The sequence below is a fragment of the Alteromonas pelagimontana genome (assembly GCF_002499975.2).
In the GTDB taxonomy this organism is placed as follows: Bacteria; Pseudomonadota; Gammaproteobacteria; order Enterobacterales; family Alteromonadaceae; genus Alteromonas; species Alteromonas pelagimontana.
The window spans coordinates 1,845,486-2,076,171 of the sequence record NZ_CP052766.1 but is presented as its reverse complement, the minus strand read 5'-3'; the positions used below and the strand labels follow the sequence as shown (position 1 = coordinate 2,076,171).

Sequence of the window (230,686 nt, the reverse complement as noted above, 5' to 3'; positions counted from 1 at the left end):
AACAGATAAGTCGTGCAGGACGTATGCTGGCAATAGCCGATGTTTATGATGCACTAACAGCTGATCGCTGTTACAAAGCCGGAATGTCGAGCCAAAAGGCGCTTCAGATTCTATTGGGAGAAACGCCTGATAAGCTGGATAAAGAATTAGTTCAACTGTTTATTAAGTGTATGGGAATTTATCCGGTAGGAAGTTTGGTTAAGCTCAGTAATGACCGAATTGCTATGGTAGTTCAGCAAACACAAAGTCCACTTGCTCCTGTGGTTAAAGCTTTTTATTCATTAAGAGGTGGCCATTTTCTTGAACCGAAAGATTTCGATCTCAGTAGCGGTACAGAGCTGAAAATCGAAAGAGCGGTCTTGGCAAAGGATTATAAAATAAACTTCAACGCCTATTTCGAGAAAATAATAGCGACATAAATGCCCTGTTGCGTTATGTCTGCTATTAAGAACGCGACTTTTCTCCCTTAGCTAAAAATAACTCGCCGCAATGAAATCGGTTTTTCACCGCAGTTGTTTAACCTGCAGAGTATCTTGTTTAGCGTGCATTCAGTTTTAATAGTCTATGCTATTACTAAAATTATTATGGAACGGGACTTGCTGAGTTCCTTATTGTCTTTTAGAAAATTGTTAAAGAGGATGTTATGAGAAAAACCCTTACGGCTAGTTTACTTACCGTGGCTTTGGTAGCAGGAGGCTGCGCCACTAGCCCAAATAATACGCAAAAAGGTGCAGGCATTGGAGCAGTAGTTGGCGCCTTGTTAGGTAAAGCGACTGGCGACAACGATAAAAGCCGATACGCCTGGGGCGCTGTAGTGGGCGCAATAGCAGGTGGTGCCATCGGTAATTATATGGATAGACAAGAAAAAGAATTTCGTGATGAGCTTGCGGATACCGGTGTACAGGTAGTTCGGGAAGGTGATAGTTTGCGATTAATCATGCCAGGAGATATTACTTTTGCCACTAACAGCGCCTCAATTAGCCCCAATTTTAATCCTGTTCTTAATGATGTGGCCAAGGTGCTGAATAACTACGAAAAAACGGTACTGTTAATTGAAGGTCATACCGATGACACTGGGTCGGAGCAATATAATCAAGCGCTTTCAGAACGCCGGGCCCAAGCAGTAAAAAACCTGCTTGTGACTTCAAATGTTAACCCTCAGCGGGTTACTACTGTTGGACTGGGTGAGTATCAGCCTAAAGTGGCAAATACATCGGCGGAAAATCGTCAGACGAATCGCCGGGTAGAGTTAAAAATTCAGCCTTTGACCGGCCAGAATACCTAATTAAGTAATGCTAAGGGCGCTATTAACGGCGCCCTTGATAACCTAAACCGTCTAGCCAGATTTTAGCCTGTTGTTCCACCCGACCACCAAGTATTTTACTGCGACGCCACACTTCATCATGCCAAGCGCTATCGGCATTGGCTGCTGGAGCAATTTTCGCAGCATTATCTTCGGGGCCGCTATATACATAATAGTCGGCAAGCTGTTCGAGAGTTTCAGCGGAGACAAGGCGCGAGGTTAATTGCCGCAAGGGAACCTCGCCAAGCAATGAATTTTTTAGGTTGATAAAGCCATTGCCGATGACATCTTCCGGCAAGGCAGTGGGAGCAAGATGAGGCCAAAGGACTACAGCATCCACTTCTGACCGATGAATAAGGTTGGCGACGAGAGAGGTAAAAGGTTTGTCATAGCCAGCAATAGTAATATCTTGCTTTACAGTATGAAACGCACCAAACATTAAAATGGCGGTATGTTCCTGTGCCAGCACTTCCTGCTCAATTATCTCAGCATAACCTTTTTCGCGGGTTTCGGTGAGATCTTCCCACTGCGCTTTCGTTAACCCTTTCCACTCAAACTCCGGTTCCGCTAGCACCATGCGTATTTTGTGTTGCCGTTGCTGATTTAACTCACGCAGTCTTAAAAAGAGGTTTTCGTACTGTGCATACTGCCAAGCCATAAAATAAAGCGTGTCCCGCCAAATTGGACGCAGTGTCGCAAGGTCTATACTTTTGCCATGTAGAAGGTAATCATCTGCCAATGACTGATATTTCTGATTACCAAATTCCACCACAATGTCATCATATTTACGAGCATTCGCTTCGTCTTCTATCAGCCGTAGGAGTAATTCCATCGGCATAGCGGAACCATGAACATCTCCTATAACTAATAGCTGATGTTCAGGAAGATCATCGGCTACTGCCGGGGGAGCAGGCTGCGCGCTTGACGCGGCGAAAGACATGAGTACAAGTAAAATTACCCAACGCTGATTACAAGGCATTGTAGCTCCTGTTAATGTAGCTGATATTGCTTAACCTGATCAACAACATCTCCAACAATATCATTGGGAATTGGAATGGCAAGATGATACTGCGACACCTTCCATTTATCATTACTTTTAGTCCGTACACCTGTGCCGCGGGTTTGCCCCAGCACGCGTTCCCCAAAAAATTCATCAAACCAGACTACATCCTCATTTGGGAGAAAAAAACATCCATGACGACTATGGCTTAGGTATGTCTAACTCTGATATCAAAAGCAAGCTTGGCGTAGTGTATAAACTTTTTGGTCTAGCTTTCGCTACCTCTGAGCCAAAGAAAGTCGCATCCGGCTAGCATGCATCGGCATAATGATTCCATCGAGCCTCACAGCTTGATGTAGCGGGTTGAATATTGCCTCAACCTTGATATTTTCATCAGCCTGTGTTGGCAACACAGATAACGAAAAAAGAAAAATAACTGGCGATTTACCAGGCACCTCTTAAACAAGCTCAAAACTGGCTGTGTGAACTAAAAAACATCGCTCCCAGGATTTCTTGAGGCATAGTTTGTAGATTGAGGCGCTGTAATAACCTTCTAGGTGAGAATTCTTGTCTTTCAAAATTCGCTGCAGATGAGGTGATATACACGTAGAACGGAACAGTAATTTTACCAGCCTCATCAACGCCCCTTTTTAAACCTAACGCCACCGGTTAAACAGAATTCGTGAACAAAGCGTTTCATGATAAGGGTGGTGGGCACATGCTCTTGATTGTTCTCATATGCAATTGCCACACAGTAATCTTCATCGACAACCCGGCGTGAGAAGGACCACGCTCTTTCGGCAAGCGTATGTTTAGCCCTTACCAGTGTCGGCTGCAGAGTGTTATCCAGAGAAAACCAAAACGTATTCAACGCAATGGCCAGCCCTTTCCCTTCAGCTTTAATTAAGGCTTCTTTCAGCGTCCATAATGTAAAAAAACGCAATGCGCTATCATTGCCTGCTTCCACGTCTTTTTGCAAAAGTTCGCTGCTCCATTCGTTGGGGTGGAAATAGTGATCAGCAATTCTTTTTGTATTGCGGTTACGGTCAACGAATTCTACATCAACACCGATAGCGCGCCGCTTTGCTACCCCTATTACTACCTTGTCACGGGAGTGCGACAGGTTAAACTGCAGAGCTAGCGGATTGACTACAAGTTCAGGCTTTCCATGCGCATTGGTTGTAAAGCGAAGCGACTTCGCGGATTCTTCAGGTGAATAGCAGCTAACAACAGAACGCAATGCTGCTCGCGAAACGAGAAACTGCTGCTTTCTGCTTTGCGAGCGAAAAGATTTCAGTCTGTCATTCTCGTCTTTGCTCAGCATAGCCGAGCACTCGCCCAAAATATCGGCTCGCTGCATCTTCAAAATATCTACGAGCCAGACATGTATTTCGTCACGAGGAATGGCGATAGGTGTCGAGGGTGAAGGGGAAATCACAGTGACCTTTAGCATTATAGATGCTGCTAAAACAGCTTAATAAAATGTAAACGACATTTATACCACCCCGCGATGCTATGCGCTCATAAATCGATGAGGATAGGTTTAAACGCATAAATAGTTTTTAGCGTTCTATTAGTTTAAACTGACGAGCTTTATAGAAGCAGTCATATTGCAAGGATTACATTAACTATGTCTAGACAAACCGAATCTGAAAATAAAATGGCTCAGCTATTGGTTGATGCGTTAAATCTTGAAGACATGGAAGCTGAAGATATTAATCCGGAAGAGCAACTGTTTGGTGATGGTCTTGGCCTTGATTCAATTGATGCACTGGAGATATCTCTTGCGATATCGAAAGAATACGGCGTACAAATCAAAGCGGAAGATGAAGGAACTCGCGAAGCGTTTGCAACCTTACGAAGCCTGACCGCGTTCGTGGAAAAAAATAAATAGAACTGTTTTAGCAAAGCTTCTTCCAGGCGTTTGAAATACCAAAAGAATGTCATACTTGGTTACGTCTGTGCGCGGGTAAACTGGCAGATTCAACACTTGCAACCTTGCAGCAGTATCGGTAGCTTCTCATTATCGTCCTGGCGAGGGTTTCAATATAATTCCTGCAATATATGTGAATTTTTCGACCAGGCTCTATTTTATTGTTGTGTGGTTGTTAAGCCAGAACCGAGTACCTGCTAATTCATGAACATAGATATTATCGACTACGAATCCTGCTCTGCGGCCGGCATTAACCTTGCGGCACTACGCGTGTCTCTCAGGCAGCATAAAAGCGGTTTGATCAAAAATGACTTGCCAGATTCAGCATTAAATACCTGGATAGGCCGCGTTGAGCAGGTTGATGCCATAGATGATTTACAGCAGTGGCAAAGCCGCAACAACGCCCTCGCTGCGTTGGGTCTGGAGCAGGGGGCAATCAAACAAACCCTTGCTAACTTAACGAAAAAGTATGGTTCAGCCCGTATCGGTATTGTGATGGGATCAAGCACTTCCAGTATCGACAGAACGGAAACTGCCTATACGGATCTGGATACGAACGGCGAACTGAAGCCAAAATTCAGACAGCCTTTAGTTCATAATCCACATGCACCCAGTCTTTTTGTTGCTCATTACACCGGGCTCACGGGGCCGTCGCTAACCATTAACACAGCGTGTTCTTCCTCGGCTAAAGTGTTCGCCACCGGTGCGCGCTGGCTTGAATTTGGAATTGTCGATGCGGTGCTTGTTGGCGGCGTTGATACCCTTTGCCTGAGCGTACTGCACGGTTTTAATTCATTGCAGTTGCTATCTGAGAACCCTTGTAAACCCTTTGATCAACACAGAGATGGCATCAACTTAGGAGAAGCGTCAGGCTTTGCCATTCTTCAACGGGGCACGGAAAATACCAATAGCAGTGGGATCCGGTTAACAGGTTATGGCGAAAGTTCAGACGCGCATCATATGTCACACCCTCACCCTGATGGCCTGGGTGCAAAAATGTCAATGACGCAGGCACTACAACGGGCGCAATTGCCACCTGACGCCATTGATTATATCAATTTACACGGTACGTCCAGCCGGGCGAATGATCTTATTGAGGGGCGGCTGGTGTCGGAACTGTTTCCCAGAACCACCTTATGCTCATCAACCAAAGCCTGGATGGGGCATACGCTGGGCGCTGCCGGGATCACTGAAGCAATAATTGCAATGGACACTTTGAAAACCAATACGATCCCAGGCTCTATGAATCTTGAGACGCTAGACCAGGCGCTCGATTTTTCTATTCAGGCGACAGATCAGCAAAGAGTTTGCCAGCACGTAATGACGAATTCATTTGGTTTTGGCGGTAACAACTGTACGTTATTGTTTAGCAGGGTTGGGTGATATGCAGGCCAAAGAATTAGCATGTAAAATTGTGAGTGTCGGAGCCTGGGGCAGCTACTTTGCTAACTGGGACGAATTACAACAGTTAATGCAGGGCAGCGATGTAGGGCAAACAAAAAACGTAGGCCCAAAGCCTGCTGTTATCCCCGCAAACGAGCGTCGCCGGGCACCACTTCCGGTAAGACTTGCGGTAGAAAGTTCATGGCAGGCAACGCAGGCGGCCAATGTGCCTCCAGAATCGCTTACCTGCGTGTTTGTCTCCGGTTTGGGTGACACAGATCTTACCGATTATATGTGTAAAACCCTCGCCTCTGAGCACAAAGAACTATCGCCGACCAAGTTCCATAACTCGGTGCACAATGCGCCAGCCGGATACTGGACCATCAGCACAAAAACCATGAGTGCAGCGAATTCAGTTGCCGGCTATGAAGAATCTGTATCACTTACCCTGCTAGAAGCGATGATTCAGTGCGAGTCAGAAAATGTCCCGTTACTGGTGACTTTTTACGATGCACCGGTGGCTGATGTACTGCAGCCGATTCTGGCGAACCGTGAACCTTTTGCTTTTTCTCTCATTCTATACCCCGCATCAGCCGATATTGACGGCACCTTAATACGCGCAAATGTGACTTATAACGAGCGAGCGCCGTGGCCTCAATTGCAAAGCAGTAACGAATATATCGCCGCGCTGTATGCTAATAATCCCACTGCGAAAATATTGAGCTTAGCCCCGCTTCTGACTCAGTCATTCGCGTGCGAAGACGTGGTGAAGATGCCATTGAGTAAAGGTACATCGGTTACATTTCAGCGTTCGCAGGGCAGGGTATGAAACACGCAAATACCGATGTCATCATAGCCGGCGGCGGGCTGGCCGGCATGAGTCTGGCGCTTCAGCTACATAACCGCAATCCCGAGCTGGGCATTGTTATCATAGAGAAAAACACCTTTCCGGTACCGGACACCACGGTAAAAGTAGGCGAATCCACCGTTGAAATCGCAGCGCATTATTTTACTGATGTGCTGGGGCTTAAAGAGCATTTTAAGCAAAAGCATTTGCGCAAACACGGCTTGCGGCTGTTTTTTGGCCACGTTGAAAGTGATTACAGTGACTACGATGAACTGGGCGTAAGTGAATTATTTGGTATTCCCGCCTATCAAATAGAGCGTGGTACCCTGGAAAACCACCTGTTTCAGCTGCTAGCCGCAAGAGGCATTGTTATCCTTGATGGTGCTGTGCCTGAAAATATTGCGCTGGGTAATAAGCAGCATCAGGTTGAATACCGCAAAGATGGAAAGCTGCAAACCTGTACCAGCAGGTGGGTGATTGATGCCGCCGGACGTCAGGCCCTTCTCAGGAACCAGTTAGGTCTGAGTACGGATACCGGCCACAAAGGAAACGCGGTTTTCTTTAGAATAAACCGCCGCGTGATCATAGATGAATGGTCTGACAATAAGGCCTGGCAGGAACGTATCTGCGTGCCAGGTAAGCGTTGGTTAAGTACTAATCATCTAATGGGGCCGGGTTATTGGGTGTGGATAATTCCGCTTTCCTCTGGCGCCACCAGTTTCGGCATCGTTATGGATGATCAGGCTCTCGCTGAGAGTAAAATTACATCATTTGAAGATACAATGGCATGGCTTTATGAACAGCACCCTTTGTGCGCTAAGGCTATTGAAGGCGCCGAATTGCTCGATTTTAAAATCATGCGGGATTACTCCTACGGCTGCACACAGATGTTTTCCGATCAGGGCTGGGCGATGACTGGTGAAGCCGGAGCGTTTTCCGACCCCTTTTATTCACCCGGCAGCGACTTCATCGCGTTAAACAACACCTTTATTACCCATCTGATTGAACGGGATATGCAAGGTCAGGATATACGTTTTGACAGCGCGCTGTTTCATAAATTTAACGACGCTTTTTTTGAAAATACCTTGTCGCTGTATACAAATCAGTATGGCGGATTTGGCGATCGAAAAATGATGTCTGTTAAGTTGGTATGGGACTACATCTACTACTGGGGCGTGCTCGCACTCCTGTTCTTTACCGACACAATCGGCAACATTCAGATGATGCGTAAAATTATGCCAAACCTGTTAGTGTCGCAAAAACTCAATAAAAAGATGCAGATGCTGCTAAGCCAGCGCGCGCAGAAGCGTTTAGTGTTACCGGCCAAAGGTGTATTTATGAACCAGTTTCTGGTGCCGTGCCTGAGACAGTTAAATGAGGTGCTTAAAGAGACTGATATTGAAGTTGAACAAGCGCTGGCGTTAAATACTGAGTTGATGAGAAAAGTCGTCCCTTACTTTGAAGACATGCTCAGTGATAACCCATCAATGAATATTGAAGACGCAGAGCGTGAAATACTCGGGGATTATCGGTTATGCGTGCTGGCCTGATGAATAATTTCAGCCAAGCCAGGCATACAGGTGTTATCACTTTGCTACTAGTTGGCTTCACAATTGCCTATCCTGCCATTGTCTATCTCAACCTTGAATCTGTGCGCCCACAATGGTTTGCCATCATTTTATTGAGTGTTTTGGCATTGCGCCTGGTCTTTGTTGGGAAGATAAAAAGCCGTACCGACTCGATCGCAACAGCATTCGCCGGAACATTTTGTGTGGCCATAATATTGTTTGACAGTGTGGTGCTGTTGAAATTCTATCCGGTTATGATGAATGCGGGAATGGGACTGATGTTTCTCCTGTCTCTTAAAGATCAACAAACCCTGATCGAAAAGTTTGCACGCGCCAGTGGCAGCACTGTGCCAGAACAGGCGCGGGATTACCTACGCGCTCTAAGTATGGTGTGGGGCGTATTGTTACTTGGAAATGGCGCTGTTGCTGCCTACACAGCTTTGTTTGCCAGTTTGTCGACATGGGCTTTATATAACGGCATTATTTCCTATCTGCTGCTGGCAGGTTTCGCCTTAATGGAATTGAGCTATCGCGGCTATTACAAAAAGAGACATAGTATCGTCGATGAATAACAGCGTGGAAAATCTCAAAACTCTTTTCAAGGAACTCGAGCGGCCTGCAATAATCGCCGTTGAAGCGTCTGATACCAATGCGCAAATTACGCTGCATGTGCCGGAAAGTTTGGCGTGGTTCGAAGGCCATTTTCCCGAACAACCGGTACTGCCCGGCGTAGTACAAGTTGATTGGGCAGGAAAAATAGGCAGAGCCCTCTTTGTCAAAAATTCTGCGTCCAGGCAGTTAACTAATATCAAATTTAAAACTATGGTTTTGCCTGGTACCAGTATGATACTCGAATTAATCTACAGTGCAGAAAAAGGCATCCTCAAATTTCACTTTTTCAATGACAGTGAATCTTTCTCAATGGGTAGCTTTAAGTTTATTCCATCATGAAATACTGCCTTATTATTCCTCACTATAAACATGAAGTGTTGTTCGAAAAATTCCTTCCTAAGCTGGTGCGGCTGAATCTGCCTTGCATTGTGGTTGATGATGGAAGCGGCGAAACGGGTTTTGAAAAGATCAAACAAATGCTTACCTCTCTTCCTGATTTTCATCTGGTGCGTCATCAGACGAATCGGGGCAAAGGCGCTTCCGTCATCACCGGTTGCTATCACGCGAGCGCAATGGGTTTTAGCCATGTTATACAGTTAGATGCTGATGGACAGCATGATATTGAAGACGTTGAAAAGTTTATTGCTTACAGCAAGGATCACCCATCCTCGTTTATTTCTGGTCAGCCTTACTTTGACGAAACCGTGCCTACAGTACGTAAATATGGACGCAGGGTTTCTGATTTTTGGACGGCCCTGGAAACCTTGTCGTTTAAGATAAAAGACGGGCTTTGCGGCTTCCGATTGTATCCTGTCAAAGAAATTGAACGTGTTTTTGATAACTATTATCTGGGGCCAAGAATGGACTTCGACCCGGAGTTGCTGGTTAAAGCCACGTGGGCGGATATCGATGTACACTTTATTCCCACTAAAGTGATTTACCATCAGGATACGGTGTCTCATTATCATTATTTACGAGACAACCTGACACAGTCCAGGCTTCACGTGCGGCTAATGTGTGGCATGATAGTGCGGCTTCCGCGCATATTGTTCATGCGTGTAAAATCATGGTTTGGTTAACTAATGACAACAAGTAAAGCCGAAGCGCATGATACGTCCTCCCGCCATTGGTCTCGGATCCAAGAGGCGGGCACCTTAACCGGTATGCAGTTAGTGTTTGTTATTTATCGGGTATTTGGCCGGTGGATTTTCTCGTTAATGATGTATCCGGTAGCATTGTATTTCGTTATCAGCCGGCCTGAGCAGCGCAGCGCATCCCTGCAGTTTTTGCGGGCCCATTACCGTAAAAGCCCGCAGAGCTGGCGAAGCAAACCGAATAATATCCATGTCCTGTTGCATTTTAAAAGCTTCGCTGAGGTTATTCTGGATAAGCTCCTTGGCTGGCGGGTGCCGATTAAAGAAAGTGACTTTGTTCTCACCTCTGAAGAGCGAGTCGAGAAACTTTTGGCGGACGAGCGGGGGCAGCTCATCATTGGCTCTCATTTTGGCAACCTGGAGTTTTGTCGCGGATTTATGCACCGCTACAGAAGTAAAACGATTAATATACTTATCTACGATAAACACGCCGGCAATTTTGTCAAAATGATGCAGAAACAGAATGATGCGTCACGTTTGAATGTATTTCAGGTAGATGAATTTGATGTGACCACCATCATGATGCTAAAAGCAAAGGTCGATTCTGGTGAATGGGTGTTTATTGCCGGCGATCGTATTCCGCTAAGCGGACTCGAGCGCACCGTTGATGTAGACTTTCTGGGAGAGAATGCACCCTTGCCTATTGGACCGTATATGCTGGCAAAAGCACTAGCCTGCCCGGTTAACTTCATGTTTGCTTACCGGCACCAGCCGGCGAACAATAAAGTAGTGTTTGACGTAACCCAAGTGTGCGACAAGTTAGAGATAGCCCGAAGCACCCGTCAGGCCGATATTAAAAAGTATGCCCAGCAGTTTGCGGATAAGCTGGAGGAACACTGCCTGAGAGCGCCCTTTCAGTGGTTTAATTTTTACGATTTCTGGCGTCCCCTTGCCCATTGTAGTGAAGAACAAATGAAACACGCGAACAAAGAGTAAAGTAAATGCAGGCCCGTTATGACAACCGTTTATATGATCTGATCCCCCACCGCCCGCCGATGCTCTTGATTAATAAAATAATCGAGGTCAATGCGTCTTCATCCTCTTCACTGGTAACCGTGGACGTGGAGTCGCCGTTTTACGAGGGAAAAGGCGTACCGGCTTGGATAGGGCTGGAATACATGGGTCAAACGGCCGCATTGATAGCCGGTTACCAACGGCAACAAGGCCTTGTCGGGGCTCACCTGGGATTTTTACTGGGCACACGGTCTTATAACGCCGAATGCGACTATTTTCCTGACGGCATACTTAAGGTGAGCTGTGTTGAGAAAGCACTGGTAGGCAATGAGCTTGCAACGTTTGATTGCATCATCGAAAATTACGCTGAAAACGCAAAAGATAACCGACGTCTGGCCACCGCTAGTTTGTCTGTTTTTCGTCGCCCGATTTCTTCAAGGGACGCATTTTGAGCAGTACTGAATATAGACGTGTCGTTATTACCGGTGCCGGTGTGGTTTCATGGCTAGGCGATGACTGGGCACAGGTTAAAGCAAATCTCTCGAAGGAATCTGCCGTTCGCTTTATGCAGGACTGGCAAAAGTACGAAGGCCCTGGAACTTATTTTGCTTCCCCATCCATCATTTTGAACTGCCAGTCTATTACACGAAAAAGAAAAAACGCAGCATGGGCAGAGTAGCCTGGATGGGTGTACTGTCCACCGAATATCAGTAGTTTTAAGCTGGTTTAATTACTATCGCTTGCGCTTAAGCGAAGCATATAGATCGTCAATTTTTATTTTAAGTAACTTACCGTTACTTTCCCGTGGGAGAGAATCCACCACATAGACAGGCCTGGGGACAAAAGCACTGTCAAGATGGACTTTTAGATAGTGAATGAGGGAGGACTTTTGTACACCTGGTTTAAGGGCAACAATCGCACACAAACGCGGGATGGTGCTGTTGGATTCAGGAAAGATAACGATGCCGTCCTTTAGTCCCTCAAACCGCAGTAGTGTCTGATTTATTTCAAACAATGAGCCTCGCTTGCCAGCAATTTTTATTAAATCCGTGGCCCTACCCGCCAGCGTAAAATGGTTATCATCTATTCGCTTAATGAAATCCTGTAACACAGTCGACGACGGCAGGTGATCTGCGGTAACTGTGGTGGTTGTGCCTTCAATGTGAAAATGAATTCCATCAAACCTTCGCCAATGCTTTTCTGTAGCCGTTCTTCGCACCGCCATTGAGCCAGCTTCACTGCAGCCATACACTTCGTGCAGCGGAGCAATAAATTGTTGTTCAATTTCACAAGCCAGCTCACTGGTGAGCGGAGATGTGGCACAAAGTACAACATGACACGGGATTGGGACCTCAGTAGTAGCAGACAGCGCCCGCAGGTGAACCGGAGTAGATACCAGGCAGCGAGGCTCAGGTAAAGCACCAAGGGTGTCGACAATATCCTGAGGGAAAAGCGGTTTAGCATCACTCATACACACATTCTTAAACAGCGGCATCAGCGCAGAAGTTTCCAGGCCCCACATATGTTGAGCCGGCATTGTCGCCAGTTGATATACCGTGTCGTCAGTGGGCGGGATCATAAACTCATAATTGATGGCAGTACTGCGATGTAAGGTTTTCCAATATTTCAGATTCGGTTTGGAACGGCCGGTTGAACCTGAGGTAAAACTTATACACGCAAGATGATCATCGGCAATGTCCGGTATATCAAAATCAACCTCTTTTGCCGGATCGAAATTTGACGTTAACAGGTTAACACTTTTTGCCGAGGTTGCTGTGTCGCAGCCATCATGAATAATGTAACAGTTGCTGTACTCTTGTAGCAGTTGTTCCTGAGTGGCAAGGTTCTTGTTCGGAGGCAATAAATTCGTTTGGCTTCGTAAGATAGCGGCGCAAAAGCTGACAAGAAACAGATAGCGGTTTTCACACAGGTTTATCGCGTACTCGCCCTTTTCAAGAGACGATGCAACGCGTTCAACATGGGAGAGAAAAGTGCATGTACATATTTTACCGGCAGAAAGCCCAGCAACTGGCTTGGTTAAAAAAGCAATTGCCTCATCAGGCCGGCGTGTGACTAAAGGAAACGTATTGATCATGAGACTACACTATCTGTGAGGTGTTACAAATGACAGCGAGCCTGGTGCCTTGCATGCGGTTCCGCTTCATTTTCAATGGGTGCTAGTTTAAACTACTGGCAGATTAAACACTAATTTTGCGTGGTGTGCTGGGTTGTCAGCCCGACACCTTCTCTTTTACAAGCCGAAAACTATTTTGTGAAAGAAGCTGTAATAAACCGGGAATACCGAAAGTATCGGTACTCGTCTTTCTTTATATAATAATTATAAGATCTATTCTGCTCATGTTAAGCCACAGTTTTACTACCTCATCAGCCACTGAATTACTTTCAAAAAATGATACCTTGGCGATTATTCCATTGGTTAATCGGTGCGAGCCTTTTGGAGCAGGACTCATTCCGTCGGGCATAGTAGAGGCGAGCGGCAGCAAAATGAACGAGGTATGGTCATTAAAGGGGGACGTTACGCGCGGGCAAACCGGGCAGAGTTACTGGTCTAAATCTGCCGATATTATTTGTATTGCCCACTGGTTAAGTAAAGACGACTGCCAGCAGATCGAACTTAAAACGCAGCAGGCTTATGAGTCATTACTTTACGTCTTGAACGAGCAAGGATACCCCTATCCATTCCGCTTCTGGAATTATCTGCCCGGAATCAATGCGGGAGACGGTGATAAGGAAGTGTATAAGAAGTTTTGTACCGGCCGGTTAAAGGCGTTTCAAACGGCTGGCATACCCCCAGCTGCTTTTCCTTCAGCGTCAGCGTTAGGTCATCATAACGAAGGGGCGGTATTCTATGTGTTTGCCAGTAGCGCCAAACCACAGCACTTCAATAATAATAAACAGATAAATGCGTATGAATACCCTCGCCAGTACGGTATCAGCAGCCCCTCCTTTGCCAGAGCGACAACTCTAAGGCTGCAACAGCAAGGCTACTTATTCATTTCCGGTACGGCGAGTATCATTGGACATCAAACGGTTGAAGCAGGGGATCTGGAGCGACAACTGGAAGTAACGATGAACAATATCGAGCATTTACTTAACCATGCTAATCCAGACAAGCTGACACTATCGACGTTTAAAGTGTATATACGCCATGCTGAACATGTTTCAAGAACCAGAAGCTGGATAAATCAGCGGTACCCCCATGTAGACGCCGTTTATACAATTGCGGATATATGTCGAAGAGATCTACTGGTAGAAATAGAGTGTTTCTGTCAATAAGATGCAAAATGATGTTTGTAATCAGAGGTCGTTAGTGCGTTACTCTAATTTTTACCACACTAGGGCAAATTTAGGGGCTTGAAGAAGAATTATCGGTACCCCCGACATTGCCTGGCTCAAAAGATGTAGCGGAAAAAATATGAATGCAGAGAAAGAGAATATACTCGCGCAAAACTGCGGAGTCGTAGCGGAACTTTTTGAACTTGATGAGCCCGATATCGTTCCAGAAGCCCGACTTTATGAAGACTTGGATATCGACAGCATAGATGCTGTGGATTTGTTAACTGACCTTAAAAAGACCACCAAGGTAGAAATTACACCGCCTCAGTTTAATAAGGTCAAAACGGTTCAGGACGTAGTGGATGTATCTGCAAACTTTTCAGTGAAGCGTAACACGCAATGAAACGCGTTGCGCTGAACTACAATATTCCCTTTTTCGACGTCGATTCATATCGGGTGGTGTGGCATGGTAATTACCCGAAATACCTGGAGATGTCGCGCTGTGCATTGCTTAACGATATTGGTTGCCCGTATGGCGTTATGGAAGAGCATGGCTTCTTTTTTCCCATTGTTGATTTGCAGGTCAAGTACGTAAAGCCATTAGTATTTGAACAAAAAATTATCATTGAATCTTATCTGGTGGAATGGAAGAACCGTCTTAAGATTAACTATGTAATCAGAGACCAGCAAAGCGGTGACATTTGCACCAAAGCAAAATCCACACAGTTTGCCGTTGCTATGGCAGAGCGGATCACCCAATATGAAATGCCTGCGTTTGTGGTAGATGCGGTCAACGCGTGGATGAAAAAAGATGATTAAACAAGGGAAACGGCTCGCTGCGCTTATGCTTGTAATAATAAGCCAGTGCTTATCTGCCAGCGAAAGTGTAACTGATGAAGAGTCCTTGCTTAACGATATTTTTCCCGAACAATGTCACTTTTCTGGGCACTTTACTCAGCAAAAAAATGTTGAGGGCCTTCCTGTTCCGCTTAAATCAGATGGCGACTTTTTCTATTCCTGTAATTTAGGGCTTATCTGGCACACCCGTTCGCCATTCGAAGAAACTATTTTATACGTCAACAGCGCCAATAATTATCGTGTGGAAGAGAATGGCTCCCTGAGCCCACTCACGGGTGTGACCCGATATATTATGTCCCATGTGTTTGTCAGGGTTTTGCAGGCAGACACTGACTATTTTGTTGAGGAATTTGCCATTTCTCAGACGCAAGATAACGAATCAGTTGAGCTGAAACCAGAAAGTGAGTTTATGAAAAAAGGGCTTCAGAGCATCCGTTTTAAAAAGGCAGAGGATGCAAAGGCAGGTGTGTCGCTTATGGTCAGTGTACTGGATGCCACGGGACAGGTTACTGATGTAAATATCAATAATATCGAGGCTTATAACATCGAAGGCAAACGACGCGCCTTTGAGCAGTGTGAACAATTATATGCTGATAACCGGCAATGGTGTCAGATCCTCAGATCACCCTCACGCGCTGACAGACTGTAGTAATCTATGATGCCGCTGCTTGCCAGGCTCATCTTTGTAATTACATTTGTGATGACCGCTGTATTTTTCGTATTTGGCTCGCAGCATATTCTTATCGAAACCAGTCTTAACGACCTCAATCCTGAAAAAATCGATAACCCCGGAATGAAGCGGGCGCTGGACACCCTTAATCAGGATGTGAGCCAGCGCTTCGTTGTGGTGATTAAAGGTGAGGACGATTCAGCCGTGTCCCGGGCCGGCGCGGCGATGCAGGTAAAATTTAATCAACTGCCTTCCCTGTCAGTCATTGCTGACGATGAAATTCAAAAAAACTACCTCAATGCCCTTGCCCCCTATCGCTTTAACTTGTTATCTGAGTCCCAGCGACAGGCGCTCAGTGAGCAAAGCAGCGATCAGCTCGCAGGTGATGCGCAGCGCAAGTTATACCAGCTTGGCAACGGCGTCAGAGTCATCCCTTTTGATGAAGATCCGATGGGCTGGTTTTCTGAATACGTGCTTTCTCAGGCGGCAACATTAGATATCGAGGGTAATGGTAATGAAAAAGCGGAGTACACTGTTGCGTCATTCTCAGTTTTCTTCAACCAATACTCTGAAAATATGGCCCGGCAGGAATCCCTTTATCAGGCTATCCGGGCTATTGAGTCCAGTATCAGCGAGCAGTACGACGTCAAAGTATTACACTCGGGTATGTTTTTCTTTGCGGTAGACTCAGCGCAGTCAGCGAAAAGTGATATTCAGCTTATCGCCGTAGGCTCCATTTTGGGTGTGCTGGTGCTCATGTTATTAGTATTTCGCTCGCTGTTACCACTACTGCTTTCGTTAAGCTCGATTGCCATTGGCGTAAGTTTTGGCGTGCTGACCAGCATCCTGATGTTTGGCTCAGTCCACATACTTACCATTGTTTTTGGTGCCAGCCTTATCGGAATAGTCGTGGATTATTCACTGCACTATTTTTATCACTTTCTCGCGCATCAGCGAGGCAATTCAGCGGGCACGCACAACCGTACTTTGGTCAGGGCGATGGTGCTGAGTGTACTGACATCATTGATTGGTTATGGTGCGCTGGGCTTAGCTGACCTGCTCATTTTAAAAAAAGTCGCCTTGTTCTCCTGTTCCGGTTTGTTCATGGCCTGGCTGAGCGTAATGGTACTCGGGCCGCTGGTTACCAAACGCCCTATTGAAGCTCGACAGGCAATGCTGCGCCAGGTGATATATGGTTGCCAGGCTGTGTTTGCACGTCAGCCTCGTTGGCTGATTGCGGGTGGACTGGCGTTGGCTGGCGCGGGGGCGGTATTTCTGGTTATGGGGAATACCGCCGTAAACGACGATCCCAGACGGTTTTTCCATGTCTCGCCATCTTTGTTGACGCAGGAAAGCGAGGTTGCTTCATTGGCTCAGATGTACGAGCCTGGTCGCTATTTGCTGGTACAGGGTGAAAGTCGTGAGGCTGTGATTAATACTTTCATATCGTTATATGATGAATTAGGTGAAGAAAGCCAGGCAATTTTCAGTATTCTTGACTGGCTGCCCTCACCTTCGCAGCAGCGCGATAACTACCGGCTGCAAGAAAAGCTGTACAAAGATGGCGGTGCCGTTGACATTTTTTCTTCGCGCTTAGGCTTAGATATATCGGCGGTCGCAAAGAGCAAAGCTGCGTATCGCGAAGCTCAGGGTAACACATTGGAGGTCCCGGACCTGCTGGCCGCGCTCCCATCTTTACCTCCGTTATGGATAGAGCAAAACGGGCAAATCTATAGCTTCGCGTTAATTAAAAAAAATAACGATTTAGCAAAAATTGAAGAAGTTAGCGGGCGGGTGGCACAGCTTCAGTACGTAAACACCTTGGCTAAAGCAACCGAGTCGCTCAAAGCGCAGCGGGTAACCGGGTCTAAATTACTGGTGCTGGCTTATGTGTTTATTGCGGTGGTGCTAATGCTGTATTACCGCAAAATTGCCACACTATCTTTGTTGCTTATACCCATGGTAGCCAGTGTAATCACGCTGGCCACCATATCACTAGCAGGTCAGTCAATCACAGTATTTCACATTATGGCGTTATTTCTGGTGCTCGGGCTGGGAATGGATTACATCATTTTTGCCAAAGAAATGGCGAACCAGCGTGCCACAACGCAACAGGCAATCTTATTGTCTGCGGTTACCAGTTTGTTGTCATTCGGGCTGTTAGCGTTTAGTTCAATGCCAATAGTGCAGGCGTTTGGTAGCACTATTCTTATCGGTAATACTATTAATTTTATTGCTGCAATCAGTCTGTTCAATCATCACTCGCAGGAAAGGAAGGAAAGACCACATGCCGGATAAAAAAAGAGTCTTAGTTACGGGAGCCAGCAGTGGGATCGGTAAAGCCACCGCGTATAAACTAGCCAGCCAGGGCTTTGCTGTTGCGGTTCACTATCGAAGCGGAAAAGACGCAGCCACAGAAGTGGTAGAAAATATTAATAATACTGGCGGCGAAGCCAGCGCATTACAATTCGATATAAGTGACAGAGAAGGCACCCGTGGTGCGATTGAATCTTATATCGAAAGCTACGGCGCTTTTTATGGCGTGGTATGTAATGCTGGCGTAACAAAAGATACTGCATTCCCGGCAATGACAGGTGACGAATGGGACGGCGTTGTCCATACCAATCTTGATGGGTTTTACAATGTATTGCACCCCACTGTTATGCCCATGATCCGGCTGCGGAAGGGCGGTCGGATTGTGACCTTGTCATCCGTGTCAGGCCTTATGGGCAATCGCGGGCAGACTAATTACAGTGCATCGAAGGCAGGCATTATTGGCGCAACCAAGGCATTGGCAATAGAACTCGGCAAGCGCAAGATTACGGTAAATTGTGTAGCACCGGGGGTCATAGAAACCGGGATGATAGAAGGCGCAGTCGCAGATGAGGCAAAGAAAATGATACCTCTGGGCAGCTTCGGCCACGTCGATGATGTGGCAAATACCATCGGTTTTTTAGTCTCAGATGAAGCAAAATACATCACGCGGCAAGTGATTAGCGTAAACGGCGGCATGTATTGACTGGCTAATAAACTGAGACATGACCATGAAACCTGGACGAAATGACCCTTGCCCTTGTGGTAGCGGGAAAAAATACAAGCGCTGTTGTATAAGCACCGCAGCAAAGCAGCATGCTGAAGTGTTTGATGAAGTTGAGGCTATGATTGGCATGAACCCTGATCTGACGCTCGATGAGCTTAATACCGCGCTACAACACAGAATGCAGGAGCGTAATAACCGCCCAAATCGGGAGTTTTGTGGTTTATCACCCACGCAAATGGCCAATTGGCTTTATGCGCCTTTTCATGACCTGCAGTGGGTGACGGTGAGCACGCCAGATGATCTTTCGTCTAGTCCGGTTATGCGCTATTTAGCGCTCATTCTTGATGAAGCCATGCAAAACGAGGGAACATTTAAAGCCACCAGCAAAGGCAACTTACCGGCCAAATTAGTCAAGCAGGCAAGTGAATTATTGCCTGAGTTTGCAGTATCTCAGTTCTCAGGGAATATTAGCATCAGCGAGTTTGCAGGCAGTAATGAAGACAAGTTCAACGCCTTGCACTACACCCGTGTGCTCGCTGAAATTGCCGGAATTATTTACCGTCGTAGTGGTCAATTTCGCGTCAAAAAAGCTGCCCACAAGCAGTACCAAGCCCTCGGCATTAATGTCTTTTTCAAACCTATGCTTGAAGCCGCAGTGAGCAAATATAACTGGGGGTACTTAGACAGTTTTGAGCAAGATGTGGATGTGCGTACTTTCTGGTTGTTTATGGTGTGGCGCTTACAATGCCATTCCAGCGTGGATAGACTTACTGATGAGGTAATTACGGCTTTTCCTGATTTGTTACTGGCGTTCTCTACGGAGGATTACGTTTCACCTGAGAAAAATCTGAATACGTTAATTGAGACGCGATTTATCGGACGATTCTTACAATTTTGGGGATTTGTCACGATGGACCCAAGAATATTCTTTGCACAAGAGCGCAAGCCACGCAACGTTCAGATCCAGCCTTTATTCACGAAAACGTTTCACATTACTATCAAGTAATTACCAGGAAAAAGTGAACTTTATGTTCACCAAACCCAGGAATGGCAGCTGCTGTTCACCATTTGAATAAAACAGAATCAAAGGTACGGAACTAAAAAAACCCGCTATAAAGCGAGGTTTTTCAGTTGGTTATGAATTATTGTGAGCATTAGTGAGGTTTACTCAATATTCTGGATCTGCTCATTGAGTAGAGGCCTAGACCCTAACAAACTCAGTGAATTATCGAAAAGAAACCGCTCAAAAATGCCTGTTTGCCCACCAAACTGCCCACCACTTGCCTCTGGCTTTTACTAAATCTTAGTGGTTAGCAATGGAAAAACAGTGCCGTTTTTATGCTGCTGTTAGTACTTAAAAATAGCAGTTTTGAAAGGCTTTATCGAGTAATTTTTTCAACACTCTACGCACTGATGGATATTATAGTATCCAAGTTCTGTTTTATTTCGCTATAATGGATATAACTGTATCCACTTGGTCTTTGCGGATGAATGTTACCTTACTTGATGATACCGATGTAAGCCAAGCTTATGCGGCTTATTTACGTGAGTTACGCAAGCAGGCAAAGCTGTCGCGCGCTGCATTGGCTGAGCGAAGCTGCGTACCTGCGGCCACCATTAAGAAATTTGAGCTGACCGGGCAAATTTCATTTCGTCAATTGCTGTTGCTATGGCAGACACTTGATTCGCTAGATAGGCTTTATCAGCTCACGCAACTTAGCAAAGAACGCGCTGCTATACCCACGAGTATTGATGAGGTGCTAAAAGATGAGTTTTAAACCGATTCAGAAGCTTAATGTTACTCGTACGCTAAGCTCAGGTGAGCAGATATCTGTTGGAGTCTTGGCGCAGAATCGGCAAGGCGTTTTTTTTCAGTATACTGACGACTATTTGCAGCAGTTTGGCAATTTATCACCGTTTACCTTGCAAGCGAATACGCTAGTTCAAGCCGCACCTAAAGCGCCGCACCAAGGTGTACATGGCGTATTTGGAGATTGTTTGCCCGATGGCTGGGGCATGTTGTTACAAGATCGTATTTTCCGGCAAAAGGGCATCCTACCTAATCAATTAACGGCGATGGATAGACTGGCCTTTGTCGGTGATAAAGGCATGGGAGCGCTGTCTTTTTCTCCGGTGTCTGAGTTTTCAGCCACGACATACGCGGACATTGATTTAGCAACCTTGGGCTTAGAAGCACAAACGCTGTTCGATGCTTCAATGTCAGATTATATGGATGATAATCACGATGAGTTAGATGGGCATACGCAACAGGTGTTGGCCGCATTAGTCGCCGGTGGTAGTTCGGGTGGAGCAAGGCCCAAGGCGCAGATTTATATGCCTGCAGGGGAAACTCAGCATTGTCGAACCTTTGCTCAGCCTGGAGATGAGGCTTGGCTGATTAAGTTTACCTCGAAAAATCTCGCGCTCGGGCATGAAGAAGGGTTGTGTGAAGCGGTTTATTTGCAAATGGCCGAGCTTGCCAAGTGCCAACCACCAGTCTGGCAACTCATTGAAGCACCAACTACAAGCGGTGCGTCTGCCTGGTTGGCGCTTAAGCGTTTTGATTATGTCACGGAGCAGGCCCGTTTAAGCGGTAATCGCAGTTCAGGTCGCCTACATATGCACAGCGCTTGCGGGCTGCTGGATGCAGACTTTCGAACGCCAAGTTTAGATTATATTGACTTGATCAAAGCCAGCCGTCAGTTGTGTAAATCCCCCGCAGCTGGGCAGCTGCAATTTCGCCGTGCCGTTTTTAACCTGCTGTCGTCTAATCAAGACGACCACAGTAAAAACTGGGCGTTTTTGCAAGCGGATGACGGTCAATGGAACCCTGCACCTTTTTACGATGTTACCTACAGCCCGCATCCATTCAACGAACACGCCACTGCTTTCGGCGGTTATGGCAAAGCGCCATCGCTTAAGGTGATGCAAAAACTTGCTACTAGTGCTGGCTTTGCGAATTGGAATGATGCAAAGCAAGTTATTGAAGAAGTCGCAGAAGCCATCAGCCAATTTACGTATCTTGCCAAGCAACAAGGGATCAGTAAAACAACAATGTCCGTGATTGCTAAGACATTGGAGCAGCGTAAACAAGAAAATGCAGCGCTTTTTCTATAACAATAAGAAGGGACAGTAATGAAGCTCGGCCGAAACGATCCTTGCCATTGTGGCAGTGGTAAAAAATTTAAACGTTGTTGTATGAGCAGCGTTTCCAAGCAACATGCCCAAGTCTTCGATGATGTTGAAACCATGCTGGCAATGAACCCAAATTTGAGTCTTGATGAACTCAATGCCGCTTTGCAGCACAAAGTGCAAGAACGCAATCATCAACCTCATCCCGATTTTTGTGGCGTAACGCCAACGCAAATGGCCAATTGGCTTTATGCGCCTTTTGATGAATTAAAGTGGGTGACAATTTGCACTCCCGACTCTCTTTCTGCCAGCCCAATAATGCGTTATCTAGCCCTCATTCTTGATGAGGCCATGGCGCAAGAAGGCTCCTTCAAAGCCACGAGTAAAGGCAACTTACCGGCTAAGTTGGTTATACAGGCCAGTGAGTTATTGCCTGAGTTTGCCGTTGCTCAATTCGAACGTAGTATAAGCATCAGCGAGTTTTCGGGCAGCAACGAAGACAAATTTAATGCCTTGCACTACACCCGAGTGCTTGCCGAAATTAGCGGTATTATTTATCGGCGCAGTGGCCGCTACCATGTAAAAAAATCAGCGCAAAAGCAGTATCAAGCGCTAGGCATACAGGCCTTTTTCAAACCTATGTTAGAGGCCGCCATCAGCAAATATAACTGGGGTTATTTGGACAGTTTCGAATACGATGTCGACTTGCGCACTTTTTGGTTGTTTATGCTGTGGCGTATTCAAAGCCACAACAGTGTGGAGCAGCTTGTGAAAGAGGTGATGACAGCTTTCCCTGATCTATTGCTGGTATTCCCTACGGATGATTACTTCTCGCCAGAAAGAAACTTAAGTATGCTCATCGAATCACGATTTATTGAGCGATTTTTGCAGTTTTGGGGATTTGTAACGATTGACCCAAGACGTTATATAAACGCTGAACAAGTCGCCAGAGTGATTCAGGTACAGCCTTTGTTAAAACAAACTTTTCAATTCACAATAAATAAATAGCAAGGTCACCGTGAGCGAATATCAATACTATAAATTTGAGCGTCTGGATGGGTATTTAGATGCTAAAGCACGTCAAGCACTCAGAGCCATTTCAAGCCGTGCCGAGATCAGCGCTACGGCCTTTCAGGTGTATTACACCTACAGTGATCTAAAGGCCGAGCCTTTTGAGCTGATGTTAAAATACTTTGATATCGGTTTTTACTATGCCGATTGGGGCTCAATCGATGTATACATCAAGCTACCAGCAGGAACGCTTCCAGATGCGTTACTTGGCTTTTCAAGTGATGGACTTCATGTTCACGAAAACGATGAGTGGCAGTTGCTGATTTTTTCCCTTGAGGAGTATGATGAGTATTTTGACGATGAGCATGCTGACGACTTTTTCCAGCATTTAGCCGCTTTACGCGGCGGGTTAATGCAAGGGGATTGGCGCCTTGTGTACTTTATGTGGCTCAAAGCGTTTGATTTTAATGATGGCGTTGAGCGAGTGCCGTTAATTCAATTCGATTTTGAGCACCTCAGTGAAGAGGAGCAGGCGTTTGCTGCGCTGTATGATATTCCCTTAGCATTGGTTAAGGCGCTCGCCATGGTGCTGAGCGAACAACCCAGTCACCAAGCCAAACAAACTCAGCTTACGCTTGATGCGTGGATCCATAATCTCTCGCAAGCAGAGAAAGACACGCTATTACGCACGTTGTTTGAGCAAGGCCAGCTAACCCGTCACCAAGCCTTAGCGCTGACGCGAAAAGAACCTGTCAACACAGACGAGATCTATCAATACTGGTTAACCTCCGCCGTCATTTCTCCTTTCATTGAGCAAGCGCAAAGTCAATTACAGCAAGAGCAAGCCGCAGCACTCGCAAAAAAATTAGCTATCGAAAAAGCGGAAAAAGAAAAAGCGTTGACGGATATCTACAATCAACGTGAGCACTACTGGCAGCAATCACAAGAGCAAGCGGATCGAACTTGCGCCAGTGGTTACGATGCGGCATCACGCTATCTGCATCAGCTGTTTGAGGCCTATCAGTTCAAAGCTGATGAAGCGGCGTTTGAACAACGCTTTAAGCGCTTTGTTGTGGCGAATAATAGCCGTAAAGCACTGTTAAATCGCTTGAGTGATTTGCTTTAAACGATGAGGCGATAGGCTGGCCAAATGACGTTAGCAAAAAACCGATTGAGGGTTGGTTGAAAGGTTGTAAGCCCACCAAAGGTCTACAAATTGTTACCTATGAAGTCACTTTGTGTAGACCTCGGGGTCTAAGCAACGCGCTTTTACCATCTCTGTGGTAAATACTGCGTGAAATACAAAGGCATCACGATATTGGTTTGCTCTAATGCGGATGAGCCTTGTGTACCTGTTAACTTAAAGGTTTTACTTGGAGTACATTTTTCAACGTAGGATGCCAACGATTTTGCTCTTGTACGTTTACCACTTTTGACCTCCACAGGGACGATATCGCCTTCATCGGTCGCCAAAATAAATTCGATTTCGGCGCGGGCGTCATTCCATGAATAGCTTGGGTCAACGCCAATGGCAGTGAGCTCTTGTTGCACAAAGTTTTCAGCCACATAACCTTTGTATTCATAGTTTTGTTGCTTAATTTCTTTATAACTGCTGCCGAGCATATGATTAAGCAGGCCCACATCAAACAGAAACAGTTTCACCATATTTTCTTTTTTATAGGCCGCTAACGGAGATTTCGGCAATCCTTCAATAGGGTAGTTTGGCAAAGCTAAGCGGCAGCAGTTAAGCCAATGGATCGCGGTTTCAAAATCGCTAAAACGAGATTTACGCTCATGCACATGCTTAAATTTAAAGCGTTTAACCGACTCATCGCTGACAAGTGATAGCTGGGCTGGAATGCTATTAAATACCGATTCAATCAGTGTGGCGTCGACGTTGCCCGCGTACTTACCAAAATCGCGGCGATAACCTTCCACTAAATCGGCATGAATTTTTGTGACTTTTTCAACACGCTCTAGAATGCTTGAATCCTTATACTGATACCAAGCAGAAACGGCTTCCGGCATACCACCAGTAAAAAAGTAGTCAGTGAGTTTGTCCATCAATTTGGTGTGTACTGCCGGTGTGCTTGCTTGACTATCAAACGCTTTGATCAGCGCTTGCTCGTTGGATGCGTAAATAAATTCTTGGAAGGTCAGTGGTCGTAAATTGTATTGTTCTACCTTGCCCACAGGGAAGGTGTTGAGCAAACCAATATTCGAGCCGCTGGCAGCGACAAAATAGGACGGTGCTTTTTCAGCAAAGTACTTTAGTGAGGTAACGGCACGTTCACATTCGCCAATTTCATCTAATATCAGCAGATCGGTTTCTGGGTTGAACGCTTGGTTGGTTAACAACTCAATGTTCATTACTAGCTCGTCAGGTGACAGAGAGCCATCGAACGCTTCTTTGTAGGCAGGGTTTTCAAGGAAGTCGATACGAAGGATGTTGGCAAAGGTGTTCCCAAATAACTCTTGTAGCAGATAGGTTTTACCTGTTTGTCTTGCACCATCGATCAATAATGGCTTGCGCACCGGTTGATTTTTCCATGCTATTAGGGCGTTTAGTAAGTTGCGCTGCATTGTCATTTCCCGCCAATTAAGACTGTTAACTGCCTGTAGTATAACTCAGCCTACACTTTTATGCGCAGAAAAGTGAGGATTTTTACATTTTTATGCGCATAAAAGTGTAATTTGATGGTCTTTGGCATTCAGGGATTCACATCATCGCCTTGGCCAACGCGCAAGCTAAACCTAAAGGTGGGATATAAATCCAATTATATTGAGTAAAGTGGGAATATCGTCCGGCATTTAACTTGCTGGAGTTGCTTGGGATTCAAAGTTGGACTATATTCCTATTAACGGTTAAATAGTGGGAATATAGTCCCTTTGGTTGGTGGTATGGCTAAGCGTGACTTACACAATGTATTGTTTCCAAAGCAGCGCAAAATCCTGGCGCAGTTTGGTGAAGACTTGCTGTTGGCGATGAAACGACGTGGTTTTACCAAAAAGCTACTGTGTGAACGTACTGGTTTTGATCATAAAACCGTGAATAAAGTCTTTGCCGGTGATCCGGGCGTTGCTATAGGCACCTACTTAAAAGTGATGGCCGTCCTTGGCATGGAAAGCAACTTTGCAGAAATGGCCGCCCATGATGAAGTGGGTATTAAGCTGCAAAATATAAAATTGCTGGAAGGTTCACGATGAGCCGTGAAATCGTCGAAGTTTATGCCGACTGGAAGCCAATTGAAGCGCCTTTGCTAATAGGGCTGCTTTCTTACAGCGATTCAAGCCGAGGTGGCGTGTTTAGTTTTGCCTACGATAAAGCGTTTTTAACCTCAGCCTATCGCTTGCAAATTGATCCAATCCTGACGCTTCACACCGGTGAACTTTACAACGATGAAGCCGATAAAAACTTTCGTGCATTTCTTGATTCATCGCCTGATAGATGGGGGCGTATTTTAATGCAGCGGCGTGCAGCCATTGAAGCGCGCAAAGGCATTCGAGCAACAAGTCGATTAAACGAATTGGATTACCTGTTGGGCGTGCACGACTCTTACCGGATGGGCGGTATTCGATTTAAGCGAGCAGGCTCGAATGCTTTTTTGGACGACAATTCTGAATTTGCTGCGCCGCCAATGGCTTCTCTGCGAGAGCTAGAGCACGCAGCCATGCAGATTGAAAAAGACGATAACATCGACAGTGACGAGTATTATCGCTGGTTGAAAATGCTGATTTCTCCAGGCTCATCATTAGGTGGTGCAAGACCCAAGGCTTGTGTGGCAGATGAACAAGGCCACTTGTGGATTGCCAAGTTTCCCAACTTAAATGATACCTTTGATGTGGGGGCGTGGGAGATGGTCTGTTATGAATTGGCTTTGGCGGCAGGTGTTGACATGTTTCCAAGTGAGATTAGGCAGTTTTCCTCTGGGCATCATACCTTTTTAACAAAACGGTTTGACCGCGACGGCGATCAGCGGCTGCATTTTTCATCGGCCATGACTCAACTGCAATACTATGATGGTGAACAATCTCAAGGTGCCAGCTATTTAGAAATTGCTGAATTTATTTCCAATTCTGGTGCACAAACCGAAGCTGATTTAGCGCAGTTATGGCGACGTATCGTGTTTAATATTGCGGTGTCCAACACGGATGATCACCTGCGTAACCATGGGTTTTTATTAACAAAGAATGGCTGGAAGTTATCACCCGCTTATGATTTAAACCCGATAGTGGGTAAGCATGGTCTGCATCTGAACATTACCGATGCAGACAACGCTTTAGACTACCAGCTAACCTTTGATGTGAAAGACTTCTTCAGACTTTCGCAAACCCAAGCCACGCAAATTTACGATGAAGTATTAATGGCGGTTAAGCAATGGCAAACCGTTGCTAAGCGGCTAGGGATCAGCCGAGCGGAGCAAGCCATGAAACAATCAGCGTTTAACGTTTAATGAGTCAGTGAAACTATATTTTCATTTTTCAGCAGATAAAGAAGTTTTAGTTTCACTTTATGCTTTGCCTCATACTCCATGTGTTTTAACACTTCGCTCATCCCTTGGGCTTTTGGGGCAGTTTGGGCAAAGCCTTAGTTCACGCCACTTAGCCACGCACCAACCCTGCCCACAGAACAATTATTATTTGGGGCACTATCTACAAACTGGGGCAACTAGCTACCTGTACCCTCAGAAAGCTGCACGATCTGGGCATTTATCTGCCTACTGCGTCCGTTTAGTACTGTCAAACTCCTAACTGAACTTAACAGATCAGTGAGGAAGTAAACAATGAACCCAACCACACAATCCCCCTCAAACTCAGTACACCCAGCGCGTCAGCAGCGGATTTTGCGCTTGCCCGAGGTAAAGGCCAAAACAGGCTTTGGCCGCAGCACCATTTATGCCCTGATGGCCAACGGTGAATTTCCGCGATCCATCCGGATTGGCGCGCGTGCAGTGGGCTGGTTAGAAAGCGATATCGACCAGTGGATTGAAACCCGCCGTATTGGTGCTGCTTATGGCCGTGGATAAACCATCAGCATCAACCCCGTTACCTGCCAGTGAAATGCATAGCAACGCACCAACATTACCGGCTGGTTTTGCCTATAACGCGCAAAACTGGCTGGTGATGCAACCAGCAGGGCAAGATAGCCCTGTTAAAATCTGCTCTTGGTTGCAAGTGGCCGCCCGCACCCGCGATCCGCAAGGGGACAACTACGGCTATTTATTGCACTGGTTAGACGATGACAATCGCCATCGCTACTGGGCTATGCCCGCAGAACTATTGGCCGGAGATGGGAGCGAGTACCGCCGAATTCTACTCAGCCGAGGAATGCGGCTTAGTAACAGTGTCAAAGCGAGGCAGTTGCTCTCCCTGTTTATTCAACAAATGGGTGAACTGGCCACGCAAAAGGCCATTAGCGTGAACTGCATTGGCTGGCATCACCACGCTTATGTGCATCCGCGCCTCACCTTTTACCCTAGCGAACACAGCAACAACCCGCGCATGGTGCTGCAAACCATGCACCCGATAGAAGGCTTTATTCAACAAGGCAGTAGCGACAGTTGGCGGCAGCACGTTGGCCGTTATTGTCTGGATAACCCGCTATTAATTGTTGGTGTCTGCTCTGCACTGGCCGCACCTTTGTTGCACTTGTGCGGGGTGGATGGTTTTGGTTTACACCTCTACGGTGCCAGCAGTACCGGTAAAACCGCAGCACTGTATCCGGCGTTATCGGTGTGGGGCGAGCCTAATCAGCTGCGCCATAGTTGGCGTGCCACGGCTAACGGTTTAGAAGGAACAGCGTTAGCGCATAACGATGCCTTGTTGGCGCTCGATGAAATGGGCGAAGTTGACCCCAAAGAGGCGGGCGATGTCGCTTATATGCTTGCCAATGGTCAGGGTAAAACTCGTGCAGGCAAATACGGTGAAATGCGCTTACCCGCCCGTTGGCGCTTGGTGTTTTTATCCACTGGCGAAGTCACGCTCGAAAGCCACCTTGCCAGTATTGGCAAGCGTGTAAAAGCAGGGCAGCAAGTGCGCGTGATTGATCTCAGTGCCGATGCCGGAGCGCAAATGGGCGTGTTTAACCAGAGCCATGGCATGAACGCCGCCAATTTAGCCGATCACCTAAAACAACAAAGTCGCCAACACTACGGCTGCTTGGCCTTGGACTGGTTGCGGTATTTAACGCAGCACAGCGCGCAGGTGCGACCCGTTTTCCAAAACGTACGCCAACGTTTTTTAGCCAGCTTACCCACTGAGGCTGACGGCCAAGTGCGCCGGGTAGCCGAAAAGTTTGCTTTACTGGCCAGCGCAGGCCTGTTAGCCATTCAAGCCAAAGTACTCGATTGGCCAACCCAAAGTGTCGAAGCCGCCTGTTTAAGCCAGCTAAACCAATGGATACTCGCTCGCGGTGGTGTGGCCGCCAATGAAGACCAACAAGCCATTCGTCAGGTACGCAGTTTTATTGAACAACATGGTGAAAGCCGTTTTACGCCCAAACAAACCGGTTACAGCAGCCAAGTACGCCAACGCGCGGGTTGGCTTGATACTTCTGGCCCACAAACCCTCTACCTGTTTTATCCAACTGGCTGGCGTGAAGCCACCGAAGGCCTAAGCCCAGATCGCGCCGCCAAAGCGCTGATGGCCGCAGGCTACCTAGTCCCCGATGGCAACCGACCACAGCGAAAAGTCAGCCTGCCCGACAACACCCGCCCACGTATGTACTGCGTGAAAAGCAGTATTTTGGATGACTAACGAGGCGATTAATCTTGTGTGGGCTTGTCGCCTTGCAGTGAACCGCCAGTCAACATAGGTACTTAGCAAGGTTCAAAGTCTAACGCGGACAATACCGCCAGAGGCATTCCCGTGAACCGCTAGCACACCAACAACCAGCACCGAACGAATAACAAATGGGCTCAATTATTTGGTTTTAACTCAAATAAGTTGAGAATAATCATAATCGTGGTAGGGTAAGCAACAGTGAAAAATCCCCAAGTTTATGGTTAAGAAAACACCGTGGAGAGAGCATGATCCGCTGCCACCTAGCCCGATTAATGGGTGAGAGAAAAATGCGCATTAGCGACGTGATGCGAGAAACCGGCCTAAGCCGTACCACCGTCACGCTACTGTACAAAGAAACCGCGCTTAAGGTGGACTTGGAAGCGCTTGATAAGCTGTGTGAGTTATTTAACTGCCCGTTGAGCGATTTGCTTGAGCAGGTTCCAAATTAAAACGATTACAAGGAATGTTATGGCCTTCAATACCAAAAAATTCAATGAAGATAGCCGAGTAAAAATCCCTGCAATTCTTCATTTAATGCGTCTAGGTTATAAGTACCTGTCACTTAAAGGGCAAAGCTGGGATCTCGACACCAATATCTTCCCTGACGTATTCAAAACCGCTATCGGCAAAATTAACCCTGGTATTGAAGATGCTGAAGCCGGTCGTTTGCTAGAAGATGTCAAACTACTGCTTGATAACGAAGACTTGGGCAAAGCCTTTTTTGAGCGCCTATCTGAGCGTTCAAATACCAAGTTGATTGACTTTGAAAACTTCAATAACAACAGCTTCCATGTTGTTACCGAGCTAACGTGTCAAAACGGCGATGAAGAATTCCGCCCCGATATCACACTGCTTATCAATGGTATGCCGTTGGTGTTTATCGAAGTGAAGAAGCCCAATAACCGCGAAGGTATTTTGGCCGAGCGTGACCGCATCAACAAACGCTTTCAAAACCCTAAGTTCAAGCGTTTTGTCAACATCACCCAGTTTATGATTTTCTCCAATAACATGGAGTACGACGACGGCGATCCTGAACCCGTGCAAGGTGCTTTCTATGCCAGCAGTTCTTACCATAAGCCGGTATTTAACTATTTCCGCGAAGAAGAAATCTTAAACTTAACCGCCTTGTTGAAGCAGGTATCGGATGATGACGAGCTAAAAGTCTTAAAAGACAATAATCTGGAAGTGATCCGCAGTAACCCAGAGTTCCAGACCAACAAGCAACCCGAGCGCCCAACCAACCGCATTTCCACCTCTTTACTCAGTCGTGAGCGCTTAGCCTTTATTTTGCGTTACGCCTTGGCGTATGTGTCCGAGTCAGACGGGCTACAAAAACACATAATGCGTTACCCGCAGTTGTTTGCCACTAAAGCCATTGAGCGAAAGCTAAGCGAAGGCGTTAAAAAAGGCATCATTTGGCACACCCAAGGCAGTGGTAAAACAGCCCTAACGTTTTATAACGTGCGCTTTTTAACCGACTACTTTCAAAAGCAGCAAGTCATCCCTAAGTTTTACTTTATTGTTGACCGCCTGGATCTACTGCAACAAGCACAGCGCGAATTTACCGCCCGTGGTTTAACCGTACACACCATCAACTCACGGGATGCCTTTACTCGTGACATCAAAGCCACACAGGTGATCCACAACCATTCTGGCAAGCCAGAAATCACCGTGGTGAATATTCAAAAGTTTAAAGATGACCCAGATGTGGTCAGCACCAAAGACTACAACGTCGCGATCCAGCGTGTGTATTTTTTAGACGAAGTACACCGCAGCTATAACCCCAAAGGCAGTTTTTTGGCCAACTTGAGCCAGTCAGACAGCAACGCCATTAAAATCGGTTTAACGGGTACGCCGCTATTGGGGGATGACTACAACTCACGGGCCTTGTTTGGCGACTACATTCACAAGTACTACTACAACGCGTCCATTGCCGACGGTTACACCTTGCGCCTAATTCGTGAGGAAATCAGCACTCAATACAAAATTGAGCTGCAAAAAGCCCTTGAAGAAGCCGAAGTGAAAATGGGCGATGTGGATCGTAAGCTGATTTACGCCCACCCAAGCTTTGTTGAGCCCATGCTGACTTACATCGTAAACGACTTTGAAAAAAGCCGTGGTGTATTAAACGATACAACCATTGGTGGCATGGTCATTTGCGACAGCTCAGATCAAGCCAAGCAGATGTTTGAAATCTTCAATGGCGTTTATGCCGAAACGCCTATTCTGCCGCAAACATCCAACTCAAAAACCGAAGTGCTTGAAGTCGCTGAACCTGCGCCAACCAGTTATGCAGAGTCTGCCAAACAAGCCCAAAAGGTAAAAAATGCCGCCTTGATTCTGCACGACATTGGCACCAAAGAAGAGCGTAAAAACTGGGTTGAAGACTTTAAGGCAGGAAAAATCGATTTTTTGTTTGTGTATAACATGCTGCTCACTGGTTTTGACGCCAAACGCCTGAAAAAGCTCTACCTTGGTCGGGTGATCCGCAAGCACAATTTGCTACAAGCGCTCACGCGAGTGAACCGAACTTACAAAGATTTCCGCTACGGTTATGTGGTCGATTTTGCCGATATTCGCAAAGAGTTTGATGCCACTAACAAAGCCTATTTCGACGAATTACAGTCGGAGCTGGGCGATGAGATGGAGCACTACTCACACTTGTTTAAATCTCAGGAAGAGATCAAACAAGAAATCGAACATATCAAAGACGTACTGTTCCGTTTTGATACCGACAACATGGAAGAGTTCTGCAACCAGATCAGCCAAATACAAGACCGCGACACCGTACTGGCGCTAAAAAAAGCCTTAGCCGATGCCCGCAGCTTGTATAACTTAATCCGCTTGCAAGGCGAGTATGACTTTCTGGATGAATTGGATTTTGCCAAGCTTAATGTGCTGTATCGCGAAACCAGTAACCATCTGGATTTGCTCAACCTTAAAAACGACTTAGAAAGCGGCGAAGACACCAGTAACTTGCTCAACCGCGCTTTGGAAGACGTGATCTTCAAGTTTGTAAAAATCGGCGAAGAAGAGCTGGTGCTGGCAGACAAACTGAAAAACACCCTGCGCCAAACCCGTGAAGCACTGGCCAGTAATTTTGACCAGCAAGATCCGCAGTTTATCAGCTTAAAAGAAGAGCTAGAGCGCCTGTTTAAGAAGAAAAACTTAAGCGAAGTAACCCAAGATGAAATGGTTGCCAACATCGACGCGCTGAATAAAATTCACGACCGCGTTAAAGAGCTGAACCGCCAAAACAACCAACTTCGGCAAAAGTATCTTGGTGATGCCAAGTACACTCGTATTCATAAACGCTTACAAGAGCGCCAGCAAAGCCAAAGCGATATTAGCGAATCAGAACGCAAAATTTTCGAAGCATTGGCAGGCGTAAAGCAAGATGCCGACGAGCAAGTGCTCAACAACAGCCAAGTGCTCGATAACGAAAGTTACTTCGAACGGCAAATGATGCCGCTGGTGATTGGCCGCTTTATGAAAGAACAAAACATCAAACTCAACGCCGACGCCTCACGGTATATTAATCACCTCGTCGTCGCAGAATATTTAAAAGAATTTAATACCGGCAGCCAAGCGTGGTAATGCGGGTAAAACTGATTAGGAAGTAAACACCAAATGGTTGAATTAGAGTTTCAGCAAAAAACCAAAACCCTGATTGATAGCTTAAAGAGCATCTGTGCCAACTATGGTTTAGGTAACGACGGTAACGAGTTTAAAATCATTACCCAAACGTTTTTGTACAAGTTTTTAAACGATAAGTTCGCCTTTGAAGCCAAAAAGCTCGATGACAACATCGCCAAGGCCGAAAAATGGGAAGAAGCGCTGGCAGCCATGAGCGAAGACGACCTCGACATGCTGCAACTGCAAATGGGCGGCGACACGGTTAAAGCCGCAGCACTTTATCAGCTACCTGTTTAGCCAACAAAACGCGCCGGATTTTGCCAAACTATTTGACGATACCTTAATCGACATTGCCATTAGCAATAACGATGTATTTGCAGTAAAAACCGATGGTGGCGCAAAAGTGGTGCTGTTCGACCGCATCAGTCAATACATTGCCGACGATTCCAAACGTGATGCCTTCTGCCGCGCCATTATCAATAAACTGGTGGAGTTCAGTTTTGAACGTATTTTCACGCAAAAATTCGACTTCTACGCCACCATCTTTGAATACCTGATCAAAGACTACAACAGCAATTCTGGCGGTAAATACGCTGAGTATTTTACCCCCCATGCGGTAGCGCGCATTATGGCGGAAATCTTAGTACCCAAAGAACAGCGCGGCACAGTACGCAATGTCAGTTGTTACGACCCATCCGCAGGTTCGGGTACTTTGCTTATGAACGTGGCGCACGCCATTGGTGAAAACCGCTGTAGCATTTACACGCAGGATATTTCACAAAAGTCCTCCAACCTGCTGCGATTAAACCTGATCTTAAATAACTTGGTACACTCAATCCCGAATGTGATCCAAGGTAATACGGTTTTACACCCCTACCATAAGGACGGAAAAGAGTTAAAGCGCTTTGATTACATTGTCTCCAATCCACCCTTTAAACTGGATTTCAGCGACTTTAGGGATGAACTCGACAGCAAAGAAAACAAAGAACGCTTTTTTGCCGGTATTCCAAAGATTAAAGCCAAAGCCAAGGACAAGATGGAAATCTACCAATTGTTCTTGCAACACATCATTGCTTCACTCAAGCCTGGTGGTAAAGCAGCTGTGGTGCTGCCTACTGGCTTTATTACCGCCCAGTCGGGCATCGACAAAAAAATCCGTGAACATTTGGTGAAAAATAAAATGCTGGCGGGTGTGGTATCCATGCCCTCTAATATCTTCGCCACCACCGGCACGAACGTATCCATTCTGTTTATCGACGCCAGCAACGATGGCGATGTAGTACTGGTGGATGCCTCTAACTTAGGTGAAAAGGTTAAAGATGGCAAAAACCAAAAAACCGTATTAACACCAGAAGAAGAACAACAAATTATTGATGTGTTTAACGCCAAAGAAGCGGTAGAAGATTTTTCTGTTGCGGTGAGTTATGGCGACATTGAAGCCAAGAACTACTCATTAAGTGCTGGCCAGTACTTTGATGTCAAAATCGAATATGTGGATATCACCCCAGAACAATTTGCACAAAAGATGCAGGTCTTTACCAGTAACCTAGATAGCCTATTTAGCCAGTCTCGTGAGTTGGAAACTGAGATTAAAAAGCAGTTGGCGGGGTTGAAGTATGAAGCCTGATTATATGACGACGATTGGTAGCATAGCTGATGTTTATGACGGGCCGCATGCTACTCCGAAGAAGTTGGAACAAGGTCCATACTTCTTAAGTATCTCAAGTTTAGAGAAAGGCCGTTTAGACCTGAAGAAATCTGCTTTTTTAAGTGAGAATGATTTTAAAAAGTGGACAAAAAGAGTAACCCCTAAAGAGGGCGACCTTTTATTTTCTTATGAGACTCGTCTTGGAGAGGTCGCCCTCATGCCTCCCGGCATCAGAGCTTGTTTAGGTAGACGAATGGGATTGCTTAGGCTAAATAGAGAAAAAGTGATACCAGAGTATGCACTTTACGCATATCTATCACCTGCTTTTCAACAAACGATTAAAGCAAATACAATAACCGGTGCCACTGTAGATCGTATCGCTTTGAACGAACTTCCAAACTTTTCAATTCGCATCCCTCCTATCGAGGAGCAGAAAAAAGTAGCAAAGCTATTAAGCGAGATTGACAAAAAAATCGAACTCAATAACCGCATAAACGCCGAGCTGGAAGCGATGGCCAAAACCCTGTACGACTATTGGTTTGTACAGTTCGACTTTCCCGACGACTCACCACAAGGCCAGGGCAACCCCTACAAAACCTCCGGCGGCAAAATGGTCTACAACCCAACCCTAAACGCGAAATACCGGAGGGGTGGAGCGACAAAACGCTATCTCAAATAGCGAACATCACGATGGGTCAATCCCCAGAGGGGAGTTCGTATAATGATGAAGGCGTTGGAACCGTTTTTTATCAAGGTTCTACAGACTTTGGTTGGTTGTTCCCTACCACACGCCAGTACACGACAGCGCCTAGCCGCATGGCAAAGAAAGGCGACATATTATTAAGCGTTCGTGCACCAGTAGGTGATATGAATATTGCTAATACCGACTGCTGTATTGGTCGAGGTTTAGCAGCATTAAATAGCAAAACTGGCTCAGACGGTTTTCTGTTTTATGTGATGAAGTATTTCAAACAGATTTTTGACCGTCGAAACTCCGAAGGTACAACCTTTGGCTCTATCACAAAAAACGATTTGCATTCGCTGACACTTGCTTATCCAACTTCGGATTTGCTCAAAAAGTATGATGAGATCGTTACGAATTACAACAAAATGATATTTGAGCGAAGCCTCGAAAATAGAGAGCTAATAGCTCTCCGCGACTGGCTCCTTCCTATGCTAATGAACGGTCAGGTAACAGTAAAATGATCAATACTGCGTTTCGGGTCCTACTCACCGCCAATGCCACATCACTACTGGTGATTATCTTTTTGGTACAAAAAGGCATCACTCTGGGCGATTTTCTCGGTGGTGTAAATTATCTAGGTTGGACAGTCGCACTTCCGAACGCAGTGTCTTATTTGTTTTACTTGGCCATACCCATTTTATCCACCGGCTTGAGTATTTGGCTAAGTAAATATTTAGGTAAAGACGAGTTTAAAGCGGGTGAAGTCGCCAGTATTGAACATGCCAACAACAGTTTTCTACCCAGTTATTTGGGCTACTTTTTTGTGGCGTTGAGCATTAATAACTGCGAGACCTTGTGGTTTGTCTATGGGGTGTTGTTCGTATTCACCTTTCTTTCGCAGGCACTCTACTTTAATCCACTGTTTTTGTTGTTTGGTTATGAGTTTTACAACATCACCACCAAAAACGGCACTGCAATTTTTCTGATTAGTAAAGAGCGCTATAAAAAGCCTGATGATATTCAAATACCCTTGGCGTACCGCATTAACAATTACACCTTTATCGAGCGAGAATAGTGATGGACCATATACTGGCACACATAAAAACAAGAGCAAAAAAACGTATTTTCAAATTGGTTTCTGATCAATCTCTATTTGATACAGTCAAAGTCGATTTAGAAGCCTGTGTTCCATACAACCCAGATCACAACCTCGATGAAGACTCATGGTTCAAAATTGAAGGCTTTAGCAACCAAGCGTTCTGTATTGACCTTTTGAAGAAGATATACGACTCAAAAGATTACGATGATTTAACCAAAGAAAACTTTTCAAAAATTGCCTATTTATTTGCTGTCCAGGGTGAGGATTTTTATTTTCAAAAAATTACTCCAAGCCTTTTTGTTAAGCGTAAAACCCTGGTGTTTGGCGAAGCGGCTGAGCTTGAAAAAAGTCAAACCCGTTTGGTGATAAACGCTTTGCCTGATGCAGTTTATTACAAAGCGTCAGATACCCTGATATTTAAGAATCTCGCTACAATATCGAGCATATTCGTTGGCATAGATGAGCTTTATAAAGAAGCAACAAAAGAAGAAGTTGAGCAATTTTTGGAGGAGCCCTTTATTGAAAAAAGTAATGGCTATAGCGTTGATAAGGTTTCAAAACCGAATCGTAAACGCATTGGTCTTGCTATGAAAACGCTTGAAAATATGTCTCCCGACGATAAAACCAATATGCTTGAATATATCGATGGATACTGCGAGCAAAAACTTAAATTTGATCAACAGAATCAAAAGTTTGAAATCTCAACGGATGAAGACTTGAAATTATTGGTTTACGGCATAGAACAGCGCTTTTACACCACCCCCTTTGGTAACAGGGCGGGATTCTACTTCGCACATTATTTAACCAAAAAGCAACTCTGTTCTGAATTCCGGACTCCACAGAGCAGCTCGTCGTTTCCCTGCGATGCTATCCTTCTTGCCCATATGTTGCCGTATTAAGCTAAGACATGCCCGGTTGAATAACGCCAGGTGTGTAGCACCTGTTGGGTCACCGATCTTAAGCTCGTCTTCTCGAAACACCACATCCAAAACCCAATGCAGTTGATTCTCCACAGCCCAATGATCCCGCACGATACCGGCAGCCTGCTCGGCATTAACGGGCAATGAGCTTGCGTACCAGCGTGATGAGCAAGCAGTGGTGTTTTTCACACACCGTTCGCTAGCGACCTCAATGAAAGTCTGGACATGCGGCCATTTTTGCTTGAGTTCTTTGGGTAATTTGGCCTTCATTTGCATCACAGTACGCTTTTCCTCACGTCCGTGCCCGCGGTTAATCTGCTCGAAAGTGGCCAGTTCCGGATTTTCATACTGTTCGGCGAAACAAGTTTTTACATGCTGACTTAAAGTAGGCTGATTTCCCTTTAACTGGATCACAAAATCGCCTTTACCTTTAATCACCGCTTTCATGGTGTCGGCCTGGCAGTGTAATGCATCCAGTGTGACCACCGCATTGTCCAGTGTGAGTGCGGCAATAACCTGACGCGCCACGTCCCCCTCATGTCCTTTACTGTCTGAGCTCCCTTGATAAAGCGCAACGCCATTACCTACATCAAATGCACTCACCACATGTAGGGCTTTGCTGGCATCGTCGCGCCAGGCTCCGCGCATCGTCTTACCGTCCAACGCAATAACTTGTTTCCCTTGTTGCTTACGCTGGTCGTTAATCCAGCCAAATACAGCTTTCAGCAACACTTGAGTATCCAGCGCCTTGATAATGGTAGCGATACAGTGCCGTCTTGGAATACCATTAGCAAATCCACGATGTTGACGCAGCCATTCAAGCTGTAAGTCGCCAAATTGCTGAATAGACTTCCATCCATCAGCACCGCTGAGCACGGCAGCTAGAGTGAGGAAAATGACATCAATCAGGTCATGCTTTTTATTGATATCGTTGCGGTGGTCGGTGATGATTTCCAAGTGTTTTAATAAGCTCATGTCAGTCTTTAATGAAATGAAAACTGATCTGATCGTACAAATCAACCAGAGTTCCATGGTGCTTATACCAATAGCTGATCAATAAAGCGGTTGCTATACCAAAAAGTTAGGATCCCGCCCTGCTTTGGTAAGGAAAAACGCTGTGCTAATTCTGTCACGACAATGGGGTAGGTATGGTACCAGCTCAACCTAAAATTTATCATATTGTTCATGTAGACAGGCTCGCTTCTATTTTGGCATCTCAAGGATTGTTATGTGATGCCCAAATCATTGCACAAAATGCCATAGGCACAACGATAGGAATGAATACCATCAAGCAGCGCCGTTTAACAGAGTTGACCTTGAGCAGTTATCCTGATTTGTTTGTTGGGCAATGTGTGCCATTTTATTTTTGTCCTCGTTCCATCATGTTGTATGTAATTCATAGAGCTGATAGTGAGGAGTTAGCATATAAAGGCGGGCAAGAGCCAATCATTCATTTACAAGCTGATTTAAATGCAAGTGTTTAATGGGCACGGCAGCAAAATCACCGTTGGGCATTTACTTTATCGAATGCGGGCTCACGTTTTTTTGAAGATAGAAATGATTTAGCGCAGTTGAATGAGCTGGATTGGCAGGCAATTGCTGCAACGCAATGGCAAAATTGCAAAGAGGGAAAACAAGCTGAGTTTTTGATGGAACACAGTTTTCCTTGGCACTTGATAGAAGCTATTGTGGTAAAATCCCCCGCTATTTATCAGCAAGTTGCAAACATCTTGCGAACAGCAGCATTTAAGCCCACACTAACAATAAATTCTAACTGGTATTACTGAGGAGGCCGTAGATATGATTAGAATGACACATGGTGATATTTTACGCGCTGATGCAGAAGCGATAATTAATACTGTTAATTGTGTTGGCGTGATGGGGCGTGGCATAGCACTACAATTTAAAAAGGCGTGGCCAAACAATTTCAATGCTTATGCTCTTGCTTGTAAAAACAAAGACGTACAGCCAGGTAGAATGTTTATTTTTGAAACTGGTCAATTAGCCAATCCTCGTTATATCATTAATTTCCCAACAAAACGCCACTGGCGTGCTGCAAGTCGTATTGAAGATATTGAATCTGGCCTTGTGGCGCTGGTTGATGATATTCAACGGCTTGGAATAAAATCTGTTGCTATTCCACCGCTAGGTGCTGGTTTAGGTGGTTTAGATTGGGCAATTGTGCGTGAAAAAATTGAAGAGGCAATGCAGCCTTTGCGTGATGTGGATGTTTTTCTCTACGAGCCTATAGGTGCGCCTCAAAACGACAAAATAGCAAAACATAAAGCAGTGCCTAACATGACGGCTGGTAGGGCTGTATTAATTGAGTTAGTGCAACGCTATCTAAGAGGTTTGCTTGACCCAACAGTTTCGTTACTTGAAGTTCATAAGCTTTTGTATTTTATGCAAGAAGCAGGTGAGCCATTAAGATTAAAATACGAAAAAGCGCATTATGGCCCTTATGCACAAAATTTGCGGCATGTGCTCAATGCGATTGAAGGGCACTTTATCTCAGGTTATGCCGATGGTGGAGATGCACCTGAAAAAGAGTTACAGCTAGTGCCAGGCGCTATAGAAGATGCGCAGGAGTTTCTTACTCAACACCCTGACACTCGAACACGATTTGAGAAAGTGTCGCAGTTAGTTGAAGGTTTTGAGTCCCCACAAGGCTTAGAACTTTTGGCAACGGTGCATTGGTTAAGTAAACATGAGCAAGTACAAAGCACCGAAGAAATTGTACAAAAGGTGCACTCATGGAATTCACGCAAACAAATGTTTACTGCAAGGCAAATTGCGATTGCAGAGCAGGTGTTAACAAACCAAAGCTGGATAACTGCTTAGTTAATAAATAACGCAACTATTCGGAAATTCCAGATAGTTTATTTTTACTTTGTCTGGTTCCTTTTTTCTGTTAATTCTAAGAGCAGTACTCCGACAGTTCGAGTTTGTTTTTTGGCTGTGAGCCGCAGGGTATTGCTACCGACATGAATGTCGGTAGCAATATGTTATTCAGAGTGCTTTCCGTTTTCTAGCTGTTAGTCGAAGCAGTGGGGATGATTTGTTATGAATACTCGAACCTGTTCAATTTGCGAGATGGGCCAACTCATCCTGCATACTGAAAAGATTACGGTTGAGCATTTGGGTCAACATGGCCAAATTGAAAGCCAGTATTCAATGTGTGATTACTGTAATAGTGAACAGGCAGGTGCAGATGAAGCTCGTTTTAATAAGCTAGCCATGAATGCCTTTAAAAAGCAGGTGCTTAAAACAGTCTGATACTTAAAAAGGTGTGAGTGATGGCGAGTGTGTGACTCAACGGGCAAAATGGCAGTTGTTCGGTTATTCCGAACAACTGCTAAGTAAAAAGTGACATCAAATAATATCGCGCTATTTGGCGCTTTTGATATTAAAATCGCGTCAACAACACCCCTCCCGCTACCCGTTAGATCAGCGCCCTGTGAGGGGTTACTCGTTTCTGGGGCTTGTGATTTCGAGTAGTTTGTAAGAGATAGGCCCCAGTCTTAACGGCGACTGAGGCGCAGCCACGAGCCAAAACACTAGGTAAAGGCTCAACCAGCTTTAAAGAGCTTGAGTGAAATTGTGGTTTTCATCATAACAAATATCAAGCTATTTAGCCTTGTTGTTGAGTTTCCTTCTTGTCGTTAACAAAGCATTTGTTCGTAATCCACACATCATTCTCCGGCCCACAAAGGTGGTGCAGCAGCGCTAGGTTTAACTGGTGACTGATCACGTTGGCGTTTCGTTTTTGGCTTTCTTTTCTTAAACCGCTCACTAATAACCCCGTGCACGATTTTCCTATTTGTTCTGGCGTACTGGGCAGGCAAAATGCGCGGTTTTGCTGTTTGGGGTGCAAGGTAGCGCGCTTTCCTGTTTTAGACAAAGGCGTGATGCACCAAAAGATACAGGCGTTGGCTGGTGTGTTTGCTTGCAATGTTCTGGTTTGTATTGTGCCGTTCATATATACCGGTAAAAAATGTGCCGGTAACAAATGAGCTGGCAGCAAAACTAGCCCGCCTTGCGCATGGCCATCAACCTCAGGTAAAGGTAGCCAATACAGGTTTGGCCATTGCTCGGGGCTTTGCCATTTTTCTACGATCACTTGTGCGCCAATGCTATTTAGCCATTGGTGAATCGGGCAGCCTGGGTGTGCTTGTTTAACGCGTGGTAACTGAAAGGTCAGCCAGCGGGTTAAGCGTTCGGCGGCATTATCGCACTGGCTTAATGCTGGGTAGAGGGTAAACGCGCCATGCCCAACTAGTAAATCGACCACCTGCTTTATCCATTCTCTATCCCAATTGTTACCACTTGCCCATAACACGTCACTTATCACCTTGTTGGTTTTTCATGCCGTCTATTTTCAGTGGTCGGGTACAGACTCGGTGGTGAAATAGATGAAAGAAATGGCTATCAAACTAACCAGTCAAATCGGTTTTTTATGATGACCTGTATGCGGCTAACTGTTTGATATACGTAGTCCAATACGGCGCTGTTTGGCGGCATTTGGCTAGTGAAAAAAATCGAGACGCCAAACGATCGTTTGCATTCTGGGTTTAAAAAATCAAACGGTTTGTACTTTGATGCCGAGGTTGGTTTAGGGTGCAAAAAGTGCTAAACCTTGCGTTGCGCCAGTAGCTGCAATGCTTAGCAGTGTTGGATTTCAATCGAGAAGCCAAACAGTAAATGGGCTAATTTCCCTGTTTGGCGTTTCGATCCAAAAGCCAAACGGATAGTGGTTTTGGCGTATGGGTATAAAGGCATGGGGAAGTGTTTAATGAAGTGCTGCTGTTTATTTTGGCTTGGTATTTGATGAATGGACGTTTTCTAACTTCAGTGAAGGTTGCTTGTTACTGTTGTCATCAATGTACTCAAGGGCATACCCCATTGCCTTGTAGCTTTTCTCGCGTTTTTTAAACATGCGTTGCAGCATAGGGAGGGCGCAGTCCACATAGTCGTGAATGGTCACTTGTGTTTTTCCTTCCGATTCACGATGAATACGACCGGCATATTGGGCCAATGTGCCTTTCCATGCGATTGGCATGGCCAAAAACAACGTATCCAGTCTTGGTAGGTCAAATCCTTCGCCTACATATTTTCCTGTTGCGACGACAACTTGAGCCGATTGCAGATGATTGTCAGCGTTCTTGCGTTCCGCAGCTTTCATGGCGCCTTTAAGTACGACAGTGCTTATACCCATTTCGGTAAGTCGTGAGTGTATGGATTCTGCGTGCTCTCTACGCTCTGTAAGGACTAACGGGTGTCCGCCATTTTGAACACACTCGTAGGCGTCTGAGACGATTTTTGACGTGCGCTGTTCGTTATCGACGAGCCAGCGGTAGGCATCGCTTATTTTTGGACGCTCACCTGTTGTTAATAGCTCTGCTGACGGTACATCGTAGAGCTGATGAATCATCACGGTTTGAGTAAATTGCTCATCAGGGCTTTGTTTCACTTTGTAGCGAATTGGCCCTGCTGTCATAAAAATGATCTTTTGATGACCATCTTGTCGTTCTGGTGTTGCTGTTAGGCCCAATACATATTTTGCTCTTACCTCGTTGAGTACCATTTCAAACCTAGGCGCAGATAGATGGTGGCATTCGTCAACAATAATGTGGCCGTAGTCTTGGATGAAAGGCGTGATGGAATTGTCTTTTTTATTAACCAAACTTTGGTAGGTGGCAATGTCGATAATGCCACTCGGCTTTCTTTTACCCCCGCCTATACTGCCAATGGTTACTTCGGGTAGGAACGTGCGCAAGCGCTCTTGCCACTGTTCAAGCAGCTGTCGGCTATGAACCAGTATGAGGGTATTTACTTTGCGTTTTACGATCATACCAATGGCTGTAACCGTTTTTCCAAATGCGGTCGGCGCATGCAAAATACCGAAGTCATGTTTGGTTATTGCGGCCACTGCGTCCCGCTGATTCTTTCGCAAAGTGAACTCAGGGGTAAGTTTTAATAATGGTTTGCCGTTTTCACGCTTATCGTCAAATAGTGGCGAAATATTGTGCTCTTGTAGCAAAGCAATCGCGTCATCGAGACAGCCTCGCGGTAGTGCTAGATAACCGTTTTCAATACGAGCACAGGAAATAAACCTCGGAATGCCATGGGTTGAAAAGCGCAACGCTTGTGTTTTAAAAAACACAGGATTAGAAAAACTCGCTAATCGCTTTAGTCCTGCCAGTAGTGGCCCAGGTAACTCGCTCATCAAAAAGTAGATATGGTTGGCCAAGGTAATAGTCACGTTTTTCGGCAAAGACTCTAATTTTATTGGTGTGGCTTTGGCTGTGATTTCCCAAGGTGGGCGGTTATCTGTTAGCCCTTGTTCGGACAGTAATAGGGTGTTGGGTGAAATGGTTGTTATGAGTTGATCAATACTCGATTGCGTGAGCGTTTTAAGCTCAGCAAGGTACTGCCATTGATCGTCAATCGCATTCAGGTCACTGTCAACAAAGCAACTACGGCCTGAAAGGCGAGCTTCCTTTTGAAGTGGTAGCGCAATGAGATTACCAAAACCGCCTTCAGGAAGGACATCTTGGTTAGGAAAGAGCCTGTCATAGGAGTCAAACGAAAGATTTGGAAATATTTCCATGGCTTTATCAAGCAAAGCGAAACCCAGTGCCCGAGCCTGGTTAGCGGGGATATTGGTGTCAAAAAAGATCCATAAGTGTGCCCCGTTGCCAGAGCGCGAGATTTCTATCGCGTGCGGAATATCAAACTCTTGGCATGCTTTAGACATTGCTTTGACTTCTTCTTGCCAACAGCCTTTGTCAAAATCGGCTGCCAACAAATAGCACGAATTATCTTTAAGTAGTGGATATAGACCAACCACTTGATGACCGGTAAGGTGCCTGTAAATAATGTGCTCGTTTAATTCGCTAAACTTTCGGTGTGAACAGTCTTGGCATTTAATGCGGGGTTTGTTGCATAGTCCACTTACCCACTCATTATCACAAGCTACGGAATAGCCACTGCGACCCTGTTGGTTTTGCCAACGATTGGCAAAGATATCCTCTCGTCCACGAAATCGTTGTCTGAATAGGGTGACCTTTTGTTCTGGCGTGAATGTCTGTACTGAACGCTCGTTTTGAGCGCTACGCAAAGCCTCTCTTAATGCGAGAAGCTGCTGCTTTTCGTTTTCAAGCTCAGCTAGCCTGTGATCAATAGCAGAAATGTTTGGGTAGCGAGCGTCATTCATAACAAACTAATTTTGATTCGAAGCACTATGAAGCGCGAACTTGCGGTGGCTTGATCAGCGACTCTGCTGGAATACCTAACCCTTCATGAAGTTTCCAAATCATTTTTAGCGTGAGTGATCGCTTATGGTTTAGGATTTCATAAACACGATTGCTTTTACCTATCATGGGTTCAAGATCTTTAACCGTTAAGCCTTTGCGCTCCATCTCAAACTTTATTGCCTCAACAGGGTCTGGCAAATCCATTGGAAAATGCTTTGCTTCGTAGGCCTCGACTAACGTAACCAAAATGTCCAGCTTTTCACCTTCAACGGTATCTGGCTCCGACATCATTAGGTTTTCGATGTCGTTTAATGCCGCGCGGTAGTCGGCATCTGTTTTAATAGGTCTGATGTCCATTATATTTACCTCTTGTTACTACCTTTTGGCTTTAAATCGTTTGCACATCAATTTGATCGTATTGTGCATGGCTGCCGATAAACCGTATGTAAACCACCTTGTAGGCATAATTGATCCAAACGACTAATCGGTATTTATTACCGGCAATGTTAAACACGACACGCCCATCTTTGAGGATACTGGCATTTCCAAAGTCCTGTTTCACATCCGCCGGTGATCCCCAATCAGCGTTTAATGCATGCCTATACCACGCTAAAGTTGGCTCTTTAGCGTCGATGTATTCTGGGCTGTCTTCCCAAAATGTTTTTAAGGTTGATAGTGCGATAATTCTCATAAACAGATGTTAGTCCCAAATTGGGACTTTTGCAAGTTTGGTATTCTTGATGCGGTTAGGAGTTGTTACCGCATCCCCAACTGCCCCATTCCTTGGGGCGGTTCAAATCCCTCTTATTCACCGTCTAAAGCTTGTGTTATCCAGTGTTGCCCCATTGCCCCAACTGCCCACAGTAAGTGAGCAAATGGGGGCTTGCTAGTTTCGCCTGATTGGCTTTTTTGGCATACGGCTGCGTTTGCCATCGAAGAACGCCAATACTCTGAACCAATAGAGGGATTCTTCATAACCTAGGCTATACGTTGGGCGTGCAGGCGGGATGAGTCCAAGTTTACGTCCTAGGCTGACAATCACGTAGAACGTGAGTTTTAGCGTCAGCCACGGGGCGAGAACCACCAATGTCGTCAGGCAATGCCGGGTAAGTGCGTGGCCTACGCCATGAGATTGTTCGAGTAGGGCAATGCCAATACACCAGCCAAGTCCTGCCAGCATGGCTATTGGAAAGGTAATGGGGGCGAGTCGCATCATAAATTGCATGTTAATGCCCTCCTGTGTTGTGCTGTGAAGGGGGCTCAAAGTTCACCAGTGGTTCGATCACATCAGCCACGGTTTGATGGGCAATACGGCGCTCTTCAAAGTAATCGTGGCGGTCGTAGATGCCCTCAACGCCTTTTAGCTTATGGTTAAGACAGCGTTCGGCCACGTTGCCTGCAATGCCTAAAGATGCAGCAAGACTGCGAAAGGTGCGGCGTAAATCGTGTACGGTAAAGTGTTCAAGTTTGCCCATTTTATTGGGTGGCTGCTTTTTGCGCCCAGGCTCGCGACCAAACAACTTAGAAATGGCGCGGTTCAGCGTATCTGGCCCCATATGTGGACGGTGGCTTGCTCGTCTGGCTGGGAAAACATAAGGCGATCCACAAGCACGGATTTGCAGCTCGTTAAACCAGGTAATGGCTTGGCGCGGTAAGGGGATGCTGATTGGTACGCCGGTTTTACTGCGTTCTTTGGGTAGATCCCATACGCCCGTGGTTAAATCCATTTCACGCCACATGGCTTCGCACAATTCGCTTTTGCGCACACCCAACACCAAAAACAGGCAGCAAGCGAGGTAGTTGTCGCGGCCAAAGCTATTGATATGGGTATGAAACACGCTGAAGGCGTAGTGAATTTCCTCTTTGCTGAGCATCCTGTCTTTACTGGACTCCACGCCACCGGCATCGTCCACGGTAAATGCTGCGGCTGGGTTGTTCAGCGTTAAGTCGAGCTTTATCGCATGTCGAAACAGCTGCTTCATGTACATCAAGGTATCGTTGGCAATGGTAGGGCGGTTACTTTCTCGAATGCGCTCTAATACTTCGCGCACGTCGCGTGCGGTCACCTCAGCAATACACTTAATGCCAATGACTGGGCTTATGTCTTTGGTGTAAACCCGATACGGGATCTTGGGATGCTTCAGTCGTCGACTCAGGTCTGTTCGATACCAGTCATGGAACAGTTGATCCACGGTTTCAATCTCAGGTAACTCGATTTTCTGTTTTTCCAGAAGAGGATCTATACCGTCACGTACTTCCTTTCGAAAGTATGCGGCGGCAATTCTGGCGTCTGCCAACGACATTAAAGGAAATTGCCCCAAGGTTGCTTCTCGTCTTCCTTTGGCTGTGGTGTAGCGGATCATCCAATAAGGCGAGCCTTGTTTGCGGACGCAAAAGTATAGCCCTTCACCGTCTGAGTATTTTTTTGGTTCGGCTTTGCTGTATGCAATAACCTGTTTTGCTGTGAGTTTTCCCATGTTTACTCCATAGTTGCTGAAATAATGGAGGGGGCAATAATGGCTGCCCACCACCGATTTGCTTATTGAATCAGCAGCTAACCTGTTGTGGTGGCGAGTTAAATGCGAGAATTAGGCAACTTACTGCCCACCATTTTGCCCACCACTTAAACAGCAACTGGTAACGGACATCTGCAAACCAATTTGGACGGGAAAAATAAAAAAGCCCTGTATTTACAAGCAAATAACAGGGCTTTTAAGACATTCTTGGACGGGTGAAAAAACTATTCGATGTTTTGAATCTGCTCGCGCATCTGCTCTATCAATACTTTCATTTCTACAGCAGACTGAGTTATCTCGGTGCTAATGGATTTTGATCCTAACGTGTTGGATTCACGGTTAAATTCCTGCATCATAAAATCCAGGCGGCGGCCGCATGCACCACCTTTTTTTAGAATGTTTCGGGTTTCTGACACATGCGATTTTAAGCGATCAAGTTCTTCAGCTACATCGATTTTTTGCGCCAGCAGAATCATTTCCTGCTCTACACGATTTGCCTCCAATTCTATTTTTGCTTCCTCGAAGCGATTTTGAATACGTTCGCGCTGCCAGGTAATTATTGTGGGCATTTTTTCTGATACTTTTGCCACTTCAGCTTCAATGCCATCTAATCGCTGTTCGATAAGGGTTTTCAGTGTAGCGCCTTCTGCCGCTCGAGCTTCGATAAATTGATTTACAGTGTCATCAAATGCTTCTAGTAAATCAGATTGGACGGCATCCATATCGGCTTCTTCCGCGGCTATTACACCCGGCCAACGTAATACGTCTAACGGATTTACACCGGTAGACTGGCCGTGCGATTGTACCCAATCAGCAGCGTGTAAAACCTGCTTCGCCAAATTTTCATTTAGCGTGAGTGTGGAGGTAGCGGTATCGCTGGCGGTAAAACGCAGAGCGCACTCCACTTTGCCTCGTTGCAGCCTTTTGCGAAACCGCTCCCGTAAAACCGGCTCCAAGGAGCGAAACTGTTCGGGCAAGCGAAAGTAAGTTTCCAGAAACCGTTGATTGACGGAGCGTACTTCCCAAACGGCTGAACCCCAATCTTTCTTTACTTCGCTGCGCGCAAACGCGGTCATACTGTAGATCATTTGATTTTCCAATAATTGTATGTGGAACGGCTAAAACACAGTTATCCATACTACCTTATCTAAATAGCGATAGCGTAGGCTTTCGGATTATCTTCATTTGTAACCTATCATAGCTTCAGTGAAAACAGATCCCCTGACGTCTTTTCAATTGCTTCATCTGTTTACAAGCGTAGGTGAGATAATTAAAAATGATAGAATCCTCTGGTGGATTGCGCTGATGTAATTCAACTTAACCTGTCAAGTGCGCTATACTTGCGCCTAATTTTTCCCGCGCAGCAAAAGCATAATCTAAATCAGGAGATCTCCATGCGTCCAAGCGGCAGAACTGCCAGTCAAATTCGTCCGGTTACCATTACTCGCAACTTTACCTGTCATGCTGAAGGATCGGTGTTAGTGGAGTTTGGTAATACAAAAGTGTTGTGTAACGCCACCGTTGAAGAAGGCGTCCCGCGCTTTATGAAAGGGCAAGGTAAAGGCTGGATAACTGCAGAGTACAGCATGCTGCCTCGGGCCACGCATACCCGCAGCCAGCGTGAAGCTGCAAGAGGCAAACAAGGTGGAAGAACATTAGAGATTCAGCGCCTAATCGCGCGGTCACTGCGTGCAGCGGTAGATTTAAAAATGCTGGGTGAAAACACAATTACTTTAGATTGCGATGTTATTCAAGCCGACGGTGGCACGCGAACCGCTTCCATTACCGGTGCCTGTGTCGCGATGGTGGACGCGCTAACATATATGCGCGCTAAAGGCATTTTAAAAACGAATCCCCTCAAGCATATGGTTGCAGCGTTGTCTGTGGGTATTTACAAAGGAACGCCAATTGCCGATTTGGAATATATTGAAGATTCGGTAGCAGACACTGATATGAACGTGGTTATGACAGAAACTGGCCATCTGATTGAAGTGCAAGGCACAGCGGAAGCTGAACCTTTTTCCTTCGACGAAATGAACGAAATGTTAGAAATTGCCAGACAAGGGCTACGGGAGCTGTTTGACATCCAGAAAGCTGCACTGGCGTAGGGAGAATTAATGAAGGATTTCCAACGTGAATTTATAGAATTTGCTATTGCCCGTGAGGTGTTGAAGTTTGGTGAATTCACTTTAAAATCCGGCCGCAAAAGCCCGTATTTTTTTAATGCGGGTTTGTTTAATCGTGGCGGTGATCTGGCGAAGCTGGGGCGTTATTACGCCGCTGCGTTGATGGATTCAGGGATAGCTTTTGATGTATTATTTGGTCCGGCTTATAAAGGTATTCCTATTGCCACTACTACAGCCGTTGCACTAGCTGATCAATATGCCGTGGATACGCCATATTGCTTTAATCGCAAAGAAGCGAAAACTCACGGCGAAGGCGGAAACTTGGTAGGAAGCCCTCTCGCTGGACGGGTGATGCTGGTAGATGATGTAATTACCGCAGGTACGGCTATTCGTGAATCAATGGCTTTAATTGAAAAAAATGAAGCGTCATTGGCGGGCGTGCTTATCGCACTTGATCGCCAGGAACGGGGTCAAGGTAACCTTTCTGCTATTCAGGAAGTGGAACGAGATTTTAATACACAAGTGGTGTCGATTGTTTCATTAGCAGATGTCGTTGCCTACCTGCAAGAATCGGACAGTCATCGAGATGCTATCTCAGCTATCAATCGCTACAGAGAAAACTATGGCATCTGATGCCTCAAACTCGGAAGCGTTTGCACATGCCAACTATCAGCTTGATGCAATGGGCCTACGATGTCCGGAGCCGGTGATGATGGTAAGACTAAAAGTCCGCAAAATGGAAGAGGGAGAGACAGTATGCGTCACTGCTGATGACCCTTCCACTGCCAGAGATATTGCCAGCTTTTGCCGCTTTATGCAGCACACATTGATTAGCGCACAGACTGACAATATTCCCTATCAATACTTAATTAGAAAAGGCCTGTGAGGCCTTTCTTTTTTAACCTGCTCTCACGTTGCAGAAGAGGACTTTTGCGTTCGTCGATAAAGCGTCTCGAATCCGCAAAAAACACCGAATAAAATGATACCCGCGCCTACTGCGCCTAGGATCCATTGACCAAAGGTTTGCTCGATAATAACCGAAAAGGCTTTTTTCAGCCCGCCAGCTTTATCTGGGTCAGCAGTCATTGCAGAGTGAATAAAAAAACCGCCTACTAATACGTAAATTATGCCTCTGGCTAAAAATCCTAATCTTCCGGCTAATTTACTCGCTTTTTTCTCTTTTTCTGACATATCAGACAACACAAATTTATCCATAAAATCGGCTTTAGCCGCGTGTTTGAACTGAATAAAGGAAAAAAACACCACAATCGCGCCAAGTGCAGCCACCAGCCACACCCCCCAAGATTGCTGCATTAATGTCTGCGAGACCTGTTGACTACTGTCTCCACCACCTTCTGACTGTGAAGACGACCCTTGCAAAACCTTAAACGCCGCAAAAGCTCCAAAGGCGTAGATTAGCCCAGAGATAAAATAGAATATTCGCATAATGACATCTTTGCTGTTAGACATGTCGAGTCCTTCGGTGTTCAGCATTGTCTGGATCCAGCGCCAAAACACGTAACAAACCATGCCAATAATGACTCCTGCCAGTAAAAACCAGCCGAAGGGCTGTTGCAGGATTTTTTGAAACACATCTTTCTGGCTAGGCATATCGCTTCGAAATGCAGCAAAAGCGTATTGAATAACAAATATGCCAAGTAAACAGTAAACTATCGTTTTAGCGCCATACCCAGTTCTGGCGATATATTTTATCCACTGGCTGTACTTTTGCATTGTCGAATACCTTTTTTGTTAGAAAAATCTTCCTTTGATAAGGACAGGCGTCAGATTAATCAACTAACTCGTTCTGACGCCATAGGTTTTTGGTACGACATTTTTCCAGATTTGTATCTTTATGGCTGTAGCTTCAGGAAAAGCGCAGTTTATTATCTTGATGAGAACTACTTGTTACTGGTGATCGCTTGAAGAAGAAGCCGCTGCAGAAGCGCCTTTTCTTCAGCATTTTGGCAGTGGACGTCACTTATATGCAGCTCCTGGCAACGCAATATACGTTTCAGGGCGGAAATTTTAACCTCAAGTTTAATATAGCGTTGCTGATCAACCTCTCGTAGTTGCATGGTTACGACCCGTTAATGCACTGCTGTAGAAGGCATTGTCTGCTGTTCAAAATGGACAGACCCTTCGTAGAGAGAGTGAATAATTGCTTGTATCAAGCGGCTAATGGTGGGCTGGGTGAAAAATAGCGGAGAAAGAGCCATTAATTGCTCTTGCGCTTTACCTAACAGGTCCAGAGCGGGGATTAGGTTACCTGTGACTACATAACTTTGTGCAAGATAAATTGCCAAGGCGCCATAAGCGACAAAATCTTCACTGGTTTTTTTTACGTCCGCCATAAGTTCCTGTGGAGAAAGAATGACAGCGTGAGCTATTTCAAAAGCTTGCCCGCTTGCATCCTGTGCTTGCCGAAAATTGCCTTCCGCTTGCAGCTGTTGCGCTTGTTCCTGCACTTTTAGCCGATGTATTCGTGCTTCATTCGGATGAAGTTGTAACCATTTCCAATAACCAGGACATAAAAATGTTGTTTTCATCGCTTGCACCTCCTGATATCTAAACTAATGCAAATGAGAATTATTATCAAATTAAATTAGTAAAGAGTTCTCTCAGCCATCTTCAGCCGCCGCTAAAAAGTGTCGATAACCACCACAGCAATAATACGGCCAGTGTAAGCGCTAAAATCGCCCAGCCTTTATAGCGTTTAATGAGCTCCTCAGCTTTATTTCCAGCCACATACACCACAAGAGCCAGACCAAAATAGCGGATGGAACGCGCAATTATAGTTGCCAATACAAATGAAAGAATAGAGTACTTTGTTGCACCTGCAGCAAGCATGGCAATTTGAAAAGGAATAGGAGCAATACCTAACGTCATAACAAACCAAAAACCCTGGTTTGTCATTTTTTGCTTCACCTGTTCAAACTGTTCGGGACTTGAAAAGGTTTGAATTACCCAATCCCCGATGGCATCAAATAAATAGTAACCTAGCGCATAGCCAAATAAGGCGCCAACAGCGCAACCAATGGTAGCCATCAGGGCTATCTGCCACAGTTTATCCCGGCGAGCCTGCATAAGCGGTACTAGCACAGCCTCAAGGGGAATAGGCACAATGGTGGATTCCAAAAAGGAAGCCAGCGTAATACTGGTCAGCATATGCTTGGACTTCACCAGCTTATGGGTTCTTTCTTTCAACCTTGACTGAAAAGACATAAAATTCCGCTATTGTTTAAATACGATGCCGTCTTTCATGACAAACACTACGTTTTCCATTACGTGAATATCCTGCAAAGGATTACCTTTAACCGCAATAACGTCAGCAAGTTTGCCAGTTTCCAACGTGCCGATGTCGGCGCTAATGTTCAAGAGTTTAGCAGAAGTCACTGTGGCGCTCTTTATGGCTTCTGCTGGCGGCATTCCGGCCTCTACCATTAATCCAAATTCTTGAGCATTATCACCGTGGGCCGAAACACCGCTGTCTGTACCAAAGGCTATTTTTACGCCAGCTTTATAAGCTTTACCAAAAGTGCTTTGGATAAGCGGTCCGATTGCTGCTGCCTTCGGGCGTACTAAGTCAGGAAAATACCCGTCTATTTTGGCTTTCTCTGCAACGAATTCGCCTGCCATAATCGTAGGAATGTAGAAAGTGCCATGTTCTTTCATCACTTCCATGAGCTCGTCTGTCATGTAGGTGCCATGTTCAACAGAGGTGACGCCTGCAATAATGGCACGCTTCATTCCTTCCTCGCCATGGGCATGTACTGCCACTGTCATTCCGTAATCGTTGGCGGTATCAACGATTGCTTTCAGTTCATCGTCCATAAACTGCGGGTTCTGACCACTTTTTGCTACGCTCAACACGCCACCTGTGGCGGTAACTTTAATGACATCGGCACCATCTTTATAACGTTGTCTCACCGCTTCCCTGGCTTGGGCAACACCATTTATTACTCCCTGTTCAGGGCCAACATCCGGACGAATATTCATTGCCATTCCGTTGCTGGGATCAGCATGTCCGCCGGTAGTAGCGATAGATTTTGCTGCCGTATAAATACGCGGGCCTATTGCGGTGCCGCGGCTGATGGCATTACGCAGGGCTACTGTTTCATTGTAGCTATCGCCAAGATTACGGACAGTGGTAAAGCCCGCCATTAATGTTTTCTTCGCATAGTAAGCTGCGTTCAAGGCATAGTCTGCTTCATTTAGAGTAAAGCGTTCGAGGTAAGTTTGAGGACCGCCGTTTTGAGAAGATAAATGCACGTGCATATCCATCAGACCGGGTAGCACTGTCGCATCTTTAAGATCTATTACTGAATCACCTTTTTGAGGCTTCACAAAACCTGACTCAATCCTTCCAATGCGGTTTCCATCTACAACGATAGTGATTTCGTCTTGTAAGGTTTCGGATGCGCCGGTAAACGCTTGTCCGGCATGAATGAGTGTAACGGCTAAGGTGGCGGTGGAAAACAATATTAAGCTGGTGGATAAAAGCAAAGCGGTTAAGGTTGTTCTCATTCTTTTATCTCTTATCATTATTAAAATACCTAAAATTTACTGTAGGTAATGGCTTGGGCAAAGTAAACAAATTTAACCGACTTATTCCCCTGAGCTCGGAATAGCGCGCACTCTCGGTATTGCTATCCAGCACGTTACTAAAAGTTTTCAAGTTCAGGTAACATTTAGTGAGTGGAACATAAGATTTCGAGGCTGCAACGAGAGCAAATAGTGCTTTATGAAACGCTAAACCGTCACCGCGCCAAGAGAGAAGAGGTATTGCCCGCTTTTCATTTCGAAAGACGTTTGCCCGTTCGCCATGGGCTTAGGATCGGCTAGCTCAATAAGTTGATAATACACGTTTTGATGCAGACGCCCCCATAAGTTGCGCCTTACCTTCACATAAGGGATAGGCGATGCGTCACTGGAGCGCAATGCCGCTGGGGGATCTCTTAACTCAAGAGGATTGTCCTGACTGACAGTAAATTCATCATCCATGTTGGTGACAAAAATAAGTGTGTCGTCGCTTTGACGCCAGCCAGTAATAATAAACGGTACATCTTCCACCTGCAGACCAACCTTTTCCACAGGGGTGACAAGAAAATAGCTACCCGCTTCCTTTTTCAAAACCGAAGCAAATAACTGTACCAGGGAATGTCGTCCAATCGGGGTGCCGTTGTAATGCCAGCTACCATCGAGTGCGATTCGCATATCCAAATCGCCGCAAAACGGTGGATCCCATTTTTCTACCGGGGGAAGAGCACGGCCATCTGCACCGCGCTCTATTTGCTGTTTAAATTTACTCAGATCCATCTGCTTGCAGCAAATCTTTAAGCTCTCTAAGTTTTGCCTTGATCCGACGCATGTTGTCTGGCCCTGTGCGGAGCAATTGCTTCTGTGGCCCGCTTAGGTTTTCAAGTTGCGGATCTGTGTACTTATAGGCAACGGAATCAGAATACACTTCTACCGGCACTGGCACTTCAGGAGTATTCAGTAACTGGTCAATAGCCTCAACCATCACTTCATTAAATGGCTTGTCCGGGTCGCCAATTTCAGCATATTTGGACTGAATTTGACCTTCATACTTGTTAAACAACCCGAGTAAGGCGTCATTTTCAAAAGACTCAAGCATTTCCACGTAAGGGGTATAGCGCTTGTAACTGGCTGCATCAATCCATTGTTTATCAGCTTGACTATAAACGCGGAAAGACTGCTCAGGAGCTTTAACCGGCTGCAGATTTCCAGCGACTTCTTCGTTCGCAACATTGGTTACGGAAACGACGAAGCGTTGCAGTAAGCCCTCGTTAATGAGTAACCGATTAACCTGCTCAGATTCGGAAATGTCATCAAGGGACGTTTTGATGGCTTCATCACTGGTATCCAGAGGCTCGGGATCCGTTTGTGGCGTTTGCGGCATTGGCTCAACTTCAGCATTCGGATCTATTTCTACCGGTTCTGGTGTGGGGGTAGGAGCGAAGGCCTCTGGCTCATTTGGCGCCATTGGTTCCTCTTCAATGACTGCAGAGTTATCCGGCTTAGTCACGTCTGGTTCGTCGCTTGTTGGCCATAGCAATACTGCAATTATGACTACAATCACCGCAACTATTATGACTATATGCGGCGCTATTGTGCGCTTTTCTGAATTTTCGCTCATAATGTCTCCACCATTTATAGATCCCTTGAATTATTATACTAACAGAGATGTTGCTGCAAGTTGGATAATGATTAGATAAATTTACCCATAACAATTCTCAACCTACTATTTTATAAAACATTTCTACCCAACAAAGCCGCAAAATGATCGGTTTATCCGATATTTATAAATTCATTGTGGCGCTTATCAACGCCTTTGTATCTTTATTTAACGGTCTGGCGATCCTCAAAGTTCACGACGTCTAAGTGGTTTTCAATTACGATAACCAAGGCGAAGCAATGTCTCTCATGTTTAGTCGCGTCCCTAGCCGCTTGGCCAACATATACAGTCCTCCTAGTTTACGATGAATAAATAGAGCGTCTGCCGGAGGGACATGCCAAAAATCGCTTTCTAAAGTCAGGGAGGTACCCATTTCATGAAGGCGCTGCATCAAATCGCTATTGCCGAAATCATAAGGTCCGCTTACCTGAATAGACTCGCAGGCAGCCATTCCCAAAGCTATCACTTTCTCCTGTTGTTCCAGAGTGTGAGTGTGGTTCATTAATCCAATAGTCAGTGCAGCTTCGCGCATCAAATCTTTGTCTTGATGTGCCGCGGCATTGAGTAATCGCTGGTATTGATTGGCTATGTTTGGACAAATCTCCCGGGTGGCACCAAAATCCAGTAAGGCTATACGATTAGTCTGCGAATGAAAGCGGTAATTGGCAAGGTTGGGATCAGACTGCAGTAATCGAAACTCAAATACTTCTCGAAAGAAAAGCTCCATGAGCGCACTCATCAAGGAATCTTTAACCACCTGCGGCGCGTCTGCCAATGTCTGAATATCTTCCCCGGGAAGAAAATCCATGGCCAGCACGACATCGGTCGAGCGTTCCTCAAACACCTGGGGGATAAGAAAATGCACGGATTCACCCAGATGTGCATGATAAGCAGCCAACATTTTAGCTTCACGCTGATAATCTGCTTCTTGATGGAGCTGCAGTTTCGCTTCTTGCAGAATTGGCGAAATATCCATAGTTGCGGGCATTACCCCGGCAAGGCGAATTAAGCTTGCTACATTATCCACATCACTGTCGATGCTGCTTTTTATACCGGGATACTGGACTTTAATCGCCAGTGTTCTTCCATCCTGAGTAATGGCTTTGTGAACTTGTCCAATGGAAGCGGCTGCGACGGGGGCAAAGGAAAAATAAAGAAGCTCTGCTTGCCATTCACTGCCCCATTCTTTATTCAGCACCGTCACCAACTGCTGTTTAGGCATGGGTTCGGCGTCATCTCTTAGCCGAGCAAGGATATCGGCAAGTTCCCTAGGTAAAAAATCGCCGTTATCCATGGAAATAAGCTGGCCGACTTTCATTGCTGCGCCACGCATGTTGGCTAACTGATCGGCAATACGTTTAATGTTACCAAGAGTTAAGACCAGTTCGCTAAGCTTCGGTCGTTGGCCTTTAAGCATTTTACCTGCGCCCTGAGAAACCACGTTTCCTGCGATTCGTCCCGCTAAAGAACCGAGTCCCCATACACGATTTAATCGGCCAGTGGGTATGGCTTTACCTGCTTTCTCTTTGGTCATGGTGGTATACAATACCCATTGTGAAAATAAACGAAGGCAGAATTAAAATAGCGCTGAAATAACTTGCAACACCATTCCTACTACGCTGCCAGCAGCAAAACCGATCCAGCCGTTTTTATCTAAATATCGGAAAAGGGCAGCGCCAAACAATCCGCACCACAACATGGCGCTATACACCGAAAGCGTATCGCCGCCTGTGCCACTGTAAGGTAAAAAGAGAAGCACGACAAAAGTCAGTGCCATTGCCCCGGAAAGGATTACCCAAAGAATATTTTTCTTATTTGCGAAGCTGTCTTGCGGATTACTGTCAGTCATAGAACCAGCCTGAGCTTAATTATGTTAACTGCATAATGAAGTACGGCAGGCTGGTGGGTCAATGAATGGTCTGTAAGACTTTAGTGGCTATGGCCTTCGAAGGAGACTTCCAGCAAGGTGGCGCTATCCTGAAATGTCAGAGTTTGTACGGGGCCGTTACCTTCCACATTGAGCGTATTTATTTGGGAAGGCCAAATATCCCGCAGAGCATCGTGACGAATTTCCAGCCCTTCAAGCTGTGGGGGTTGCGCGGTTTCCTGATAAACCCAAAAGAATTTTCCTTCTGTTTCAAAGCCCACAATGGAAAGCGGGAGTTCCTGTCCGTCTGCGTCTAGCAATGCAAACCGGTGAGTAACGTACTCGGCGAAGGCTTTTTGGGTATCTTTGTCATCAAGAATATCGGCATTTTTATCAAATAAAACTTTTACTGCATGTTCAGAGTCATGCAAATTAAACCGATGCATTACTTCAATATTCGCAGTATGCGGATTGAACAACACAGTGGTAATGGCAGATTTTATCTGATGTGCCGAAACGCTGGAGCAGAAAGCTATCAGCAGGACCATCAGGCCCTGCTGAAAGAGAGAAAAACGGCGCGACTTAGTTGTCATCGCCTTCCTCTGAGTCACCGGTTTTTAGTTCCGTCGTGCTGTCGTGCATCAAATCCATCGAAGTACGACTTGTGCTCTTCTTAGACTTGTACGCTTCAATGCGCGAAGGAATGATACGACGAGGATAATAGTTATTTTCTACATCCACATCGGCTGTTTCCCAACGCGGATCTACAGCCACGCTAACCAGTTCTTTTTCTTTGTCGGTAACAATAAGCTTGCTGACCGCTTTAGGCGTGCGTCGCCAGATTTCTGCAGGAATACGCATGGTTTCTTTAGTGCCGTCAGCATATTCCATTTCCAGCAGGATTGGCATAACCAGCCCACCCAGATTAGAAAACTCCATTACATAGTAATTTTTGTCTTCACGTACAGCACGCTCAAACGTTTCACGTTCCCACGGCTCCAGCTTTTTAAGAAAATCGCGATAGGTATTGCGATCTTTGTTGGTAGCGGTGTATTGATCGTTATCGTCGTAGTAATCGCGAATATCTTCAAATTTCTCAACCCAAAGCTTTCTGCCTTCGCCTTTATTGCGCTCAACAGTAAGTGACAATGGTTTTTCCAGCTCAGATTCGCGCTGACGGTTTAAATCGATATCAGGATCTTTAGTATCAAGGCGAAGCTTGTAAACGCGGTCTAAAGAAATATCAACATGATCGGTAGTATAGAACCAGCCACGCCAGAACCAATCAAGATCTACACCTGATGCTTCTTCCATGGTACGGAAAAAATCTGCTGGTGTAGGACGCTTGAACATCCAGCGAGTAGCGTATTCTTTAAAGGCAAAGTCAAATAATTCACGGCCAAGGATAGTTTCACGTAGAATATTTAATGCCACAGCAGGTTTGGTGTAAGCATTAGGACCAAGATGCAATACAGAGTCTGATTGCGTCATAACCGGAACCTGAGACGATGACTTCATGTAACCGGTAATATCTCTTGGCTCCACACCCCATGGAATATTGGGATCCCACTCGCGTCCGGCAACGCCGTCGAGGAAGCTGTTTAAACCTTCGTCCATCCAGGTCCACTGACGTTCGTCAGAATTTACTGTCATCGGAAAATAGTTATGACCAATTTCGTGGATCACCACACCGATTAAGAAACGCTTTTCAGACAGCGAATAGGTGCGAGAACCGTCATCCTGTAATTCAGTACGCGGGCCATTGAAGGTGATCATGGGATATTCCATACCACCTACCGGCCCATTCACCGACTGCGCAACAGGATAAGGATAATCAAAGGCAAAGCGCGAATAGACTTCCAAGGTGTGAATTACCGCCTCGGTAGAATATTTCTTCCATAAGTCACCGCCTTCTTTAGGATAAAAAGACATTGCCATGACAAATGGCTGGTCGTTTCCGCCTTGGTCATATCCTTTGGCATCCCACATGAACTTACGAGAAGATGCCCAAGCGAAATCGCGCACATTGTCGGCTTTAAAACGCCAGGTTTTGGTTTTACTGGTACCAGCCTTTTCGTTTTCAAGCGCTTCATCTGCTGTAACGATAAATACTGTGCGGTCAGATTTCTTCGCTTTTTCAAGACGATCCTGTTGCTCTTTTGACAGTACATCGTTAGGGTTTTGCAGCGTTCCTGTGGAGGAAACAATGTGATCTGCTGGAACGGTAAGGCTCACATCATAGTTACCAAATTCAAGGGTAAACTCGCCTCGGCCAATGAACTCTTTGTTTGTCCAGGCTTCGTAATCTGTGTAAGCGGCCAGGCGTGGAAACCATTGCGCCAGTAAGAAAATATCGTTTCCGCCTTCGCGCTCATCGTCGGCAAAATGCTCATAACCTGAACGCGCAGAAACGGCATCTTCTTCAACAATGTTAAAGCCAAAATTGATATCAAACTTGGTAGATGTGCCCGGTTTTAAAGGCGTCGCCAAATCCACCCGCATCAACGTGCCTACAACGGTATAATGTAGCTCGCTGCCACCTTTTTGGGCCACTTTCTTTATCTGGTATCCAAGCTCATTATCTTCAACAAACTGTTCCCGGCGCAGCGCATCCAAACTCAGTTGAGCAGGCTCGCCTTCGCTGGCAGACTTTGTCGCCGGACCTCGGTTGCCAATGCCACCAAAGGTGGTAGTCAGCGCTGACATGGAATCGTCGCGGAATTTGTTCTGATCCAGCTGTATCCAAAGATATTTCAGCGTATCAGGAGAATTATTGTGGTAGGTGATGGTCTCGGTTGCATCAATTCGACGCTTTTCTTCATCAAGCTTGGCTTTAATGACGTAATCGACCTGTTGCTGCCAATAGTTATGACCAGGTTCACCCGCCGCATTTCGATACACGTTCGGTGTAGGAAGGGCTTCATCAAGTTGCCGGAACTTATCTTCAAAGTCGCCTTTTGTTTGTTTTATCGCTGCGTTGGCGGTGGGTAGCATTAACACCGTTAAAACGGGAGCTAACCAGAACAGACGGTTATTGCGTTTACTCATGCAGGTTCCTTACTACTGGGTAAAGGGGGCGTAAACCAGACATTTTATAGGTAAAAAGTAAAGATATGCCAGTTTTTAACCGTAATAAGAGCGGATTTCACCGCAAACCAATCTGGACAGCTGGGCAGTAACCGAACCTTGTGAGGCGTTCCTCCCGGTTCTGAAATTAAAATAAAAAGCGGAAGTCTCTGATTTCTCTGTTTGTTTTTTGTTCGGTTTGACGTATGATTTTGTTCTCCTAGATAAACGCTCATCCCGATGAACAACTTCTCCTGGCAACGCGCTGTAATAAAAGTAGGCAGTGCGTTAATTGCTCCTGAAGGTAACCAGTGCAGTGCACGCTACCTGCTTCCTATTGCTCGTTTTATTACTGCCAGTCGCGAGGCCGGCAAAGAAATTATTGTGGTGTCTTCTGGTAGCGTGGCCGCTGGGCGCAGCAAAATTCCTATTCATCATCCGGCGTCCATTGCTGAAAAGCAGGCAATGGCGGCCATCGGACAAACACAGATGATGGCTAACTGGCAGCGCTTTTTCGATTTTCCCTGTGCGCAGGTGCTACTTACCGCCGACGATCTTCATGATCGTACGCGCTACGTCAATATCAAAAACACGCTAAGGGAACTGCTGCTTCATCAGGCGCTTCCCATTGTAAATGAAAATGACACCGTGGCAGTTAACGAGCTCAAAGTGGGGGATAACGATAATCTGGGTGCCTATACCGCGCTGGTGGCCCATGCCGATACGCTGATTATTTGCTCTGATATCGATGGACTCTATACCGCCGATCCTCGTAAACATTCAGATGCTACACTTATTCCCAAAGTGAGTGAAATTACTCCTGCTATTTACGGGCTGGCCGGGGGCGCAGGCACCGCAATGGGAACCGGCGGTATGCGTACCAAAATTGAAGCAGCGGATAAGTGCACCAAAAGCGGTATTCAAACGTTGATAGTAAATGGGCGTAACGGTCAGGTTTTTGATGCACTCGCTGAAGGTCGCAGTGTCGGCACGTTATTTACTGCCACTCAATCGAGCAAGCGAGCGCGTCGTCTCTGGCTTGCGCACACACTAAAAACGCGGGGGATAATCAATGTTGATGCTGGTGCGAAACAGGCCATAGTGGATCGGGGAGCATCACTACTTCCTTCTGGTATTGTCACGGTCAGCGGCGGCTTTTCAGCAGGCGATGCAGTGGAGGTTCGCTGCAACAATATTCCGGTGGCAAAGGGCCTTGCTCTGTACGACGAGAAAGATCTAGTACAGATAAAAGGGCTAAAGAGTCACCAGATTGGTGAAACCTTAGGCTATGATAGTGGAGAGGTAGTCATTCATCGCGATGATTTGGTACTGTTATAGAGTAGCAATTATTTCGCAAAATTTTTTACTAACCCACGGAGATGATATGAGTTTCTCCATTCAGCAATCCGCAAAAGCGGCTAAAAGTGCCGCTCGTCAGGTAGCCAAACTCAACGCGGAACAGAAAAAAGACGTGCTGATGGCGGTCAGCAAACATCTGGTTTCACAAACCCAAAATATTCTTTCAGCAAATGCTTTAGATTTAGAGAATGCCAGCGAAAGAGGGTTGGATGAAGCCATGGTTGATCGGCTGACTCTGAACACTGAGAGGGTAATGAATATTGCCAAAGCCGTAGCCGACATCGCCAATCAACCGGATCCGGTAGGCAAAATTTCAGCTATGCAAACTATGCCCAGCGGTATTCAGGTTGGAAAAATGCGCATCCCGCTCGGCGTTATTGCAATGATTTATGAATCCCGTCCGAATGTAACAGTGGATGCGGCGGCATTATGTTTTAAAGCCGGGAATGCAGTCATTCTTCGTGGAGGCAAAGAAGCGCTACATTCCAATCTTGCGCTTGCCGGTTGCATTCACCATGTTCTGAAACAATTTGGTCTGGATAAAGCTGCTGTCACCGTAGTCCCCGATCCTGATCGCGCAATTCTCACCACATTACTCACCTTAAAAGACGATATAGACTTAGTTATTCCACGCGGCGGTGAAGGGTTGATTAAGTACGTGTCTGAACAAAGTCAGATTCCGGTTATCCAGCATTACAAAGGCATTTGTCATTTATATCTGGATCAGCACGCTGATGCCGATAAGGCCATTACTATTCTTGAAAACGGTAAAACCCAGCGGGTAGGCGTGTGTAACGCGCTGGAAACTTGTCTGGTACACGCTGCTACTGCCGACACTCTGTTACCGCGAATTGCAGAAATGTTTGCTCGTCATAACGTGCTGGTTCACGCATGTGAACGCGCCTTGCCCTTTTTTAAAGATGGCATCCAAGCCACGGCTCTCGATTGGCAAACGGAATATCTGGCGCTGGAAATAGCGGTAAAAGTCGTGGATAGCTATGATGCAGCTGTAGATCACATTGTGCAATATGGCTCTGGTCACACCGAGGTTATTGTGACCGAAGATTATCAAACGGCCCATCGCTTCGTGCGAGACATCGATTCTGCCGTAGTAATGGTTAATGCGTCCTCCCGTTTCTCCGATGGCGGCGAATTAGGATTGGGAGCAGAAATTGGTATCTCTACCAGCAAGCTCCATGCTTACGGCCCCATGGGTGCGGAATCACTGACAACGGAGAAGTTTGTGGTTATGGGCAATGGAGAAGTTCGCAACTAAGCCGCGGTCGCTATCTCAAGATGCAGCGATTTTATGCGTAGCGGCGCCTAAAGGGGCCGTTATCGCTACCGGTTGACATAGACCAACAGCATTATCTTCATATCATAAGGACAAAAAGTGACAGATTTTTCACCGTCTTTGACCGATTATCCCTATCACCTGGAGATCACCACCCGTTGGCAAGATAACGATGCCTACGGGCACATCAATAACGTGGTGTACTACGGTTTCTTTGATACGACCGTTAACCGGTTTTTGACTGATCGCCTGGAGGCAAAGATACGTAATGCGCAAGTCGCTGCATATGTTGTCAGTTCCCAGTGCCAGTACATTGCGCCTGCTGCCTATCCAGAAATGATTTATGTCGGATTGCGCGTGATAAAAATAGGGCGCAGTTCGGTGACCTACGGGCTTTCTGTCTACGCCGGAGAAACCCAGCGCCGGGTCGCACACGGCCAGTTTGTCCACGTTTTCGTTGATCGTCACACGGATCGCGCGGTCGCGATACCTTCCATCGTACGAGAAGCCTTAACCGATATTATGGAGACTTTTTGATGCACGCTGTTCTTCTTGATGCTGACACGCTTAACCCTGATGAACTGGATATGTCAGGCCTTTATAATCTGCCTCTTCAATGGTCTGTGTTCGGAGCGACAGCGCCTGCGGAAGTGGCGGCACGAATTGCCGATGCCAGTGTTATTCTAACTAATAAAGTTGTGTTAAATGCTGAGACATTAAAAGCTCATGCACCACATTGCCGCTATATCGGAGTACTGGCTACCGGCATGAATAATATTGACGTAGAGTACTGCAAGCACACCAATATTAAAGTGGCGAATATTGAAGGGTACGGCACTGACGCTGTCGCGCAGCACTGCCTGATGTTGCTGCTAAATCTGGCAACGTCTTTTTCTCAATATTCTGATGACGTACGCCAGGGGAAGTGGGAGAAGTCTCCACATTTTTGTTTGTTGGGGCATCCTGTGATGGAAGTGGCCGGCAAGCATCTGGTGATTGTAGGGTATGGAGAGCTGGGTAAGCGCTTTGCTGCGCTGGCAAAGGCGCTGGGTATGAAAGTGTCTGTTGCTGCACGGCCAGGGGAACCTGACGATCCGCGACCATCTTTAGATAGTTTGTTGCCTGAAGCCGATGTTGTGAGCTTACATTGTGTATTGTCCGAGCAGACATTTCACTTAATGAACGCGCAACGCTTTAGCAAGATGAAAAGAGGCGCTTTTATCATTAATACTGCTCGCGGCGACCTCATTGACGAAACAGCGCTACTCGCCGCGCTTAGAAGCGGCCAACTCGGCGGTGCAGGATTGGATGTACTGTCTACGGAACCGCCTGATGCTAACCATCCGCTGCTACATTCAGGTCTCGCTAATTTGATTGTTACGCCCCACAGTGCCTGGTTAGCAAAGGAAGCGCGACAGCGTCTTGTTAATATCGCCGTTGATCATCTGCAGCGCTTTCTGAGTGACTTATAACAGACGAAAGTCAGCCGAGTTTCACTTGTACGTTAGCGCCGGTCACACTACGATAAAGATAATTCGTCTCTCAGGTTCAATGCTATGAAAAAAGAAATAAAACGCCTTCTCGATAATAACGAACAGTGGGCCGCAAGAACATCTAAAGCCGATCCCACTTTTTTTGATACGCTGTCAAAGCAGCAAGCGCCCCAATACCTATGGATAGGGTGCTCAGATAGTCGCGTGCCTGCCAATCAGATTGTTGATTTATTACCCGGTGACATATTTGTTCATCGCAACGTAGCTAATATGGTGATACACACCGACCTTAACTGCTTATCGGTTCTGCAATATGCGGTGGATGTGCTGAAAGTGAAGCATGTGATTGTGTGTGGCCACTATGGTTGCGGAGGTATTGAAGCGGCTATGGGCGAAGAGCGTTTTGGTTTAATCGACAATTGGCTGGGTCATATTAAAGATATTTATGCCAAGCATCGGGACGAGGTCACGGCTTTGCCAGAGCACGAACGTTCCGCAAGACTCTGCGAACTCAATGTGCGTGAACAGGCAGAAAATGTGAAACGAACGTCCATTGTTAAAGATGCTTTGGCACGGGGACAAAAACTCATGATCCACAGCTGGATTTATAGCCTCAAGAATGGCCGCATTACAGATTTAACTTCTTAGATTTTATTAGCCTGTGCCGTAAGAAGAAAACGGCGAAAATTAACGGGCTCTGGCGCACAAAATTTGGCTATACAATGCTAATTCTTCCTTAGTTGACGCTAAGTCATTTCATAGCAAAGACAGAGTGGCTGGTTTACGGGCAAAACACCAATAAACGTAAGCGAAAAACCAGTTCCTGCGTCGGGATACCGGTGGCACGGTATTACTTTTTCACCTAATCTCTTTTCTATCCTACAGTTAAAGTGAGAATAAAATAATGGTGAATACGTCAGTAAGACGCTTATCTCTCGTACTGGGATTACTCTGCGCCAATTGCTACGCTCAGAATCCGCTGGATTTTGGCAGTAATATTAAGACTGCCGATCCGTCCGCGCATGTCTGGCAGGACGGAAAAATGTATCTCTATACTTCCCATGATGAAGAATGCCAGGATGATTTCTACATGAAGAACTGGCACGTGTTTTCATCAGAAGATTTGGTGAATTGGAAAGATCATGGTGCGGTGTTATCGGTTGACGATCTTGCCTGGGCAGATAACTTTGCATGGGCACCAGACGCCGCATACAAAAATGGTAAATATTACCTGGTTTTTCCGGCAGGCACTGGAATGAAAGACCGCCAGAATCCGAAAAACAGCACCAAGTGGATGGGAATTGGTATAGCTGTCAGTGATTCGCCTACTGGTCCGTTTAAAGATGTGATTGGTAAGCCTTTATGGCGCGAACCTTACGCCAACGATCCCAGCCTGTTTATTGACGACGATGGTACAGCGTATTTATATTTTCACGGCTCAGGCAAAGATTTTCACGTAGCCAGGATGGCAGATGATATGCGCAGCGTTGAAGGCGATTTAATGGAAATGGATATGGGCGGGTATGAGCCCAAAATGGAAGGGCCGTGGGTGTTTAAACGAGAAGAAAAATATTACTTCACAATGCCGGAAAATAATCGCGAACTTGCGTATTACATGGCTGACTCACCTACCGGACCTTGGACATACAAAGGGGTTTTTATGGAACAGGAAAACCAAAGCAATAATCACCATTCCATCGTCGAATATAAAGGCCAGTGGTTATTGTTCTACCACCGTTGGCTTAAAGATGCCGCTGATTCATGCCCTACGCCACAACGTAAAGTGGCGGCAGAATATCTACAGTTCAATAGCGACGGCACTATTAAAGAGGTAGAGCGCACCAAAGCTGGAGTAAGCGATTTTTCTGACCGCATAAAATAAGCTGAATCTACATTATCTGGCGTCTCTGGATAACGCCGATTTTGTACTTATCATCCTTCTGGATTAGACGCCTAAAAAGTGAGCCTCCTCGCTCGACAGCTTATGGTTCTTGTGCGGCGGCTTCGCTCTCATCATTTTCATCTCTGTCTTTTTTGATAACAGGCGTACTTTCCCCTACAAAAAACTCATAGTATAGGTCCACAGCAAATTCAGTTTGTTCTTCAATGGTCGTTTGTACAGCTTCGACGAAAAGCTTGGGAAGTAAGCGATAGCGTAACGCTAAATCTGGCGCTTCCTGGCGGCGACGAAGATTTTGAGTAGTCTGATCATTACTGTTTAAGCCGACGTCTACGTTATACTGCAGGGTTAACCGATCATTTAGCCGGCCACTCAAAGAAAGCTTGGTGTCGCCACCACTGGGGCTAGAGGTGGTACCTACGCTGAAATCTTCAATTCCCAGCGCGCTTCCAACTTTCCCTTGCAACTTTTCAGTATTGGACAAACCAAAGCCCAGTAGCAAGGCGTTATAGTTAGGCTCTGAAGAACCGGCTCCCGGGCCGCGGCCGTTCAACAAATAGGCCAGACTGGCGCTTTGGTTCATGGCTGGCTCAGAAAAAAGATTAACATTCGGACTATCAGCAGGGCCATCGACACGGATCCCCGCCACTACGCCATCTTCCGTTTTGTCCGGGTCGCGTATGGCTTCTACCAGCAATAAGGGCTGGTCAAGCGGGCCGTTGAACTGCACCTCGCCGGTCTGAATAATGAGATCCTGTCCGTACGCCTGGAAGCGACCATCCAGAATCTGTAAATCTCCATATGCTACCAGTGAAGGATGAGAATTGACCTGAATGCCTCCGTGCAGATTGGCGGTCAAGCCAAAGGCTTCAATTTTGACTTCACCGGCTTTTTCTTTGTCAATGTTTACCATGATGTTGGCGTTAACGACATCCAGCGGCTCTTGTTTAGGCGGCTCACCGCGCAAATACACATCCTCGGACGGTGAGACGGCGTTCTCCGGAAGCTCCTCAATTACCACCCGCGCCCACGGAATATCGACTTTCCCCGTCACTTCTACATTCCCCGGTGCAGCGTTTACAGTAAGGTTGGGCGATAGCCGCATACGGATGTCTCGCTGGCGTACCTCAAATTGCTTACCTTTAAGTTTTAAGTTTGCCAGTAACTCATTGCTCCAGTCGACGTTGCCCGTCAAAGTTCCTTCCCCGCCCCCTAACAGAAATTTGCCGTCGAAAGTGGCTTTCTCACCATTTAAGGCTATGTCTTGCTGCCACTGGCTAATACTCACCGGCATGTCTTTAATATCTACTGCGCCATTTTGCAGCTGAACACTGCCTTGAAGCACGGGTTCAGTGATTGAGCCCGTTATGCCGATGTTTCCGTTTAATTCGCCTCCCAAGTCACGAATGGCAGGAGAAACTGGCTTTAACGGCGCTAATCTTATGTCAGTGAGTTGAATGTTTCCCTCAAGCGGTTGTTGATCTCCGGTAGATTGAGTTTGAACATCAACATCGATACTGCCCATTTCTTCGCTGGTAAGGTGAGCCTGGGCCTTTAACACATCATCTTTAAACGTTCCTGTTGCTGTCATTTCGGAAAGGTTCAATGCGACCTGCTGATTGTTGCCAAGCTTCCATACAGCAGGAGTAACCTGTAACGTAAAATTAGCCTGGATAGGCGTGTCGGGCCCTAATTTACCGTGTGTGGTAATGGTTAATGTAGAATCTGGTGCTCCCGGAATAATAGTGGGTGCGAGCTCATGGGCCCATAAACCAATCGGCAACGCATTCGCTTTTATCAGCCAACGGGCCTGATCATCTTTATAAAGCAGATCATCCATGCACAGCTCCCCTTCGTTACGGGATTGCCAACAATGCTCAGTAAGTTTCATGCTAAAAGGCTCAGGACGCACAGCCACATCAAAGGGGGCTTCCAACTGCCAACGGGTGGTTAGCAATTCAAGCTGGCTGCTTTCGATATTGCCTTTCCAGCGTTGATCCTGCCAACTGCCAGACAATGCTAACTGAGCCTTGTGCTCCGGAAGGTTTAAATCCACGGTGACGTGATGGTTGGTAAGTTTACCATTGACCGCGATATCTCCATTCAACAGCCCTTGCTGCGACATAAATTCATTCACTGTTGGTGACACTTGAACATCAGCCAACGTAATAGTGCCATCAGCCTGAGGATCCTGCCATTCGCCAAGCGTTTCAATTTTTCCGGTGATACTGCCGCTAAGGCCGGGATACAGCGTTTGGACGTCCTTCAAATCAACAATAATACTGGCATCAAGATAGCGTTCTTTAAATAGCTGCCCGGCAACGACAAGACGGTTCTGCTCTTGCTCTAATGAAAGCGTGCCGACCAGTAAATCACTGGGAACCGAATACGCCAATGAACCTTCAAAGTGCAATGGCCATTCGCCTTGCTTACCTTCAATATTCAAACCGGTGAGGCTTACCTCAGGACCATTTTCCGTCATTCGCATAAGGCTGGTAAATTCTCCGTTAAGATCCGCAGGACCTCCTGCAACCAGGCTTTGGGTGGTAATATTTTTTAGTGTTGTTTTACCCGACCAACTTAGGTTCTCATTAAGATACAAGGTACCGGTACTGGTGATTTCTCCATCAAGAATACTGACATCCGCCTCGTTCACGGTAATATGCTGACGATTAAGGGTGGCATCTGCGGTAAATGGAATGTCGCCAATTTCTGGAAGATTAACACCACTTTCTGCGTTTAGCTGATATTGACCCATGATGCCTTCCAGGGTTAGTGAGCCGGCGAAAAGTGCGCTGTTTTCAACCGCTGGCAAAGGTTGCCGGGGCCAGGTTGCTGTGACGTTGAGTGGTAATGTGTCGGACAGGATATTTGCATTTACCGACAATTTCGCTTCATAGGCGCCCTGCGCAGTCATCTGTAAATCAAGTCGTTCCAGAGAGCCAGAGGCATCCAGCTGGATATTCTCAGTTTGCGTGTCGTTGAGCTTTATCTGCGCACGCGTTGACAGCGACAATGGGTAGTTGCCGCTTAAATCAATATTAGCAGACGCGTCTACGGTAGCGAGATCGTGTTCAACATGCAGCTCTTCCGCCTTAAGTTGCGTATCTTTAAAAGCTAATTCTGCAAACCTGGCCACCGGGATATGCTGTGTGCTTTCTCCCTGCACAATTTTGCCGTTGTATAACGCGAACTCTGTAATGGAAACAGGAATGGGTAACGCAACGGTAGGAAGCGCAGGTGCGGTATATTCCATAACAAAGGAAGCGGACGCGGGGGCAGCGGGTTCATCATCGCCCGCAAGGGTCACCGTGAGGTTTTTCAATAGCGGTGACTGCAGTATTATCGTATCGCTGGCGCTAGCTTTAGCGGTAAATTCCCCCAGTATAACTTGCTGACCTGGCAGAGTGACCGAAGTAGAAGTGAAAGTGATGTCATTTACCACAACATCAACAGGCATAGTGAACGGCTCGTCCGTCTCTTCTTCGGTAGTGTCTTCAGCCGGTGGCTTGATTTGGGTTACCGCAAGTTTGTCAACGGCGAGCTTGTCTATACAAACTTTTGGCGTCATCAGGCAGCCGAGCACGATATTTATGGTCGCCTGACCGACTTCAATCCGCCAATTTTCGTTTTCCCAGCTAACGCCGCTTACCGAGAAATCACTAAGAATTGTGCCCTCAACGTCTGCAATTGTAAGATTAGGAACGAAGGACTGGGCCGCGTAGCGGATAACCGGGGCCCCGAGCGGACTGATTATTAGCCCCGCAATCATCACAACAGCGAGAATAGGAGACAGGATCCATAGGGTAATATAGCGCTTTTTCATATCTCTGGCCCCAGGATAAAGTGCAGTCGCCAGCTGTTTTCATACTCGGAAAAGCCTCGGGCCCCGTACACTCGCACAGGCCCAATCGGGGAAAGCCAATGAAAACCGGTACCAAAACTGTACGCGGGGTCGGTATCAAAATCGTTGGTAGCGGTACCTACGTCAGTAAAAAGAGCGACCCGCCACGCATCCGCAACCCTATAGGCATATTCAGCGCTTGCTGTAGCCAGGTATTTACCGCCGATAGGTTCTTCATCTTCGGTGAGCTCTCCGGTTTCCGGGTCGAAAACTTGCTCACGAGGAGAAATATCCCGATATGCAAATCCGCGAATACTTTGATCCCCTCCAGCAAAAAAGCGAAGAGATGTCGGCACGCGAGAAAAATCGCTGGTCTCTATGGCTCCCGCTTCGGCGCGTAATGTAACGCGATGCTTATCAAATGTGCGTATTACTAATCCTTCAACTACACTTTTTATTATATCTATGTCCGAACCATAACCTTCTCTTCCCAACTGCGCAAATGCCTGCAAAAAGGTGCCGGTATTAATGTTCAGCGCATCATCCTTTTGCACATATTTAACAGCGTAACCCGGCATAACAAGCTGTGTTGTCTGATACGCCTCAATCCCTTGTGCATATTTTTCCCGCAAATAGGTGACTGAACCGTCCTGCTGCCAGGGGGAGTTATATTTTTGCCAGTACCGGTGAGCGGCTATCGTCAAGGTTTCACTGTCGGTATTAGAATTGGTATATTCGATAAACTGATACCCTGCCTCAATACTGATGTAATCATTGGTGATATCACGTTGCGGAATCCGGTAGTCCACGGTAAGTGATTGTTCTGGTTCTGATAAAAAAAGCTCCGAGGTCACAGAGTGGCCGCGGGAGTTCACCCATGGACGTTCCCATTTAAACCGCAGTCGAGGGCCCGTATCTGTTGCAGCACCAACACCCACGTTAAATGTGTCTCTTGGCTTATGCACAATGGTAATTTCAATGGGTACATTTAGTCCTTCTGCCTCACTCACCACCGGACGGGCAATGACACGAGAAAAATAGCCGGATTGATTGAGCATGCGGTTAAACTCTGTCAGCTTGCTCGATGAATAAGCTTCGCCCTCTTCAAAAGGACGCAAACGCTCAATAATTGCTTTTGCCCGTTCTTCCCCGGAAATGGTGATTTTGCCAAAGTTGTACCGAGGGCCGCTTTGAGCAATTAGCAGTACATTGGCTTCGCGATCTTCACGTACTAAATCAAGGCGGGTGGCTTGCCATGAAAAATCGAAATAACCGTGGGAAAGAGCGTAGTTGAACATGGAAGACTTAAAGCTTTCGTATACCGGTTGACGGAGGATGTCACCGGGCTTTAGCGAAAAAGCATTAAATTTTTCGCGAAAGTCTTTGTCTTCCCGCCCAGCGCCGATGATTTCGCGGTTAACATTTGCGATTTTTAGCGGCACCCCAACATCCACATGAAGAATAACGTTCTCTCCTTCACCTTTTTCTATCGTGGTACTGCTATTGTAGTAACCAAAGGGCTCAACCGCAGTGGCAACAGTGTTGCCCACCTCTTCCTGCCAGAAAGGATCTGACAGCAGCGTGCTCTCTACATCTAAATTATTCAAATGAAGACGTATATTATCTTTCAAGGTCCCGTCATCAACGCCTTTAACCGTAAAATCTACTGCAACAGTAGTAAATGAGATTAACGGTGTAAGCAGGAGTATCAGCCCCGAAAACAAAAACCGGATCTTTGAAAGCCTTTTAAACACTGTTGAACCTTTGAACAACTAAAATAATCCTTTGGATATGAGGCGATTAACGTTAGAACCCTCTACGAATACTTAAAATAAACCATACTGCTGGTGATAAAAAAGCTGTCTCTTCAGAGCGTAATTTATACCTAACTGCCGAAATATGTTTGTCTGTAAAGGACTCTATTACATTATCCTATCTAGCGCGCCGATACCGCTATACGACCATGTATAGCCGCTCGAAGTTGCACAAGACTTACAGGTAATTACAGGACAACACCATGAAAGGATTTCTTTACCTTCGCTATTCGGCGAGGGCGATGCTGCTCGCTTTTTTGTTTAGCAGTACAGCATTAGCCGGCGAATCACCGCTACAACCTCTCGAGAGCTTTAGTGCACTCCCTGCATTCAAAAACCCAAAACTGTCGCCCCAAGGGGATCGCATAGCTTACGTTCAGAATCTGACAGTACCTGAAGAATTAAGTGTACTGACCACCTATGATCTTAAGGAGGGCAAAATATATAGTCTTCTGGGTTCTGACAATGAAAAAGTAAAAATAAATTGGTATCACTGGGCGAATAATGAGCGTTTGGTTATCAGTGCTCGTTATGAGTCCCGGCAGCATTCACAGAAGTTTTATCAAACCCGCTTATTTGCCATGACTTTCAATAAACCTACGGCCAAACCAGAAGAATTACTGGATGCGCGACGTCTGCAACGAAAAATGGGAGGACGATCTTTTACTCCACAATTTCAAGATGACGTAATTGATTGGCTTCCTGACGATCCAGAGCATATCTTAATTGCTATTGACATCGAAACGGTTAACCTGCCTTCGGTATACAAGGTAAACATCTACAATGGTAAGTTGTCGATGGTAGAACGTGGCAAAAGAAGAATTCGTGACTGGATGACAGACCAACAGAGCCAGTTGCGTCTGGGCACAGCGCTGAACTATGAGAATGGCGAAACAGAAATTTTATTGAAAGACGGAGATGATTGGAAAACGCTGTTTTCTTATAACGCGTTGTCAGATAAACCGATTACTCCCAAAGGCTTCGCACTAGATCCCAACATATTATATTTCAACCAGTACAAGGGCGATTATCTTGCTTTGTACAAGTTAAACCTGACGACAATGGAACAAACCGAAGTGTTGTCGGATGAACATTATGATGTAGGCGGTTCTCTTATCTATTCCAAACAAACCCGGGATGCGATTGGCGTTTATTTTTCCGCAGCAGAGAATGGAGAACACTACTGGGATAACCGCTTCGGCAAGCTTCAGGAATCTGTTGATGCTGTGCTGCCTGATTACGAAAATTCGGTCATAAGTTTCAGTACTGATGAGATGACGTATTTGTTGTACGCAGAAAGTGATCAGTTTCCCGGCGCTTATCTCATCGGCAATCGGCAAGCCGGCTCCTTGGATCTTCTTTACAAACAGTACCCAGACCTTGATCCAGAAGCTTTATCAGAAAATAAAAGGGTGTCGTTTAAAGCGCGAGATGGTGTAGAAATCGAAGGGTATCTTACCATTCCAAAAACCGGCAAAGCGCCTTACCCGACTATTATTAACCCTCATGGTGGCCCGGGCGTCAGGGAATACAGTGGCTTTAATTATTGGACTGCCTATTTTACCAGCCGTGGCTACGCGGTCTTCAGACCCAATTTCCGCGGTTCTTCTGGCTATGGTTATACCTTTGCTCAGGCACAGATGAAAGGCTGGGGGCTACAGATGCAGGACGATATTACCGATGCCACCCATTGGCTTATCAAAGACGGCGTCACCAATCCCGATAAAGTATGTATTGTTGGCGCCAGCTATGGTGGCTACGCAGCGCTGATGGCTACGGTTAAAACGCCTGAGCTATTTACTTGCGCGGTAAGTTTCGCTGGCGTGAGCAGCCTAAAAAAGTTGGTGCGAACCAGCAGCTATTTTCTCGGTAGCGAGTTTGTAAAAAATCAGATTGGGGAAGACAGTGATGATCTTGAAGCCCGCTCTCCTTACTACTTGGTCGAAAAGATAAAAACTCCAATACTGCTTATTCACGGTGATGAAGATCGCACAGTGAGAGTCGATCAAAGCCGTATCATGGCTGATGAGCTGGAAGACGAGGATAAAGATTTTCGCTATGTAGAATTAGAGGCTGGTGATCACTTTCTGTCCATTCAGCGAAACCGCCATGCATTTTTCCAAGAACTGGATACTTTCCTCAGTAAATATTTACACTAAACATCTAACCGAGCAGCGGTTGCTGCTCGACAAATTTGCGCTGGAGTCCTGACAAATAACGATGATTTTTCCACACCAGAACATGCATTCGCTGCAATTTGCTATACAATATGCCGCTGAATATATTTCGCCAGTGGCAGGATTGCCGCCCAGCCATTCCCATTAAGGTTATCATGTCTACCCAAGCCAGTTTTACGTCATCGCAACCTACGTTGCACCTGATGGAATTTGTCGCCCTGATGGCGCTTATGACATCGCTGGTGGCGTTGAGTATCGACGCTATGCTACCCGCACTCATTCAGATTGGTCACGAACTGCATGCACAAGACATAAATGACGCTCATCTTATTGTTTCCGTGTTCTTTGGTGGCATGGCGTTTGGACAAATATTTTTCGGACCTTTTTCAGACGCAAGAGGGCGCAGAGCCGCTATCTTACTCGGGCTATGCATATTTGTTGTAGGAACTGTAGTGTGCATGATGGCCAACGATATGACGACCATGCTTATTGGCAGGTTAATTCAAGCATTTGGTGTTTCAGGGCCGCGTATTGCCGCAATGGCAATTATTCGAGATCTCTATGTTGGCGAGGCCATGGCTAAAGTTATGTCTTTTATCATGATGGTGTTTATACTCGTGCCAATGATAGCGCCGGTGGTGGGGCAGGCGGTGCTTACCTTTTTCAGCTGGCGGCATATCTTTACGCTGTTTTTAGTGGTTGCTGTTCTAACGGGCGCATGGTTTTTTGCCAGACAACCGGAAACCCTACCTAAAGCCAATCGAAAAACATTCTCCTGGGCGCAGTTTTTCCGCTCCTCCAAATTCATTCTTACTCATGGTTCTGTAATGGGATATACCATCGCCATGGGTTGTATCTTCGGATCCTTCTTAGCTTATCTGAGCGCTTCCCAAACCATATTTCAGGAATATTACTCTGCCGGAGTGATGTTTCCCTATATCTTCGCCACCTTGGCGTTTTCTATTGGCTTGGCATCGTTTTTTAACAGCAAAATGGTGATGCGCTTTGGGATGAGCCGGCTGTGTCAGTTTGCGCTGACAGGAGCAATTAGTTTCGCGGTTATATTTAACGCAATACTGTGGGCTTACGAAGGACTACCGCCGTTACCTTTAACAGTAACAGTCCTGTTTATCGGCTTCTTTTTTGTCGGTATATTATTCGGCAACCTGAATGCGATGGCTATGCAACCTCTCGGTCACATTGCAGGTCTAGGTGCCGCTATTATCGGTTCACTTTCCAGTATCTTCGCCGTGCCTATTGCGCTGGTAGTAGACAGCTTCTTGTCGGGAAACTTGTTTCCTATCGGGCTTGGCTTTCTCTGTTTTTATATTATTGCCTTTCTGGCAGTGCGATTTGCCGAACATTCAAGATTGTTAGAAGAGTCTGTTGCTATCGGCTAAAAAACAGCTGTTGTTATTTAACTAATTGGATCCTGGGACGCGGACGCTGGTTTTCTTCAATATCTACTACACGTGGAAATCGTGTTCCCTGTCGAACTTTGTCATATTGTATTTGCTTCATCTCCAACTGCTTGCAGAACTCGTAAAACGCCATGCAATCTTCTCTGCTGAGTTCTTCATTATTGCGCGTCATTTGAGTATCAATGTAAATATTATCTCCATTTGCAGTAAGGGTAGATACAGCCGAATAAGGTTGTCCGTAATCTGACACTCTTAACGCTCGGACCATCTTCACTTCAAATATCCAGTCGCCAATCTGGGTAAAGCGAGAGATTCCTGCTTGCATTTATAGACCTCTGATTTTTATTAAAATATAGGTGGGAATAAAAGATCAACCAAACACCGTGCCAACATTGTTTATGCTTAGAAAACAAGGTGTTAAAAATATGCGACAGCTTTGAGTGTCGTCAAAAGACTACAGGAGCTCGATTTATGGTAACAAATTGCAACATTTACGATAATTAATTACGAAATTAAATAACAGCTATCCTGTTACTGTTTGAAATGTAAAGATTTTTGCACCTGTCGCTATTCTGCTTCACCAGTCACCGCTAGGTTAAGTAAATTGTGTTGGTAATCTGGTTCGCTTTGCTTTAACGCTTCTTTAATAGGGTTTTCCGATGAGAAGGAGAAGGAACTAGAAAGTTGTGTAAAAAAACACCAGCAACAATAATTGCAAACTAGTTTCAAGCGGGAGTCCGGATGAGATATCTACCACGGTGTAGCTCATTCTACAGAACAGGGTCTTGAATGAACACTCTTCGCTATTTACCGAAAAAACCCTGCAACAGTCATGAGGGCGCAAGAATTCATCTTTTATTTAGAAGAAGTGTCTTAGAGAGCGGCTTTCGAGCAGACTATTTAAAGCTTGATTAAGAAGTTAGCTTTTTTTCTATTGCAACGGGCATAAAAAAGCCCGACCAAATTGGTCGGGCAAGAGGGCTTTGGTTAAGCACCTAACGACAGAAATCGTTACACTCCAATGATAGCCTTCATGTCGGTCATATAACCGCGTAAAGTTTTTCCTACTGACTCAACACCATGGCTGCGGATAGAGTCGTTCACTTCTACCAGACGACGATTCTCCACTTGGGTTGAACTGGTTTTCATTCCTTTGCCGATAACCTGAGTATCGATATTTGGTATGAACTTGTCTTTCAGTAAGGGTATAGCTGCATTGGCGAATAAATAGTTGCCATATTCCGCAGTGTCAGAGATAACAACATTCATCTCATATAAACGCTTGCGGGCAATAGTATTAGAAATTAGCGGCGTTTCATGCAATGACTCATAATACGCTGATTCAGGAAGAATTCCGGCTTCCACCATGACGTCAAAGGCAAGTTCTACACCACACTTGATCATGGCGACGAGCAAAATACCATTATCAAAAAATTCTTGTTCACTGATTTCGCCTTCATAAGCTGGCGCGTTTTCGAAGCTGCTTTCGCCAGTTTCTTCACGCCATTTCAGAAGGTTGGCGTCTCCGTTGGCCCAGTCTTCCATCATGTTGCGGGAAAATTCGCCGCTGATAATATCGTCTTGATGCTTTTCAAACAGTGGGCGCAGTAACGAAGTGAGTTGTACCGACAGATCATACGCTTTAATTTTTGCTGGGTTTGACAATCGGTCCATCATATTAGTGACGCCACCAATCTTCAGCGCTTCGGTAATGGTTTGTAAACCGAACTGGATTAATGCGGCAGCATAGCCAGCATCTATTCCGTCTGATGTCATTTTTTCAAATGCCAGAATGGCGGCAGCTTGTTGCATTCCACACAGAATCGTTTGCTCGCCCATCAGATCCGATTTCACTTCCGCGACGAATGACGACTCAAGCACTCCTGCGCGATCACCACCTGTGGCACTGGCTAACGCTTTAGCAATATCCCAGCCCTCTCCTTTTGGATCGTTTTCCGGATGAACCGCAATTAACGTCGGAACACCAAAACCGCGTTTGTATTCTTCACGTACTTCTGTGCCAGGGCACTTCGGCGCACACATAACAACTGTTATATCGCTACGAATCTGCTGGCCTTCTTCAACAATATTAAAACCGTGAGAATAGCCTAGGGCCGCGCCTTCCTTCATCAGCGGCATTACCGCTTCCACTACGCTGGCATGTTGCTTATCGGGTGTCAGGTTGTAAACTAGGTCAGCCTGAGGAATTAATTCCTGATAGGTACCGACAGTAAAACCGTTACCAGATGCACGTTGGAAGGAATCCCGTTTTTCGTCAATTGCTGCCTGACGCAGAGCGTAGGCGACATCTAACCCCGAATCCCGCATATTCAGGCCCTGATTCAAGCCTTGCGCACCGCAGCCTACAATGACAATTTTCTTGCCTTTCAAATACTGACAGCCATCAGTAAATTCGCTGCGCTGCATAAATCGGCAGCGACCCAGTTGGTCTAGCTGCTGACGTAGAGACAGTGTATTGAAGTAATTAGCCATAAAAGTTTCCGAACATCATTTGTCTAGTCATAACCAACACCAACACAGTGTTGATGACCTCGTCTATGACAACTTGAAAGCGAGCTTAAAGGATTAACTTTGTTTTGAAAAATGATATATTTGCAAAATAGTATTTCATAAAATGAAACGTTCATGGATTTTCGAAGCCTGCAACTATTCAGTCATCTCGCTACCAGCCTGCATTTTGGTGATACCGCCGAAGCCATGTATGTTTCACCCTCTACGTTAAGCCGTGTCATCCAAAGGCTTGAAGAGGAATGTGGCTCTATTCTTTTCAAGCGTGATAACCGCAAGGTGGCGTTGACTCATGCTGGTCACAAGTTACTTAGCTTTAGCACTCACGTGCTAAAGGATTGGCAAGCTTTACAGGCTGAACTTCGCAACGACAACGCGACGTTGCAAGGGGAGATCAGCCTATTTTGTTCGGTTACCGCCAGCCAGAGCCATTTACCCGCAGTATTGCGGCGTTTTCGCCAACGCTATCCGGGGGTGGATATTCGCCTGGTGACTGGCGATCCGGCGCTTGCCATTGATTATGTGAAGCAAAAGCAATGTGATGCCGCCATCGCGATACATTCACCTGACTTACCGACAGATTTGTCCTTTTCGACACTGGACCGCGTGCCGCTGGTACTCATTGCTCCCCGAGAGTGGCGGTTAAATCAGCTAGGCCAAATTGACTGGCGTAAGCATCAGGTGGTGATGCCTGAACACGGCCCAACCCGCCGTATCGTGTATCACTGGTTTGCCGAGCATGGAATACGCCCCAACGTTTATGCCTCTGTGGGCGGAAACGAAGCTATCGTCAGTATGGTGGCGTTAGAATGCGGTGTTGGTTTTGTACCTCAGGTGGTGCTTGATCATTCCAGTATGGCAACCAGTGTGTCAAAAATTACTGTTGACGACATAGAGGCCTATGAGCTGGGATTAGCCTGCTTACAGGCAAGGCGGCAGGAACCGCTAATTAATGCCCTGCTTCAATTGGAGCTAAATTGATTGATAATTTTATCCAGCGCCCGATAACCCAAAGCTTCAGCCAGATGAGCGCGAGTGACGTGCTCGGCTTGCTCCAAATCGGCGATAGTGCGAGCTACCTTTAGAGTGCGGTGAAAGGTGCGCATGGAAAGTTTAAGCCGGGAAGAAGCGTGTTGGAGAAACTGCATATCAGCCTCTGCCAACTGGCAGATTGCCGCCAACTGACCCACCGCCACATGAGCATTGAGGCAATTTTGTCTGGCAAGTTGCTGCTGTCTGGCCTGTTGAATCTGCATATAAGCTTCTACGGCGCTATCCTGTGCCGTGGCTTCTGGCGTTTGCTGAAGAAAATAATCAGGCAGCCTTGGCACATCCACTTGTAAATCTATTCTGTCGAGTAGTGGCCCGGAGACACTGTTTAAATAGCGAAGAATTTTATCTGGTGAACAGCGACCATCTGCAATATCTCCGGTGGGGCTAGGGTTCATGGCGGCGATTAACTGAAATTTTGCTGGGTAACGTGCCTGCCCGGAAGCACGAGAAATATGAATGTCTCCTGTCTCCAGTGGCTCGCGTAATACGTCCAGTGCTTTGCGTCCGAACTCCGGAAACTCGTCCAGAAACAATACGCCGTGATGGGCCAGGGACACTTCGCCCGGTTGCGGCGTAGCGCCGCCGCCCGTCAAGGCTATGGCTGAGCTGGTATGGTGAGGAGAACGAAAGGGCCGCTGGTGCAGCGAATTCGCACTCACGCTTTCTCCTTTCACCGAATGAATAGAAGCAACCTCCAGAGCCTCAGCAGTTCGTAATGGCGGCATTAGCGACAGTAAACGGCTGGCTAACAAACTTTTTCCTGTACCTGGCGGCCCCACGAATAGAATGTTGTGACTTCCAGCCGCGGCAATCACCAAAGCACGCTTAGCCTGCCCTTGACCGATAATATCATCCCATCTCGGGCTTTTCTGACAGCAGGTATCCGGCGAGTTAGCCATACCTTGAGGTAATTTCTGTTGACCAATGAGATGTTGAAAAACGGTAAGAAGAGACGGTGCAGCAAAACGTTCTGCATCGTCTACTAACGCCGCTTCCTGCTCGTTTTCAGTAGGGTGAAAAAGCGTATGTCCAGCGGAGGTTGCACTTAGTAATACTGGCAGTATTCCTCGCACTGCTTTAATTTCTCCGTTTAGGCCTAATTCGCCGATGAATTCGGTATTAATAACAGATTGAGCGGGAATAACTCCAGCTGCTACCAACACTCCAATTGCAATAGGTAAATCGTAGCGGCCACCTTGCTTGGGAATGGTTGCCGGGGCAAGATTAACCGTAATCCGGCGCGCAGGGAATTCAAAACCGCTGTTAATCAAGGCGCTACGCACACGGTCTCTGGCTTCTTTAACGCTGGTTTGTGCCATGCCCACCAGATGAAAAGCCGGTAAACCGTTAGCCAGATGTACCTCCACTTTTACCTGGGGTGCATCAATGCCTTCTCCGGCGCGAGTAAGTACCACCGACAGTCCCATTGCTGGCTCCCTAAATAGAAAGCACTTTAACGGTCGGCTTGCCGAAGAGAAACTGATCCTAAAGCCGGTTCACTCAATTCTGAAGACTGGCAATTGCCAATGCCAGCGCAGTGCCCCGAGGCGCATCAGCACGGTAGTAGCCAGAGAAATAATCACGCACCACTGGCTTTCAAAGCCATAATGTCGGGCAATGGCATACGCAACGCCGCCGATGATACAAGTAATAGCATAAAGCTCGCCATTAAGAACCAGCGGTATCTCGCGACATATAACATCGCGCAGTAAGCCACCAAATACGCCTGTAATTGTGCCCATAGCGATGGCAACAACCATGGGTGCGTCGTGAATAAGCGCTTTTTCCATCCCCACCACATTAAATAAGGCAAGTCCAAAGGCATCGGCAATCAATAGATAGTGATAGGGAAAGCGAGGGCTGAAACGAAGCCAGATTATCGTGACTAACGCGGCTACCAGTGTGGAATAGAGATAGTCTGTGTCCTGTACCCAAAATACCGGAATATCCAGCACAATATCACGTAATGTGCCTCCACCAATGGCGGTGACCGACGCGAGCACCACCACGCCAAATCCATCCATTCGCTTTTGGTAGGCCATCAGCGTTCCTGACACCGCACACACGGCTACACCTGCCAGGTTTATCCAATGGAACCAGTCAGTCATTTTACAACTCTCTCATTCGGGCCTGTTGACCTTGGGAAATTTTTTCTATGGAGTGCAAATTACTTGATCCTGGTCGGGGTTTCATGCTATTTCTTCAAACCAAGGCAATTTGACGGTCAGCCAACCGTAAGCTGCCTAATCCGAACATCCTCAAAATTTGTTTCTAGTCCTCCACGGCGGTGTTGCTGTGCGAGCTTTTCTCGTTGACGCTAAACAGCGGATATTCACTTGGGTATGCAATGCCGTCGATTCTTACGGCGCTGTAAAAATAATTATCCGATCGCGTGATCTTCGTAACATGTGTATTGGGTGGACCTGCCCGGTCATGTATTATTCGTATTGTACAACCTCACGGTTATTAACAGTGCCGAATTAGCGGCGTAGGGTAAGCATCACCCACTTTGAAAGGATTAAACATGGCTAAGCAACCTGCTGAATTTATCTGGTTTAACGGTAATATCATTCCGTGGAAAGACGCTACCGTCCACGTGATGACTCACGCGATTCATTACGGTTCGTCGGTATTCGAAGGCGTGCGCGCATATAACACCACAGATAAAGGCACCTGCGTTTTTCGCTTAAATGAGCACAATCAACGTTTGTTTGATTCGGCGAAAATTTACCGGATGACTATTCCCTACACGCTGGAGCAGGTAAATAACGCTACGCTGGACATCATTCGAAAGAATAATCTTAAATCTGCTTATATCCGCCCGATCGCCTATTACGGCGATATTGGAATGGGCTTAGCAGTGCCTTTTGGACAAGAAACAGAACTTACTATCGCTGCGTTTGAATGGGGCGCTTATTTAGGTGAAGAAGCCTTGCAAAACGGCGTAGACGCTGGAATTTCTTCATGGAACCGGTTGGCGGCGAACACCATGCCAACCGGCGCCAAAGCGGGTGGCAATTACTTGTCTTCTCAGCTTATTTCCATGGAAGCACGCCGCCACGGCTATGGTGAAGGCATAGCGTTAGATCGCAATGGCTTTATCAGTGAAGGCGCCGGGGAAAACATTTTTATCATTCGCAACGGCGTGGTAACGACCACACCTAAAACAGCAGCTATCTTACCGGGAATTACCCGCGACACCGTTATGACGTTACTTAGAGATAAAGGATACGAAGTGCGCGAAGAGAATATTGCCCGCGAAGCTATGTATCTGGCGGATGAAGTCTTTATGTGTGGCACAGCTGCTGAAGTCACACCCGTGCGTAGCGTTGACGGAATTCAAGTTGGCGCTGGTGGACGCGGTCCTATCACACAAGATGTGCAGGAAATGTTCTTTGGTTTGTTTAACGGCACTACCGAAGATAAATGGAACTGGTTAACGCCAGTGTATCAATAACCTTAAACCTGGAACTACTATGCCCAAGTTACGATCTGCAACGACAACCCAAGGAAGAAACATGGCAGGCGCTCGTGCGCTCTGGCGAGCCACCGGCATGAAAGACTCCGATTTTGGCAAGCCCATTATTGCTGTTGCTAACTCCTTTACGCAGTTTGTGCCTGGGCATGTGCATCTTAAGGATATGGGGCAACTGGTAGCCCGCAGTGTGGAAGAAGCAGGTGGTGTTGCTAAAGAATTTAACACCATCGCTGTAGACGATGGCATTGCAATGGGCCACAGTGGCATGCTTTACAGCCTGCCGTCGCGGGAAATTATCGCAGATTCTGTGGAGTATATGGTCAACGCTCATTGTGCCGACGCCATTGTGTGTATTTCAAACTGCGATAAAATTACGCCGGGTATGTTAATGGCAGCCATGCGCCTGAATATCCCAGTGGTATTTGTTTCCGGCGGCCCTATGGAAGCCGGTAAAACCAAGCTTTCTGACCAAATTATTAAACTGGATTTAGTCGATGCCATGGTAGCGGCAGCTGACGACAAAGTAAGCGACGACGATACCAACGAAATCGAACGTTCCGCCTGCCCCACCTGTGGCTCATGTTCAGGCATGTTTACCGCCAATTCCATGAACTGCTTAACCGAAGCGCTGGGGCTATCTTTACCGGGGAACGGCTCCATGCTGGCCACGCATGCAGATCGGGAACGACTGTTCAAGGATGCTGGGAAGTTGGTGGTGGAATTGTGTAAGCGCTGGTATGGCGATGATGATGCCTCGGCGCTTCCCCGCAATATTGCCAATTTTAAAGCATTCGAAAATGCTATGAGTTTAGACATTGCCATGGGCGGGTCTACCAATACCATATTGCATTTATTGGCCGCAGCGATGGAAGGTGAAGTGCCATTTTCTATGGCGGATATCGACAGGCTGTCCCGCAAAGTGCCGCATTTATGCAAAGTGGCGCCTTCTACTCCTAAATATCACATGGAAGACGTTCATCGCGCGGGTGGAGTAATGGGTATTCTCAACGAGTTAAACAAAGGCGGTTTACTGCACGGGGATACGCATCATGTGCTTGGTGGTACGATAGCCGATGTCATTTCACAGTGGGATATTAGCGAAGGCAACAATGACAACGCCGATTTATTCTATCGCGCTGGCCCAGCCGGAATTCGCACCACCCAGGCGTTTAGTCAAGATTGTCGCTGGCCAGATGCGGATAGCGATCGGCAAAATGGCTGTATCCGTAGTGTAGAGCACGCTTATAGCCAGGAAGGTGGACTTGCCGTGCTATACGGTAACCTGGCAGTGGACGGTTGTATTGTGAAAACTGCCGGGGTGGATGAATCAATTCTTAAATTTACCGGTACAGCTAAAATTTATGAAAGCCAGGATGACGCGGTTGCAGGTATATTGCATGGCGATGTAAAAGCCGGTGATGCGGTAATTATTCGTTACGAAGGCCCGCGCGGCGGACCAGGGATGCAGGAAATGCTTTACCCCACTTCCTATCTTAAATCGAAAGGGTTAGGTAAATCTTGTGCCTTGATCACTGACGGACGGTTTTCTGGCGGCACCAGCGGCCTTTCCATCGGTCATTGTTCCCCGGAAGCGGCCAGCGGCGGCGGCATCGCGCTGGTAGCTGATGGTGACACCATTATCATCGATATTCCTAACCGCACCATCAATATCGATATTGATGATGCTGAATTAGCCAAACGCCGTGAAGCCATGGAAAGCAGCGCCAAGCCCTGGCGCCCGGTTAACCGTAAGCGCGAAGTGTCGTTGTCTTTAAAAACGTTTGCCATGCTTGCCACTAGCGCCGATAAAGGCGCGGTGAGAGACGCATCCAAACTGGAAGATATATGAGCGTCAGTGATCACGAATATCTAAAAAAAATACTGCTGGCGCCGGTCTACGATGTCGCGGTGAACAGCGAGTTGGTGCTGATGTCTCGCTTTTCTCAGGAAATCGGTAACGACGTTTATTTAAAGCGGGAAGATCAGCAGCCGGTAAAGTCATTTAAATTACGCGGCGCTTACAATCGTATCTGTTCGTTAACCGAAGCCCAGGCTGCCGCTGGCGTTATTTCGGCGTCGGCAGGCAACCATGCGCAAGGGCTGGCGTATGGTGCGCACATGAAAGGCATAAAAGCGACTATTGTTATGCCGGAAACTACGCCCGAAATTAAAATTGAAGCAGTGCGCCGCTTTGGCGGTAAAGATGTACAGATCGTACTGTACGGCACCAGCTTTGATCAGGCAAGCCAGCATGCGCAGGGGCTAAGTCAAGCCCATGGCTATACCTACGTGCCACCTTTTGATGATCCTGATGTTATTGCAGGTCAAGGCACCGTAGCTCGCGAGTTGCTGGAGCAAAATCCAAATCTGGATATTTTATTTGTTGCCGTAGGCGGTGGTGGACTTGCTGCGGGAATCGCCGTTTATTTAAAGCAGCTTAAGCCCGAGATTCGCATTGTGGCGGTAGAGTCGGAAGAGTCGGCATGTTTTATTGCAGCAAAGGCGGCAGGAGAGCCTGTGCCGTTATCATCGGTTGGCATTTTTGCTGACGGCGTTGCGGTGAAAATTATGGGACAGGAAACCTTTCGTCTGTGTAACCGGCTGGTGGATGAAATTATTACCGTCACCAATGACGAAATCTGTGGGGCAATAAAAGACATATTCGATGATACCCGCGTTATTGCTGAGCCCGCGGGAGCATTGTCAGTAGCCGCCATTCGCAAGTACAGCAAACAGCATAACCTTCAGGGTAAGCAGCTAGCGGGTATTTTGTGTGGCGCAAATATTAACTTCCACACGCTGCGGTACGTGTCTGAACGCTGTGAGCTAGGCGAGCAGAAAGAGGCTGTATTCGCGGTGAAGATCCCTGAGCGCCAGGGTGCATTCAAGCAGTTCTGTGAATGTATTGGCGGCAAAGCAATTACCGAATTTAATTATCGTTACGCCAATGAACACGAAGCCCACATTTTTGTGGGGGTAAAGCTTAAAGGTGGCCAGGCCGAATTCGTTGCCCTAAGCGAATCTCTGATGCAGAAGGGATACGATTGCTTCAACCTTTCAGATAACGAATTGGCGAAATTGCATGTACGTCACATGGTGGGCGGCCGCCCTCCCACAATTCTAAACGAAGCCGTATTTGCATTTGAGTTTCCAGAACATCCGGGGGCGTTACTTAACTTCTTGAATACCTTGGGTGAACGCTGGAACATTACTCTGTTTCACTACCGTAATCACGGGGCTGCGGAAGGGTTGGTATTAGCGGGATTCGATATTCCACCAGAAAGCCGTAGTGCATTCGATGAGCATCTTGAAGCGCTTAAGTATCAACATGCTGATGTGACTAACGACCCTGCTTATCAGTTTTTCCTCTCCCACTCAGAGAAATAAAGCCAATTTCCCCATTTAGAAAAGCGGCTTATTTAGCCGCTTTTTTTAGTGCTTTGCTATCAAACACCTGAATATAATTTAGATGAGATCCCTGGGTCGCGACGTTACCGCCTATTACATAAACAGTGTTATTCAACGTGGTGGCTTTACTGTGGCGCGCGGGCTGGAAATTTAATTTAACCTGTTTCCATTTTTGCGACTCAAAATTATAAACATAGGTAGATCCCATGTCTTCGTAATCGCCAAAAGTGAATAAACTGTTTTGCCACACAGCGGCAGAATGGGCGCTTAGCGTCAACGGTAACGGTTCAAGCGTTTCCCACTCGTTGGTTGCAGGATCAAAACGTTCAAATGCCGTTAATGCTTCTTCACCATTGAAACCGCCGACCACATAAATCTTATTATCGTGAGTTACGGCATAAGTGGCCTTTTCTGTCGGCATCGGCGGAGCAAGCGACCACTGATTAGTGGCAATATCATAAACTGCCATCAGCGAGGTTCGTTTCATTTTGCGGGTTTCCCAATCGCGATGACTGCCGCCCACAACGTAAATTTTACCATTTAGATGAACCGCAGAATTAATGCGCGTTGGATAAGGAAGCGGCGCCGCTAACGTGACTTTTCGCGTTTTGGTATTAAACACTTCGACACGACTTTCGTATTTTGCGTCCTCTACCGTGCCGGAGATACCGCCTATCAGATAAATCGAATGGTTGTCATCATACACTGCAGAAAAATATCGCCGGGGAATAACATGATTTTTAAGCACCTGAATATTTTTATTTTCCGGGTCGATGATTTCCACGTCGCCAAGTAAGCCGCCTTTGCCCGACCCACCAAACACATAAATATTGTCGCCGTCATTGGCCAAACCCTCACCATAGCGGCCGGACTCTAAAGCAAAGGTATTTACCTTATACGGCTTAGTTTTTTTGGCCGCACAGCCGGTAACAACAAATAGACAAACCAGTAATGCAGTCAGATAAGTAGAGTACCGTTTTAACATCATCGTCCTTTGGTAATTTTGCTCAAGTGCCTACTGAAGCTGGGAGTAGGAAACCCATCCGCTGGCACGTCCAGCTTTAGCTAGTAGTTTTACTGATGTAGTTCAACATTTTCAAGATGCTGGATTATTTCGGGCCAAACGAGTGCCATGACATCTTTACGTAAGGCTGCACTTTCTTCCGAATATTTCAGGCTACCGTCGGAAGTCGAATCCAGCCAGTGGTTCTCCCTTAACGCTGATATAAAACTGGAAAGCACATTCTTATCATAAAATTCCGGAGAGCTCATGCCATACAAAGTCGACAGACGCTCTGCTACATTACGACTTACTTTTTCCAACTGATTACGGCTGATTACCCGCTCTTTCTCAATAATGGTAAGCACGACCACGTAACGCTGGAAAGTCTCCTGCATACAACGGCTTAACAACCATGCTGAATGAAATGACTTATCATTTGCCGGCGGCGGCAACAACATGTCACCTTCCTGCTTGAGCATTCCCTGATCCACCATCACTTTAATCAAGTGATCAGTATAGGCAAGCGCCTGATCCTGTGTCATATAAATGAAAAGCTCACGTTGCAGCAGAGGATAAAGGGCAGCAACCAACTGAAAAACAGCTGTTTTGGGTGCACAATTATGAGCAAAAACCTTTGCCATTATGACGCCGGGTAAGGCAAATAAGTGAATAATATTGTTCCGGTAATAGGTAAGATATACCGCTGACGCTTCCTGCGGACTGACTAAGCGACCGTAGCCGTCGTCAGAAATTTCGAACCTGTTGAGTTTCAACGTCGCATTCAACATATCTTCTGCGTCCATATTTGGCACCGTTGCATCTTTGCTGTAGGGCGCCTGACGGAACATGGCGAGATAATCACCTAATGCATGAGATAGTTCTGCCACACTCATGGTTTTGGTTTTCGACGACAACAGGCAGAGCGACGTCAGCGCCATACCATTCATTGCCGCTGCGCGATTTATTCCCAGCATGACTTTATTGGCTAAATCATTCACTGTAGGAGTAAGCCAGGTAGGCTTTTTCTCAGGATCAGACGGTAAGGTTTCCCGCCAGTTCGGCACCGACTTTTCTAGAAAACTGTTTAAATGGATAGGTTCACCGAAATTGACGTAACCATGACCATAGTTTTTAAGTTTACGAATGGCAGAGAAGACCTGCCACGTTGATTCCTTCTTTTTACTATTGCCTTTTAGTTCCTTCAGGTAGCTTTTGACTTCCATCACATTTTCGTAGCCGATGTACACAGGCACAATACTCACCGGGCGATTTACGCCTTTTACCAAAGCCTGCATGGTCATGGCGAGCATGCCGGTTTTTGGGGGTATTAACCTGCCGGTGCGACTGCGGCCGCCCTCTGGATAATACTTAACCGAGTAGCCTTTGTTGAACAAGAGTTCCAGATATTCTCTGAATACAGCCGTGTATAGTTTGTTGCCAGCAAAACTGCGGCGCAGGAAGAAGGCACCACCACGGCGGAATATTTTCCCTACCGGCCAAAAATTCAGGTTAATGCCGGCAGCAATATGTGGCGTTACCATGCCTTCGTGATAAATTACGTAAGTTAGCAGCAGATAATCCATATGACTGCGATGGCAAGGAACGTAGATAATTTCATGGCCATTGCGCGCTAGCTCGCGAATCCGCTCGCTGTGTCCGACACTGATGCCGTTATAAATTTTATTCCAGATGCGGGTAAGCAACCGGTCGCCAAACCGAATCAATCCTTCGCGGTAGTCGGCAGCAATTTCATCAACATAACCCAATGCACTTTTTCTGGTTTCCTCGGGAGCAATTTTTTTGGCTCTGGCTTCTTCGCTCATTGCACGTTTTACCGAGTCAGAACCTAGAACTGCGTTATACAATTCCTGTCGCTCCAGCAACGTTGGTCCTGTCATGCTTTGAAACTTCCTGTGAAAGTGAGTACTTGCTACGCGCGCCAGCTTGTGAGCCAGTAGTTTATCACTGCCATGTTGAAGGGACATTGAAGATGCCGACACTGCTTTACTCAGGCTGATAAAGTTATCTCGTCCCAAAAACATGACAATAAACAACTTACGCAACCAACTGGGCGCTGCTCTATCGGTAATTAAATCGCCGATATCAGGTTTACCTTTACCCGGTGCTCGTCCCCATGAGACGAATACCGGCACAACCTGCACATCCAGTTCAGGGTTATCCCGATGCAAATGGATTAAATCGGTAAAGATAGATTCAATATCTGTATCAGAGGCGTGCCGATTAAATAGCGGTTGGGTTTTACGCAGAAACAGACTTGCAGGGTAACTGCGTCCTGCAAGTTCTAGAGATGCCGTCGGGCTGGGAAGGCCCAGCTGATTCGACGCCATGCGCAGTGCCAACTGATCCGTAACTGAGTTCGTCGGCAGCAAATAGATTATGGGTTTGCTTTTATCAATAGCGAGCTCAGTTTCGACATTCGCGGGAATGGTGTGAGCCCTGACAAGCCATTTTACAGGATAATGAAACACTGAAAGCAGCGCTTTGCGCATCCACGACATGAAAAAAGGATCCTGTATTAATGTATCAGACCAAGTGTATCATAAGTGAGTAAGTGTTCCTTACGCCTAACACAAGGTCAAAGGTTCATAATGAAAGGATATTCATCGAGTATCCTTAGGGGAATACTAGAAACGACAGTACCGCATGGCCACGTTACAGCGCGCGTAACCGCCGCCAAACTGTTGCAAAATTTGACCATCATGGGCAAATCCCAACTTCTCGTAGAGGTGAATTGCTGGCTCGCAACGGCTGTTAGTTAACAAAAACAGCGTGTTATAGGCGATTTTAGGAGCCTCTTCGAGCACATGACGCAGGAGCTGCTCACCGATTTTTTTCCCGCGGGCATGTTCGCTTACGCCCATCTTGGTCAACTCATAAATGCCTTCATCCTTTTTCATCAAAGCGCAGGTGCCGACGATACCGAATTCAGGATGTTGAGCAAACCAGATATAACCTTCGTTATCAATAATATAGGTCTGAGGATCGCTTATTACCTTCTCGTCGACCGGCTCCAGGGTAAACATTGTCTGAATCCACTGCCGGTTAATACTATCAAAATAAGGTGCCAGTTCTGGGGAGAATGGAAGAAATTGCATAGTTATCAAGCGAAAGAACCAAATGTGCGCAGATTTTACTTTTCGAACTGCAGAAATACCAGTGTATGTTGTATCAATGGGTGAATTTGCTATTCAATCTAGGCGACGTCCATGCTGCTAAGCAGCGTAGTGACGACGCTGCCCCTGGTCCAAATCTCGCAAAGGCGCTGTTTCTCAACGTAGAAGTAAGGTGGGTCGAAAAGCCAGCACAACGACAGCAACGCCGTAGAAAAGATAAAATATCACCAAGGCCAGAATTCGGAACAGTCATAACTGTTATAAGAAAACTGTTTGCCTTGTCACGGCAGCGAATGTAGTTACCGTTACTTCCGTGCTTTGTTCGCTTTTTCTATATAGGATGTCGCGTTTACAGATAACCAGTGGGTTTGGCCTCGAAGACATTGATATTTATAATAAACACGCCCCTGTACTCGCAAATGTGGGTTCCAGTTTACGAGTGAATTCCCACTGTCGAATTTGTTGAGCTAGAAAGGAGTATTCCAGAAAAACTTTATGCGGATTCCAGCTAAACGCTAAACCGGACGCAAAAATTCTACGATAGCGTTAAACCGGGAGAAAAACGCTAGTCATTTCAGTTAGTAATAACTAAGGCCGCTTGTGGGCAATTTGATCAAGCTATAGAAAAACCACGAAGGTTTCAATATTTTTTGTTGGCAAAAAGTAGATGAAGGCCGCATGGTTCATCATGCAGCCTTCAGCAGGAAGAAGTGAATTATTACTTTTCTATTCAGAACTTGCAGCGCTGTTGAAACTGCTCTAGCGCAGACGTGGATAAGATCGCTGGCTTCTTAGTCTGGTAAAGATATTTTAGTGATCTTGGAGCCTCAAATCTGTGCCATTCTTTTTCAAATTGAGTGATTGCTTTAACTAGGCTGTCGGATTTTTTGTATATGTACAACTTGGACTTGTTATCGGCTGGACTATCGAGAGGCTTGAAGCCTATGTTTTTAAGGTATCTGTGGAGAGTAAGGTGTCCATAAAGTTGAAAACTACACCACCTATCGAGTAGCACATAGTTGCTAACAAATCTCCAAATTTCATCAGGAGAAAATCGGTAGCTGTTCCTAGTCTCTATAATGCGCTGCCAGCCAAATAGGTCGGCCATCATTCTTATCTTCAATGTATCAACGCAGAAGTATGTTGCCAGCTCGGACGGTGAGAGCGAGCGAGTAAATTGCTTAGCTTCATTACAGTGAAGAAGTTCCAAGAGGGCGGTTTTACTTACGGTTATATCTTTGAATATAGGACTCTTTCTATCACTTTGAAGTGGAAGGTCGTTATCCAGAATAAGTTTTAGCGCTTCACCATAATTGAACAAGAATTTATGTGAAATACTGGAAATCGCTGTTATTGAAATCGCATCGCTTTGGCGGTTGGTAAACCTGACTTTTTCAAGAAGTAGAGCAGTGAACGCATCAAGGTGTTTTAACTGGTATACAGAAGACCTACTTATCTTTCCTACAGGCAGCAGGAATTGTTGGGAAACCTCATTTAATTCCTTTGCGGATATACCTAATAATGACGCAGCTTGAGAGTCAGTTAGTGCTGTAACGAGATTTGCATTCGGATCTACGAATTTACGTTCGAAGTTCTTATCAGCAGGCAGGTACATGGGAAGCTGTGGCAATGTGCTTAAAATATTAGGGAGGTTTTGCAACGACTGCTTGTCAGTAAAGCAATACTGATTATTTAAAAGCGATAAGACTGACCGATGATACTGACTTGAGTAAAATGAATCCTGGATTATTGCGTACGCTTGGGGAAATATTTCAGCAGCTTCGGCAGCCCCCATATCACAGCATTTGCTTTGGTGAGAAATGAACACGGAAGGATTACGCAAATACTGGGCGGCGGTGTACAGGGACATCAGGTAAAGCCGAAGTGCTTCATTCTCCAGCCTCAAATGCATAACCTGATGCAAAGGTAATATATCACTGGCTGGTTCAAACGATTTCTGCCAACGGTGACCGCACTGGAAACAGCCTTCAAGTAAGTCAGCATTCCATTTAAGCGACTTTTTGCAAGAAGGGCAGGTGTCGATGAGAGGCACAGAGTGATCAACACAATGGGTGATATGTACCATTTGCCAACTAGCCTTAATATAAGGCTCGGCGCAGCAAAGGCAGTCAGGGCATAACTTGGGCTTCTGAGATGCAATGTCGATTACAGTTCGATAATCATCGTGTTGGTTTGCTGTTGCCTCTTTAAGAGGGCTAAATATCATCTCAAATGCACACTTCAATGTAGGCGCGAGCTTTTCAATGAACTTGCGAAATCGTGAATCTGTAACATCCAGCGATGAAGCAGAATACTTCAGTCCAAGTAATCTAAAAATATCATTTATGGAAAAAAAGCCATTTCGTTTTGCAAGTCTAACTAGAAAGCCTCGAATACTTTCATCATGTTTTGGACGTGGGCGAACAGGAAAATGATCACGCATACAGCCCCCATAGCCTGAGCTTCGCAATCACTTTAGCTTTAGATGCTGTGAAGGGGTTAAACCATTCCTGGTTATCGATCTCAACGTCATTCCGATACTTTTTCTCATAAAGTTGAGCAAGTAACGCTTTGGTTATTTTTTCGGTAGGGGCAGTATGATGAATACAGTCAGTTAGTAACCTTGTAATACGTCGAGGCCTGCCTTTTGTAGCCAGCAAAAAGCGTAGTAAGTTTTCATAGTCAACATCATCTTTGTACTCAAAGTCAGTACCTTCCTCGTTCATTGACTCGCGCAGACATTTAAAAAATGGTGCTTTGCGGCCAAGTACCCCAAGCAACTCGATGATATATTCCATAAAGGCTTCGATATTTTCATTTCCTTTGCAGTTAAAAGCCTCCAGTGTCAGGACTTGCGTAAATCGCTCACCCATTTGCTCATCAATATCTGCGATCCTTTTCACCTTTTCGGGGCCAAGCAACACCCAGCTCGCATTAGTTTTATTAGTGAACTCCTTTAGTAACTTGATATAACCTGAACTGGGAAGCACTGCGCCTGGTAAGCCCTCTTGCGCTTCATCAACGAAAATAACCTTTACATCAAGGGCGTTTATTAACTCGATAACGCGTCTTTTTTTTGATGCAACACTGCCAAGTCGGTGGTCTTTGCAGTGCAGTTGTTCGAGCATATCTTCGTACAAAGCTTCAAAACCACTGCCGCAAATTTCTACATAGATACCGAAGATTGAATCTGTCTCATCTGTATCTGCTCCACTGTGATCGAGTAAGAAGCGCTTAGATAAGGTTGATTTACCCGTGCCTGAGTCTCCTGCGATGATGATGCCGCAGTCTTCGGCGAATCGATAATCGATGTTGTCAGTAATGGCTTGCATGACACTGTCGAATTTATCAACGTAAGAATAGTGCTGCTTGAACTGACTTGCCTCATTGGCAGCGCTAATACAATTTCTCAATGTTATACCTCAAACTTGGAAATAATGGCTTTCTTGCTTCGTTTACGCGAATGCTGTGGCGTATTATCAAATGAACTAGTTTGTTCAACCATTTCAGGTGGGTTATTTATACCCGCCGTATTCTCTTCAATAATACTGTTCAACTCTTCGGGTGTCTTAGGTGATGGAGTCTCTATACTCTGCTGAACAGAGTGGCGAGCTTGCTTGCGTTTTTGTGAGTTCTTCTCCGATTCCGATTGCTTCTGAGCCTTGTATTCTTTAATTTCTTCCAGTATCGGAGCCATGGTTTGCGGCAAGTCAGCTGTATGAACTGTCCCCCTTTTTTTTGCTGCTTGTTTTGCTTTGTGCTCTGCGAGAGAAGTTTTCGTTTTGACCGACGTACATGAAACAGGAAATCTTGTACGTGTAACCGGATCAACGACAGAAATAACAGAGATGTCGAGTTCCGATCTATAAAATTGAACTTCAGGGTTCTTTTGGGACTTCGGGCCACCCAGCTTTTCCCAGAGCTTTAGGAGCTGCCCTTGTGAGTCATTGTAAAACAGGCCATCACGTTGGATACCCTTGTGCGCTTGGATTGTGGCTTTGCAAAGCACACCCCTAAAGTTTTCAAGCTTTTGAATCGTAGCTGGGGGCGGTGGACATAAAAACCCTTCGAGACGGTTACATGCCTGCTGTGGCGTTTCTCCCCCCAGTCCTTTGTGGGGCTTTTGGTGATAATCATCCAAAATATACGCCTCTACCAGTCGCTGTAGCTGGTCTGGCGTTGTGTATGGTGTCGCCTTGATATCCACGGAGTCCTTTATTTCATCTTTACGACGACCAACGTAACCTGGAATTTTCGAACAGCATTTATCGCGAAAGGTTCTGTGGAAGCGTTCTATCAAGGCGTTAAACCAGGAGCGTCCTGCTGGATTCTGATAAGTGTGAACGGCTGCTTCTTGAAGAAACGCTTTAAAGTGATTACTAGAGAAGATCCCAGAGTCGTGTTGTATTTGGTTTGGTATTCCATACAGAGGCCATTCGTTACGGGTGTGACCAGGTTTTGCTTTAGGGCGAATCCCGCTTTTTATCAAGTCAATCGCGCTTGATAGATCTTCCCGACGTTTTTTTGCTACGGAGATGACGTAGCTGAGAATTGCTCTTGTGCATATATCAATGGCGAAAAATACAACAACCAATCCAATGTAATTCCCGTCGTCATCACGCAGCGCTAGATTCAAATGTACGGCATCAATTTGAACTAATTCCAATGGCCGTTCGGCAACAAAATGTTCAGTAGAGTTTCGATAACGTTTAACGGCTACTGAATAGCCCTCTCTTGCAATACAAACATCAACAGGGTCGTAATTATTGAGCATCTCGTAGCAAACGGATCGACAAATCCCTTTAACAGACTGCCTGTCTTCGTCCGGCAGTTTTAAAAGTTCGTGCTGAAACGCCCTATCAAACTTATCGAAGGTTTCCTTTGCTGATAATGCTCCGTCTCCAATGGGCTTCAAATAATACTCATCAACGACATCATGAAACAGGTCTTGCACCCAAGCACTAGCCTGCCGTCCCCGCTTTTTTCTGCAAGGGTTGACCAGTGCAGCAAAATTACGGTTCACTTCGGGGCTTTGGAACTTTTTGTACCAGTTATAAAGCGTTGAGGTTGATGGTTTATTTTTGTCAATGTCTCCCCGCCTCGCAGCTACTGTATCTATAACTTGTTTGAGCGTTTCACGGCTGCAAGGATTCTCCTCACTGAGCAGAGGGGTAATATAATCGTCGTATTTTTGTGCAAGAAGGCGGTCATCTTCTGTTACTAGTTCACTGTGATTTACCAAGATTGTGCTCGGCTCAGCCTCTTGAACTAAACCGTTCTGAACATCGTTGTAGAACTCCTCGACACAGATGGTTGCAGGAGAAGGTACGCCCTCAACTTCTAGCACGATGTACTTTCCCCCGAAACACTCCAGCGTTGCCTTCTTGTTTCGGTATAGAAATGTTGAACCGACGGTCATAGTAGGAGAATACATACTATGCTGCCCTCTTTTTGAGTAAGGACTCTGGGTTTAACGGGCTAAGAACATCCCACGTGAAGCTGTTGTGAGCGACCAGACGCATGGCGATAGTGAACGAAGAGTGGGCTACCTCAGATAGCTCTCTGAAAGACAATATTGATGGAGTTATAGAGAGAACCGTTTTCTCCTGGTCTGTGAGAGGCTGGCGACGAAAAGGATAGAGAGACTGATAATTTTTTATCTGTCCTCCTGCATAAATGTCTTTATCAGAAAGCAACCTAAGTTCATGACCAACAACTTTGGGAAACAGCTCTTGGAGTACCTGAAACTTTTCTACGTTATGAACGCTCTGGAGTCTGTCGAGCGGCTTAACTTCGACACTCTGATAGTCTCCGTTCGACATCATCTTTAAAATGTCGGGAGTATAACGCGTCTTACGGTTATTAAGCCGATAGGTCAATGTGAACGGCTGGGTGGTATAGCGAAGCACTGAGTCATCAAATTCGCATAGCAAGAGCGCGTGGCTCTCCATTGCGCTTTCGCAATACATCCGCGCTTCGTTCTTGAATGAGCTAAACCCTATTAGGCGTAATATTTTGCTGGTATGTGGCAGCTTACGTTGTCGGTACATGACATGGCTCTCCGCGAATAGGCATGTTGCTATCTCGCAAAAAAGCATCAAGCTGCTTTTTGTTCTTATTATGCTGCGACGTCCAAGATGATTTTTTGCACAAAAAATGCGCTCATTTCTTGAACTATAGACATTATTTGCTACGTTTAAAGGTTGGGTAACAAAAAAATTAACACCTGTCGAAGATGAAATCACCTTCGCAATCATGAAATTTCTTATTTTCTGCAAATTAGAGCAAAAACTCATCAAAACGCCCTCAAACTGTTTGATTATTGGTCGTCCTGACATCTTTTTTTAAGTTTAAATCCCATTTTTTTGTTAATGCAAAAAAGTTTTGATGAAAATTTTTTGTATAGTTTTTAATCTTAGGTGTTTTTTAAGTAACTGAAATATATAAGCAAAAAAAATTTTTAAATATTATTATCTCATCAGACCAGTTAAAAATGCATTTAATCGAAAGGCGTATATATGCATAGGCATAAATTTGAGTGTAAATGACTTCTATTTTTAGTTGAAGGAACGCTCTTAGAAACATTTTTTGTGAGTTTTATTGAAAATTTCTTTATCATGCTTTTAATGAGAAAAATTGTGATAATTATCACAGGGGTGACATGGCAACTCAGCGATTCTATGTTTCAACAGCAGTAGTCAAAGACTTTAGTAAAGTAGTAGAGAGATTAGGGCTTGTGAAAAAGAGCTGGTATTCGAAGTGCTTGTTTAAAGAAGTAGACAACCTATGGTTCGTGCATCGGAGTAAGAAGCATAGGGATGAGCTACAGCCCAACTCCGCTGTTGCACAAGCTTTTCTTACACGACGTCAAAGAGGGAAAGATCCTTTTTACACGAAAGATGTGAAGACCATTTATTGTGATATGCCAGCTGAGAAAGTAGAGGAATATAAGCGTGCCTGTGATTTTTTCAGAGTAAGTAAAGATGCGCTGATAGAGTTTGCGTTGGCAGAAGGCGTGCGTCGTGTAACAAGCGCGAAGTTTCGTGGAAGAGGAAGGCAAGATAGTTTTGAATTGTATTACTTAAGGCATTTCATTACAGAGCCTGTAGTAGATATCGACAAGATATTTCGTATGAAAAATGCACTCTTTTGCGATGACGGAATTATCCCTAAGTCGTTTAAGAAGAAATTTCGCGAAAGTGCTAAACGTTAAATTATTATACGTTACAGCTATCAAGGACGACCTGACAGGCAGCAAAGAGCGAATAAAGGGTATGGGTTTAATTGAATCTGAATGACAGCTTTGCTCAAAAAGTAACCTTCAAGTAGATTGATCAATATTTGATCTGACATCTTCAAAAACAGAACGCGACTAAAACTGACAGTCGCTTGTGTACATTTAACAGCCGTTAGACAATAATTTTTAGTTTCACTTCAGAGTTTACTTATTATATGACTACTGAGCATTTGGCGATTCAGTTCAGCACTGGTCTAATAATGAAAGACTGAGGCTAGCTGTTTTAGAGAATCCGCTTATGAAAACCATTGGAAAGCTGGCTAAAGAACTAGACATCAACGTAGAAACAATCCGATTCTATGAACGTAAAGGACTTATCGTACAGCCACTAAAACCTGATTGTGGTTATCGCATGTATGGCGACAACCATGTGAGTCACCTTAAATTCATATTAAAAGCTAAAGCCTTGGGCTTTACACTTGATGAAGTCGCTTCGCTCATGACGATGAGTGGAAACTGCTCTGATGTCGAATCGATGGGATTACAGAAACTTAAGTTGATTCGAGAGAAAATTGCTAATTTGCAGCGGTTAGAACATGTGATTCAACATATGACAAATTCTTGTAAAGCCAACCATGACCCTAGTTCCTGCCCAATTATAAATTCGCTTAATTAACTATTGACTCCGTACCTATGTACGGAGTTTATACTGCCTCAAAAGTAGAGGTAATTATGATGAATAAAATTCTAGATAAAGTAGGCTCTGGTGGCGTTTGGCTAGCCGCACTTAGCTGTACAGCATGTTTCCCAGCACTTGGTTCACTAGCATCAGCTCTAGGACTCAGTTTCCTATCACATTTTGAAGGGATAGCGGTTAATACTTTATTACCATTGTTTGCTGCGCTCGCTTTATTGGTCAACTCGTACAACTGGTATCAACATGAGCATGTGGTAAGGGGCATATCAAGTGTAATTGGCCCAATTGCAGTATTGCTGACTCTTTATCCACTGTGGCAATACCACTGGAGCACTTACTTATTTTACTTTGGGATCACATGGATGGTATTCATGTCACTATTGGATGTCGTTAAGCCAGTTAAGGAACCCGTATGCAAGGTATAGAATTGAAATCTAAGATTACTTGTCCCGAATGCGGCTTTAGCAAGGTCGAGACCATGCCAACAAACGCTTGCCAGTGGTATTACAAATGTGAGGGATGCAATGCGCTACTCAAGCCTTTAATAGGTGACTGTTGCGTTTATTGCTCTTTTGGGACTGTTAAGTGCCCGCCTATTCAAGAAGGAAGTAGTTGCTGCAATAAATCTTAACGTCTGCTAATGGCATAACTAGGAAGTCCTATATCAACCTCCTGAAGGTCTGCTGTTTGTCTTAAGGGAGATCATCGTATTATCGGTGCTGACGGGCTGCAAGCCGCTCGTTGCTGCCTGTTCGGCTAGGTTGAAACTTCTCAGGAGATATGTCAGATCGAGTATGAGCCACTACACTTCAAGCGATTTTTATTAAACGTTCAGTTGCGACACTAATTGCATGTTTCCTTAACACTGTTAAAGGAGGACTTTCCGCTTCCCAGCAATGCCAGTATAAAGGCGTATCCAAATGGTAGTCTGGCATAAGGTTAACAAGTTCCCCTTTCTCAATTGAATTTCCCAACTGCAAGATAGGAAGAAGCCCATATCCCAACCCTGCAAGCATAGCCTGCTTAAATCCTTCTGGTGAGGGGCAAATGTGGGTATAGCTAGGGGCTGAATCGTTCAGGTGTGCGAGAAATTCATGTTGCAATTTATCGTGCTCATCAAATACCAAACATGGAAGGTCTGCAAGTTGTTGTGGAGATGTAATGTCGTAACGCTTTATGAAAGAGGGGCTACATATAACCTGATAGCGTAAAGCTCCCAGCTCATATGCCTTACTGCCATTTACAGGGTTAGCATTTGAGCATATACAAACCATGACTTCTCCAGCCCTCATCCTTTTCAGTGCGACTGTTTGGTCTTCCGTTAAAATCTCAAACCTGTAATTAAATTTAGAATTTTCCTGAGGAACTGTTAACGCTTCAGGCAGCCATGTTGCTAAGGAGTCAGCATTTGCTACAAGCTTAACGGTTATAGGCAAGCAATTATTATAATGGAAGTCACTGCTTTTCAGGTTCAAGGATAATTCGAGCTGTTGAACCTGTTGTAGATGAATCAGCAATTTGGTTCCCAACTCAGTGGGCTTAGGCGGCTTTGTTCGAATCAGGACGGGTTCACCCAGCAAAGACTCCAGGTGGTGTATGCGTCTGCTAACAGCAGACTGTGTCAAAAACAACCTCTTAGCGGCCTTTTCGAATCCCTTTTCCGAGACTACTGCGAATAACGCTTCAAGCAACTGATAGTCGATCATGATTAAAATTCATGTGTGGATAGTATTATTCATTAGACGCATAGTATTGCACTGAATACAGTTACGCCAATCATTTGAATGTTTTCTGGTAACGAGGTGGTGCTCAGGTGTCTTTTGTATCAGGTTTAATTTTAGGGTTGAGCTTAATTATTGCGATAGGCGCTCAGAATATATGGGTGTTAAGTCAAAGTATGGCAGGCGCAAATAGGCTGGTAATCGCTTTAGTGTGCATTTTATGTGATGCGTCACTCATCGTTATCGGCGTGTACTCTGCAAGTGAATTACAGGAATGGATACCAGAGTTTGTGCCCTGGTTCACATGGGCGGGGATTGCATTGTTGCTCTATCTAGCTTTTGGTTCAGCGTTGCGAGCGTACAATGGCTCCTCAGCAATGCATACTACTCAAACGGTTACCACTGATTGGCGAAAAACTGCATTTACCGCACTGGCAATAAGTTTACTCAATCCTCATGTTTATTTAGACACGGTACTTTTGCTTGGAGGTGTTGGGGCGTTACAACCAAATCCGACCTTATTTGCGATTGGTGCATGTGCTGGCTCAATTGTTTGGTTCGTAAGTTTGGTATCATTTTCCCCAAAACTTAAGCGATTACTTAGCTCTACATTCCGGTGGCGTGTTTTTGATACCGTCATTTCTATATTGCTTTGTATTGTTGCCCTTCAGCTCTTCACTTTCACTTGAGTATTATATTTTTGAACATGACGCTAATACTTCTCTAAAAAGGTATCGGTAATTCTAGCGATTCATTGGTACTACATTAATGTAATAGTAAAGTGAACAGGGCCGACTCCGTTGGGAAACTTATTATTTTATTGCGCTTACTGTTTGAAGCTGAGCGATGAACGCGCACCTAAGCTCACGGAGCCTCGGGGATTTTTTATCCGCCAAAAAGAATCTGCTTATTAAAAAGTAGGTGAAACAATGTCAGGTTCCTTTGTTACTCATCAGTGAGCGAGCTATCAATATGGCTTCTTACTCATTTTTAGATAAGTTACTAACTTCAATTCACATTCTACGATAATCAAGCCTGAGCCAATTTACTTCGAAGCTCGCTCACATCTTTGGCTGGGGAGCAGCCATAAAAGCGACCGTATTCCCGACTAAATTGGGACGGACTTTCATAGCCAACCTGAAACGCTGCCGAAGCTGCATCAAGATATTCTGTGAGCATTAGATTTCTAGCTTCTTGCAGGCGTAGCTGTTTGACGTATTGCAATGGACTCATCGCTGTCATGTTACGAAAATGATGGTGAAACGTAGACACGCCCATGTTGGCTATCTGGGCTAACTGTTCTACCCGAACGGCCTCTGAGAAGTGTGCTTTTAACCAGGAAATCGCTTTAGCGACCTGATAAGTCTGTGTGCCCATAGCAGAAAGTTGCCGCAGTGTATTGCCTTGTTCTCCCATCAGTAGTCGGTAGAAGATTTCCTTTCTCACTAAGGGAGCCAGCACAGCGATTTGTTCTGTTTCATCAACCAGGTCGATCATTCGTTGAAACGCGTTTACTAAAGGCGGCGACAACTTTCCCGTCACCATGCCTCGTTCAGCGCGTTTTGTTCGCGCAGGCGGAAGCTGACTATCGGTCATTAACTGAGTAATTTCCTGATAATCAAATGTGAGTTTAAGGCCAAGGTATGGGACTTCCTCACTCGCATCGATAACCTGTGCAACAACGGGCAAATGGACACCAGAAAAAAGGTAATGCTGAGTATCGTATGTGTACTTTTCGTCTCCTAGTTGTACACGTTTCGCACCTTGGGCAATAAGACAGACACTCGGCTCATACAATCCGGCAATAGGCTTGGCGGCATCCGTCTTTTTGAACACCGTCAGGCCTGGCACCTCTGTCGGCAAATGCCCTTCGTTTTCGGTCAGCTTTGCAATACTTAAAGCAAGGGTTTCCATCTGGTTCGCTAACACTGAATCTGTCTTCATTCACATCACCTGGTATGCCAAATCTCATGTGTTAAGTATAGCGCCGTATGAAACACGGTAATACCGATTCAATTGCGCCCCAGAGAAATAGGCAATCATTGAGCAGGAATTGAATACTGGCTTTGCCGCTTAGTCGCTATGTTATTACCAGTGTCATGAATAATTGTAAGCCACTGCTGGGTTCGCCAGATAGTGCGGGTGAGGAGAAATTTAAATGAGAGCGATAGCGAAAACAGCGGCGTTGCTGTTAACCGCAAATTTACTGTCGGGGGAGACAAGCTCCGCTGATTATCAGCAAAACCCGTTTTCTTTAGTTTATAACGGCGCAATTACTGGGAATGAAAATGGTGAAGTCAATATTCGCTCAGTCAGGTATGTGCTAAACCGAATCAGCATCGCCGCAAACGTTTATACACCGCCTGAGTTCGATACCTCAAAAAGCTATCCGGCTATTGTTGTTGCCCACCCCAATGGCGGTGTCAAAGAGCAGGTTGCTGGCCTGTATGCTCAGCGGCTTGCTGAGCAAGGTTACATCACCATTGTCGCTGACGCTGCCTACCAGGGAGAAAGTGGTGGCGAACCGCGAAATGTAGATAAACCCGCCAATCGTATAGACGACATTCACGGCATGGCAGGCTTTATATCCAGATTTGGAGGCGTTGATCCTGAGCGCATTGGCTTACTGGGAATATGTGGGGGTGGCGGGTACGCTTTGAAGGCAGCCCAGACAGATAAGCGATTTCAGTCGATTGCAACCTTAAGCATGTTTAACACTGGGCGGGTGCGGCGAAACGGCTACATGGATTCTGCATTGGACACAGTACAGCAGCGACTAGTATCTGCTTCTGATGCCAGACAAAGAGAAGCGCTGACTGGCGAAGTCACTTATATTGGTGACACTAGGCTTAGCGAGGAACAAATTGCGGCCCTACCGTTTGAACTTTATCGCCAGGGATTCGAATACTACTGGGACACGCACGCTCATCCAAATTCTACATTTCGCTACACTGAGAGTAGTTTGCTGTCACTGATGAATTTTGATACCACCACGAATATGGCATTACTTGACCAGCCATTATTGATGGTGGCAGGAAGTGAGGCCGACTCACTCTACATGACAAAAGAGGCCTATGCGCTGGCAACAGGAACAGAATCAAAAGCGATGCACCTTATTGATGGGGCGACGCATATAGAAACTTACTGGCAGCCCGACTATGTTGATGAGGCCATGTTTAAATTCACCGCGTTTTTTGCCGACACGCTAGGTTAAGGAATCCGTAACATGAAAATTAAGATGAATGCCAGCTATACCGGAATGCTGATGGTGTTGGTTGCGCTTATCGTGAGTGCCTGTTCGACAACAGAACGCACCGCTTCGCAATCCCCGATGATGATTGCTGAACAGGGTAGCTTTGCCGTGGGTGGCTCTACAATACAAAGTGAAGGCGAATTCGATCCCATTGATCTTAGCACCGATGGACAGACCCTGCATGGTGACCACGCATATGTGTTTTACCAGGTTCCGGTAGACAAGCGCTCCTATCCACTAGTGATGTGGCATGGCTTCGGTCAATTTTCTAAAACCTGGGAGTCTACGCCGGACGGGCGTGAGGGGTATCAAAACATCTTTTTACGCAAAGATTACGGCGTTTATCTGATTGACCAGCCTCGGCGCGGAAATGCGGGAAAAGGTACGCAGCCTGGCACATACACACCAATACCAGATGAACAAAAGTGGTTTAACGTATTTCGGGTAGGACAATGGCCGGAGTATTTTACCGATGTACAGTTCCCCACTGATAATGCATCACTGGAGCAGTATTTCCGGCAGATGACACCGGACATTGGCCCGATTGATGTCGATGTGAATGCTGATGCAGTGGATGCGCTTTTCGACAAAATTGGCGAGGGGATTCTTGTGACGCACTCGCATAGCGGCGGTATGGGCTGGCAGGCAGCCATGCAAAATCCCAACATTAAGGCCATTGTGTCTTACGAGCCTGGCAGTAACTTTGTATTCCCCCCAGGCGAAGTGCCTGAACCCAAACCAAGCTCAAGTGGTGAACTAACCGCAAAGGAAGTGTCGCTGTCAGAATTTAACAAGCTCACCACTATCCCCATCGTCATTTACTATGGTGACAACATCCCCGAAGAACCCAGTAATATGCCTGGGCAGGATGGCTGGCGGGTGCGCTTAGAAATGGCCTATGAATGGGCAGACGCGATTAATCGACATGGTGGTGACGCCCAGGTGGTGCACTTACCGAAGGTGGGCATCTATGGCAATACGCACTTCCCCTTTTCTGATCTGAATAATCTCGAAATCGCTGAATTGATGGCTGACTGGCTAAGCGAAAAAGGCTTGGACTAATCTCCAGGCATTCTCCGAATAAGAAGGCTCACAAAATGAACATGACGACAATTGTAACTAAGACATTGTTATTCGTAATGCAGGGTTTGTGCTTTTGTATGCTCACTGCCGCTGCTGCTTATGCCAAAGAAGCAGACACCGGACTATCAGACAGGCAGAAAGCCATTATCCCTATTGCTGCACTCACTGCGACAGGAGATACACAGGCGCTAGAGCAGGCGCTCAACGATGGGCTGAATAGGGGGCTGACAGTAAATGAAGTCAAAGAGATCTTTATTCACTCGTATGCCTACTCGGGGTTCCCTCGCGCGTTGAATGGAATCAATACTTTCATCGCGGTAACAGAAGAGCGCAAGGCCCAAGGGATCACCGATAAACCAGGCGCAGAAGCTACCCCTGTGCCCGCTAACTACAACGCAAATGACGTCGGTCATAAAATACGTAACGATTTAGTTGGCAGAGATATTTCAAATCGCACAACAGGCTACGCGGCATTTGTGCCCACTATTGATACCTTTCTTGTAGAGCACCTGTTTGCCGATATTTTTTATCGGGATGTTTTAAGCGTCAAGGACAGGGAGTTGGTTACCATCAGCATGTTATCGGCAATGACTGGTGCTGAAGCGCAACTCACATCGCATATGAAACTAGCTCAACGGGTTGGATACACAAATTCGCAGCTTCGCGAATTTACGCAGATACTAAATGAAACCGTGAGCCAGGATAGTGCCATCAGAGCACAAAAGATACTGACTGATGAGCTGAATATCGCGATAACTGACATCAATATAGCTACCGTTATGGTCAATCGGGATAGAACTGCCACAATAGGGACAGCGGATAAGTTTTCTGGTAACGCAAAAATCACGTCACGCTTTACCTCTCCGGTCTCCTCGCATTACAGGGGCGCGATGGTCGAATTTGAGGCAGGTGCCCGAACCGCGTGGCATACACATCCTAAGGGACAAACACTTATCATAATTTCTGGTAAAGGCTTAGTTCAGCGGGAAGGCAACGAGGCGAAAACCTTACTACCAGGTGATGTTGTCACTATCCCTCCTAATACCAAACATTGGCATGGCGCAGCGCCCGACTCATCCATGTCCCATATTGCTATCTCGACACCGGACAACGGTGAAACGGTTACCTGGATGGGATTAGCGAAGGATTAGCTGTTAACTACTGGAAAGCGAACTGTATAGAGTGCCCCTTTTCTTCTTGCATGACGGGATAACTTGGTAATGGGGGTATACAAGCATAATCGCGACCCGACTAGCACATTAGATAAATCGCATAATGAAAGTTTCATATGACTTTATCATTATGAAACTTTCATTATGACCAACTAAACGGTTTTACAAACCCAAGGGAAAGGTGGCGAGATGATGAAAAATCGCGAATATAAAGGGCTGACACTACGGGAGCAGGAGCGTGCGCAGGTTCGTAGAAACATGCGGCGGTGGGTAAAACTGCGTGAACATTTCGACAAAAGGCCTCGCGACGAGAAAAAGCCTGAATAAGTAAACCTGTTGAGCTATTTCGTAAGGAATTAGGTGGTGCTAAGCATCAGGACGACAGCGGTGACTATCGCCATCGGCGTTATCTGTGTGCCTGCGCTTTTAATTCGTCACGTTAGGAGCCAATGGGCAGTTCACTTCCCTTTACGTCGCTTCTCGTATTTTATGGCATACATCGTAGCACCTACCATCAATACCAAAGGCAATAAAAAGGTGATTTCCTCAGGCATCGGATTCCTCCGTTAAAGTGTGCCACGCGTCACATGTCTTTTTTCGGCTCGGCAATTTGCAACGAGATGTTGTATTAAATACAACAGCTCATCATGTGCAACCCATCGAAGAGCTTAAGTAAAGGCCACCTTGCCATGGCAGTACCAATAAGCAATACAAGTGACGTAACCTGGGGCGCACTAATAATTACTCATGGTGATGCGGTAGCGCTCATACAAGGAGCACGGCAAACGTCAATACTGTGCCGATGAGGATAGCTAGTTGAATGTTATCTGCTATTCACTTCACCATCGGGTTCCAATGATTTTAATTGTAACGAATTCGCCATAATTAGACAGACGATGCAGCGGAATGCGCTCAGTATAATCTCGTCCTGTCGCACTTTCGGATTAACCTTAATACAAGCGGACGGGCGATTCCAGAGACGGTATAACAGCGTGGTAGGTTCGAAAATGGAACCTACCACGGGCTTCCGGCAATGAGCTGACAAAGTGTGAGGCAAATCGCGGGAGAAAGCTTATCCTCTCTCACTTAGACTCACGACCATGCATGGAAAATTTCTAAGTTATTGAATGATCGAGATAATAGGGGATGTTAGTCGTCAAAAGAACATTTAGGAAGTACCTTCACTAAATTGAAAAGTTGATTCAGCCAAGCAGTAGACGTTGACCCTGAACAATATAGATGACCGCTGTGTAAGGGTTGTAGACTTTACTACTACTTCATAGGGGCCACCTTTATAAGCTGAAGTTAACGTTAACAACCCAATAGTTAATCGTTAATTTGAGTAAAATCACACCCAAATTCGCAAAATTATTATTAGTTTAGGCAGCAAGCTCATAAGTTGAGAAATCGCTTGATATACGGTAGCTTGTTATTTGCGCTATAACAGCACGGGCGACTACTGTGTGCTTTGTAGCTTTCTAAAGGGACAGTTAATTTAACGCTTCGGCGTTTTTATGGATCTGGATGTATTTATGAATGGATTTTTTGCTTATGCCTCACAACCTACAGCGATAGGGCATACAATCGAAAACGCAGTAGACTCAATAAGAAAAGCTGGTGATTCCTCCATAAATACCTGGCGAGCACTAGATATTCCAGGTCATTTTATTTCTCAACAGGTTCTGGAAGCTATTGATGAATCGGAATACCTTGTCGCCGATATCTCTGTACTTAACTTTAATGTTACTTACGAACTTGCTTATGCAATTGGAGCTGGCAAGAGAGTTCTAATAACAAGAAATTCATCGATCAGAGAAAAGTCGCCAACCGTTAGAGAAGTTGGGATATTCGACACCCTAGGCTATAGCGAATATCAAAATGCGAAAGAACTTGAATTATTTCTTGAAAAGGCACCCAAATCCGAGCCATTGAAAATACCAAAAAAAATAAACATGAAGTCACCTGTTTATTTACTAGAGGGTTATCACAAGACCGATTTCGCAACTCGAATTATCTCTAGAATTAAAAAAGCACGTTTTCTATTTCGTTCTTTTGACCCGAATGAGCAACCTCGACTATCTGCTAATGACGCGATTAATCAAGTTGCGGAGTCTCACGGTGTAGTTGTTCCTTTCCTTTCTAACGACGCAGTGGATTTTGAAATACATAACATGCGAGGCGCGTTTATCGCTGGCTTGGCAAATGGAATGGGGAAAGCTCTATGCATGTTACAAAGAGAAGACGAGCCAGTACCACTTGATTATCGGGACTTTGTTAACGTGGTCTATCACCCTGATGACATAAATGACTACATAGCAGAGTTTGCAGGTGAAGTAGCTGAAGCATTTCAACTAGGTGACAATAAAGATACTGGAAGTGAAGATACTTTCTTACAATCATTGGATCTAGGTTCTTCATCTGCTGAAAATGAAATGAGAACTCTTCAAAGTTACTATCTTAAAACAGATCAATTTTTAAAATCCTTAAGAGGAGAAGCCAATATAGTAGTAGGCCGAAAGGGGTCTGGAAAATCTGCTATTTTTTTACAGGTAAGAGATAGGGAAAGAAATAAAAAGGGAAATATCGTTCTAGATCTAAAGCCAGACGGATATAAGCTGATTAAATTTAAGGAGCTGATCCTTTCGTTTTTAGAAGAAGGTACTTTTCAGCACACGATAATGGCGTTTTGGGAATATGTTTTACTGCTTGAGATTTGTTATAAAATTCTTGAAAAGGATAGAGAACAACATAAGCATGATCATGAATTGTATGAACCTTATCGTAATTTAGCTGATCTATACCACGCCGATGGCTACGAGACAGAGGGAGATTTTTCTGAACGCATGAGTGTGTTGATGGAAAAGATCTCGACGGAGTACCGCTCAAAGCATGGTGATGCTAAAAGCGTTCGACTATCATCCTCTAAACTTACTGAGATGCTTTATAGTCATGATGTAAAAGAACTTACTCAACAAATAATTAGCTATATGGCTAATAAAGATATGTGTTGGCTGTTGTTCGATAATATCGATAAAGGCTGGCCTACAAGCGGACTTGAAGATGAGGATCTGTTAATTATTCGTGCGCTAATTGATGCCACTAAAAAAATTGAGAGACAATTTGGAAAATCAAATGTAGAAGTCAATACTATTGTTTTTCTTAGAAATGATGTTTACGAGTTATTAGTAAAACATACTTCTGACAGAGGAAAAGAAGCGAGTGCTTTACTCGATTGGACAGACCCAGATCTATTGCGTGAGTTAGTAAGACTTAGACTAGTATCTAACAATATTAATGGTAGCGAAGAATTCGAAGCCATGTGGCCTAAAGTATGCGTTAGCCACTATAAGGGAGAAGAAAGTTCTCAATATCTTATTGATCGTTCATTAATGCGACCTAGGTTTTTACTCAATTTAATCAGCTTGTGCAAAAGCTTTGCTATTAATTTGAATCACGAAAAGATATTAGAGGAAGATATTGAAAAAGGACTTGTAGCCTTTTCAACAGATTTATTAGCTGATGTGGGTTACGAAATCCATGACGTAGAAAATAATGTTGATGATGTTTTATATGCGTTCATTGGTAGCAAGTCGCACCTTTTCAAAGATGAAATTTTTTCTACTTTAACTGATTACGGCATTAGCCATCAGTTTTTGGAAAATATTTTTTCCTTGTTATTGTGGTATGGATTTTTAGGTGTTGTTGTAAAAGACGAACCTAGATATGTATACAATTTTAGCTACAGTATGAAATTGATGGATGGAGTGATAAAGAAAAATAAAAAAAATACTTTTGTAATAAACCCTGCATTTTGGCCTGCTTTGATGATAGAAAATTGATATCTTAATTAAAAAACGGATAAAAAGTTATCCACGAAAATATTTTCTCAATCAAATTTTAATATTCAGACGTCTCTTTTTTCCTGTACTATGGTTTAAACCGTTTGTCAGGACTATACGATATGGTCTCAATGAAAAACAAGAGCTGTCAATCGTGAGCGAGTTTAAAAATTTTCGATGAGTTAGTTATATGTATTATTCCTAATGCTAGTTTTTATCATACTCTACTATCCTAGATTTACTCGCCAGCTATCTTCCAAATATCAAAAATTGAACTTCACTTTCGTTAAAATTGTCGATTATCACTAATTATTTTCTATGAATCTATTTTTTCTTCCTTTTCTTATACATCTGATACTCTTTTTTCCTCATCTCTTAATACTCTCTCTTGCTTTTTCTCTAAATTTTTTACGAGCTTTCCAAATCCTGGAATATTATTAAGTTTATCAATAGCAATGCCAAGCTTACTGCTTTTATCTAATGCATCCATTAACGGATGATCAGTAGTGTTGTAATCTGAAATTAGCTTCCCTGGATTCTCTGAGTTTACCTGTAATAGGTTGAATAATAGTTTAACCCTTAGTTCTTCAGATACTTCATCATCAAGCTCATTTATCTGATTAGATAAGCCTTCAAAAGTTTTACTAAGTACACCTTTGTGTGTGTATTCTTCAATTAGTCTCTTAGAGAGGTTCTGTTTTTTACTTGCAGAATAAGCGATCCATAAAACAGGTAAGTACAGTGGTAAAATAGAGACTATTAGTTTAGGAGTGTCGCTTAAAACCTCAACAAGATCTTTGTTAAGTGCCAGCAATAAGTAAATATCGACAAAAAATGGAATAATTGATATTGCAATAAGCCCCTGGATTGCCCTCTTAAATGAGCTATTGTGACTTTCTTGGAACCTTCTTTCTTCATTGACCTTTTCATCGTACGCCGAACTTAGTCCTGCCGTCAGTGCACGAGGTAATAATTTATTTATCTCTTCGAAAGTTTCTTCATATTTATTTCTGTATGACTTTAATTGGTTCTCGCTTTTGTCTTCGGATGTTTTAAGTATTTCGTGATACCTGTTTAATGTATTTTCAGAAGTATTCTCCAATTCTAACTCTAAGTTTGCTAGTTGGTCTTTAATTTTCTGATAGCTACTTTCAAGTTCGTCTTTTAGGCCTTCTATTTTCTGAGTTTCACCAGATTCGTCATTTTCTTCGTACCCCAAGATTTCATCTCTAAGGTCGCGAATTTTTGCGTGATTAGACACAACTGTTTTTAGCATGGACTCAGACTTTGAGTGAAACTCGTCAATATCAGAGACCTGTTGGTCAATTTTTATCAGATTAGACTCTAGCTCTGTGTTTTCAGATACTAATTCACTGAGATGTTTTGTGTTGGCTGTAAGTGATGACTTCAGTTCCTCCGAATCCTTCAGGAGTATCTCTATTTGGCTTGCGTGCTCGGAAGATGAGCCTTTAATCTCTGCAAGCTTTGTGGAGTAATGCTTAGCGTCTTCATCAATACCTTTAACTGCTTCTAGCATTTTCTCAGCTTCTACATGGTATTGACTAATCTCTTTTTTCATCCTCATTATACGAGATCTATGCTGAGTAATTGAGAGAAAGGCACTTCTAGCTTCCTCTGCTGTATCGGAGGGCTTTTTTATTTTCTCGTCGAGAATTGATATTTTCTTTTCTTGTTTAGATAATTTTTTGTTTTGTTCTTCTAATGCTCTCTCAAGCGGAACTAGCCTCTCCCAAAGCTTTCCGATCTCGTCGGTGTTGCGTTTGCTGTCGCTAAACATTCCAAAGTCCATAATTACCTCTGTCCATAAAAGCAACGAGAATATCATTCTCTATTATGATTAACATACTATCGATTAATACACTTTTTCGATACTGCGTCTACCGAAGTTATTTATGGGATGACGCTCTTCCTGCAACGATTATAACAATAAGTTATTACCTCCCTGATATTTTTTAAATAGCGAAGGTTCAGCATAGATTGAAGTAACAAAGGCGTTTCAAGTGTCCATGGACAGGACATACATAAAGGTATAAATGAGTAATTCAGTTCAACTCCGGTGGAATTTTAGGGAGTTGAACCGGAACCCACACAAAGAGTTGCGATTTACTGTTAACGGTATATACTTTCTTCAACTGTATAAATAATCAGGCTGTGTATGCGTCCACTAACCCCAAGACAAACGGAAGTTCTCGAACTTATTAAAACTACCATGTTGGATACTGGCATGCCGCCCACACGCGCCGAAATTGCCCGCCAGCTGGGTTTTAAGTCGGCAAACGCGGCAGAAGAACATTTAAAAGCCCTGGCAAGAAAAGGGGTAATTGAAATCTTACCTGGCACTTCCAGAGGTATTAAACTCACCATTCCTTTGGAAGCAGATAATGATGAAGAGGAAGGGTTACCACTGATTGGACGCGTGGCTGCCGGTGAGCCAATTTTGGCCCAGCAACATATTGAAGCGCATTATAAAGTTGATCCCGCATTGTTTCACCCTCAAGCAGATTTTCTGTTACGTGTAAGCGGTATGAGTATGAAAGATATTGGTATTTTAGATGGTGATTTACTCGCTGTGCACCGTACTAATGATGTTCATAATGGTCAGGTTGTGGTGGCTCGGGTGGATGAAGATGTCACAGTTAAAAGACTTGAGAAGCGCGGTCGCGAAGTGCTGCTTCATGCCGAGAATGAAGAGTTCTCACCTATTAAGGTAGATTTGGCCTCGCAGCCATTTTCTATCGAAGGAATAGCAGTAGGTGTAATCCGCAATGCGGATTGGATGTAATTCGCAGCCTTGATAGCCGCAATACTTTCGTTTTTTTGCGTCTATTTTGGGAGCCTCGGTAACCTAATTGTAAGCGCATTAGGATAGAATAATTCTTTAACTGCGAAAAGTGAGCAAGCTTTTTTATCCGATGCGGGAAAAAATTTAATTTGATGGCTCTGCTTGACCGTTCTTATTCCAGCATTTTGGCTTAATAACCTTCACTTGTTGCTTAAAGCTTTGCGCAAAAGTCCTGCGGGGAAGAGCGTTAAGAGGTTATGGTCAGGCAACAGTTTGGGTTAGTGTTTTTCAAGAGTGATTGGGTGTTGCTGTTTTATCTAACCCCAACTTGGGATAAGAATTGGCGTATTGACTTTAAAAATCCTTTTAAATCAGGTTGTTATATGTATCTTTTCGATTGTTCTTAAGCTAATTCTGGTTTGATGACGAGCTTTTTGCGCATAGCAAGGCGGGATTTGATACGTCATAGCAGGCTATGATTAGAAAGCGCAACGATGCTAGGCGCGAAAAGATCGATATTGAGCGGCGCGGCTTATCCGGGGTGAGGTTATTTAATAATTTTGTGTAACAAAAGTAATGATAACGGCTCGCCGGAGCGAACCGCTGGACAAATTACTGTTGCGCTTCGGTAGTAATACGCAATTTAACTTTATCACCTACGTTAGGTACATATTTTCCTAATCCAAATTCTGAACGCATAATTTCTGCTTCAGCATCAAAACCAACAGTAGGCTTTTGATTCATTGGGTGTTTACCCTGCTTATTTAACGTGGCGTGCATTACCACAGGTTTGGTAATACCTTTTATTGTTAAGTCTCCGTGGACGTCATACTTGTCGCCTCCTTTGGCAACCACTTTCGTGCTTTTAAAGGTAGCTTTAGGATGGCTCTCAACATCAAAATAATCTTTACCTAAAAACTCTTCGTTAAGCTTTTCCACAAAACTATCTACAGTTTCAACGTCCATGCTAACCGAAATTTTTGCATCTTCAGGCGAGTCAGCATCAAAAGTAATCGTACCTTCTGCGCCATTAAACGCAGCGGTAGGATGAGAAAAGCCAAAGTGACTCCACGAGGCGATAACGCTTGTATGACCAGGATCAATTTTATAGGTCTCAGGGGCTGCATTAGCACCCGCACAGAATAATCCCATCGCCAAAATTGTACCTAATTTTGCATTCTTTCTTAACATAACTTTTCCTTTTCAGATGAACGTGCCGATATTAAAAGAAGGTCATTGCCGTACATAAAGTCTTATGTCTACCCGTAGTGATAATGACTCGCTCAGAACGTAGCTAACGGTTACTGAACCCGTTAGTGCTATGTAGGAAGAGCTGCTCCCACTCGTTTCTCGCCAAGTGATCATTTATCTGCCAATCGGTATTAATAGCCATCATACGCTGAATTGGATTAATCGACTGATCCGTAAGAGAATCGCTTCCGCTTATTTCAATCAACATACGACGGCAGAAGAATCACTAAACTCTTCTATAAGAACGTTACCCAGACTATAGATCAAATAATATCTTTTGTATAAATATTGTACAAAGGCTATGCTTACACTCATCCTGCCAAACACCGGGAACAGCCTCGGTTTCTTTCCCGTTCAAAAATTTTTTAGTAGAAAAGACTAGACGCCAGCGCAAGTTTGATTAATTCTTATACCGTTATTAACATAAAAATAACAAGAAAATGAGAATCTTATCCATTGCTCGCATAGCTTTGACTAACAGATAGAACCGAATAGCGCCTTATGAACGCTATTAATGAATAGGTTCTTCCATCACGGAGGTGTTTGAGTGAACGAACTCAAGAATGACGTTTGGATGGTTATAGGAACGCTAGTAACAACGATTTTGGCGGGGCCTGTTCGTGCAGAAGAAGACAAGGTTCACGGTGCTGCACTGAATCTGCGTGAAGGTGTGACAGACATTAGCGGCCAGGTTTACGACTTGCACATGTTGATGTTTTCTATTTGCGTGGGCATCGCCGTGCTGGTTTTTGGTGCCATGTTTGTCTCCATGTATCTGCACAGAAAATCTCGCGGCGCTAAGCCAGCGCACTTTCACGAAAACGTAAGAGTGGAGATAGCCTGGACTATTGTGCCGTTTATTATTCTTATTCTTATGGCTATTCCTGCGGCGCGCACTCTCATAGCAATGGAAGATACTTCTGAACCGGATTTGACAATTCTAGTCACAGGCTCACAGTGGAAGTGGCACTACAAGTACATGGACAGCGACGTTGAATATTATTCTCTACTAGCCACTCAGCAAGAACAAATTAAGAACCGCTTTGCCAAGGGCGAAAATTATCTGCTTGAGGTAGACCGCCCTCTGGTGGTTCCCACCGGCCAGAAGATACGCTTTCTCATTACCTCTGACGATGTCATTCATTCATGGTGGGTGCCAGATTTTGCCGTTAAGAAAGATGCAAACCCTGGATTTATTAATGAAGCCTGGACCAATATTAATGAGCCTGGCGTGTATCGCGGGCAGTGCGCCGAACTGTGCGGAAAAGACCACGGCTTCATGCCCATAGTGGTAATTGCAAAAACACCAACGGAATTTCAAAGCTGGATTGGTGAGCAGGAAGAAAGGCAGCGGAAAGCCAAAGAAGAAGAGCAGCGTTTACTCGCGATGAATATGAGCATGGAAGAACTCATGGAAGTAGGAGAAAAAATTTATAACTCGACCTGCGCCGCCTGCCACATGCCTAATGGCGAGGGACTTCCGGGGGTATTTCCTGCGCTTAAAGGTAGTCCGCTTGTTCTGGAAGACATGGAGGGACACATTAATGTTGTATACAACGGACGGGCCGGCACGGCTATGCAGGCGTTTGGCAAAATGTTGTCGTTAAAAGAGATTGCTGCGGTGGTGACTTATGAGCGTAACGCCTGGGGCAATGCCACCGGCGATATTGTGCAACCGAAAGATGTCAATGTTACCGCTAAAGGGCAATAGGAGAGCATCATGAGTAAAGCAACAGAAATTGTCGGAGCGAGCGGCCCGGTAGAACAGCACCACGATGAGCATCATGATCATCATATTCCCAAAGGAATCACCCGCTGGTTATTTACTACCAACCATAAAGATATCGGCACGCTCTATTTATGGTTTGCGTTCATTATGTTTCTTACTGGTGGCGCAATGGCAATGATAATTCGCGCTGAATTATTTCAACCTGGATTGCAGATTGTAGAGCCCAACTTCTTCAATCAAATGACAACCGTACACGGTTTAATAATGGTATTTGGTGCTGTAATGCCTGCGTTTACTGGTCTTGCCAATTGGCTGGTGCCAATGATGATTGGAGCGCCTGATATGGCGCTTCCCCGCATGAATAACTGGAGCTTCTGGATTCTGCCTTTTGCCTTTGCAATTTTGCTGTCTTCGTTATTTATGGAAGGCGGTGGGCCGGCCTTTGGCTGGACATTTTACGCGCCACTTTCCACCACCTATAGCAGTGACAGCACCGGCTTATTTGTGTTTTCTGTCCATATTATGGGGATCTCTTCCATCATGGGGGCAATCAACGTCATTGTCACAATTTTTAATATGCGCGCCCCAGGAATGACATGGATGAAAATGCCTCTGTTTGTCTGGACGTGGTTAATTACCGCCTTCTTGCTTATTGCTGTTATGCCCGTTTTGGCTGGTGCAGTAACAATGGTTTTGACAGATAAGTTTTTCGGTACCAGCTTCTTTAATGCCGCTGGTGGTGGCGATCCGGTAATGTTCCAGCACATTTTCTGGTTCTTTGGTCATCCCGAAGTGTACATCATGATTTTACCAGCATTTGGCATTATCTCTCAGATTGTTCCCACTTTTGCTCGCAAACCTCTATTTGGCTACGCTTCAATGGTGTATGCCACCGCTTCCATCGCCTTATTATCATTTTTGGTGTGGGCGCATCATATGTTTACTACAGGAATGCCGCTATTCGCCGAGATGTTTGTCATGTTCGCTACTATGCTCATTTCTGTGCCGACGGGGGTTAAAGTTTTTAACTGGGTGGCGACAATGTGGCGAGGCTCCCTGACTTTTGAAGTGCCTATGCTGTTTGCTTTGGCGTTTATTATTCTGTTTACCATTGGCGGGCTATCAGGGTTAATGCTGGCCATTACACCGGTAGACTTCCAGTACCACGATACCTACTTCGTTGTCGCCCATTTTCATTACGTGCTGGTAACAGGAGCTATTTTTTCCATAATGGCCGCTGTGTACTACTGGCTACCTAAATGGACCGGAAGGATGTTTGATATCACGCTGGCGAAATGGCATTTCTGGTGCTCACTGGTGTCGGTCAATCTCTTGTTCTTTCCGATGCATTTTGTAGGATTGGCTGGAATGCCCCGTCGTATTCCCGATTATTCGCTCCAGTTCGCCAACTACAACCAGTGGATCAGTATCGGTGGCTTTGCTTTTGGTTTATCGCAGTTGATTTTTCTAACGTTGCTGATTAAAGCGTGCCGTAAAGAAGGTGAACCTGTATCTGACCAGGTTTGGGAAGGTGCAGAAGGGCTTGAATGGGAAATCCCCTCACCGGCGCCTTATCATACCTTTGAAACGCCACCAGTGGTGAAGTAGCAATTTATGGAAGCACAAAACCAGCAAAACAAGAAGCTCGTTATCCGCTTGGTGTTCATCGTTATCGGCATGTTTGGTTTTGGTTTTGCGTTAGTGCCTCTTTATGATGTTTTCTGTGATCTTACGGGCATCAATGGAAAAACGGCTAATACCGCCGCGGCGTATCAGGCCGGCAGCATCGATACATCCCGGACTGTTACTGTTGAGTTTATTACTCGCACCAATACAGGAATGCCCTGGGAATTTCGTGCTGAAACGAAACGCATTAAAGTACATCCCGGAGAGTTGAACACGGTATCTTTCTATGTGCATAACCCGCTGGGTAAACAAATAATTGCACAGGCGATTCCGTCTGTCTCGCCAGGGCAGGCGGCGTTATTTTTAAATAAAACCGAATGCTTTTGTTTTAATCAGCAACCTCTTGGTGGCGGGGAAGAAGCGCATATGCCTATGTCTTTCTTTGTCGATACGCAGCTACCTGAAGATATTCATTATTTCACTGTGCAATATACGTTATATGACGTCACGGCCAATGCCGCTGACTTGGCTAAAACGGCAAATCCCTTTTTGAACTAGCTCCCTCCGGGAACAGGTTAATTCGCATAAGGGAGATGGAGAAAGTTATGCAGCAAGAATATCAAAAATACTACGTGCCGGCGCAGAGTCCGTGGCCGATAGTGGGCGCAGTGGCATTGTTTCTTATTGCGATTGGCGCCGGGAACCTGGTAATTGAAGTTTCCCACGGTGAAGATGGATACGGCAAATACCTGCTGATGGCAGGAATTGTAGCGTTGCTGGTAATGCTTGTGGGATGGTTTAAGAACCAGATTGACGAATCGATGAGCGGGCTTTACAGCGATCAGCTCGGACGCTCTTATAGACAAGGAATGAGCTGGTTTATATTTTCCGAAATTATGTTTTTTGGCGCTTTTTTTGGCGCGCTTTTTTATGCCCGGGTTGTCTCTGTTCCCTGGCTTGGTGGCGCGTCAAACAACGCGATGACAAACGAAGTGCTGTGGCCTGCGTTTGAAGCAGCGTGGCCTTTACTAACTACGCCAGCAGGAACTGAAACCCAGCAAATGGGCGCGGCTGGCTTACCCGCCATTAATACAGTTATTCTTCTACTGTCTTCGGTAACACTTCACTTTGCCCACGTCGGACTTGAAAAAAATAAACGCAAACAACTGGCAGTTTTATTGGGAATTACCATTTTGCTCGGCAGCACCTTTCTGGCGCTGCAAGTAGAAGAATATGTGCACGCTTATCAAGAATTGGGGCTGACGCTGCAGTCGGGCGTGTACGGCAACACCTTTTTTATGTTAACCGGTTTTCACGGCATGCACGTGACGTTAGGCACCATCATTCTCATTGTACTGTTTTTCCGGGTTCTCAAAGGGCATTTTACCGCCCACAACCATTTTGCTTTTCAGGCTGGTAGCTGGTACTGGCACTTTGTTGATGTTGTATGGGTGATGCTTTACATGTTTGTGTATGTGCTATAAGCCGCACCTGTACTAATGTGGAGTGGGATTGGGAGTAATCAGACCCGTGGCTATGGCAATAAGAATAATAGAGACAATGATGGCAGAGGTCAGAACCCTGCGACCAATGTATTTACTCATAGGTTTGCCATCGGGATTGTTTTGCATCATCACGCGCATCGCCAAGAAAAGGTTGATCACCATGTAGATCAGCAAACCAACCAGGATAATTTTAATAATCATTTTGTCTCCTTAGGGGGTGTGTTCAATGATGACGCAGACAGGAAGTACCAGACCTCTCTTTGCTATCAGTATAGCGGCCGTAGCGGTTATTGGCATGGTTGCTCTGGGGTTATGGCAACTGGAGCGGATGCGTCAGAAGGAAGAACGTTTAACGAGCATAGCGCAAAAGCAGCAAAACGGCACGGTGGCGTTGGCTGCGCTTGATCCCGTCAGTGAAGATATTCGAGATTACAGCGTGACGTTTCAGGGGGTTCCACATCCTGAAATGACGATGTTGCTGGATAATCAGATTGAAAAAAGCCAGGTGGGATTCGATGTAATTGTTCCGGTTCAAACCGCGCAAGGATGGTTGTTGGTAAATTGGGGTTGGGTGGCTGCTAATAAAAGCAGAATGACCTTACCCACTACTCAGATTGAGGCCAATGCTAATAATTTCAGCGGAATAATCATGGTGCCGGAAAATAATCCTTTAGTACGTGAAACTGCGGCCCCCAATGCGACTTTTCCGGCAGTCATTCAGCAACTGGATTTAAATTTTATTGGTGAGCTTACCGGCCAAACGTTGCTACCTTTTGTGATTCAGCTCAATGCCCCGGCTTCTGCATCTTTTGTTCGAACGTGGGCGCCTGTCGTTATGCCGCCTGAAAAGCATTTTGCTTATGCCATCCAATGGTTCGCTTTAGCAATTGCAGCGGCCAGTGTCACTTATTTTGTCGTTTTTGCAAGGAACAAAAAAGTATGAATCGAACAGAGGGTTCAAAAAAAATGTTTATGCTGGCATTGATCGGCGTTTTTGTTCTGCCGGTAGTTTTGGCCAAAATAGCACTGGATTACAATTGGTTTGATCGCGGTTCAACTAACAAGGGAGAGCTGATCCAGCCGGTGCTGAATTTGGCCCCAGTGCTAAATGCCCAGCCGCCGAAGTGGCGCCTTGTTTATACTGTACCTGCACAATGTGATGCTGCCTGTGAAAACGCGATTTATTCCATCCACCAAGTTTGGCTGGCGCTGGGAAAAGAGTCAGATCGGGCAGAAGCAACGGTGTTTCTGACGGAAAAAAGTGATCGTGCGATGGTTTCTACACTATTAACTAACAACAATATTCACACGCTGCAAGCCTCTGAACAGCAGATACATGAGACATTAAATAATGAATTTAAAAATAAGATTTTCCTGGTTGATACGCTGAACAACGCTATGCTTCGTTACGAGGTCCACAACAATAAACAGCAAGCGGTAATGGCCAGCCGCGACATTCTTGCTGATGTTAAAAAGCTGCTTAAACTATCTCGCATTGGATAAGGACTGCCAATGAAAAAGCTGGTTTTATTTAGTATTTTTCTGGCAATGGTGGTCATTGTGCTGGGCGCCTATACTCGCTTGACTGATGCGGGTCTGGGATGCCCTGACTGGCCCGGGTGCTATGGTCAGATGCTGGTGCCGGAGCACAACGCAACAGTGGCTGCTGCAAATGCTGCATTTCCACACCGGCCGGTGGAATCTCACAAAGCCTGGAACGAAATGATTCACCGCTATTTCGCAGGCACATTAGGATTATGTATTTTAGCTATTTGCATTATGGCTATATTGAAACGCGGGCAGGGGCTACCGCTGAAGCACCCATTATTTTTGCTGGCTCTGGTGGGGTTTCAGGCGATATTAGGCATGTGGACAGTGACTTTGAATTTGCTGCCGGTGGTAGTAATGGGCCACCTGCTGGGCGGTTTCGCCGTTCTCTCCGGCTTGTTCTTACTATATTTGCGATTAGATAAGCGTATTTTTCAGCAACAGCACTATAACTTTAGCGATTCTAGCGTTAAAAGGTTAGCAAAGCTTTCAGCGATTGGTGTAGTCATTCTCATTGCGCAAATTGCTCTGGGGGGCTGGACATCGGCTAATTACGCTGCCTTAGCCTGCACCAATCTGCCTATTTGCGAAGGTAACTGGTGGACGCAAATCGAACTTAAAGGTGCTTACAGCGTACCTTATGCAGAAAATTACGAATTTGGTGTTCATAGCTATAATGAGCGCATGACCATGCATATTTTGCATCGGGCTGGCGCCTTAATTACTTTTGGCTACTTGCTGTGGCTTGGTATTCGTCTTTACCGCAGCAATACTTATCAAATTTTAAAAGCGGCTGGCATAGTATTAATTATCGCTCTTGCTGCGCAGGTCGGTCTTGGCGTTAGCAATGTTGTGTTAAGCCTGCCCGTGTTTATAGCCGTTGCACACAATGCTGTGGCAGCCTGTCTATTATTGGTGATGGTCTGGATCACCTATCATTTGTCCCGGCCCAAGGGAGGTCTTCGTGGCTAAACTGGTATCTTTTATAGCCTCATCTTCATCCGTATCTTCACGCGCGCGTGCGTCGTGGCGCGATTATTACGAAATGACCAAACCAAAAGTATTAATGCTACTGCTGCTGACTGCACTGGTCGGTATGTGTTTAGCCTCTCCAGGTTGGGTAGATTGGCGGGTATTAACTATCGGACTGGTGGGAATAGGCATGTTGGCTTCATCCGCAGCAGTCATTAATCATGTAGTTGATCACCGTATTGACAGCCAAATGGCGCGAACATTTAACCGGCCAGTAGCAAAGGGAAAAGTAACGATTCCCAATGCACTTTATTTTGCATTGACGTTAGGAGTCGTTGGCTTCCTGCTGCTAGCGTTGTACATCAATATGCTTACCGCCATGCTTACATTGGCTGGTTTGGTCGGCTATGCAGTGGTTTATACAATGTTTCTAAAGCGCGCTACACCGCAGAATATCGTTATAGGCGGGCTGGCTGGAGCTGCACCTCCCCTGTTAGGCTGGACTGCGGTGACCGGTGAGATTCATGCTCATGCTCTGCTGCTGGTACTCATTATATTTACCTGGACGCCGCCGCATTTCTGGGCGCTGGCGATACACCGGGAAAAGGATTACGCAAAAGCCAAAGTGCCTATGTTGCCTGTCACTCACGGCGTCGAATTTACTAAAACGTCGGTGCTGGGGTATACAGTGCTACTTTGTCTGGTCTGCCTGCTGCCTTATCTTGTAGCTATGACAGGCATCATTTATTTAGTGGGCTCATCCGTGCTTAACGCCGGATTTATGTATTACGCCTGGAAGCTTAAATTTGCTGCAGACTGCGATACTGCAATGCAAACTTTCAAATTCTCAATTCTTCACCTCATGGTCCTCTTTGTGGTATTACTGGTTGACCATTACGTACCGTTAAGTTTATGAATCAAAGAGCCGTTGCTGGAATCGCCGCTGCCGTTGCCCTTGTCATCGGCATTATCGGAGCAATTTATATTGCTCCACCTAATGTAACTGATCCCTCAGATACAGAGTACTTGCAGCGCTACCCTGAGCCGCGCAGGTTATCGGACTTTACCCTGACAGATCATAAAGGCCAGCCCTTTACCTCAGCCAATCTAAAAGGAAAATGGACGCTCGCTTTTATGGGCTACACCTATTGCCCGGATATTTGTCCTACCACGTTGGCAAATCTTAATCAGATTTATCCAGAACTGGCGGCAATAAAAAGCGATTCACCTGTTCAGGTATTATTTATTTCTGTGGATCCTAAGCGGGATTCTTCAGAGCGACTGGGGGAATATATAGGCTTTTTCAGTCCCGACTTTATCGCCGCTACCGGCAATCACGATCAGCTATTTCCGCTGGTAAGAAGCATGGGAATGATGTACGCCATTGCTGAGAGCACTGAAAACTCTGATTATCTGGTTGATCATAGCGCATCCATCGTACTCATTGATCCAACGGCTAAAGTCATTGGACGCTTCAAGCCAGTTTTAGAGCCAGGCAAGATGGCTGTCAGTGACGCACAGCAGATTCTTGCTGATATGCCCAAAATAATGAAAACTGGCTGATTTCTGTGGCTATAGGTATTCGTCCTGCGAAAGCTCAAGACGTTGCCAGTGCAGTGCCATTATTGCTCGGCGCAGGAAATGAATTACTGATCTCCATTTTCGGAGCAGGTGACGCTGAGCGAGCGGAACAGTACCTCACATTTGCCTGGGAGCGCGGAAGCGGGCAATACGGCTTTCGAAACCATTGGGTGGCGTGTATCGGCAAGGAGATAGTAGGCCTGGTTACCTGCTGGCACGATAATCTGGCGACTAATTTTGACCAGGATACATTGCGCTCCATAACCGATTATTTTGGATTGGATAACGCAATGAATATTGTAATGCAGAGTGAGCACATCAGCGCTGCACTACAACCTCCCACAGCAAGGGAACTGGCTATTGGACATCTTTGCGTTGCAACAAAAGCACGCAGACGCGGTGTGGCTACCGCGCTTATTCAATACATGGAATCGGAAGCACAAAGGCGGAAAAAGCCTTCGCTGGTGCTTGATGTAGAGCAGGTAAACACCAGCGCCATCCAGTTTTACTTAGGTAACGGTTTTATCCGTTATCAGGTTGTACCGCCGTTTATCCGAATGACGAAAGCGTTGATACCGCTTTAGTAGCCATCGCTGCTTAATTTGTTGTTCAATCTGGATAGTTGCCATTTTTATCAGTCACAAAGAACGGCTGCGAATACCAGTAATAACGCCCGTTTTCGCTTTGTGACGGAGCTGTGCAATTTACGCGCGAACGTCCGACTGGCAGCTTTTTACTAATTTCATAAGACAGTGTTTTTCCTTCTGCCGAATGCTTTATCCGATCTCCTTGATAAAAGCAGGCTGCCCGATTTAAATCTACATCATCTACAGCGACAGTAAAGGCTATAGGTTGAGTTAAGGTTCGTTGTTTCTGTTGGGGATTGGAAAGCGTGGTTGAAGAAACAGGCATTGCTAAACTGTCCAGCTTAGTTTTTAGACTGTCGAGTTTAGCGTAGGGACCAGCCGCCGGAAATCGGGGTAGTGCTGTAAAATCAGAATAATGGCTAACTCCGCCAGAATGCTGGCCAAATCCAGTATATCCTTCCTCTTTAAGTTTTTCGGCAAGCATGGTATTAAATTCGCCAAAAGGATACGCCAGATATTTGAGTGACTTGCCGGTTTTTTCTTTCAACATGGCTTCGGCTTCTTCTACATTTTGCCATACTCGCGATAACCATTTCGCTTCGCTTTCATCTGCATTTTTAGCCAGCATGTGGAGGTGGTCCTGCGTATGATTAGCGAAGGTCGCGCCCTGTTTCTGCATAGCGTTAACTTCTTTCCAGGTAAGCTGATGAGACTGGCGCCCGATTTGTGCAGGATTGATGAAAACAGTATAGGGAAAACCGTACTCTTCCAGAATCGGATGCGCATTCTTTAAAATGTCGTCATAGCCGTCATCAAAAGTAATTACCAGGGTTCTGTCCGGCAAAGGCTGCTTGTTCTTTAGCGTTTCTACAACGTTTTTAAGAGGAGCAACAGTATAATTTTCTTTAATAAAAGCCATGTGCTGGCGAAACTGCTCGGGGCTAATACTGGTGCTGGCCGGCGTATTTTCGGCAACATGGTGGTACAGCAGTATCACGGCGTTGTCTGTCTTTTGCGCAAACGATAGCGGACTAAAAAGCAAGACTAACGCTAGCGCCCAGTATTGTAACTGCGCCACACCGCGATTAATAATTCTCATGTTACACTGCACGTTTCCCCCTCAATTAACAGCTAATGAATTGTGACTGATACACAGAATTTGCGCGGCTGGCAGGCCCACAAAACCCTGCTTGCACTCGCCTTTCCCATGATTCTTGCCAATATTACCACGCCTTTACTTGGTTTGGTGGATACGGCAGTAATGGGTCATATGGATTCATCGGCAATGCTGGCAGGTGCTTCAGTGGGTGCGCTGATCCTCACCCAGATATACTGGGTTTGCGGCTTCCTGCGGATGTCAGCAACGGGTTTAAGTGCGCAAGCACGAGGTAGTGCTGAAGCGTCCACAGTTCGTTCTGCCATGGTGCTATGTCAGGCGGCGGCAATGGCGTTGGTTTTGGGTGCAGGAATTGTGTTGCTGCAAGTGCCGATTATTAATGCGGGCATGTCGCTGGCAGCGCCGCCCGGGGACGTTGCTGATTTCGCCTACCAGTATTTTACAGTACGGGTATGGGGAGCGCCCGCCGCAATGATGAATCTGGTATTAATAGGATGGCTAATCGGGCAGCAGCAAACTCGCCTCGTGCTGTTGGTGCAGGTGGTAGGCAATCTGCTAAACGCCGGTTTGGATATTTTCTTCGTCGCAGGGCTGGACATGTCTGTAGCCGGCGTAGCGCTGGCAAGCGTTATCGCAGAGTATACGATGACGATAATGGCGGGTTGTGCAGCGTGGCGAAGATGCAAAGGGATCCGTATTGAAGCTGCTTGGTTTAATTCGGCAGCAAGAAAAATACTGCTAAAGCTCAATGGCGATATGCTGCTGCGTAATCTGGCACTTCAGTTGTGTCTGGCGTTTCTTACGTTGCAGGGCGCACGGCTGGGTGAAACGCCTGCTGCAGTTAACGCTATTTTAATGCAGTTTTTTGCGCTTATAGCCTTAGGACTAGATGGCGTTGCCTTTGCCGTAGAAGCATTGGTGGGTGAGGCTGCAGGTGCTAATAACCGGCGGCTGATTGTTCGGCAAACGCAACGGGGTTTACTGTGGTCGAGCCTGTTCGCTATCGTCTACTCTTTGGTTTTCTATCATGCTGGCCCACAGATTATTCAGTTACTTACTGATCTTCCTGGTCTCTACCAGGCAACGTTACCTTATTTGTCTTTGATGGTGTGGCTACCTTTGCTGGCCCACTGGTGCTTTTTGTTTGACGGTGTATTTGTTGGGCTGACCCGATCAGCAGCAATGCGGGATACCATGATTATCAGCGCATTGGCAGTGTTCTTTCCGGTGTGGTGGTTAACGCAAGAAGAGGGCAATATGGCGCTATGGTACGCGTTGCTGGCATTCCTGCTGGCTAGAGGTGTGACATTAGCGGCAACATTCTGGCGCCTTAATCGTCGCGATGAATTGACTGGTGCTTCTTAGGATTTAAGCTGGTGATCCGCTGCAAAAAGATACCCGCGTAGCCTGTCATGGCAATAGCAAAGCCGCAAAGCAGTACTGCCAGTGCAAAAAAATGCAGCCCAATATGAATTGGGCCTGCAATAAACAATAATGCAACGCCAACCAGGAAGATAACCAGGCCGAGTTTAAACCGGTTCCAACTGGTGACCGGGTCCTTTAGAGAAATAAACCAGCGCCGCATTCTACTGGCACATCAGTAGTAAGAGTGCTCACCAGCTTCGTGAGATGTGGCGTCACGCACGCCTGTAAGCTCTCCGGCAAATTGTTCAAGCATCTGCTTCTCAATACCTTCTTTTAAGGTCACATCTACCATTGAACAGCCGTTACATCCACCGCCAAACTGAAGAACCGCGTAACCGTCTTCGGTAATTTCTGTTAGCACCACCTTGCCGCCGTGGCTGGCCAACTGAGGGTTAATTTCGGCTTCTATCATGTAGCTGACCCGCTCAACGAGAGGGGCGTCATCTGCCACCTTACGCGCTTTGGCATTGGGGGCTTTTAGCGTTAACTGCGAACCCATCTGATCGGTGACATAATCAATTTCAGCGTCATCCAGATAAGGCGCACTTTCTTCATCTACAACGGCATCGAAACCGTTAAATGGCAAGGTGGTGTCGCTGGGCTCAACAGCGTCAGGCGGACAGTAAGATACACCACACTCAGCAGTAGACGTACCTGGGTTCACTACGAACACTCGGATACAGGTGCCAGTCTCTTGTTTTTCCAGTAATTTTACAAAGTGAGCCTGTGCTTCTTCTGATATAGTAATCATTAACAAGTCCTACGTTTATTCGTGATAGGGTATATGATAACAAATTTACCTGAGTAAAACAGTCAAGTATTAGCTGGTTTTTCTCTAAGGTATTCATTCATAACTAACCGAGAACAACACGGAAATATTATGATGCGTAAATTGTTCAAGTTCCCCATGAACAAGGGCAGCATTGCTCATATTGTTTATACGCTAGCAGCGGCTTTGCTGCTTACTTCGCCGTTACAAGCTGCGCCATTTTATCAAAGTAATGACGGCGGCCGACCAGCTTCAACCTATTTGCCCGGCGATATTAGCTATGATCCAACCATTCCCAGTCCTGAAGCCGTTTTAGGAGCCAACGTAGGCGCCTGGCATGTCAGGCATGATCAGCTAGTCCATTACATGAAAGTTCTTGCTGATGCCTCGCCCCGGGTTACGTTACAGGAAACCGGCCGAACCCACGAGAACCGGCCTTTGCTACTGTTAACAATCACTGCTGAAAAGAATCAGCAAAAAATTGATTCTATAAAAGCTGCGCACCAGCAAGCCATTGAAGCAGGCAAGCGGGTAAGTAGTTCCGCGCCGCTCATTTTTTATATGGGTTACAGCATTCATGGTAACGAACCTTCTGGCAGCAACGCTGCATTACTGATAGCGTATTACCTTGCCGCTGGTCAAGGCGGGCAGATTGACGCGCTACTTGAAGATAATATAGTGTTACTTGACCCGGCTTTAAACCCTGATGGCCTTGCCCGGTTTGCGCAGTGGGCGAATATGCACAAAGGCAAAAATCTGGTCGCCGATCCCAATCATCGTGAACATGAAGAAGGCTGGCCTTCAGGACGCAGCAATCACTACTGGTTTGATTTAAACCGCGACTGGTTGCTGTTAACCCACCCCGAATCCCGCGCTCGAATTTCACAGTTTCAACAGTGGCGTCCGCACATATTAACCGACTTTCACGAAATGGGATCAGACAGTACCTTCTTTTTTCAACCAGGTGTTCCCACGCGGAAAAATCCGTTTACGCCGGATGGCAATGTCACATTAACCGAAGCGCTCGCCAAGTTTCACGCAAAAGCTTTTGACGATGCCAAGGAATTATATTTTAGCGAGGAAGGCTTCGATGACTTTTATTATGGTAAAGGTTCCTCGTACCCTGACGCTCATGGCAGTATCGGTATTCTGTTTGAACAAGCGAGTAGTCGAGGTCATGTACAAAATACTAAAAATGGTCTGCTGACATTTGAAGATACCATTCAAAATCAAGTGCGCACATCGCTAAGTACATTTGCGGGCGCGCTGGCGAATAAGCCGGCTATTTTAAATTATCAGGCAAGCTTCTTTAAGGACACGCAAAAGCAGATTGATGAAGAAGATGTATTCGGTTATGCCCTAAAAATACCCAAAGACAAAGGTCGCTTCAACGCGATGACTGATATTCTTGATCAACATAATGTCAGTTTCCAGTTACTGTCAGAAAAGTTGGCGCTGGAGAACATCACATTTGCTGCCAATGAAGCCATTTTTGTTCCTTTGGATCAACCGAATTATCGCTTGATTAAATCCATTTTTTCTACCCGAAAATCCTTTGCGGACAACACCTTCTATGACGTATCTACCTGGAATTTACCGTTAGCCTTCAACATCGACTATGCAGAGGTAATGCAGCGGGACCGGCGTGATGTAAAAACCGGTGGTACCACCACTACATCTTCAATATCTTTGCCGCAGGTGCAGGATAATGCGTACGCCTACGCCATCGAGTGGCACCATTACTACACTCCAGCGGTGGTGCAATCGTTGCTGGAAGCCGGAGCCAGTCTACGTACTGCAGGCGGCAGCTTTACCGCTACGCTGACTAATGGCAAACAACACGCATTTTCCCCTGGCACAATTGTAATTCCCACTGCGCTAGCGCAACCAGAGAAACTGGCAACGTTACTATCCGAGGCATCGACCACTTTTGATGTGCCGGTATTTTCAGTCCAAACTGGGTTAACGGTGAAAGGAATGGACTTAGGCAGTCGAAAAATGGGTATTGTCGAATTGCCGCAAGTATTATTGGTGGGAGGCAGGGGGACAGATTCTTCCGAAGTTGGGGAAATCTGGCACTACCTTGATACCCGCGTGGGAATTCCGGTCACTATTACCGAACAGCGCGATCTTAACGGCATTGACCTTTCGCAGTACTCACACATCATTTTCGCTGATGGGCGCTACATTACATTACGCGCAAATATCAGCAGCGCTATCGACAAATGGATTCAGCGAGGTGGCGTGCTTATCGGACAAAAAGCGGCCCTGAAGCTGTTTGCCGATCAGGAATGGCTGGATATTGATATCGTCTCTGACGATGTAATAGACGATGCCTTTCCTGTCGATAAATTGAAATTTGACGATAAAGATTCCCTGTATGCCAAAAAGCTGATTGCCGGAGCGGTATATCGCACACGGATTGATACCACGCATCCTTTATTTTATGGCTTTCAGAATGACTACCTGCCGATGTTCAAAACCAATAACATGATAGTAAAAAGCGATAACTCACCATTTGCTACGTCGGCAACATATTCCGACAATCCGTTAATGGCAGGATATAGCGCCAGTGAATTAACTAAACTTATTGCCAATACCACCGCTGTAGTGGCGCAACCCCGCGGGCGCGGCGTTGTTATAGGTTTTACTGATAATGTGAACTTCAGAGGGTACTGGTATGGCACCAGTAAACTAATGAGTAACGCAATATATCAATCTGCCCTGCTTAAATCCTATTAGACAGCTAGCCGCCGTTGTTGGGGCGATGGCGTTACGGCCATTGCCCACACTTCTATTTGTATACCCGGCTGTTGCTGTCTAAGCTGCCGACAAAGCACATCGACGGTGCAGCCTGTGGTCACTACATCATCGATAATGGCAACCCTGCCATAAGATTTTATAGGTAATACTTTAAAGGCTTTTCGCAGATTTAATAAACGTTCTGCCCGGTTTAGCTGGTGCTGCGCCTGACCGGCGACACGCTGACTCCATTGAGTTCGTACTGGAATACCAAGATCTCGGGAAATAAAATCAGCTAATGCCACCGATTGGTTGTATCGGCGTTTGAAATAACGGGCAAAGTGAATGGGTACAGGAAGCAGACATTCTGGCAGGGGTGTTGCGGAATCAATACAATTCTCGCAAAACCATTGCGCCAGCACCTTTGCAGATAAAATATTTCCGTTGAATTTCAATTTGTGGATGAGTGTGTCGAAGGGCCATCCGAAAGCGCCACAAGCTCTTAATATATGAAATGCAGTATGGCGTACGCCTTTAGCAATATCAGGACGGTGAAGCAGATTAGCCGGATAATCCATTGCGTTAAAAAAGAGGGTATCGTTTTTGCAATATTCACATATCGGGATGTTGCTAAACTGGTTGCACAGCAGGCAGGCGTAGTTGGGAATGCAGTTAAAGTCTCTCATAGATAATTCCCGCTATTTCGACGTTAATGTGAAGAACCCGAAAAGTTGCGTGCTACTATTTCGGACTCGGCAAAAGGATAATCTGAAGTGTTAAAGACTACCATTGAGCAGAAATTAATCACCCGTACGCAGGGAACAGGAAAAGATCTGGTTCTTCTGCATGGCTGGGGAATGAATAGCGGCGTGTTCAGTGAGTTTGTGCCTTATCTAAGCGAAGATTTCGCGGTCACTACCATTGATTTACCAGGCTTTGGTGAAAACAATGCAGTTGTGCCCAGCCCTTACACTATTGCCAGCCTTTCTGACGCGATAGCACCAGTATTACCTTCCTCCTGCGTGGTTATTGGCTGGTCACTGGGGGGACTCGTGGCGCAGCAGTTGGCGCTAAGCCAACCTGATGTGGTGACTGATCTTGTGACGATTGCATCGACACCACGATTTTTGGCTGGACCGGGATGGCCGGGTATTGCCGGTGATCTGCTCAATCAATTTGAACAACAACTGGCAAAAGATTATGCGAAAACACTAGAGCGGTTCTTAGCTATTCAGGCCATGGGAAGTCCTTCCGCCAAACAGGATATTAAAACAATTCGAAAACGTGTCGCACAGTTTCCCCAACCTTCATCTGTGGCATTGAAAGACGCGCTTAGACTGTTGTCGGAAGAGGATTTACGCCAGCATATCGGGCGTATCCGGCAGCCAACATTGCGTCTGTATGGCCGGCTAGACAGTCTGGTACCCACTAGCGGAATAGACAGAATCTGTGAGCTACAACCAAATTCGGATACGGTGGTTTTACCTCATGCTTCTCATGCCCCTTTTATCTCACATCCTCAGCAGTCCGCAGATATTGTCAGGCAGTTTGTTTCGTCCAGGAAATAGGCTTTAAAACTCCCTAGCTTTATCTAAAGCCGGTGATTACGGCGTTCTCCCCAGCGCCGTACACTGTTCTGCCTTTTCTACGATGACAAAGAGACCGCAAAAACACCTTCTATTACGTGGTTACAAATTGCTTCTATTTTCTCATCACTTTTTATGGTAAAAGTAACATTCAAATCTAATGCGTATATAAATTTATACCTTATAAAAGTTAAGTATCAGCTATAAATAAAAGATATTTTAAGCCCTTGGCTTATATCTTCGACAACACCATAAGGATAGAGGTGGAACGTCTAACCCACAAACTCATCGAAAATAGCATTTCGAGACCTTTAAAAGCGCGTTCTCAAAAAGATTTAGCCATCATAGTTGTGCTTACCGGGCTAGCGGCAGCCCTCTGCTTCAGTATTGACATTGATCTGTTGGAATCTTTTTATTTATTTACACGCGCCCATGAAAGCTGGGAGCTCGACGAAATCATTGTGCTGATGACCGTCATTGCCATACTGGCCATGTGGTTTGGCGCGCGGAGACTGGGGGACATTAAGCGCATCAACACAGCTATAGCCACCCAAGGGTTTATCGACCCGACTTCTCAATTACCTAACCGCGTATTGTCTTTGGAAAGGCTATCTCAGATGCTCGATACCTCAGAACGACGGTATCTCAAACTGTGTGTTATTTTTTTGGATTTAGACAATTTCAGAGCCATCAACGATACCTACGGCAATGACAAAAGTGACGTACTACTGAAAGAAGTTGGGGTGAGATTGCGGAAAGTCATTCAACGCGGCGATACACTTGGTCGTCTGGGAAGCGATGAATTTATTATCCTTAAATTTGTTAACGATGAGGATGAGCTGCCTTCTTTCCTCAATGCCATACAAAATACGCAAAACCAGCCTTATCCGGTAGACAATCAAAATATATATTTAAAGTTTAGCCAGGGAATTTCGGTGTTTCCGAAAGACGGCAGAAGTGTTTCGGCTTTATTAAAAGCGGCTGATGTTGCGCTATTTCGAGCAAAACAACTGGGAAAAGCACAGTTTCAATTTTATACCGAAGCGTTAAGCGAACGGTTGCTTCGACAGTTTCAACTTGAACTTGGTTTATCCAGCGCGCTTAAGCAGAACGAACTACATCTGGTTTATCAGCCGCAGTTCAACTTAACGCACAACAAAATAGAAGGCTATGAGACGCTGCTACGGTGGGTGAAAGACGGCAATGTCATTTCTCCCGCCGACTTCATTCCCGTTGCAGAGCAAACAGGTTTAATTATAGAGATTGGCCGCTGGATTTTAGTTAAATCAATGATAGAAATGCGCCCGCTGCTACAAGCACAGCAGAAGCTAGGCGTGAATATATCGTTAAGACAATTTCAGCAGCCAGACTTCGTCGCGCAGATTGAAGATGTCTTACGCCAGACTGGCTTTCCTGCAGCTCAACTCGAACTCGAAATTACGGAAACGGCGGTTGCACTTGATTTTGAGGAGACCTGTATAAAGTTGCAAAAGCTTCGGCAACTGGGCGTTTTTATTGCTATTGACGATTTTGGCACCGGTTACTCTTCGCTAAGTCGCTTGCGTTCTTTGGCAGTATCCCGCTTAAAAATTGATAAGGCATTCATTGATCGTCTGGCTGATAACGAGGTGGATCGTAATTTAGTCGCTACCATCATTGCGTTAGGGAAAAATCTCAATCTATCGGTTATTGCAGAAGGCGTTGAGAGTGAAGAACAGGTAATGTGGCTACGTTCGCTCGCCTGCGATGCCATTCAGGGGTTCTACTTCAGCCGACCCCTTCGCCTTGAGGCGCTGGAGGATGTGAAGCAAACAATCTCTTTCTGACTTCAGTCAGCATTTTATTCCGTGCTCTATTGTTAAAAAAAGAAATCCTCTGAACCTGTTATATTTTATGCGCAGGTATATAAATAAAGCTTTTCGTTTCGACGTTATTGTTTAATAATTAGGCGTGAGAGGGTGGAGGTAAATTATGTCGAGCATTATTGGTAATAATATCAATTCGGCAATTATGTCTGGTCAGTTTGGCTTACAGCAAGCCTTTAAAGGTATGAATCAGGCGTCATTGAATATAGCACAACGTTCAGCGCAAACTCATGTGGCCGAAAATGGTCCTGGTCAGGTGTTGGCGAACGCATCATTAAACAATTTAGCAAATATTAAAAATACGCTTCCGCAAAGTGCGAATAGCCCGACTTCAGATTTGTTATCGCTAAAATTAAACAGCATGAATGCTCAAGCTTCCGCCAAGGTTTTGGATAAAGCCTTTGATACGGTAGGCACTATTATCGATACCCTTACCTGACTTCCCCATGAATATTGTTATGCCGCTTTCGACCAACGTAGTATTTACGCCTGCTAACGTAAATACCGAAGCGGCTCGACGTGAGAATATTCTTCGAGAAACCATTCCCCCGTCTGCTGATGCTGATAAAGGCGCGTCTGAACAGGGTTTGGGTTCTGACGCTGAGCGTGCGCGAACGCCGGGGCAAAAACCGGCGCCTGTTACCTATGAGCGTCCGCAGATCCAATCAGTGGTTTCCTATGATGAATCGCAGAGCATCACCGCTCACGGCGAGAAGGACAACGCCAGAGACGAGAGCGCAGGAAAAGAAGACGCGCAGCAAAAACAGCAAACCGCTCAAGAAGTAAAGGCGCTAAAAGAGCGGGATGCTGAAGTTCGTACTCACGAGCAAGCTCATGCAGCATTGGGTGGACAACATGCGGGATCGCCCCAGTACGAATTTGAAAACGGGCCTGACGGAAAACGGTACGCGGTAGGCGGTGAAGTGGCTATTGATGTATCAGAGGCCCAGACTCCTGCACAAACCGTGCAAAAAATGCAGCAGGTAAGAACAGCTGCCCTGGCACCGGCGCAACCTTCTGCTCAGGATTTACAGGTAGCTAGTGAAGCTGCGCAAAAAACGCTTGAGGCGCGTCAGGCGTTAGCAAAAGAAAATGCAAATGAAGAAGTTCACGCACATAGCGAAAGCTCACAAGAATATGTGGGGCAAGATAGTAGTAAAGTGTCGTATACACCTTCTTTGCGCAGTAGTGATACGTTGATGCAAACCAGAATCGGTGTCATCCAGCAGCGTTACAGCGATACTTCTTTGCCCAAAGACGCTGGCTTTCGCGCCAGCGCCTGATTCGGCTTACTTTTGTTTTGCTTTGGCAAACGCATCTGCAAAAGCGTTACCCATTGCCAAATTGGCTGGCGCATTAGATTTTTGCGGTTTAGCCCGATTGGAGCCATTGGCCGCACCTTTACCTGAACGGTTTGGTTTGTTTGCATCCGAAGGTTTCTTTGCCGCAGGAGCCGGGGTATCGTCTAACCGCATAGTAAAAGAAATACGCTTGCGCTGAACATCCACTTCTACAACTTTTACCTTTACGATGTCACCGGCCTTAACCACTTCGCGAGGGTCTGAGATAAACTTATTAGTAAGCGCAGAAATGTGTACCAGGCCATCCTGATGTACGCCAACATCGACAAAGGCGCCAAAGTTAGCTACGTTGCTTACAACACCTTCTAAAATCATGCCCGGCTTGAGATCCGAAATTGTTTCCACGCCCTCTTTGAATGCCGCGGTTTTAAATTCGGGACGGGGATCACGTCCTGGCTTATCTAATTCCTTTAAAATATCTTTAACGGTGGGTAGACCAAAAGTGTCGTTAGTAAAATCTTCTGGAGAAAGCTTTCTCAGCAAATCGGTATTGCCAATCAGGTCATTCACGGCCACTGCGGTGCGATCGACGATAGCGTCGATAACAGGATAAGTTTCCGGGTGAACCGCAGAGGCATCAAGCGGATTGCTGCCGTTAGTGATCCGCAAAAATCCTGCGGCTTGTTCAAACGCTTTTGGGCCCAGGCGCTCAACCTTTTTCAATGCTTTTCTGTCAGCGAACGCGCCATGACTATCACGAAAATGAACAATATTATTCGCCAGTGTTTTATTCAGACCCGATACATAGCTCAATAGCGCTGGTGAGGCTGTATTAAGATCTACGCCTACGGCGTTTACGCAATCCTCAATCACCCGGTCAAGAGATTTACCCAACTGGCTTTGGCTGACGTCATGCTGGTACTGACCGACACCAATGGCTTTAGGTTCTATTTTTACCAATTCTGCCAATGGATCTTGTAGCCGGCGGGCTATTGACACAGCACCGCGTAATGATACATCCATACCCGGTAACTCCGCAGACGCTAATTCTGAAGCTGAATAAACGGATGCCCCGGCTTCGCTGACCATAATTTTCTGTGCTTTCAGTTCGGGGTTAGCTTTCAGCATTTCCGCGACCAGTTTGTCTGTTTCTCTTGAGCCAGTTCCATTACCAATACTTATTAATTCGACCTTGTGTTGTTTACATAACGTCGAAAGGGTGCGTAATGATTTGTCCCACTGGTTTTGCGGTACATGGGGGAAAATTGTAGTGGTAGCCAACACCTTACCGGTTTGATCTACAATTGCTACTTTAACACCTGTACGTAGGCCTGGGTCTAATCCCATGGTAGTTTTTGCGCCAGCAGGAGCCGCCATCAGCAAATCGTTCAGATTCTTCGCAAACACGCTGATAGCTTCTTCTTCCGCTTGCTCACGCAACTTGCTGAAAAGTTCTGTTTCCATATGCAGTGCGATTTTGATTTTCCAGGACCATTGCACCACTTGCTTCATAAATGCATCGCCAGGGCGGTTATGATCTAAGATGTTATAATGGCTCGCTATAATTTGCTCACAATAGGATGGCTGTGTAGCATCTTCATTTTGAGGGTCAGCGTTTAGCTGGATATGGAGCATGCCTTCATTGCGCCCGCGGAACATAGCTAATGCACGATGAGAGGGAACCGTTTTAAGCTTTTCCTGATGGGCAAAGTAATCTTTAAATTTAATGGCTTCTTGCTCTTTACCCGGCGCAACAGAGCTGGTGACAAAGGCGTTGTCGTTTAGATAAACGCGGATTTTAGCCAGCAACGCGGCATCTTCTGCAAAACGCTCCATCAGGATATAACGCGCACCTTCGAGAGCTGCCTTTACATCCCCAACCCCTTTTTCTGTACTCACAAATGCAGAAGCCGCGTCTTCTGGTGATACAGTGGGATCAGCAAATAATTTATCAGCTAACGGTTCCAGGCCAGCTTCAATGGCTATTTGGCCTTTCGTGCGGCGGCGAGGCTTATACGGCAGATACAAATCTTCTAATGAGGTTTTGTTGTCTGCAGCTTTTATTTGCGTGGCTAACGCATCGGTTAACTTGCCTTGCTCGTCGATAGATTTCAGAATGACGGCTCTACGATCTTCTAAATCGCGCAAATAAGTTAAGCGCTGCTCAAGGTTACGCAACTGCGTGTCATCAAGACCTTGCGTCGCTTCTTTTCGATAACGCGCAATAAAGGGCACAGTGGCGCCTTCATCCAATAAAGCGACAGCCGCTTGTATCTGGGCTGGATTGACGGCAAGTTCTTCGGCAATTTTATTGATAATCATATAAAGCTCTATGGCGTGTTTGTAGGTGATCCACCGGCAGAAAGAAAAATGGCCGATGCACAGGCATAATAAGTGTGAAATATGTCGGTCAGTATATCATTGATGACGGGAGGGAGAACCCTGTTTATGTTAGTAAAAGCGAGTTTCCGGTGTTTATAATTTCCTGACATTTGTGCCTGTAAAAACCATGAGTAAGAACGCTCGGGGCGCGCTGTACTTCTCATTAAGAGATGCCGTTTAAAAACATATTTCCCTTAAGCTACAGTCTGGCGGTTTTCTTTAAAAGATTCGCAAGCGGGTTAAACTTTATCTGTGGGATCATATTTGATTTTCGTTATCGACCACGTAAACGTTCCCGCTTCTGTTGTTACTGTAACTTCGTCGTCCTCTTGTTTCCCGATAAGCGCCCTGGCCATAGGCGAATCTACCGAAATATAGTCTTTACGGCCAAAAATTTCGTCGTATCCTACAATTCGTAAGCGCAGAATTTTGCCCTCGGCATTCTCAATTTCTACTGTGGCGCCAAAAAATACTTTATCTTCCTGCTGCGGATGGTAATCCACCACTTTTAGCCGCTCCAGGCATTTTCTTAAATAACGGATACGACGATCAATTTCCCGCAACTTCTTTTTATTGTACTGAAAGTCCGCATTTTCACTACGATCACCGAGACTTGCCGCCCAGGTAACCTTCTGGGTGACTTCCGGCCGTTCCTTACGCCAGAGTACATCGAGCTCATGTTGTAATTTTACATAACCTTTACGAGTGATCAGCGGGGTTCTCAAGCGCCATACCTTAATTTGTTACATCAACGTTAATATAATGTATCTGTCTGGTGGATCTGTGGGGAAAAGCAAAGTATATTTATAGGGTTCGATTTTCATGCACAAATGTTGCATAAAAAGTGAACAACTGTTTCCAGCGGTGGTCTTATATTGTAGTTCATCGTGAAATCCAAATGAGAGATAACATGCATAACCGATTTTTAAATCCACCCAGACAGGCCAAGTCTGGCACGGCGAGAAGCAATGGTCTAACCATAATGGGGTTCATGCTGTTTCTAACCGGGGTAATTTTATTTACCATCGGTTTAATAGATATCTTAATTCGTATCGACAGTTTACGTACGGCTATGTACCTGCTGTTAGGACTCGGTTGCTACAAAGTGGGGCATATGATGATGCGCCACTGCGCAACACTGCGGGTTCGACCAGAACGTCGGCGTCATGTAGTTCCCTAAACGTTTATTTGCAGAACGCCAATCTTCCCGGTATCTAACGCGCTAATGTTTCTAAAAAATAAGAGCCGACTTCATATCGGCTCTTGTTGCTTTGTGAAACTTACTCTGACGCAGTATCTTCTTCGCCTTCTTCAACGATGTCTAACAGCTCGACATCAAAAAGTAAGGTAGAGTTCGGCGTTATCAGTCCGGTAGAGCGTTCGCCGTAGGCCAGTTCAGCAGGAATAGCAAAACGATACTTGGCGCCTTCTTTCATTAACTGGACGCCTTCAGTCCAACCGGGTATTACGCGGTTTAAAGGAAATACTGCAGGTTCATTACGCGAGTAAGATGAGTCAAACTCGGTGCCATCCAGTAATGTGCCGCGATAATGCACTTTTACTGTGTCTTCAGCTTTAGGTTGCTCGCCGGTACCTTCCTCCAACACTTCGTACTGTAAGCCTGAATCGGTGACAGTCACACCTTCGCGCTTGGCGTTTTCAGCAAGGTATTCCTCGCCTGCCTTAACATTTTCTTCAGCAGCTTTGGTGGCCATTTCCTGTTGCTTAGTGCGTAATGCTTCTTCGCCAGCTTGAGCCAGTTCCTGGATCTCCTGCTGTGAAAACTGCATGTTTCCGTCCAAACCTTCTTCAAAGCCCTGTTTCAGCGACGTTTTATCCAACGGCTCGCCAAGTTGTTCTTGCTGTTTTGCACGATTGTTCACGAAAATAGCCATACTTGCGCCCATTGCGTAAGCATGCTTCTGGGCATCACTCATTGACTCTGCTTTAGGATTTTGAGTGGCGGTTTCTTTAGCGGCAGTGTCTTCTTTTGCGGTGTCAGTGGTATTGGGCTGACATGCAAACAAACCTAATGCAGCTAGTGTCGATATTGCAACGAGCGACTTACGCATAAAACTTCTCCATTTAAATTGTAATTATCATATATCTTGTTTTGCAAAGTTATCCCACAGCAACGGGGCAGGACACCAAAGTAAAATGTAAACTAATTGGTTTAGCAAAATATTCTTTCTGCACTTTGCTAAACCAATTGAAGTTGTTACGCAGATTACGTTAGTAGACTTCCGTGCTATGGTAAACCTAGCGTCAGTAAAGCGAAACCAGTTTGACATGAAACATCGACGATTGTTCCAAAGATTGCTTTTAATGGCATTATTAGCCGGTGTACTGGTAGGTTGCAGTGTGCCCGATTCAACCCCGCTTGCGCAATGGCGGCATGCACAAGACGGTGCCTTTGCAGCAGATATTTCACCTAGCGGACAGTACGCAGTGGTATCAGGCGTGAATGGTGAGATTACGGTTTGGCACCTGAAAGACAACAAGCCACTATATCAATGGCGTCACCAGGGAGAAGGCGCTAATCGGGTTTTCATTATTCATATTTCCGCAGACGAAAAATTTGTAGTGACTTCTGATCGGGAGGCATTCGCCTTATGGAACATGGAGAGTGGCGAACCTGTAGGTTTTTGGCGAATTGACGAATCATCAATTCGAGATGTTGCGGTGTCTGCCGGCGGCAAAGGAATATTGGTTGGCAGAGCCAATGGAAAAGCGATGTTTTTTGAACCCTCGACCGGGAGACGGTTGGAATTCTTAGGACATCAGGAAAAGATTAACAGCGTGGACTTGTCTCCCAATGGTGAGTATGCCCTTACGGGTAGCAATGATTATGTTGCTTATTTATGGAGTACCAAAACCGGGCAGATAGTGCATACATTCCCTCATCCGAGTCGCGTAACCCTGGTCGCTTTGGATGATGAAGGGCGTTACGTATTCACCGCCGACAGTCAGCAGAAATCACAAATCTGGAACGCACAAACAGCTGCGCCTGTCAGCAACTTACAGTATATTGCGCGCCAGAAAATCTTTACCGATGCGGTCTTTTCAAAAGACGGTGAGTATTTGCTAACAGGGGCGCCTTCCCGCCGAATTTATCGATGGAATGTAAAGACCGGTGAGTCCGCTGGTGGCTGGCGAGTGGCGCCCGTAGAAAATACCCGGCCTGCAACAGCGGTAGTTTATGCTGTAGGCTTTACTGCTGACGGCCAGATATTATCAGAAAGTAGCAGCGGTTTAGCTGAACTTTGGAGTGTAAATAATGAGTAAACATACCGCAGAAAGTGGGTTAGCTAACGCCGAGCAGGCAATTGAAGAGTTGCAAACTAAGCTGGCCTTTCAGGAGCACACCATCGAAGAACTTAATGAAGCTTTAACGCATCAGCAATACCAGATAGAAAAACTCCAGGTACAGTTTAAGCATATATTGGATAGAGTCAAAACCATGGAGCCATCAAATATTGCTAAGATGTCAGAAGAAGTACCGCCGCCGCACTACTAGCTAATATCCATCCATAGCGATTAGTTATTGCTACAGATGGGAACAACATTCACGCGCTACCCGTTACGACGCCAGTATTTGTAGCGGGTGTGAACGCCCCGGGTAAATGCAGAGGAATATTCTTCCAATATATCTACCCCCCACAGTATTCCTACTACAAGTATTGAAAGCTTAACCGCCACCCAGCCACCATTAACGGAAATACATACCCCTACGGCGGCCAGCGCCCAGATTGTAGCGGCAGATGTTACGCCCACTACTATGCCATCTTTCGCCAGCATTACCCCTGCGCCAAGAAAGCCAATGCCGGTGACTACCTGACCAATAATCCGGGATGGATCTGATACGTCGGTTGAAATAGACATGGAAGAGGTAATAAACATATAGGTGCCCAGGACTATCAGCGCAGAGGTCCGGATACCAACAGGTTTGCCACGCAGCTGACGCTCAAGACCGATTATGGCGCCGCAAAGGATGGAGGCGCCAATATGCCACCAGTCAAAAGGGTCAATAGAAAAAATACTCTCAATATTCATCGATATTACAAAAAAGCAGAATGGTGAATAGCATACCCAATCTTATTGTCTGTGGGTAGAAATGAAATTTGGCATAAGCAAAAAGATCATTTTACCAATAGTTTGTTTTTATTCACAGTTAATGCATCTGCCAGTAAAGGAGCCAGATTTTTATGACGTTTATGAATGTAATGGTAAAAATCAGACTTGCCGATAAAGTGTGTCGTGTATTCGCGGGTAATTACAAACTGATGCTGCTCATCGACTAAAGTGTAAATTAAATAGTTTATTCGATTGTGGTTAAAAAGGTTGATTAGCGTATCAGGAGTTTCGATATAGCGACTTTTTACGGGTGCTGGCATGCCAAAAATGTTAAGCAAAATGGTGGCGGTTCCGCGATTCAAATAAACTGACTTTTCCCCCTCGGTAAACACGGAAGTGTCACACGGGACATCTTTTGGGCAGACAAGAATATAACTGAGTTCGCAAAGCGGTGGTCCTACGCGAAGGATATTTTCATATTCGTCTTCAGCGTCCTCCCGCGCGGCCAGATCGCCATCTATCAGCCCCTCGTTCAAGGCAATCAGCCGTCGGGTGACCGGCATTTGTACATAAGAAACTTCCAACCCCAAATCTTTGTAGCTCCGAGTCACGACGGGCTTGATATAATTTACTGCCGGATGATTAACGGTGCTGATAAGCATCTCTGATTCAGCAGCTCCAGCACGTGGGAGGCCAAGCGCAATTACCATTGCCAGCAGTGTAAATAAACTCAGACCCATAGGTGTCTATATCCAGTGGCGCGAATGGTAATAATTAAGTGTAGCAGAATATAAAGTTTTTCTATGATTAGAAATTCAAAACAGGTGGACCTTTACGAATCATCTTTGGCAGCTTCTTCCTGAGATTCTTCCTCCTCAGCGTTTTCCAGCTCTACGCTTCCTTCTAATGATGCCCGCATTGCTTCGATAAATGCATTTTTTAAAATTCCACCAAGAGCAGGAAGAATTGGCGTGTCGGGGCTATCAAGGGACCCTTCAATAGGAATACGCGTGGCAATCTGATCCTGCTTCTGATTTTCAAATATTTCGCTTATCAGTGCTGAACCCATTTCGATGATAGTCTGAAAGAAACCATCATTATCGCGTTCAACATCACCTTTCCAGGAAAACACTTCCACGTTATGAAGAATGGGTTTAGCATAGCCTTTAATCTGGCCGTTGCTGCTCGCTAGCTCCATAGCCATTTCCAGAGATCCGGCCTCTAAATCAAAAGGTGCATAAGTATCAAGAAAATTCTTAAAATTGACCAGCGCTATGTTCTCTGCCCGCATATCTACATCAAAAGTGGGTTTTTTGGTGCTGGGATCAAGTGATGCGGAAATCGCTAAGGTACCCGCTTCGGCAGTTTGTCCTTTGGCGTTAAATGTGGCGACCAAATCTTTTGATAAATCTCTGCTGTTAACCAGATTTTTCAGCTCTGCTTTAATGTCGTGTAGAGCAAGATGGATTTCGGGCTGGACGGTCGGGTTGTGAAAAACAATGCGACCTTGCTGAATGTTGAGTTTGTCGATTTTTAATGGAAAAAGCTGATCCGCTATATTCAGCCAGTCTTCTGACTCGCCTGACTGGGAATCTTTCTCGCTGTCGCCGTCAACAAAGTTTATCTCGGGACGATAGAGATCCACTGTACCGACAAATGCACCATTGACTAGCGCAGACCAAAGTAGACTAAATTGCACTTCTGTGGCTTGGAATAAGGGCTCTTTTACCTCGCCATTTCGTTTGGTGATGATAATATCTTCGATACTAAACGCGCCGCGCCATAGCATTATATCAACATCGCCCACCCTTCCGGTAAACTCTTCTGCTTGCGCCAGAGTGTTGTTCATATATGACTGCGCCACGTAAGGAAGGGAGACTCTAACTGCTACTAGCACTATTACCGCAACGATTACCCACTTCTTCCAGCCAAAGCGATGTGTCCGTGCCATGTTTTCCTCCACGCGAGCCATATTTAGTATCGGTATCTTAACCCCGATTACAAGGCTCGTGCCAACTTCTCCATACCCGCTGATAAAACGGAACACATTGCTAAGCGGTTGTCGGTACGCGCTTAATAGAAATCGTTCAGCTATATGCGCGGCGGCAAATTACTTATTTGCCGCTGTGGAAGTGTCCCAAAGGGGGCGAAAATGAGTAATATTTACGAGCGGCTTCTAAGGCGGGCTGACCTTTTCTGTGGTTGCAGGATTCTTCATAAACCTGCCTTGCTTTTTGTGCTCATAGTTCAAGCCGCATTCCAAACAGATTTATTTTGAATAAAATTCGGCTGGCAAAGGCCATCAGGTCCTAATCAGGCTTGAACACGCCTATTACATTTTCCTTCGGGCGTGTAGCAGTTTTCACTTCTTGATCGGTTTGTGCTTCAGAATAGCCGCATTTCACGCATTCCAGCTTTTCCACATTGTTTTCCATAAACAATGTGATGGTATCTACAGCCTGACATTTTGGGCACACTGCGCCCGCAATAAAACGGCGTTTCATTCGTTTTTGCATAATTACTCAAAGTCACATTACGAAACTACATTATAGCCCATCCTCAATCGGCCTGGATCAGCATTTGCCGTCGACGTTGAAAAACAAGCGTAAAAATCCTAGGTTTGCTAAGATACGCGGCCTGAGCCGGAGGAAAAACACAGGCATGATCAACCTTTTAAACATCACTCTAATGCGCGGTAGCAAAGTTCTTTTGGAAGAGGCATCCGCGCAGATTTACCCGGGCCACAAAGTAGCGCTTATTGGTAGCAATGGCTGTGGTAAATCCAGCCTATTTGCGTTGTTACGTCAGGAACTGACGTTAGACGCTGGTGAATGTGCGCTGCCTTCTAATTGGCGGATTGTTAGTGTTGCCCAGGAAACGCCTGCAGTATCGCGCGCAGCCATTGATTATGTAATTGATGGCGATAAAACGCTTCGCAAGCTACAAGCGGCGTTGTTGGACGCCGAAGAGCAGCAGGACGGCGAAAAAATGGGGCGGTTGCACGGTCAGCTGGAACAAGCTGGCGCGTATGACGTAGAAGCACGAGCTGCGACTATTCTTGCAGGATTAGGGTTCTCTACCGCTCAACTCAATGCACCCGTAACCGATTTTTCAGGCGGCTGGCGTATGCGTTTGAACCTGGCGCAGGCGCTATTGTGTCCGTCTGATTTACTCTTACTGGATGAACCCACCAATCACCTGGATTTAGACGCCGTTATCTGGCTGGAAAAGTGGTTGCAGCGTTACGCTGGCACGTTATTGCTTATTTCCCATGACAAAGCCTTCATTGATAGCACCGTTAATCAGATTGTGAGTGTAGAACAAAAGCAACTGATCACGTATAGCGGCAATTATTCTGCGTTTGAAACCCAGCGCGCAGAGCGAATCCGGCTGCAGAACATCGAGTATCAGAAACAGCAGGACAAGGTGGCGCATCTTGAATCCTTTATAAATCGTTTCAAGGCTAAGGCCAGTAAAGCCAAGCAGGCGCAAAGCCGGATCAAGCAATTGGAAAAAATGGAAACCCTTTTGCCTGCACACATGGCCAGTGAGTTTAACTTTGCGTTTGCGTCGCCAACCGGGTTGCCCAACCCGCTGGTACAAATGGAGCATGTGAAGCTGGGGTATGATCAAAAGGTAATTCTGGAGCAGGTGAAATTAAACCTGGTGCCGGGCAGCCGTATTGGTTTACTGGGTCGCAATGGGCAAGGTAAGTCTACGCTTATAAAATTGCTGGCTGGCGTTCATAGCCCCATGCAAGGGGAATTTAATGCTGCCAAAGGTTTAAATGTTGGCTACTTTGCCCAGCATCAGCTGGAAACGCTGGATCCTCAGGCATCGGCACTGTTGCATGTTCAACGGCTGAATAATAAAGCTACAGAGCAGGAACTGCGCAACTTTTTAGGTGGCTTTGGTTTTCACGGTGATCAGGCGCTCTCACCGGTGGCGCCTATGTCTGGTGGAGAAAAAGCTCGCCTTGTTTTAGCGCTGATTGTTTACCAAAAGCCGAATCTACTGCTACTGGATGAGCCTACCAACCATCTAGATTTGGAAATGCGTCATGCGTTGAATCTGGCATTACAAGGATTCGAAGGCGCTATGGTACTGGTTTCTCACGACCGCTTCCTGTTAAGTTCGGTTTGTGAAGATTTTTATCTCGTAGACAGCGGTAACGTTAGCGCGTTTGATGGTGATTTAGATGATTATCGTGATTGGATTCTAAAACAACAGACAGAAGATAAATCGGATAAAGAAGAAAAACCTAAGATAGATCGTAAAGCAGAGAAACGACGTGAGGCCGAATTTCGACATTCAATAGCGCCGCTGAAGCAGGCAATTGATAAACACGAAAAAGCCATGGAAAAAGCTTCCACCGCGTTAGCTAAAATAGAAGCAGAACTCTCACGTACCGAATTATACGAAGATACGTATAAAGCGGAATTGATGAAAATACTATCGCAACAGGCTGAGCTAAAACAATCGCTTGAAGAGCATGAAATTGCATGGCTTGACGCACAAGAAGCAATAGAAACTGCAAGGGCAGAATATGAGTCAGTTGACGTCGGATAATTTCTGGGAATACAGTATCGAACTCTATGGTATTGAAGGTGTGGCGGCAGCTTGTCTGAAGCTTCAGGACGAACATGGCGTGAATATTAACTTATTGCTGCTGATGTGCTGGTGCCTTTCGTTTAATAAGGTGGTTACGCTTAAACAGTGGCAAATTTTAAAGGTTGCCGTTGCTGATACCGATCAGAAGCTGCACCAGCATCGTAAGAATCGCACCGCCGCGAAAGACCCTGACTCTGAGGATCATGATCGTTATCTTAGCCTCAAGCATCAAGAACTACAGATGGAAGCTGTTCAGCAGCAACAGCTGGTACAAGCTTTCGAGCAATTACCCGTTATGACGTCTGAAGGTATAAACGGCTCTCTGCCAGCATTTATTCATTTGTATAATTTGCGCCAGAGCCCCCAGGCAGTTGCCAAACTCACCTTTATTGTCAAGCAGATCCCTATTAATCCCTGATGTCAGCATGAATCGTAAAAATCTTTCCCATGGAAAAATCATTAAAAGTGATTTTTCCGCGCCGCGGTGGGCGCGTAACCGTCATGTACAAACAATTTGGCCGCGGTTTTTACAACGACGATTGCCGTTGCGTTTCTCTATGGAACGCTTGACGCTGCCCGATGGCGATTTTGTTGATCTTGCGTGGGGGCCGAGACCGAAAAAAATGACGGGAATTGTGGCGCTTTTTCATGGGCTGGAAGGCAGTATTCGATCCCACTACGCCAACGACATTATGGCTACGTTAAGCATTAACGGATGGCAAGTGGTAATGATGCATTACCGAGGGTGTAGCGGCGAACCTAACCGTCTGGCGCGCGCGTACCATTCTGGCGAAACCGGCGATCCTGCCTTTTTTCTAGATACCCTTTCCGCCCGCTTTCCCACTATACCCAAAGTCGCCTTAGGCTTTTCACTAGGCGGCAATATGCTACTTAAGCTATTGGGCGAGAATCCTGCTCAGCAATGGTTGCAAGGCGCGATAGCCGTTTCTGCTCCCCTGAAGCTGGCAGAGTGCTCACAGAGCATAAACCACGGGTTTTCCCGCATTTACCAGAAGTATCTGTTACGCAGTATGAAATCTACGCTTAAGCAGAAAATGAAGTATATCAATTACCATGAGCTTATCTCGCTAACGCCGGATGATGTCGATGCAATCCACAGCTTCAGAGCGTTTGATGAAAAAGTGACGGCTCCCTTGCATGGTTTTGCCGATGCGCAGGATTACTATGAAAAATGCAGCGCCTACCATTTTCTAAGCGCAATTCATTGCCCTACGTTGTTACTTCACAGCGTTGATGATCCCTTTATGAACCATTTAGTGATTCCAAAGGAAACCGAATTGGCGCGCGCTGTCACAGTGGAAATAAGTGATCGCGGCGGCCATGTCGGGTTTATGCAGGGAAATCCACTAAATCCAACCGTTTGGCTGCAACAGCGGGTTAAGCGTTTTGTTGAACAATATTTGCCGACATGTGTGAACGCCTAACCTATTATTTCCCTTAGAGAACGCCCTATGATTATCCCGATTAACTCGCTGGAAGAAGACACCCTACATAGTATTGCAGAATCATTTGTGCTGCGCGAAGGTACGGATTATGGCGAGGAAGAATTAAGCTTTGAGAAAAAAGTAGAGCAGGTGCTAACAAGCTTAAAATCCGGCGAGTCAGTTTTAGTCTACTCCGAATTACATGAAACAGTTGATATCAGGAAACGGGATCAGATGTAGTCGAAATCGCCGTATTTCAGTTTACATTAAGTAGCGGTTAGAGCCATTTGTGCGCCGCTTCTTTGAAACCCTTGATAGCTTGTTGTTGCTGAATTGGAAAACGCTTATTTGGCTTCTGATAATGATTGAAATAGCTCAGAACATCCTCGCAACTTTGCGTTTCAAAGAGTTTTAGATCAAAATCTGAAACGTCAGATTCCATAATGTGCTCAAAGAAAGAATTTAATTCTTTAGGGGCAAGCACACTAATCGCACTGCCATGGGCTGGACGGCCATCTGAGGCTAAAAACAAAGAAGGTAAAGTCGTCGCTTTAGAAAAAAAGCTTAGTTTTTCTACCCGATCCTCCAGTATAGGTTTAAAGACTTTTGGACTTAAAGGGCGCCGATTAATAACATACACGTTCGCCGCCAGTTTCCCCAGCAACTCCAGCATATGAATACCGCCGCCCTCGGCAAAAATAATAGTATCTGCTGATTTATAAAAGCGTAACTGGTCTAGCAGACTGTGATTCTCAGGGCGGAGGATGTGGTAGCCTTTGTTAGATAGAAAAGATTCTATGTAAGCTTCGCCTGCAAAAGCACCGCGATATCGAAAGGCTTGGCGAGAGACGTAGAGTTTTTTCGGAAGATTCTCATCTGTTTGGACATTACTATTTTTTTCGCAGCGGCTTAAAAAATCCAGATAAGGAGCCTTGATAGGCTCTATGGGACGAAAGTAAGAAGCTTGTTCAGGAACGGCCAGGTTCTCCACAATAACGTTCTTATATTGAAGTAGAATTTTCTTCTCGGGAATGCCTAAATAGTTAAATGTATCACGTATATACGGGGGCAATGATCGGTATGTTCGATTATGAAACCAACGTCTATTCTGTATTCCAGGCTGTAATATTACCGCATCAATTCCAGTCTTTTGCGTTTTTGTAATATATTCGTAAGCCCAGCATCTGTGGATACTTTCTGCTAAAAAATGTCCAAAAGGGATAATAAGTGGCCCCCCATAGAGGAAGTTTCCTTTTAGCTTTTTCTTTGGCGATTTTTGTTCTTTTAGATGACCGGTATCTGTTGCTATTTCTAGTGTTCGAACCGCTTTATTAACACCCATTCCACGCCACTGATGCGCCCATTGGGGCAAGTTAGGGTGAGAAATTCCCGCGCGAATGCAGTTTGGGTTTGAGCCCTTCTCCTGACGATAAACTAAAGCATCTTGTAAAGTGGTTATACGTGCAGAGGGAGAAAAAGAGGTTTCAAGCATAACATTCCTTGTATTTTCGCTAAATTTTGTTGTGGATAGCCTAAAGGTGCTTCGAATAAAATAACAAATCTTCTGACTTTTCTACGCCAGCGGAATATGTAAGATTTTTGCACGGAAGAATAGAGCGCACAACTGGAACGGTGAGATAACAGAAACTTTGAGGAATAGAAAAGGCGGCAACGTCCTTTATTAGCATCAAACTTGGTCTTTGGCCGCCTTTAAACTTAGTGTAACTGAAATAAGTACGAAAAAACTTAAAATGCGTACCTGGCAGTCACTTGGGTGATATCAGCGTCATCAAGCTTTTCGTAACTGGCGCCGATGGCCCACTGGGGCGTGAAATAATAATTGGCACCCACTTTTACTGTCACATCGCCTTCATCTACATCGTAATAGCCGATCTCTCCAGCCAGTTCAACCTGGTCGGTGACTCTTGAACGGATGCCCGCATTCACGCTGTAACCATTTTCGTCGTCGAAATCTGAATCAATACGCTCGTAATTAGCGCCAACGTAGGCATCAGTCATGGCATTAATTCGCATCCGGTAACCAGCGCCCAGGCTTAACATGTCGATATCAATGCTATGATCTTCAAAAAAACTGTAGTCGCCGCTTAAATAAATATTATTTTTAAGCATATATTTACCGCCAATAGTAGCGCCATCAGGATCAAAACCGCCTGCGTTATCAATGTCCAGCGCTGTGTAACCGCCTTCCACGTACTGCCAATCTGGGGAATCTGCAAGTGCAGAAAAAGAGAGAGCGCCGGTTATTAACGTTGCCATTAAAGAAAATTTACGCATTAGAACTCCTTAGGTATTGCGTTAGATAATTATTCAGAAAAAGTATTGAGATGAATAATTTTAATGAATTTAGTTATAAGCAATTTACTTGCCAGGAGATTTACGTACAAGTTTAGACTCTGTTTACGCAACCTAACTGACTGTAAACCATCGCTTTATAATTTTTAGAAGAATATTGACGCAATAATGCAGAAGTGTTGAATGGTAAAAAATTTCCAGTGTATGTTGTTTTTACTCTTTACCGGCGTCGCTTAAAAACAACAGTTATTTTGTAGGTATTTGATTTTAATAACATTGTAGATCTAGCTCGTAGTCAGCCAGCGAGAAAGGCGTGTAGTTAACTGCTTGAAATTGAAAAATAAATTAATAAAGGCTCCGTGGTCGAAAATGGATGGATCATCTTTTGCAAACTCAAAAGCTGAATCATTGAATGGAGTAAAATTTACATGCTAGTGAAAGCGAAGCAACAACGAGATACAGGCTCGATTTTAGCGGTATTAAGCTCAGTTTTTTCCCCCTTGAGCCGTATTCTGTCTTCATCTGCATGTTTATGTATGGCAATGAACCTTTGGGTTACGCAAGTCGATGCGGCGCAGGTGAGCAAGGATAACATTCCTTCGAACAAACCCATTTTGGAGTCTGTGATTGCAGATGCCAAAGCCTCTGCAAAAAAGCAGTATAACGAGAATGACCATGGCTTAGACGAAAAATTGAAGAAAATGGATTATCAGCAGTACCGGGCAATTCGTTTTGAAGCAGATAAAAGCTTGTGGCGGGGTAAAAATGATTATGAGATTCAGTTTTTTCACCCGGGCTTTCTCTACCAACAGCCAGTTACGGTAGTAACAGTAGATCGCAGTAATAAAGAGAAAACGGTCCCCTTTGACAGTTCAATGTTTCGCTATGACAAAAATGCAGAACAATTTGCAGGATTGACCGATAAGAAATCAGGGTTCGCAGGGTTTCGTGTGCATTACCCGCTGAAGTCCGGGGAATACAAAGATGAATTCGCAGTATTTCTTGGCGCTTCTTATTTCCGCCTTGTGGGTAAAAATCAGGTTTATGGATTGTCAGCACGAGGACTTGCTATCGATACGGCCTTACCCAAGGGAGAAGAGTTCCCGCATTTCACCAAGTTTTGGCTTATCGAGCCTGCTAAAGGCGGACCTATTACTCTCTATGCGCGATTAGAAAGTCCGTCTGTCGCCGGCGCTTATGAATTTATTATCGACCCCGGCGTCAATACTGAAATGAAAGTAAGATCCTGGCTATTTGCCCGCCAGGATATTGAGAAGTTAGGAATAGCGCCGTTTACCAGCATGTTTTTATACGGTGAAAACACCGAGCGGTCTCATGATGATTACCGCCCGGAAGTCCACGACAGTGACGGCATGATGATGATCAATCAGGAAGGCGAACAGGTCTGGCGCGTACTCACTAATCCTGCACGGTTACAAATTACATCACTGGGCGCGACGGCACCTAAAGGTTTTGGAATGATGCAGCGGGATAATAATTTTGAAAATTATCTTGATGCCGAAGCCAACTATCATTTGCGTCCCAGTTTTTGGGTGACGCCCCAAGATGGTTTCGAAAAAGGTCGACTCGAGCTGGTTGAAATACCTACAGATTCCGAAATTCATGACAACATCGCCGCTTATTGGGTGCCTGAGGAAGCCATGACTGCAGGACAGGGCCGCTACTTTCGGTACACCTTAAAAACGGTAGAGCAAAGCCCTCATAAAAAACTGAGTATTGCGACAGTTTTGCGGACTAGACAAGGTGCGAGCCAGTTACCTGGCTTTGAATCTACTAACGAGAAATCTGTACGTCGTTTTATCGTAGATTTTGCGCTACCTAAAGGAGCAGAATCAAATCCCGATAACCTAAATTTGATTTTGGAAGCCTCTAACGGTGCCGTTGACCAAGCGCGGCTTCAGCCTGTTAACGGCGGCAAAGAACTCCGCGCTACCTTTCTTCTTACACCGGCAAGCTCTAATCCTGTGGATATGCGGTTGTTTATAAACACCAAGCAAGACGAAAAAATTAGTGAGGTTTGGAATTATGTCTACCAACCGGAATAAGAATCACGTTGATCCTATTGCTAAATCATCGGTAGCAACAAAAACGAATAATCTGACAGCTGTAGGAAAACGCAGCCGTCTGGTGGTTATGGCGTTGCTAGTTTTGCCTTCAACAGCATTGGCATGCTGGAGCCTGTTTGAGATTTTCCGTCCAAATGGATTAACCGAGTTAGAAATTGCTCAGCTTTGCTTAAGTATGCTGCTGTTTCTATGGCTGACGATGGCGTTTTGGACAGCCGTTATCGGTTTTATTTTTCAGCTGTTCCATATTGACCCACTAAGTTTGCGTCGACAGCTACGGAAAACTGACGCGGCAGCTCCTGTCCGTAACCGCCATGCTATCGTGATGCCTGTCTATAATGAAGATACCAAACGTATTATGGTGGGTTTTCAAGCATGTGTAAAAGAAATCATGCGGTCGCCCCACGCAGATAAATTCGATTTTTTCATGCTTAGTGATACTCGCGACGAGAGCATGATTAAAGCAGAACTCTGCGCCTGGCAGCGGATGCAGAAACGCTTAGGAAGTTTTTCAGATCGCATTTTTTATCGCCGTCGTGAAGTCAACACCGGCCGCAAAGTCGGGAATATTACAGACTTTTGCCAGCGCTGGGGTGCTAACTATGAATCTATGATAGTCCTGGATGCAGACAGTGTAATGTCGGGCGAGCGGATGTTGGATTTGACCCGACGTATTGAAGAAAACCCTGACGTTGCTCTTATTCAAACTATTCCTATGCCAGTGCGACAAGATACCTTTTTTGGGCGTTTTGTTCAGTTTGCTGCGCATCTTTACAGCCCAATGCTGGCCACAGGGCTTTCATTTTGGCAAACGGACAGCGCCAATTATTGGGGGCATAACGCCATTATTCGAATCGAACCCTTCATGCAACACTGTGGCCTGCCTACGTTAGAAGGCCGGGCGCCGTTTGGCGGTGATATTCTCAGTCATGATTTTGTCGAAGCCGCTTTATTACGCCGTTCCGGCTGGCAATGTTATTTGCTGACGGATACTGACGGTAGTTATGAAGAAGTACCAAGTAATGTCGTTGATTATGCTATTCGTGATCGGCGCTGGGTACAGGGAAATATTCAGCATCTGGGGTTGTTGGGGGTTAAAGGTCTTAAAACCACGAATCGTATGCACTTTAGCTTTGGCGCGTTCGCCTATATGTCTTCACTCGTCCTCTTTGTGATGCTAATGCTCGGCACCACCGATGCGCTAATTCGCGCCACTACCATTCCGCAATTTTTTACGTCTGATTACCAGTTGTTTCCAACATGGCAAATAGCCAAGCAAGACATGATGGTTGCAACGTTATGGGGAACAGCTGCGCTTCTGTTTTTACCCAAGGTATTGGGGCTTTTACTCGCGATGATCCAACGCCGTAAAGAATTCGGCGGATTTTTCAGCCTATTGTTTAGCGGAATTGTAGAACTCTTTATGGCTGTACTCATTGCGCCCATTATGATGTTTTACCATAGTTATTTCGTGTTGAGCGTATTCGTAGGGCACCAGGTAAACTGGGATGCTCAGGAACGGGAAGGGCGAATGGTGCCCTGGGGGGTGGCTTTCAGTCATACTCAAATAATGAGTATTATTGCCGTAGCCTGGGGAGTCACTACTTGGTACTACACACCCACACTGTTTTTATGGTTACTTCCGGTTTTAACCGGTATGGTTTTAGCTGCGCCAGTGATCCGCTTAACAAGCAGTACTACTTTGGGTAAGGCGAGCCGCAAAATTGGTATTTTCGTTATCCATGAAGAAGTCAGAGAATGTCATGCTCTAAAACGGGTACGCGCAGGTATGAAACATTATATTTCGCCTAACTATGACCCTAAAATTCCGGCATTACCTGCTGAAAACTGGCAAAAGATGCACGAGCAGCAGTTGCACAAAAAGCCTTTACCTATGCGGGCTGCCATCAGATCTGTGAACTCATAGACAGACTCTCTTCGCTGCAATTGTAGATATAAAAATACCGAGCTAGGACTCGGTATTTTTATTTAAGGTAACGGCAGAAAGCTACTGCGTAAATGTCACCGAAAATGTTACCGGTACAGTAAAAGTAATACTGTTAAGCGATGCGATAGCTTGCAACGTCTCTAACCCTTCTTTCAACTTAAAGCTTTCAGCACTAATAAGGGTTGGTGTTACAGTCGTTACCACCATTTCGTTGTCGTTTACTTTACTTGCTATGACATCAAAAGTGACAGGCGCTTTTACACCATGCAAATCCATAGTGCCTTCTACGCTGCCCTGAATAGTGTCACCTGCTTTTAGTGACAACATATCCTGGGGTACATCAGCGGTGAAGGTGGCCTCGGCAAATTTAGCGACTTCAAACACTTTTTCTTCCAAACGAGTGTCGCGGATATCAATAGCGGTATCTACTGAACTAAGCGGGACTTTTACCGTCAGTTTACCTTCGTCTGACAGCTCTCCCGACAACGCTTTAAAACTATGGATTTCGGTGACCTGAGCGTTTTTAGTAGACATAAAATGTAAACGGGAAGCGTCTTCATCCAAGTGCCATGCTGCAGATGCCGGTAATGCCAAACAAGCCGACAAGGCAAGCAAGCTTTGCTTCATCATATTATTATTCCTTTTTATAGTGAACGATATCATTCCAAGGCACCCGCTGATCACCCATAACAACGAAGTCAGGGTTCTCCAGCGAGTGACGCTGATTATAAGTAAGGGGTTCGAAATTTGCGGCAAGTATTTTTCCGCCAGCTTCTGTCACTATGCATTGGGATGCACCGGTATCCCATTCCCCGGTGATACCGATACGCATAAATACATCAGCTTTGCCTTCGGCGATAAAGCAGGACTTCAGCGAGCAACTACCCAGCGGTAAAGTTTGATAAACTCGCTTGGCTGATAGCCGAGACATAATTTTTTCACGGGACTGACGGCGGCTGATAGCTATCATGACCACACTTTGATGTGGATCATCCAGCTTACGGACTCGTATCTGTTTATGTTCATCGGGACAATCTTTAAATGCACCATTGCCCTTGCTGGCATAGTACAACGACTGGCCAGTGGGCCAAAAAATTACGCCTATAGCGGGTTCATTATTAACAATAAGAGCCACGTTTACTGCGAAATCGCCACTTCTGGCAATAAATTCCTGCGTACCATCAATGGGATCAATTAACCAGTAACAAGGCCACTTCTTACGTTCTTCAAGACTGGCATGCTTAGTTTCTTCTGACAAAATCGGGATATCGGGAGTGGCCTTTTTCAGGCGCTCGTTGATAATATCGTTGGCAAGGTAATCAGCGCTGGTGACAGGAGAATTATCATCTTTTTGATAACTGTTGTATTCGCCATTGTCGTAAATCGTCAACACTGCTCTGCCTGCTTCTACCGCAACCTCTTTGGCAAGTTCCAGCAAACGCTGGATATCAATATCTGGCATTCGTTATTGCTCCTTTAACCACTTCTGAGCTAAAAATAAGGCCGCTACACAACGTGCTTCGATAAAATCTTCTCTGGCAAGTAGCTTGTCAGCCTCAGAAAGCGGCCATTTCACCACCTCAAGTGGTTCGGGTTCATCGCCGGGTAACGACTGAGGATACAGATCCCGTGCCATAACAATGGTCATGTCTGAATTAAAAAAAGTGGGAGCCATGCTGACGGTATGAATTTCATGAAGCTCTTTGGCTCCAAAGCCTGCTTCTTCCTGTAATTCACGATTTGCAGCAGTAAGAACGCTTTCACCCGGATCAATCAATCCTTTAGGAAAGCCTAACTGGTAAGTATGGGTGCCTGCGGCATATTCACGTATCAGTACCATGGTGTCGTCGTTCAGTAAGGGCACAATCATAACTGCCCCACGATTGTGACCAGCCATTCTTTCGAATTGTCGCGTAGCACCATTTGAGAATTCCAAATCCAGCCTTTCAACTTTAAACAAGCGGCTTTGCGCAACTATCTCGCGGTGGTGAATGAGCGGTAAGGTTTTGGCGGGATCTATTTTACTCATGTTTATCAGTTACAACTTTCGTTATCATGACTTCCAGTGTTAAAGCTTAATGTATTATAAGGAAAAGCGCTTGCCATTTCTGCCCTGGGATAAAATCGATACGGTTCTGCTGGATATGGACGGAACTCTATTAGATTTACACTTCGACAATCACTTCTGGATCCATCACATACCAAAAAAACTCGCCGAACGATCAGGTAAGCCGCTGGAGATTTGTCGGGCTGAAATGCTTGCCCACTATGACAGGATAATGGGACAAATTGAATGGTATTGTCTGGATTATTGGGCAAAAACGTTAGACATGGATATTGTTGCGGCGAAACGCGAAATTGAGCATCTTATTGCCATGCGTGATGACACTATACCTTTTCTCAACGCGCTAAAGGAAAGCGGGCGTGAGGTGGTGCTGGTGACTAATGCTCATCCAGCCAGCTTATCGCTGAAAGTGGAACATACTAAACTTGATTCTCATATTGATACGTTAATCTCGACTCATGAATTTGGGGTAACGAAAGAATCACAATCGTTGTGGCAACAATTGCAGCAAAGGCTGCAATTTAATCCAGATCGCACTTTATTCGTAGATGATAGCCTGGTAATTCTGGAGTCGGCCAAGCGTTTTGGGATCGCCCATTTGCTTGCGGTGAATAATCCCGACAGTCAGCAAGCCATAAAAAACATTACTCAGTTTCCTGCGGTTAACGATTATCGAACGATGCTGGACGACATTCGTCAGTTTCCGGTTGGCAGAGGGAATTAATATGACAGTGTGTATTGTAGGCTCCACCAATCCGGTAAAAATTGGTGCCGCGCAGGCTGCATTAGCGAAGTCATTAGATATACCGGCGCTTACTGCGCAAGGCATAGGCGTTGCCAGCGGAGTATCTGAACAACCGATGACGGAAACTGAGACTCGCACAGGTGCAGTCAATCGCGTGAATGCTTTACTTACAATGGCTAGCGAAGAGTCGAAATCCAGCGACTGGTTTGTTGCCATAGAAGGTGGAGTAGAGCGTTTTAGCCACGGTCCTGCCACGTTTGCGTATGTCGCCATTTATCATCAATCCACCTGGTCTATCGGTCGAAGCGCTAACTTGCCGCTACCCTTTAAGATATACCAGGCGCTGATGGAAGGAGAAGAATTGGGGCCAGTGATGGATAACATATTCGAGACAGAAAATATTAAGCAAAAAGGCGGTGCAATTGGACTGCTCACTAAAAATCTCGCTACCCGCCAAAGTGTTTATGAGCTTGCGCTGACACTTGCCATGGCAAAGTTTAATTTTCCACAGTTGTATTTGTGACCTGGATTCAGGCCTGAGTTAGCACACATCACTGCGGATTAGTAGAAATAGCTGTTCATAAATGTGCTACACGTGAAAAGGCAAGAAGGGTACATCTTGCAGAAAGAAGAGTTTAAACGTGCTCTGAATGGTGTCCCTATCATAGCTAGGAAAAGTTATTTAGCGCAAACTCGCAGAGACAGGAAGCTCACGACTTTATCTTCTGCTTTACCACACGCATTTTGCCTCCTGAACACCATGAAAATATTCTGAACGATAAGTAAATTTTCTATTATGCCATTGGTTAAACGGCAGCGAATAAGTACGCGCATCGCCTTGGGGCGCGCCTGAGCGTGTGTTTTCTAAGCTGGTCTTAATGTTGCACCCTACTTAGTACTTTTTATAATAATCAGGAAATGGTTACCATGTCACAATCCGTTAAGACAATTAATCCTGCAACTGAAGAAGAAGTGAAGTCTTATACGTTGCTTTCCCAGCATGAAGCAGAAACTGCGGTAGATAAAGCCCATGAAAGTTTTCTTAGTTGGAGAAAAACGTCATTTTCAGAGCGCGCCAAATTATTTCATGCTCTGGCCGATTTAATTGAATCTCGCAGTGAAGACATTATTAAGCTTATGACCACCGAAATGGGAAAGGTTGCGGCGCAGGGCAAGCAAGAAGTTGACCTTTGTGCAGCGATTTGCCGTTATACCGCTGATAATGCTGAGGAGGTGTTAAAGGACGAAAACCGCGTTTACGAAGATGGCAGCGCAATCATTACTTACCAACCTGTAGGTGTAATTCTAGGTATTCAACCCTGGAATTTCCCACTTTATCAGGTAATCCGCTACAGCGCCTCAAACTTAATGGCAGGGAATACCACGGTCTTAAAACACGCAGAAAATGTTTTTGGAATGGCTGAACTAATTCAGCAATTATATGAAGAGGCGGGGTTTCCTGAAAATACGTATCAATCCCTAATTATTGACGGCGAGACGGCAAGCGCTCTGATTAAACATGAGAAAATACGCGGCGTGACCTTTACCGGGAGCGATAAAACAGGGAAGAAAGTGGCGAAAGAAGCATCCAGTCTGGCGAAAAAAACCGTTATGGAGCTAGGCAGTAACGATGCCTATATTGTTTTAGAAGATGCTGACATTGAACAGGCAGTTAAGGCCTGCGTACAGGGGCGCATTGTCAATAACGGTGAAACCTGCGTATCAGCAAAGCGGTTTATCATTGTTGATGCAGTCTATGATAAATTCAGAGACGCATTTTTAGACGCGTTTAAAAACCTGAAGATGGGCGATCCTACACAAGAAGATACTGATCTTGGGCCAATTGCGCGTCGCGATTTGCGGGACAGCCTACATGAGCAGGTAAAAAAATCAGTAGACGCTGGTGCTACCTGTAGTCTCGGCGGAACAATTCCAGACATGAAAGGATTTTATTACCCGCTGACAATTTTAGAAAATGTCGAACCTGGCATGCCCGCTTACGATGACGAGCTGTTTGGTCCGGTGGCGTCTTTTATTCGCGTTTCCGATGATCGCGAAGCAATGCAAGTAGCCAATGATTCCCGCTACGGTCTGGGCGGTGGCATTTTCTCAGCCAATAAGGATAAGGCTATTAAACTAGCGCGTGAAGAATTTGATACGGGTATGGTGAATATTAACGGATACACGCTTGCACAGCCAAATTTACCCTTTGGAGGCGTGAAAGACAGTGGTTATGGCCGTGAACATGGCGGTTTTGGCATGCGCGAATTTGTAAATGCTAAAACAATTTTTATTGCGAATTAGTTCTTGGTATTAATGACAGCTACCCGTCTCATCTTGAGACGGGCAGCTAGAAGGCAGTGAAAAAAGCAGTTTTTAAAAAACACTTCGGCCAGTTGCGCCTTTTATCAATCAGCTACGGCAATGTCTGGCGGTAATGGTGGCAACGTGCTTACCCTGATATCTCGCTGCACCCAGCTCGTTTTCAGTAGGCTGTCTTGATCCATCACTGTCAGCGATAGTGGTGGCACCATAGGGAGTCCCACCAGAAACTTCATTCACATCCAGTAATCCTTTGTAGGAATAGGGCAAACCGACAACTACCATTCCCAAATGCATAAGCATTGTTATATTGGACATTAACGTGGTTTCCTGCCCCCCATGCTGGCTTGCTGTTGAGGAAAAAGTAGAGCCTATTTTTCCTTCCAGTGCTCCTCTTTGCCATAATCCGCCGGTTTGATCCCAAAAGGCAGCCATTTGAGAAGCCATGTGTCCATAGCGCGTACCTACTCCCACAATAATAGCATCGTAATCGGCTATCTCTTCGACACTAGCAATGGGCGCAGCTTGATCGGTTTTAAATCCTGCATTTTTAACGACATCAGCAGGTGCGGTTTCCGGAACTCGTTTTACATCAACTTGCGCGCCGGTCTCTCTTGCGCCTTCGGCAACGGCATGAGCCATCTTTTCAATATGTCCATAGGATGAATAATAAAGCACTAATATTTTAGGCATTCCTTTCTCCTCAAGGGTTGTGTCAGGACTTCAGTTTATTTCGGCCATGTGGTGAGCTGTGCGTATTAGCAATATCTTGAATAGCAGGGGGCTTAAAATTTTCCACATAACAATACAGGTAGTCGAGATAACTACGGTTACCAGAGGAAGACAGATTGCCGGTAAGGCAAATGAACGCAGTGAGTGAACAGAGACAGTGAAGGTAATACGGTTTAGTACAAGGCAGTTCCAAAGACATCTTCTAAAAAGACTGCCTTTGGAACAGCATTTAATACTGATCACGCATCAACGTGGATTAGTATTAAAGCTCGAAGCGGATATATCCACTCGCATTCGGCTTTCCAAAAAATTGCGCGGCTTGATGTACTTCTTCTGGCAAGCTATCGTCAGGTTTAAATTGTCCGGAGACGGAGAAATTTTCAAAACCGGCACTTACTGTGGCATCCATGGAGAGGCCCAGCATATTGGGTTCTTCAACAGTAACGCCAATACCATTGCCTTCACAACGAAGCTTGGCGGAATAACTGCCGAAATCAATGGGTCCCTGCGTTCCCGCTACCGTGGCGTTAAGCCAATCACCGGTTCCGATTAGACGAGAACAATCCGGGCCATATTCGAGTTCCTCTAACCGCACCCGGAATCGTCCCCCAGCGTTCACTGGCAACGGCAGCGGCACCTGGGATAAAACCCGGTCGACAGGAAGAAACAGCAAGAATCCGTCAGCTTCTATTTTGTCTGTATTGAACAAATTTACGCTGACCGGTCCTTCAAAGGCTACAGTGTCTGCTTGACGTAAATTACCGCCTCGAACGTGCGCAGCTAACTCGCCAACCAGTAAGTGTAATGGCTGCACGTCCCAACTGACATTGGAAACTTCTATGCCCTGAACTAGTACTTGCTGTGCCTTACCGTTCCAAATAGTGCCTGAAACGCCATACATTTGAACATTTTCCGGCAAGGTTAATCGCCCGACTATCTGGTTGGCGGGCAAATACGCGATCAGGAAAGTTAAAAAAATCAATATGCCTGCGGCTATCCAACCTAAACGAAACTTCATGATTTTCCTAACTGTAAACGGCGAACTTCTATGTGACCAGAAGCGTTGGCTGCACTAATATCAGCCTGCAGAATAACAATGCCCATACTTTCCAGTGCCTGTAGCCAGCTCAGAACATCGTTAAATGGCGCTTGATCAATCCACACCTGAATTTCTTCCCCCTGCGGCTGCATTCGGGAAACCGCAATATTATATCGATTTGTCGTGCTGCTTACTGCTTGCGGCAGTGATCCGGTAAAGCGGGTTGTTCCCGTAGCAGAGCGCTGAAGTTGTTGGGCTCTGGTGGTGCGTTCCTGCACCCAGCTAAGAAGGTTCTGTTGGCTTTCCAGGCGTATCTGCGCGCGCTCAACACTGGCGGTAAGGGGCGCCCAAATTAACCAGTAAAACATGGCAATAACAACAAAGACGCCAGAAATCAGAACCAGATACTGCTCACGCTCTGTTAAAGCACGGTACTTTTCCCATAGCGCTTTCATGATTCGCTCCTGATTGCGACGCTGCCAATCACCATATTGTCACGGTTATTGATAGCACCTTGTTCAACAATGAAGCCCGCGCTTTCTGCCTGCTTACGAAATTGCTCCAGAGCTTCGAAGTTTTTGCCCATGGCTTGCATGCGTATTTCAGTGCGATTGGAGTCGAAACGCAGGGTTTGCGGACGAACATCGGAACTGGCAAAAGCTTGTGCTAGCTGGTCTAGCATTATCAGCATTGAAACCTTACCGCCACCGTTCTCAAGCCGCGCCAGTTCCGACTGTACTTTTTTGCGAACATCACGGTATACGCCAATGTCTGGAAATCCGGCTTCCACTGTTTGATTGATTTGTACGCTGAGCTTCTCGTTTTGTTCCGAAAGTTGATACAGCGTAACGCTTTTATCAATCAGGCTGGTGGCAAGGGCGACAACGGCAAGAATAGCAGCAAGTCGCCACTGGTACCCATAACCAGTTCGCTTGCGCTTGATTTTGTAGTTCCCTTGCAGCAGGTTGAATTTAGATGCAATGGCTTCTTTGGCGAGCACATGCAAGGGCAACTCAAGGGGAACCTGGGCCTGCTCAACTTGAGCGATGTCATGCAAGGGAAGATCGGAATAATTTACTACATTTACTGGCGTTTCCTGATTCCTGAGCCGATGACGGAATGCCGGTATCATCCAGTCGGCTTCACCTTGCAAACCTTTCCACTCATCTTCGCGCATAAGCATCTGATCACCGATAGTCAACACCGACCAACCGTCAGGATTTTGCGGCACAGCCAGCACGTCCGGAAGCAGAGTATCGCAGAACAAGCCCGCATCTTTTAACCAATTTTGCCACGCTTGCATTTGCGCACGAGACACTATCGCCACCGCCTGCTGGTCACCCTGACGAGGGCCAAGAGCAAAAAACTGGGTTGAGACATCCTGCGCCAGTTCATCTTCCAGCATAAAAGGAATGGCGGACAACACCTTGCGGCCCGCGCGCGGAGGCAGCGTTACCCATTTGAGTAAAATATCGCTGCCAGGCGCCAACGCAATGATTGGCCGCTGGCCGGCTCTTTCCGCCAGAGTAGATAACTGATCTGCATCGGCCAACACACCAGAAGCAATAATTTCCTCTTCTGTACTGGACCATACCAGCCAATGTATGGCGTCACCGGAGCCTGAACCAAGACGAACCAGAAGTTGTTCCATTACTCTACTCCTCCAAACTCACGTCTTAACACCTTAACTTCTTTCTCGCCCTGCACATGCAGTACGCTGGTAAGGGAAAACGAGGCTTTATTGTAGCGGGTTTTGGTATGCAAAATAAAATATTCTGAGGTGATGGTAAACCATTTACGGCGGGTTTCATCCAAATCCATCGCTGCCAGCACCGGCTCATTTAAGAAATCATTTACGTCATCCCATCCTTCTTGCGGACGGCTACTAATCAAGCTTTTTGCCTGCTGTAACGATAGGCCGGTCGCGCCAGCTAAAACAGCGGCACGTTCTTCAGTTAGCGTATTGACGTTGATAGCAAGGCTATCTACATCAGGAATAACGCATATCAGAGGCAGAATATCATTAATCCAGCTGGCTTCCACACCGTTTACCAGTCGAATTTCCGATTGTGAAGACATCAGATTATTGGCCGCAAGATACGGAAATTCGCGGGATTCATATTCGCTATCCTCCGCGCCATAAGGCCGCATGCTATCGTCGCTATCAAGCCAATCAGCCAGGCTGTCTCTTACGGTATCGGCAGTGTAGCTGTTTATTTCAAAGCCGCTGGACAGCAGCATATGGTGAAACGCCTCCATTGGCTCTGAAGCCTGCTGCTGGTTTTTGTTGTTATTTTGTTCCGCCAGTGCGTTAAGGTTAAAACAGCTTTGCATATCTTCAAGCCTGGCCTGAATGCCGCCCCCTTCAATGGGGTAGGTGAACGCCTTTGCCCAAGGCTGATCGATAGAGATTTTATCGCCAGTCTCTTCCATTAATGTAGTTACCGATTTTCTGGCAAATGCTTCTGCGCCCATGGCATACCAGTATGCCTGGTTGCTGTCTTTGATATTCATGGTGCGCTGAATTTGCAACTGCAGACGAGTGCCCATTTGGGTCGCCAGTACAGTAACCAGAGCAACAATCATCAGCACAATTAACAATGCGACACCGCGCTGTGAACCGAACGGTGTCATAGTGCTGTTCCACCTAATGAAAACTCGCGACGAATACGACCAAAGTCCTCAGTTTCAATCTCAAACGCTACCGCTTTGGGCAGTGCGGCACCGGTGTAACTTTCTCGCCAGTCCAGCTCGTCCTCATCGGTATTTTGCTGGGCAGCTGTTTCGGCTAAGAACTCCACTTGAAAGTCAGTGACGTTTTCCAGCAATACGCGAACTTTCGGTTCAAAGCCGATCACATTGTCCACATAGTTGCTGTAAAGCCGTTCCAGTTTATTTTCTTTTAACCGATAACCCACAAATTGCTGAGTACTGCGCGGCAGCATAAGCTGTGGGTTATTCCAACCGCTGCGAACAAAACCAATGCTATCACCGTCGCTATCGTCCAGTTGTCCCCCTCGCATTACTACATCGGTGCGTTCACCGTTTAGACGCGCCGCCCGCGGAACAGCTTGCAGAATATCCCGTTCAATAGTTGTCATCGCGCGTTGTAACTGCTGCAATTTATCGAAGCGGGATTCAGATAGCTCGTTGCTGTCAATAACTGTGGTCAACAAACCTGTAGATGCTAGCCCAATCAGAGTAAAAATAGACATGGCAATGAGAATTTCAAGCAGCGTAAAGCCACGGGCAGGAATGCCTTGCATCAGCCGCCACCAACTGCTTGGGCTGGCTTTGCGACAAACGTTGTAACCGTTGTTAAGCTACCGCTATATGTCTGGTCAAGGCTCACTTGAATGTCGACAGCGCGTAAGTCATTGTCGTTGGTTTTCTTTACCGTTTGCAGCCAGTACCAGGTGCGATCCGCCATTTCCATGCTGCCTTTCAGGTTATTCTTTGGTGGCCACACGCCAGCGAGCTTTAACTGGTTTATACGGTTATCAGCGACCCAAGTGGCAAAGGTAATTTCTTCTATCTGACCGACGCTGCTCAAATGCTCTGACGCTGCTTTCATTACCGCTGTTCCGGTAACCGCAAATATTAATAGGGCCACCATAACTTCCAGTAGCGTCATACCTGTTTGATGACTGCGCCGTTTTGGTATCATTCAAGCTGCTCCAGCGGCCCTTCTAGCTGCAGCGGCGGCATATCTTCATTGCTAAGAATAAAATACGCTGGAACATCGTTGCCAAATCCAGGTTCATAGTTAAATGTCAGCGTGAAAGGCGTAATTTCGCCGCTGGACATAATAAGAACCTGCGGTGGCGGCAGGCGCTTTTCTTCCTCACCAATTTTGACATCAACGTCATCAAGACCAAAAGACTCATCAAAGATCCTCCGATCGAAAAGCTGGTCTTCGGTGTTCCAGGGCAAATCGTCGAGGTTCAGGGTCATAGTGAAGGGGTCGGGCAGCGTGTAATCCTGATAAATCTTCTCTTCACTTATCCTCTGCCATTTATCTTCATCATCAAGATAGCTAAAGAAATACCGATTTTCTTCCGGTTCAATGTGAAGCCCAAGCTCCATCTGGTTCAGCACAGCGTAGTCGCTGGCCATGTCTACCAAAACCTGCAACCGCGTTGCTTGTTCTTTTAGCCTATCGGATTCGCTGGCACCAAATGCGTTAAATACAACATAGCTTGCTGCCATACCCATGAGCAGCAGCACCAGCATGACTTCCAACAGAGTAAAGCCACTGTTGCGACTGCGCAAAAAGGAAGACGAGCGGGTGATTGTCATACACGGCAATAAAGTATGGGTTAGTTCAAATATTCGTTGATATTCCAGTTACCAATATCATCATCAGTGCCTGGTTCCATGTCCGGACCATTGGAAAAAATGTCCACAGCGCCTAACTCGCCAGGGCTGATAAGCGTATAAGGATTGCCCCAGGGATCTTCAGGAAGACGTTTAATAAAACCACCTTCTGGATAATTACGTGGAAGGGGTTCAATAGTTGGTGCGCTCACCAAAGCTTCAAGACCTTGTTCCGTGGTAGGAAAGCGGTTATTACGCAGTTTATACATTTCCATGGCGCTTTCCATTTGTTGAATATCCACCGCCGCTTTCTTCAACTGTGCACTTTCCTGATTTCCCAGTATGGAGGGAGCGACCATAGAAGCCATTATGCCTATGATCAACAGAACTACCATTACTTCAATCAACGTGAAACCGGAAGTGCGAGTTAATGTTTTCATTAAATATTCACCATATTGTTCAATGCTAAAATAGGTTGCAAGATGGCCATTACAATAAACAGCACAATTGCCGCCATTGTTACGATCAACATTGGCTCAAAGACTTTGAGTGAGACCCCAATTAGCGCCTCAAATTCCCTGTCCTGATTATCTGCCGCTCTGCCGAGCATCTGTTGAAGCTCACCAGATTTTTCCCCCGAGGCAATCATGTGCATCATCATAGGAGGGAACATCTTGGTTTTATCCAACGCCGCCCGCAGACTACTCCCTTCTTTGACATTCAGGGTTGCAGCGGAAATCTGATTTTTCATGTGCTGGTTTTCCAGTACATCGCTGGAAATTCGCATGGCTTCCAGCAAAGGCACTGCACTTGACGTTAATATACTTAACGTGCGGGCAAAACGCGACGTGTTTAACCCCCGGGAGACTTTTCCAATCAATGGCAGTTTAAGGATAAACTGATGATATTTCAGCTTCATAGCAGGTTGCTGCACCAGTCGCTGAAAAATAATTATCAACAACACCAGTGCCACAAACAGAAATATTCCATAATTTTGCAGCCACTCGCTAATGGTAATCAACAATTGGGTAATAGCCGGTAAATCCTGCCCCATATGATCAAATTGACCCACAATTTTTGGCACCACTACTGTCAGTAGCAGTAGCACGATACCAATAGCGAAAAACATCATCAACGAAGGGTAAATCATAGCTTGAATGATTTGACTGCGGGTTTGCTGGCGACGCTCGGTGTAATCAGCCAGGCGGTTGAGTACGGTATCGAGGTGACCTGATTTTTCGCCAGCGGCGACCATAGCGCGGTATAAATCATCAAATACGCTGGGGAATTCAGACAACGCATCAGCCAGACCGTGTCCTTCCACTACTTTGCTGCGCACCGCCATCATCATGTTCTTCTGGCGCGGCTTTTCGCTTTGTTCCGCTACTGCGAGTAACGCTTCTTCAATCGGCAGGGCTGACTCAACGAGCGTGGCTAACTGGCGCGTAAGAAGCGCTAAATCTGACGCCGAAATACGGGGTTTAAATAAGCTAAAACCTGTTTTTTTATTGCTGGTACGTTCAGCAATTTGCTCCACTTCTAACGGAATAAGACCTTGATCACGCAATTGCTGGCGGACCTGGCGGGGGTTGTCGCCCTCCAGTACGCCACTGCTGTTGCGTCCGCGGGCATTAACCGCTTTGTAGGCAAAGGCGGCCATTTAGTCCTCCCGGGTGACGCGTAAAACTTCTTCCAATGAAGTCACACCGGCTAACACTTTTTTACAGCCATCTTCGCGTATGCTGGGCGTACTCTGGCGAATATAACGTTCAATTGCTTGCTCGCCTTTGCCCTCATGCATCATGTCGCGGATGCGTTCATCAACCAGCAGGAGCTCGTGAATACCGGTTCTGCCACGATAGCCAGTTTGATTACAGGCTGCACAACCTCGAGGTGCATAAATAGTCGGTACGGCAGACATATCTGCCACTCCCAGCACTTCTGCTTCCTGTTGTGTTGGCGTATGAGTTTGTTTACATTCTGCGCAAAGCGTACGAACCAGTCTTTGTGACAGTACAGCCAATAAACTGGAAGATAACAGAAACGGCTCAATTCCCATATCTTCAAGCCGGGTGATGGCACCTGCAGCTGTGTTAGTGTGCAAAGTGGAAAGCACAAGGTGACCGGTTAAACTGGCCTGCACCGCAATTTGTGCAGTTTCGATATCGCGAATTTCGCCCACCATCACTACATCCGGGTCTTGCCGCAAAATAGCTCTCAGGCCTCTGGCAAAGGTCATCTCCACCCGAGGGTTAACCTGGGTTTGACCAATTCCCGCCAAATCGAATTCAATGGGATCTTCAACGGTAAGAATATTGCGATCTTTAGAATTAATTTCCGATAACCCTGCATACAGGGTGGTACTTTTACCCGAGCCCGTGGGTCCGGTAACCAAAATAATGCCGTGGGGTTTACGAATTAACGTCGAAAAATGTGCCCGGTTTGGCTTGGTCATGCCTAAGTCTTCGAGGTTCAGCCGAGCGTTATTTTTATCCAATAAGCGAAGTACTACTCTTTCGCCATGGCTTGAAGGCATTGTGGACACGCGAACATCCACGGCGCGACCTGCAATTCGTAATGTAATTCGGCCATCCTGGGGCACCCGTTTTTCCGCAATATCCAGCTTAGCCATAACTTTAATACGCGACACCAGCATCGAAGACAGTTTACGGTTTGGACGCAGGATCTCCCGCAGTACGCCGTCTACCCGAAACCGCACCACAAGCTGGCTTTCAAACGTTTCAATATGAATATCTGAAGCCCCTTCTTTAATGGCTTCACCGAGCATGGCATTAATCAGCTTAATAATAGGCGCATCGTCTTCGCTATCCAGCAGATCTTCCGTATCGGGAAGTTCTTCAGCCAAGGCAAATAAATCACTTTCGTTACCCAGATCTTCCATTAATTGTTTGGCAGCGGAAGAATCCCGCTGGAACGCCTGAGTGAGCAAGCTTTCAAACTGGTCGACAGGAATTTCTTTTAAAGTAAACGTTTCGCCAAAAAAGCGCCGAACTTCAGCAAACACGTGAAAGGGCGTATCCGCAGTGTAATAAAGAATGGCAGGTGTGGTATTGGTTTCAAGTAATACATGATTACGTTTGGCAAAGCCAAATCCGAGCTGACGCGGGCCGCCTTCCTGCACCAAAGGTTCTTCAAGATCTGCGGGCAGGGCGTCCAGGGCTTCTTCCTGCGCCTGCAAGGCGGCGTGCTGAAGTTGCTCGTCGTTACCAGCCATAACTACTCTTCTTCCTTCATCTTCTGCGCTTTATTTTTTTCTTGTTCTTTAATAAATTCTTCGAAAGTAGGCGGCAACGCTAACGCATCGTTCCACTCTGGCAGAGCCGGAGTATCGGTCTGCGGCATTAAGCTTACGCCTTCTTGCTGACGGCGAAGCTGCAAGGCGCGAATATAGTTGTATTTGCTATGGCTGATGGAATTGGTGGTAGCACCATCGCGAATAATGGTTGGCCGTAAAAATACCATCAGGTTACGCTTGCGCTTACTGCTGGTGGTGCTTTTAAACAAATTGCCGATGATAGGAATATCTCCCAGAATAGGCACTTTCGAGACGCTTTCCTGAACGTCTTCGTCAATCAGCCCGCCCAGCACAATGGTACCGCCGTCATCGACAATAACAGTGGTTTTAATTTGGCGTTTATTGATAGAAATATCCACGGATGTCGCTCCGCTGACGCTGGAAACTTCCTGCTCAATGGTTAACTGCACCGCATCCCCTTCATTAATCTGCGGGGTGACCTTAAGTTTGATACCGACTTCCTGACGATCTACCGTCTGAAAAGGGTTAGAGTTATTATCGCCAGTTGTGGTTCCGGTGATAATCGGCACTTCCTGACCCACAATGAAGAAAGCTTCTTCATTATCCATGGTGGTCAGATGCGGCGTAGAAAGAATATTAGAATTAGTGTCATTACTTACTGCTTGCACCACGGCGCCCCAGCCATTTTTAATAACGCCGGCAATAAGGCCATTGGCGCTGCCTAACAGGCTTGCTAAAGAAGAGTAGTCGCCTTCCTGGGTGGTCGTGATGGGCACTAGTTTTCCATCTTCGGTCGTATAAGACTCAGTTTGCGTGGTATCTTCGGCCTCTTTAATTGCTACTGCCAAAGACCCCACAGGAATGACGCCGTTATTAAATTGTGTGCCGCCACCTTCTTCTGACACCCACTGTACACCCAACGACGTCCCGTCGCCTTCATAAACCTCAGCAATAATAGCTTCCACCTGTACCTGAGCACGGCGTATATCTAACTGACGAATTACAGATTCCAGTGAACGCATCATGTCGGGCTCTGCAGTAATGACAACGGCATTGGAATCTTCGTGGGCATCAATACTGATTTCGCGATTGCTGGATGCCCTGCGCGTTGTCGTCCCATTGCCCTGGCTTTCTGCTTGAATGCTGGCCGACACCCCTTGTAGTACCTTAACCAGATCTTCGGCCTTCGCGTAATTTAAAAAGACTACCCTGGTGTTACCGCTTGTCTCCAGCTCCTGATCCATTCGCTGGATAAGACTAATAATTCGTTGCCGCGCTTTAACATCGCCGCTGACAATGACCGAATTCGTGCGATCGTCGGCCACCGCTCGCGGATCTGACTTAGCGCCAGTGGCGGCTTTGCCCTGAGATTTATTAATACTGTCAATAATCCGCACCATTTCCGATGCCGAGGCATAGCGTAGTTTTACAATTTCCACTTCCTCATCGCCCGCGCGATCCACTCGCTCAATAATTTCTACCAGGCGATTAACCACCGCCGCCCGGCCTGTCAGCATCATTACGTTGGAAGGGTCATGGCTAACCACATTGCCACCGCCCGCCTGATCGTTTAACTGGCGTAGAATGGGAGCAAGTTCGCGTACGGGAACGTTATAAACGGGTACCACGCGGGTGATCATTTCGTCGCCGTCTAGTGCTGCGCCTTCGACGACGGGAATATTAGACGTTTTGGCGTCTTTAGAACGAACAATTTTTAGAATGCCGTTCGGCATTTCGACCACAGCAAAATCATAAACCTGCAGCACGTTTAAAAAGAACTGGTAATACTGATCTTCATTGAGCATGTCATAACTGCGCACGCTAATTTTTCCGCGCACGTTAGGATCAACAATAATCGTTTTTTTGAGGTTTTTGCCGACGATATTAATGAATTCGTTGATATCGGTATCTTTAAAATTAGGCATATATTCGGCTGCCGTCACAGATGCACACAATAAAGCCGCAATGACCGCTGTGCCTATCCGAGAAAACAATGTGGGGCTAACTCGCCTCATAATCCTGTCATCCTATATTTACTCTGCTTCGGGCTCTGGCATGTCCAGATAAACGGTGATGTACTCACCATCCCGTGTCATGGTCAGTTCAATGGTCTGGGCGTTGCGCAATTCATTCATTGCTTCCATTGACTGTTGCGTATCGGTCAAATCCATTCCGTTAATTTGAACAACCACATCTCCGGCTTTCAAGCCTGCGGATTCAAAAAGCACCGGGTTTTTTCCCGGTTTTACCTGATATCCCACAAGCTGACCGTTCTCAGTTTTTGGTGAAATAGAAATATAATCAGTAAAACTCGCAGGTTGCTCACGTAGCGTATTGGTAACCTCTGCAGCTTCGCTCTCCAGCCGGCGCGTAGAACCAGCCGCTGGCACAGCACGTGTGGGTAAGGGGTTACTTGAGTTGGGGGTTGGCGAAAAACCACTACTGCGGCGTCTGTTTGCTTCCTCGAAATCAATACCGTCGAGCATTAGAGTTTCGTGACGTACACCATTTTTAATAATGACCCGATCCTGCAATACTTGATTAAGCGTGGCATTGGTGCCTTCAATTTTTTCGCCTAATCCATACACAGCCTGCGACCCTTTATTTTCTATAATAGCCGCGGCTTCATCAATCTCCGAACTGGCGACGACACCGGTAAGGGTAAGATTCAGTTTAGTTTGTGGCGCATCGGTAACTGGCGTGGTCTCTTCAGCCGGAGCTGTTTTGTCGACACTGCCGAACAGGTTTAGTTGTTGTAATTGGCGAAGGTTGACCCCATTTCGGTCTGATAACGCGGCGGTTTGTTTTTGAGTAGGCAGTGCGGGTGTCGCAGTGATTTCTGGTTCGGGTATAATTCGCCACACCAGTTTTGCGGCAAAAGCGATAAGGTATAGACACAACAGTACGACAACCAATAAATGCAGCTGTTTCTGATACTGGTTAAAGAACTGAACCAGTGACTGGGAATTAAATTTATCGAATGTCATGCTGTCAACGATGGTACTGCTTTTATTAGTAAAAATTAGGTTAACCGCGCGTTAGCCGACCCATGATAGCCTAGTCAAGGTAGGGGTCACAACAGTAAAACTTAAGAGTGACAAAAATATTACATGAGCAATCATAATCCCCCCAATGCGCCTGCAAGCGTCAGGCTGGATAAATGGCTCTGGGCAGCTCGTCTGTTCAAGACAAGAGCGCTTGCTAGAGACATGGTGCAGGCCGGAAAAGTTCATTATAACGGTCAACGATCTAAACCCGGCAAAACGGTAGAAATTGGCGCTATGGTGAAAGTACCTGCAGGCTGGGATGTGAAAGAGCTCAAAATTCTGGGCATCAGTGATAAGCGGCTAAGCGCGCCGCAAGCGCAGGCCTTATATGAAGAAACCGTCGAAAGTGAAGCGAAGCGTGAGGAAAATCAGATCGCCCGGAAAATGGATTCGTTTCACAGTCCTAAACCCGATCATAAGCCTGACAAAAAGCAGCGCCGGCAAATTATTAAATTTAAACACCAGTAGGTGTTAAAACAGGATACCTTTACTATGAGTGATTTCGATCAACTACAGCGATACTTATTTAATCAGGCGAATGTGCGCGGCGAACTGGTCAGGCTGAATGAAAGCCTGCATCAGATTGTGCACAACTATGAATATCCGGTCCAGGTGCAACGTCTGCTCAGTGAAATGGCGGCCGCAACGTGTTTATTAACCGCAATCCTGAAATTTAAAGGCGAAATTGGTTTACAAATTCAAAGCGAAGGCCCCATTCGCTATGCGGTCATTAACGCCACTGATGATTACACTTTACGCGGTGTTGCGCGCTGGGATGAAGAGCTGAGCTCGCTCCCTGAACAGTTTGAAGATCTGGTGCATAAGGCGGTGTTGGTAATTACAATTACTCCGGAAGAGGGCGAGCGTTATCAAGGAATCGTAGCACTGGATAAACCCACACTGGCAGAATGTATAGAAGGTTATTTTGAGCAGTCAGAGCAACTTACCACGAAGGTGTTGTTAATGACTGATCTGAGTCAGCCCGAGCAAACCAAGGCAGCGGGAATGCTGTTACAGGTTATGCCAACGCAAGCGTCGGCCACCAATGTTCAGCAAGATACCGGTTTTGACCACCTCAGCACGCTGACAGATACGCTTTCCGAAGACGAAATGTTTTCACTTCCCGTTCAGGACATTTTGTATCGGCTTTATCATCAGGAAGAAGTTGAGGTTTATCCTCCACATGCGGTGAAGTTTGCCTGCACCTGTTCCCGCGAACGTAGTGGCGAAGCACTAAGAAACATTGATAAATCTGAGCTGCAGCAAATAATAGCCGAGGAAGGCGCAGTTAAAATGAATTGTCAGTATTGTCATACGGAATACCGTTTCGACAGTATAGATGTTGAAGCTATTCATGCAGGGCATTTTGGCGAGACACCTTCAGATCAATAAGCGTAGCCGCAAAAAATATCGCAAAGCTAAAAAAGCTGTAACTTTTGTTACGGCTTTTTTGTAGGTGGTTATGAAATATTTCAAATAGCATTACTTAACCCAATATCGCTGTTTTACCTGCTTGCATCAGTATACTTATCCTTTCTCCAACTAAAAATCCGCTATCTTGTTCCAACTTCGATCTTTAAACTCTGTAACTCCTATCACATTGTCGTTGTAGATTAATCAGTTTTTGTTGCTGTGTGTCGTAATCTATATACAATCCATTGGTGGATAAATTTTGTAAGTTAATGTGAAAGTTTATTATAAGGGTTTCAGAACATGGCAGTGGCTGCAGCTATTACTCCTCAGTTAACATCTTCGGCGTTGACTGACTTAACAATCGTAGAACTAATCGAAATAGCCATTCAACGTGGTGAAGGCGTGTTGTCTGCGAATGGTGCGTTGGTGGTAGAAACTGGCGCGAGAACAGGACGCTCACCCAATGACAGATTTATTGTTAAAGAGCCAACGACTGAGGCAGACATTGATTGGGGAAAAGTCAATAAACCGTTCGATGCGCAGAAGTTCGATGCCTTGTGGCAGCGAGTGGCGGAGTATCTAGATACGCAGGAACACTTTTTGTCGCATTTACAGGTAGGTTCTGACCCTGAATATGCATTGCCTGTCGAGGTGAGAACCCAAACGGCGTGGCAGCACATTTTTGCGCGCAACCTGTTTATTTGTCCTGAAGACTGGAATCCGAACAATGACGTGCCGTGGCAGATAATGAATGTGCCAGGTTTTCAATGTGATCCCCAGCGAGACGGCACCAATAGCGATGGTGTCGTCATTATCAATTTCGCTCAAAAAAAGGTGCTGCTGGCGGGTATGCGCTATGCCGGTGAAATGAAAAAGGCAATGTTCTCTGTACAAAACTTTCTTCTGCCAGCCAAAGATGTGTTACCTATGCACTGTTCGGCTAACGTTGGTGAAGAGGGAGATGTCACTTTATTTTTTGGCTTGTCCGGTACGGGTAAAACTACGCTGTCTGCCGATCCACAACGTTTTTTAATTGGCGATGATGAACATGGCTGGGCGAAAGGAAGCGTATTTAACATTGAAGGCGGTTGCTATGCGAAATGCATAGATTTATCGCAACATAATGAGCCGGTTATCTGGGACGCGATCCGCTTTGGGACGATTTTAGAAAATGTTGTGCTGAATGAAAAGCGTCAACCGGTGTATTCCGATACGTCGTTAACGCAAAATTCTCGCGCTGCGTATCCCTTGGAACATATTCAAAAGCGGGTGGAGAAAAACCGCGGTGGTGAGCCGCGTTCGGTGGTTTTTTTAACCTGTGATGTCAGCGGTGTCCTTCCTCCTGTATCTATACTCTGCGAACAAGCCGCTGCGTACCATTTTTTAAGTGGCTATACCGCAAAAGTGGGCTCAACTGAAATCGGCTCTACTGCAGATGTGGAATCTACCTTTTCAACCTGCTTCGGCGCGCCTTTCTTCCCGCGCCCGGCAGGTGTGTATGCAGAGCTTCTTATCAAACGAGTAAAAGCGTTTGGTGCCAAAGTATATTTAGTGAATACCGGTTGGACAGGCGGGCCCTTCGGAACCGGACGACGGTTCGATATTCCCACCACTCGTGCAGTGATTGATGCCATAGTCTCTGGAAAACTCGATAACGTTGAAACGCAGCATCTTGAGGGATTAAATCTTGATGTTCCCGTTGCCGTACCTGGAGTAAATAGCGACCTGCTGGTTCCTCGGCAAACCTGGGCCAAGCCGGAAGAATATGATAATTACGCGAAAAAGCTGGTGAAAGAGTTTCAAGTCAACTTCGCAAAATATGAAGTCGATGAGGCGATTGTAAAAGCAGGACCGGGTTACTGATTTACCCTTCCGTTCATTCTTCATCAACGAGATGGTGAACGTTGTGCCCGCTCATTGAGCGGGCTTTTTTAGCTGCGCCAACTGTGTTCTATTTAGCCCCACTACCTTCACGAAATAGCTTGTCAAAAGTTGAAAAATTCTGGCGCTGAGGGAGCACATATTAAGGCTGTGCATTAAGCATATTCAAACGCATCTGGGCGTTTTCACACCAATAACACTGTTGCTCCGGCTGTAGCGCTAACGCTTTTTCGAAGCTTTCTTTCGCTTTTGCTTTATTACCATGAATAAAATAGGCTTCGCCCAGGCTGTCCCATAGATTACCGTCGTCTTTGAAGCGCTCTACATTCAGCAATAGCAACACAATAGCTTTTTCGGAAGCCCCGTTTTGCAACAGCGCCAGACCTGCGCGGTTCAGGTAATAGCGCTTATTCAGTTCTGAACCGAATTGCTCGACTACTGCTTTTTTCAGTGCTTCTGGCGTGCCGTTGAAGTGCGCAGCCAAATGCAAAATTCTGGCGCTGACTCCGCGGGAAAAAGCAGGTGGATTAAATACGTTGTCAAACAGCATTAATTCAGCATTTACGCTAACGTCTGCTGTTTGGTCTACCATGGCATTACTGGCGTAAAGAATTACAATGTCTTCTTCAACTAACCATCGGAAATCGAAATAAAACGTGCCATTGGAACCGTTGTGGCCCACCATTTGTGTGTTAGTGGGTGAGTCAAACACCGCTAAACCGTAGGCGTAGTAGGTGTTGCTATCTTCATTTTCCTTTACATAGGGCGTGATCAGCTTTTTGGTTTGGGCTGTGGAAAGCACAGTGTGATTGCGTAATGAAGATGACCACTGAAACATATCGTTTAATGAAGAAAGCAATCCGCCGTTGCCCTTTAGTGACCACGCCACGTCACCATCCTTCTGATATTTTGAAAGCGTAGTTCCAGTGTTGAGTACCGAATAGTGATAACCGACAGCCGCAGTGTTATCTGTCCAGTCGGGCAGGAGATAACCGGTATCCTTCATGCCAGCAGGAATAAAAATATTGTCATGCATGAAGCGTTCATAGGGGAGGTTGGAAGTTAGTTCTATAATTCGAGCGAGCAAACTGTAGCCGACGTTGGAGTAGGCAAAGCCGCTTCCCGGCGTAAATTGTAACGGGGCAGCAAACACTTCTTTAAAAAAAGCATCAGTATCTGTTAGTTCAAAATCGGTTGCGCTGGTATCGCTAATTAGTCCGGAGGAATGAGTGAGTAGCTGGTGAAGTGTAATTACTTGTTTCTCTGGTGGAAGATTGTCGAAATATTTGGCTAATGTGTCATTAACGCTGAGTTTGTTTCGATCTTCCAGTAATAAGATTGCGGCGGCGGTGAACTGTTTTGTCACCGACCCGATATCGAAAAGAGTAGAGGGATTAACAGGCTCGTGGGCTTGACGGTTAGCAAGCCCGTAACCCTTTTTCAGCAGAATATTTTCGTCACTCGCGATAAGCAATGCACCGGAAAAGCCTTTGTCCACACTACGTGTGAGGTAACTATCGATACGTTCAATCGCCCATTTGTGCTGCTCTGATGTCTCTGCGGCAAAAGTAGAAAGTGAGGCAAGACAGCAGAATATAGCTATACCCCAAGAAGTGACTCTCCGGTTTTTTCTCATAATTATAATCTCAATACCTGAGGCGGACAAAAATCCCGTCTGACTTTTACTAATTATATCTCACAATTTATTAACATACTTCATTGAAGTTCAGTTCAATCCCATTCCCTAGCGGGTCACGGAAAAAGAGCTGAGTTTGTTGCAACTGCGCGATCCCTTGCTGCCTGAAGCGAATTTTCTTATCGTTAAGACGGGTCACAATTTCTTGTAATCCGGTGCATTTAAAAGCCACATGATCAATGCTGCTGCGCGGTTCGCGCATCACTTCTGTACCTTCACTTAGGTGCAGTAGAGGCAGTTTGTGAGCATATAACCAAAAGCCACGGTGACGGAATTCCGGCCTGAAACCTTCTCTCAGGCCAACAATGTCAATGTAAAAGCTGCGGGTTTGAAGCAGCGCATTCCACGGCGCCTGAATATTATAATGATCAATGGCTTCTATGCCCATAATACGTCTTATTCCAAAGTAAAGTGCTTCTAAGCTGTCTTTATCATTTCTATGTGGGGGATGCCATCTTCCAGATACACTTCTGATACCGATTGAAAGCCAAATGAGGCGTAAAAATTGATGAGGTATTCTTGCGCCGATATGCGAATAGTCAGATCTGGATAAGCCGTATAAACACGTTCTAAGGATTCGGCGACAAGCTTTCTGCCCATGCCTAATTGGCGATAGTTTTGGCGAACTAACACGCGACCCAGGGCGGGTTCTGGAAATTTTACATTCGGCGCGAGCACGCGCGCATAAGCTGCTAATAGTGGTTTGCCGTCTTCTTTCGCCCAACCCAGCAAATGTTGGGCATCTTCATCCAAACCATCAATATCTGGATAAATGCAGTTTTGCTCCACGATAAAAACATCTTGGCGAAGTTTAAACATCTCTACCAGAGCCAACTGCGAAAGCGATTCCAGTTTTCCCCACTGCCAGCTAATTTCCATTAATATTCCTATGTACGCAATATAAATTTTATCGTGTTCAGTTATTGACTCCAGACTGCCAAAGGATAAAGACAGCAGCGATGATAAGCAACCGGGAATACCATAGCGGCCGCGCTTTCACGCTGGATCATGTTGGTATATGATCACAGGTTATCGTAAAGTCAGATGCCTTAACTCGCCAGTATAATGGAATGTAGTGAAACGAGAAAATGGAACCACCGCAACCTCTGTAGCGTACCTTTCCTTCTATCGCGGCTGTTCTAGCCATTGGTATTAGTTGTCTATCCGGCCTTTCAGGAGAATCTATGAGCCGTCGTCCTATTACTGTAGTCATTTTTTCCGGCTTCTTCTTGCTCGGCATGCTGTTTCTGATGTGGGGAATTTTGTTACCTGACATTGCAGCAAATCTGCAAATGTCCAAAATGGTGAGCGGCGCTCTGTTTCTGCTGTTTTCTATGGGCATGATGATAGGCGCTATCGTCGGAGGGAAATATGTCAGCAAGTTTGATTTCCTAAGCCTTCTGGCGTTACTTATCTCAGTAAATGCCGTGCTACTGCTGATTGTTTCCGTGCTATCGCAATGGCAGTGGGTCTTGTTTGCCGTATTTACCGTCGGCGTGGTTAGCTCTTCAATAATTACTATCGGGCACACTCTCATCGCTCAGCTTTACGCTGAAAAACGTTTTGCCATGATGGGGGTCATGGATTTCATGTTTAGCCTGGGAACCTTCGCGGCTTCTTTTTACGTAACGTTTATCTACTCTTTTGAGAATAGTTGGCGTTGGCCGTTACGCGTGCTTACGGTGCTTTTGCTGGTACTGGCAGCTTACACGTTCTTAGCGGCGGCGAAAAATAAGCGGCTGGCTCCGGTAAAATCCGGTCAGCCAAAGCGGTCTCTTGCGTATGGCGGAATAATACGTCAGCCTGTTTTTCTGATGCTGGCACTAGTTAGCTTTGGTTATGGGGCGGTAGAATTCGGTAACGCTAACTGGTTTGTTAGCTACGCCCAGCAGACCATGTCTTATTCCGGTGAAGATGCCCGTAATCTTTTGGCTTTTTTCACCGCAGGGATGGTTATCAGCCGCTTGTGCTTTGCGTTTTTACTGCGTTGGTTTACCACGCACAGACTCACAGTTATTCTGGCCACTATGACCTTTTTTGGCGCACTCGCTATTAAATTAGCTGACAGCTTTTATTTTATTGGTATAGGAAATTTAATACTCGGGCTGGGGCTGGGCGGATTGTTCCCGCTCATTCTGTCTGCAGCAATGAGTATTGATGCAGACAAAGGACCCGTGCTTTCAGGTATTTCCATTATCGGTAATTCTTTGGGGGTTCAATTGGCGTCTTTTAGCACCGGCGTATGGGCAAATTTTGCTTCATTAGGAGAAGCCTTCTGGGTAATTCCCATGGCCGGAGCCTGGCTTTGGCTCACCGCCTGGTATTATAGCCGCGAGCTAAAACGCCGGCATGTCGATCATGTTGATCCTGCTGCGTTATAATGTTCGGATTTTACAGGTAGCCAGAACTCGGCAATCAGACCTTTTTGAGGATGATTACGTAAAGTAATTTCACCATCGTGTCCATCAATGATCCGTCGGGTAATGGCTAAACCCAAACCCGACCCCAGGCTTCCCCGTGCTTTATCGCCTTGAGAAAACGGCATGAAAGCAGAATCCAGTTCATTATCGGGAATACCGGGACCAAAGTCCCGCACCCGACAGTAAACGCGTTTTTGCTGCGGATCATGGAAGCTGCTGATGACAATGCGCTCACCGCCATAACGAAATGCATTTTCAATAAGGTTGTCCAGCACGCGTTTAATGGCAATTTTACGTAGCCGTAACTCCGGCAAGTCGTTCAGTTTAAGTTCGATATGATGGGACTCGTCAAAATGCCGCGCGTGGCTAAGATCAAGAATCAGCTGATTAAGGTTCGTATCCTCCCATTGCTCCGGCCGATCTTTGCGGGCGTAATCGATAAACTGATCGATAATGGCATTCATATCTTCAATGTCGATAACGATGCCATCCCGGATCCAGTCTTGCTCATCAGGTAACATTTCTGTGGCTAGCCGAATTCTTGTCAAAGGCGTGCGTAAATCGTGAGAAATACCGGCAGTCATTAAAGTACGATCATGTTCCAGCTGCTTAATTCCCTGATTCATCCGGTTAAACGCCCGCGTTACCGCTATCATTTCACTGCTGCCCTGTTCTTCCAAAGGTGGAGGAAAGCGGCCGCGACCCACTTGAAGCGCCGCTGTTTGCAGCGCTTGCAGCGGCCGGTTCAAGCGCCGCACAAACAGCCATCCGCCTGCCACACTGAGAATGCCTATAACCATCAGATAAATCGTCAACGGTGAAATATTGGCGTCGCTCCAGCCGGATAGCGGGATGGTGATCCAGGTTTCGGGAGAAGAACGCAGGTTTATCCAAACCAGGTAGGGAGCGTTGGGCACTTGTTCAGTGGGAGTGCTGACGCGAACATCGGCTTTTACTCCAATTTGTGAAGAGACCTGAGAAGACATTAAGCCGTAGTAAGTGGTCGCTCGCAAGCCCTTTTCCAGCGCCTGATCGGTAGTGAGAATTTGTACCTGAGTCTGCCGGGCATAGGCTTGGCGTTCACTTTTATCAGCGGTTAATAATCCCTGCGCCCGCAGGCTTTGTACCTGCGTGGCCAATAAGCTGTTGATTTGCTGCGATGTGGGGCGAATAAAGTAATAAGTCACCGACAAATATGAGACAACCTGATTAATCAGTAACAATAAGCCGATGAGCAACACCGTTTGCCCGAAGGCACTTTTAGGGAGTAATCGCACTGCTGCTACTCTGTATTATGCGCTCTCGCCGTCGGGAACAAAAACATAGCCTAACCCCCAGACAGTCTGAATATAACGCGGATTGGCGGGGTCTTTTTCCAGCATTCGACGCAACCGCGATACCTGAACATCAATACTACGTTCCAGCGCGCTGTAATCCCGGCCTCTTGCCAGGTTCATCAATTTGTCACGTGATAACGGTTCGCGGGGATGCGTAACCAGCGATTTTAACACCGCAAATTCGCCGCTCGTTAACATCATTGGCGTACCGCTGGCAGACATTTCTCTGGTGGCAAGGTTAAGACGATACTCGCCAAACTCAATAATCTGTTCGCCTCTGGACGGAGCTCCAGGTGCTTCGGTTGTTTTTCTGCGCAATACTGCTTTGGCTCTTGCCAGCAATTCTCTAGGGTTGAATGGCTTGGGTAAATAATCATCTGCACCCATTTCAAGCCCGATAATACGGTCTACTTCGTCTCCCTTGGCGGTAAGCATGATAATGGGTAAATCGCTGTCGGTCTGGCGCAGGCGGCGACATATGGATAAACCATCTTCGCCGGGAAGCATGAGGTCAAGTACCATCAGGTGGAAATTTTCTCGTTCAAGCAGCCTGTCCATTTGCTCTGCATTCGCCGCAGTGCGCACCTGATACCCTTGTTCAACCAGATAGCGTTCAAGCAAACTGCGCAAACGCATATCGTCGTCCACTACGAGAATTTTTGAAGTTTCCTGGCCCATTGACTTGTTCCTGTTACTTTTCTTCCACTATAACCACAACCGTTTATAGACGAAAGCGCACAATCATTGCCAATGGGTCTGGAGTGTTACAAAGTTTGTCAGCGCTTTGTTATTCCACCAAAGCCTGAGAAAGCAGAAGCACTAAGCCGTAGCCAACGCTGTAAGCCAGTAACAGTAGCAGCGAGAATTTTCCGTAGCGCGCAAAGGTTAAGCCTTTTACTTTACTCATGGCCACAATTCCAGCTGCTGATCCAATAACCAGTAGTGAGCCACCCACACCTACTGCGTAAGTTAACGCCATCCATTCTGGTGTGCTCATGTCAATATTAGCTTTTAGCAGGGCTGCAGTTAAGGGAACGTTATCAATCATGGAAGACAACACGCCCATCACATAATTTGCGCCAGTGGGCGGAAGTAACGTATATACGTGTAGCAGCGCGCCAAGGGCGTGAATATGTTCCAGCATACCCACAAGCAGTAATACGCCGAGGAAAAACAGCAGTGTGTCAAACTCGATCAGGCGGATGTAATCAAGAATAGGGTCATTATCAGATTCTTTATCGCCCATAAATGTAGCTACCAAAAACATCACTGACATTCCCGTTAAAAAGCTGAGCATGGGAGGAATGCCATACTGCACGTTGCCCACAAGGGTGAGCACAATGGTAGAAAGGAAGATGCCAGCAATGACATAGTCAACAGTGCGCATTTTACGCTTTGTGCGCTTTATTTTAACGGTACCTTTCAAGCCGTAACTGAGCATACAGGCCAGTAACAGTACCGCCGCAAGAGCAGGCAGCAGTAGCATCAATAATTGTGTGATGGTGACTTTACCCTGCATGAATATCATTAGCGTAGTCACGTCACCGGTTATCAGAGACACGCCACCGGAATTCACCGCAAACACCACTAACACCGCAAATCGTAGGGTTTGATTAAACGGTAATCCCAGCGAAAGCACTAACGCTATAGATACCAGGGTAGCGGTAATGTTATCTGCCAGGGAAGAAAAGCAAAAACTAAAGAGAGCAGTAAAAAATAGCAGCTTTTTCAGGCTGATCTGTGCGGGCATAATCAGATTAAGAAGGTTCTCGATCATGCCTTTACGGTTTAGATAGGCTACAAATGTCATTGCTGCAACAAGAAATAACCACAGAGTAGAAATTTCTGTAATGTTGTGCAGCAGACTGTCATTAACTTCGACTAAACCAGGACCTTTATCGGCGTTAATGAAAAGTATAATCCAAGCCAGAGTGCCAAGGAAAAGGGTGGTTTTTGCTTTGTTAACATGCAGTGCTTCTTCAAATATCACACCTGCAAGTGCCAATATCGCTATACCAATCAGCAGAAGATCGAGCATTGTAGTAACCGTAGGTTTTTGAGGGCAGTATTTTACGCTTTCTTTCCTCATCAAGGAAACGGTAATACGCCGTATCTCCCAGGTTTTCGGATATAATAGCTGCGTGTGAAATTCATGAAAAAGCGATGGAAACAGCGCGTGAATCAAAAGACCTTAAGTTGTAACAACTGTCACGCTACCGTTACTTGTTTATGCAGTAAAAACAGAGACAGACTAATCCTCCGATACCCAATCCATTTGTTGACCTGCTCGACGTTTTTTATCTAGCAATTCTTCTATCAGCGGCGTTAGGATCAACTCCATCGCCAGGCCCATTTTCCCTCCCGGCACCACTAGTGTATTAATGCGCGACATGAATGCACCATCAATCATTTGAAGCAAGTAAGGAAAATTAACCGTTTTCATCTCACGGCGAAATCTCACCACCACAAAACTTTCATCCTGAGAGGGAATTTCCCTGGCGCTAAATGGATTGGATGTATCCACTGTAGGAACTCGTTGAAAATTTACGTGGGTGCGGGAAAATTGTGGGGTAATGTAATGGAAATAGTCATCTAAACCACGCACAATGCTGCTCATTACCGCTTCACGTGAGTGGCCACGATCTGTGGTATCGCGTACTATTTTCTGGATCCACTCCAGATTAACAATGGGCACCATGCCTACCAGAAGATCAACATGACGCGCCACATCGTTTTCTTCTGTTTTCACGCCGCCGTGTAAGCCTTCATAAAACAATAAATCGGTGCTTGGCGGTAAATCCTGCCACGGCGTAAAAGTGCCCGGCATTTGGTTGAAAGGAACGGCATCATCAAACGTATGTAAATATTGGCGAAATTGACCTTGCCCAGACAGGCCGTAATCTTTGAATAGGCTTTCCAGCAAATCAAAATCGTTAGCCTTAGGACCAAAATAGCTAATGTGTCTTCCCTGTTCCTGCGCTTTACGGATCTCAACTTCCATTTCAGGACGGGTAAAGCGATGAAAGCTATCGCCTCCCACTACAGCCGCATTAATACTTAAATTGCGGAATATATGTCTTATCGCATTCGTCGTTGTTGTCGTACCAGCGCCCGAGGAACCGGTGATAGCAATTATTGGATGTTTTACAGACATGAAGTTTCTTTCGCTAAAAACCGGACTCTAGTTATAAGCTGCCCAGGTTGAATAATCAAGAGTACTGATAATAGCAAAAATGAGTATAAGATCGCTTGTAACTCTTCACATTTTGCTGCGAAGTGGCGATAAATGCATATTGAACCTCACACTATTGAAATTTTTATCTGCTATGAAAGTAATGCTACGGCCAAAGGTAAAGGAAGTAAACTGGTCTGTGGGGCAGTGGCAGGCAGCAAATAGTGTAGTTCGGTTGCAATGTCTTGATGAGGGGGCGTGATGAGTGCAGAGGTAAACAACGCGCTGTACCTGAAAGCAACAACTTAAGCAGGTACAGCAGCAAGTAACAATGAACGCTTAGCTTTCTGCGCTACTTTCTCGGGCAATGGCCCGATGCGCGATGTCTGTGCGATAATAAACATCGTTCCAGTTGATCGTATTTACAAGTTCATAAGCTTTTTGTTGGGCTTCAGTCACATTGTTGCCCAGTGCGGTGGCGCACAATACTCTTCCACCGGCTGTCACGACGTTACCGTCTTTAAGTGCCGTACCAGCATGAAACACTTTGCCATCAAGTTCGCCAGCGTGGGCTAAACCGGTGATCACATCGCCTTTGTTATAGCTTCCTGGATATCCACCAGCAGCTAACACCACACCTACGGCAGCCCGCGGATCAAAAGCGATGGCTTTATCGGCAAGCTCTCCTTTTGACGCCGCCAGACATAATTCTACAATGTCGGATTGCAGACGCATCATAATTGGTTGCGTTTCCGGATCCCCAAAGCGGCAGTTGTATTCAATCACTTTTGGTGAGCCGTCGGCTGTTATCATTAATCCGGCATACAAAAAGCCTGTATAAGGATTCCCTTCTGCAGCCATACCTTTTACAGTAGGCAAAATGACTTCATCCATTACCCGCTGATGAATTTCCGGTGTCACTACAGGAGCAGGGGAATACGCACCCATACCACCGGTATTAGGACCGCTGTCGCCGTTGCCAGCACGCTTGTGATCCTGACTGGTAGCAAAAGGCAATACAGTTTTGCCGTCAACCATTACAATGAATGAGGCTTCTTCACCCTCAAGAAATTCTTCTACTACTACGCGACTACCGGCCTCACCAAAAGCATTGCCTGCTAACATATCGCGGATAGCATCTTCAGCTTCTTCAAGTGTAGCAGCAACAATTACGCCCTTACCTGCGGCTAAGCCGTCGGCTTTCACCACAATGGGCGCGCCTTTTTCCCGCACATATGCAAGTGCGGGTTCAATTTCAGTAAAATTCTGGTAAGCCGCAGAGGGTATGTTATGACGAGCCAGAAAATCTTTAGTAAAAGCTTTCGACCCTTCAAGTTGCGCCGCAGCTTGCGTCGGACCAAAAATAGCTTGGCCCGCCGCCTGAAACGCATCAACAACACCTGCCACAAGCGGCGCTTCCGGGCCGACAATGGTCAACGCAACAGTATTCTCTTTAGCAAAGCTCAATAATCCATTAATGTCAGTGACATCAATATCAACGTTACTGAGTTTGGGTTCGTTTGCTGTTCCGGCATTGCCAGGAGCAACAAATACGGTTGAAACAGTTGAAGATTGTGCCGCTTTCCAAGCAAGCGCATGTTCGCGGCCACCGCCGCCAATGACAAGTACGTTCATCAAAGCATTCCGTTAGTTTTTCGGTTTAATAAATTTCAGCGTCATACGATCACTCTCACCAATGGCAAGATATTTGTCGCGATCCTGATCTTTTAAAGCCAGTGTCGGCGGTAATGTCCAGACACCTTTTGGATGGTCAGCGGTATCCTGAGAATTAGCATTAATATCGCTTTGTCCCACAAGTTTAAAACCAGCTGATTCGGCTGCGCTTACCACCAATGATTGCTTCACATAGCCGCTCTCTTTCATGGCACTGTTAGCAGCCGATTCTGGTAATCTGTGTTCTACCACGCCGAGGATCCCACCCGGCTTAAGTGCTTTATAAAACGCTTTAAATGCGCTTTTTACGTCTTTTTCACCCTCACCCATATACCAGTTGTGAACATTACGGAAGGTAAGAACGGCGTCAGCACTGCCTGGTTCAGCAATATCCGGCGCTTTAACGGGGTGAAACGCGGTTATCCGGATATCTTTATAAGCGGCATCATTGGCGACTTTCTGCTTAAAGCTTTCCAAAGAGCTACGGAAATAACCGGGCGAACTCTCATCCAGAAAGAAATGGGCAGCAATAAATTTACCATCTTCTTTCACCAGGTTCGCCAATATATCGGTATACCAACCTCCGCCTGGCCAGATTTCTACTATGGTCATATCTGGTTCTATACCAAAAAATCGCAAGGTTTGCTGCGGATTACGATACTCGTCACGTAACTTTGCTTCTGCGGTACGATTTTCGTTTTTAACGGCATCAGTGATTGGATCTGCCATAGCGATATTGCCTGACAGAAAAAGGGAAGCAGCAAGTATTCCTATCGTTTTTTTCATAAGGTTTTTCCTTGTGTATAGTGACGGTGCGTTATACCAGCGTACTGGCACTTTTTTTGTTTATATAAGGGTAACTGAGCGTTAGTAAAACGCCAGTTTCCCCTAATACTTGGCAACGCCACTTACTCCTCATTTACCGTCGTTGAAATATCAATGACGGAAGTGGCGCATCCCTGTAAAGACCATAGCAATATCATGTTCATTGGCTGCGGCAATCACTTCTTCGTCACGCATTGAACCGCCCGGCTGGATCACAGCCTTAATTCCGGCGGCAGCGGCGGCATCAATACCGTCTCGAAACGGAAAGAATGCGTCTGAAGCCATGACCGAACCTGCCACTTCAAGGCTCTCGTCGGCGGCTTTAATACCCGCAATTTTGGCTGAATATACGCGACTCATTTGTCCTGCACCAACACCAATCGTCATGCCATCTTTGCAGTAAACGATAGCATTGGACTTCACATACTTCGCTACTTTCCAGCAAAACATCAAATCGCGTAGCTGTTCGTCGGTGGGGTGGCGTTTAGTAACTACCTGCAAATCTTCCATGTCGATCATACCGAAGTCTCGCTCTTGCACCAGTAAGCCGCCGTTGACTCGTTTAAAGTCATAACCATCGGTGAGCTGACCTTGCCAATTGCCGCACACAAGCAGACGTACGTTTTTTTTGGTGGCAACGACAACCTTGGCGTCTTCACTAACTGCCGGAGCAATAATGACTTCCACAAACTGACGATCCACAATAGCTTGAGCAGTCTGAGCATCCAGCTCGCGGTTAAACGCAATAATGCCACCGAAAGCTGATGTTGGATCTGTTTTGTATGCCCGCTCGTAAGCGCTTAAAATAGTGTCACCGATTGCCACGCCACAAGGGTTCGCGTGTTTAACGATAACACAGGCCGGTTCTTCAAATTCTTTAACACATTCCAGCGCTGCGTCGGTATCGGCAATATTATTAAACGACAGCTCTTTGCCCTGAAGTTGCTGTGCGGTGGCAACTGATGCTTCCTGAATCTGATTTTCCACATAAAAAGCCGCGCTTTGATGAGAATTTTCACCGTAGCGCAGGTCCTGCTTTTTCGTCATCTGCATGTTGATGGTACGAGGAAACTCGCTGTGAGAATGCTCGCAGTCATCTTCACACTCAACGGCATCAATTTTGGCACCAAAGTAGTTGGCAATCATGCCATCATATTCTGCAGTATGCTCAAACGCCTTTATAGCTAAATCGAAACGGGTTTGATACTTCAACGACCCCCCGTTGTTGCCCATTTCTTCCAGCACTCGTGGGTAATCGGCAGCGTTAACGACAATAGTGACATCTTTGTGGTTCTTTGCTGCCGCTCGCACCATGGTAGGACCGCCGATATCAATATTTTCTATGGCATCTTCGAGGCTGCAACCTTCTTGAGCAACAGTGGCAGCAAACGGATAAAGATTCACCACCACCAAATCGATGGGGGCAATTTCATGCTCAGCCATAACATCTTCGTCCTGGCCGCGGCGACCTAAGATCCCACCATGGATTTTAGGATGCAGAGTTTTTACCCGGCCGTCCATAATTTCCGGATGCCCGGTATGCGAAGAAACTTCTGTAACCGGCAGACCAGCCTGAGCAAGTAGTTTCGCAGTACCGCCGGTAGAAAGCAGCTCCACACCTGATTGATACAGAGCTTCGGCAAATTCTATAATACCGGTTTTATCAGAAACACTTAACAGCGCGCGTTTAATAGGTTTTGGTGTTTGCATAGTGGTGTCTTGCTAGTTGGGTGTGTGAAACAAAAAGAGCACCGAATGGTGCTCTTGATTGTGGGCCGTGGCCCCTAATATTTTAGTTCATGCCGTACTGTTTGAGCTTCTTACGCAGCGTGCCGCGATTGATTCCCATCATGATGGCTGCACGGGTTTGGTTACCGCGCGTATAAGTCATGACTTCTTCCAGAAGCGGAGCCTCGACTTCTGCCAGAACCAGGTCATACAGATTATCGATGTTGGCATTATCCAGTTGCTTGAGGTACTTGTTAACTGCTTGCTTAACGGAGTCGCGAAGCGGCTTCTGAGCTTGAGTTTGTGAAGGCGTAGTTACTGTCGTAGTAAATGGTGAAGTCACATTTTGATCGAACATAATACTTTCTTGCTCTATTAGTTAGTCATCACTAAGCTGCAGGAGAAATCTGTCGGGTTTCTCGTGTATGCAGCGATCGAAAATAATCGTCAAGTGCGTTGAGCTGTTCATCAGCTTGCTCAAGACCATTGAACGTTTTGCGAAACTGACGATCCTTATCAAACTCCGCGAGATACCAGCCCACGTGCTTCCGGGCAATTCTGACACCGGAATAATCGCCGTAAAATGCGTGCACGTTCGCAACATGTTCATGCAACACCTGATGCTGTTCTGACAATGGCGGTTGCGGTAGGTTCTCACCTGTTGCAAGATAATGCTGAATTTGTCTGAAAATCCAGGGGTTACCTTGCGCTCCGCGGCCGATCATTATTCCGTCCGCACCAGTGTAGTTGAGCACCTCTTGTGCTTTTTCAGGAGACGTAATGTCGCCATTGGCAACTACGGGAATAGACACTGCACGTTTAATTGCGCGAATAGTGTTGTATTCCGCGTTTCCATTGTACATACAGGCCCGAGTTCTGCCGTGAACTGCCAGCGATTGTATGCCGCTTTCTTCTGCAATACGGGCAATCTCTACCCCATTACGATTATCAGTATCCCAGCCAGTGCGTATTTTCAGGGTAACCGGAACATCAACTGCACCTACTACTGCCTGAACAATGGCCTCAACCAGCTCTGGATACTGCAGCAATGCTGAGCCTGCCAGTTTTTTATTTACCTTTTTAGCCGGACAACCCATGTTAATATCGATGATTTGCGCACCGTTACTTACATTCAGTTGTGCCGCCTGTGCCATCAATGCCGGATCCGCCCCGGCTATTTGAACCGACCGAATGCCGTCCTCACCGGTATGATCCATCCGCAGCAAAGACTTATCCGTGTTCCATACCCGAGGATTACTGGAAAGCATCTCAGAAACTACCAATCCCGCACCCATGCGCCGGCATAGCTGGCGGAATGGTCGATCTGTTACGCCTGCCATCGGTGCTAACATCAAATTGTTATCTAGCGTATATGACCCAATTCGCATGTTAAACAACCTAGAGCTGCACACTATTTGTACACTTGTCCAAAACGGGGCGCTAAGTGTACGCATTTTCGCTACTTTTGAAAAGGCTAAAAATCACACAAAATTTAGTGTCAGGCTCTTGACAGTTTTGATTTCATTTGAGCTGCGGCGTGGCACAGGAGAGAGGGCAGCCTGCATAGAGACAGGCTGCTGCAGTGAAATTACTACTATTTTTCAAGCTAAATTACGGCGTTACGTTTACCAGATACCCGCGCCCATTCACCCTCAATCATACTTTTGTTTAAGGTGAAATCTCGTTGGTATGCAGCTTCTATTTTTTCTACCTGTTCGGCCAGAATCCCTGAAAGAACTAATAAACCAGACGGACGACAGTAGCCGGTGATGATATTTTGTAGTTCAATCAACGGTCCGGAGAGAATATTGGCCATGACAATATCGGCTTCAAGCGCAGGTTGATCTTTGGGTAAATACACGTTTAAGCGATCTTGTACCTGATTACGCCGCGCGTTCTCCATGGTCGCTTCCAAAGCCTGTGGATCGATATCAATGCCAATCACTTTGCTGGCACCTAATTTTAAAGCGGCGAGTGCAAGAATTCCTGAACCGCAGCCAAAATCTACCACGGTCTTATCTTTTACATCCAAGCCATCCAGCCATCGTAAACACAGCGCTGTGGTGGGGTGAGTGCCGGTACCGAACGCCAGCCCGGGATCAAGCATGACATTGACGGCGTTTGGGTCAGGAACATCGCGCCAGCTTGGACAGATCCACAAACGTTTACCAAATTGCATGGGATGAAAATTATCCATCCATTCTCGTTCCCAATCTTTATCTTCAAGAGGATCAAGCTTGTAGCTGAAATTCCTGCCGAGGATTTTGGCTTTGCCTAACCGTTGAATGATGGGTTGCATGTCTTCTGTAGCGTCAAAAAGACCGACGACCTGCGTATCTGGCCACAGCATCACTTCGCCGGGCTTCGGCTCATACATTGGCGTATCTTTGGCATCAAGAAATGTGACTGCCTGGGCGCGGTTGGCGCTCAGCATGTTACCGACCTGCTCTGCCAATTCTGCAGAAGTATCGATTCTAAGTTGTATCCAAGCCATGATTTTCGTCATTGGGTATTTAATGGCGCTAGTGTAGCAGGCTTGGAAAGGTAACGGGAACTGGGGTGACTGAAAAGTTGATGAGGACAGAGAACCGCAGAACCCCAAGCACCACACTGGGGCCTGGGGTTAAAAAGACGGCTTACTTTTTCGGAGTAATAAAGGCGCGAATATCTTTGGTTAATTGGTCGAGCGAAGGTTGATGGATATACATCATGTGACCGGCTTCATAATATGTCAGCGTGACTTTATCTTTATTAATGCCAAAGTGATTCATGGAATATTCTGTGGCAAAAAACGGGGTCGCTAGGTCAAAATAGCCATTGGCGATAAATACGCGAAAATCTTTATTTTGACGCATTGCCCGCGCAAGATTCGGAGTCATTGACACAAACCCCTGACTACGGGGGCTATCACCATACAGCCAGTTCCAGTTAGAAAATACCTCGCCCGAAAGTACGTTATATCGTTCTTCACGAAGTACATCTAACTCATTGGCCATGTAATCCTGTAACGCGGCAGTGTAGGCGCCGTCTATGGCATAGGAGGCGGGATCGGCTTCAAACCGGCTGCTGACTTTATTGGCATCTTCGCCTATATAGCGGCTATCCAACCGCCCTACCACTTCACCGCGATCCCGTAGCAATTCCTTCATAAACGCAAACTCGTTGATGCGTATATTGGACTGGCGAATGTAATTTTCATTCAAGCCGGTGTACTGGTGTAATTTATTAACCACGGCTGAGACTTCCTGCTCAGATGCCAACGCGCCTTTCAGCAATACGGATGCATAATCGTTTAGCGCAAACTGGCGTACTTCTTCTACAAATTCCTGCAGGTTTTTGTATTGAGATTTATCAATGGCATTGTGATACCAGGCTGTGGCTGCATAGGTAGGTAAAAAGGTGACAAATGGTAAGTCGTTGCCATCAGTAAAGTCACCGGTTTGGAAATCCAGAATGGAAGAAATCAGCATTACACCATTTAAATCAATACTGCCCCAGCCTTCCTGTAACGACTTCACCAGTGCGGCTGCACGAGTAGTGCCATAGCTTTCACCAGACAGATATTTCGGCGAATTCCAGCGCTTGTTTTTGGTAATGAATACGCGTATGAATTCTGCTAACGAGGCTGCGTCTTCGTTTACACCCCAAAAATCTTTGCCTTTTTTCTCACCCAGCGGGATAGAGTATCCCGTTCCCACCGGATCGATAAACACCATGTCGGCTACATCTAATAAGCTCTGTGGATTGTTTTCGACAGGAAATGGCGGTGCGCCTACGTTAGTGGCGTCAGAAGGCAAAACGACACGCTTAGGGCCAAACAAGCCCATATGCATCCAGACGCTGGACGAGCCCGGCCCGCCATTGAATACAAATAACAAAGGGCGCTGGCTACGTTTATCAACATCTTCGCGAATGTAGGCAATGCTGAAAATACTGGCAGTCAGTTTGCCTTTTTTGTCTTTTAAATGTGTGTCGCCGGCGTGAACAGAATACTTAATCGATTTACCGTTGATGGTGGCTTTGTGCTGGGTAACCTGCATTTTTGCTTCAGGTTCGGGCGCGGGAGCGGAAGCTTTGGCGTCTTCAGCCTGCACAAAAGGTTGCCAGATGAGACAAAGGACTATTGCCAGACTGCGTGTACTTCTTTTTATATTACGCATTAGGTTCTCCGTGAGTTGAAGGTTCACGCTTAGGCATGAATGTTGTCAGAGTGTCAAAAAAGCTCAAGTCTGGCAATAAATTCGCGGCTAAGTCGGGGGAGTTTACGTTAAAAAATTTTTTGGATGGAAAGTCAGGCTGAGGAAATTAACGCTTCTACGGATAATTGAAGGGAAAACAGGTTATTTAGCTTTGACAGCAGTTTGAGGAACAAGAGATTGAATTGTTGAAAAATTTTTCAAAGTGTCTTAAGAATTTATCACCAACAATGATAATGATTTTCATTTAGATGTGTGATTGAATACGTCCCGCTTAAGCACGCACTCCTCATAATATTGTTTTTCAGCTCATGTGCGTGCAATCCCTTATTCATTACTTCAAGGATTGTGGAATGTCGAAATACGGTAAAATCATTTTCATCGGGGCATTGTTCCCTATGCTGTCTCCTGCAGTACTGGCCCAGGTTTCCGACGAAAGCGGTGAGCTTGAGACGCTTGATGTCACTGTTGTGCAATCTGCAGCTGAAGAGCTTAAACAAGCTCCCGGTGTATCTGTTATCACCACCGAAGACATTAAACGTCGCCCGGTTACCAACGACGTGGCCGAACTTATCAGAACTATGCCTGGTGTAAATCTGACGGGTAATTCAAGTACCGGCCAATACGGAAACAAGCGTCAAATCGATATTCGCGGTATGGGACCGGAAAACACCCTTATTCTTATTGACGGCAAACCGGTGTTGTCACGCAATAGTGTGAAAATGGGCCGAACTGGTGAGCGCGATACCCGAGGTGACAGTAACTGGGTTCCGGCAGAAGCCATTGAGAGTATTGAGGTTATTCGGGGGCCGGCAGCGGCTCGATACGGTTCAGGCGCATCGGGTGGTGTGGTCAATATTATTACCAAAAAGCCTGACTCTGCCTCTGCGTCAGTGACACTACAAACAGAAATTCCCGATAATTCGCTGGAAGGCGAGAACAAAAGAGCGAATGTGATTGTCAGTGGGCCGCTGGGAGAGAGCTTTTCTCAACGCACCATCCTTAATTATAATAAGCAGGATGGCGATTCTACCGACCTAAACCGTGAATATACGGAGGAGGAAAGCAATGTCGCGGCGGGCCGTGAAGGTGTGGAAAATATAGACGCCAGAACACTCGTTCGGTTTGATCAAAACGCACAGAACGTATGGGAGCTGGAAGGCGCTTACAGCCGCCAAGGCAACATTTACTCTGGTGATAACGCTTTTCAGGGGGTCGATCACGAAACCAGTAACTTATACATTGGCGAAGAAACCAGTGTAGTGCGTCGCAAAACCTTAGGCCTTACCCATCGCGGAGATTTTAGTTTCGGTGATAGCTTTAGCTATCTGCAGTGGGAAGGAACTAAAAATTCCCGTTTAAGCGAAGGTCTGGCTGGCGGGCCTGAAGGGTCAATCAATACCGACACCGGTGAAATGAATACCATCAAGCTGCGCAACGTGACAGCCAAATCAGAGTGGAACATACCTCTTAAACTGGCGGGATTAAATCAAACCATGACTTTGGGCGCTGAATACCGGGGCGAACGTCAGGACGACGATTCTTCCAATCAAGCCGGTCTTGCCACAGCCGATGGCGTGCTAATTGAAGGAACTGAAATAGATCCTGAGAAGCGCGATCCCATAAGCACAGCAGACTTGTTCGGGGTTTATGTAGAAGACAATATCGTACTGACTGACGATATTATGCTTACTCCAGGTGTGCGATTCGACAAGCACAGTAAATCCGGCACTAACTGGTCGCCCAGTCTAAATATGTCATGGCAGGCTACCGGTGAGTTGAATTTCCAGGCTGGTATCAGCCGTGCGTTTAAAGCGCCGAACCTTTACCAGCTAAATCCTAATTATGTCTATACCACTCGAGGTAACGGCTGCCCGGCTGACTATCCAAACCAGGGAAGCGGCTGCTCTATTTTAGGTAATCCTGATCTTGAACATGAAACCTCGGTGAACAAAGAACTTGGGATGCAGTACGCAAATAGCGAAGGTCTTAACGCGGGCGTCACTTATTTTCACAACGACTATCGCAACAAGATTATGACGGGAAACAACGCGCCGGAATACATCCTGGATGGTAGCCGGGACGGAGTATTGCAGGTGTTCCGGTGGGCCAATGCACCCGAAGCTGTTATTGAAGGATTGGAAGGTAACCTGCTGATTCCTATCTCTGATAACATTGAGTGGTCGACTAATGCCACAGTGATGTTGGAATCGAAAAACAAAGCGACCAATCAGCCATTGTCAATTGTGCCTGACTATACGATTAACTCTTTATTTTCCTGGCAGGTCACTGAGGAATGGGAGCTGGTCTTCAGTGCCCAGCATTATGGTGAAACTGAAAGTCCAACGGTAGATCCAAGAAGTGGTGATATTGTTGAGAATCCCAAAGATCGTCCCTCCTACACAATTTTTAACGCCAATACCGTCTTTCAACTGAATAATGGGTTTGATGTGACGTTCTCGGTTAAAAACTTGTTTGATAAGTCAGTAAAACGGGAAGGTACTACGTTATCCGCTGGTGCTAACACCTACAATGAGTTAGGGCGAAGCTTTTTGGTAGCCGCAACTTATCACTTTTAGCGTGTCGTTATATGGCCCTTATATCAGGGCCATAGCTCGCATCTATTATCGGAACCTTGGTACAATATAAATGAAAACAATTCGTATTTACTTGGAATATTGTGTTTGATAGCATGTTTTATAGTCAAAGAAGCAGACTTTCCTGAAGGAAAACCATGAATACTTTACTCTTTTCCTCGAAACTTTCGCAGGTAGGGCTGCTTTTGGTTACCCTTTGCGCTGAAGGTGCGTTTTCTGCAAGTGCCTGTGCGGCCAGCAAAGCCGATGAACTGGATAAGCTTACCGGCAAGTGGCTCCAGATAGAAAAGCAAGAACAGCTGTTGTTGAATGAGTGGAAAGAGCGTAAGCCCTCACTCGAACAGCGCATTGCTTTATTAAAAGCAGAGCAAAAGCAACTCCAGCAAATCTTACAGCAAAGTTCCGCCTCCCAGGATGATGTGGAAGCGCGGCGAAACGCCCTGCTGGCAGAGCAAAACTCCCTTGAAGAGCAGCAGTCTCAGGTAAGCCGGGCATTACAGGGTCTGCGCCAGCGCAGCGATAGTTTGTACAGCGCGTTGCCTGAACCTGTGCAAGTCACCTGGGATAAAGAACAGGCAGCACTGGACAACGAAGCTGATACCTCACAACAACTGCAGGTCGTACTGGCAAAATTGTCGCGGCTGGGTCAGTTTAATCAGCAAGTGTCTGTCAACGAAGGCATTCTTGCTGCGCCGGATGGCAGCGATGTTGTGGTGAAGCAGCTATTTTTAGGCAGTAGTTACGCATGGTTCTCAAACAGCGATGGCAAGTACGCTGGCTATGGCAAAGCCATTGAAGGCAACTGGCGATGGACATTTGACAGCGATATCGATGCGCAGCAAATCAGCAAGGCCATAGCCATTTTTGAAAAACGTCATCAACCTGAGCTGGTGCAGCTTCCCGTCCTCCTTGAGGATCCGGCGTCTGCTGCATTAACTAGCCAGTCAGTAGGGAGCCGCTAACGATGAGAACATCGCTTCCTGCAGTATTCCTTTTACTTTTTAATCTTCTTCCTATGGCTCAGGCCACTACGGTGGAGCAGTACGTACTCACTAACATCGAGAAGGCGAAGCACAGTCTTACCAGCACTGAATCGCGAATTGTCAGAGAACGCGTCAAACTAGCGGATGAACTGCGGGCGCTTGAGCAAAAGGTGATAGCGCTACGCAATGACACTGCTGTCGCCAGGCGGCTGGTAGATGAACGTACGCTTAGCTTAACCCAAATGGAAGACAGACTCGCATCCTGGAAAGAGCAACAAAATTTTCAGCAGAATCTGCTTGACCGTTTTTTACAACAAAACGGCTTAAATTACGGCGAACTGCAGTCGTTAACGCTGGCAGAAAAGATGCAAAAAGCGACAACTATTGCGGCAACGCTGGGGCAGGCACAGCGTCCACAATGGCAACAAAAGCAGGTGGTGTTGGGCAACGGCGAAATTGCCGAGGCAGCAACTTTATCCCTGGGGCCGGTGACCTGGTTTTATCAGCAAGACAAGCAGCTAGCCGGCTTAGCAGAGCAACAAAAAGATATGCTGCGAGCGTCTGGAATATTGGAAGGCGATTTGGGCGAACCCGTTATTGCGCTTCGTCAGCAACCGCAGGGAAGTGTTGTATTTGACCCAACTATGGGTCGTGCTATGACCAGAGAGCAAGCATCCGAAACGGTGGTCGAACATGTCATTAAAGGCGGCGTGTGGGTTGTGCCGATTCTGCTTTTTGCCTTAATTGCCACGGTAATCGGAATAGTTAAAGTATTACAGTTATGGCGTTTACCTGCCGTTGTGCCGGTAAGTTCCGCACGTGCGCTGGCACCGCTTCTAAACGGCACCGGCAAAGCTGCGCAACATATAAAAGGTATGCAGCGCCAGCTTCTGGATATTGCTCGTAATGCACTTAATGCCAGGGAGCGGGATGATCATCTGTTTGTACAGCTTCAGCAAAACAAGCAAAAGTTAGAAAAATGGCTCAATGCCATAGCGGTCACCGCCGCAGTCGCGCCTTTGCTGGGCTTGTTAGGTACCGTCAGCGGTATGATTGAAACATTCCGTATGATGACCTCGTTTGGCTCCAGCGATCCTGAAGTCATTTCAGGCGGCATTGCTAAAGCATTGGTGACCACTGAGTTGGGTCTGGTTGTTGCTATTCCCGCGCTTATTCTTAACGCGCTGTTGTCTCGCAAAGCGCGCCAGTATTACACTGATTTAGAAAGTTTTGCGCTGTTACTTAGTGGTGACGATGTCCCTGAGGCTAGCAGTCATGTTCAGGATAATCAGCAGAATCAAAGAGAAGAAGATTCTTTATTAGGAATGGCTCCACAGCCAGCAGGAGCCTGATGCCGTGGTAAATCAGATTCTTGAAAATAGCCTTTGCTGGGTAATGATTGTAGTCGCCTGGTTTGCATATCAGCAAATATGGCTGTTGTTTCTCACACGTCATCAGGTGTTACCGGAGCACATCAACGGGGAAGACAGCATTCACCAGCGCCAGCTACTTCCGAGCGTGCTGGTGGGGGCGCTGCCGCTAATGGGATTACTTGGCACAATAATGGGTTTACAAGACAGCTTTGTAGGAATAGTCACTCAAGGCGCCGATAGTCAGGTGGTAAGTGGCGGTATTGCCGATGCATTGTTGACCACGCAACTAGGGCTGATTCTGGCAATACCCGGCTGGCTGTGCCTGATGTACGTGAAAACCGCGATGCACAGTGCACAAATTAAGGAAGCCCAGCATCATGCCTAGCCGATTACAGCGCCGTCTTGATGCCCAGCAAATGCAGACTATCGACATGTCACCCTTGCTGGATGTAGTTTTTATTCTGCTTATTTTTTTTATAGTCTCTACCGTTTTTGTCAAAGAAACGGGCGTTGAAGTAGACAAACCCCAGGCGATATCGGCGCAAAAGCTGGATCAAATGGTAATTCTTTTGGCGATTACTCAAAGCGGTCAGGTAATGTACGACGGCAGTAACATTGGCATAAGCGGCGTGCGCGGAACACTAGAGCAGTTGCAAGCGCAGGAGCCACGGCCGGTTGTTATTCAGGCAGATAAAGCCGTACCCACAGCGCTGCTGGTAGAAGTCATAGATGCCGCGAAACTGGCGGGATCAGAAACCGTCAATATCGCAACTTTGAAACCATAACGTACAGGGAGCGACGAGTATGCGTAAGCAGTTCAGCGCCTCATTATTAAGCGCCGCCGTGTTATCTGCGTCGTTAGGCGTGCTTTGGCTGGGACATTATCTAAGCTCAGGTAACTCCCAAACTCTGGTGGTAAGAAAACTGGATGCCGCCATGACTCCGCCGCCACCTCCACCGCCGCCGCAAAGCCAACAAGTCACGCAACAAGCTGATGTCAATATGCAGGTAGAAGGAAGTGGCGTTCAGGTACAAATGGCGAATTTGGAAATTGATCCCAACATCGAGATAGCCAAGCCGGATATGCCGGATGTTCAGGTACAGCAAACGCAGTGGGAAGTGCCGGAAGTCGACTGGGATGCCTACGGCTTGGGCGATTTAGACGGTAAGCCATCATTACTTACGCCTGTTAAAATACACTTTCCTAAAAAACTGCGTCATCGAGGGGTGACCAAAGTCATCGTGAAACTTGACGTGATGATTGATGAACAAGGTGACGTCACCCTTATTGATATTGTTGAAAACCCTTATCACGAATTGAATCGCGAAATTCAGCGGTTCGTTAAAGGCAGTAAATTTACCGCGCCACATAAGGCCAGCAAGGCCGTGCGTGCAAGGTTTATCTGGCCTGTTGAAATAGAAGCATAAGCCGATGATGATCAAATATTCAAATAAACTATTACAATATTTCTGCACCGCATTGGCATTTCTAATAGCGAGCGGATCTGCTCAGGCGCAAATCGTGGTGACACTGGCGGACCCGCAGTGGAACTTCGTGCTTAAAAATGACGGCATAGGAGACAGAAGAGGGCGTCTGGCCCGGGAAGAGAACGAGTTTCTGCAGCAAATTCAGCCACTTTTAGCTGATAACGATTACGCTGGTGTCGTCGCTGCCTTTGCACAGCGGGATGAGTCGACCTTAACTCCGGCACTAAGCGAGCTATACGGGCAGGTATTGTTAAGCACTAAAAAAATTGATGACGCTGAGCGAGTGCTGTCCAACGCGTTAAAGAAAATGCCTGGTTTGTCGATGGCCCACCGAAGTTTGAGCATGGTCTACATGATTAAGCAGGACTTCCCGCAGGCCAGAAAACACCTTGTTCGTAGCATTGAACTAGGCGTTGCTGATGCCCAGCTCTACGGCCAGCTGGCTTATGTTAATCTGCACTTAAACAGACCCGTCACCGCTATCGCGGCATACCAGAATGCGCTGATGCTGGAACCTGACAACTCCCAGTGGTATCAAGGGCTGCTGTTTGCCTTTATACAAAGCGATGCGCTGCCTCAGGCAAGTAATCTTATTGACGAAATGCTGGAAAAAGATGCCCAAAACCCGCGATTGTGGTTGCAGCGCGGACAGATCGCAATGAAAAAGAATAATGAAACTGCCGCCATCAGCAGTATTGAAACTGCCCTGCAGCTGGGTGAATCCAGAATTGAAAATATATCAATGCTTGCGCGTTTGCACCTGCGAGCTGGCAGCGCTGAAAGAGCGGTGGGGTTAGTGTCTGATCATGCAAAAGATTTTCTACAAGATGATGACAGCGGCGAATGGTCAACCCTCGACAGCTTAGCGAACTGGCTGGTAGCAAAGCAAGACTGGACTCAATTACGTCAACTTCTGCAAGCTCTGGATAAAACCAATGCCAAGCTTACAAGTGCACAAACTGCCAGCCTCAATGTTGCGAGAGCGCAGTTGTCGATGGCGAGTAACGAATACGATTCAGCGACACGTTATTTGCGTAGCGCTGTCAGTGCAGCACCCGATAACGGAGAAGCGTTATTAACACTGGCGGGACTATATCGACAGCAGAAAAATGTAGAGCAGGCGAAAATGTATTATCTGCGTGCTGAAGCCTTATCAGATTACAAAGAGCGGGCCATGCTCGGCCGCGCCCAAATCGCCATTAACCAGCAGGATTATGACGACGCGTTAGGCTTGTTAAGAAAGATATATAACGCAAACCCAGGCAGAAACGATCTTCTCGGCAATATTCAGTCACTGGAAAACCTGGTGAGAAACGCGTCCTGACGCCTACGTTTTACTATAGAGAATGAGCCTGCACCATGAACAGCATACAAGCTAAAGTTCAGCCCACTTATCTTTTTACTTTCCTGCGAGTATTACTGGCAGTTGTTGGTGGTTATGCTGCTGCAACAGGTATTTGCCTGCTGGTGGAGCTAGCTTTTGTGAGCGATCCCAGAACTGAAGATGTGCTCACCCGGCTGCTGTTCTTTATTATCTATCCTTGCCTGATCGTTTGGTCCTTTGCCTATAACGCTAATCGTTCTGCAATGGTTTCAATGGCCTTACTTAACGGCGCATTGTGGCTGGCGTTATTGCTGTTTAACGGAGCTGCGTAATGAAAGGAACCCTTCGTCAGACGATGACCTGGCTGCACACCTGGAGCAGTATTACTGCAGGCTGGATCTTATTTGCCATTTTTCTGACCGGCACCTTGGCGTTTTTTCGGATAGAAATTAATCACTGGATGCAGCCGGAAAAGCATGTTTCTGTACCCGGTGAACGTGTAGCAACAGCCATGGTCGGTTACCAATACCTGCAGACTCATGCACCGCAAGCCTCCCAATGGCAAATTAGCTTACCTGACGAGCGGGAGCGTACGCTCGGCGTTTCCTGGCAGACACCCGGCGAACCACAACAGCGCAGACGCGGTCCGCGGGCGGAACTTGACGCCAGTACCGGTGAAATTATTGCTCCCCGGGAAACCGCAGGGGGTAACTTTCTCTATCGCTTTCACTTTGAATTGTACGGTATGCCGCGGGATGTAGCTCGATTGTTGGTCAGCATTGTCAGTATGATGATGTTGGTCGGGCTTATCAGTGGCGTGATCATGCACAGAAAGATATTTAGCGACTTTTTTATGTTTCGGCCGAAGAAAAAGCTGTTGTCATGGATTGACGGCCATGTCATTTCGGCGGTACTTGCTTTGCCTTTTCATATCATGATTACGTTTTCAGGCCTAATTTTACTCGCCAATGCCTTTTTACCCTGGCATGCAGATGAAAATCGTCGGCAGCAGAACAGAGGAGAAAGGCCTGCGCAAGAGCATGTGGCGCCGGTGCAAAAGGATTTTAGTATTGCCGCGCCGTTAGAGGAAATGATGTTGTCAGCGTCGAGTCAATGGGGCGTGCCGGTAACGTCGATTTCAGTGGTATCCCCGGGTACGCAAAAGGCGGTTTATACGTTAAGTGGTGCTAACCGTACCGAGCTAAGCGCGGGAAGAGGCGGGAACACCAGCATCGAATTTGACTACGCCGGAAATCAAGTGAGACAAAAACCAGCGGCCAAGGCGCAAAGTACGCCTCAAGCCATCTACAACTTTTTAGATATGCTGCACCAGGCAAGGTTTGCTGATGTTATTACCCGCTGGCTGCTGTTTATCGCCGGCGTATTAGGAACGCTGATGGTCGCGACGGGTTCGGTGCTTTGGGCGGTGAAGCGCGCAAAGCAGCAACTGGGACAGGCTGGATTTGAATTCGTCAGAGGGCTGAATGTCGCCAGCATCGCAGGCGTAACGTGCGCAACGGGTGTGTACTTTTGGGCCAACCGGCTTATACCCTCTACATTGGCAGAACGTAGCGACTGGGAAATCAACAGCTTTTTCATTAGCTGGGCCGTATGTATCGTAGCCGGGTTCATCAAGCGTGATCGCCTGGGATGGATTATTCAACTTTCCGCTGCCGCTGTGCTATTTACTCTTTTACCCTTTCTTGACACAGTAACCTCGCCGGTAAGTGTTCTTCAGGCATTGATAGACGGAGATTGGCTGCGTATTGGTGTGGACGGTATGAGTCTGATAGTAGCTGCTAGCCTGTGGATGGCAGTATTTTATTTGCAAAAACAGAAACGCAGCCCTGCAAGAACAGTGAGTTGTCCCACAGTGCAAGCACCTTCTGCAGCCAGGGAGCAACGGGTATGATAGTGCTAATCACAGTTGTTTCTTTTATTGGGTGGCTGCATATCGCCATGGTGAACCGCAAGCATCGTGCAGTTGTGTATCCGGATAAAGATATTTCTGGTTTCGAATTTTGGGGTTTACAGGCTATTGGATGGGGTTATCATGCCGCTGCCCTTATTTATTGCGTCACACAGTGGCAGTCAGAAATTGGTGCTGTGGTATGGGTGGGGATATGGCAGATAGCTGCTGTGCTAATGTCGGGTGCATTTACTTACGCGCCCGTGGTTACGGCCACAGTATGGCGCCGCGTTTGTTTAGGGGCGGCACTGTTTAATTTGCAGCGGGCGAAAGTACCCACTTAGCAGTTTCACGCCCCTCTATTAATTTGCCTCATGAAATTTAAAAGCGCGGCTTTATAAGCTTAGCCCGGGCGCTTCACCCACGCGCTACACCAGCCGTCTTCGTCAACAAGTTTGCCTGGGAAAATAGCACAAGGACGATGTTCTTTACCGTCTTCACCTTGAATATACATGCAGTTGCCGCACCGTGAGCCATCTATCTTGGATTGCGAAGTATATTTCAGCGCCTTTGCAGTTGGATCATCCGCTTGTAACTGTTCCTGTGCGTTGACACGAAGTGTGATACCGCCGAGAGTCATGCCTAACAGCGTGGTCCCTGTCAATCTAAGGAAATGACGACGGTTTACAGGTTTCATAACTAGCTCCCATTAATGATAATGATTCTTTTTTACCCTAGCACCAAAACGGAAAAACCCGCCCAAAGGTGGCAGGTTAAACTGGTAGCCTACTTATACCGATAAATGAACGAACTTTCACTAACAATGCAACATTTGTTGATCTAGATTAAAACCGGCTTTCGTTTAACCAGTAAATTTAACCTTCGAGCTTTTTGGCTCTTGCTTTTGAGCAGTGCCGCGCACGAGAGCGGCCAAAGAGCAAAGCTGCTTGTGATAAGATAAGAACCTTATATCTGATGCAACAGTCTTGAGAGCTTAACAGTTGTATGCCTACCTCTTCCTGTTTGACCGGCGTAGCATCTTTCCAAGATATCATGCTTTCAATCGGGTTTAGCGATGATCGTGATTAAACAGTTTCGCTTTCTTGTAAGGCAACTGTTAGAGATACTGCGCGCTACCGTATAAATAGAAAGATGATTATGAAGTATTTCATTTTGGCGATTACCCTTATTACCGCTTTCGCTGTGACTTTCATGCTGGCAGGCGATCTGTTTTTTAGTGGCACAATGGCGGCGCTGGTGTTGCTGTTTCAGATAAGCTTGTTGTGGATTTTCACAAGCTCCAGCGAATACCGCTCTTCGGTACCGCAATAACAGTCTTTGCAAAAAACACAGTAAAACGCGCCTGCGAATTGCACAGTCTTGGTAACCGCTTTTTTTGCTTTTCTTTTTTATAGCGCAAGGTGAAGCCGCTAATAATTTACCACGTTTCACCTCGCCTTCAATCGAAACTTGTCAGTTACTTTACGTGTTATTGCAGGTACTTTTCCCCCAGTCAGGCGGCGCGTGAAGCAGGATATAACCTAATTCGCATTGACGTGTGCTCAATCAGCGCGAGAATTTTTCAACTTTTACAAGCCCGTTCCGTGAAGGTAATCAATCATTTTCACGCTCAGCGTTCACAGTGAGATCGTCGTCTTGACCGCTGACAGTTAATTCAATGGGCTGACAACACACCTGACAATCAAGCACCTGCATCTGGCCCACATCGTTTATTTTATCAATTTCCACATCATTAGGTGCCATGCAGTAAGGGCAACCGAAAGACATTGTTCGCGTTAAACTCATAAATTTACCTAAATTTAAACCAGCATTGTAGTGCATACGCTTATAGAGAAGATGAGGATTGTTTCGCAAATTTCCTTCACTGACGCAAATTGCAGAGTAGTGGAAAGAGCAACGGAAAACTTAGCTGCGACTGCATAACAAGCAAATATTACAGGAAGGTGGAAAAAGAAGCTGTATAAATATACACTAGGTAGTAACATTCTCTGGTACAGTTGTATGAAAAAGACGCTTCCTGAACGCTATTATCTTGATCACTTTCATGAGTTTCTGGCTTTTTTTGACGGGGCCAGTAGCAGTCTGCTGACGCCAGAAGCCGGGGGTTTTATTAGCGCGTTTCGTGCACTTGACGAGAACAAACAATGCATTATAGCCCGAGCAGCGAATAGAAAATATGCTGTTATTAAACGCCAGCATTTCGATTATGATGAAATTGATTCTCCACAACTACAAATTGATCAATTGCAGGAAGAGGGCTGGTTTACCACCATTGAAGCCGCTAACAAGCAGGATATCGCAGGGGTATTAACTAAATCAGACTTATTGGAGTATCTGGCTTGTTTTCAGCCAGGCCGGTCTCTAGCGAACTGCAAAAAAGCGGAGCTGGTAGCGCTTCTTTTTGAGCAAGTTAACATAGAAGGCTGGCCTGAGAGTTTACCGGTTCAGGATTACCTGGTTTGTACTTTTAACGAGCAATTACGTTATCTGCTTTTTCTCTACTTTGGTAACACTAACGGGCGGCTGAACCAATTTTCCATGCGCGATTTAGGTATTATGCGAACGCGTGCAGATGCCAGTGGCGGACAGGCGAGGTTTGAAACTGCCGACGATGCAGTTGCTGCCTCTTTTTACGCCACCAATCTTGATGCTTTGCCGTACCTGGATGCAGAAGGCGTTGTCCAGGCTGCAAAAACGCCTCTTCCTTTAGTGGACAGCGTGACGGCGCAGCAATTTCAGGAAAAATATCTGTTTAAACTCGGGTTGCTTTTGCTGGAGATCGACAGGCCTTTAGCGTTATCGACATTACAACAAGCGCCTGGCGATAATGCCAAGGAAAAATGGCTTCGAGAGGCGTATAAGGACGGTGAAAAAGAAGCGGTGAAGAGTCAATTGGAAGCCATTATTGACAACCCTCCTTCAGATACACTACTGGCGTTTGCCGAAGATTTTCTGGCGCGTAAATTTCATAAAAAGCGTACCAGCGCAGTCACCGACATGTTACGTAATGCCAGCCGCACGTTGCTTCTTGATGAAAGCCAGAATCACGCGGTGGAAAGAGGTGTTATAGCCTATTATCACCGCCATAATATACAAGCATGGCGAACGGAAAACCGGCTTTGGCGTAGCTTATTCGGCCTAACGTTTTGGACATTGTTATTTGACCAGGATGCTTTAGTGACAGAATTTGATCGAAGGCCTTTGGCATTAAAGAATAATAACTTCTACGCAAAATTTGAAGCAGACATAGAAAAGTTATTAACCAGTTGTCATTCGTCTGAAGCGCTATTGACCCACATCACAACTATGGCCGCTGCCCATTATGGCAAAGTGAATAGCCTTTTTATGTGGAGTAACGCTTTACTCGACCCGATAGTGGCACTGCTTAATTATGGCAACCTGGCTGCGGTGCAGGAAATTCTGCGCATGATGGCGAAAGATTTTTCCTCGCTTAGTGATGGTTTTCCGGATCTTATGGTATATGAAAAAGGACAGCTGCGATTTGAAGAAATTAAAGCGCCGGGAGATCAGCTACGGCGTAATCAACTGGTATCTGTCCAGAGGCTGCAACAGGTCGGTTTCGATGTCCAAATTACACAAGTACAATGGTTCCGTGATCCAATGCAGCCGTATGTGGTTGTTGATATAGAAACAACGGGCGGGAATGCAAGTTATAACCGCATTACCGAAGTTGGAATGGTGAAGGTGATAAACGGTGAAGTTGTCGACACCTGGCAGTCGCTGATCAATCCCCAACGCCGTATTCCAGCTTCCATTACCCGCTTGACGGGAATTAGTGATGCCATGGTTGCGGATGCGCCAATATTTGCAGAGGTCGCAGAAGCCATTATGTCTTTCACTGACGATGCTGTTTTCGTTGCGCACAATGTGAATTTTGACTACGGCTTTATTAAACAGGAGTTTGCAAGGCTTGAGCAACCATTTCGCAGGCCCAAGCTTTGTACAGTGAGAGAGATGCGTAAAGCAAAGCCGGGCTTGGCGTCTTACTCGCTAGCCTCGCTTACCCATCACTTTAATATTAAAATGCAGCAGCATCACCGAGCATTGTCAGATGCAAAAGCGGCAGCATCTCTGTTGGCGATTGTTCAATCGAGCCAGGCGTAAAATTTCATCCTTCTACGCTTTTGTCTAACGTAGTAACAGGTAATAGCAGTGCCATTACCTGCTGGCGCCATGGCGCTTCCACCGTATCTGGTTGAACGATTTCGTTGGCTTGTAACAGCTTTACGTTATTAACCTGTTCAAGCATTGCCTGATATTCAAGGTCATTGTTTTGTATTTGTTCAATTTTATTTAATAAATCATCAAATAGTACATCTGATGAGACACCGGAGTGTGAGCGGGCATACTGGACTAAAGCTTTAGAAACAAAGGCCTCCCACTCAGGCCGCAACCGTTGTTTAAGAAGCTCAGGGGAGGTTGCGAGTGCCTGAATTTCCTTTTGCAGTTTTACCTCTTCCCCGGGATCTAAAATTAGCCGCAGAGCAAGAAGCACGTCAACAGATAACCGGGAAGCGGGAAGCTGGTGGATTAACTGTCGGTACATGTTCGACATGAGTCATTTCTCTTCGAAGTAGAATTAAAGCTATAACTAATCACTATCCTTACGGCACCTAACCTTATACAGATTGCTCCTGTGAACATATTTTTCTTCGATTATATTTCCACGACTCTTTCGACAAGGATGCTGAAGATGATGGATAAATTCACCTGTTGCTTAAAATGTAGTCAGCAGGTTAACAAAGAACCTGAAGTTAAGTCAAACCTGCTTAGAACATGAAGTTGGTAATACTATTTTGGTAGCACAGCGCAGAGTTCCATCCGTTAGCTACCGAATAGTCAGAAGTTGAGAATGTTTAGCAGTTGTAGAAGGGGTTGTGGATGAGCAGAAAAATCCCTCTGATGCTGATGAGCACCAGAGGGATAGCTTTACGCCATGCCTAGCTTTTTCTCTAGATAATGGATATTCGTGCCGCCAGCCGAAAAGTTTTCATCGGCCATAATACGGCGCTGCAACGGAATATTGGTTTTTATGCCATCAATGACTAACTCATCAAGCGCATGACGCATGCGAGCAATCGCTTCATCGCGCGTTTCACCGTAGGTGATCAGTTTGCCAATCATAGAATCATAGTAAGGAGGCACTGTGTACCCGGCGTAGATGTGAGAATCCCATCGTACACCTAGACCACCTGGCGAGTGGAACATATTTATGGTGCCGGGGCTGGGAATGAAGTTATCAGGATCTTCGGCGTTAATTCGACACTCAATCGCATGACCTCGAATCTGTACTTGAGATTGATCCATTGACAATGGTTGTCCACCGGCAATACGAAGCTGCTCTTTGATCAAATCAACACCCGTGATCATTTCTGAGACCGGATGTTCAACCTGAATACGGGTATTCATTTCGATAAAATAGAATTCCCCGTTTTCATACAAAAACTCAAATGTGCCGGCACCGCGGTAACCAATTTCGACACAAGCCCTACGGCAGCGATCCCCAATTTTGTGGCGCATTTGCTCAGAAACGCCGGGAGCAGGTGCTTCTTCAACCACTTTTTGATGGCGACGCTGCATTGAACAATCCCGCTCACCTAAGTGAACCGCATTCCCCTGACCGTCAGCTAGCACCTGAATCTCGACGTGACGCGGATTTTCCAGGAATTTTTCCATGTATACGGTAGCATTCCCGAATGCAGCTGCAGCTTCGGCCTGCGTGGTTTCAATAGCGGAAACCAATTCAGCTTCACTTCTCACTACGCGCATACCACGACCACCACCACCACCGGCAGCTTTAACAATAATCGGATAGCCGATGCGTTTGGCGATACTTTTATTGCGTTCGTTATCGTCGGTAAGAGGACCATCTGACCCAGGCACACAAGGAACGCCGGCCTTTTTCATGGCATTAATGGCAGAGACTTTGTCGCCCATTAAATTAATGGTTTCAGCCGTGGGGCCAATAAATATAAAGCCGCTTTTCTCTACTGCTTCGGCAAAATCAGCGTTTTCAGCCAAAAAACCATAGCCTGGATGGATGGCGATAGAATTTGTGACTTCCGCTGCAGCAATAATGCGCGGAATGTTCAGGTAACTTTCAGTTGCCGAAGCGCCACCAATACAAATGGATTCATCGGCAAGCAGTACATGCTTTAGGTTTCTGTCTGCGGTCGAGTGCACTGCAACAGTTTTGATGCCTAATTCTTTACAGGCACGCAAAATCCGTAGCGCAATCTCTCCGCGGTTGGCAATTAAGACTTTATCTAACATAGGTAATGGCCTGTTTATTCAATCACGAACAGAGGTTGATCGAATTCAACAGGCTCTTGATTTTCGACCAGAATGGCTTTTACTACGCCTGCTTTGTCAGCTTCAATCTGGTTCATCATTTTCATCGCTTCAACAATACAGAGGGTATCGCCAACATTGACAGATTGACCAACTTCAGCAAATGGCTTGGCAGTAGGTGAAGAGGCGCGATAGAAAGTGCCTACCATTGGTGATTTCACCTGATGCCCGGTAGGGCCTTCAGGCGCAGCAGCTGGGGCAGGTTCTTGCGCCGCGGGAGCTGGAGCCGCAGGTGCGGGAGCAAATTGCGGTGGATAATTATAGTTCATTGGTACAGGGGAACCCGTCGGGCCACGATGGATACGTACAGATTCCTCACCTTCAGTGATTTCCAGTTCAGCAATACCGGACTCTTCAACCAATTCGATGAGTTTTTTAATTTTTCTAATGTCCATGTTCTGTCTCTGTTATTTATTCGGAGTAAGTAAATTTATGGCAGCTGTTAATGCCAGTTGGTAGCCAATGGCGCCCAAGCCGACAATGACACCAGCTGCCACATCAGAAAGATATGAATGATGGCGAAACGGCTCGCGAGCGTGCACGTTGGAAAGATGTACTTCAATAAACGGAATAGATACGCTAAGTAGCGCATCGCGCAGCGCAATACTGGTATGAGTCAACGCGCCGGGATTAATAATAATTGCATCCACATTCCCCATTGCGTCGTGAATACGATCGATAAGTTCATGCTCGGCATTAGACTGAAAATGGTGCAAGACTATATCTTGTTTATCCGCGCGGGAGTGCAGATCATCAACAATATGCTGTAAGGTCTGATGCCCATAAGTCTCAGGCTCGCGTTTGCCTAGCATATTTAGATTAGGACCGTTAAGTAACAAAATTTCCATAAAGTGCAGCTATCTTGCGAAAATTTTCAGGTTATGTGGCATTTGAGCAAAAAAGTCATTCGTATGCACGATAAAAATCATTTTTTACCATCTACTATTAAATTAATCGCTGATTATAGTAGATGAATTATATTTAGCAGCAAAATACTGGTCTAATCAGGAGATATCGCCACACAATTTGATTGTATAGTAAAAATAGCAGCTAACGATGAATAAGCTTCTTGCTGTTGTAGAAACTTAGTGGGCTTTAAGCTGAATTCGATTAATTGTAGGCAAGAGAAGGGGCAATGTTTTTCATGCCGGGCCGCCTCAACGAAGAGGCGCTCCCACGGGAAATTAGTTCTTTAGCACCTGATTCACATGCGCTGCAAAGGGAGCTGCCCGCATAAAACCTGTCACCCTTGCCCTTTTCAGCTCATTGCCCTGGTTATCAAAAAACAAAATCGTCGGCAAGCCGAGTACATCAAATCTCTCCTGAAAGGCTTGATTGGTGACAGTATTATCGGTTAAATCTATTTGCATCCACACGGTATTGGCCAGCGCTTGCTTAACTTCGGTAGCGGGAAAGGTGTATTTTTCAAACTCTTTACACGCCACACACCAATCTGCGTAGAGATCTACCATGACTGATTTCCCTTGCGCGTTTGCGGTGGCTAGTTTGGTATCGAAATCTTCCAGGCTTTTCACCACAATAAAAGTGGGATGCTCAGATTCAGCCGGAATCGCTGCATTTTCCTGTTCGGCGAAAGGAGTAGAATAAAACGTGGTGTATCCCACCATCGCACTGGCAAATAAGCCCACAAAAATGATCAGCAATCGTATGCCTTTGACCAGTGAAGCGGCGGTGTTTTGATTCATTACCGCAAAATAACTGAACGTTGCCAATCCAAGTGCTGACCATAGTAAGTTGCTATAGGCGTTATTCCACAAACGTTCGACAAAAAGAATCGCCACAGACAGCATCATAAAGCCAAAGGTGGTTTTAACAATATTCATCCAGTTGCCCGCTTTGGGAAGCAGCTTGCCGCCAGTCATACCAAAAAGAACAAGCGGAATTCCCATACCGAGACTCAGCACATACAAAGAAACAAACCCCAGTACCATGTCGCCGGTTTGCGCAATAAATAGAAGGATGCCGGTAAGAGGCGCAGTGGTACATGGTGAGGCGACTAAGCCAGACAGTACCCCCATAACAAATACGCCAATAGTATTGCCGCGCTTTTGGGTGTTACTAAAGCTATTCAACTTACTTTGCCAGGTGGAGGGCAACTGTAACTCGTACGCTCCGAACATGGCGAGAGCAAGCGCCACAAATAGCACGATAAAGACGCCGAGAACAAACGGATGTTGCAACGCAGCCTGAAATTGCACGCCTGCAGACGCGACAATTAGACCGAGCAGAGAGTAGGTAATTGCCATCCCTTGCACATAAATAAAGCTAAGCCAGAATGCGCGAGACAGTTTTATGTTTTTACCCTGTCCCAGCACAATGCCAGAAAGAATAGGATACATAGGAAATACGCAGGGCGTGAATGCCAACCCTATACCCAGCGCCAGAAACAGCAATAACGTAATGGCCAGGTTTTCATCATCTGCAAGACGCTGCGCCAAGCTAAATTGCTCAGACTGCACTGGCTCCAAGGCATTTGACGATGCTGGTGATGAAGCTGAGGCTGTTGTAGAGGTAGTGGCGGTATCGTTTGAAAGCGCAGTACCGCCGCTTTCTGTCGCATAATTTACCGCCGTTAGATACACCACTTTGGTAGTGGGTGGATAGCAAAGCCCTTCCTCAGCGCAGCCTTGATACCTGATTTTAACTACGCCATCCTCAACAGACTCTTCAATAGGTACAGAAAAAGAAACACGATTGAAATATACGTCTGAAATACCAAAAAATTCATCTTCTTTTTGTTCTGCCGGAGGAAAAGCAGGCTCACCTAAAGTGGCGTTTTTCGTCACTATCTTAAATTGCTTTTTATAAAGATAATAACCCTCGGCGATATCAAAAGTAATTATGAGTTTCCCGTTCTGCTGGTTGTAATCGAAAGCGAAGGCTTTATCTACCGGCAAGAATTCCGGCTCGTCACTAAACAAGTCGCCCAAATTGCCACTGGGGATCTGCGCCTTTCCGGTAAAGGGCAGAAAAATACACATGATCAACAACATAAACAGAACATGTACTTGCTTCATTTAATTAACTTCCTTGGGCCATCTTTGGTTTGGCGGGTTTGATTTTGTATCCAGCGTAAGTACTCAGGACTGCCATCTACATTGGGTATCACCAGCCACTCTGGTACATCGTACGGATGCTGAGACTTTACCAATAGATAAGCCTGCTCGACCTTTTCAGCAGTCGTCTTAATGAGTAACTGGCATTCCTGATCAGTTTCTGTTTTTCCTTCCCATCGATAAACCGATGTTACAGAAGGAACAATATTGACGCACGCTGCAATATTATTTTCTACCAACGCGAGAGCAATGTTTCTCGCAACTTCATATTTGGGAACAGTGCACAATATTACATTTACCGACATATCCAGACCCGCTTCTGTATCTTTAACTTTCACAGTATGCCTCTTTTTATGCGCTAACGCTTTTTGAATGAGACGATATTCGGGTGGACGGTACGCGTTAACGCTCTGCTCCCCCTTCATTTGATCAACGATAATTTTCCTTACTTGCTAGATTACTGAAACAAAGCATAAGAATGATTGCGAGATAAATAAAACTTGGCTTTGTTTGAATACTCCCCATTTCTGTCACTGAAAAGATTTTTACGACGAGGTGAATCCGTTGCGCGTGTTATTTTTGCTGTTTGCTATTTTACCTATTATTGAAATTGCCTTGCTGGTTCAGGTGGGGGATATGATAGGCGGGTGGAACACTATTGCTATAGTCATTCTCACCGCGTTCGCAGGTGCTTATTTTGTTCGGCGCGAGGGCTTTAATACGATACAGACTGCTCAGCAAAAAATGCAACGAAATGAGATTCCGGGTCGGGAACTGGTCGAAGGGCTGATGCTAGTGATAGCTGGCGTATTGTTAGTAACGCCAGGTTTTGTTACTGACTTCCTGGGGCTACTTTTGGTTGTTCCGATCTCCCGGCATTTGATCGCAGCTCAAGTAGCCAAGCGAATGGCATTGCGGGTAATCAATCCAGCGTCTTTCACTCAGCAAGGATCTTCTTCAGATGACGCAAATCCCTTCAGACAAGCTACTCGAGATGAAAATGGCGACATCATTGAAGGTCAATACACAGATAGAACAGAAAACGATAGCGATCATAGGCTTAAGTGATCAAGTCTATGGGCGCCAAATGCGACATACTGGTTGATTTAGCCCTTCGGTTCTCAGTTTCCAGTGAAACCATTTTTTTAACTTTTTTTCAAACACAGCCCTTGAGATTATCTGGCTACCCCCCATTTAACCTCGCAGATAGATTTTGAGGTCAGGAAGCGATCTCATTCTGGTAAGCGGGTAAGTAGATAGTCTATTTACTTGCATTAACTAAACATTAGTATAGTTGGAATTTTCAGGAGATTTGGAAATGGCAATTCGTCCTTTACACGACCGCGTAATCCTTAAGCGCGCAGAGCAGGAATCAAAATCTGCTGGTGGTATCGTATTAACTGGTTCCGCAGCAGAAAAATCTACTCGTGCAGAAGTGATTGCAGTGGGTAATGGTCGCATCCTTGAGAACGGCGATATTAAAGCTCTGGATGTGAAAGTTGGCGATACAGTAATTTTCAGCGACGGCTACGGCGTAAAAGCAGAGAAAATCGACGGTGAAGAAGTGCTTATCGTTAGCGAAAGCGACATTCTGGCAATCGTTGAGTAATCCACCCGTTAAACCGTATTTGAGAGGAAATTAAACATGGCAGCTAAAGAAGTACGTTTTGGTGATGACGCTCGCACAAGAATGCTGAAGGGCGTTAACATTCTAGCGAACGCAGTTAAAGTTACATTGGGTCCAAAAGGCCGCAACGTAGTATTAGACAAATCTTTCGGTGCACCGACAATCACTAAAGATGGTGTGTCTGTAGCGAAAGAAATCGAACTTGAAGACAAGTTTGAAAACATGGGCGCGCAGATGGTTAAGGAAGTTGCTTCCAAAGCCAACGACGAAGCGGGCGACGGTACAACTACTGCGACAGTTCTGGCACAAGCCATCGTTACTGAAGGTTTGAAAGCAGTAGCTGCTGGTATGAACCCCATGGATCTTAAGCGCGGTATTGACAAAGCTGTTATCGCCGCGGTTGAAGAGTTAAAAGCGCTTTCTACTGATTGTGCCGACAGCAAATCAATTGCTCAGGTAGGTACTATATCTGCTAATGCTGACTCTATCGTTGGCGAAATCATCGCTGAAGCGATGGAAAAAGTAGGCAAAGAAGGTGTTATCACAGTTGAAGAAGGTCAAGGTCTACAGAATGAACTTGACGTGGTTGAAGGTATGCAGTTTGACCGCGGTTATCTGTCTCCTTACTTTATCAACAACCAGGAAAACGGTACTGTTGAACTGGATAGCCCATTCATCCTGCTTGTTGATAAGAAAATTTCTAATATCCGCGAATTGCTGCCTACTTTGGAAGGCGTAGCGAAAGCGGGTAAGCCACTGCTGATTATCGCTGAAGATGTAGAAGGTGAAGCATTAGCAACTCTGGTAGTCAACAACATGCGCGGTATTGTTAAAACAGCTGCGGTTAAAGCACCTGGTTTTGGCGATCGTCGTAAAGCAATGCTACAGGATATCGCTATCCTGACTGGCGGTACTGTGATTTCTGAAGAAATCGGTCTGGAGCTGGAAAAAGTTCAGCTGGAAGATTTGGGTACAGCGAAACGCGTGGTTATCAACAAAGATAACACTACCGTGGTTGACGGTGCTGGTGAGCAAGGCGCTATCGAAAGCCGTTGCACACAAATTCGTGGCCAAATCGAAGAGTCATCTTCTGATTATGATAAAGAGAAACTTCAGGAACGTCTGGCTAAATTGTCTGGCGGTGTAGCGGTAATTAAAGTTGGCGCTGCAACTGAAATGGAAATGAAAGAGAAGAAAGACCGCGTTGAAGATGCGCTGCATGCTACTCGTGCTGCTGTTCAAGAAGGCGTGGTACCTGGTGGTGGTGTTGCCCTGGTTCGTGCAGCTGCGAAATTGTACAGCTTAACTGGCGATAACGAAGATCAGACTCACGGCATCAAACTTGCGCTACGCGCAATGGAAGCTCCACTTCGTCAAATCGCTTCTAACGCCGGTGCAGAAGCCTCTGTCGTAGTTAACGCAGTTAAAGGTGGCGAAGGTAACTACGGTTACAACGCCGGTAACGACACCTACGGCGATATGCTGGAAATGGGTATTCTAGACCCAACTAAAGTAACGCGTTCTGCCCTGCAGTTCGCTTCATCTGTAGCCAGCCTGATGATCACGACCGAAGCAATGGTTGCTGAAGTTCCTAAGGACGACGCTCCTGCAATGCCTGATATGGGCGGCATGGGTGGAATGGGCGGCATGATGTAAAAAATCGGCCCTGGCATAAGTTTGTTTTAGACTTAAGCTTTGACCCTAAAAAACCTCCTCTGGAAACAGTGGAGGTTTTTTTATTGGTCAAGTCGCGAATTGGGGTAACCGCCTCCGCTATTCGTGGAGCAACACCGAAGGCCGAATCACCAATTTTTTTGGCTACGCGCAACGCGCAGTCGTATTTACGATTGCTTATAAAAGCGAACGATTCCGTTATCGCAACAGAAAAGAACCAATCATTTAATATTAGATCACTTCTGAGAACATTCTTCAGAAAGCTATTGCAGCGCAGAGAAACTGTGATTTTGATTCGGCAGAGCGGTAGCCTGTACTGTTAAATGGACAACAGTAGCCTCAGGTAGAAGAACAACGAGGTGCGTTTTCTGTGTTCGTCAGATAAATTGACATATAACAAAAAGGAGATGTTGAGGCTAATAAAAGCCTCTATAAGTTCTCGACGATTTTCAGAAATAGCGCTAAATTAGCGCCCCTTTGTTTTAGCAGTATCAAAAGTTCAAGGAAGAAAACATGAATGTTAGTCGTGTATCTACGCTTTTTGCGTTAACAATAGCGCTTGCTGGTTGTGGTGGCGGTAGTGGATCGGGAGGTGGATCCTCCTCTGATGGCGGCACGACGGGCGGTTCGAAACCCGCCGCAAAAACGCCCGCTCAAATAATCGCTGATGCCAAATCTTTTACCACTTCTCAACTAAATACTGCAGCCCGCACGCTGGCTGACAACGGCTATAACGGCAGTGAAAGCAAAGCCGGGTTGGATATTGCCCTGGCGCAACAGGTTTATCGAATGATGTTCGACGACAACCTGCTGGTCGTGCCCGAGATCACCGAGCAGCTAAACGCTAGCGAATTAGCAGAAGATGGTTCTATCGATACAACTTTAGACTGTGAGCGGGGTGGCAGCGTAAGTTATAACGGTCAATTCCAGCACAGTGGAATTGGCAAGGTGACGCTAAAATTTGATAACTGTATTTCCTTTTATGATGACTTTGCTACCTCTGGTGTAGCCGCCATTTCCATCGACAGCCTTGATGATGCAACGTCTTACTCAGTTTATTTTAACCCCAGATCGGCTTAAGCAACAACCATCGCATTGCGCTCAATGTCACTGATATTAAGGGATGGCTTGTTTTCTTTAAGACAATAAGCCACCAGACCAGCCATTAAATAGAGTGTAAAACCATTTATACTGCGATGCCTTGAGTGCTCAATGTATGAAATGTTCTTTAATTGGTCGTTGATAGTTTCAATAATGAAGCGCTTCGATAGCATCGCTCTGTCCCATAAAGACATCGCTTTTGCTTTCATATTTTTGCGAACCGTGGTGATAAGTTTGACGCCTTTCTCAAATAAATTAGCTTCTAATGCTTTGCTCAAATACCCTTTATCGCCATACAATTTGTCGGGTAAATGTCGAGCTAATTCTTCGACAGGTTTTGTGTCATGGACATTCCCCGTCGTCACTTTTGCCGCCACGATTTCACCCAGATGGTTCACTATCAAGTGTAGTTTAAAGCCGTAAAACCAGCCCATTGTTCCTTTTCCTCTTTGCGCTATCCCGTCAAAGGTTTTATGGCGAGGTATGCGAATGTTATGGCAAACCTTTAGGCTGGTAGAGTCAATGAACTCAATGCCTGTAGGCTTTCCCTTTAAAGTACTGAAGTAGGCACACATGGGCACAATTGTTCGCGGCATCACTTCTAAAAAGCGCGTATAACTAAGCAAATCCGGAAATGCGTTGCGATAAAATACTCTTACATATCCCGAGTAATAATTCTTAAAATCGCGATGATGTGACATGTGAAAACCGATGATGATTGTCATCATTTCACTCATTGACATACGGCACTCACGTCGTCGTCTTCTGGTGCCGTCTTCAAGTAGCTGCTTTTGCCATTGGGGAATAAACACTTTGCAAAAGTCATCGACATCGCAAAATAATTCAACTAGATTCTTCATGCCTGTTCCTTGTTGATTTGGTCATTTCTTTGTCGAAAGATCCGATCTTGGAACAGGCTTTTAGTTCAATTTCTTAAACAGGATTGGGGTTACCTTAACTTTTCTGGTGAGTCGGTTATGTACGTTGCCGACACTGACGGTGATGGAGAAAAAGATTCCGGAAAAGTTATTGACCTCTATGAGTTTATTAGTACGCCTGTGACTGATCTTGCATTACTGCCACTCAGTGACATTTCGAGTCAGCCGCAAGCCGAAAGTCTAAATGTTATCACTGAGAAACCGGTTGTTTCTTCGGATATTGTTGTAGAGCCTGGTATCTATTACGATAACGAAACGCCCCAAGAGCAGCTTACTGTTTCCTACAATTGGTATATCAATAACGTTTTAGTTGAGGGCCTGGATGGCAATACATTGCCTGCGTTTTCAGCTGCACCGGAAGATACGGTAGAAGTTTCTATGGTGGTGTCTGATGAAAGCCATTCGGTGGAATCTTACCGTCATTATATTTGGATAGAGGATACGCCAGCTGTTCTGACAGCCTCATCGGTGCCTGAATCCATTTCAGCAGGCGATACGGTTACGTTTTCAGTGGTGCTTACCGATGCAGATATAAATGGCGACGATAATCTGGCGAAGCTTACCCACGCCCCAGAAGGAGCGAGCATGGCAGATGACGGCACCGTCACCTGGCAGGTGCCGAAGAGCCTGTTGTTCAATCAGCAAAGCTATTCATTTGGATTTAGTAATCGTTTAAACCCAAATCATCACATCGAACAGACATTTTCTCTGGTTGCCACTGCACAACAGCCTATGCCGCTGTTCCGTTCAGGAATAGAAGTTCCCAAATATAATCAGTCACAGTGGATAGCAGATTTTGATGGTGACGGTAACAACGAGTTGTTAGGCACTGACAGCTACCAGCGGATATTCCTGCTAGAACTGGTGGAGGGGAAATATCAGCAAAAATGGGCGTATCCTTACGTGCTGAATGAGGAAGAAATAGTTCGTCAGGTACTTCCGGCAGATATAGATAAAGATGGCGCGCCAGAGATCTTAATTCTGACTGACCATGGTATGTGGCTGATTGAAGATATTAATAAGCCAGCCAGAAAGATATATGAAACCGAAGCGTATATGTATTCAGCTATCATTGCAGACACAGATGGCGATGGCACTGATGAAATTATCTATCGCACATCTGATAGCGAATATTCGTCTGACACAGCACAGGTGACTGTTGCTGAGCTCAATGATGATCTGACCGAAATTTTCACTTTTTATACCGACGCTATCAGCGACATGGCGGTAGGCAACGTGGATTCAGACGCCAATCAGGAACTGGTACTGAATAATGGCATAGTGTATGACCTGACAACCGGCGCTAATGAATGGTATCTGGGAACCGGTTTTGGATCATCTTTCGTGACTGTTGGTGACATGAACGGAGATGGCATTGATGAATCGTTGGCGTAGATAACTGGAGCAATATGTACGTTTTCTCTGCCGTTGATAAATCTCAACTGTCTTCACTTCCTGTCAGCGACACCTGTGATACCCGTGCTTTCAACCTGTACAACGACAGCACAGTCGAAGTTTTGGTGAGTGACTGCCAGTGGGGTAATGTTACAGCGTATACCCTTAATGCCAGTAATCAGCTTGAAGCAATTTGGCAGGTGGATTTACAGGACCACGGTTCTACCTCGCTCGCAGTAGGCGATATTGATAACGATGGAGCCAATGAGGTGCTGTGGGGCAGCGGCGTCAGCAGTTCTGGCGCAGATGTATTGGTAACCGCAGATTTTACTGCAGATTCCGCCACGCTAAAGGCTTCTACGACTGGTGCGCAGTTGGATAGCTTTAGTGCATCCGGGTGGTCCGAAATAGCCCCTGGCGATGAACGCGGCGTCTTCCTGGTCCCATCCACAGAAAGCGGATACAGCGGAATGGCGGTTGCGACTCTTACACAAGAGGGCCAGTTAACCACAAGTAACGAGCTCTCAAGTGGTTGGCGTTATAGCAACTACAGCGCGACCACCGATTTTAACAACGATGGTGCTGGTGACATCTTTTTGCCAGCGGCAGATAGTAATACCGAGGGATTCGGCGTTTTCCAGCTGAGTGACATGTCTGTGCACTGGGCGATGGCGAGCAATGGTTCGAGTGATGTGGGTCAAATAAAAGCCATGGATGTGAACGGCGATGGTTATGATGACGCTATCGTTGCTGATGGCAAAACTCTAAAAGTATTCGATATTCAAAACCAACTGCAGTTGGCAAGCTACAGCTTCGCGAGCACTATTAGTGGCTTTGACGCAGTCATCATCGATGGCACTCTCAATGTGGTGGTAACGCAATACGAATTACTCCAGCTGCTGAAGATGGGGGCGTCGTCATTCTCTGCTCACGGTTTTGTAGAGGATTTGTATTGTAACAATGTACGGTTTTTTGGGAAGGACGAGGATAAGAGCCTGGTTTGTTGGGGGGCTGACAGCTATTTCCAAACATTGTCACTTGTGGATAATGAGTTTGGCGCTATTAAACATATAGCTACAGATTTTAGAGTGAATGATATAGAGGTTGATCCTACAGATCCAAACCGCTTCCTCATTGCTTCACATGCAAGTGACGGTTGGGGGACAGCCTTTTCGAATATCCACAGTGTCACCAGTGACGGGTATGTTATCTGGTCGAGCCCATCCCTTATCGGTAGCGCCAATGACGCCTCGTTGCGTGTTCGTGAACAGGCTGATGGCAAACTGGAGATTCTGTTCGGCAGCGGTTATGGGATGTACTGGATTCATTAATCCATGAAACGTTAATAATCAAAGGCATCATCTCCAGTGGTGCCTTTTTTGTTTCTGTCAGTATCTTAGGTTGTTAAGTAAAATGAATGTGAGCAACCGATGGCAGCTGCCTTACATCTTCTGGATCAATTACAAAGAATAAACTTTGGTACCGTAGCGAAGAATTATTCTACTTGCCAGTCCGGAAAACGTGGCGGTGATGGAGGATCGCGAAAATCTAGGCTCGAGAACGCTGCAAAGGTGAGTATGGAGTGATGAACAACAGTGTGATAGCCTCAGTTCATTAAGGAAGTATAGAGAAAATGGATGATGAAAATATTTACTGTTATTTTGTTGATTGCTGTGTCGGGTTGCTCTTCTCAATCATTAGAAGGCACGGCGAAAGTTATACAGAAAGAAGCTGTTCCTACATTGGGTGATTCGCACAGCGAAGTTATACAACCTCGTAGTTTAAAGGTAGGTACATGGGAGGGTATAAACAACTCTGGTGCTTCATTTGAAGTGCTAACGATCAATGCCGATGGCAATCACAGTATTATTTCCTATTATATTTCCTCGGGCATGCAGCATAAAAAAACCACTACTTTCAGTAATAAAGATATAAGTTGTGATGATTTTACGTGCCAAATTATGACTGTGACAGCAAGTGAAGAACTGCCGTTAAAAATATTACTCACCGAGCGAGTGGAAAAAAACTATCTAGTAACCGAAGTTGTGAAATTAAAGTCAGGTGAGATATCTAGTAACAGGTATGAACTTTTCCCCATTAAAGGAAAGAGCACTCCTGAACGCTTTCTATTACATGAGTCTGAAGAAGTTGCAGACATTGCCTCCAAATTTAAAAACCAGAGATTTGGTTACTGGGGTGGTGTGTTAGAATCCGTTAACGACGATCAGCTTAAACTTGTTACGCTAAAATATCTACCAGAGCAAATCGCAACTTTTACGGTATATTATCCGGGAACAAATTTAACAGCAGATATGACATTTCATCCAAAGTGGCTGGTACAGGATAAGGGAGAACTACAAACAAAGCTGGAAGGAAGTTTATTTGCAAGTAAACTTACCCTTCGCTATGTTTTAAGGGATGTGATTAATGGTGATTATGAGCAGAGATTTGAGCGATACCCTGAGAAATTAATTGATCAGGGTCATTTCCGTCTTACCCGAATGGGTCCTTCAAACCCTAAAGAACCTCCCGCCTGGTTGAAAAAATTTCTGGAAGGAACACAGTAAATTCGAGTTTAAACATGAATAGTAACAAGCTTTACCAATTACTTATGAGAGCTGCAGAAACCTCTGATACATTAAAACCTTTCCAAATTTAAGATGAGCATAGTAAATGGCAGTCGCAGCGGCAGTTCATATTCTAGTAAAAACGGAGAAGCAGGCCACAGATCTGTTGGCACAGTTACAGAAAGGCAAAGATTTTGGTACGTTGGCTAAACGGTATTCGCTTTGTCCGTCCGGCAAAAAAGGTGGTGATTTAGGCGAGTTTCGACGTGGCCAGATGGTGAAAGCCTTCGATGATGTGGTATTTCAAAAAGAGATACTTAAGGTACACGGGCCGGTAAAAACCCGCTTTGGCTATCACTTGATTAAAACGCTTTACCGGCGTTAGCTTGCCAGCACCTTACCGCTACACTTAGACCTTTAGGAAGCGACGAGAGCCAAGCTACCGCTATTTCTAATCATCTCCGGCATTAAGAGGCGCAACGCCAGGCGCTTCCACTACCGAACATGCGTTGGCGCGCTCAATTATCTTCAATAGCGTAGTTTGAATTACTTCGTCTTCGCGAACATCAGTGGCACTGGCAAAACGTTGCTCCTGTACTTCTTCGTTTTCTTCAGCGGTAAAGCTGATAACCACTGCATTAGCCACATCTTTTGAATCGCCGTAATAGGTTAACGAAATTAACGGGTACCCTTTAAATCCTTTATTTACATGCTTAGCAATGCGTTTCTTTGCTTTTTCCAGATTCACGTCGATCCTTAATTCATATTGGAAGTCAGTCACTATGCCAGCTTGTTCGGCCAAGTGCTATTCTGATTTATCCGATGACCGCGCGAGTACCCGCTTCAATCCCTTTGCCATTAAATGCGCTTCCAGTTCTTTGACCAATACTCGCGAAATAAGCAGCCCCACCAACAGTGCGACTATAGGCAACCAACTGGTAAAGCTCCAAAAGACGTAAAGCAGCGCAGCAACAGCAAGTACGAGAAGAATAGGAATTAGGGGTTGTAATGTTTCAAGCGCTTTAAGATGAAAATGCGCTTCAGCTTCTTTTCGAGCTTGCTCTAAAATATCGAATTGTTGCGAACGTTCCATTGCGGAAATTTCTTGGAAATGGTCGATGTAGGCTTTGATGTCCATGGTTTTGGCAGGCTTCTTTGCTGTTACTGATGATTAAGAATAACGTGGTTTGAAGGAGAGTGCGTTACTGTTGCTTTTATGGAGTATGTGTTAATTATCTTCTTCAAGAGCCACCGGCGCATAAAAATATTCTACAACTGTCATCGTTACTGCAAATACTGCTGAATATCTGCCTCCCAAGAGGCCGGCAAGTTAAAATGCTCTTAAACAGAAAGGTCACTTCTCAATTAATGATAAGCCACCTTCTGAAGAAGGCGGCTCATTTGCTTCAAACATACATCGCTGGGCGCGTTAGTTTAATTCGCTTTATCCGGGATAGTGTCTGGATCCTGTATGATTTTACCCACGCCCGCATTGTTTATCACGATGGCTTTCACTCTGGCTGTGTCGTCCCGTGTATAATCGTACGGCACCTCATAGCTGGATGTGGGCGTAGCATCCGGTCCTGCCACCACATCTGAGCCTTCCGGGGTTGTCCAGGTAACGCCTTCACCAAACAGGTTGCCCGAAGTATTCCAGTAGCCGATGACATCTGAGTAGAACGATACAATGGGATTTTGGGTGTTTTCAAACACATTGTTATCTATTCGCAGCTCAGCACCCTGGCGTGCATTAATCGCCGTAGAGGTTATATGATTATAGTAGTTGTTGTACAGATGGCCTACACCATAGCGGAACAGCGGAAGGCGCGACTCAATATTTTCAAACCGATTATGATGGAAAGTTATCATGCGGTCGGTGTTCGCACTGTCGGTGTCCTCTTCAGTATGGCCGTGCAGCGATCCTTTCCAGTGATCGTGCAAATAGTTATAGGAAATGGTGATGTTCTTGGCGCCGCGTTTGCTGTCAAGCAGACCATCGTAATAATCCTTATCTACCGAAAGCGTGCTGTACAGCTCATTATGGTCAATCCAGATGTGACTTGTGGTTGAACCATCAGTATCCCCCTCAATGGCAATTGCATCTTTGCCTTCTGTCAGCACATGGTGAATCTTAAGGTTTCGCACAATCACGTTATTGGCGCGCTTAATCAAGATACCAATACCATCAAGTTCTCCACGGTTGGCGACTCCAATGATAGACACGTCATTCATATCGCGAATCTCAATAGGCGCTCCTGTACCTCCAGTGTTGGCATCAGTAATGGTGCCGTCAACATATATGGTAACAGGTGTATTGGCTGCTTTAGCAGTATCCAGTGCGGATTGTAACGATGCCCCATTGTCTACAGTCACTACGCTGCCACCTTCGCCGCCGGTAAGCGTGTAATTGTATTGCGCGAAGCCGCTGGATGAAGTTGGTATTGAAGCCTGAATGTCAGGGGCCGCCGGCATCGTCGGTAGCCACCCTTGGTTATTGTTGTAGTGAGCAAAAATAGCCTCGCGGGAGGTAAGCGATGTCACTTCAGCGTCAGATAACAAATAGACAGATTCACGGCTGCTTAAATCAAGCAAATTGCCTTGCATATCCATACTGCCGTATTCTCTCCACCCGGCACTGGCGCTGGGTGTGGCTGGATTGGAGGCGGGCTGATCGCGCACGCCTTCACCGGCCCAGCCAATAGCGGCAATGTGGGTGTCGAAGCGGTTATTGATAAGCGTAATATTATCAAAGTAGCTGTCACTGCCGCCGCTTCTGGCGATATAAGTTGAGTCATTCAGAACACCATTGCCGATAGGGCCGGGGCCGTTGGTGAAGCTATTGTTTAAAAAGACAAAGCCTTTGTAGCTAACATCTGGCACTCGCGCCTGCAATATATAGCCGCCTGCGGTATCTTCATTCGGATCGCCATCTTTAGAATCACCAATCGTACGGATTTCGCTGTCTTCAAATAAAGCGGTGTTAACGTATCCCCAGATAAAATCAACGTTACCTGCAATCAATGATTCATAAAACCAGCTGTAGCCTTTTAACAGCAAGGTGTCCTGCTCGCTGACAAAGTTCATATTTATAGCACTTAAGCGGCCCTCGTCGTTGTTAAAATACAGCGTTTCGGCTTGATTGGAATACGCATTACTGCGGATATGTGAATTTTTCAGCGTGAAATTATGTAGAGTGAGATTATCAGCGCCTTCAATTAAAAATACACTGCGCCCTCCTTCAGACGCGGTGGTGCCAGATGCAGACGATTTACCGCTGCCGCCATTAAAGCTTTCAAAGTTGTCGTAGTAAACAATGGTGTTGTCACGGCTTTCCCCTTGAATGGTAATGTTGTTCTGGCCGCGCAAAAACAGTAACTCCTCATAACTGCCATCGCGAATAGTAATGGTAGAGGCAGTATCAGCAGCTACGTGTTGCATCACGTAGTTTAATGCTCCCTGCACGGTTCTGAAATCAGCTTCACCGTCATCATCAACCAGTAAAGATGTCCCCTCTGGCATGGCTTCGCGGGTGTGGAATGTCCAGTTTGCATCTTTGCCTAGCCCGCTAAAGGCAGTGCCATTTAAGGTTGTATCTGAAACTACACTTTCACCGATAGCCACATAGTAACTTTCGTTATACTCCAGTACATGATTGTGCGGCTTAACCACTAATGCGTTTCCATCAATTTGTACCGGACGATAAGTTACGTGACGTAGCCGGTCTTGCCCGTCATAACCAATGGCATCCAAATCGGTACCCACAGAAATGACATCCACCAGCGTATCATCGCTAAGCTTATAGATACGAATTTCTCCTACCTCGCCTAGAGTTGGCGCAGTATCAAAGGTTAGGCGCAAGGTGGTGTCGACATAGGCGTTCTGTTTGCCCGCAAACGGGCTGGTGAGCGGGAACAGATCGCCGTAGCTGCCAGCTGGCATGGTAAAGCCTTCTCCTACGGAGACGGTGAGTGTCTTATACAGCGTAGGGTCTGAGCCGGAAGTAAAGGTTATAGTGGCAGTACCTGCAGCACTGGCGGTGAGCACCACTTGCGGCCCATTCTGCGCAACACTCACCACGCGGCTATCGCTACTGGCAACGGAAAAGCTATCCTCGGTGATGCCGTCATTTTTGACCGCAGTGACATACATGTACAGCGGGTCTTCGCTGGTCGTGGTTTCCCACGTAGCGCTGGTATAGTCCAGCGATAGCTGCACTGGTTTGACGGTGGGATCGCCCACTTTTATGTCATCTAATTCAAAAGACCGATTATTGGTAAACAGGCCAATCAGGCCTTTTGCGGTGAAACGTGAGTCGGTGGTAGTTCCCATGTTTTCACCGTTAAGGTAAACCGTGAGTTCATCCCCCACCATGTCAAATCGAACGCGATACCACACCCCGTCAGTATCGTCCTGTGCTCCCAGTTCAATCGGCGATTTCAGCTGCACCGGGCGGCTGATACTACCTTCTTTGCTAATGGCAACTTCTACCTGAGTACTGGTATTGGCATTTTGTACGTTCAGTCCACCGCCGTACCAGTTACCCGCACTTTCATATCGTCCAAGCAAAAAGAGCTGTTTGTTTCGCGTGGTGCTGTTTTGACGGGGACGAATGCGGGCTTCTACAAAATAGTCTCCCGTGTCAGGTACGCCGGCCAATGCACTTTCTTTCAGAAGAAAGATTTCGCCGCCTTCACCGCCAGCCGTATAACGCAGAACATTGTTGCCGTTGTCGTTGAGAATGTCGAAGGTGCCTTGGGAGCCGGCACTGGCTGCGCTGTCGGCTATCAGCTCCAGATTATCCAGCGAACTTTCGGCAAAGTCCTCACAAAAATACAGGTCCGGCTCGCTTTTGCATTCAAAAAGCGTGGTGTCGGGGGCGTCGTCCAGATACGAAATTACTAGATTATCGATAGTTACCTTGCCACCGCTTTCTGTACGAAACTGTAAGAAAGAGGACGAAGTCGCCGTGAATCCAGGAATCGTCAGGCGTTGCCCGGCAGTGAGAGAGGTTATCGCTACACTGTAGAATTTAGAATCGTCACCATGAATGGATTTGCTACCGCTACTGGTGTTGTTATCTACATAGACAATAAAATTATTGTTACCTTCTGTATCTTCAACTGCAACAATATCCATGCTGATTACGTATTCACGACTCAGGTCCAGTATGCCGGTGGTGACATTTTCCTCGCCTGAGGTTTCTACATCAGGCGCCGTATTGCCCAAAGTAAAACGAGCACTGTCGAGAGTAAGCGCGCCATTGGAAATGGTTAATCCCGAACCACCGCCTGTGACGCTGTAAAAGGATGTACTGCCGCTGCCGTCAGTAGCTTTATAACCTGCGGTAAAGAATGCGTCGGAATCGGTTTCGAACGTTTCCTCAAGTAGCACAAGGGCATCAATATATTCAATACGAATATTGTCGATAACCACCACTGAACCGCTTTCGGATCGGAATTGCAGGTATGAATTCTGGCTGGCCACCTGACCTTCGATGCTAACTGTGGTGCCGGCAACCAAGCTACTTACGGGCTCATTGTAAAAGCGCGAATTACCGCCTAAGTAAGAGTTGGCGCTTCCAGAGGTGTTGTTATCTACGTAAATCTGGAAGTTATTGTCGCCTTCATCGCCCTGCGCCGATATGACATCGAAAATTACCCGGTAAGGACGACTTAAGTCCAATGCGCCGTTGACGGAGGTATCTTCGCCTGAGCTTTGCACATCCGGTTCAGTGTTACCCAATGTAAAGCGGCCTCCGTCTAACTGAATACCTGTGGCCAGTTGTGTGACCCCGCCACCAGTAATTGTGAGCATGGGCACCGCTTCGCCGGCTGCGTTTTCGATGGCGGAGAAATTGGTAGAAAAGATGTCTTCGCTGAGATTAGCAAAGCTGTAGTTTACCGGTAAAGGCGTGGTGGGAATGATCACTGGTTCTTCCGGTTCCTCAGGCTCCGGTGCGATTGGCGGTTCAGGTGGTGCCACCGCGCCCGCAATAGTTTCAATCTTCAGGTTATCAATGGTGATAACACCGCTGGAGTCCGTACGAAGCTGGAAGAAACTATTGGTAACTGAACTGTCCAGTATTTTTGCATCAGAGGCGGTGGGATCGCCTCCCGAAACGTCATCTCCGGGCGCGTAGGTGTAGGAAAAGCGGCTGCCTGCTAAATCACCGTCTGCCAGGGCAATGCTGGCGAACTTCGACGCACCGCCGTGAACTGAGTTATCCTGACCGGTGGTATTATTGTCGACGTACAAACTGAGCGTACCGGCACTACTGTGAGAAACGACATCAAAGCTGATGGTAAAGCCTTCGCTCAGGTTATAAATACCCTGCCCAACGGTATCTGATGCCGACGTGACGGCAGCCGGATTTTCGGCTGCATTGCCGATAGTAAACCGATCGCCTTCTAACGTCATTTGGCCTGTGGAGGCGTCAACCATTGGGCTTCCACCGGTGACATAATAAAGCGCGCCGGCGTCAGGTGCGTCGCTTAGCCTTTTGTACGAAGATGAGAAAAAGGTATCGGTATCGGTATCGAAATTTTCTTCCAGTGCCGCTTGTATGGAATTCGCTGCTTCTTCTAATCGTTCGGATTCTGCTGCCGCCTGGGCCTCAGTAAAGGTGAAAACAGCATTCATCGGGTCGTCTGCAGCCAGGCAGGTTTCAACATAAGAGACTAGCGACGAAGACGGCTGCGCGGTAACAGTGCACAGGCTGTACACGTCATTCACCGTATTGTACGACCGCGAAATCAAATATTGAGTTTCGGTTTCGCTCGCCAGTACGAGCACTTTGCGGCCAAAGGCAAAATGATAGTTGCCGTTGTGGCTTTTTTCATCTGAGACGCTGGAGTAGGTTCCCGATACGTTATTTTCATCATCGGGAGTGAAGGAGAAAGTGCGCTGAATTACCGTTTTGCCCGAAAGATATGGCGCGTAGATGTCGCCGGTGAACTTGGTGACATCAAATGTATTGGGAAACAGGGTGCCACGTTCGTTTTCAAGGTAGTTCACAAAGTGACTGATGGCAGTGGCTTTATCCACTAGCGTACTGCTTGCTCCACCTGCTGCGCCCAGCCACACCTCAACGTCTGCGGCGAAGTCAGCGTCTGATTGGTTAAAAAAGTCAGCCAATGTTTGCCCTTCGTCTAACGTGGCGGTTGCGACGCTGGCAGCACTGCTGCTTAAGCTGATGCCATTATCTGGATCGCCGTCCGTGTCCAGCGATTGTAACAGACGAAGGGTGTTTACGACCGATTGGTGAAAGGCGTTGTCGGTGGTAAACATATCCAGCGGCGACATGACACTGGAAGCAGGGGCGGCAGGAAACGTCAGTTCACCGATGTGAAATGTGAGCTGTTCACCGCGAAAGTAGAAAAATTCCCCGTTTTCATTGGTCTGGCCGTCGGCTACCGAATCGGACTGATATCCAAGTCCTGCCACCGGGCTGTCTACAAACACTCCGGTTAGAGCGGGATCAGGGGGCAATTTTACGTTTGTGGAACTTTTCTCTCCGCACCCTGCTATCAGCAGGATACCGCCAATAATGGCTGCGACATTTGTGAGTTTCATCGTACTCAACCTCCATGATATGCCACGCGCACGTTACCTTTGTCCGCGTAAGCATGAGTAGTTGGATTTGCCGGGCGTAGCACCCGACACGGACAATCAGTAGAATTTAATATTCATTCCCAGCTGGTAGCTTCGGCCGTACTCTTCTTTCTGGTATAGAATGTTACCGCCGCTCATGGCATTACCCTGGAAGTAACGCAGGTCAGCTTCTTCTGTCAGGTTGATGGCATCAAAGTAAACCTGAATCATGTCAGTGACGTCGTATTGTGCTTTAAAGTCGAGACTTTTCACGTCAGCCTGATATTGGTCGCCCCAGATTTTACAGCCTTGTGGATCGCTTAAGTCAGCAGATGCAGGGCATGAGCCGATTTGCTCTAAAACATCCGAACGAATGTTGCCAATTAAGCGTGCTGAGAAGGTTTCGCTTTCCCACCCAATTACCAGATTAAACGTGGTATCAGCCTGATCAGGTAGTGCAACTTTGCCTTGGCGAATTGAACTGTCCAAGGTGGCTTCACTGTCCAGTAGAGTCGCGTTACTCTGTAGAAAGAAGCCATTTTCGAAATACTGGTTGTAACTCAACTCAACGCCGTACACCTTAGCTTTGTCGCCATTGATCGTAATATTAATTTCATTTAGGTAAAGATCCTGCGGGATGACAAATTCCGTTACCTGATTAACCGGCAGGGTAAGGGGTAGGTCGGCGATCGACATGCCAATACCGTTTACATCCACGATAAATTTATCAATGTCCTTGTAAAAAATCGCAGCTTCTAAAAACAGGTTTTCACCGGGATACCACCCAATAGAGGCATCATAGTTTACAGATGTCATTGGCAGGAGGTTAGGGTTGCCTACGTCCAGTGCATTGTCTGAACCCAGTACATATTGGCTCAACTGCTGCATTGATGCGCCATCCTGACTATCTTCGCAATCTTCTGATCCAGGCGAGCAAAGTTCAATGTCACTGTCAAAAATAGCGTAGGCACGGGCTTGTTTAAATGACGGCCGAGTGAAACTGGTCCAAACTGCACCACGGACCAGAATGTTCTCAGTAGGCTCCCATTTTACGTGGGCACTGGGGAAAAACTCACTGTATGTAATCGAAGCTTCGGGCAGAGGAATGGCAATATCAAGTGCACCCGCACCTGCACCATTAAATTCAAAATCATCGTTTTCAAGCGACATATACCCGGTGGATAAAAATTCGGTTTCTGCCCATCGCACCCCGGTAATAAGCGTGGCATCCATACCTAAAGGCACTTCTACCATGGCAAAGGCGGACTTGGTGTTTTCCACAATCGTATAATCGCCTTTCGTGCTTTCAATCGACACTTCGCCGTCAGTCGCTGGCTCTACAGTTTGGCGGGTAGCGTTGACAACCTCCTCGACTGTTGCGCGACTTTCGAAAGGAAGCTGAAATGAACTGTCTTCTGGAATACTGCTGGCGTAATCGCCAAGTGTGGAGTTCACAGCATCAATACAAGCGGTATCACCGCTACAATCGCTCTCACTGGGGGCGAAACTCCAGCGATCTTTATCGCGAGCATGGTCGCGTTCGGTGACCTCCACCCCAACTTTGACGTAATTCAGCCAGTTGTTGAAAACATCAGCACGCAAATTAATATTGGCACTTTTAATTTCATCGGTACGCACGCCGTCTTCTAAAAACAAGTTATCGAACAGATAATTTGAGAGTTCCGTGCCATTGCCACTGCCGGAAGTACCAAAGATGCTGTTATCAGGATCGTATGTCAGCCCGGCTATATTTGCCGCTTCTTCAGGAGATAAAATTTGTGCGCGAATATTGTCACGCAGACCCTGTCCATAAACAATCAAGTCTCTTTCCCTAAACTGCACCCGGCGATCACCAATAGCGTCTTCGTCAGAACGGGATTGGGCATATTCATAATCGACGACAAAGCGATCAGCGAAACGGTTCTCTCCGCCAACGCTGAAGGTCACGGTTTTGTTGTCGCTTTCCTGAATAAATTGCTGATGAAAGACATCAATGTCGCTTAAAATAAATTCTTTGGTTTGGCCGTTAACGTAAACAATTTCACCGTCTCCGACGGAGCCGGCATCCTGAAAGTCGTAAAATTCACGCAGTGCGAGATCGTCATCTTCGAACTGTGTATAAGTGCCTTTTGCGTAGTAGTAGCTGTTTGCCGAGGGCTTAAATTCCAGATTGAGTGCGGCGGCTTGACGGGTTCTGCCGGCTACCTCACGGCGGTACTCCAACTGAGACGGTGCCAAAATTTCTTCACCAGCGGCAATTTCCTCTTCAGTTTTGCCCAGATCCGCCGTATAAAACTTCATTTCGGTGGTGCTGTGATGGCGCGTTTCATCAATTTGCGTTTTGCGTTCTTCATGAGACAGGGCGAAGCCTATCCCAAACGTGTTATCCAGAAAGAATTGGGTACCGTCCACGCTAAACTTAGGCGAATGAGCGCCGCGATTTTCAGAATAGGCATCCTGAATCCGCATCTTTAAGGTGTTTTTACCTCTATCAAAGGCGGAAATGGCTTTTACATTAACTGTGCCGCCAATGGAATTGAGATTTTGATCTGGTGTAAGCGTTTTTAACACTTCAATGGTGCCCAGCAAATCAGCGGGCAGTGCGTCCAATCCCACTTTTCGCTCTTCACCTGCGCCGGACATTTGGGAACCATTCATATTTACTGAAACGAAACCAGGACCAAGCCCCCTTACAGTGACGTATTTCCCTTCACCCTCAGAACGTTGCAGAGTAACGCCAGGCAATCGACGTAATGATTCCGCTACGTTTTGATCAACAAAATTACCCAAATCGTCAGTGGAAATTACAGAACTGAAACCGTTCTTCATTCTTTCTAAATCACGGGCTTTAAGATCGGCTTGTTTTACGCCTTTTACTTCGACAATTTCAACGTCATTGGCTTCTGAAGGTTGTGATTGGGTTTCTGGCGAGTCGTCAGCGGTGGTTGAGGCAGGGTCTGCTGTTTGTGCTGCGGTTGCAAATGCAACTGATACAGACAGTGCGATAGCTGTCCATTTGAACATGTGCATGCTGTGAACTCCTTTTAATTCAGTTATCGACACAGCAACCTCACATTCAAAACGCCGTGCCACCGGTGGCAGTATGAATCGAAAATACGCTAAGGTAAACTCTCTATTAACAATTAATAAACAAATTATTAATATATGAATATTTTAGCTGGCTTGTTATTGTTCCAAAGCCAGCTTTCTCCATGCTTCATCGGCCATCGGGCGATCATTCGAGGGAGCGGTGGGGGCGAACTCGTGGCGGTACTTATCCCACTGAACAACTTCCTTCTCGCTGTCGACGATGCCGTCTTTACCGGTATAGGAATGGGAGCTTATTGACTGCAATATGCGAGAATCTACGGAATCGTGCTGTATACCTTGACGGGACAGGTTGGCGCCAACGTCTTTGGCATCAAGAAGCAGCGTCCAGACTTCGGAGGTGGGTAAGGTTTTGTCGTTAGGAGCCGCGTTTTCAGAAGTATGTAGAGGGTGCGAAGCAATATGGGAGTTCAGCGCCTGTTGCCATTGATCACTTTTCCGCTTTTGGTGTTTTACTACTACACCGAGTAAATTATCTGCAGACATAGCTTCGTGCTGATACATCAGATTATCTTTCAGATATACCCGCGTATGAGGCGCATCTTCTGCCCACAGTTGATAGAACCACACGTTCCTGGTAGCCGGGCCAGGGATAAACACATTGCCAATGATATTTGCCTTACCGTTCTCCCCGCCATACATGGAATTGCTTTTCCAGTTAGCAATCAGATTGTTCCTGATATCAATAAACTCTTGTTCCTGTGAGTAGGGCGGTTTTAATCTCCAACCATTAAGTCTGGGGTTTCGACTAGTGTGGCTAACCAAAATATTTCGCAGGAAACTGGCCTGATTTCCTCCCCATATACCGCCGTATCCATGGTCACCTTTGTGGTGTCCGGCGTTATTTAAACTTTCTGACAATATACTATTTTGTAAAGTGAATTGTTGATTGTTGTAGAAAGAACCTACTTCATCGT

General features: G+C 46.1%; 212 protein-coding genes and 2 pseudogenes (2 of these 214 only partly in view). 116 read left to right on the top strand and 98 right to left on the bottom strand.

All coding sequences use genetic code 11. The features are described 5' to 3' along the window. Positions 1-419, top strand: the end of a protein-coding gene (locus CA267_RS09255; protein WP_075607749.1) for an HD-GYP domain-containing protein. It extends 778 nt beyond the left edge of the window; the window shows 419 of its 1,197 coding nt (coding positions 779-1,197); the start codon falls outside the window, past its left edge; the stop codon is at positions 417-419. Between the two features lie 224 nt (positions 420-643). Continuing rightward, positions 644-1,285, top strand: a complete 642-nt coding sequence (locus CA267_RS09250) for an OmpA family protein (RefSeq protein ID WP_075607750.1) — start codon at positions 644-646, stop codon at positions 1,283-1,285. Between the two features lie 22 nt (positions 1,286-1,307). Here the strand turns inward: CA267_RS09250 and CA267_RS09245 are convergent, their stop codons facing one another. From CA267_RS09245 to CA267_RS09235, 3 genes and pseudogenes are all read right to left on the bottom strand, one after another. Next, entirely contained in the window at positions 1,308-2,282 is a 975-nt protein-coding gene (locus tag CA267_RS09245; RefSeq protein WP_075607751.1) for a hypothetical protein, read from the bottom strand. 11 nt (positions 2,283-2,293) lie between these two features. Further along, positions 2,294-2,467: pseudogene (locus CA267_RS09240) on the bottom strand (nuclear transport factor 2 family protein); the annotation flags it as partial. 473 nt (positions 2,468-2,940) lie between these two features. Next, positions 2,941-3,756: a 4'-phosphopantetheinyl transferase family protein gene (locus CA267_RS09235; RefSeq protein WP_075607752.1), complete on the bottom strand. Its 816-nt coding sequence runs from the start codon at positions 3,754-3,756 to the stop codon at positions 2,941-2,943. Positions 3,757-3,933: 177 nt separating this feature from the next. On the opposite strand from CA267_RS09235, the gene CA267_RS09230 reads away from it, so the two are divergent. The 10 genes from CA267_RS09230 (at position 3,934) to CA267_RS09185 (ending at position 11,433) form a co-directional block, all read left to right on the top strand. Further along, on the top strand, positions 3,934-4,197 hold the full coding sequence (locus tag CA267_RS09230; protein WP_075607753.1) for a phosphopantetheine-binding protein: 264 nt from the start codon (positions 3,934-3,936) through the stop codon (positions 4,195-4,197). Positions 4,198-4,440: 243 nt separating this feature from the next. Continuing rightward, positions 4,441-5,619, top strand: coding sequence for a beta-ketoacyl-ACP synthase (locus CA267_RS09225; protein WP_075607754.1), 1,179 nt, complete (start codon positions 4,441-4,443; stop codon positions 5,617-5,619). Position 5,620: 1 nt separating this feature from the next. Further along, complete coding sequence (locus CA267_RS09220; RefSeq protein WP_075607755.1) at positions 5,621-6,448, top strand: beta-ketoacyl synthase chain length factor; 828 nt, start codon at positions 5,621-5,623, stop codon at positions 6,446-6,448. After that, the gene (locus tag CA267_RS09215; RefSeq protein WP_075607756.1) at positions 6,445-8,016 is read left to right on the top strand and encodes an NAD(P)/FAD-dependent oxidoreductase; all 1,572 of its coding nucleotides are present in this window, start codon (positions 6,445-6,447) and stop codon (positions 8,014-8,016) included. The genes CA267_RS09220 and CA267_RS09215 overlap by 4 nt, the downstream gene beginning before the upstream one ends. Next, positions 8,001-8,606 carry a COG4648 family protein gene (locus tag CA267_RS09210; RefSeq protein WP_075607757.1) on the top strand — a complete coding sequence of 202 codons (606 nt, stop codon included), beginning with the start codon at positions 8,001-8,003 and terminating at the stop codon, positions 8,604-8,606. Before CA267_RS09215 ends, CA267_RS09210 begins: the two co-directional genes overlap by 16 nt. A gap of 4 nt (positions 8,607-8,610) precedes the next feature. Next, the gene (locus tag CA267_RS09205) at positions 8,611-8,985 is read left to right on the top strand and encodes an ApeI family dehydratase (RefSeq protein WP_170669044.1); all 375 of its coding nucleotides are present in this window, start codon (positions 8,611-8,613) and stop codon (positions 8,983-8,985) included. After that, entirely contained in the window at positions 8,982-9,725 is a 744-nt protein-coding gene (locus CA267_RS09200; RefSeq protein ID WP_075607759.1) for a glycosyltransferase family 2 protein, read from the top strand. Before CA267_RS09205 ends, CA267_RS09200 begins: the two co-directional genes overlap by 4 nt. A 3-nt stretch (positions 9,726-9,728) precedes the next feature. After that, a complete protein-coding gene (locus CA267_RS09195) occupies positions 9,729-10,736 on the top strand; it encodes an LpxL/LpxP family acyltransferase (protein WP_075607760.1) in 1,008 nt (335 codons plus the stop codon). Positions 10,737-10,741: 5 nt separating this feature from the next. Then, on the top strand, positions 10,742-11,206 hold the full coding sequence (locus CA267_RS09190; protein WP_075607761.1) for an ApeP family dehydratase: 465 nt from the start codon (positions 10,742-10,744) through the stop codon (positions 11,204-11,206). Then, positions 11,203-11,433, top strand: a complete 231-nt coding sequence (locus CA267_RS09185; RefSeq protein WP_075607762.1) for a hypothetical protein — start codon at positions 11,203-11,205, stop codon at positions 11,431-11,433. The genes CA267_RS09190 and CA267_RS09185 overlap by 4 nt, the downstream gene beginning before the upstream one ends. 54 nt (positions 11,434-11,487) lie before the next feature. Here the strand turns inward: CA267_RS09185 and CA267_RS09180 are convergent, their stop codons facing one another. Further along, positions 11,488-12,849 carry an AMP-binding protein gene (locus CA267_RS09180; RefSeq protein ID WP_075607763.1) on the bottom strand — a complete coding sequence of 454 codons (1,362 nt, stop codon included), beginning with the start codon at positions 12,847-12,849 and terminating at the stop codon, positions 11,488-11,490. A 263-nt stretch (positions 12,850-13,112) separates the two neighbouring features. On the opposite strand from CA267_RS09180, the gene CA267_RS09175 reads away from it, so the two are divergent. The 11 genes from CA267_RS09175 to CA267_RS09125 all read left to right on the top strand — a co-directional run bounded on the left by CA267_RS09175 (position 13,113) and on the right by CA267_RS09125 (position 23,888). Beyond that, positions 13,113-14,051 carry a chorismate transformation enzyme, FkbO/Hyg5 family gene (locus tag CA267_RS09175; RefSeq protein ID WP_075607764.1) on the top strand — a complete coding sequence of 313 codons (939 nt, stop codon included), beginning with the start codon at positions 13,113-13,115 and terminating at the stop codon, positions 14,049-14,051. Between the two features lie 139 nt (positions 14,052-14,190). Next, on the top strand, positions 14,191-14,454 hold the full coding sequence (locus tag CA267_RS09170) for an acyl carrier protein (protein WP_075607765.1): 264 nt from the start codon (positions 14,191-14,193) through the stop codon (positions 14,452-14,454). Beyond that, entirely contained in the window at positions 14,451-14,870 is a 420-nt protein-coding gene (locus CA267_RS09165; protein WP_075607766.1) for an acyl-CoA thioesterase, read from the top strand. The genes CA267_RS09170 and CA267_RS09165 overlap by 4 nt, the downstream gene beginning before the upstream one ends. Next, a complete protein-coding gene (locus CA267_RS09160) occupies positions 14,863-15,558 on the top strand; it encodes a LolA family protein (protein ID WP_075607767.1) in 696 nt (231 codons plus the stop codon). The genes CA267_RS09165 and CA267_RS09160 overlap by 8 nt, the downstream gene beginning before the upstream one ends. 6 nt (positions 15,559-15,564) lie before the next feature. Next, positions 15,565-17,877: an MMPL family transporter gene (locus CA267_RS09155; RefSeq protein WP_075607768.1), complete on the top strand. Its 2,313-nt coding sequence runs from the start codon at positions 15,565-15,567 to the stop codon at positions 17,875-17,877. After that, on the top strand, positions 17,867-18,598 hold the full coding sequence (gene fabG, locus CA267_RS09150) for a 3-oxoacyl-ACP reductase FabG (protein WP_075607769.1): 732 nt from the start codon (positions 17,867-17,869) through the stop codon (positions 18,596-18,598). The genes CA267_RS09155 and fabG overlap by 11 nt, the downstream gene beginning before the upstream one ends. A gap of 25 nt (positions 18,599-18,623) precedes the next feature. After that, the gene (locus CA267_RS09145) at positions 18,624-19,625 is read left to right on the top strand and encodes a YecA family protein (RefSeq protein ID WP_075609920.1); all 1,002 of its coding nucleotides are present in this window, start codon (positions 18,624-18,626) and stop codon (positions 19,623-19,625) included. Between the two features lie 481 nt (positions 19,626-20,106). Further along, positions 20,107-20,397, top strand: a complete 291-nt coding sequence (locus CA267_RS09140; RefSeq protein WP_075607770.1) for a helix-turn-helix domain-containing protein — start codon at positions 20,107-20,109, stop codon at positions 20,395-20,397. Then, positions 20,387-21,736 carry a type II toxin-antitoxin system HipA family toxin gene (locus tag CA267_RS09135; RefSeq protein WP_075607771.1) on the top strand — a complete coding sequence of 450 codons (1,350 nt, stop codon included), beginning with the start codon at positions 20,387-20,389 and terminating at the stop codon, positions 21,734-21,736. The genes CA267_RS09140 and CA267_RS09135 overlap by 11 nt, the downstream gene beginning before the upstream one ends. A gap of 18 nt (positions 21,737-21,754) precedes the next feature. Next, a complete protein-coding gene (locus CA267_RS09130; protein ID WP_075607772.1) occupies positions 21,755-22,759 on the top strand; it encodes a YecA family protein in 1,005 nt (334 codons plus the stop codon). A gap of 10 nt (positions 22,760-22,769) precedes the next feature. Then, a complete protein-coding gene (locus CA267_RS09125; RefSeq protein WP_075607773.1) occupies positions 22,770-23,888 on the top strand; it encodes a hypothetical protein in 1,119 nt (372 codons plus the stop codon). Positions 23,889-24,031: 143 nt separating this feature from the next. Here the strand turns inward: CA267_RS09125 and CA267_RS09120 are convergent, their stop codons facing one another. Further along, a complete protein-coding gene (locus tag CA267_RS09120; RefSeq protein ID WP_075607774.1) occupies positions 24,032-25,345 on the bottom strand; it encodes an ATP-binding protein in 1,314 nt (437 codons plus the stop codon). A 318-nt stretch (positions 25,346-25,663) separates the two neighbouring features. On the opposite strand from CA267_RS09120, the gene CA267_RS09115 reads away from it, so the two are divergent. From CA267_RS09115 to CA267_RS09070, 12 genes are all read left to right on the top strand, one after another. Then, complete coding sequence (locus tag CA267_RS09115) at positions 25,664-25,969, top strand: helix-turn-helix domain-containing protein (RefSeq protein WP_075607775.1); 306 nt, start codon at positions 25,664-25,666, stop codon at positions 25,967-25,969. Further along, on the top strand, positions 25,966-27,216 hold the full coding sequence (locus CA267_RS09110; RefSeq protein WP_075607776.1) for a type II toxin-antitoxin system HipA family toxin: 1,251 nt from the start codon (positions 25,966-25,968) through the stop codon (positions 27,214-27,216). Before CA267_RS09115 ends, CA267_RS09110 begins: the two co-directional genes overlap by 4 nt. Positions 27,217-27,546: 330 nt before the next feature. Further along, positions 27,547-27,789, top strand: coding sequence for a helix-turn-helix transcriptional regulator (locus CA267_RS09105; protein ID WP_033539342.1), 243 nt, complete (start codon positions 27,547-27,549; stop codon positions 27,787-27,789). Next, the gene (locus CA267_RS09100) at positions 27,776-29,518 is read left to right on the top strand and encodes a DUF927 domain-containing protein (RefSeq protein ID WP_075607777.1); all 1,743 of its coding nucleotides are present in this window, start codon (positions 27,776-27,778) and stop codon (positions 29,516-29,518) included. The genes CA267_RS09105 and CA267_RS09100 overlap by 14 nt, the downstream gene beginning before the upstream one ends. A gap of 272 nt (positions 29,519-29,790) precedes the next feature. Beyond that, positions 29,791-29,994, top strand: coding sequence for a helix-turn-helix domain-containing protein (locus tag CA267_RS09095; protein ID WP_033539344.1), 204 nt, complete (start codon positions 29,791-29,793; stop codon positions 29,992-29,994). A gap of 19 nt (positions 29,995-30,013) precedes the next feature. Then, complete coding sequence (locus tag CA267_RS09090; protein ID WP_075607778.1) at positions 30,014-33,142, top strand: type I restriction endonuclease subunit R; 3,129 nt, start codon at positions 30,014-30,016, stop codon at positions 33,140-33,142. A gap of 33 nt (positions 33,143-33,175) precedes the next feature. Then, positions 33,176-33,478 (top strand): hypothetical protein, encoded by a 303-nt coding sequence (locus tag CA267_RS19040; protein ID WP_232367624.1) that lies wholly within the window; start codon positions 33,176-33,178, stop codon positions 33,476-33,478. Positions 33,479-33,584: 106 nt separating this feature from the next. Further along, positions 33,585-34,808, top strand: a complete 1,224-nt coding sequence (locus tag CA267_RS09085) for an HsdM family class I SAM-dependent methyltransferase (RefSeq protein ID WP_232367623.1) — start codon at positions 33,585-33,587, stop codon at positions 34,806-34,808. Then, the gene (locus CA267_RS19035; RefSeq protein WP_232367622.1) at positions 34,798-35,508 is read left to right on the top strand and encodes a restriction endonuclease subunit S; all 711 of its coding nucleotides are present in this window, start codon (positions 34,798-34,800) and stop codon (positions 35,506-35,508) included. Before CA267_RS09085 ends, CA267_RS19035 begins: the two co-directional genes overlap by 11 nt. An 11-nt stretch (positions 35,509-35,519) precedes the next feature. Further along, positions 35,520-36,035: a restriction endonuclease subunit S gene (locus tag CA267_RS19030; RefSeq protein WP_232367621.1), complete on the top strand. Its 516-nt coding sequence runs from the start codon at positions 35,520-35,522 to the stop codon at positions 36,033-36,035. Then, entirely contained in the window at positions 36,032-36,589 is a 558-nt protein-coding gene (locus CA267_RS09075; protein ID WP_075607779.1) for a hypothetical protein, read from the top strand. The genes CA267_RS19030 and CA267_RS09075 overlap by 4 nt, the downstream gene beginning before the upstream one ends. Positions 36,590-36,591: 2 nt before the next feature. Then, positions 36,592-37,512 carry an ATP F0F1 synthase synthase gene (locus CA267_RS09070; protein ID WP_232367620.1) on the top strand — a complete coding sequence of 307 codons (921 nt, stop codon included), beginning with the start codon at positions 36,592-36,594 and terminating at the stop codon, positions 37,510-37,512. On the opposite strand, the gene CA267_RS09065 is transcribed toward CA267_RS09070, so the two are convergent. Beyond that, positions 37,414-38,508 (bottom strand): ISAs1 family transposase, encoded by a 1,095-nt coding sequence (locus CA267_RS09065; protein ID WP_075607780.1) that lies wholly within the window; start codon positions 38,506-38,508, stop codon positions 37,414-37,416. The genes CA267_RS09070 and CA267_RS09065 overlap by 99 nt on opposite strands. Before the next feature lie 173 nt (positions 38,509-38,681). Here CA267_RS09065 and darT point away from each other — a divergent pair. The 3 genes and pseudogenes from darT to CA267_RS09050 all read left to right on the top strand — a co-directional run bounded on the left by darT (position 38,682) and on the right by CA267_RS09050 (position 40,809). Then, a pseudogene (gene darT, locus CA267_RS09060) lies at positions 38,682-39,320 on the top strand (type II toxin-antitoxin system toxin DNA ADP-ribosyl transferase DarT). 13 nt (positions 39,321-39,333) lie between these two features. After that, positions 39,334-40,374 (top strand): type II toxin-antitoxin system antitoxin DNA ADP-ribosyl glycohydrolase DarG, encoded by a 1,041-nt coding sequence (gene darG, locus CA267_RS09055; protein WP_075607781.1) that lies wholly within the window; start codon positions 39,334-39,336, stop codon positions 40,372-40,374. A gap of 222 nt (positions 40,375-40,596) precedes the next feature. After that, positions 40,597-40,809 carry a hypothetical protein gene (locus CA267_RS09050; protein WP_075607782.1) on the top strand — a complete coding sequence of 71 codons (213 nt, stop codon included), beginning with the start codon at positions 40,597-40,599 and terminating at the stop codon, positions 40,807-40,809. A 355-nt stretch (positions 40,810-41,164) separates the two neighbouring features. Here the strand turns inward: CA267_RS09050 and CA267_RS09045 are convergent, their stop codons facing one another. From CA267_RS09045 to CA267_RS09015, 7 genes are all read right to left on the bottom strand, one after another. Further along, entirely contained in the window at positions 41,165-41,872 is a 708-nt protein-coding gene (locus CA267_RS09045; RefSeq protein ID WP_075607783.1) for a hypothetical protein, read from the bottom strand. A gap of 468 nt (positions 41,873-42,340) precedes the next feature. Further along, positions 42,341-44,749 carry a TOTE conflict system archaeo-eukaryotic primase domain-containing protein gene (locus CA267_RS09040; protein WP_075607784.1) on the bottom strand — a complete coding sequence of 803 codons (2,409 nt, stop codon included), beginning with the start codon at positions 44,747-44,749 and terminating at the stop codon, positions 42,341-42,343. 25 nt (positions 44,750-44,774) lie between these two features. Continuing rightward, positions 44,775-45,146: a helix-turn-helix domain-containing protein gene (locus tag CA267_RS09035; RefSeq protein WP_170669043.1), complete on the bottom strand. Its 372-nt coding sequence runs from the start codon at positions 45,144-45,146 to the stop codon at positions 44,775-44,777. A 31-nt stretch (positions 45,147-45,177) separates the two neighbouring features. Then, positions 45,178-45,480 carry a type II toxin-antitoxin system HigB family toxin gene (locus CA267_RS09030; RefSeq protein WP_075607785.1) on the bottom strand — a complete coding sequence of 101 codons (303 nt, stop codon included), beginning with the start codon at positions 45,478-45,480 and terminating at the stop codon, positions 45,178-45,180. Positions 45,481-45,675: 195 nt separating this feature from the next. After that, entirely contained in the window at positions 45,676-46,014 is a 339-nt protein-coding gene (locus CA267_RS09025; protein WP_075607786.1) for a hypothetical protein, read from the bottom strand. Position 46,015: 1 nt separating this feature from the next. After that, positions 46,016-47,266 carry a tyrosine-type recombinase/integrase gene (locus tag CA267_RS09020; RefSeq protein ID WP_075607787.1) on the bottom strand — a complete coding sequence of 417 codons (1,251 nt, stop codon included), beginning with the start codon at positions 47,264-47,266 and terminating at the stop codon, positions 46,016-46,018. A 263-nt stretch (positions 47,267-47,529) separates the two neighbouring features. Next, positions 47,530-48,393, bottom strand: a complete 864-nt coding sequence (locus CA267_RS09015) for a YicC/YloC family endoribonuclease (RefSeq protein ID WP_075607788.1) — start codon at positions 48,391-48,393, stop codon at positions 47,530-47,532. Positions 48,394-48,699: 306 nt separating this feature from the next. Between CA267_RS09015 and rph the strand changes: the two genes are divergently transcribed. Genes rph through tusA form a run of 3 tightly spaced genes read left to right on the top strand, consistent with a single transcriptional unit; the run spans position 48,700 to position 50,317 of the window. Continuing rightward, complete coding sequence (gene rph / locus CA267_RS09010; RefSeq protein WP_075607789.1) at positions 48,700-49,413, top strand: ribonuclease PH; 714 nt, start codon at positions 48,700-48,702, stop codon at positions 49,411-49,413. Between the two features lie 9 nt (positions 49,414-49,422). Further along, the gene (pyrE, locus tag CA267_RS09005; protein ID WP_075607790.1) at positions 49,423-50,064 is read left to right on the top strand and encodes an orotate phosphoribosyltransferase; all 642 of its coding nucleotides are present in this window, start codon (positions 49,423-49,425) and stop codon (positions 50,062-50,064) included. Continuing rightward, positions 50,054-50,317: a sulfurtransferase TusA gene (gene tusA / locus CA267_RS09000; RefSeq protein ID WP_075607791.1), complete on the top strand. Its 264-nt coding sequence runs from the start codon at positions 50,054-50,056 to the stop codon at positions 50,315-50,317. The genes pyrE and tusA overlap by 11 nt, the downstream gene beginning before the upstream one ends. A gap of 23 nt (positions 50,318-50,340) precedes the next feature. Here the strand turns inward: tusA and CA267_RS08995 are convergent, their stop codons facing one another. The 10 genes from CA267_RS08995 to CA267_RS08950 all read right to left on the bottom strand — a co-directional run bounded on the left by CA267_RS08995 (position 50,341) and on the right by CA267_RS08950 (position 60,545). Next, positions 50,341-51,165, bottom strand: a complete 825-nt coding sequence (locus CA267_RS08995) for a DUF1206 domain-containing protein (protein WP_075607792.1) — start codon at positions 51,163-51,165, stop codon at positions 50,341-50,343. A 356-nt stretch (positions 51,166-51,521) separates the two neighbouring features. Further along, a complete protein-coding gene (locus CA267_RS08990) occupies positions 51,522-51,980 on the bottom strand; it encodes a hypothetical protein (RefSeq protein WP_075607793.1) in 459 nt (152 codons plus the stop codon). An 82-nt stretch (positions 51,981-52,062) separates the two neighbouring features. Continuing rightward, positions 52,063-52,656, bottom strand: coding sequence for a YqaA family protein (locus CA267_RS08985; RefSeq protein ID WP_075607794.1), 594 nt, complete (start codon positions 52,654-52,656; stop codon positions 52,063-52,065). A 9-nt stretch (positions 52,657-52,665) separates the two neighbouring features. Further along, positions 52,666-53,958, bottom strand: a complete 1,293-nt coding sequence (locus CA267_RS08980; RefSeq protein WP_075607795.1) for a metal-dependent hydrolase family protein — start codon at positions 53,956-53,958, stop codon at positions 52,666-52,668. Between the two features lie 225 nt (positions 53,959-54,183). Beyond that, entirely contained in the window at positions 54,184-54,750 is a 567-nt protein-coding gene (locus tag CA267_RS08975; protein ID WP_075607796.1) for a DUF1285 domain-containing protein, read from the bottom strand. Next, the gene (locus CA267_RS08970) at positions 54,737-55,591 is read right to left on the bottom strand and encodes a DUF3014 domain-containing protein (protein WP_075607797.1); all 855 of its coding nucleotides are present in this window, start codon (positions 55,589-55,591) and stop codon (positions 54,737-54,739) included. The genes CA267_RS08975 and CA267_RS08970 overlap by 14 nt, the downstream gene beginning before the upstream one ends. Before the next feature lie 256 nt (positions 55,592-55,847). After that, complete coding sequence (locus tag CA267_RS08965; RefSeq protein ID WP_075607798.1) at positions 55,848-57,164, bottom strand: ABC1 kinase family protein; 1,317 nt, start codon at positions 57,162-57,164, stop codon at positions 55,848-55,850. A 42-nt stretch (positions 57,165-57,206) separates the two neighbouring features. Continuing rightward, entirely contained in the window at positions 57,207-57,479 is a 273-nt protein-coding gene (locus tag CA267_RS08960; RefSeq protein WP_075607799.1) for a hypothetical protein, read from the bottom strand. A gap of 80 nt (positions 57,480-57,559) precedes the next feature. Continuing rightward, entirely contained in the window at positions 57,560-58,045 is a 486-nt protein-coding gene (locus CA267_RS08955) for a DUF6702 family protein (RefSeq protein ID WP_097349163.1), read from the bottom strand. Between the two features lie 34 nt (positions 58,046-58,079). Further along, positions 58,080-60,545 (bottom strand): M1 family metallopeptidase, encoded by a 2,466-nt coding sequence (locus CA267_RS08950; RefSeq protein ID WP_075607801.1) that lies wholly within the window; start codon positions 60,543-60,545, stop codon positions 58,080-58,082. A gap of 258 nt (positions 60,546-60,803) precedes the next feature. Here CA267_RS08950 and proB point away from each other — a divergent pair, with 258 nt between their 5' ends. The 6 genes from proB (at position 60,804) to CA267_RS08920 (ending at position 66,591) form a co-directional block, all read left to right on the top strand. Continuing rightward, the gene (proB, locus tag CA267_RS08945; RefSeq protein ID WP_075607803.1) at positions 60,804-61,901 is read left to right on the top strand and encodes a glutamate 5-kinase; all 1,098 of its coding nucleotides are present in this window, start codon (positions 60,804-60,806) and stop codon (positions 61,899-61,901) included. A 46-nt stretch (positions 61,902-61,947) separates the two neighbouring features. Then, the gene (locus CA267_RS08940; protein WP_075609921.1) at positions 61,948-63,198 is read left to right on the top strand and encodes a glutamate-5-semialdehyde dehydrogenase; all 1,251 of its coding nucleotides are present in this window, start codon (positions 61,948-61,950) and stop codon (positions 63,196-63,198) included. Between the two features lie 117 nt (positions 63,199-63,315). Next, positions 63,316-63,753: an acyl-CoA thioesterase gene (locus tag CA267_RS08935; RefSeq protein WP_075607804.1), complete on the top strand. Its 438-nt coding sequence runs from the start codon at positions 63,316-63,318 to the stop codon at positions 63,751-63,753. Further along, on the top strand, positions 63,753-64,688 hold the full coding sequence (locus CA267_RS08930) for a D-2-hydroxyacid dehydrogenase (RefSeq protein WP_075607805.1): 936 nt from the start codon (positions 63,753-63,755) through the stop codon (positions 64,686-64,688). The genes CA267_RS08935 and CA267_RS08930 overlap by 1 nt, the downstream gene beginning before the upstream one ends. A gap of 84 nt (positions 64,689-64,772) precedes the next feature. After that, the gene (gene can, locus CA267_RS08925; RefSeq protein ID WP_075607806.1) at positions 64,773-65,357 is read left to right on the top strand and encodes a carbonate dehydratase; all 585 of its coding nucleotides are present in this window, start codon (positions 64,773-64,775) and stop codon (positions 65,355-65,357) included. 256 nt (positions 65,358-65,613) lie between these two features. Then, positions 65,614-66,591 carry a family 43 glycosylhydrolase gene (locus tag CA267_RS08920; protein WP_075607807.1) on the top strand — a complete coding sequence of 326 codons (978 nt, stop codon included), beginning with the start codon at positions 65,614-65,616 and terminating at the stop codon, positions 66,589-66,591. Between the two features lie 100 nt (positions 66,592-66,691). On the opposite strand, the gene CA267_RS08915 is transcribed toward CA267_RS08920, so the two are convergent. Next, the gene (locus CA267_RS08915; protein ID WP_075607808.1) at positions 66,692-70,435 is read right to left on the bottom strand and encodes a translocation/assembly module TamB domain-containing protein; all 3,744 of its coding nucleotides are present in this window, start codon (positions 70,433-70,435) and stop codon (positions 66,692-66,694) included. Continuing rightward, a complete protein-coding gene (locus tag CA267_RS08910; protein ID WP_232367619.1) occupies positions 70,432-72,207 on the bottom strand; it encodes an autotransporter assembly complex protein TamA in 1,776 nt (591 codons plus the stop codon). The genes CA267_RS08915 and CA267_RS08910 overlap by 4 nt, the downstream gene beginning before the upstream one ends. A gap of 263 nt (positions 72,208-72,470) precedes the next feature. On the opposite strand from CA267_RS08910, the gene CA267_RS08905 reads away from it, so the two are divergent. After that, complete coding sequence (locus CA267_RS08905; protein ID WP_075607809.1) at positions 72,471-74,426, top strand: alpha/beta hydrolase family protein; 1,956 nt, start codon at positions 72,471-72,473, stop codon at positions 74,424-74,426. 173 nt (positions 74,427-74,599) lie between these two features. Then, positions 74,600-75,844 (top strand): multidrug effflux MFS transporter, encoded by a 1,245-nt coding sequence (locus tag CA267_RS08900; protein ID WP_075609923.1) that lies wholly within the window; start codon positions 74,600-74,602, stop codon positions 75,842-75,844. 13 nt (positions 75,845-75,857) lie between these two features. Here CA267_RS08900 and CA267_RS08895 read toward each other — a convergent pair whose 3' ends face one another. Together CA267_RS08895 and ilvC are read right to left on the bottom strand one after the other, a co-directional pair. Beyond that, positions 75,858-76,190: a hypothetical protein gene (locus CA267_RS08895; RefSeq protein WP_075607810.1), complete on the bottom strand. Its 333-nt coding sequence runs from the start codon at positions 76,188-76,190 to the stop codon at positions 75,858-75,860. 686 nt (positions 76,191-76,876) lie between these two features. Continuing rightward, positions 76,877-78,358 carry a ketol-acid reductoisomerase gene (ilvC, locus tag CA267_RS08890; RefSeq protein WP_075607811.1) on the bottom strand — a complete coding sequence of 494 codons (1,482 nt, stop codon included), beginning with the start codon at positions 78,356-78,358 and terminating at the stop codon, positions 76,877-76,879. A gap of 153 nt (positions 78,359-78,511) precedes the next feature. On the opposite strand from ilvC, the gene ilvY reads away from it, so the two are divergent. Further along, a complete protein-coding gene (ilvY, locus tag CA267_RS08885; protein WP_075607812.1) occupies positions 78,512-79,375 on the top strand; it encodes an HTH-type transcriptional activator IlvY in 864 nt (287 codons plus the stop codon). Here the strand turns inward: ilvY and CA267_RS08880 are convergent. Further along, positions 79,357-80,874, bottom strand: coding sequence for a YifB family Mg chelatase-like AAA ATPase (locus CA267_RS08880; protein WP_075607813.1), 1,518 nt, complete (start codon positions 80,872-80,874; stop codon positions 79,357-79,359). The genes ilvY and CA267_RS08880 overlap by 19 nt on opposite strands. Before the next feature lie 69 nt (positions 80,875-80,943). After that, entirely contained in the window at positions 80,944-81,555 is a 612-nt protein-coding gene (locus tag CA267_RS08875) for a trimeric intracellular cation channel family protein (RefSeq protein WP_075607814.1), read from the bottom strand. A gap of 416 nt (positions 81,556-81,971) precedes the next feature. Here CA267_RS08875 and CA267_RS08870 point away from each other — a divergent pair, with 416 nt between their 5' ends. From CA267_RS08870 to ilvA, 3 genes are read left to right on the top strand one after another with little or no spacing between them, the layout of a single operon-like run. Beyond that, positions 81,972-82,904 carry a branched-chain amino acid transaminase gene (locus tag CA267_RS08870; protein WP_075607815.1) on the top strand — a complete coding sequence of 311 codons (933 nt, stop codon included), beginning with the start codon at positions 81,972-81,974 and terminating at the stop codon, positions 82,902-82,904. A gap of 19 nt (positions 82,905-82,923) precedes the next feature. Further along, entirely contained in the window at positions 82,924-84,774 is a 1,851-nt protein-coding gene (gene ilvD / locus CA267_RS08865; protein ID WP_075607816.1) for a dihydroxy-acid dehydratase, read from the top strand. Then, complete coding sequence (gene ilvA, locus CA267_RS08860; protein ID WP_075607817.1) at positions 84,771-86,312, top strand: threonine ammonia-lyase, biosynthetic; 1,542 nt, start codon at positions 84,771-84,773, stop codon at positions 86,310-86,312. Before ilvD ends, ilvA begins: the two co-directional genes overlap by 4 nt. A gap of 28 nt (positions 86,313-86,340) precedes the next feature. Here the strand turns inward: ilvA and CA267_RS08855 are convergent, their stop codons facing one another. From CA267_RS08855 to CA267_RS08825, 7 genes are all read right to left on the bottom strand, one after another. After that, positions 86,341-87,318, bottom strand: a complete 978-nt coding sequence (locus tag CA267_RS08855) for a Kelch repeat-containing protein (protein WP_075607818.1) — start codon at positions 87,316-87,318, stop codon at positions 86,341-86,343. Between the two features lie 89 nt (positions 87,319-87,407). Then, positions 87,408-89,855, bottom strand: a complete 2,448-nt coding sequence (gene plsB, locus CA267_RS08850) for a glycerol-3-phosphate 1-O-acyltransferase PlsB (RefSeq protein WP_075607819.1) — start codon at positions 89,853-89,855, stop codon at positions 87,408-87,410. Positions 89,856-89,981: 126 nt separating this feature from the next. Next, on the bottom strand, positions 89,982-90,452 hold the full coding sequence (locus CA267_RS08845) for a GNAT family N-acetyltransferase (RefSeq protein ID WP_075607820.1): 471 nt from the start codon (positions 90,450-90,452) through the stop codon (positions 89,982-89,984). A 748-nt stretch (positions 90,453-91,200) separates the two neighbouring features. Beyond that, positions 91,201-92,913, bottom strand: coding sequence for a TniQ family protein (locus tag CA267_RS08840; protein WP_075607822.1), 1,713 nt, complete (start codon positions 92,911-92,913; stop codon positions 91,201-91,203). After that, positions 92,906-93,883, bottom strand: a complete 978-nt coding sequence (locus CA267_RS08835) for a TniB family NTP-binding protein (protein ID WP_075607823.1) — start codon at positions 93,881-93,883, stop codon at positions 92,906-92,908. Before CA267_RS08835 ends, CA267_RS08840 begins: the two co-directional genes overlap by 8 nt. A gap of 2 nt (positions 93,884-93,885) precedes the next feature. Beyond that, a complete protein-coding gene (locus tag CA267_RS08830) occupies positions 93,886-95,817 on the bottom strand; it encodes a DDE-type integrase/transposase/recombinase (RefSeq protein ID WP_170669042.1) in 1,932 nt (643 codons plus the stop codon). Between the two features lie 88 nt (positions 95,818-95,905). Beyond that, positions 95,906-96,520, bottom strand: a complete 615-nt coding sequence (locus tag CA267_RS08825; RefSeq protein ID WP_170669041.1) for a TnsA endonuclease N-terminal domain-containing protein — start codon at positions 96,518-96,520, stop codon at positions 95,906-95,908. Between the two features lie 611 nt (positions 96,521-97,131). Here CA267_RS08825 and CA267_RS08820 point away from each other — a divergent pair. The 4 genes from CA267_RS08820 (at position 97,132) to CA267_RS19025 (ending at position 99,035) form a co-directional block, all read left to right on the top strand. Then, complete coding sequence (locus tag CA267_RS08820) at positions 97,132-97,683, top strand: hypothetical protein (protein WP_075607826.1); 552 nt, start codon at positions 97,132-97,134, stop codon at positions 97,681-97,683. 322 nt (positions 97,684-98,005) lie between these two features. Next, positions 98,006-98,383, top strand: coding sequence for a MerR family transcriptional regulator (locus CA267_RS08815; protein WP_075607827.1), 378 nt, complete (start codon positions 98,006-98,008; stop codon positions 98,381-98,383). A gap of 17 nt (positions 98,384-98,400) precedes the next feature. Beyond that, on the top strand, positions 98,401-98,829 hold the full coding sequence (gene merC / locus CA267_RS08810; RefSeq protein WP_332310867.1) for an organomercurial transporter MerC: 429 nt from the start codon (positions 98,401-98,403) through the stop codon (positions 98,827-98,829). Next, a complete protein-coding gene (locus CA267_RS19025; protein WP_075607829.1) occupies positions 98,817-99,035 on the top strand; it encodes a GDCCVxC domain-containing (seleno)protein in 219 nt (72 codons plus the stop codon). The genes merC and CA267_RS19025 overlap by 13 nt, the downstream gene beginning before the upstream one ends. 178 nt (positions 99,036-99,213) lie before the next feature. On the opposite strand, the gene CA267_RS08805 is transcribed toward CA267_RS19025, so the two are convergent. Continuing rightward, positions 99,214-100,110 carry a LysR family transcriptional regulator ArgP gene (locus CA267_RS08805; RefSeq protein ID WP_075607830.1) on the bottom strand — a complete coding sequence of 299 codons (897 nt, stop codon included), beginning with the start codon at positions 100,108-100,110 and terminating at the stop codon, positions 99,214-99,216. A gap of 107 nt (positions 100,111-100,217) precedes the next feature. Between CA267_RS08805 and CA267_RS08800 the strand changes: the two genes are divergently transcribed. After that, positions 100,218-100,814 (top strand): LysE/ArgO family amino acid transporter, encoded by a 597-nt coding sequence (locus CA267_RS08800; protein WP_075607831.1) that lies wholly within the window; start codon positions 100,218-100,220, stop codon positions 100,812-100,814. 340 nt (positions 100,815-101,154) lie between these two features. On the opposite strand, the gene CA267_RS08795 is transcribed toward CA267_RS08800, so the two are convergent. After that, positions 101,155-102,069, bottom strand: coding sequence for an AraC family transcriptional regulator (locus CA267_RS08795; protein WP_075607832.1), 915 nt, complete (start codon positions 102,067-102,069; stop codon positions 101,155-101,157). A gap of 214 nt (positions 102,070-102,283) precedes the next feature. Between CA267_RS08795 and CA267_RS08790 the strand changes: the two genes are divergently transcribed. The 5 genes from CA267_RS08790 (at position 102,284) to CA267_RS08770 (ending at position 109,472) form a co-directional block, all read left to right on the top strand. Further along, positions 102,284-103,339: an alpha/beta hydrolase gene (locus tag CA267_RS08790; RefSeq protein ID WP_075607833.1), complete on the top strand. Its 1,056-nt coding sequence runs from the start codon at positions 102,284-102,286 to the stop codon at positions 103,337-103,339. Positions 103,340-103,351: 12 nt separating this feature from the next. Further along, on the top strand, positions 103,352-104,440 hold the full coding sequence (locus CA267_RS08785) for an alpha/beta hydrolase (protein ID WP_075607834.1): 1,089 nt from the start codon (positions 103,352-103,354) through the stop codon (positions 104,438-104,440). A gap of 35 nt (positions 104,441-104,475) precedes the next feature. Then, the gene (locus CA267_RS08780; RefSeq protein WP_075607835.1) at positions 104,476-105,612 is read left to right on the top strand and encodes a (R)-mandelonitrile lyase; all 1,137 of its coding nucleotides are present in this window, start codon (positions 104,476-104,478) and stop codon (positions 105,610-105,612) included. 210 nt (positions 105,613-105,822) lie between these two features. Further along, complete coding sequence (locus CA267_RS08775; RefSeq protein ID WP_170669040.1) at positions 105,823-105,960, top strand: hypothetical protein; 138 nt, start codon at positions 105,823-105,825, stop codon at positions 105,958-105,960. A 1,187-nt stretch (positions 105,961-107,147) separates the two neighbouring features. After that, positions 107,148-109,472, top strand: coding sequence for a P-loop ATPase, Sll1717 family (locus CA267_RS08770; protein ID WP_075607836.1), 2,325 nt, complete (start codon positions 107,148-107,150; stop codon positions 109,470-109,472). Positions 109,473-109,815: 343 nt separating this feature from the next. On the opposite strand, the gene CA267_RS08765 is transcribed toward CA267_RS08770, so the two are convergent. Beyond that, positions 109,816-111,282, bottom strand: coding sequence for a coiled-coil domain-containing protein (locus tag CA267_RS08765; RefSeq protein WP_075607837.1), 1,467 nt, complete (start codon positions 111,280-111,282; stop codon positions 109,816-109,818). A gap of 366 nt (positions 111,283-111,648) precedes the next feature. On the opposite strand from CA267_RS08765, the gene lexA reads away from it, so the two are divergent. Further along, the gene (lexA, locus tag CA267_RS08760) at positions 111,649-112,275 is read left to right on the top strand and encodes a transcriptional repressor LexA (RefSeq protein ID WP_075607838.1); all 627 of its coding nucleotides are present in this window, start codon (positions 111,649-111,651) and stop codon (positions 112,273-112,275) included. A 612-nt stretch (positions 112,276-112,887) separates the two neighbouring features. Here lexA and CA267_RS08755 read toward each other — a convergent pair. Continuing rightward, positions 112,888-113,466 carry a YceI family protein gene (locus tag CA267_RS08755; RefSeq protein ID WP_075607839.1) on the bottom strand — a complete coding sequence of 193 codons (579 nt, stop codon included), beginning with the start codon at positions 113,464-113,466 and terminating at the stop codon, positions 112,888-112,890. Positions 113,467-114,100: 634 nt separating this feature from the next. Here CA267_RS08755 and coxB point away from each other — a divergent pair. From coxB to CA267_RS08735, 4 genes are read left to right on the top strand one after another with little or no spacing between them, the layout of a single operon-like run. Continuing rightward, a complete protein-coding gene (coxB, locus tag CA267_RS08750; protein WP_075607840.1) occupies positions 114,101-115,237 on the top strand; it encodes a cytochrome c oxidase subunit II in 1,137 nt (378 codons plus the stop codon). Between the two features lie 9 nt (positions 115,238-115,246). Next, positions 115,247-116,863: a cytochrome c oxidase subunit I gene (gene ctaD, locus CA267_RS08745; RefSeq protein ID WP_075607841.1), complete on the top strand. Its 1,617-nt coding sequence runs from the start codon at positions 115,247-115,249 to the stop codon at positions 116,861-116,863. A gap of 6 nt (positions 116,864-116,869) precedes the next feature. Next, positions 116,870-117,439 carry a cytochrome c oxidase assembly protein gene (locus CA267_RS08740; RefSeq protein ID WP_075607842.1) on the top strand — a complete coding sequence of 190 codons (570 nt, stop codon included), beginning with the start codon at positions 116,870-116,872 and terminating at the stop codon, positions 117,437-117,439. A gap of 47 nt (positions 117,440-117,486) precedes the next feature. After that, a complete protein-coding gene (locus tag CA267_RS08735; RefSeq protein ID WP_170669039.1) occupies positions 117,487-118,365 on the top strand; it encodes a cytochrome c oxidase subunit 3 in 879 nt (292 codons plus the stop codon). A gap of 12 nt (positions 118,366-118,377) precedes the next feature. Here CA267_RS08735 and CA267_RS08730 read toward each other — a convergent pair whose 3' ends face one another. Continuing rightward, a complete protein-coding gene (locus CA267_RS08730; protein WP_075607844.1) occupies positions 118,378-118,587 on the bottom strand; it encodes a DUF2909 domain-containing protein in 210 nt (69 codons plus the stop codon). A 25-nt stretch (positions 118,588-118,612) separates the two neighbouring features. Here CA267_RS08730 and CA267_RS08725 point away from each other — a divergent pair, with 25 nt between their 5' ends. Genes CA267_RS08725 through CA267_RS08700 form a run of 6 tightly spaced genes read left to right on the top strand, consistent with a single transcriptional unit; the run spans position 118,613 to position 123,071 of the window. Then, the gene (locus tag CA267_RS08725; protein WP_083638245.1) at positions 118,613-119,329 is read left to right on the top strand and encodes an SURF1 family protein; all 717 of its coding nucleotides are present in this window, start codon (positions 118,613-118,615) and stop codon (positions 119,327-119,329) included. Continuing rightward, positions 119,326-119,889, top strand: a complete 564-nt coding sequence (locus tag CA267_RS08720; RefSeq protein WP_075607845.1) for a hypothetical protein — start codon at positions 119,326-119,328, stop codon at positions 119,887-119,889. The genes CA267_RS08725 and CA267_RS08720 overlap by 4 nt, the downstream gene beginning before the upstream one ends. A 9-nt stretch (positions 119,890-119,898) precedes the next feature. After that, entirely contained in the window at positions 119,899-120,906 is a 1,008-nt protein-coding gene (locus CA267_RS08715; protein WP_075607846.1) for a COX15/CtaA family protein, read from the top strand. Beyond that, positions 120,899-121,822: a heme o synthase gene (cyoE, locus tag CA267_RS08710; protein WP_075607847.1), complete on the top strand. Its 924-nt coding sequence runs from the start codon at positions 120,899-120,901 to the stop codon at positions 121,820-121,822. The genes CA267_RS08715 and cyoE overlap by 8 nt, the downstream gene beginning before the upstream one ends. After that, positions 121,819-122,469 (top strand): SCO family protein, encoded by a 651-nt coding sequence (locus CA267_RS08705; RefSeq protein WP_075607848.1) that lies wholly within the window; start codon positions 121,819-121,821, stop codon positions 122,467-122,469. The genes cyoE and CA267_RS08705 overlap by 4 nt, the downstream gene beginning before the upstream one ends. Before the next feature lie 5 nt (positions 122,470-122,474). Continuing rightward, positions 122,475-123,071 (top strand): GNAT family N-acetyltransferase, encoded by a 597-nt coding sequence (locus tag CA267_RS08700; RefSeq protein ID WP_075607849.1) that lies wholly within the window; start codon positions 122,475-122,477, stop codon positions 123,069-123,071. Between the two features lie 25 nt (positions 123,072-123,096). Here CA267_RS08700 and CA267_RS08695 read toward each other — a convergent pair whose 3' ends face one another. After that, complete coding sequence (locus CA267_RS08695) at positions 123,097-124,173, bottom strand: polysaccharide deacetylase family protein (protein ID WP_075607850.1); 1,077 nt, start codon at positions 124,171-124,173, stop codon at positions 123,097-123,099. Positions 124,174-124,281: 108 nt separating this feature from the next. On the opposite strand from CA267_RS08695, the gene CA267_RS08690 reads away from it, so the two are divergent. Continuing rightward, the gene (locus tag CA267_RS08690) at positions 124,282-125,556 is read left to right on the top strand and encodes an MATE family efflux transporter (protein ID WP_083638508.1); all 1,275 of its coding nucleotides are present in this window, start codon (positions 124,282-124,284) and stop codon (positions 125,554-125,556) included. Here the strand turns inward: CA267_RS08690 and CA267_RS08685 are convergent. Together CA267_RS08685 and nfuA are read right to left on the bottom strand one after the other, a co-directional pair. Beyond that, positions 125,522-125,776, bottom strand: coding sequence for a hypothetical protein (locus CA267_RS08685; protein ID WP_075607852.1), 255 nt, complete (start codon positions 125,774-125,776; stop codon positions 125,522-125,524). The two genes, CA267_RS08690 and CA267_RS08685, sit on opposite strands and share 35 nt — an antisense overlap. A 12-nt stretch (positions 125,777-125,788) precedes the next feature. After that, complete coding sequence (gene nfuA, locus CA267_RS08680) at positions 125,789-126,367, bottom strand: Fe-S biogenesis protein NfuA (protein ID WP_075607853.1); 579 nt, start codon at positions 126,365-126,367, stop codon at positions 125,789-125,791. Positions 126,368-126,496: 129 nt separating this feature from the next. Here nfuA and CA267_RS08675 point away from each other — a divergent pair, with 129 nt between their 5' ends. Continuing rightward, entirely contained in the window at positions 126,497-129,127 is a 2,631-nt protein-coding gene (locus CA267_RS08675) for a M14 metallopeptidase family protein (RefSeq protein ID WP_232367618.1), read from the top strand. On the opposite strand, the gene CA267_RS08670 is transcribed toward CA267_RS08675, so the two are convergent. Then, positions 129,124-129,813: a ComF family protein gene (locus tag CA267_RS08670; protein ID WP_097349157.1), complete on the bottom strand. Its 690-nt coding sequence runs from the start codon at positions 129,811-129,813 to the stop codon at positions 129,124-129,126. The two genes, CA267_RS08675 and CA267_RS08670, sit on opposite strands and share 4 nt — an antisense overlap. An 87-nt stretch (positions 129,814-129,900) precedes the next feature. Between CA267_RS08670 and bioH the strand changes: the two genes are divergently transcribed. The 4 genes from bioH (at position 129,901) to CA267_RS08650 (ending at position 133,861) form a co-directional block, all read left to right on the top strand. Next, on the top strand, positions 129,901-130,695 hold the full coding sequence (bioH, locus tag CA267_RS08665; RefSeq protein WP_321174006.1) for a pimeloyl-ACP methyl ester esterase BioH: 795 nt from the start codon (positions 129,901-129,903) through the stop codon (positions 130,693-130,695). 281 nt (positions 130,696-130,976) lie between these two features. Beyond that, positions 130,977-132,539, top strand: a complete 1,563-nt coding sequence (locus CA267_RS08660) for a putative bifunctional diguanylate cyclase/phosphodiesterase (protein ID WP_075607855.1) — start codon at positions 130,977-130,979, stop codon at positions 132,537-132,539. Positions 132,540-132,684: 145 nt separating this feature from the next. After that, entirely contained in the window at positions 132,685-133,017 is a 333-nt protein-coding gene (locus CA267_RS08655; protein ID WP_075607856.1) for a hypothetical protein, read from the top strand. 7 nt (positions 133,018-133,024) lie between these two features. Then, complete coding sequence (locus tag CA267_RS08650) at positions 133,025-133,861, top strand: putative metalloprotease CJM1_0395 family protein (RefSeq protein WP_075607857.1); 837 nt, start codon at positions 133,025-133,027, stop codon at positions 133,859-133,861. Positions 133,862-133,867: 6 nt separating this feature from the next. Here CA267_RS08650 and CA267_RS08645 read toward each other — a convergent pair whose 3' ends face one another. Continuing rightward, entirely contained in the window at positions 133,868-136,201 is a 2,334-nt protein-coding gene (locus CA267_RS08645; protein WP_075607858.1) for a Tex family protein, read from the bottom strand. 299 nt (positions 136,202-136,500) lie between these two features. Then, complete coding sequence (gene greB, locus CA267_RS08640; protein WP_075607859.1) at positions 136,501-136,986, bottom strand: transcription elongation factor GreB; 486 nt, start codon at positions 136,984-136,986, stop codon at positions 136,501-136,503. A 185-nt stretch (positions 136,987-137,171) separates the two neighbouring features. Here greB and CA267_RS08635 point away from each other — a divergent pair, with 185 nt between their 5' ends. Beyond that, positions 137,172-137,441, top strand: a complete 270-nt coding sequence (locus CA267_RS08635; RefSeq protein ID WP_075607860.1) for a hypothetical protein — start codon at positions 137,172-137,174, stop codon at positions 137,439-137,441. 100 nt (positions 137,442-137,541) lie between these two features. On the opposite strand, the gene fkpA is transcribed toward CA267_RS08635, so the two are convergent. Continuing rightward, complete coding sequence (gene fkpA / locus CA267_RS08630; protein WP_075607861.1) at positions 137,542-138,333, bottom strand: FKBP-type peptidyl-prolyl cis-trans isomerase; 792 nt, start codon at positions 138,331-138,333, stop codon at positions 137,542-137,544. 253 nt (positions 138,334-138,586) lie between these two features. Here fkpA and CA267_RS08625 point away from each other — a divergent pair, with 253 nt between their 5' ends. Together CA267_RS08625 and CA267_RS08620 are read left to right on the top strand one after the other, a co-directional pair. Beyond that, a complete protein-coding gene (locus CA267_RS08625; RefSeq protein WP_075607862.1) occupies positions 138,587-139,546 on the top strand; it encodes a WD40 repeat domain-containing protein in 960 nt (319 codons plus the stop codon). Next, positions 139,539-139,778, top strand: a complete 240-nt coding sequence (locus CA267_RS08620; RefSeq protein WP_075607863.1) for a SlyX family protein — start codon at positions 139,539-139,541, stop codon at positions 139,776-139,778. Before CA267_RS08625 ends, CA267_RS08620 begins: the two co-directional genes overlap by 8 nt. A 56-nt stretch (positions 139,779-139,834) precedes the next feature. On the opposite strand, the gene CA267_RS08615 is transcribed toward CA267_RS08620, so the two are convergent. The 4 genes from CA267_RS08615 to CA267_RS08600 form a co-directional block, all read right to left on the bottom strand. Continuing rightward, positions 139,835-140,314: an MgtC/SapB family protein gene (locus tag CA267_RS08615; RefSeq protein ID WP_075607864.1), complete on the bottom strand. Its 480-nt coding sequence runs from the start codon at positions 140,312-140,314 to the stop codon at positions 139,835-139,837. Between the two features lie 86 nt (positions 140,315-140,400). Next, entirely contained in the window at positions 140,401-141,075 is a 675-nt protein-coding gene (locus CA267_RS08610) for a hypothetical protein (protein WP_075607865.1), read from the bottom strand. 92 nt (positions 141,076-141,167) lie between these two features. Beyond that, positions 141,168-142,286 (bottom strand): DUF748 domain-containing protein, encoded by a 1,119-nt coding sequence (locus CA267_RS08605; protein ID WP_075609927.1) that lies wholly within the window; start codon positions 142,284-142,286, stop codon positions 141,168-141,170. A gap of 358 nt (positions 142,287-142,644) precedes the next feature. Next, positions 142,645-142,851, bottom strand: coding sequence for a YheV family putative zinc ribbon protein (locus CA267_RS08600; RefSeq protein ID WP_075607866.1), 207 nt, complete (start codon positions 142,849-142,851; stop codon positions 142,645-142,647). Positions 142,852-142,996: 145 nt separating this feature from the next. On the opposite strand from CA267_RS08600, the gene CA267_RS08595 reads away from it, so the two are divergent. Genes CA267_RS08595 through CA267_RS08580 form a run of 4 tightly spaced genes read left to right on the top strand, consistent with a single transcriptional unit; the run spans position 142,997 to position 146,631 of the window. Then, positions 142,997-144,904 carry an ATP-binding cassette domain-containing protein gene (locus CA267_RS08595; RefSeq protein ID WP_075607867.1) on the top strand — a complete coding sequence of 636 codons (1,908 nt, stop codon included), beginning with the start codon at positions 142,997-142,999 and terminating at the stop codon, positions 144,902-144,904. After that, on the top strand, positions 144,882-145,364 hold the full coding sequence (locus CA267_RS08590) for a TIGR02444 family protein (protein ID WP_075607868.1): 483 nt from the start codon (positions 144,882-144,884) through the stop codon (positions 145,362-145,364). The genes CA267_RS08595 and CA267_RS08590 overlap by 23 nt, the downstream gene beginning before the upstream one ends. A 7-nt stretch (positions 145,365-145,371) precedes the next feature. Beyond that, a complete protein-coding gene (locus CA267_RS08585; protein ID WP_075607869.1) occupies positions 145,372-146,391 on the top strand; it encodes a hydrolase in 1,020 nt (339 codons plus the stop codon). A gap of 27 nt (positions 146,392-146,418) precedes the next feature. Next, the gene (locus CA267_RS08580; protein ID WP_075607870.1) at positions 146,419-146,631 is read left to right on the top strand and encodes a YheU family protein; all 213 of its coding nucleotides are present in this window, start codon (positions 146,419-146,421) and stop codon (positions 146,629-146,631) included. A gap of 37 nt (positions 146,632-146,668) precedes the next feature. Here CA267_RS08580 and CA267_RS08575 read toward each other — a convergent pair whose 3' ends face one another. Then, positions 146,669-147,883, bottom strand: coding sequence for a glycosyltransferase 61 family protein (locus CA267_RS08575; RefSeq protein WP_075607871.1), 1,215 nt, complete (start codon positions 147,881-147,883; stop codon positions 146,669-146,671). A gap of 254 nt (positions 147,884-148,137) precedes the next feature. Continuing rightward, positions 148,138-148,686 carry a porin family protein gene (locus CA267_RS08570; RefSeq protein WP_075607872.1) on the bottom strand — a complete coding sequence of 183 codons (549 nt, stop codon included), beginning with the start codon at positions 148,684-148,686 and terminating at the stop codon, positions 148,138-148,140. A 446-nt stretch (positions 148,687-149,132) separates the two neighbouring features. Between CA267_RS08570 and CA267_RS08565 the strand changes: the two genes are divergently transcribed. Next, positions 149,133-150,770 (top strand): glucan biosynthesis protein, encoded by a 1,638-nt coding sequence (locus CA267_RS08565; protein WP_075607873.1) that lies wholly within the window; start codon positions 149,133-149,135, stop codon positions 150,768-150,770. Beyond that, a complete protein-coding gene (mdoH, locus tag CA267_RS08560; protein WP_075607874.1) occupies positions 150,751-152,718 on the top strand; it encodes a glucans biosynthesis glucosyltransferase MdoH in 1,968 nt (655 codons plus the stop codon). The genes CA267_RS08565 and mdoH overlap by 20 nt, the downstream gene beginning before the upstream one ends. An 81-nt stretch (positions 152,719-152,799) precedes the next feature. On the opposite strand, the gene CA267_RS08555 is transcribed toward mdoH, so the two are convergent. From CA267_RS08555 to nudE, 3 genes are read right to left on the bottom strand one after another with little or no spacing between them, the layout of a single operon-like run. Beyond that, entirely contained in the window at positions 152,800-153,369 is a 570-nt protein-coding gene (locus CA267_RS08555; RefSeq protein ID WP_075607875.1) for a YceI family protein, read from the bottom strand. 4 nt (positions 153,370-153,373) lie between these two features. Next, positions 153,374-154,201: a 3'(2'),5'-bisphosphate nucleotidase CysQ gene (cysQ, locus tag CA267_RS08550; RefSeq protein WP_075607876.1), complete on the bottom strand. Its 828-nt coding sequence runs from the start codon at positions 154,199-154,201 to the stop codon at positions 153,374-153,376. A gap of 3 nt (positions 154,202-154,204) precedes the next feature. Then, the gene (nudE, locus tag CA267_RS08545) at positions 154,205-154,768 is read right to left on the bottom strand and encodes an ADP compounds hydrolase NudE (protein ID WP_075607877.1); all 564 of its coding nucleotides are present in this window, start codon (positions 154,766-154,768) and stop codon (positions 154,205-154,207) included. A 70-nt stretch (positions 154,769-154,838) separates the two neighbouring features. On the opposite strand from nudE, the gene yrfG reads away from it, so the two are divergent. From yrfG to CA267_RS08530, 3 genes are all read left to right on the top strand, one after another. Beyond that, the gene (yrfG, locus tag CA267_RS08540; RefSeq protein WP_075609928.1) at positions 154,839-155,528 is read left to right on the top strand and encodes a GMP/IMP nucleotidase; all 690 of its coding nucleotides are present in this window, start codon (positions 154,839-154,841) and stop codon (positions 155,526-155,528) included. Position 155,529: 1 nt separating this feature from the next. Beyond that, positions 155,530-156,072, top strand: coding sequence for an inosine/xanthosine triphosphatase (yjjX, locus tag CA267_RS08535; RefSeq protein ID WP_075607878.1), 543 nt, complete (start codon positions 155,530-155,532; stop codon positions 156,070-156,072). Positions 156,073-156,476: 404 nt separating this feature from the next. Further along, positions 156,477-157,853, top strand: coding sequence for an NAD-dependent succinate-semialdehyde dehydrogenase (locus tag CA267_RS08530; RefSeq protein WP_075607879.1), 1,377 nt, complete (start codon positions 156,477-156,479; stop codon positions 157,851-157,853). Positions 157,854-157,961: 108 nt separating this feature from the next. Here the strand turns inward: CA267_RS08530 and wrbA are convergent, their stop codons facing one another. The 13 genes from wrbA to gspC all read right to left on the bottom strand — a co-directional run bounded on the left by wrbA (position 157,962) and on the right by gspC (position 170,223). Continuing rightward, a complete protein-coding gene (gene wrbA / locus CA267_RS08525) occupies positions 157,962-158,564 on the bottom strand; it encodes an NAD(P)H:quinone oxidoreductase (RefSeq protein ID WP_075607880.1) in 603 nt (200 codons plus the stop codon). Between the two features lie 301 nt (positions 158,565-158,865). Beyond that, positions 158,866-159,621, bottom strand: coding sequence for a type II secretion system protein N (locus CA267_RS08520; RefSeq protein WP_075607881.1), 756 nt, complete (start codon positions 159,619-159,621; stop codon positions 158,866-158,868). Beyond that, complete coding sequence (gene gspM / locus CA267_RS08515) at positions 159,618-160,097, bottom strand: type II secretion system protein GspM (RefSeq protein WP_075607882.1); 480 nt, start codon at positions 160,095-160,097, stop codon at positions 159,618-159,620. The genes CA267_RS08520 and gspM overlap by 4 nt, the downstream gene beginning before the upstream one ends. Beyond that, positions 160,094-161,293, bottom strand: a complete 1,200-nt coding sequence (gene gspL / locus CA267_RS08510; protein WP_075607883.1) for a type II secretion system protein GspL — start codon at positions 161,291-161,293, stop codon at positions 160,094-160,096. Before gspL ends, gspM begins: the two co-directional genes overlap by 4 nt. Further along, positions 161,293-162,276 carry a type II secretion system minor pseudopilin GspK gene (gene gspK, locus CA267_RS08505; protein ID WP_075607884.1) on the bottom strand — a complete coding sequence of 328 codons (984 nt, stop codon included), beginning with the start codon at positions 162,274-162,276 and terminating at the stop codon, positions 161,293-161,295. Before gspK ends, gspL begins: the two co-directional genes overlap by 1 nt. Further along, positions 162,273-162,908, bottom strand: a complete 636-nt coding sequence (gene gspJ / locus CA267_RS08500; RefSeq protein WP_075607885.1) for a type II secretion system minor pseudopilin GspJ — start codon at positions 162,906-162,908, stop codon at positions 162,273-162,275. Before gspJ ends, gspK begins: the two co-directional genes overlap by 4 nt. Next, positions 162,908-163,309, bottom strand: a complete 402-nt coding sequence (gspI, locus tag CA267_RS08495; RefSeq protein WP_075607886.1) for a type II secretion system minor pseudopilin GspI — start codon at positions 163,307-163,309, stop codon at positions 162,908-162,910. The genes gspJ and gspI overlap by 1 nt, the downstream gene beginning before the upstream one ends. After that, positions 163,306-163,941, bottom strand: coding sequence for a type II secretion system minor pseudopilin GspH (gene gspH, locus CA267_RS08490; protein WP_075607887.1), 636 nt, complete (start codon positions 163,939-163,941; stop codon positions 163,306-163,308). The genes gspI and gspH overlap by 4 nt, the downstream gene beginning before the upstream one ends. 20 nt (positions 163,942-163,961) lie before the next feature. Next, positions 163,962-164,399, bottom strand: coding sequence for a type II secretion system major pseudopilin GspG (gene gspG / locus CA267_RS08485; protein WP_075607888.1), 438 nt, complete (start codon positions 164,397-164,399; stop codon positions 163,962-163,964). Next, a complete protein-coding gene (gene gspF, locus CA267_RS08480) occupies positions 164,399-165,619 on the bottom strand; it encodes a type II secretion system inner membrane protein GspF (protein WP_075607889.1) in 1,221 nt (406 codons plus the stop codon). The genes gspG and gspF overlap by 1 nt, the downstream gene beginning before the upstream one ends. Then, complete coding sequence (gspE, locus tag CA267_RS08475) at positions 165,620-167,194, bottom strand: type II secretion system ATPase GspE (RefSeq protein ID WP_075607890.1); 1,575 nt, start codon at positions 167,192-167,194, stop codon at positions 165,620-165,622. A 2-nt stretch (positions 167,195-167,196) separates the two neighbouring features. Further along, the gene (gene gspD / locus CA267_RS08470; protein ID WP_083638249.1) at positions 167,197-169,254 is read right to left on the bottom strand and encodes a type II secretion system secretin GspD; all 2,058 of its coding nucleotides are present in this window, start codon (positions 169,252-169,254) and stop codon (positions 167,197-167,199) included. A gap of 15 nt (positions 169,255-169,269) precedes the next feature. Beyond that, positions 169,270-170,223 carry a type II secretion system protein GspC gene (gene gspC, locus CA267_RS08465; protein ID WP_075607892.1) on the bottom strand — a complete coding sequence of 318 codons (954 nt, stop codon included), beginning with the start codon at positions 170,221-170,223 and terminating at the stop codon, positions 169,270-169,272. Positions 170,224-170,346: 123 nt separating this feature from the next. On the opposite strand from gspC, the gene hslR reads away from it, so the two are divergent. From hslR to CA267_RS08450, 3 genes are all read left to right on the top strand, one after another. Next, a complete protein-coding gene (gene hslR, locus CA267_RS08460; protein WP_075607893.1) occupies positions 170,347-170,751 on the top strand; it encodes a ribosome-associated heat shock protein Hsp15 in 405 nt (134 codons plus the stop codon). 24 nt (positions 170,752-170,775) lie between these two features. Continuing rightward, on the top strand, positions 170,776-171,675 hold the full coding sequence (hslO, locus tag CA267_RS08455) for an Hsp33 family molecular chaperone HslO (protein ID WP_075607894.1): 900 nt from the start codon (positions 170,776-170,778) through the stop codon (positions 171,673-171,675). A 321-nt stretch (positions 171,676-171,996) separates the two neighbouring features. Next, positions 171,997-173,559: a phosphoenolpyruvate carboxykinase gene (locus tag CA267_RS08450; protein ID WP_075607895.1), complete on the top strand. Its 1,563-nt coding sequence runs from the start codon at positions 171,997-171,999 to the stop codon at positions 173,557-173,559. A gap of 160 nt (positions 173,560-173,719) precedes the next feature. Here CA267_RS08450 and CA267_RS08445 read toward each other — a convergent pair whose 3' ends face one another. From CA267_RS08445 to CA267_RS08435, 3 genes are all read right to left on the bottom strand, one after another. Further along, complete coding sequence (locus CA267_RS08445) at positions 173,720-175,213, bottom strand: serine hydrolase domain-containing protein (protein ID WP_075607896.1); 1,494 nt, start codon at positions 175,211-175,213, stop codon at positions 173,720-173,722. Between the two features lie 70 nt (positions 175,214-175,283). Further along, a complete protein-coding gene (locus CA267_RS08440; protein WP_075607897.1) occupies positions 175,284-175,661 on the bottom strand; it encodes a VOC family protein in 378 nt (125 codons plus the stop codon). Between the two features lie 29 nt (positions 175,662-175,690). Next, positions 175,691-176,152: a GNAT family N-acetyltransferase gene (locus CA267_RS08435; protein ID WP_075607898.1), complete on the bottom strand. Its 462-nt coding sequence runs from the start codon at positions 176,150-176,152 to the stop codon at positions 175,691-175,693. Positions 176,153-176,457: 305 nt separating this feature from the next. Between CA267_RS08435 and CA267_RS08430 the strand changes: the two genes are divergently transcribed. Further along, the gene (locus tag CA267_RS08430) at positions 176,458-177,654 is read left to right on the top strand and encodes an MFS transporter (protein ID WP_075607899.1); all 1,197 of its coding nucleotides are present in this window, start codon (positions 176,458-176,460) and stop codon (positions 177,652-177,654) included. On the opposite strand, the gene envZ is transcribed toward CA267_RS08430, so the two are convergent. From envZ to CA267_RS08375, 11 genes are all read right to left on the bottom strand, one after another. Next, a complete protein-coding gene (gene envZ, locus CA267_RS08425; protein WP_075607900.1) occupies positions 177,630-178,970 on the bottom strand; it encodes a two-component system sensor histidine kinase EnvZ in 1,341 nt (446 codons plus the stop codon). The two genes, CA267_RS08430 and envZ, sit on opposite strands and share 25 nt — an antisense overlap. Positions 178,971-178,985: 15 nt before the next feature. Next, the gene (ompR, locus tag CA267_RS08420) at positions 178,986-179,708 is read right to left on the bottom strand and encodes an osmolarity response regulator transcription factor OmpR (protein ID WP_075607901.1); all 723 of its coding nucleotides are present in this window, start codon (positions 179,706-179,708) and stop codon (positions 178,986-178,988) included. 109 nt (positions 179,709-179,817) lie between these two features. Then, positions 179,818-181,068, bottom strand: coding sequence for a sodium:proton antiporter NhaD (gene nhaD, locus CA267_RS08415; protein WP_075607902.1), 1,251 nt, complete (start codon positions 181,066-181,068; stop codon positions 179,818-179,820). 213 nt (positions 181,069-181,281) lie between these two features. Then, on the bottom strand, positions 181,282-182,184 hold the full coding sequence (locus tag CA267_RS08410) for a phosphoribulokinase (protein WP_075607903.1): 903 nt from the start codon (positions 182,182-182,184) through the stop codon (positions 181,282-181,284). Positions 182,185-182,541: 357 nt separating this feature from the next. Beyond that, positions 182,542-183,837, bottom strand: coding sequence for a phosphoribosylamine--glycine ligase (gene purD / locus CA267_RS08405; RefSeq protein WP_075607904.1), 1,296 nt, complete (start codon positions 183,835-183,837; stop codon positions 182,542-182,544). Between the two features lie 12 nt (positions 183,838-183,849). Beyond that, positions 183,850-184,662, bottom strand: coding sequence for a class I SAM-dependent methyltransferase (locus tag CA267_RS08400; protein ID WP_075607905.1), 813 nt, complete (start codon positions 184,660-184,662; stop codon positions 183,850-183,852). A gap of 150 nt (positions 184,663-184,812) precedes the next feature. Next, positions 184,813-186,411: a bifunctional phosphoribosylaminoimidazolecarboxamide formyltransferase/IMP cyclohydrolase gene (gene purH, locus CA267_RS08395; protein WP_075607906.1), complete on the bottom strand. Its 1,599-nt coding sequence runs from the start codon at positions 186,409-186,411 to the stop codon at positions 184,813-184,815. Positions 186,412-186,493: 82 nt separating this feature from the next. Next, positions 186,494-186,787 (bottom strand): DNA-binding transcriptional regulator Fis, encoded by a 294-nt coding sequence (gene fis / locus CA267_RS08390; RefSeq protein WP_075607907.1) that lies wholly within the window; start codon positions 186,785-186,787, stop codon positions 186,494-186,496. Between the two features lie 31 nt (positions 186,788-186,818). Beyond that, entirely contained in the window at positions 186,819-187,817 is a 999-nt protein-coding gene (gene dusB / locus CA267_RS08385; protein ID WP_075607908.1) for a tRNA dihydrouridine synthase DusB, read from the bottom strand. A 218-nt stretch (positions 187,818-188,035) separates the two neighbouring features. Further along, positions 188,036-188,923, bottom strand: a complete 888-nt coding sequence (prmA, locus tag CA267_RS08380; RefSeq protein ID WP_075607909.1) for a 50S ribosomal protein L11 methyltransferase — start codon at positions 188,921-188,923, stop codon at positions 188,036-188,038. Positions 188,924-189,065: 142 nt separating this feature from the next. After that, positions 189,066-190,589 (bottom strand): S10 family peptidase, encoded by a 1,524-nt coding sequence (locus CA267_RS08375; RefSeq protein WP_075607910.1) that lies wholly within the window; start codon positions 190,587-190,589, stop codon positions 189,066-189,068. 389 nt (positions 190,590-190,978) lie between these two features. Between CA267_RS08375 and CA267_RS08370 the strand changes: the two genes are divergently transcribed. The 10 genes from CA267_RS08370 (at position 190,979) to CA267_RS08325 (ending at position 200,643) form a co-directional block, all read left to right on the top strand. After that, positions 190,979-193,204 (top strand): FepA family TonB-dependent siderophore receptor, encoded by a 2,226-nt coding sequence (locus CA267_RS08370; RefSeq protein ID WP_075607911.1) that lies wholly within the window; start codon positions 190,979-190,981, stop codon positions 193,202-193,204. Positions 193,205-193,359: 155 nt separating this feature from the next. Continuing rightward, on the top strand, positions 193,360-194,184 hold the full coding sequence (locus CA267_RS08365; protein WP_075607912.1) for a DUF3450 family protein: 825 nt from the start codon (positions 193,360-193,362) through the stop codon (positions 194,182-194,184). Between the two features lie 2 nt (positions 194,185-194,186). Further along, entirely contained in the window at positions 194,187-195,557 is a 1,371-nt protein-coding gene (locus tag CA267_RS08360) for a MotA/TolQ/ExbB proton channel family protein (protein ID WP_097349156.1), read from the top strand. Between the two features lie 4 nt (positions 195,558-195,561). Continuing rightward, positions 195,562-195,963, top strand: a complete 402-nt coding sequence (locus CA267_RS08355) for a MotA/TolQ/ExbB proton channel family protein (RefSeq protein ID WP_075607914.1) — start codon at positions 195,562-195,564, stop codon at positions 195,961-195,963. Next, positions 195,956-196,363 carry an ExbD/TolR family protein gene (locus CA267_RS08350; RefSeq protein WP_075607915.1) on the top strand — a complete coding sequence of 136 codons (408 nt, stop codon included), beginning with the start codon at positions 195,956-195,958 and terminating at the stop codon, positions 196,361-196,363. Before CA267_RS08355 ends, CA267_RS08350 begins: the two co-directional genes overlap by 8 nt. Positions 196,364-196,382: 19 nt before the next feature. Next, complete coding sequence (locus CA267_RS08345; protein ID WP_075607916.1) at positions 196,383-197,006, top strand: energy transducer TonB; 624 nt, start codon at positions 196,383-196,385, stop codon at positions 197,004-197,006. A gap of 4 nt (positions 197,007-197,010) precedes the next feature. Next, entirely contained in the window at positions 197,011-198,390 is a 1,380-nt protein-coding gene (locus tag CA267_RS08340; protein ID WP_075607917.1) for a tetratricopeptide repeat protein, read from the top strand. Between the two features lie 35 nt (positions 198,391-198,425). Further along, entirely contained in the window at positions 198,426-198,722 is a 297-nt protein-coding gene (locus CA267_RS08335; protein WP_075607918.1) for a hypothetical protein, read from the top strand. Further along, a complete protein-coding gene (locus CA267_RS08330; protein WP_075607919.1) occupies positions 198,722-200,302 on the top strand; it encodes a PepSY-associated TM helix domain-containing protein in 1,581 nt (526 codons plus the stop codon). Before CA267_RS08335 ends, CA267_RS08330 begins: the two co-directional genes overlap by 1 nt. Then, positions 200,299-200,643, top strand: coding sequence for a DUF3325 family protein (locus CA267_RS08325; RefSeq protein ID WP_075607920.1), 345 nt, complete (start codon positions 200,299-200,301; stop codon positions 200,641-200,643). The genes CA267_RS08330 and CA267_RS08325 overlap by 4 nt, the downstream gene beginning before the upstream one ends. Positions 200,644-200,702: 59 nt before the next feature. Here the strand turns inward: CA267_RS08325 and CA267_RS08320 are convergent, their stop codons facing one another. Beyond that, on the bottom strand, positions 200,703-200,996 hold the full coding sequence (locus CA267_RS08320; RefSeq protein WP_075607921.1) for a high-potential iron-sulfur protein: 294 nt from the start codon (positions 200,994-200,996) through the stop codon (positions 200,703-200,705). A gap of 461 nt (positions 200,997-201,457) precedes the next feature. Here CA267_RS08320 and CA267_RS08315 point away from each other — a divergent pair, with 461 nt between their 5' ends. Continuing rightward, positions 201,458-201,631: a hypothetical protein gene (locus CA267_RS08315; protein ID WP_170669038.1), complete on the top strand. Its 174-nt coding sequence runs from the start codon at positions 201,458-201,460 to the stop codon at positions 201,629-201,631. 282 nt (positions 201,632-201,913) lie between these two features. On the opposite strand, the gene CA267_RS08310 is transcribed toward CA267_RS08315, so the two are convergent. Next, positions 201,914-202,105, bottom strand: a complete 192-nt coding sequence (locus CA267_RS08310) for a CPXCG motif-containing cysteine-rich protein (RefSeq protein WP_075609929.1) — start codon at positions 202,103-202,105, stop codon at positions 201,914-201,916. Positions 202,106-202,321: 216 nt separating this feature from the next. On the opposite strand from CA267_RS08310, the gene CA267_RS08305 reads away from it, so the two are divergent. Next, positions 202,322-204,445, top strand: a complete 2,124-nt coding sequence (locus CA267_RS08305; RefSeq protein ID WP_075607922.1) for a 3'-5' exonuclease — start codon at positions 202,322-202,324, stop codon at positions 204,443-204,445. A gap of 4 nt (positions 204,446-204,449) precedes the next feature. Here the strand turns inward: CA267_RS08305 and CA267_RS08300 are convergent, their stop codons facing one another. The 6 genes from CA267_RS08300 to cutA form a co-directional block, all read right to left on the bottom strand. Next, positions 204,450-204,896 carry a hypothetical protein gene (locus CA267_RS08300; RefSeq protein ID WP_075607923.1) on the bottom strand — a complete coding sequence of 149 codons (447 nt, stop codon included), beginning with the start codon at positions 204,894-204,896 and terminating at the stop codon, positions 204,450-204,452. Between the two features lie 374 nt (positions 204,897-205,270). Continuing rightward, the gene (gene accC / locus CA267_RS08295; RefSeq protein WP_075607924.1) at positions 205,271-206,614 is read right to left on the bottom strand and encodes an acetyl-CoA carboxylase biotin carboxylase subunit; all 1,344 of its coding nucleotides are present in this window, start codon (positions 206,612-206,614) and stop codon (positions 205,271-205,273) included. Positions 206,615-206,628: 14 nt separating this feature from the next. Further along, on the bottom strand, positions 206,629-207,087 hold the full coding sequence (gene accB, locus CA267_RS08290) for an acetyl-CoA carboxylase biotin carboxyl carrier protein (RefSeq protein WP_075607925.1): 459 nt from the start codon (positions 207,085-207,087) through the stop codon (positions 206,629-206,631). Positions 207,088-207,099: 12 nt separating this feature from the next. Further along, entirely contained in the window at positions 207,100-207,540 is a 441-nt protein-coding gene (gene aroQ, locus CA267_RS08285) for a type II 3-dehydroquinate dehydratase (RefSeq protein WP_075607926.1), read from the bottom strand. 336 nt (positions 207,541-207,876) lie between these two features. Beyond that, positions 207,877-209,730 (bottom strand): protein-disulfide reductase DsbD, encoded by a 1,854-nt coding sequence (locus tag CA267_RS08280; RefSeq protein ID WP_075607927.1) that lies wholly within the window; start codon positions 209,728-209,730, stop codon positions 207,877-207,879. Then, positions 209,727-210,107, bottom strand: coding sequence for a divalent-cation tolerance protein CutA (gene cutA, locus CA267_RS08275; protein WP_232367617.1), 381 nt, complete (start codon positions 210,105-210,107; stop codon positions 209,727-209,729). Before cutA ends, CA267_RS08280 begins: the two co-directional genes overlap by 4 nt. 226 nt (positions 210,108-210,333) lie before the next feature. Between cutA and CA267_RS08270 the strand changes: the two genes are divergently transcribed. From CA267_RS08270 to CA267_RS08255, 4 genes are all read left to right on the top strand, one after another. After that, positions 210,334-210,837 (top strand): FxsA family protein, encoded by a 504-nt coding sequence (locus tag CA267_RS08270; protein WP_075609931.1) that lies wholly within the window; start codon positions 210,334-210,336, stop codon positions 210,835-210,837. 250 nt (positions 210,838-211,087) lie between these two features. After that, on the top strand, positions 211,088-211,378 hold the full coding sequence (locus CA267_RS08265; protein ID WP_075607928.1) for a co-chaperone GroES: 291 nt from the start codon (positions 211,088-211,090) through the stop codon (positions 211,376-211,378). 36 nt (positions 211,379-211,414) lie between these two features. Next, the gene (groL, locus tag CA267_RS08260) at positions 211,415-213,052 is read left to right on the top strand and encodes a chaperonin GroEL (protein WP_075607929.1); all 1,638 of its coding nucleotides are present in this window, start codon (positions 211,415-211,417) and stop codon (positions 213,050-213,052) included. A gap of 531 nt (positions 213,053-213,583) precedes the next feature. Continuing rightward, positions 213,584-214,150, top strand: a complete 567-nt coding sequence (locus CA267_RS08255; protein ID WP_075607930.1) for a hypothetical protein — start codon at positions 213,584-213,586, stop codon at positions 214,148-214,150. Here the strand turns inward: CA267_RS08255 and CA267_RS08250 are convergent. Further along, entirely contained in the window at positions 214,147-215,031 is an 885-nt protein-coding gene (locus CA267_RS08250; protein ID WP_170669037.1) for an IS982 family transposase, read from the bottom strand. The two genes, CA267_RS08255 and CA267_RS08250, sit on opposite strands and share 4 nt — an antisense overlap. A 117-nt stretch (positions 215,032-215,148) precedes the next feature. On the opposite strand from CA267_RS08250, the gene CA267_RS08245 reads away from it, so the two are divergent. The 4 genes from CA267_RS08245 to ppiC all read left to right on the top strand — a co-directional run bounded on the left by CA267_RS08245 (position 215,149) and on the right by ppiC (position 219,456). Further along, the gene (locus CA267_RS08245; protein WP_075607932.1) at positions 215,149-216,504 is read left to right on the top strand and encodes an FG-GAP repeat domain-containing protein; all 1,356 of its coding nucleotides are present in this window, start codon (positions 215,149-215,151) and stop codon (positions 216,502-216,504) included. Positions 216,505-216,518: 14 nt separating this feature from the next. After that, positions 216,519-217,835, top strand: a complete 1,317-nt coding sequence (locus CA267_RS08240; RefSeq protein ID WP_075607933.1) for an FG-GAP repeat domain-containing protein — start codon at positions 216,519-216,521, stop codon at positions 217,833-217,835. Between the two features lie 306 nt (positions 217,836-218,141). Next, positions 218,142-219,071 carry a hypothetical protein gene (locus CA267_RS08235; protein ID WP_075607934.1) on the top strand — a complete coding sequence of 310 codons (930 nt, stop codon included), beginning with the start codon at positions 218,142-218,144 and terminating at the stop codon, positions 219,069-219,071. 106 nt (positions 219,072-219,177) lie between these two features. Continuing rightward, a complete protein-coding gene (gene ppiC, locus CA267_RS08230; RefSeq protein WP_075607935.1) occupies positions 219,178-219,456 on the top strand; it encodes a peptidylprolyl isomerase PpiC in 279 nt (92 codons plus the stop codon). 66 nt (positions 219,457-219,522) lie between these two features. Here the strand turns inward: ppiC and CA267_RS08225 are convergent, their stop codons facing one another. From CA267_RS08225 to CA267_RS08205, 5 genes are all read right to left on the bottom strand, one after another. Then, positions 219,523-219,873: a hypothetical protein gene (locus CA267_RS08225; RefSeq protein ID WP_408609415.1), complete on the bottom strand. Its 351-nt coding sequence runs from the start codon at positions 219,871-219,873 to the stop codon at positions 219,523-219,525. Between the two features lie 3 nt (positions 219,874-219,876). After that, entirely contained in the window at positions 219,877-220,209 is a 333-nt protein-coding gene (locus tag CA267_RS08220; protein WP_075607937.1) for a hypothetical protein, read from the bottom strand. A gap of 296 nt (positions 220,210-220,505) precedes the next feature. Continuing rightward, complete coding sequence (locus CA267_RS08215; protein WP_097349252.1) at positions 220,506-226,643, bottom strand: pectinesterase family protein; 6,138 nt, start codon at positions 226,641-226,643, stop codon at positions 220,506-220,508. 96 nt (positions 226,644-226,739) lie between these two features. Continuing rightward, positions 226,740-229,691 carry a TonB-dependent receptor gene (locus CA267_RS08210; RefSeq protein ID WP_075607939.1) on the bottom strand — a complete coding sequence of 984 codons (2,952 nt, stop codon included), beginning with the start codon at positions 229,689-229,691 and terminating at the stop codon, positions 226,740-226,742. A 156-nt stretch (positions 229,692-229,847) separates the two neighbouring features. Then, positions 229,848-230,686 carry the 3' portion of a pectate lyase family protein gene (locus tag CA267_RS08205; RefSeq protein ID WP_075607940.1) on the bottom strand. Its footprint extends 481 nt past the window's final position, so 839 of the gene's 1,320 nt are visible here — the last part of the coding sequence; its start codon lies beyond the right edge, outside the window — the gene reads right to left on this strand; it ends in the stop codon at positions 229,848-229,850.

What these genes read in the sequence shown, in the direction of transcription:
- CA267_RS09250 (WP_075607750.1), top strand. Translation starts at nt 644, where the DNA reads ATGAGAAAAACCCTTACGGCTAGTTTACTTACCGTGGCTTTGGTAGCA.
- CA267_RS09245 (WP_075607751.1), bottom strand. Translation starts at nt 2,282, where the DNA reads ATGCCTTGTAATCAGCGTTGGGTAATTTTACTTGTACTCATGTCTTTC.
- CA267_RS09235 (WP_075607752.1), bottom strand. Translation starts at nt 3,756, where the DNA reads ATGCTAAAGGTCACTGTGATTTCCCCTTCACCCTCGACACCTATCGCC.
- CA267_RS09230 (WP_075607753.1), top strand. Translation starts at nt 3,934, where the DNA reads ATGTCTAGACAAACCGAATCTGAAAATAAAATGGCTCAGCTATTGGTT.
- CA267_RS09225 (WP_075607754.1), top strand. Translation starts at nt 4,441, where the DNA reads ATGAACATAGATATTATCGACTACGAATCCTGCTCTGCGGCCGGCATT.
- CA267_RS09220 (WP_075607755.1), top strand. Translation starts at nt 5,621, where the DNA reads ATGCAGGCCAAAGAATTAGCATGTAAAATTGTGAGTGTCGGAGCCTGG.
- CA267_RS09215 (WP_075607756.1), top strand. Translation starts at nt 6,445, where the DNA reads ATGAAACACGCAAATACCGATGTCATCATAGCCGGCGGCGGGCTGGCC.
- CA267_RS09210 (WP_075607757.1), top strand. Translation starts at nt 8,001, where the DNA reads ATGCGTGCTGGCCTGATGAATAATTTCAGCCAAGCCAGGCATACAGGT.
- CA267_RS09200 (WP_075607759.1), top strand. Translation starts at nt 8,982, where the DNA reads ATGAAATACTGCCTTATTATTCCTCACTATAAACATGAAGTGTTGTTC.
- CA267_RS09195 (WP_075607760.1), top strand. Translation starts at nt 9,729, where the DNA reads ATGACAACAAGTAAAGCCGAAGCGCATGATACGTCCTCCCGCCATTGG.
- CA267_RS09190 (WP_075607761.1), top strand. Translation starts at nt 10,742, where the DNA reads ATGCAGGCCCGTTATGACAACCGTTTATATGATCTGATCCCCCACCGC.
- CA267_RS09180 (WP_075607763.1), bottom strand. Translation starts at nt 12,849, where the DNA reads ATGATCAATACGTTTCCTTTAGTCACACGCCGGCCTGATGAGGCAATT.
- CA267_RS09175 (WP_075607764.1), top strand. Translation starts at nt 13,113, where the DNA reads ATGTTAAGCCACAGTTTTACTACCTCATCAGCCACTGAATTACTTTCA.
- CA267_RS09170 (WP_075607765.1), top strand. Translation starts at nt 14,191, where the DNA reads ATGAATGCAGAGAAAGAGAATATACTCGCGCAAAACTGCGGAGTCGTA.
- CA267_RS09165 (WP_075607766.1), top strand. Translation starts at nt 14,451, where the DNA reads ATGAAACGCGTTGCGCTGAACTACAATATTCCCTTTTTCGACGTCGAT.
- CA267_RS09160 (WP_075607767.1), top strand. Translation starts at nt 14,863, where the DNA reads ATGATTAAACAAGGGAAACGGCTCGCTGCGCTTATGCTTGTAATAATA.
- CA267_RS09155 (WP_075607768.1), top strand. Translation starts at nt 15,565, where the DNA reads ATGATGCCGCTGCTTGCCAGGCTCATCTTTGTAATTACATTTGTGATG.
- fabG (WP_075607769.1), top strand. Translation starts at nt 17,867, where the DNA reads ATGCCGGATAAAAAAAGAGTCTTAGTTACGGGAGCCAGCAGTGGGATC.
- CA267_RS09145 (WP_075609920.1), top strand. Translation starts at nt 18,624, where the DNA reads ATGAAACCTGGACGAAATGACCCTTGCCCTTGTGGTAGCGGGAAAAAA.
- CA267_RS09140 (WP_075607770.1), top strand. Translation starts at nt 20,107, where the DNA reads ATGAATGTTACCTTACTTGATGATACCGATGTAAGCCAAGCTTATGCG.
- CA267_RS09135 (WP_075607771.1), top strand. Translation starts at nt 20,387, where the DNA reads ATGAGTTTTAAACCGATTCAGAAGCTTAATGTTACTCGTACGCTAAGC.
- CA267_RS09130 (WP_075607772.1), top strand. Translation starts at nt 21,755, where the DNA reads ATGAAGCTCGGCCGAAACGATCCTTGCCATTGTGGCAGTGGTAAAAAA.
- CA267_RS09120 (WP_075607774.1), bottom strand. Translation starts at nt 25,345, where the DNA reads ATGCAGCGCAACTTACTAAACGCCCTAATAGCATGGAAAAATCAACCG.
- CA267_RS09115 (WP_075607775.1), top strand. Translation starts at nt 25,664, where the DNA reads ATGGCTAAGCGTGACTTACACAATGTATTGTTTCCAAAGCAGCGCAAA.
- CA267_RS09110 (WP_075607776.1), top strand. Translation starts at nt 25,966, where the DNA reads ATGAGCCGTGAAATCGTCGAAGTTTATGCCGACTGGAAGCCAATTGAA.
- CA267_RS09105 (WP_033539342.1), top strand. Translation starts at nt 27,547, where the DNA reads ATGAACCCAACCACACAATCCCCCTCAAACTCAGTACACCCAGCGCGT.
- CA267_RS09100 (WP_075607777.1), top strand. Translation starts at nt 27,776, where the DNA reads ATGGCCGTGGATAAACCATCAGCATCAACCCCGTTACCTGCCAGTGAA.
- CA267_RS09095 (WP_033539344.1), top strand. Translation starts at nt 29,791, where the DNA reads ATGATCCGCTGCCACCTAGCCCGATTAATGGGTGAGAGAAAAATGCGC.
- CA267_RS09090 (WP_075607778.1), top strand. Translation starts at nt 30,014, where the DNA reads ATGGCCTTCAATACCAAAAAATTCAATGAAGATAGCCGAGTAAAAATC.
- CA267_RS19040 (WP_232367624.1), top strand. Translation starts at nt 33,176, where the DNA reads ATGGTTGAATTAGAGTTTCAGCAAAAAACCAAAACCCTGATTGATAGC.
- CA267_RS19035 (WP_232367622.1), top strand. Translation starts at nt 34,798, where the DNA reads ATGAAGCCTGATTATATGACGACGATTGGTAGCATAGCTGATGTTTAT.
- CA267_RS19030 (WP_232367621.1), top strand. Translation starts at nt 35,520, where the DNA reads ATGGGTCAATCCCCAGAGGGGAGTTCGTATAATGATGAAGGCGTTGGA.
- CA267_RS09075 (WP_075607779.1), top strand. Translation starts at nt 36,032, where the DNA reads ATGATCAATACTGCGTTTCGGGTCCTACTCACCGCCAATGCCACATCA.
- CA267_RS09070 (WP_232367620.1), top strand. Translation starts at nt 36,592, where the DNA reads ATGGACCATATACTGGCACACATAAAAACAAGAGCAAAAAAACGTATT.
- CA267_RS09065 (WP_075607780.1), bottom strand. Translation starts at nt 38,508, where the DNA reads ATGAGCTTATTAAAACACTTGGAAATCATCACCGACCACCGCAACGAT.
- darG (WP_075607781.1), top strand. Translation starts at nt 39,334, where the DNA reads ATGATTAGAATGACACATGGTGATATTTTACGCGCTGATGCAGAAGCG.
- CA267_RS09050 (WP_075607782.1), top strand. Translation starts at nt 40,597, where the DNA reads ATGAATACTCGAACCTGTTCAATTTGCGAGATGGGCCAACTCATCCTG.
- CA267_RS09040 (WP_075607784.1), bottom strand. Translation starts at nt 44,749, where the DNA reads ATGAATGACGCTCGCTACCCAAACATTTCTGCTATTGATCACAGGCTA.
- CA267_RS09035 (WP_170669043.1), bottom strand. Translation starts at nt 45,146, where the DNA reads ATGGACATCAGACCTATTAAAACAGATGCCGACTACCGCGCGGCATTA.
- CA267_RS09030 (WP_075607785.1), bottom strand. Translation starts at nt 45,480, where the DNA reads ATGAGAATTATCGCACTATCAACCTTAAAAACATTTTGGGAAGACAGC.
- CA267_RS09025 (WP_075607786.1), bottom strand. Translation starts at nt 46,014, where the DNA reads ATGCAATTTATGATGCGACTCGCCCCCATTACCTTTCCAATAGCCATG.
- CA267_RS09020 (WP_075607787.1), bottom strand. Translation starts at nt 47,266, where the DNA reads ATGGGAAAACTCACAGCAAAACAGGTTATTGCATACAGCAAAGCCGAA.
- CA267_RS09015 (WP_075607788.1), bottom strand. Translation starts at nt 48,393, where the DNA reads ATGATCTACAGTATGACCGCGTTTGCGCGCAGCGAAGTAAAGAAAGAT.
- rph (WP_075607789.1), top strand. Translation starts at nt 48,700, where the DNA reads ATGCGTCCAAGCGGCAGAACTGCCAGTCAAATTCGTCCGGTTACCATT.
- pyrE (WP_075607790.1), top strand. Translation starts at nt 49,423, where the DNA reads ATGAAGGATTTCCAACGTGAATTTATAGAATTTGCTATTGCCCGTGAG.
- tusA (WP_075607791.1), top strand. Translation starts at nt 50,054, where the DNA reads ATGGCATCTGATGCCTCAAACTCGGAAGCGTTTGCACATGCCAACTAT.
- CA267_RS08995 (WP_075607792.1), bottom strand. Translation starts at nt 51,165, where the DNA reads ATGCAAAAGTACAGCCAGTGGATAAAATATATCGCCAGAACTGGGTAT.
- CA267_RS08990 (WP_075607793.1), bottom strand. Translation starts at nt 51,980, where the DNA reads ATGAAAACAACATTTTTATGTCCTGGTTATTGGAAATGGTTACAACTT.
- CA267_RS08985 (WP_075607794.1), bottom strand. Translation starts at nt 52,656, where the DNA reads ATGTCTTTTCAGTCAAGGTTGAAAGAAAGAACCCATAAGCTGGTGAAG.
- CA267_RS08980 (WP_075607795.1), bottom strand. Translation starts at nt 53,958, where the DNA reads ATGAGAACAACCTTAACCGCTTTGCTTTTATCCACCAGCTTAATATTG.
- CA267_RS08975 (WP_075607796.1), bottom strand. Translation starts at nt 54,750, where the DNA reads ATGGATCTGAGTAAATTTAAACAGCAAATAGAGCGCGGTGCAGATGGC.
- CA267_RS08970 (WP_075607797.1), bottom strand. Translation starts at nt 55,591, where the DNA reads ATGAGCGAAAATTCAGAAAAGCGCACAATAGCGCCGCATATAGTCATA.
- CA267_RS08965 (WP_075607798.1), bottom strand. Translation starts at nt 57,164, where the DNA reads ATGACCAAAGAGAAAGCAGGTAAAGCCATACCCACTGGCCGATTAAAT.
- CA267_RS08960 (WP_075607799.1), bottom strand. Translation starts at nt 57,479, where the DNA reads ATGACTGACAGTAATCCGCAAGACAGCTTCGCAAATAAGAAAAATATT.
- CA267_RS08955 (WP_097349163.1), bottom strand. Translation starts at nt 58,045, where the DNA reads ATGGTCCTGCTGATAGCTTTCTGCTCCAGCGTTTCGGCACATCAGATA.
- CA267_RS08950 (WP_075607801.1), bottom strand. Translation starts at nt 60,545, where the DNA reads ATGAGTAAACGCAATAACCGTCTGTTCTGGTTAGCTCCCGTTTTAACG.
- proB (WP_075607803.1), top strand. Translation starts at nt 60,804, where the DNA reads ATGAACAACTTCTCCTGGCAACGCGCTGTAATAAAAGTAGGCAGTGCG.
- CA267_RS08940 (WP_075609921.1), top strand. Translation starts at nt 61,948, where the DNA reads ATGAGTTTCTCCATTCAGCAATCCGCAAAAGCGGCTAAAAGTGCCGCT.
- CA267_RS08930 (WP_075607805.1), top strand. Translation starts at nt 63,753, where the DNA reads ATGCACGCTGTTCTTCTTGATGCTGACACGCTTAACCCTGATGAACTG.
- can (WP_075607806.1), top strand. Translation starts at nt 64,773, where the DNA reads ATGAAAAAAGAAATAAAACGCCTTCTCGATAATAACGAACAGTGGGCC.
- CA267_RS08920 (WP_075607807.1), top strand. Translation starts at nt 65,614, where the DNA reads ATGGTGAATACGTCAGTAAGACGCTTATCTCTCGTACTGGGATTACTC.
- CA267_RS08915 (WP_075607808.1), bottom strand. Translation starts at nt 70,435, where the DNA reads ATGAAAAAGCGCTATATTACCCTATGGATCCTGTCTCCTATTCTCGCT.
- CA267_RS08905 (WP_075607809.1), top strand. Translation starts at nt 72,471, where the DNA reads ATGAAAGGATTTCTTTACCTTCGCTATTCGGCGAGGGCGATGCTGCTC.
- CA267_RS08900 (WP_075609923.1), top strand. Translation starts at nt 74,600, where the DNA reads ATGTCTACCCAAGCCAGTTTTACGTCATCGCAACCTACGTTGCACCTG.
- CA267_RS08895 (WP_075607810.1), bottom strand. Translation starts at nt 76,190, where the DNA reads ATGCAAGCAGGAATCTCTCGCTTTACCCAGATTGGCGACTGGATATTT.
- ilvC (WP_075607811.1), bottom strand. Translation starts at nt 78,358, where the DNA reads ATGGCTAATTACTTCAATACACTGTCTCTACGTCAGCAGCTAGACCAA.
- ilvY (WP_075607812.1), top strand. Translation starts at nt 78,512, where the DNA reads ATGGATTTTCGAAGCCTGCAACTATTCAGTCATCTCGCTACCAGCCTG.
- CA267_RS08880 (WP_075607813.1), bottom strand. Translation starts at nt 80,874, where the DNA reads ATGGGACTGTCGGTGGTACTTACTCGCGCCGGAGAAGGCATTGATGCA.
- CA267_RS08875 (WP_075607814.1), bottom strand. Translation starts at nt 81,555, where the DNA reads ATGACTGACTGGTTCCATTGGATAAACCTGGCAGGTGTAGCCGTGTGT.
- CA267_RS08870 (WP_075607815.1), top strand. Translation starts at nt 81,972, where the DNA reads ATGGCTAAGCAACCTGCTGAATTTATCTGGTTTAACGGTAATATCATT.
- ilvD (WP_075607816.1), top strand. Translation starts at nt 82,924, where the DNA reads ATGCCCAAGTTACGATCTGCAACGACAACCCAAGGAAGAAACATGGCA.
- ilvA (WP_075607817.1), top strand. Translation starts at nt 84,771, where the DNA reads ATGAGCGTCAGTGATCACGAATATCTAAAAAAAATACTGCTGGCGCCG.
- CA267_RS08855 (WP_075607818.1), bottom strand. Translation starts at nt 87,318, where the DNA reads ATGTTAAAACGGTACTCTACTTATCTGACTGCATTACTGGTTTGTCTA.
- plsB (WP_075607819.1), bottom strand. Translation starts at nt 89,855, where the DNA reads ATGTCGTGGATGCGCAAAGCGCTGCTTTCAGTGTTTCATTATCCTGTA.
- CA267_RS08845 (WP_075607820.1), bottom strand. Translation starts at nt 90,452, where the DNA reads ATGCAATTTCTTCCATTCTCCCCAGAACTGGCACCTTATTTTGATAGT.
- CA267_RS08840 (WP_075607822.1), bottom strand. Translation starts at nt 92,913, where the DNA reads ATGCGTGATCATTTTCCTGTTCGCCCACGTCCAAAACATGATGAAAGT.
- CA267_RS08825 (WP_170669041.1), bottom strand. Translation starts at nt 96,520, where the DNA reads ATGTACCGACAACGTAAGCTGCCACATACCAGCAAAATATTACGCCTA.
- CA267_RS08820 (WP_075607826.1), top strand. Translation starts at nt 97,132, where the DNA reads ATGGCAACTCAGCGATTCTATGTTTCAACAGCAGTAGTCAAAGACTTT.
- CA267_RS08815 (WP_075607827.1), top strand. Translation starts at nt 98,006, where the DNA reads ATGAAAACCATTGGAAAGCTGGCTAAAGAACTAGACATCAACGTAGAA.
- merC (WP_332310867.1), top strand. Translation starts at nt 98,401, where the DNA reads ATGTACGGAGTTTATACTGCCTCAAAAGTAGAGGTAATTATGATGAAT.
- CA267_RS19025 (WP_075607829.1), top strand. Translation starts at nt 98,817, where the DNA reads ATGCAAGGTATAGAATTGAAATCTAAGATTACTTGTCCCGAATGCGGC.
- CA267_RS08805 (WP_075607830.1), bottom strand. Translation starts at nt 100,110, where the DNA reads ATGATCGACTATCAGTTGCTTGAAGCGTTATTCGCAGTAGTCTCGGAA.
- CA267_RS08795 (WP_075607832.1), bottom strand. Translation starts at nt 102,069, where the DNA reads ATGAAGACAGATTCAGTGTTAGCGAACCAGATGGAAACCCTTGCTTTA.
- CA267_RS08790 (WP_075607833.1), top strand. Translation starts at nt 102,284, where the DNA reads ATGAGAGCGATAGCGAAAACAGCGGCGTTGCTGTTAACCGCAAATTTA.
- CA267_RS08785 (WP_075607834.1), top strand. Translation starts at nt 103,352, where the DNA reads ATGAAAATTAAGATGAATGCCAGCTATACCGGAATGCTGATGGTGTTG.
- CA267_RS08780 (WP_075607835.1), top strand. Translation starts at nt 104,476, where the DNA reads ATGAACATGACGACAATTGTAACTAAGACATTGTTATTCGTAATGCAG.
- CA267_RS08775 (WP_170669040.1), top strand. Translation starts at nt 105,823, where the DNA reads ATGATGAAAAATCGCGAATATAAAGGGCTGACACTACGGGAGCAGGAG.
- CA267_RS08770 (WP_075607836.1), top strand. Translation starts at nt 107,148, where the DNA reads ATGGATCTGGATGTATTTATGAATGGATTTTTTGCTTATGCCTCACAA.
- CA267_RS08765 (WP_075607837.1), bottom strand. Translation starts at nt 111,282, where the DNA reads ATGGACTTTGGAATGTTTAGCGACAGCAAACGCAACACCGACGAGATC.
- lexA (WP_075607838.1), top strand. Translation starts at nt 111,649, where the DNA reads ATGCGTCCACTAACCCCAAGACAAACGGAAGTTCTCGAACTTATTAAA.
- CA267_RS08755 (WP_075607839.1), bottom strand. Translation starts at nt 113,466, where the DNA reads ATGTTAAGAAAGAATGCAAAATTAGGTACAATTTTGGCGATGGGATTA.
- coxB (WP_075607840.1), top strand. Translation starts at nt 114,101, where the DNA reads ATGGTTATAGGAACGCTAGTAACAACGATTTTGGCGGGGCCTGTTCGT.
- ctaD (WP_075607841.1), top strand. Translation starts at nt 115,247, where the DNA reads ATGAGTAAAGCAACAGAAATTGTCGGAGCGAGCGGCCCGGTAGAACAG.
- CA267_RS08740 (WP_075607842.1), top strand. Translation starts at nt 116,870, where the DNA reads ATGGAAGCACAAAACCAGCAAAACAAGAAGCTCGTTATCCGCTTGGTG.
- CA267_RS08735 (WP_170669039.1), top strand. Translation starts at nt 117,487, where the DNA reads ATGCAGCAAGAATATCAAAAATACTACGTGCCGGCGCAGAGTCCGTGG.
- CA267_RS08730 (WP_075607844.1), bottom strand. Translation starts at nt 118,587, where the DNA reads ATGATTATTAAAATTATCCTGGTTGGTTTGCTGATCTACATGGTGATC.
- CA267_RS08725 (WP_083638245.1), top strand. Translation starts at nt 118,613, where the DNA reads ATGATGACGCAGACAGGAAGTACCAGACCTCTCTTTGCTATCAGTATA.
- CA267_RS08720 (WP_075607845.1), top strand. Translation starts at nt 119,326, where the DNA reads ATGAATCGAACAGAGGGTTCAAAAAAAATGTTTATGCTGGCATTGATC.
- CA267_RS08715 (WP_075607846.1), top strand. Translation starts at nt 119,899, where the DNA reads ATGAAAAAGCTGGTTTTATTTAGTATTTTTCTGGCAATGGTGGTCATT.
- CA267_RS08705 (WP_075607848.1), top strand. Translation starts at nt 121,819, where the DNA reads ATGAATCAAAGAGCCGTTGCTGGAATCGCCGCTGCCGTTGCCCTTGTC.
- CA267_RS08695 (WP_075607850.1), bottom strand. Translation starts at nt 124,173, where the DNA reads ATGAGAATTATTAATCGCGGTGTGGCGCAGTTACAATACTGGGCGCTA.
- CA267_RS08690 (WP_083638508.1), top strand. Translation starts at nt 124,282, where the DNA reads ATGATTCTTGCCAATATTACCACGCCTTTACTTGGTTTGGTGGATACG.
- CA267_RS08685 (WP_075607852.1), bottom strand. Translation starts at nt 125,776, where the DNA reads ATGCGGCGCTGGTTTATTTCTCTAAAGGACCCGGTCACCAGTTGGAAC.
- nfuA (WP_075607853.1), bottom strand. Translation starts at nt 126,367, where the DNA reads ATGATTACTATATCAGAAGAAGCACAGGCTCACTTTGTAAAATTACTG.
- CA267_RS08675 (WP_232367618.1), top strand. Translation starts at nt 126,497, where the DNA reads ATGATGCGTAAATTGTTCAAGTTCCCCATGAACAAGGGCAGCATTGCT.
- CA267_RS08670 (WP_097349157.1), bottom strand. Translation starts at nt 129,813, where the DNA reads ATGAGAGACTTTAACTGCATTCCCAACTACGCCTGCCTGCTGTGCAAC.
- CA267_RS08655 (WP_075607856.1), top strand. Translation starts at nt 132,685, where the DNA reads ATGTCGAGCATTATTGGTAATAATATCAATTCGGCAATTATGTCTGGT.
- CA267_RS08650 (WP_075607857.1), top strand. Translation starts at nt 133,025, where the DNA reads ATGAATATTGTTATGCCGCTTTCGACCAACGTAGTATTTACGCCTGCT.
- CA267_RS08645 (WP_075607858.1), bottom strand. Translation starts at nt 136,201, where the DNA reads ATGATTATCAATAAAATTGCCGAAGAACTTGCCGTCAATCCAGCCCAG.
- CA267_RS08635 (WP_075607860.1), top strand. Translation starts at nt 137,172, where the DNA reads ATGCATAACCGATTTTTAAATCCACCCAGACAGGCCAAGTCTGGCACG.
- fkpA (WP_075607861.1), bottom strand. Translation starts at nt 138,333, where the DNA reads ATGCGTAAGTCGCTCGTTGCAATATCGACACTAGCTGCATTAGGTTTG.
- CA267_RS08625 (WP_075607862.1), top strand. Translation starts at nt 138,587, where the DNA reads ATGGCATTATTAGCCGGTGTACTGGTAGGTTGCAGTGTGCCCGATTCA.
- CA267_RS08620 (WP_075607863.1), top strand. Translation starts at nt 139,539, where the DNA reads ATGAGTAAACATACCGCAGAAAGTGGGTTAGCTAACGCCGAGCAGGCA.
- CA267_RS08615 (WP_075607864.1), bottom strand. Translation starts at nt 140,314, where the DNA reads ATGAATATTGAGAGTATTTTTTCTATTGACCCTTTTGACTGGTGGCAT.
- CA267_RS08610 (WP_075607865.1), bottom strand. Translation starts at nt 141,075, where the DNA reads ATGGGTCTGAGTTTATTTACACTGCTGGCAATGGTAATTGCGCTTGGC.
- CA267_RS08605 (WP_075609927.1), bottom strand. Translation starts at nt 142,286, where the DNA reads ATGGCACGGACACATCGCTTTGGCTGGAAGAAGTGGGTAATCGTTGCG.
- CA267_RS08600 (WP_075607866.1), bottom strand. Translation starts at nt 142,851, where the DNA reads ATGCAAAAACGAATGAAACGCCGTTTTATTGCGGGCGCAGTGTGCCCA.
- CA267_RS08595 (WP_075607867.1), top strand. Translation starts at nt 142,997, where the DNA reads ATGATCAACCTTTTAAACATCACTCTAATGCGCGGTAGCAAAGTTCTT.
- CA267_RS08590 (WP_075607868.1), top strand. Translation starts at nt 144,882, where the DNA reads ATGAGTCAGTTGACGTCGGATAATTTCTGGGAATACAGTATCGAACTC.
- CA267_RS08585 (WP_075607869.1), top strand. Translation starts at nt 145,372, where the DNA reads ATGAATCGTAAAAATCTTTCCCATGGAAAAATCATTAAAAGTGATTTT.
- CA267_RS08580 (WP_075607870.1), top strand. Translation starts at nt 146,419, where the DNA reads ATGATTATCCCGATTAACTCGCTGGAAGAAGACACCCTACATAGTATT.
- CA267_RS08575 (WP_075607871.1), bottom strand. Translation starts at nt 147,883, where the DNA reads ATGCTTGAAACCTCTTTTTCTCCCTCTGCACGTATAACCACTTTACAA.
- CA267_RS08570 (WP_075607872.1), bottom strand. Translation starts at nt 148,686, where the DNA reads ATGCGTAAATTTTCTTTAATGGCAACGTTAATAACCGGCGCTCTCTCT.
- CA267_RS08565 (WP_075607873.1), top strand. Translation starts at nt 149,133, where the DNA reads ATGCTAGTGAAAGCGAAGCAACAACGAGATACAGGCTCGATTTTAGCG.
- mdoH (WP_075607874.1), top strand. Translation starts at nt 150,751, where the DNA reads ATGTCTACCAACCGGAATAAGAATCACGTTGATCCTATTGCTAAATCA.
- CA267_RS08555 (WP_075607875.1), bottom strand. Translation starts at nt 153,369, where the DNA reads ATGATGAAGCAAAGCTTGCTTGCCTTGTCGGCTTGTTTGGCATTACCG.
- cysQ (WP_075607876.1), bottom strand. Translation starts at nt 154,201, where the DNA reads ATGCCAGATATTGATATCCAGCGTTTGCTGGAACTTGCCAAAGAGGTT.
- nudE (WP_075607877.1), bottom strand. Translation starts at nt 154,768, where the DNA reads ATGAGTAAAATAGATCCCGCCAAAACCTTACCGCTCATTCACCACCGC.
- yjjX (WP_075607878.1), top strand. Translation starts at nt 155,530, where the DNA reads ATGACAGTGTGTATTGTAGGCTCCACCAATCCGGTAAAAATTGGTGCC.
- CA267_RS08530 (WP_075607879.1), top strand. Translation starts at nt 156,477, where the DNA reads ATGTCACAATCCGTTAAGACAATTAATCCTGCAACTGAAGAAGAAGTG.
- wrbA (WP_075607880.1), bottom strand. Translation starts at nt 158,564, where the DNA reads ATGCCTAAAATATTAGTGCTTTATTATTCATCCTATGGACATATTGAA.
- CA267_RS08520 (WP_075607881.1), bottom strand. Translation starts at nt 159,621, where the DNA reads ATGAAGTTTCGTTTAGGTTGGATAGCCGCAGGCATATTGATTTTTTTA.
- gspM (WP_075607882.1), bottom strand. Translation starts at nt 160,097, where the DNA reads ATGAAAGCGCTATGGGAAAAGTACCGTGCTTTAACAGAGCGTGAGCAG.
- gspL (WP_075607883.1), bottom strand. Translation starts at nt 161,293, where the DNA reads ATGGAACAACTTCTGGTTCGTCTTGGTTCAGGCTCCGGTGACGCCATA.
- gspK (WP_075607884.1), bottom strand. Translation starts at nt 162,276, where the DNA reads ATGACACCGTTCGGTTCACAGCGCGGTGTCGCATTGTTAATTGTGCTG.
- gspJ (WP_075607885.1), bottom strand. Translation starts at nt 162,908, where the DNA reads ATGCAAGGCATTCCTGCCCGTGGCTTTACGCTGCTTGAAATTCTCATT.
- gspI (WP_075607886.1), bottom strand. Translation starts at nt 163,309, where the DNA reads ATGATACCAAAACGGCGCAGTCATCAAACAGGTATGACGCTACTGGAA.
- gspH (WP_075607887.1), bottom strand. Translation starts at nt 163,941, where the DNA reads ATGACAATCACCCGCTCGTCTTCCTTTTTGCGCAGTCGCAACAGTGGC.
- gspG (WP_075607888.1), bottom strand. Translation starts at nt 164,399, where the DNA reads ATGAAAACATTAACTCGCACTTCCGGTTTCACGTTGATTGAAGTAATG.
- gspF (WP_075607889.1), bottom strand. Translation starts at nt 165,619, where the DNA reads ATGGCCGCCTTTGCCTACAAAGCGGTTAATGCCCGCGGACGCAACAGC.
- gspE (WP_075607890.1), bottom strand. Translation starts at nt 167,194, where the DNA reads ATGGCTGGTAACGACGAGCAACTTCAGCACGCCGCCTTGCAGGCGCAG.
- gspC (WP_075607892.1), bottom strand. Translation starts at nt 170,223, where the DNA reads ATGACATTCGATAAATTTAATTCCCAGTCACTGGTTCAGTTCTTTAAC.
- hslR (WP_075607893.1), top strand. Translation starts at nt 170,347, where the DNA reads ATGAGCAATCATAATCCCCCCAATGCGCCTGCAAGCGTCAGGCTGGAT.
- hslO (WP_075607894.1), top strand. Translation starts at nt 170,776, where the DNA reads ATGAGTGATTTCGATCAACTACAGCGATACTTATTTAATCAGGCGAAT.
- CA267_RS08450 (WP_075607895.1), top strand. Translation starts at nt 171,997, where the DNA reads ATGGCAGTGGCTGCAGCTATTACTCCTCAGTTAACATCTTCGGCGTTG.
- CA267_RS08445 (WP_075607896.1), bottom strand. Translation starts at nt 175,213, where the DNA reads ATGAGAAAAAACCGGAGAGTCACTTCTTGGGGTATAGCTATATTCTGC.
- CA267_RS08440 (WP_075607897.1), bottom strand. Translation starts at nt 175,661, where the DNA reads ATGGGCATAGAAGCCATTGATCATTATAATATTCAGGCGCCGTGGAAT.
- CA267_RS08435 (WP_075607898.1), bottom strand. Translation starts at nt 176,152, where the DNA reads ATGGAAATTAGCTGGCAGTGGGGAAAACTGGAATCGCTTTCGCAGTTG.
- CA267_RS08430 (WP_075607899.1), top strand. Translation starts at nt 176,458, where the DNA reads ATGAGCCGTCGTCCTATTACTGTAGTCATTTTTTCCGGCTTCTTCTTG.
- ompR (WP_075607901.1), bottom strand. Translation starts at nt 179,708, where the DNA reads ATGGGCCAGGAAACTTCAAAAATTCTCGTAGTGGACGACGATATGCGT.
- nhaD (WP_075607902.1), bottom strand. Translation starts at nt 181,068, where the DNA reads ATGCTCGATCTTCTGCTGATTGGTATAGCGATATTGGCACTTGCAGGT.
- CA267_RS08410 (WP_075607903.1), bottom strand. Translation starts at nt 182,184, where the DNA reads ATGTCTGTAAAACATCCAATAATTGCTATCACCGGTTCCTCGGGCGCT.
- purD (WP_075607904.1), bottom strand. Translation starts at nt 183,837, where the DNA reads ATGAACGTACTTGTCATTGGCGGCGGTGGCCGCGAACATGCGCTTGCT.
- CA267_RS08400 (WP_075607905.1), bottom strand. Translation starts at nt 184,662, where the DNA reads ATGAAAAAAACGATAGGAATACTTGCTGCTTCCCTTTTTCTGTCAGGC.
- purH (WP_075607906.1), bottom strand. Translation starts at nt 186,411, where the DNA reads ATGCAAACACCAAAACCTATTAAACGCGCGCTGTTAAGTGTTTCTGAT.
- fis (WP_075607907.1), bottom strand. Translation starts at nt 186,787, where the DNA reads ATGTTCGATCAAAATGTGACTTCACCATTTACTACGACAGTAACTACG.
- dusB (WP_075607908.1), bottom strand. Translation starts at nt 187,817, where the DNA reads ATGCGAATTGGGTCATATACGCTAGATAACAATTTGATGTTAGCACCG.
- prmA (WP_075607909.1), bottom strand. Translation starts at nt 188,923, where the DNA reads ATGGCTTGGATACAACTTAGAATCGATACTTCTGCAGAATTGGCAGAG.
- CA267_RS08375 (WP_075607910.1), bottom strand. Translation starts at nt 190,589, where the DNA reads ATGCGTAATATAAAAAGAAGTACACGCAGTCTGGCAATAGTCCTTTGT.
- CA267_RS08370 (WP_075607911.1), top strand. Translation starts at nt 190,979, where the DNA reads ATGTCGAAATACGGTAAAATCATTTTCATCGGGGCATTGTTCCCTATG.
- CA267_RS08365 (WP_075607912.1), top strand. Translation starts at nt 193,360, where the DNA reads ATGAATACTTTACTCTTTTCCTCGAAACTTTCGCAGGTAGGGCTGCTT.
- CA267_RS08360 (WP_097349156.1), top strand. Translation starts at nt 194,187, where the DNA reads ATGAGAACATCGCTTCCTGCAGTATTCCTTTTACTTTTTAATCTTCTT.
- CA267_RS08350 (WP_075607915.1), top strand. Translation starts at nt 195,956, where the DNA reads ATGCCTAGCCGATTACAGCGCCGTCTTGATGCCCAGCAAATGCAGACT.
- CA267_RS08345 (WP_075607916.1), top strand. Translation starts at nt 196,383, where the DNA reads ATGCGTAAGCAGTTCAGCGCCTCATTATTAAGCGCCGCCGTGTTATCT.
- CA267_RS08340 (WP_075607917.1), top strand. Translation starts at nt 197,011, where the DNA reads ATGATGATCAAATATTCAAATAAACTATTACAATATTTCTGCACCGCA.
- CA267_RS08335 (WP_075607918.1), top strand. Translation starts at nt 198,426, where the DNA reads ATGAACAGCATACAAGCTAAAGTTCAGCCCACTTATCTTTTTACTTTC.
- CA267_RS08330 (WP_075607919.1), top strand. Translation starts at nt 198,722, where the DNA reads ATGAAAGGAACCCTTCGTCAGACGATGACCTGGCTGCACACCTGGAGC.
- CA267_RS08325 (WP_075607920.1), top strand. Translation starts at nt 200,299, where the DNA reads ATGATAGTGCTAATCACAGTTGTTTCTTTTATTGGGTGGCTGCATATC.
- CA267_RS08320 (WP_075607921.1), bottom strand. Translation starts at nt 200,996, where the DNA reads ATGAAACCTGTAAACCGTCGTCATTTCCTTAGATTGACAGGGACCACG.
- CA267_RS08315 (WP_170669038.1), top strand. Translation starts at nt 201,458, where the DNA reads ATGAAGTATTTCATTTTGGCGATTACCCTTATTACCGCTTTCGCTGTG.
- CA267_RS08310 (WP_075609929.1), bottom strand. Translation starts at nt 202,105, where the DNA reads ATGAGTTTAACGCGAACAATGTCTTTCGGTTGCCCTTACTGCATGGCA.
- CA267_RS08305 (WP_075607922.1), top strand. Translation starts at nt 202,322, where the DNA reads ATGAAAAAGACGCTTCCTGAACGCTATTATCTTGATCACTTTCATGAG.
- CA267_RS08300 (WP_075607923.1), bottom strand. Translation starts at nt 204,896, where the DNA reads ATGTCGAACATGTACCGACAGTTAATCCACCAGCTTCCCGCTTCCCGG.
- accC (WP_075607924.1), bottom strand. Translation starts at nt 206,614, where the DNA reads ATGTTAGATAAAGTCTTAATTGCCAACCGCGGAGAGATTGCGCTACGG.
- accB (WP_075607925.1), bottom strand. Translation starts at nt 207,087, where the DNA reads ATGGACATTAGAAAAATTAAAAAACTCATCGAATTGGTTGAAGAGTCC.
- aroQ (WP_075607926.1), bottom strand. Translation starts at nt 207,540, where the DNA reads ATGGAAATTTTGTTACTTAACGGTCCTAATCTAAATATGCTAGGCAAA.
- CA267_RS08280 (WP_075607927.1), bottom strand. Translation starts at nt 209,730, where the DNA reads ATGAAGCAAGTACATGTTCTGTTTATGTTGTTGATCATGTGTATTTTT.
- CA267_RS08265 (WP_075607928.1), top strand. Translation starts at nt 211,088, where the DNA reads ATGGCAATTCGTCCTTTACACGACCGCGTAATCCTTAAGCGCGCAGAG.
- groL (WP_075607929.1), top strand. Translation starts at nt 211,415, where the DNA reads ATGGCAGCTAAAGAAGTACGTTTTGGTGATGACGCTCGCACAAGAATG.
- CA267_RS08255 (WP_075607930.1), top strand. Translation starts at nt 213,584, where the DNA reads ATGAATGTTAGTCGTGTATCTACGCTTTTTGCGTTAACAATAGCGCTT.
- CA267_RS08250 (WP_170669037.1), bottom strand. Translation starts at nt 215,031, where the DNA reads ATGAAGAATCTAGTTGAATTATTTTGCGATGTCGATGACTTTTGCAAA.
- CA267_RS08245 (WP_075607932.1), top strand. Translation starts at nt 215,149, where the DNA reads ATGTACGTTGCCGACACTGACGGTGATGGAGAAAAAGATTCCGGAAAA.
- CA267_RS08240 (WP_075607933.1), top strand. Translation starts at nt 216,519, where the DNA reads ATGTACGTTTTCTCTGCCGTTGATAAATCTCAACTGTCTTCACTTCCT.
- CA267_RS08235 (WP_075607934.1), top strand. Translation starts at nt 218,142, where the DNA reads ATGATGAAAATATTTACTGTTATTTTGTTGATTGCTGTGTCGGGTTGC.
- ppiC (WP_075607935.1), top strand. Translation starts at nt 219,178, where the DNA reads ATGGCAGTCGCAGCGGCAGTTCATATTCTAGTAAAAACGGAGAAGCAG.
- CA267_RS08220 (WP_075607937.1), bottom strand. Translation starts at nt 220,209, where the DNA reads ATGGACATCAAAGCCTACATCGACCATTTCCAAGAAATTTCCGCAATG.
- CA267_RS08215 (WP_097349252.1), bottom strand. Translation starts at nt 226,643, where the DNA reads ATGAAACTCACAAATGTCGCAGCCATTATTGGCGGTATCCTGCTGATA.
- CA267_RS08210 (WP_075607939.1), bottom strand. Translation starts at nt 229,691, where the DNA reads ATGCACATGTTCAAATGGACAGCTATCGCACTGTCTGTATCAGTTGCA.